This window comes from Salinispora vitiensis (assembly GCF_000378825.1).
In the GTDB taxonomy this organism is placed as follows: Bacteria; Actinomycetota; Actinomycetes; order Mycobacteriales; family Micromonosporaceae; genus Micromonospora; species Micromonospora vitiensis.
This window is the reverse complement of the sequence record NZ_KB900388.1, coordinates 3,507,768-3,737,184: the sequence shown is the minus strand read 5'-3', so window position 1 is coordinate 3,737,184 and position 229,417 is coordinate 3,507,768. Positions and strand designations below refer to the sequence as shown.

At 69.4% G+C, this 229,417-nt stretch carries 206 protein-coding genes, 4 tRNA genes, 3 rRNA genes and 3 pseudogenes (2 of these 216 only partly in view); 84 read left to right on the top strand and 132 right to left on the bottom strand.

What is annotated here, in order from left to right; genetic code table 11:
* Positions 1-791 carry the 3' end of a VanW family protein gene (locus tag SALPAC2_RS0117705; protein ID WP_026184845.1) on the top strand. It extends 1,066 nt beyond the left edge of the window, so the window shows 791 of its 1,857 coding nt (coding positions 1,067-1,857); its start codon lies off the left edge, out of view; its stop codon occupies positions 789-791.
* Between the two features lie 687 nt (positions 792-1,478).
* Here SALPAC2_RS0117705 and rrf read toward each other — a convergent pair.
* The 3 genes from rrf to SALPAC2_RS0117685 all read right to left on the bottom strand — a co-directional run bounded on the left by rrf (position 1,479) and on the right by SALPAC2_RS0117685 (position 6,717).
* Positions 1,479-1,595, bottom strand: a 5S ribosomal RNA gene (gene rrf / locus SALPAC2_RS0117700).
* Positions 1,596-1,679: 84 nt separating this feature from the next.
* Positions 1,680-4,786, bottom strand: a 23S ribosomal RNA gene (locus SALPAC2_RS0117695).
* 415 nt (positions 4,787-5,201) lie between these two features.
* Positions 5,202-6,717, bottom strand: a 16S ribosomal RNA gene (locus SALPAC2_RS0117685).
* The 16S, 23S and 5S rRNA genes sit together here, the layout of an rRNA operon.
* An 803-nt stretch (positions 6,718-7,520) precedes the next feature.
* On the opposite strand from SALPAC2_RS0117685, the gene SALPAC2_RS0117680 reads away from it, so the two are divergent.
* From SALPAC2_RS0117680 to SALPAC2_RS25005, 5 genes are read left to right on the top strand one after another with little or no spacing between them, the layout of a single operon-like run.
* Complete coding sequence (locus SALPAC2_RS0117680) at positions 7,521-8,000, top strand: (2Fe-2S)-binding protein (RefSeq protein ID WP_018217968.1); 480 nt, start codon at positions 7,521-7,523, stop codon at positions 7,998-8,000.
* The gene (locus SALPAC2_RS0117675) at positions 8,000-8,998 is read left to right on the top strand and encodes an FAD binding domain-containing protein (protein ID WP_018217967.1); all 999 of its coding nucleotides are present in this window, start codon (positions 8,000-8,002) and stop codon (positions 8,996-8,998) included. The genes SALPAC2_RS0117680 and SALPAC2_RS0117675 overlap by 1 nt, the downstream gene beginning before the upstream one ends.
* Positions 8,995-11,304, top strand: a complete 2,310-nt coding sequence (locus SALPAC2_RS0117670; protein ID WP_018217966.1) for a xanthine dehydrogenase family protein molybdopterin-binding subunit — start codon at positions 8,995-8,997, stop codon at positions 11,302-11,304. Before SALPAC2_RS0117675 ends, SALPAC2_RS0117670 begins: the two co-directional genes overlap by 4 nt.
* A gap of 60 nt (positions 11,305-11,364) precedes the next feature.
* Entirely contained in the window at positions 11,365-12,498 is a 1,134-nt protein-coding gene (locus tag SALPAC2_RS0117665) for an XdhC family protein (protein WP_026184844.1), read from the top strand.
* A gap of 2 nt (positions 12,499-12,500) precedes the next feature.
* Complete coding sequence (locus SALPAC2_RS25005) at positions 12,501-13,253, top strand: nucleotidyltransferase family protein (protein WP_026184843.1); 753 nt, start codon at positions 12,501-12,503, stop codon at positions 13,251-13,253.
* Positions 13,254-13,332: 79 nt separating this feature from the next.
* Here SALPAC2_RS25005 and SALPAC2_RS0117655 read toward each other — a convergent pair whose 3' ends face one another.
* Entirely contained in the window at positions 13,333-13,986 is a 654-nt protein-coding gene (locus SALPAC2_RS0117655) for a class I SAM-dependent methyltransferase (RefSeq protein WP_026184842.1), read from the bottom strand.
* A 141-nt stretch (positions 13,987-14,127) separates the two neighbouring features.
* Here SALPAC2_RS0117655 and SALPAC2_RS0117650 point away from each other — a divergent pair, with 141 nt between their 5' ends.
* On the top strand, positions 14,128-15,081 hold the full coding sequence (locus SALPAC2_RS0117650; protein WP_018217962.1) for an AraC family transcriptional regulator: 954 nt from the start codon (positions 14,128-14,130) through the stop codon (positions 15,079-15,081).
* Here the strand turns inward: SALPAC2_RS0117650 and SALPAC2_RS0117645 are convergent.
* The 5 genes from SALPAC2_RS0117645 to SALPAC2_RS0117625 form a co-directional block, all read right to left on the bottom strand.
* A complete protein-coding gene (locus SALPAC2_RS0117645) occupies positions 15,020-15,349 on the bottom strand; it encodes a carboxymuconolactone decarboxylase family protein (protein WP_018217961.1) in 330 nt (109 codons plus the stop codon). The genes SALPAC2_RS0117650 and SALPAC2_RS0117645 overlap by 62 nt on opposite strands.
* Positions 15,350-15,493: 144 nt before the next feature.
* Entirely contained in the window at positions 15,494-16,237 is a 744-nt protein-coding gene (gene narI / locus SALPAC2_RS0117640; protein WP_018217960.1) for a respiratory nitrate reductase subunit gamma, read from the bottom strand.
* Complete coding sequence (gene narJ, locus SALPAC2_RS0117635; RefSeq protein ID WP_018217959.1) at positions 16,234-16,905, bottom strand: nitrate reductase molybdenum cofactor assembly chaperone; 672 nt, start codon at positions 16,903-16,905, stop codon at positions 16,234-16,236. The genes narI and narJ overlap by 4 nt, the downstream gene beginning before the upstream one ends.
* Complete coding sequence (narH, locus tag SALPAC2_RS0117630; RefSeq protein WP_018217958.1) at positions 16,902-18,521, bottom strand: nitrate reductase subunit beta; 1,620 nt, start codon at positions 18,519-18,521, stop codon at positions 16,902-16,904. The genes narJ and narH overlap by 4 nt, the downstream gene beginning before the upstream one ends.
* Positions 18,521-22,219: a nitrate reductase subunit alpha gene (locus SALPAC2_RS0117625; RefSeq protein ID WP_033661840.1), complete on the bottom strand. Its 3,699-nt coding sequence runs from the start codon at positions 22,217-22,219 to the stop codon at positions 18,521-18,523. The genes narH and SALPAC2_RS0117625 overlap by 1 nt, the downstream gene beginning before the upstream one ends.
* Positions 22,220-22,525: 306 nt before the next feature.
* On the opposite strand from SALPAC2_RS0117625, the gene SALPAC2_RS0117620 reads away from it, so the two are divergent.
* The 3 genes from SALPAC2_RS0117620 to SALPAC2_RS28220 all read left to right on the top strand — a co-directional run bounded on the left by SALPAC2_RS0117620 (position 22,526) and on the right by SALPAC2_RS28220 (position 25,710).
* Positions 22,526-23,944 carry an MFS transporter gene (locus SALPAC2_RS0117620; protein WP_018217956.1) on the top strand — a complete coding sequence of 473 codons (1,419 nt, stop codon included), beginning with the start codon at positions 22,526-22,528 and terminating at the stop codon, positions 23,942-23,944.
* Positions 23,941-25,353, top strand: a complete 1,413-nt coding sequence (locus tag SALPAC2_RS0117615; protein WP_018217955.1) for an MFS transporter — start codon at positions 23,941-23,943, stop codon at positions 25,351-25,353. The genes SALPAC2_RS0117620 and SALPAC2_RS0117615 overlap by 4 nt, the downstream gene beginning before the upstream one ends.
* A gap of 222 nt (positions 25,354-25,575) precedes the next feature.
* A complete protein-coding gene (locus tag SALPAC2_RS28220; RefSeq protein ID WP_263404662.1) occupies positions 25,576-25,710 on the top strand; it encodes a hypothetical protein in 135 nt (44 codons plus the stop codon).
* A 60-nt stretch (positions 25,711-25,770) separates the two neighbouring features.
* On the opposite strand, the gene SALPAC2_RS0117605 is transcribed toward SALPAC2_RS28220, so the two are convergent.
* From SALPAC2_RS0117605 to SALPAC2_RS0117585, 4 genes are all read right to left on the bottom strand, one after another.
* Entirely contained in the window at positions 25,771-26,406 is a 636-nt protein-coding gene (locus tag SALPAC2_RS0117605; RefSeq protein ID WP_018217953.1) for a vitamin K epoxide reductase family protein, read from the bottom strand.
* Positions 26,403-27,062, bottom strand: a complete 660-nt coding sequence (locus tag SALPAC2_RS0117600) for a DsbA family protein (RefSeq protein ID WP_018217952.1) — start codon at positions 27,060-27,062, stop codon at positions 26,403-26,405. Before SALPAC2_RS0117600 ends, SALPAC2_RS0117605 begins: the two co-directional genes overlap by 4 nt.
* 198 nt (positions 27,063-27,260) lie before the next feature.
* The gene (locus SALPAC2_RS0117595) at positions 27,261-29,273 is read right to left on the bottom strand and encodes a cytochrome c oxidase assembly protein (RefSeq protein ID WP_018217951.1); all 2,013 of its coding nucleotides are present in this window, start codon (positions 29,271-29,273) and stop codon (positions 27,261-27,263) included.
* 180 nt (positions 29,274-29,453) lie between these two features.
* On the bottom strand, positions 29,454-30,377 hold the full coding sequence (locus tag SALPAC2_RS0117585; RefSeq protein WP_018217950.1) for a cation diffusion facilitator family transporter: 924 nt from the start codon (positions 30,375-30,377) through the stop codon (positions 29,454-29,456).
* Between the two features lie 408 nt (positions 30,378-30,785).
* On the opposite strand from SALPAC2_RS0117585, the gene SALPAC2_RS0117580 reads away from it, so the two are divergent.
* The gene (locus tag SALPAC2_RS0117580) at positions 30,786-31,634 is read left to right on the top strand and encodes a CPBP family intramembrane glutamic endopeptidase (protein ID WP_018217949.1); all 849 of its coding nucleotides are present in this window, start codon (positions 30,786-30,788) and stop codon (positions 31,632-31,634) included.
* A gap of 267 nt (positions 31,635-31,901) precedes the next feature.
* Here SALPAC2_RS0117580 and SALPAC2_RS0117575 read toward each other — a convergent pair whose 3' ends face one another.
* The 3 genes from SALPAC2_RS0117575 to SALPAC2_RS0117565 form a co-directional block, all read right to left on the bottom strand.
* Positions 31,902-32,750, bottom strand: a complete 849-nt coding sequence (locus SALPAC2_RS0117575) for a hypothetical protein (RefSeq protein WP_018217948.1) — start codon at positions 32,748-32,750, stop codon at positions 31,902-31,904.
* Positions 32,751-33,113: 363 nt separating this feature from the next.
* Entirely contained in the window at positions 33,114-34,409 is a 1,296-nt protein-coding gene (locus tag SALPAC2_RS0117570) for a glycosyltransferase (RefSeq protein WP_018217947.1), read from the bottom strand.
* 1 nt (position 34,410) lies between these two features.
* Positions 34,411-34,872: a GbsR/MarR family transcriptional regulator gene (locus SALPAC2_RS0117565; RefSeq protein ID WP_018217946.1), complete on the bottom strand. Its 462-nt coding sequence runs from the start codon at positions 34,870-34,872 to the stop codon at positions 34,411-34,413.
* Positions 34,873-35,102: 230 nt separating this feature from the next.
* On the opposite strand from SALPAC2_RS0117565, the gene SALPAC2_RS0117560 reads away from it, so the two are divergent.
* Together SALPAC2_RS0117560 and SALPAC2_RS0117555 are read left to right on the top strand one after the other, a co-directional pair.
* Positions 35,103-35,621 (top strand): SRPBCC family protein, encoded by a 519-nt coding sequence (locus SALPAC2_RS0117560; protein ID WP_018217945.1) that lies wholly within the window; start codon positions 35,103-35,105, stop codon positions 35,619-35,621.
* A gap of 143 nt (positions 35,622-35,764) precedes the next feature.
* Positions 35,765-37,099, top strand: coding sequence for an ABC transporter substrate-binding protein (locus SALPAC2_RS0117555; protein ID WP_018217944.1), 1,335 nt, complete (start codon positions 35,765-35,767; stop codon positions 37,097-37,099).
* 140 nt (positions 37,100-37,239) lie between these two features.
* Here the strand turns inward: SALPAC2_RS0117555 and SALPAC2_RS0117550 are convergent, their stop codons facing one another.
* The gene (locus tag SALPAC2_RS0117550; RefSeq protein ID WP_018217943.1) at positions 37,240-37,983 is read right to left on the bottom strand and encodes an enoyl-CoA hydratase/isomerase family protein; all 744 of its coding nucleotides are present in this window, start codon (positions 37,981-37,983) and stop codon (positions 37,240-37,242) included.
* A complete protein-coding gene (locus tag SALPAC2_RS0117545) occupies positions 37,980-38,837 on the bottom strand; it encodes a 3-hydroxyacyl-CoA dehydrogenase family protein (RefSeq protein ID WP_018217942.1) in 858 nt (285 codons plus the stop codon). The genes SALPAC2_RS0117550 and SALPAC2_RS0117545 overlap by 4 nt, the downstream gene beginning before the upstream one ends.
* Positions 38,838-39,127: 290 nt before the next feature.
* Here SALPAC2_RS0117545 and SALPAC2_RS0117540 point away from each other — a divergent pair, with 290 nt between their 5' ends.
* Positions 39,128-39,508, top strand: coding sequence for a PPOX class F420-dependent oxidoreductase (locus SALPAC2_RS0117540; protein WP_018217941.1), 381 nt, complete (start codon positions 39,128-39,130; stop codon positions 39,506-39,508).
* Positions 39,509-39,599: 91 nt separating this feature from the next.
* Here SALPAC2_RS0117540 and SALPAC2_RS0117535 read toward each other — a convergent pair whose 3' ends face one another.
* Positions 39,600-39,809 carry a BldC family transcriptional regulator gene (locus tag SALPAC2_RS0117535; RefSeq protein ID WP_007073996.1) on the bottom strand — a complete coding sequence of 70 codons (210 nt, stop codon included), beginning with the start codon at positions 39,807-39,809 and terminating at the stop codon, positions 39,600-39,602.
* A 252-nt stretch (positions 39,810-40,061) separates the two neighbouring features.
* Positions 40,062-40,901 (bottom strand): hypothetical protein, encoded by an 840-nt coding sequence (locus tag SALPAC2_RS0117530; protein ID WP_026184841.1) that lies wholly within the window; start codon positions 40,899-40,901, stop codon positions 40,062-40,064.
* 218 nt (positions 40,902-41,119) lie between these two features.
* Between SALPAC2_RS0117530 and SALPAC2_RS0117525 the strand changes: the two genes are divergently transcribed.
* Together SALPAC2_RS0117525 and SALPAC2_RS0117520 are read left to right on the top strand one after the other, a co-directional pair.
* Positions 41,120-42,202, top strand: a complete 1,083-nt coding sequence (locus SALPAC2_RS0117525; protein WP_018217939.1) for a Glu/Leu/Phe/Val dehydrogenase dimerization domain-containing protein — start codon at positions 41,120-41,122, stop codon at positions 42,200-42,202.
* A gap of 291 nt (positions 42,203-42,493) precedes the next feature.
* Positions 42,494-42,709, top strand: a complete 216-nt coding sequence (locus SALPAC2_RS0117520; protein ID WP_011904080.1) for a DUF3073 domain-containing protein — start codon at positions 42,494-42,496, stop codon at positions 42,707-42,709.
* A gap of 213 nt (positions 42,710-42,922) precedes the next feature.
* On the opposite strand, the gene amcA is transcribed toward SALPAC2_RS0117520, so the two are convergent.
* The 5 genes from amcA to SALPAC2_RS0117495 form a co-directional block, all read right to left on the bottom strand.
* Entirely contained in the window at positions 42,923-43,159 is a 237-nt protein-coding gene (gene amcA, locus SALPAC2_RS0117515; RefSeq protein WP_018217938.1) for a multiple cyclophane-containing RiPP AmcA, read from the bottom strand.
* On the bottom strand, positions 43,128-44,231 hold the full coding sequence (gene amcB / locus SALPAC2_RS0117510) for a cyclophane-forming radical SAM peptide maturase AmcB (RefSeq protein ID WP_018217937.1): 1,104 nt from the start codon (positions 44,229-44,231) through the stop codon (positions 43,128-43,130). The genes amcA and amcB overlap by 32 nt, the downstream gene beginning before the upstream one ends.
* Positions 44,232-44,464: 233 nt before the next feature.
* Positions 44,465-45,619 (bottom strand): phosphoribosylformylglycinamidine cyclo-ligase, encoded by a 1,155-nt coding sequence (gene purM, locus SALPAC2_RS0117505; RefSeq protein ID WP_018217936.1) that lies wholly within the window; start codon positions 45,617-45,619, stop codon positions 44,465-44,467.
* Positions 45,620-45,682: 63 nt separating this feature from the next.
* A complete protein-coding gene (gene purF / locus SALPAC2_RS0117500; RefSeq protein ID WP_026184839.1) occupies positions 45,683-47,263 on the bottom strand; it encodes an amidophosphoribosyltransferase in 1,581 nt (526 codons plus the stop codon).
* A gap of 154 nt (positions 47,264-47,417) precedes the next feature.
* A complete protein-coding gene (locus SALPAC2_RS0117495; RefSeq protein ID WP_026184838.1) occupies positions 47,418-47,771 on the bottom strand; it encodes a sterol carrier family protein in 354 nt (117 codons plus the stop codon).
* A 152-nt stretch (positions 47,772-47,923) separates the two neighbouring features.
* Between SALPAC2_RS0117495 and SALPAC2_RS0117490 the strand changes: the two genes are divergently transcribed.
* Complete coding sequence (locus tag SALPAC2_RS0117490) at positions 47,924-49,885, top strand: hypothetical protein (RefSeq protein ID WP_033661839.1); 1,962 nt, start codon at positions 47,924-47,926, stop codon at positions 49,883-49,885.
* 107 nt (positions 49,886-49,992) lie between these two features.
* On the opposite strand, the gene purL is transcribed toward SALPAC2_RS0117490, so the two are convergent.
* The 3 genes from purL to purS all read right to left on the bottom strand — a co-directional run bounded on the left by purL (position 49,993) and on the right by purS (position 53,460).
* Positions 49,993-52,452 carry a phosphoribosylformylglycinamidine synthase subunit PurL gene (gene purL / locus SALPAC2_RS0117485; protein ID WP_018217932.1) on the bottom strand — a complete coding sequence of 820 codons (2,460 nt, stop codon included), beginning with the start codon at positions 52,450-52,452 and terminating at the stop codon, positions 49,993-49,995.
* A 67-nt stretch (positions 52,453-52,519) separates the two neighbouring features.
* On the bottom strand, positions 52,520-53,200 hold the full coding sequence (gene purQ / locus SALPAC2_RS0117480) for a phosphoribosylformylglycinamidine synthase subunit PurQ (RefSeq protein WP_018217931.1): 681 nt from the start codon (positions 53,198-53,200) through the stop codon (positions 52,520-52,522).
* Complete coding sequence (purS, locus tag SALPAC2_RS0117475; RefSeq protein ID WP_018217930.1) at positions 53,197-53,460, bottom strand: phosphoribosylformylglycinamidine synthase subunit PurS; 264 nt, start codon at positions 53,458-53,460, stop codon at positions 53,197-53,199. Before purS ends, purQ begins: the two co-directional genes overlap by 4 nt.
* 402 nt (positions 53,461-53,862) lie before the next feature.
* On the opposite strand from purS, the gene SALPAC2_RS0117470 reads away from it, so the two are divergent.
* Entirely contained in the window at positions 53,863-54,429 is a 567-nt protein-coding gene (locus tag SALPAC2_RS0117470) for a YbjQ family protein (RefSeq protein WP_018217929.1), read from the top strand.
* Between the two features lie 65 nt (positions 54,430-54,494).
* On the opposite strand, the gene purB is transcribed toward SALPAC2_RS0117470, so the two are convergent.
* The 4 genes from purB to SALPAC2_RS0117450 form a co-directional block, all read right to left on the bottom strand.
* The gene (gene purB / locus SALPAC2_RS0117465) at positions 54,495-55,919 is read right to left on the bottom strand and encodes an adenylosuccinate lyase (RefSeq protein ID WP_018217928.1); all 1,425 of its coding nucleotides are present in this window, start codon (positions 55,917-55,919) and stop codon (positions 54,495-54,497) included.
* 25 nt (positions 55,920-55,944) lie between these two features.
* On the bottom strand, positions 55,945-57,663 hold the full coding sequence (gene argS / locus SALPAC2_RS0117460) for an arginine--tRNA ligase (RefSeq protein WP_018217927.1): 1,719 nt from the start codon (positions 57,661-57,663) through the stop codon (positions 55,945-55,947).
* A 198-nt stretch (positions 57,664-57,861) separates the two neighbouring features.
* Entirely contained in the window at positions 57,862-58,575 is a 714-nt protein-coding gene (locus SALPAC2_RS0117455) for a GntR family transcriptional regulator (protein WP_026184836.1), read from the bottom strand.
* An 18-nt stretch (positions 58,576-58,593) separates the two neighbouring features.
* Entirely contained in the window at positions 58,594-59,136 is a 543-nt protein-coding gene (locus SALPAC2_RS0117450) for a GntR family transcriptional regulator (protein WP_026184835.1), read from the bottom strand.
* Between the two features lie 559 nt (positions 59,137-59,695).
* Between SALPAC2_RS0117450 and SALPAC2_RS0117445 the strand changes: the two genes are divergently transcribed.
* Positions 59,696-60,148 (top strand): hypothetical protein, encoded by a 453-nt coding sequence (locus SALPAC2_RS0117445; RefSeq protein ID WP_018217924.1) that lies wholly within the window; start codon positions 59,696-59,698, stop codon positions 60,146-60,148.
* A gap of 31 nt (positions 60,149-60,179) precedes the next feature.
* Here SALPAC2_RS0117445 and SALPAC2_RS0117440 read toward each other — a convergent pair whose 3' ends face one another.
* Positions 60,180-61,472: an acetyl-CoA C-acetyltransferase gene (locus SALPAC2_RS0117440; protein ID WP_018217923.1), complete on the bottom strand. Its 1,293-nt coding sequence runs from the start codon at positions 61,470-61,472 to the stop codon at positions 60,180-60,182.
* Between the two features lie 55 nt (positions 61,473-61,527).
* On the opposite strand from SALPAC2_RS0117440, the gene SALPAC2_RS0117435 reads away from it, so the two are divergent.
* The 3 genes from SALPAC2_RS0117435 to SALPAC2_RS0117425 all read left to right on the top strand — a co-directional run bounded on the left by SALPAC2_RS0117435 (position 61,528) and on the right by SALPAC2_RS0117425 (position 64,463).
* Complete coding sequence (locus SALPAC2_RS0117435; RefSeq protein WP_018217922.1) at positions 61,528-62,883, top strand: 3-oxoacyl-ACP reductase; 1,356 nt, start codon at positions 61,528-61,530, stop codon at positions 62,881-62,883.
* Entirely contained in the window at positions 62,883-63,776 is an 894-nt protein-coding gene (locus tag SALPAC2_RS0117430) for a MaoC/PaaZ C-terminal domain-containing protein (protein WP_018217921.1), read from the top strand. The genes SALPAC2_RS0117435 and SALPAC2_RS0117430 overlap by 1 nt, the downstream gene beginning before the upstream one ends.
* A 69-nt stretch (positions 63,777-63,845) precedes the next feature.
* Positions 63,846-64,463 carry a DedA family protein gene (locus SALPAC2_RS0117425; protein WP_018217920.1) on the top strand — a complete coding sequence of 206 codons (618 nt, stop codon included), beginning with the start codon at positions 63,846-63,848 and terminating at the stop codon, positions 64,461-64,463.
* 113 nt (positions 64,464-64,576) lie between these two features.
* On the opposite strand, the gene SALPAC2_RS0117420 is transcribed toward SALPAC2_RS0117425, so the two are convergent.
* Positions 64,577-65,233 carry a TetR/AcrR family transcriptional regulator gene (locus SALPAC2_RS0117420; protein WP_188115881.1) on the bottom strand — a complete coding sequence of 219 codons (657 nt, stop codon included), beginning with the start codon at positions 65,231-65,233 and terminating at the stop codon, positions 64,577-64,579.
* Positions 65,234-65,300: 67 nt separating this feature from the next.
* Between SALPAC2_RS0117420 and SALPAC2_RS0117415 the strand changes: the two genes are divergently transcribed.
* From SALPAC2_RS0117415 to SALPAC2_RS0117405, 3 genes are all read left to right on the top strand, one after another.
* On the top strand, positions 65,301-65,753 hold the full coding sequence (locus tag SALPAC2_RS0117415; protein WP_018217918.1) for an SCP2 sterol-binding domain-containing protein: 453 nt from the start codon (positions 65,301-65,303) through the stop codon (positions 65,751-65,753).
* Between the two features lie 2 nt (positions 65,754-65,755).
* Positions 65,756-66,970: an acyl-CoA dehydrogenase family protein gene (locus tag SALPAC2_RS0117410; protein WP_018217917.1), complete on the top strand. Its 1,215-nt coding sequence runs from the start codon at positions 65,756-65,758 to the stop codon at positions 66,968-66,970.
* Positions 66,971-67,053: 83 nt separating this feature from the next.
* Positions 67,054-68,391 carry an MFS transporter gene (locus tag SALPAC2_RS0117405; protein WP_026184834.1) on the top strand — a complete coding sequence of 446 codons (1,338 nt, stop codon included), beginning with the start codon at positions 67,054-67,056 and terminating at the stop codon, positions 68,389-68,391.
* 34 nt (positions 68,392-68,425) lie between these two features.
* Here SALPAC2_RS0117405 and purD read toward each other — a convergent pair whose 3' ends face one another.
* A complete protein-coding gene (purD, locus tag SALPAC2_RS0117400; RefSeq protein ID WP_018217915.1) occupies positions 68,426-69,673 on the bottom strand; it encodes a phosphoribosylamine--glycine ligase in 1,248 nt (415 codons plus the stop codon).
* A 70-nt stretch (positions 69,674-69,743) separates the two neighbouring features.
* Positions 69,744-71,033 (bottom strand): adenylosuccinate synthase, encoded by a 1,290-nt coding sequence (locus tag SALPAC2_RS0117395; RefSeq protein ID WP_018217914.1) that lies wholly within the window; start codon positions 71,031-71,033, stop codon positions 69,744-69,746.
* A gap of 127 nt (positions 71,034-71,160) precedes the next feature.
* Between SALPAC2_RS0117395 and SALPAC2_RS0117390 the strand changes: the two genes are divergently transcribed.
* Positions 71,161-72,195, top strand: coding sequence for a hypothetical protein (locus tag SALPAC2_RS0117390; protein ID WP_018217913.1), 1,035 nt, complete (start codon positions 71,161-71,163; stop codon positions 72,193-72,195).
* 53 nt (positions 72,196-72,248) lie between these two features.
* Entirely contained in the window at positions 72,249-74,081 is a 1,833-nt protein-coding gene (locus SALPAC2_RS28370) for a chromosome partitioning protein (protein ID WP_026184833.1), read from the top strand.
* 59 nt (positions 74,082-74,140) lie between these two features.
* On the opposite strand, the gene SALPAC2_RS0117380 is transcribed toward SALPAC2_RS28370, so the two are convergent.
* Complete coding sequence (locus SALPAC2_RS0117380) at positions 74,141-74,569, bottom strand: DUF3151 domain-containing protein (protein ID WP_018217910.1); 429 nt, start codon at positions 74,567-74,569, stop codon at positions 74,141-74,143.
* Between the two features lie 212 nt (positions 74,570-74,781).
* Positions 74,782-75,804 carry a class II fructose-bisphosphate aldolase gene (gene fbaA / locus SALPAC2_RS0117375; protein WP_018217909.1) on the bottom strand — a complete coding sequence of 341 codons (1,023 nt, stop codon included), beginning with the start codon at positions 75,802-75,804 and terminating at the stop codon, positions 74,782-74,784.
* Between the two features lie 280 nt (positions 75,805-76,084).
* On the opposite strand from fbaA, the gene SALPAC2_RS0117365 reads away from it, so the two are divergent.
* From SALPAC2_RS0117365 to SALPAC2_RS0117350, 4 genes are all read left to right on the top strand, one after another.
* Positions 76,085-76,297: a hypothetical protein gene (locus tag SALPAC2_RS0117365; RefSeq protein WP_018217907.1), complete on the top strand. Its 213-nt coding sequence runs from the start codon at positions 76,085-76,087 to the stop codon at positions 76,295-76,297.
* A 207-nt stretch (positions 76,298-76,504) separates the two neighbouring features.
* On the top strand, positions 76,505-78,064 hold the full coding sequence (locus SALPAC2_RS0117360; RefSeq protein WP_018217906.1) for an LPXTG cell wall anchor domain-containing protein: 1,560 nt from the start codon (positions 76,505-76,507) through the stop codon (positions 78,062-78,064).
* Positions 78,065-78,256: 192 nt separating this feature from the next.
* Complete coding sequence (locus SALPAC2_RS0117355; RefSeq protein WP_018217905.1) at positions 78,257-79,819, top strand: LPXTG cell wall anchor domain-containing protein; 1,563 nt, start codon at positions 78,257-78,259, stop codon at positions 79,817-79,819.
* A 256-nt stretch (positions 79,820-80,075) separates the two neighbouring features.
* The gene (locus SALPAC2_RS0117350; protein WP_018217904.1) at positions 80,076-80,789 is read left to right on the top strand and encodes a DedA family protein; all 714 of its coding nucleotides are present in this window, start codon (positions 80,076-80,078) and stop codon (positions 80,787-80,789) included.
* 135 nt (positions 80,790-80,924) lie between these two features.
* On the opposite strand, the gene SALPAC2_RS0117345 is transcribed toward SALPAC2_RS0117350, so the two are convergent.
* The 12 genes from SALPAC2_RS0117345 to clpB all read right to left on the bottom strand — a co-directional run bounded on the left by SALPAC2_RS0117345 (position 80,925) and on the right by clpB (position 91,495).
* Entirely contained in the window at positions 80,925-81,302 is a 378-nt protein-coding gene (locus SALPAC2_RS0117345; RefSeq protein WP_018816275.1) for an ArsR/SmtB family transcription factor, read from the bottom strand.
* A gap of 57 nt (positions 81,303-81,359) precedes the next feature.
* A complete protein-coding gene (gene pyrE / locus SALPAC2_RS0117340; RefSeq protein ID WP_018217902.1) occupies positions 81,360-81,899 on the bottom strand; it encodes an orotate phosphoribosyltransferase in 540 nt (179 codons plus the stop codon).
* A gap of 145 nt (positions 81,900-82,044) precedes the next feature.
* Positions 82,045-82,854: an SDR family NAD(P)-dependent oxidoreductase gene (locus SALPAC2_RS0117335; RefSeq protein WP_018217901.1), complete on the bottom strand. Its 810-nt coding sequence runs from the start codon at positions 82,852-82,854 to the stop codon at positions 82,045-82,047.
* A gap of 7 nt (positions 82,855-82,861) precedes the next feature.
* Positions 82,862-83,467 (bottom strand): hypothetical protein, encoded by a 606-nt coding sequence (locus SALPAC2_RS0117330; RefSeq protein ID WP_018217900.1) that lies wholly within the window; start codon positions 83,465-83,467, stop codon positions 82,862-82,864.
* 99 nt (positions 83,468-83,566) lie between these two features.
* Entirely contained in the window at positions 83,567-84,316 is a 750-nt protein-coding gene (locus tag SALPAC2_RS0117325; protein ID WP_018217899.1) for a hypothetical protein, read from the bottom strand.
* Between the two features lie 133 nt (positions 84,317-84,449).
* Positions 84,450-86,009: a polyamine aminopropyltransferase gene (locus SALPAC2_RS0117320; RefSeq protein ID WP_188115883.1), complete on the bottom strand. Its 1,560-nt coding sequence runs from the start codon at positions 86,007-86,009 to the stop codon at positions 84,450-84,452.
* A 2-nt stretch (positions 86,010-86,011) separates the two neighbouring features.
* Positions 86,012-86,740, bottom strand: coding sequence for a hypothetical protein (locus tag SALPAC2_RS0117315; protein WP_018217897.1), 729 nt, complete (start codon positions 86,738-86,740; stop codon positions 86,012-86,014).
* A 47-nt stretch (positions 86,741-86,787) separates the two neighbouring features.
* Positions 86,788-87,210, bottom strand: a complete 423-nt coding sequence (locus SALPAC2_RS0117310; protein ID WP_080637010.1) for a DUF350 domain-containing protein — start codon at positions 87,208-87,210, stop codon at positions 86,788-86,790.
* Between the two features lie 39 nt (positions 87,211-87,249).
* The gene (locus SALPAC2_RS0117305) at positions 87,250-87,675 is read right to left on the bottom strand and encodes a DUF4247 domain-containing protein (RefSeq protein ID WP_018217895.1); all 426 of its coding nucleotides are present in this window, start codon (positions 87,673-87,675) and stop codon (positions 87,250-87,252) included.
* The gene (locus tag SALPAC2_RS0117300; RefSeq protein WP_018217894.1) at positions 87,672-88,178 is read right to left on the bottom strand and encodes a DUF2617 family protein; all 507 of its coding nucleotides are present in this window, start codon (positions 88,176-88,178) and stop codon (positions 87,672-87,674) included. The genes SALPAC2_RS0117305 and SALPAC2_RS0117300 overlap by 4 nt, the downstream gene beginning before the upstream one ends.
* Positions 88,179-88,808, bottom strand: a complete 630-nt coding sequence (locus tag SALPAC2_RS0117295; RefSeq protein ID WP_018217893.1) for a DUF4178 domain-containing protein — start codon at positions 88,806-88,808, stop codon at positions 88,179-88,181. It lies immediately after the preceding gene.
* A 95-nt stretch (positions 88,809-88,903) separates the two neighbouring features.
* The gene (gene clpB / locus SALPAC2_RS0117290; RefSeq protein WP_018217892.1) at positions 88,904-91,495 is read right to left on the bottom strand and encodes an ATP-dependent chaperone ClpB; all 2,592 of its coding nucleotides are present in this window, start codon (positions 91,493-91,495) and stop codon (positions 88,904-88,906) included.
* 169 nt (positions 91,496-91,664) lie between these two features.
* On the opposite strand from clpB, the gene SALPAC2_RS0117285 reads away from it, so the two are divergent.
* The 3 genes from SALPAC2_RS0117285 to SALPAC2_RS0117275 all read left to right on the top strand — a co-directional run bounded on the left by SALPAC2_RS0117285 (position 91,665) and on the right by SALPAC2_RS0117275 (position 94,023).
* Positions 91,665-92,165: a cation:proton antiporter regulatory subunit gene (locus SALPAC2_RS0117285; protein WP_026184830.1), complete on the top strand. Its 501-nt coding sequence runs from the start codon at positions 91,665-91,667 to the stop codon at positions 92,163-92,165.
* 5 nt (positions 92,166-92,170) lie between these two features.
* On the top strand, positions 92,171-93,376 hold the full coding sequence (locus SALPAC2_RS0117280; RefSeq protein ID WP_018217890.1) for a cation:proton antiporter: 1,206 nt from the start codon (positions 92,171-92,173) through the stop codon (positions 93,374-93,376).
* Positions 93,377-93,591: 215 nt separating this feature from the next.
* Positions 93,592-94,023: a hypothetical protein gene (locus SALPAC2_RS0117275; protein ID WP_018217889.1), complete on the top strand. Its 432-nt coding sequence runs from the start codon at positions 93,592-93,594 to the stop codon at positions 94,021-94,023.
* Between the two features lie 58 nt (positions 94,024-94,081).
* On the opposite strand, the gene SALPAC2_RS0117270 is transcribed toward SALPAC2_RS0117275, so the two are convergent.
* The 5 genes from SALPAC2_RS0117270 to dnaK form a co-directional block, all read right to left on the bottom strand.
* Positions 94,082-94,276, bottom strand: a complete 195-nt coding sequence (locus SALPAC2_RS0117270) for a hypothetical protein (RefSeq protein ID WP_018217888.1) — start codon at positions 94,274-94,276, stop codon at positions 94,082-94,084.
* A gap of 102 nt (positions 94,277-94,378) precedes the next feature.
* Positions 94,379-94,819, bottom strand: a complete 441-nt coding sequence (locus SALPAC2_RS0117265; RefSeq protein WP_018217887.1) for a heat shock protein transcriptional repressor HspR — start codon at positions 94,817-94,819, stop codon at positions 94,379-94,381.
* A 43-nt stretch (positions 94,820-94,862) separates the two neighbouring features.
* A complete protein-coding gene (gene dnaJ, locus SALPAC2_RS0117260) occupies positions 94,863-96,035 on the bottom strand; it encodes a molecular chaperone DnaJ (protein WP_018217886.1) in 1,173 nt (390 codons plus the stop codon).
* An 81-nt stretch (positions 96,036-96,116) separates the two neighbouring features.
* Positions 96,117-96,944 (bottom strand): nucleotide exchange factor GrpE, encoded by an 828-nt coding sequence (grpE, locus tag SALPAC2_RS0117255; protein WP_018217885.1) that lies wholly within the window; start codon positions 96,942-96,944, stop codon positions 96,117-96,119.
* Between the two features lie 44 nt (positions 96,945-96,988).
* A complete protein-coding gene (gene dnaK, locus SALPAC2_RS0117250; RefSeq protein WP_018217884.1) occupies positions 96,989-98,842 on the bottom strand; it encodes a molecular chaperone DnaK in 1,854 nt (617 codons plus the stop codon).
* 292 nt (positions 98,843-99,134) lie between these two features.
* On the opposite strand from dnaK, the gene SALPAC2_RS0117245 reads away from it, so the two are divergent.
* On the top strand, positions 99,135-100,358 hold the full coding sequence (locus SALPAC2_RS0117245) for a hypothetical protein (RefSeq protein ID WP_018217883.1): 1,224 nt from the start codon (positions 99,135-99,137) through the stop codon (positions 100,356-100,358).
* 146 nt (positions 100,359-100,504) lie between these two features.
* Here SALPAC2_RS0117245 and SALPAC2_RS0117240 read toward each other — a convergent pair whose 3' ends face one another.
* Positions 100,505-100,873, bottom strand: coding sequence for a DUF805 domain-containing protein (locus tag SALPAC2_RS0117240; protein ID WP_018217882.1), 369 nt, complete (start codon positions 100,871-100,873; stop codon positions 100,505-100,507).
* 250 nt (positions 100,874-101,123) lie between these two features.
* Entirely contained in the window at positions 101,124-101,528 is a 405-nt protein-coding gene (locus SALPAC2_RS27355) for a hypothetical protein (RefSeq protein WP_162561361.1), read from the bottom strand.
* Between the two features lie 504 nt (positions 101,529-102,032).
* Here SALPAC2_RS27355 and pdhA point away from each other — a divergent pair.
* The 5 genes from pdhA (at position 102,033) to SALPAC2_RS0117205 (ending at position 108,921) form a co-directional block, all read left to right on the top strand.
* Positions 102,033-103,208: a pyruvate dehydrogenase (acetyl-transferring) E1 component subunit alpha gene (pdhA, locus tag SALPAC2_RS0117225; protein ID WP_018217880.1), complete on the top strand. Its 1,176-nt coding sequence runs from the start codon at positions 102,033-102,035 to the stop codon at positions 103,206-103,208.
* Complete coding sequence (locus SALPAC2_RS0117220) at positions 103,208-104,197, top strand: alpha-ketoacid dehydrogenase subunit beta (protein ID WP_018217879.1); 990 nt, start codon at positions 103,208-103,210, stop codon at positions 104,195-104,197. The genes pdhA and SALPAC2_RS0117220 overlap by 1 nt, the downstream gene beginning before the upstream one ends.
* 5 nt (positions 104,198-104,202) lie before the next feature.
* Positions 104,203-105,711, top strand: a complete 1,509-nt coding sequence (locus SALPAC2_RS0117215; protein WP_018217878.1) for a dihydrolipoamide acetyltransferase family protein — start codon at positions 104,203-104,205, stop codon at positions 105,709-105,711.
* 229 nt (positions 105,712-105,940) lie between these two features.
* A complete protein-coding gene (locus tag SALPAC2_RS27565; RefSeq protein ID WP_018217877.1) occupies positions 105,941-106,078 on the top strand; it encodes a hypothetical protein in 138 nt (45 codons plus the stop codon).
* Between the two features lie 362 nt (positions 106,079-106,440).
* Complete coding sequence (locus SALPAC2_RS0117205; RefSeq protein ID WP_026184828.1) at positions 106,441-108,921, top strand: LppU/SCO3897 family protein; 2,481 nt, start codon at positions 106,441-106,443, stop codon at positions 108,919-108,921.
* A 132-nt stretch (positions 108,922-109,053) separates the two neighbouring features.
* On the opposite strand, the gene SALPAC2_RS28020 is transcribed toward SALPAC2_RS0117205, so the two are convergent.
* From SALPAC2_RS28020 to SALPAC2_RS0117180, 5 genes are all read right to left on the bottom strand, one after another.
* The gene (locus tag SALPAC2_RS28020) at positions 109,054-109,632 is read right to left on the bottom strand and encodes a hypothetical protein (protein WP_223874086.1); all 579 of its coding nucleotides are present in this window, start codon (positions 109,630-109,632) and stop codon (positions 109,054-109,056) included.
* On the bottom strand, positions 109,629-111,290 hold the full coding sequence (locus tag SALPAC2_RS0117195) for an alpha/beta hydrolase (protein ID WP_018217876.1): 1,662 nt from the start codon (positions 111,288-111,290) through the stop codon (positions 109,629-109,631). The genes SALPAC2_RS28020 and SALPAC2_RS0117195 overlap by 4 nt, the downstream gene beginning before the upstream one ends.
* A 7-nt stretch (positions 111,291-111,297) precedes the next feature.
* Positions 111,298-111,600: a WXG100 family type VII secretion target gene (locus tag SALPAC2_RS0117190; protein ID WP_026184827.1), complete on the bottom strand. Its 303-nt coding sequence runs from the start codon at positions 111,598-111,600 to the stop codon at positions 111,298-111,300.
* Between the two features lie 167 nt (positions 111,601-111,767).
* A complete protein-coding gene (locus SALPAC2_RS0117185; protein WP_018217874.1) occupies positions 111,768-111,959 on the bottom strand; it encodes a DUF397 domain-containing protein in 192 nt (63 codons plus the stop codon).
* A complete protein-coding gene (locus SALPAC2_RS0117180; RefSeq protein WP_018217873.1) occupies positions 111,950-112,717 on the bottom strand; it encodes a helix-turn-helix domain-containing protein in 768 nt (255 codons plus the stop codon). Before SALPAC2_RS0117180 ends, SALPAC2_RS0117185 begins: the two co-directional genes overlap by 10 nt.
* A 318-nt stretch (positions 112,718-113,035) precedes the next feature.
* On the opposite strand from SALPAC2_RS0117180, the gene SALPAC2_RS28015 reads away from it, so the two are divergent.
* From SALPAC2_RS28015 to SALPAC2_RS0117165, 3 genes are all read left to right on the top strand, one after another.
* Complete coding sequence (locus SALPAC2_RS28015) at positions 113,036-113,380, top strand: hypothetical protein (protein WP_026184826.1); 345 nt, start codon at positions 113,036-113,038, stop codon at positions 113,378-113,380.
* Complete coding sequence (locus SALPAC2_RS0117170; RefSeq protein WP_223874085.1) at positions 113,350-114,183, top strand: hypothetical protein; 834 nt, start codon at positions 113,350-113,352, stop codon at positions 114,181-114,183. Before SALPAC2_RS28015 ends, SALPAC2_RS0117170 begins: the two co-directional genes overlap by 31 nt.
* A gap of 79 nt (positions 114,184-114,262) precedes the next feature.
* Complete coding sequence (locus tag SALPAC2_RS0117165; protein ID WP_018217871.1) at positions 114,263-116,125, top strand: NHL domain-containing thioredoxin family protein; 1,863 nt, start codon at positions 114,263-114,265, stop codon at positions 116,123-116,125.
* A gap of 28 nt (positions 116,126-116,153) precedes the next feature.
* Here SALPAC2_RS0117165 and SALPAC2_RS0117160 read toward each other — a convergent pair whose 3' ends face one another.
* Genes SALPAC2_RS0117160 through SALPAC2_RS0117150 form a run of 3 tightly spaced genes read right to left on the bottom strand, consistent with a single transcriptional unit; the run spans position 116,154 to position 118,481 of the window.
* A complete protein-coding gene (locus SALPAC2_RS0117160) occupies positions 116,154-116,921 on the bottom strand; it encodes a LamB/YcsF family protein (RefSeq protein WP_018217870.1) in 768 nt (255 codons plus the stop codon).
* Positions 116,896-117,846, bottom strand: a complete 951-nt coding sequence (locus tag SALPAC2_RS0117155) for a 5-oxoprolinase subunit C family protein (protein WP_018217869.1) — start codon at positions 117,844-117,846, stop codon at positions 116,896-116,898. The genes SALPAC2_RS0117160 and SALPAC2_RS0117155 overlap by 26 nt, the downstream gene beginning before the upstream one ends.
* On the bottom strand, positions 117,843-118,481 hold the full coding sequence (locus SALPAC2_RS0117150; RefSeq protein WP_018217868.1) for a 5-oxoprolinase subunit B family protein: 639 nt from the start codon (positions 118,479-118,481) through the stop codon (positions 117,843-117,845). The genes SALPAC2_RS0117155 and SALPAC2_RS0117150 overlap by 4 nt, the downstream gene beginning before the upstream one ends.
* A gap of 200 nt (positions 118,482-118,681) precedes the next feature.
* On the opposite strand from SALPAC2_RS0117150, the gene trhA reads away from it, so the two are divergent.
* The gene (gene trhA / locus SALPAC2_RS0117145; RefSeq protein ID WP_018217867.1) at positions 118,682-119,359 is read left to right on the top strand and encodes a PAQR family membrane homeostasis protein TrhA; all 678 of its coding nucleotides are present in this window, start codon (positions 118,682-118,684) and stop codon (positions 119,357-119,359) included.
* Positions 119,360-119,400: 41 nt separating this feature from the next.
* Positions 119,401-119,937, top strand: a complete 537-nt coding sequence (locus tag SALPAC2_RS0117140; RefSeq protein WP_018217866.1) for a SixA phosphatase family protein — start codon at positions 119,401-119,403, stop codon at positions 119,935-119,937.
* Positions 119,938-119,992: 55 nt separating this feature from the next.
* On the opposite strand, the gene SALPAC2_RS0117135 is transcribed toward SALPAC2_RS0117140, so the two are convergent.
* The 4 genes from SALPAC2_RS0117135 to SALPAC2_RS0117120 form a co-directional block, all read right to left on the bottom strand.
* The gene (locus tag SALPAC2_RS0117135) at positions 119,993-120,262 is read right to left on the bottom strand and encodes a DUF6458 family protein (protein WP_018217865.1); all 270 of its coding nucleotides are present in this window, start codon (positions 120,260-120,262) and stop codon (positions 119,993-119,995) included.
* Positions 120,263-120,510: 248 nt separating this feature from the next.
* A complete protein-coding gene (locus tag SALPAC2_RS0117130; RefSeq protein WP_018217864.1) occupies positions 120,511-122,364 on the bottom strand; it encodes an acyl-CoA dehydrogenase in 1,854 nt (617 codons plus the stop codon).
* Between the two features lie 82 nt (positions 122,365-122,446).
* Positions 122,447-123,574, bottom strand: a complete 1,128-nt coding sequence (locus SALPAC2_RS0117125) for a PP2C family protein-serine/threonine phosphatase (protein WP_018217863.1) — start codon at positions 123,572-123,574, stop codon at positions 122,447-122,449.
* A gap of 148 nt (positions 123,575-123,722) precedes the next feature.
* The gene (locus SALPAC2_RS0117120) at positions 123,723-124,370 is read right to left on the bottom strand and encodes a septal ring lytic transglycosylase RlpA family protein (protein ID WP_026184825.1); all 648 of its coding nucleotides are present in this window, start codon (positions 124,368-124,370) and stop codon (positions 123,723-123,725) included.
* Positions 124,371-124,544: 174 nt separating this feature from the next.
* Here SALPAC2_RS0117120 and SALPAC2_RS0117115 point away from each other — a divergent pair, with 174 nt between their 5' ends.
* Complete coding sequence (locus SALPAC2_RS0117115; protein ID WP_026184824.1) at positions 124,545-125,096, top strand: phosphoribosyltransferase family protein; 552 nt, start codon at positions 124,545-124,547, stop codon at positions 125,094-125,096.
* 21 nt (positions 125,097-125,117) lie between these two features.
* On the opposite strand, the gene SALPAC2_RS0117110 is transcribed toward SALPAC2_RS0117115, so the two are convergent.
* A complete protein-coding gene (locus SALPAC2_RS0117110) occupies positions 125,118-126,008 on the bottom strand; it encodes an LLM class flavin-dependent oxidoreductase (RefSeq protein WP_018217859.1) in 891 nt (296 codons plus the stop codon).
* 111 nt (positions 126,009-126,119) lie between these two features.
* Complete coding sequence (locus SALPAC2_RS0117105; protein ID WP_018217858.1) at positions 126,120-126,599, bottom strand: GNAT family N-acetyltransferase; 480 nt, start codon at positions 126,597-126,599, stop codon at positions 126,120-126,122.
* A gap of 208 nt (positions 126,600-126,807) precedes the next feature.
* Here SALPAC2_RS0117105 and SALPAC2_RS0117095 point away from each other — a divergent pair, with 208 nt between their 5' ends.
* Entirely contained in the window at positions 126,808-127,764 is a 957-nt protein-coding gene (locus tag SALPAC2_RS0117095; protein ID WP_018217856.1) for a DUF4034 domain-containing protein, read from the top strand.
* Between the two features lie 265 nt (positions 127,765-128,029).
* Here SALPAC2_RS0117095 and SALPAC2_RS0117090 read toward each other — a convergent pair whose 3' ends face one another.
* Positions 128,030-128,437, bottom strand: coding sequence for a VOC family protein (locus SALPAC2_RS0117090; RefSeq protein WP_018217855.1), 408 nt, complete (start codon positions 128,435-128,437; stop codon positions 128,030-128,032).
* Between the two features lie 126 nt (positions 128,438-128,563).
* Positions 128,564-129,118 carry a hypothetical protein gene (locus SALPAC2_RS0117085; RefSeq protein WP_223874084.1) on the bottom strand — a complete coding sequence of 185 codons (555 nt, stop codon included), beginning with the start codon at positions 129,116-129,118 and terminating at the stop codon, positions 128,564-128,566.
* Positions 129,119-129,302: 184 nt separating this feature from the next.
* Between SALPAC2_RS0117085 and SALPAC2_RS0117080 the strand changes: the two genes are divergently transcribed.
* Both SALPAC2_RS0117080 and SALPAC2_RS0117070 read left to right on the top strand, forming a co-directional pair.
* Positions 129,303-130,166 carry an alpha/beta fold hydrolase gene (locus tag SALPAC2_RS0117080; protein ID WP_026184823.1) on the top strand — a complete coding sequence of 288 codons (864 nt, stop codon included), beginning with the start codon at positions 129,303-129,305 and terminating at the stop codon, positions 130,164-130,166.
* Positions 130,167-130,341: 175 nt separating this feature from the next.
* Positions 130,342-130,731, top strand: a complete 390-nt coding sequence (locus tag SALPAC2_RS0117070; RefSeq protein ID WP_018217851.1) for a hypothetical protein — start codon at positions 130,342-130,344, stop codon at positions 130,729-130,731.
* A 109-nt stretch (positions 130,732-130,840) separates the two neighbouring features.
* On the opposite strand, the gene SALPAC2_RS0117065 is transcribed toward SALPAC2_RS0117070, so the two are convergent.
* A complete protein-coding gene (locus SALPAC2_RS0117065; RefSeq protein ID WP_018217850.1) occupies positions 130,841-131,380 on the bottom strand; it encodes an alpha/beta hydrolase in 540 nt (179 codons plus the stop codon).
* A 178-nt stretch (positions 131,381-131,558) separates the two neighbouring features.
* Between SALPAC2_RS0117065 and SALPAC2_RS0117060 the strand changes: the two genes are divergently transcribed.
* Positions 131,559-131,882, top strand: coding sequence for a hypothetical protein (locus tag SALPAC2_RS0117060; protein ID WP_018217849.1), 324 nt, complete (start codon positions 131,559-131,561; stop codon positions 131,880-131,882).
* A 34-nt stretch (positions 131,883-131,916) separates the two neighbouring features.
* Here SALPAC2_RS0117060 and SALPAC2_RS28635 read toward each other — a convergent pair whose 3' ends face one another.
* Positions 131,917-132,522, bottom strand: a complete 606-nt coding sequence (locus SALPAC2_RS28635; RefSeq protein ID WP_263404661.1) for a hypothetical protein — start codon at positions 132,520-132,522, stop codon at positions 131,917-131,919.
* On the opposite strand from SALPAC2_RS28635, the pseudogene SALPAC2_RS28365 reads away from it, so the two are divergent.
* Positions 132,464-132,586, top strand: a pseudogene (locus tag SALPAC2_RS28365) (IS630 family transposase); the annotation flags it as partial. The gene SALPAC2_RS28635 and the pseudogene SALPAC2_RS28365 sit on opposite strands and share 59 nt — an antisense overlap.
* Before the next feature lie 425 nt (positions 132,587-133,011).
* Here the strand turns inward: SALPAC2_RS28365 and SALPAC2_RS0117045 are convergent.
* On the bottom strand, positions 133,012-134,154 hold the full coding sequence (locus tag SALPAC2_RS0117045) for an MrcB family domain-containing protein (RefSeq protein ID WP_080636942.1): 1,143 nt from the start codon (positions 134,152-134,154) through the stop codon (positions 133,012-133,014).
* 125 nt (positions 134,155-134,279) lie between these two features.
* Between SALPAC2_RS0117045 and SALPAC2_RS28630 the strand changes: the two are divergent.
* Positions 134,280-134,450: pseudogene (locus SALPAC2_RS28630) on the top strand (site-specific integrase); the annotation flags it as partial.
* Positions 134,451-134,529: 79 nt separating this feature from the next.
* Here SALPAC2_RS28630 and SALPAC2_RS0117040 read toward each other — a convergent pair.
* A tRNA-Gly gene (locus SALPAC2_RS0117040) sits at positions 134,530-134,603 on the bottom strand.
* 291 nt (positions 134,604-134,894) lie between these two features.
* Between SALPAC2_RS0117040 and SALPAC2_RS0117035 the strand changes: the two genes are divergently transcribed.
* On the top strand, positions 134,895-135,890 hold the full coding sequence (locus tag SALPAC2_RS0117035; RefSeq protein WP_018217845.1) for a zinc metalloprotease: 996 nt from the start codon (positions 134,895-134,897) through the stop codon (positions 135,888-135,890).
* Between the two features lie 111 nt (positions 135,891-136,001).
* On the opposite strand, the gene SALPAC2_RS0117030 is transcribed toward SALPAC2_RS0117035, so the two are convergent.
* Positions 136,002-136,538: a pyridoxamine 5'-phosphate oxidase family protein gene (locus tag SALPAC2_RS0117030; protein WP_018217844.1), complete on the bottom strand. Its 537-nt coding sequence runs from the start codon at positions 136,536-136,538 to the stop codon at positions 136,002-136,004.
* Positions 136,539-136,615: 77 nt separating this feature from the next.
* On the opposite strand from SALPAC2_RS0117030, the gene dcd reads away from it, so the two are divergent.
* A complete protein-coding gene (dcd, locus tag SALPAC2_RS0117025) occupies positions 136,616-137,194 on the top strand; it encodes a dCTP deaminase (RefSeq protein WP_018217843.1) in 579 nt (192 codons plus the stop codon).
* A 115-nt stretch (positions 137,195-137,309) separates the two neighbouring features.
* Here dcd and SALPAC2_RS0117020 read toward each other — a convergent pair whose 3' ends face one another.
* The 3 genes from SALPAC2_RS0117020 to SALPAC2_RS0117005 form a co-directional block, all read right to left on the bottom strand.
* Positions 137,310-138,326: a C40 family peptidase gene (locus SALPAC2_RS0117020; protein WP_188115880.1), complete on the bottom strand. Its 1,017-nt coding sequence runs from the start codon at positions 138,324-138,326 to the stop codon at positions 137,310-137,312.
* Positions 138,327-138,688: 362 nt separating this feature from the next.
* The gene (locus SALPAC2_RS0117015; protein WP_018217841.1) at positions 138,689-140,884 is read right to left on the bottom strand and encodes a (Fe-S)-binding protein; all 2,196 of its coding nucleotides are present in this window, start codon (positions 140,882-140,884) and stop codon (positions 138,689-138,691) included.
* Between the two features lie 311 nt (positions 140,885-141,195).
* Positions 141,196-141,459, bottom strand: a complete 264-nt coding sequence (locus SALPAC2_RS0117005) for a cell division protein CrgA (RefSeq protein WP_018217839.1) — start codon at positions 141,457-141,459, stop codon at positions 141,196-141,198.
* A gap of 187 nt (positions 141,460-141,646) precedes the next feature.
* On the opposite strand from SALPAC2_RS0117005, the gene SALPAC2_RS0117000 reads away from it, so the two are divergent.
* Genes SALPAC2_RS0117000 through SALPAC2_RS0116985 form a run of 4 tightly spaced genes read left to right on the top strand, consistent with a single transcriptional unit; the run spans position 141,647 to position 144,772 of the window.
* Positions 141,647-142,450: a DUF881 domain-containing protein gene (locus SALPAC2_RS0117000; RefSeq protein ID WP_026184820.1), complete on the top strand. Its 804-nt coding sequence runs from the start codon at positions 141,647-141,649 to the stop codon at positions 142,448-142,450.
* Positions 142,447-143,814, top strand: a complete 1,368-nt coding sequence (locus SALPAC2_RS0116995; RefSeq protein WP_018217837.1) for a class E sortase — start codon at positions 142,447-142,449, stop codon at positions 143,812-143,814. Before SALPAC2_RS0117000 ends, SALPAC2_RS0116995 begins: the two co-directional genes overlap by 4 nt.
* A gap of 4 nt (positions 143,815-143,818) precedes the next feature.
* Positions 143,819-144,118 (top strand): hypothetical protein, encoded by a 300-nt coding sequence (locus SALPAC2_RS0116990; RefSeq protein ID WP_018217836.1) that lies wholly within the window; start codon positions 143,819-143,821, stop codon positions 144,116-144,118.
* A 3-nt stretch (positions 144,119-144,121) separates the two neighbouring features.
* Positions 144,122-144,772: an aminodeoxychorismate/anthranilate synthase component II gene (locus SALPAC2_RS0116985; RefSeq protein WP_018217835.1), complete on the top strand. Its 651-nt coding sequence runs from the start codon at positions 144,122-144,124 to the stop codon at positions 144,770-144,772.
* A 23-nt stretch (positions 144,773-144,795) separates the two neighbouring features.
* Here SALPAC2_RS0116985 and pknB read toward each other — a convergent pair whose 3' ends face one another.
* The 7 genes from pknB to SALPAC2_RS0116950 are packed head-to-tail and all read right to left on the bottom strand — an operon-like array spanning position 144,796 to position 153,749.
* Entirely contained in the window at positions 144,796-146,562 is a 1,767-nt protein-coding gene (gene pknB / locus SALPAC2_RS0116980) for a Stk1 family PASTA domain-containing Ser/Thr kinase (protein WP_018217834.1), read from the bottom strand.
* Positions 146,559-147,992 carry a serine/threonine-protein kinase gene (locus SALPAC2_RS0116975; RefSeq protein WP_018217833.1) on the bottom strand — a complete coding sequence of 478 codons (1,434 nt, stop codon included), beginning with the start codon at positions 147,990-147,992 and terminating at the stop codon, positions 146,559-146,561. Before SALPAC2_RS0116975 ends, pknB begins: the two co-directional genes overlap by 4 nt.
* Position 147,993: 1 nt before the next feature.
* A complete protein-coding gene (locus SALPAC2_RS0116970) occupies positions 147,994-149,499 on the bottom strand; it encodes a peptidoglycan D,D-transpeptidase FtsI family protein (RefSeq protein ID WP_018217832.1) in 1,506 nt (501 codons plus the stop codon).
* Positions 149,496-150,986 carry an FtsW/RodA/SpoVE family cell cycle protein gene (locus SALPAC2_RS0116965; protein ID WP_018217831.1) on the bottom strand — a complete coding sequence of 497 codons (1,491 nt, stop codon included), beginning with the start codon at positions 150,984-150,986 and terminating at the stop codon, positions 149,496-149,498. The genes SALPAC2_RS0116970 and SALPAC2_RS0116965 overlap by 4 nt, the downstream gene beginning before the upstream one ends.
* A gap of 28 nt (positions 150,987-151,014) precedes the next feature.
* Positions 151,015-152,451 (bottom strand): PP2C family protein-serine/threonine phosphatase, encoded by a 1,437-nt coding sequence (locus SALPAC2_RS0116960; protein WP_018217830.1) that lies wholly within the window; start codon positions 152,449-152,451, stop codon positions 151,015-151,017.
* A complete protein-coding gene (locus tag SALPAC2_RS0116955) occupies positions 152,448-152,933 on the bottom strand; it encodes an FHA domain-containing protein FhaB/FipA (RefSeq protein WP_018217829.1) in 486 nt (161 codons plus the stop codon). The genes SALPAC2_RS0116960 and SALPAC2_RS0116955 overlap by 4 nt, the downstream gene beginning before the upstream one ends.
* 6 nt (positions 152,934-152,939) lie before the next feature.
* On the bottom strand, positions 152,940-153,749 hold the full coding sequence (locus tag SALPAC2_RS0116950) for an FhaA domain-containing protein (protein WP_018217828.1): 810 nt from the start codon (positions 153,747-153,749) through the stop codon (positions 152,940-152,942).
* Between the two features lie 224 nt (positions 153,750-153,973).
* On the opposite strand from SALPAC2_RS0116950, the gene SALPAC2_RS0116945 reads away from it, so the two are divergent.
* The 3 genes from SALPAC2_RS0116945 (at position 153,974) to SALPAC2_RS0116935 (ending at position 156,039) form a co-directional block, all read left to right on the top strand.
* A tRNA-Leu gene (locus SALPAC2_RS0116945) sits at positions 153,974-154,059 on the top strand.
* 103 nt (positions 154,060-154,162) lie between these two features.
* Positions 154,163-155,236: an NAD-dependent epimerase/dehydratase family protein gene (locus SALPAC2_RS0116940; protein ID WP_018217827.1), complete on the top strand. Its 1,074-nt coding sequence runs from the start codon at positions 154,163-154,165 to the stop codon at positions 155,234-155,236.
* Positions 155,218-156,039, top strand: a complete 822-nt coding sequence (locus SALPAC2_RS0116935; RefSeq protein WP_026184819.1) for a WecB/TagA/CpsF family glycosyltransferase — start codon at positions 155,218-155,220, stop codon at positions 156,037-156,039. Before SALPAC2_RS0116940 ends, SALPAC2_RS0116935 begins: the two co-directional genes overlap by 19 nt.
* Before the next feature lie 70 nt (positions 156,040-156,109).
* On the opposite strand, the gene SALPAC2_RS0116930 is transcribed toward SALPAC2_RS0116935, so the two are convergent.
* From SALPAC2_RS0116930 to SALPAC2_RS0116915, 4 genes are all read right to left on the bottom strand, one after another.
* Entirely contained in the window at positions 156,110-157,669 is a 1,560-nt protein-coding gene (locus SALPAC2_RS0116930) for a S8 family serine peptidase (protein ID WP_026184818.1), read from the bottom strand.
* A 299-nt stretch (positions 157,670-157,968) separates the two neighbouring features.
* Positions 157,969-158,373, bottom strand: a complete 405-nt coding sequence (locus tag SALPAC2_RS0116925) for a hypothetical protein (RefSeq protein ID WP_018217824.1) — start codon at positions 158,371-158,373, stop codon at positions 157,969-157,971.
* A 172-nt stretch (positions 158,374-158,545) separates the two neighbouring features.
* Positions 158,546-158,767: a DUF397 domain-containing protein gene (locus SALPAC2_RS0116920; protein ID WP_018221845.1), complete on the bottom strand. Its 222-nt coding sequence runs from the start codon at positions 158,765-158,767 to the stop codon at positions 158,546-158,548.
* Positions 158,737-159,618 (bottom strand): helix-turn-helix domain-containing protein, encoded by an 882-nt coding sequence (locus tag SALPAC2_RS0116915; RefSeq protein ID WP_018217822.1) that lies wholly within the window; start codon positions 159,616-159,618, stop codon positions 158,737-158,739. Before SALPAC2_RS0116915 ends, SALPAC2_RS0116920 begins: the two co-directional genes overlap by 31 nt.
* A 424-nt stretch (positions 159,619-160,042) precedes the next feature.
* Here SALPAC2_RS0116915 and SALPAC2_RS0116910 point away from each other — a divergent pair, with 424 nt between their 5' ends.
* Positions 160,043-160,330: a hypothetical protein gene (locus tag SALPAC2_RS0116910; RefSeq protein WP_018217821.1), complete on the top strand. Its 288-nt coding sequence runs from the start codon at positions 160,043-160,045 to the stop codon at positions 160,328-160,330.
* Positions 160,331-160,491: 161 nt separating this feature from the next.
* Here the strand turns inward: SALPAC2_RS0116910 and SALPAC2_RS0116905 are convergent, their stop codons facing one another.
* Entirely contained in the window at positions 160,492-161,199 is a 708-nt protein-coding gene (locus SALPAC2_RS0116905) for a PASTA domain-containing protein (RefSeq protein ID WP_018217820.1), read from the bottom strand.
* A 212-nt stretch (positions 161,200-161,411) separates the two neighbouring features.
* Between SALPAC2_RS0116905 and SALPAC2_RS0116900 the strand changes: the two genes are divergently transcribed.
* On the top strand, positions 161,412-162,746 hold the full coding sequence (locus tag SALPAC2_RS0116900; RefSeq protein WP_018217819.1) for a hypothetical protein: 1,335 nt from the start codon (positions 161,412-161,414) through the stop codon (positions 162,744-162,746).
* Between the two features lie 119 nt (positions 162,747-162,865).
* On the opposite strand, the gene SALPAC2_RS0116895 is transcribed toward SALPAC2_RS0116900, so the two are convergent.
* Positions 162,866-164,344 carry a glutamate--cysteine ligase family protein gene (locus SALPAC2_RS0116895; RefSeq protein WP_018217818.1) on the bottom strand — a complete coding sequence of 493 codons (1,479 nt, stop codon included), beginning with the start codon at positions 164,342-164,344 and terminating at the stop codon, positions 162,866-162,868.
* Positions 164,345-164,568: 224 nt separating this feature from the next.
* On the opposite strand from SALPAC2_RS0116895, the gene SALPAC2_RS0116890 reads away from it, so the two are divergent.
* Positions 164,569-165,066: a MarR family winged helix-turn-helix transcriptional regulator gene (locus tag SALPAC2_RS0116890; protein ID WP_026184817.1), complete on the top strand. Its 498-nt coding sequence runs from the start codon at positions 164,569-164,571 to the stop codon at positions 165,064-165,066.
* A 256-nt stretch (positions 165,067-165,322) separates the two neighbouring features.
* Here SALPAC2_RS0116890 and SALPAC2_RS0116885 read toward each other — a convergent pair whose 3' ends face one another.
* From SALPAC2_RS0116885 to SALPAC2_RS0116855, 7 genes are all read right to left on the bottom strand, one after another.
* Complete coding sequence (locus tag SALPAC2_RS0116885) at positions 165,323-167,890, bottom strand: ATP-binding protein (protein ID WP_018217816.1); 2,568 nt, start codon at positions 167,888-167,890, stop codon at positions 165,323-165,325.
* A 93-nt stretch (positions 167,891-167,983) separates the two neighbouring features.
* A complete protein-coding gene (locus tag SALPAC2_RS0116880; protein WP_018217815.1) occupies positions 167,984-169,138 on the bottom strand; it encodes an acyl-CoA dehydrogenase family protein in 1,155 nt (384 codons plus the stop codon).
* Between the two features lie 57 nt (positions 169,139-169,195).
* Positions 169,196-170,728 carry an acyl-CoA carboxylase subunit beta gene (locus tag SALPAC2_RS0116875; protein ID WP_018217814.1) on the bottom strand — a complete coding sequence of 511 codons (1,533 nt, stop codon included), beginning with the start codon at positions 170,726-170,728 and terminating at the stop codon, positions 169,196-169,198.
* 301 nt (positions 170,729-171,029) lie between these two features.
* Entirely contained in the window at positions 171,030-171,941 is a 912-nt protein-coding gene (locus SALPAC2_RS0116870) for a hydroxymethylglutaryl-CoA lyase (protein WP_018217813.1), read from the bottom strand.
* A gap of 239 nt (positions 171,942-172,180) precedes the next feature.
* Positions 172,181-173,518 (bottom strand): acetyl-CoA carboxylase biotin carboxylase subunit, encoded by a 1,338-nt coding sequence (locus SALPAC2_RS0116865; RefSeq protein ID WP_018217812.1) that lies wholly within the window; start codon positions 173,516-173,518, stop codon positions 172,181-172,183.
* Positions 173,519-173,642: 124 nt separating this feature from the next.
* Complete coding sequence (locus SALPAC2_RS0116860; protein ID WP_018217811.1) at positions 173,643-174,263, bottom strand: TetR/AcrR family transcriptional regulator; 621 nt, start codon at positions 174,261-174,263, stop codon at positions 173,643-173,645.
* Between the two features lie 119 nt (positions 174,264-174,382).
* The gene (locus SALPAC2_RS0116855; protein WP_018217810.1) at positions 174,383-175,150 is read right to left on the bottom strand and encodes an SGNH/GDSL hydrolase family protein; all 768 of its coding nucleotides are present in this window, start codon (positions 175,148-175,150) and stop codon (positions 174,383-174,385) included.
* A gap of 246 nt (positions 175,151-175,396) precedes the next feature.
* On the opposite strand from SALPAC2_RS0116855, the gene SALPAC2_RS0116850 reads away from it, so the two are divergent.
* Genes SALPAC2_RS0116850 through SALPAC2_RS0116840 form a run of 3 tightly spaced genes read left to right on the top strand, consistent with a single transcriptional unit; the run spans position 175,397 to position 176,962 of the window.
* A complete protein-coding gene (locus SALPAC2_RS0116850; RefSeq protein WP_018217809.1) occupies positions 175,397-175,822 on the top strand; it encodes a CBS domain-containing protein in 426 nt (141 codons plus the stop codon).
* 55 nt (positions 175,823-175,877) lie between these two features.
* Positions 175,878-176,306 carry a SufE family protein gene (locus tag SALPAC2_RS0116845; RefSeq protein WP_018217808.1) on the top strand — a complete coding sequence of 143 codons (429 nt, stop codon included), beginning with the start codon at positions 175,878-175,880 and terminating at the stop codon, positions 176,304-176,306.
* A 20-nt stretch (positions 176,307-176,326) separates the two neighbouring features.
* The gene (locus SALPAC2_RS0116840) at positions 176,327-176,962 is read left to right on the top strand and encodes a DsbA family oxidoreductase (protein ID WP_018217807.1); all 636 of its coding nucleotides are present in this window, start codon (positions 176,327-176,329) and stop codon (positions 176,960-176,962) included.
* A gap of 107 nt (positions 176,963-177,069) precedes the next feature.
* On the opposite strand, the gene SALPAC2_RS0116835 is transcribed toward SALPAC2_RS0116840, so the two are convergent.
* Both SALPAC2_RS0116835 and SALPAC2_RS0116830 read right to left on the bottom strand, forming a co-directional pair.
* Positions 177,070-177,264: a hypothetical protein gene (locus tag SALPAC2_RS0116835; RefSeq protein WP_018217806.1), complete on the bottom strand. Its 195-nt coding sequence runs from the start codon at positions 177,262-177,264 to the stop codon at positions 177,070-177,072.
* Positions 177,265-177,398: 134 nt separating this feature from the next.
* On the bottom strand, positions 177,399-177,758 hold the full coding sequence (locus tag SALPAC2_RS0116830) for a hypothetical protein (protein ID WP_026184816.1): 360 nt from the start codon (positions 177,756-177,758) through the stop codon (positions 177,399-177,401).
* Positions 177,759-177,875: 117 nt separating this feature from the next.
* On the opposite strand from SALPAC2_RS0116830, the gene SALPAC2_RS0116825 reads away from it, so the two are divergent.
* Complete coding sequence (locus tag SALPAC2_RS0116825) at positions 177,876-182,324, top strand: cation-translocating P-type ATPase (RefSeq protein WP_018217804.1); 4,449 nt, start codon at positions 177,876-177,878, stop codon at positions 182,322-182,324.
* A 31-nt stretch (positions 182,325-182,355) separates the two neighbouring features.
* Here the strand turns inward: SALPAC2_RS0116825 and SALPAC2_RS0116820 are convergent, their stop codons facing one another.
* Complete coding sequence (locus SALPAC2_RS0116820) at positions 182,356-183,309, bottom strand: L-threonylcarbamoyladenylate synthase (protein WP_026184815.1); 954 nt, start codon at positions 183,307-183,309, stop codon at positions 182,356-182,358.
* Between the two features lie 138 nt (positions 183,310-183,447).
* Here SALPAC2_RS0116820 and valS point away from each other — a divergent pair, with 138 nt between their 5' ends.
* The 3 genes from valS (at position 183,448) to SALPAC2_RS0116805 (ending at position 186,818) form a co-directional block, all read left to right on the top strand.
* A complete protein-coding gene (gene valS / locus SALPAC2_RS0116815; protein ID WP_026184814.1) occupies positions 183,448-186,030 on the top strand; it encodes a valine--tRNA ligase in 2,583 nt (860 codons plus the stop codon).
* Positions 186,031-186,147: 117 nt separating this feature from the next.
* The gene (locus SALPAC2_RS0116810; protein ID WP_018217801.1) at positions 186,148-186,393 is read left to right on the top strand and encodes a FitA-like ribbon-helix-helix domain-containing protein; all 246 of its coding nucleotides are present in this window, start codon (positions 186,148-186,150) and stop codon (positions 186,391-186,393) included.
* Entirely contained in the window at positions 186,390-186,818 is a 429-nt protein-coding gene (locus SALPAC2_RS0116805; RefSeq protein ID WP_109745395.1) for a type II toxin-antitoxin system VapC family toxin, read from the top strand. The genes SALPAC2_RS0116810 and SALPAC2_RS0116805 overlap by 4 nt, the downstream gene beginning before the upstream one ends.
* 17 nt (positions 186,819-186,835) lie before the next feature.
* On the opposite strand, the gene SALPAC2_RS0116800 is transcribed toward SALPAC2_RS0116805, so the two are convergent.
* The 12 genes from SALPAC2_RS0116800 to gyrB all read right to left on the bottom strand — a co-directional run bounded on the left by SALPAC2_RS0116800 (position 186,836) and on the right by gyrB (position 198,186).
* Entirely contained in the window at positions 186,836-187,702 is an 867-nt protein-coding gene (locus tag SALPAC2_RS0116800) for a PhzF family phenazine biosynthesis protein (protein ID WP_026184813.1), read from the bottom strand.
* A gap of 35 nt (positions 187,703-187,737) precedes the next feature.
* Positions 187,738-188,640, bottom strand: a complete 903-nt coding sequence (locus tag SALPAC2_RS0116795) for a YybH family protein (RefSeq protein ID WP_018217798.1) — start codon at positions 188,638-188,640, stop codon at positions 187,738-187,740.
* Between the two features lie 64 nt (positions 188,641-188,704).
* The gene (locus SALPAC2_RS0116790) at positions 188,705-189,691 is read right to left on the bottom strand and encodes a sigma-70 family RNA polymerase sigma factor (RefSeq protein ID WP_026184812.1); all 987 of its coding nucleotides are present in this window, start codon (positions 189,689-189,691) and stop codon (positions 188,705-188,707) included.
* Positions 189,692-189,811: 120 nt separating this feature from the next.
* A complete protein-coding gene (locus SALPAC2_RS24985) occupies positions 189,812-190,264 on the bottom strand; it encodes a hypothetical protein (RefSeq protein WP_018217796.1) in 453 nt (150 codons plus the stop codon).
* 59 nt (positions 190,265-190,323) lie between these two features.
* The gene (locus SALPAC2_RS0116780) at positions 190,324-190,851 is read right to left on the bottom strand and encodes a VOC family protein (protein ID WP_018217795.1); all 528 of its coding nucleotides are present in this window, start codon (positions 190,849-190,851) and stop codon (positions 190,324-190,326) included.
* Positions 190,852-190,938: 87 nt separating this feature from the next.
* On the bottom strand, positions 190,939-191,604 hold the full coding sequence (locus SALPAC2_RS0116775; RefSeq protein WP_026184811.1) for a helix-turn-helix domain-containing protein: 666 nt from the start codon (positions 191,602-191,604) through the stop codon (positions 190,939-190,941).
* A 172-nt stretch (positions 191,605-191,776) separates the two neighbouring features.
* A tRNA-Ala gene (locus SALPAC2_RS0116770) sits at positions 191,777-191,849 on the bottom strand.
* A gap of 43 nt (positions 191,850-191,892) precedes the next feature.
* The gene (locus tag SALPAC2_RS28005; RefSeq protein WP_018217793.1) at positions 191,893-192,021 is read right to left on the bottom strand and encodes a DLW-39 family protein; all 129 of its coding nucleotides are present in this window, start codon (positions 192,019-192,021) and stop codon (positions 191,893-191,895) included.
* A 426-nt stretch (positions 192,022-192,447) separates the two neighbouring features.
* A tRNA-Ile gene (locus SALPAC2_RS0116760) sits at positions 192,448-192,521 on the bottom strand.
* Positions 192,522-192,642: 121 nt separating this feature from the next.
* Entirely contained in the window at positions 192,643-193,584 is a 942-nt protein-coding gene (locus tag SALPAC2_RS0116755; protein WP_018217792.1) for a DUF3566 domain-containing protein, read from the bottom strand.
* A 4-nt stretch (positions 193,585-193,588) separates the two neighbouring features.
* Positions 193,589-196,108: a DNA gyrase subunit A gene (gene gyrA, locus SALPAC2_RS0116750; RefSeq protein ID WP_018217791.1), complete on the bottom strand. Its 2,520-nt coding sequence runs from the start codon at positions 196,106-196,108 to the stop codon at positions 193,589-193,591.
* 131 nt (positions 196,109-196,239) lie between these two features.
* Positions 196,240-198,186, bottom strand: a complete 1,947-nt coding sequence (gene gyrB, locus SALPAC2_RS0116745; RefSeq protein ID WP_026184810.1) for a DNA topoisomerase (ATP-hydrolyzing) subunit B — start codon at positions 198,184-198,186, stop codon at positions 196,240-196,242.
* Positions 198,187-198,678: 492 nt separating this feature from the next.
* Between gyrB and SALPAC2_RS0116735 the strand changes: the two genes are divergently transcribed.
* Complete coding sequence (locus tag SALPAC2_RS0116735; protein WP_018217789.1) at positions 198,679-199,260, top strand: hypothetical protein; 582 nt, start codon at positions 198,679-198,681, stop codon at positions 199,258-199,260.
* On the opposite strand, the gene SALPAC2_RS0116730 is transcribed toward SALPAC2_RS0116735, so the two are convergent.
* The 5 genes and pseudogenes from SALPAC2_RS0116730 to dnaA all read right to left on the bottom strand — a co-directional run bounded on the left by SALPAC2_RS0116730 (position 199,251) and on the right by dnaA (position 205,613).
* Positions 199,251-199,850: a DUF721 domain-containing protein gene (locus SALPAC2_RS0116730; protein WP_018217788.1), complete on the bottom strand. Its 600-nt coding sequence runs from the start codon at positions 199,848-199,850 to the stop codon at positions 199,251-199,253. The two genes, SALPAC2_RS0116735 and SALPAC2_RS0116730, sit on opposite strands and share 10 nt — an antisense overlap.
* Positions 199,840-200,973 carry a DNA replication/repair protein RecF gene (gene recF, locus SALPAC2_RS0116725; protein ID WP_018217787.1) on the bottom strand — a complete coding sequence of 378 codons (1,134 nt, stop codon included), beginning with the start codon at positions 200,971-200,973 and terminating at the stop codon, positions 199,840-199,842. The genes SALPAC2_RS0116730 and recF overlap by 11 nt, the downstream gene beginning before the upstream one ends.
* A 13-nt stretch (positions 200,974-200,986) precedes the next feature.
* Positions 200,987-201,877 (bottom strand): annotated as a pseudogene (gnd, locus tag SALPAC2_RS0116720) (phosphogluconate dehydrogenase (NAD(+)-dependent, decarboxylating)); the annotation flags it as partial.
* Positions 201,878-201,898: 21 nt separating this feature from the next.
* A complete protein-coding gene (dnaN, locus tag SALPAC2_RS0116715) occupies positions 201,899-203,032 on the bottom strand; it encodes a DNA polymerase III subunit beta (RefSeq protein ID WP_018217785.1) in 1,134 nt (377 codons plus the stop codon).
* Positions 203,033-203,843: 811 nt separating this feature from the next.
* Entirely contained in the window at positions 203,844-205,613 is a 1,770-nt protein-coding gene (gene dnaA, locus SALPAC2_RS0116710; RefSeq protein WP_018217784.1) for a chromosomal replication initiator protein DnaA, read from the bottom strand.
* Between the two features lie 690 nt (positions 205,614-206,303).
* Here dnaA and rpmH point away from each other — a divergent pair.
* The 9 genes from rpmH (at position 206,304) to SALPAC2_RS0116665 (ending at position 214,347) form a co-directional block, all read left to right on the top strand.
* A complete protein-coding gene (rpmH, locus tag SALPAC2_RS0116705) occupies positions 206,304-206,441 on the top strand; it encodes a 50S ribosomal protein L34 (protein WP_018217783.1) in 138 nt (45 codons plus the stop codon).
* Between the two features lie 35 nt (positions 206,442-206,476).
* Positions 206,477-206,887, top strand: a complete 411-nt coding sequence (gene rnpA, locus SALPAC2_RS0116700) for a ribonuclease P protein component (RefSeq protein ID WP_018217782.1) — start codon at positions 206,477-206,479, stop codon at positions 206,885-206,887.
* Between the two features lie 44 nt (positions 206,888-206,931).
* Entirely contained in the window at positions 206,932-207,171 is a 240-nt protein-coding gene (gene yidD / locus SALPAC2_RS26300; protein WP_223874089.1) for a membrane protein insertion efficiency factor YidD, read from the top strand.
* A gap of 3 nt (positions 207,172-207,174) precedes the next feature.
* Positions 207,175-208,335 carry a membrane protein insertase YidC gene (gene yidC / locus SALPAC2_RS0116690; protein WP_018217781.1) on the top strand — a complete coding sequence of 387 codons (1,161 nt, stop codon included), beginning with the start codon at positions 207,175-207,177 and terminating at the stop codon, positions 208,333-208,335.
* A 158-nt stretch (positions 208,336-208,493) separates the two neighbouring features.
* The gene (locus SALPAC2_RS0116685; RefSeq protein WP_018217780.1) at positions 208,494-209,096 is read left to right on the top strand and encodes a Jag family protein; all 603 of its coding nucleotides are present in this window, start codon (positions 208,494-208,496) and stop codon (positions 209,094-209,096) included.
* Between the two features lie 94 nt (positions 209,097-209,190).
* Positions 209,191-209,907 (top strand): 16S rRNA (guanine(527)-N(7))-methyltransferase RsmG, encoded by a 717-nt coding sequence (rsmG, locus tag SALPAC2_RS0116680; RefSeq protein ID WP_018217779.1) that lies wholly within the window; start codon positions 209,191-209,193, stop codon positions 209,905-209,907.
* A 360-nt stretch (positions 209,908-210,267) separates the two neighbouring features.
* Positions 210,268-211,569, top strand: a complete 1,302-nt coding sequence (locus tag SALPAC2_RS28360) for a ParA family protein (RefSeq protein WP_080636941.1) — start codon at positions 210,268-210,270, stop codon at positions 211,567-211,569.
* 27 nt (positions 211,570-211,596) lie between these two features.
* A complete protein-coding gene (locus tag SALPAC2_RS0116670; protein WP_018217777.1) occupies positions 211,597-212,589 on the top strand; it encodes a ParB/RepB/Spo0J family partition protein in 993 nt (330 codons plus the stop codon).
* Between the two features lie 810 nt (positions 212,590-213,399).
* Positions 213,400-214,347: a prolipoprotein diacylglyceryl transferase gene (locus tag SALPAC2_RS0116665; RefSeq protein WP_018217776.1), complete on the top strand. Its 948-nt coding sequence runs from the start codon at positions 213,400-213,402 to the stop codon at positions 214,345-214,347.
* Positions 214,348-214,382: 35 nt separating this feature from the next.
* On the opposite strand, the gene SALPAC2_RS0116660 is transcribed toward SALPAC2_RS0116665, so the two are convergent.
* Together SALPAC2_RS0116660 and SALPAC2_RS0116655 are read right to left on the bottom strand one after the other, a co-directional pair.
* Positions 214,383-215,363, bottom strand: a complete 981-nt coding sequence (locus SALPAC2_RS0116660) for a D-alanine--D-alanine ligase family protein (protein WP_018217775.1) — start codon at positions 215,361-215,363, stop codon at positions 214,383-214,385.
* 7 nt (positions 215,364-215,370) lie between these two features.
* A complete protein-coding gene (locus SALPAC2_RS0116655; RefSeq protein WP_018217774.1) occupies positions 215,371-216,684 on the bottom strand; it encodes an aminotransferase-like domain-containing protein in 1,314 nt (437 codons plus the stop codon).
* A 128-nt stretch (positions 216,685-216,812) separates the two neighbouring features.
* On the opposite strand from SALPAC2_RS0116655, the gene SALPAC2_RS0116650 reads away from it, so the two are divergent.
* A complete protein-coding gene (locus SALPAC2_RS0116650) occupies positions 216,813-217,478 on the top strand; it encodes an N-acetyltransferase GCN5 (RefSeq protein ID WP_018217773.1) in 666 nt (221 codons plus the stop codon).
* Between the two features lie 53 nt (positions 217,479-217,531).
* On the opposite strand, the gene SALPAC2_RS0116645 is transcribed toward SALPAC2_RS0116650, so the two are convergent.
* The 7 genes from SALPAC2_RS0116645 to murJ form a co-directional block, all read right to left on the bottom strand.
* Complete coding sequence (locus SALPAC2_RS0116645) at positions 217,532-218,710, bottom strand: N-acetylmuramoyl-L-alanine amidase (RefSeq protein WP_018217772.1); 1,179 nt, start codon at positions 218,708-218,710, stop codon at positions 217,532-217,534.
* A 211-nt stretch (positions 218,711-218,921) separates the two neighbouring features.
* Positions 218,922-219,245 carry a thioredoxin gene (gene trxA / locus SALPAC2_RS0116640; RefSeq protein WP_018217771.1) on the bottom strand — a complete coding sequence of 108 codons (324 nt, stop codon included), beginning with the start codon at positions 219,243-219,245 and terminating at the stop codon, positions 218,922-218,924.
* Positions 219,246-219,278: 33 nt separating this feature from the next.
* Positions 219,279-220,232, bottom strand: a complete 954-nt coding sequence (gene trxB / locus SALPAC2_RS0116635) for a thioredoxin-disulfide reductase (RefSeq protein WP_018217770.1) — start codon at positions 220,230-220,232, stop codon at positions 219,279-219,281.
* A gap of 189 nt (positions 220,233-220,421) precedes the next feature.
* Positions 220,422-221,387, bottom strand: coding sequence for a hypothetical protein (locus SALPAC2_RS0116630; protein ID WP_018217769.1), 966 nt, complete (start codon positions 221,385-221,387; stop codon positions 220,422-220,424).
* A complete protein-coding gene (sigM, locus tag SALPAC2_RS0116625) occupies positions 221,384-222,118 on the bottom strand; it encodes an RNA polymerase sigma factor SigM (protein WP_018217768.1) in 735 nt (244 codons plus the stop codon). The genes SALPAC2_RS0116630 and sigM overlap by 4 nt, the downstream gene beginning before the upstream one ends.
* 43 nt (positions 222,119-222,161) lie before the next feature.
* Complete coding sequence (locus SALPAC2_RS0116620; RefSeq protein WP_018217767.1) at positions 222,162-223,763, bottom strand: protein kinase family protein; 1,602 nt, start codon at positions 223,761-223,763, stop codon at positions 222,162-222,164.
* Positions 223,764-224,233: 470 nt separating this feature from the next.
* On the bottom strand, positions 224,234-225,976 hold the full coding sequence (murJ, locus tag SALPAC2_RS0116615; protein ID WP_026184805.1) for a murein biosynthesis integral membrane protein MurJ: 1,743 nt from the start codon (positions 225,974-225,976) through the stop codon (positions 224,234-224,236).
* Positions 225,977-226,120: 144 nt separating this feature from the next.
* Here murJ and SALPAC2_RS0116610 point away from each other — a divergent pair, with 144 nt between their 5' ends.
* Complete coding sequence (locus SALPAC2_RS0116610; RefSeq protein ID WP_018217765.1) at positions 226,121-227,578, top strand: CCA tRNA nucleotidyltransferase; 1,458 nt, start codon at positions 226,121-226,123, stop codon at positions 227,576-227,578.
* Between the two features lie 8 nt (positions 227,579-227,586).
* Here SALPAC2_RS0116610 and SALPAC2_RS0116605 read toward each other — a convergent pair whose 3' ends face one another.
* The gene (locus SALPAC2_RS0116605; RefSeq protein WP_018217764.1) at positions 227,587-228,744 is read right to left on the bottom strand and encodes a TolB-like translocation protein; all 1,158 of its coding nucleotides are present in this window, start codon (positions 228,742-228,744) and stop codon (positions 227,587-227,589) included.
* Positions 228,741-229,256 (bottom strand): SigE family RNA polymerase sigma factor, encoded by a 516-nt coding sequence (locus tag SALPAC2_RS0116600; RefSeq protein ID WP_018217763.1) that lies wholly within the window; start codon positions 229,254-229,256, stop codon positions 228,741-228,743. The genes SALPAC2_RS0116605 and SALPAC2_RS0116600 overlap by 4 nt, the downstream gene beginning before the upstream one ends.
* Before the next feature lie 120 nt (positions 229,257-229,376).
* Between SALPAC2_RS0116600 and SALPAC2_RS0116595 the strand changes: the two genes are divergently transcribed.
* A protein-coding gene (locus SALPAC2_RS0116595) for a hypothetical protein (RefSeq protein WP_018217762.1) crosses the window boundary here: on the top strand, positions 229,377-229,417 show its 5' end (the start). Its footprint extends 364 nt past the window's final position; 41 of the gene's 405 nt are visible here — the first part of the coding sequence; its start codon is at positions 229,377-229,379; its stop codon lies off the right edge, out of view.

The following is a 229,417-nucleotide window of genomic DNA, read 5'->3' as shown; positions in this document are numbered from 1 at the left end:
TCGGGGAGGCCCTGCTCGCGGTCCTACCGCAGTCGGGCGACCGCCGGGTGACCGGCACGCTCGAAACGAAGAAGCCGGAGCTCACCACGGAGAAGTTGGCCGGCCTGGGCATCAAGGAGAAGGTGTCGACCTTCACCACCCAGTTCCCCGGTGGGCTCTCCTCGCCCCGCAGCCAGAACATCATCACTGCCGCCAAGGACGTCGACAACACGCTGGTGCTGCCCGGCGAGACGTTCTCCTTGAACAAGCACACCGGCGAACGAAACTACGCAAAGGGCTACCAGGACGCTCCGGTCATTCTTAACGGCAAGCTCGTGCCGGGGGTCGGGGGCGGGGTCTCGCAGTTCACCACGACGCTCTTCAACGCCACCTACTACGCGGGGCTGGAGGATGTCGAACACAAGCCCCACTCGTACTATTTCAGCCGCTATCCGGCGGTCATTGAGTCCACGATCTTCTACCCAGATCTCGACTTCAAATTCCGCAACAACACCGAGTACGGACTCCTGATCGACACCTCCTACACGTCCAACAAGATCACCGTCTCGATCTGGAGCACAAAGATCTGGGACAACGTAAAGACGGAGTACGGCCCCCGCAGCAACATCACCAAGCCGAAGACTGTCTACCTGGAGCCCGGCCCGGACTGCATCGCCGCCAACGGCAGCGACGGGTTCAGCCAGAGTGCCTACCGAGTGTTCTACAAGGACGGCAAGGAGGCGAAGCGGGAGAAGTTCAGTTGGCGCTACTCCGCGGAGCCCCGCTTCATCTGCGGCCCGGAACCCTCCTGAGCCCCCGCACCCACCTGAACTGACCGGGCCCTGTCGGCATTGCGCCGCCAGGGCCCTCTCCTTGGGTCACCAAGGTTGGAGAGCAGGCCGGCCCCGTCATCGACAACGACCGCACAGGGCACCGAAACCACCCCGCAGGACACCGACGCACCGTGGCTGATGTCCTGGCCCGAGCCTGGCGGGCACCAGGAGGCGCGGCTGCTGTCGTCCCCGGCAGCCTGCAGTGCGTTTCGGCCCACCGACCGAAGACACGGCCCCGGCAACTGATCCGGCGGACCACGCCGGTGAGGCAGAGAACCGGGGGCGGTCGGGCCGACCACGCTCGACGAGCGGACGACCGGCACCCCAGCGAGGGTGAGCCCGCCCGCAGCTCAGATCAGCGCCGCCACGACCAACAACGCCACCCGCAGGCGCGCCACCCTCGAACGCCGAGACCGGTGGCTATCCGGCGGAGCCCGCATGGAACCAGGGAGGCGTCGGCGGACGGCCGCCAGGACGGTGTCGTCCCCATGGGAACGGGTCGGTTGGCACTGGCGGAGCCCGCAGGGTCGGCCCGCTGCCGGTGCCAGGCCGGTCGAAGCATTTCGGTGCTGTTGCCGGGTGCTGTGAACCCCGCGGGAAATGCGTTAAGGGCGGGAAATGCGTTAAGGGCCGACCCGGGTAGGGTCGGCCCTCAACTGAAGTTTTGCCCGGCGGTGTCCTACTCTCCCACACCCTCCCGAGTGCAGTACCATCGGCGCTGGAGGGCTTAGCTTCCGGGTTCGGAATGTAACCGGGCGTTTCCCCTCCGCCATGACCGCCGTAACACTTATCGACATATCAAACACACCCAACACCACAGGCAATGTTTGTTTGCCAAGAGTTACACAGTGGACGCGTAGCAACTTAGTAGTCAAGTCCTCGGCCTATTAGTACCGGTCAACTGAACCCGTTACCGAGCTTACATTTCCGGCCTATCAACCCAGTCGTCTAGCTGGGGGCCTTACCCCACCAAAGGTGGATGGGATACCTCATCTTGAAGCAGGCTTCCCGCTTAGATGCTTTCAGCGGTTATCCCTTCCGAACGTAGCTAACCAGCCGTGCCCCTGGCGGGACAACTGGCACACCAGAGGTTCGTCCGTCCCGGTCCTCTCGTACTAGGGACAGCCCTTCTCAAGTATCCTACGCGCACGGCGGATAGGGACCGAACTGTCTCACGACGTTCTAAACCCAGCTCGCGTACCGCTTTAATGGGCGAACAGCCCAACCCTTGGGACCTGCTACAGCCCCAGGATGCGACGAGCCGACATCGAGGTGCCAAACCATCCCGTCGATATGGACTCTTGGGGAAGATCAGCCTGTTATCCCCGGGGTACCTTTTATCCGTTGAGCGACACCGCTTCCATTCGCCAGTGCCGGATCACTAGTCCCGACTTTCGTCCCTGCTCGACCCGTCAGTCTCACAGTCAAGCTCCCTTGTGCACTTACACTCAACACCTGATTGCCAACCAGGCTGAGGGAACCTTTGGGCGCCTCCGTTACCCTTTAGGAGGCAACCGCCCCAGTTAAACTACCCACCAGACACTGTCCCTGAACCGGATAACGGTCCGAAGTTAGATACCCAAACCAACCAGAGTGGTATTTCAAGATTGCCTCCACATGCACTGGCGTGCACACTTCACCGGCTCCCACCTATCCTACACAAGCTAATTCGGATACCAATGTCAAGCTATAGTAAAGGTCCCGGGGTCTTTCCGTCCTGCCGCGCGTAACGAGCATCTTTACTCGTAATGCAATTTCGCCGGGCCTGTGGTTGAGACAGTGGGGAAGTCGTTACGCCATTCGTGCAGGTCGGAACTTACCCGACAAGGAATTTCGCTACCTTAGGATGGTTATAGTTACCACCGCCGTTTACTGGCGCTTAAGTTCTCCGCTTCGCCCCGAAAGACTAACAGGTCCCCTTAACGTTCCAGCACCGGGCAGGCGTCAGTCCATATACATCGAATTACTTCTTCGCATGGACCTGTGTTTTTAGTAAACAGTCGCTTCCCCCTGCTCTCTGCGGCCATACAACGCTCCAGCAGCACGTGCCTTCACGTCTCCGGCCCCCCTTCTCCCAAAGTTACGGGGGCAATTTGCCGAGTTCCTTAACCACAGTTCACCCGATCGCCTTGGTATTCTCTACCTGACCACCTGTGTCGGTTTAGGGTACGGGCCGCTCGGAACTCGCTAGAGGCTTTTCTCGACAGCATAGGATCACTGACTTCACCTGAATCGGCTCGGCATCACGTCTCAGCCACACGCGCCGCGGATTTACCTACGACACAGCCTACACGCTTACCCCGGCACAACCACCGGCCGGGCTCAGCTACCTTCCTGCGTCACCCCATCGCTTGACTACTACCCGCCAGGTTCCCACGCTCCCCCAGCACAGTCCGAAGACCACACCAAGCTCGGATGGTTAGCACAACGAGGTTCATCAGGGACGCTCCTTCGCGGGTACGGGAATATCAACCCGTTATCCATCGACTACGCCTCTCGGCCTCGCCTTAGGCCCCGACTCACCCAGGGCGGATTAACCTGGCCCTGGAACCCTTGGTCATCCGGCGGAAGGGTTTCTCACCCTTCATTCGCTACTCATGCCTGCATTCTCACTCGCACCGCGTCCACAACTCGATCACTCGGCTGCTTCACCCCCGGCACGACGCTCCCCTACCCATCCACACACCTACACACAACCCAAAGGCCATGCGAAGTACACGCGTGAATGCCACAGCTTCGGCGGTGTGCTTGAGCCCCGCTACATTGTCGGCGCGGAACCACTTGACCAGTGAGCTATTACGCACTCTTTCAAGGATGGCTGCTTCTAAGCCAACCTCCTGGTTGTCTATGCGACCCCACATCCTTTTCCACTTAGCACACGCTTAGGGGCCTTAGCTGGTGATCTGGGCTGTTTCCCTCTCGACTACGAAGCTTATCCCCCGCAGTCTCACTGCCGCGCTCTCACTTACCGGCATTCGGAGTTTGGCTGATTTCGGTAAGCTTGTAGGCCCCCTAGACCATCCAGTGCTCTACCTCCGGCAAGAAACACACGACGCTGCACCTAAATGCATTTCGGGGAGAACCAGCTATCACGGAGTTTGATTGGCCTTTCACCCCTAACCACAGGTCATCCCCCAACTTTTCAACGTTGGTGGGTTCGGCCCTCCACGCAGTCTTACCCACGCTTCAGCCTGCCCATGGCTAGATCACTCCGCTTCGGGTCTAGGACACGCGACTCTAACGCCCTATTCAGACTCGCTTTCGCTACGGCTCCCCCACCCGGGTTAACCTCGCCACATGCCACTAACTCGCAGGCTCATTCTTCAAAAGGCACGCCGTCACCCCTAAAGGCTCCGACGGATTGTAGGCGAACGGTTTCAGGTACTATTTCACTCCCCTCCCGGGGTACTTTTCACCATTCCCTCACGGTACTATCCGCTATCGGTCACCAGGAAGTATTTAGGCTTACCAGATGGTCCTGGCAGATTCACGGCAGATTACAGGAGTCCGCCGCTACTCGGGAACACCCACAGGAGACTGGCAGTTTTCACCTACCGGACTTTCACCGTCTACGGTCAGCCATTCCAGACTGTTCAACTAACCACCAGCTTTATAACTCCCCACACGAGTGTCAGCCCGTGCCGCAGGGTCCCACAACCCCAACCACGCAACCCCTGACAGGTATCACACGCAGCCGGTTTAGCCTCAATCCGCTTTCGCTCGCCACTACTCACGGAATCACAATTGTTTTCTCTTCCTACGGGTACTGAGATGTTTCACTTCCCCGCGTTCCCCCCATACACCCTATGAGTTCAGGTGCAGGTGACATCACATGACTGATGCCGGGTTTCCCCATTCGGACATCCTGGGATCACAGCTCGGTTGACAACTCCCCCAGGCCTATCGCGGCCTCCCACGTCCTTCATCGGCTCCTGGTGCCAAGGCATCCACCGTTCGCCCTTGACAACTTGACCACAAAGATGCTCGCGTCCACTGTGTAATTCTCAACAAACAACCAACCCGCAACCACCACCCCGCACCAGCAACACCAACCCCACCCCCAAAAGAGGCAAAACCAGCATCCGGTATACGAGACAAGCCACGCCAGGCAACACCGCCACCCCCGCAACACCACCAAACGGCAACATCACAGGAACAACGGCCCAAGAAACAACCACACGGTCATTCCTTCAGGACCCAACAGGGTGTCCAACGCCAACCCCAGCCGCATCATCAACCCCTTCCAACCACCCCCCGAAGAGAGCGTGTACAAGAGCATCAAACCGCTGCCAAAACTGACTAGCCAGTGTCTCCGACCAATGAGCACCCCATCACCCAACACAGGCAACCGAGGCTCCATACCGCCCTTCGACGGATGGCGCTCCTTAGAAAGGAGGTGATCCAGCCGCACCTTCCGGTACGGCTACCTTGTTACGACTTCGTCCCAATCGCCAGCCCCACCTTCGACGGCTCCCCCCACAAGGGTTAGGCCACCGGCTTCGGGTGTTGCCGACTTTCGTGACGTGACGGGCGGTGTGTACAAGGCCCGGGAACGTATTCACCGCAGCGTTGCTGATCTGCGATTACTAGCGACTCCGACTTCACGGGGTCGAGTTGCAGACCCCGATCCGAACTGAGACCGGCTTTTTGGGATTCGCTCCACCTCACGGTATCGCAGCCCATTGTACCGGCCATTGTAGCATGCGTGAAGCCCTGGACATAAGGGGCATGATGACTTGACGTCATCCCCACCTTCCTCCGAGTTGACCCCGGCAGTCTTCGATGAGTCCCCGCCATAACGCGCTGGCAACATCGAACAAGGGTTGCGCTCGTTGCGGGACTTAACCCAACATCTCACGACACGAGCTGACGACAGCCATGCACCACCTGTCACCGGCCCCGAAGGACCCCCCATCTCTGAAGGATTTCCGGCGATGTCAAACCCAGGTAAGGTTCTTCGCGTTGCATCGAATTAATCCGCATGCTCCGCCGCTTGTGCGGGCCCCCGTCAATTCCTTTGAGTTTTAGCCTTGCGGCCGTACTCCCCAGGCGGGGCGCTTAATGCGTTAGCTGCGGCACAGAGAACCGGAGAGGCCCCCCACACCTAGCGCCCAACGTTTACAGCGTGGACTACCAGGGTATCTAATCCTGTTCGCTCCCCACGCTTTCGCTCCTCAGCGTCAGTATCGGCCCAGAGACCCGCCTTCGCCACCGGTGTTCCTCCTGATATCTGCGCATTTCACCGCTACACCAGGAATTCCAGTCTCCCCTACCGAACTCTAGCCTGCCCGTATCGACTGCAAGCCCGCAGTTGAGCCACGGGTTTTCACAGTCGACGCGACAAGCCGCCTACGAGCTCTTTACGCCCAATAAATCCGGACAACGCTCGCGCCCTACGTCTTACCGCGGCTGCTGGCACGTAGTTGGCCGGCGCTTCTTCTGCAGGTACCGTCACAAACGCTTCGTCCCTGCTGAAAGAGGTTTACAACCCGAAGGCCGTCATCCCTCACGCGGCGTCGCTGCATCAGGCTTCCGCCCATTGTGCAAGATTCCCCACTGCTGCCTCCCGTAGGAGTCTGGGCCGTGTCTCAGTCCCAGTGTGGCCGGTCGCCCTCTCAGGCCGGCTACCCGTCGCCGCCTTGGTAGGCCATTACCCCACCAACAAGCTGATAGGCCGCGAGTCCATCCCAAGCCGAAAAATCTTTCCACCAACCACCATGCGGCAGCCAGTAATATCCGGTATTAGCCCCGGTTTCCCGGGGTTATCCCAAAGCCTGGGGCAGGTTACTCACGTGTTACTCACCCGTTCGCCGCTCGAGTACCCCGAAGGGCCTTTCCGCTCGACTTGCATGTGTTAAGCACGCCGCCAGCGTTCGTCCTGAGCCAGGATCAAACTCTCCAACAAAAACTTGAAGAAAATCCCAGCAACAAAAAACAATTTGCTGCCAAATTCAAGCCCAAGCCAACCCACCAAACAGCAGGCCAACCCAGACCAAAACGGCACTGGCTTTCCAAACACCCTGTTGAGTTCTCAAAGAACAACCACACACCATCAGAACCCCAAACCAGGGCCCCTCCGGAGGCAACCGCTCCAGCCTGCCACTCTCGCGTCAGGCACTTTTACTACTTTACCTCACCGTCTCCGCCGTGTCAAACCGCTTGTCCCGGTCTGTCGCGCTTCGCACGGTTCAGCATCCGCTGAGCACGCACGGGGTTACCCGTGTGTGTGATCCTCGGATTTGGCAGACCGGCCGCTCGCGGTTTCCCGTCGGCTCGCCCGGTTCCTGCCGGCTGTTACCTTACCCGGCCGGTTTCGCCGCACCAAATCGGCCTCTCGGCAGACTCGGCGGGCACCGCCCGCCCGGCGACTCGAAAGTGAAGCTTCTTGTCGCCGGTGCCGCTTGGAGTGGGCCTCAGGACTTTCGCCCTGTTTGCCCCGTTCCGCGCTGGCAGAGAGAAAGTTACGCGGATTCGGGTTCGCACGTCAAATCGAGCGGCTGCGGCCCCCGTCACACTCGCCTCCCGGGTGGGTGGACAGACCCGTGAGCCGGGGCGACCTGCCCTGCAGCCGTGAGCCTCGAGAGGCGCTAACTCCGGCGTGGTACGGGCATTTCGGCGCAAACAGTACTTATGGCTTGAAACGCTACTAACCTGTCTCTGGGTGACGACCTGAGGTGAATGCGAAAGACCAGGAGGGGGATGGGGTCCATGACGGTGCAGACCAGACTCACCGTGAACGGTCAGGACCGGGAGTGGACGCTCGATGCCCGAACGACGCTGCTGGACGCGCTGCGAGATCACCTTGGCCTCTACGGCACGAAGAAGGGGTGTGACCATGGGCAGTGCGGCGCCTGCACGGTCCATGTCGACGACCGGGCCGTGGTGGCCTGTCTGACCCTCGCCGCCCAGGTCGACGGTGGTGCGGTACGGACCGTCGAAGGGCTCACGGAGTCGCCGGGCGGGCTGCATCCGATGCAGCAGGCGTTCCTCGACTGCGACGCGCTGCAGTGTGGCTACTGCACACCGGGACAGCTGATGTCGGCGATTGCCTGTGTTGACGCGGGATGCGCCGGGTCCACCGACGAGATCCGCGAGTTCATGAGTGGGAATCTCTGCCGCTGCGGCGCCTACCAGGGCATCGTCCAAGCGGTCGCCAAGGTTCACGCCGCCGGTCACGGGCGGTCCTGATGCGAGCCTTCACCTACACCCGGGCGCGCTCCGCGGCGGAGGCGGTGTCGACGTTCGCCACCTCCCACCGCGACCAGCCCCACTACCTCAGTGGTGGCACGACCCTCGTGGACCTGATGAAGCTCGACGTCGAAGCCCCCGGTCTGCTCATCGACCTGACCGGCGTCCCGGACCTCGACTTTGTCCGTGAAGAGCAGGGTGAACTGGTCATCGGCGCGCTGACCCGGATGAACGACGCCGCCCACCACCCGCTGCTCGCTGCCAGCTGCCCGGTGCTCGCGGAGTCCCTCCTGGCCGCGGCCTCCCAACAGCTACGGAACATGGCAAGAATCGGCGGCAACCTGCTGCAACGCACCCGCTGCGGCTACTTCCGATCGGTCGAGTTCTCGTGCAACAAACGTCAGCCCGGGTCGGGGTGCTCCGCGATGGAGGGCGTCAACCGCAACCACGCCGTCCTCGGTACCAGCGACCACTGCATCGCCCTCTACCCCGGTGACCTGGCGGTGGCGCTGACCGCGTTCGACGCAAGCCTCTCCGTCCTCGGCCCCGACGGCACCCGCACCATGTCGATCCATGACCTGTTCGTGCCGCCGGGCGACACACCGAACCGGGAGACAACCCTCGAGCCCGGCGAGTTCATCACGGCCGTCCGGGTGCCGATGACACCGGCGGCGCAGTCATCCAGCTACCAGAAGGTGAGCGACCGAAGTTCGTACTCGTTCGCCCTCGCGTCGGCAGCCGTCGGGCTCCACCTCGACGCAGCGGGTACCACCAGCGAGATACGGATCGCGCTCGGCAGCCTGGGCACCGTGCCATGGCGGGCACGGGAGGCCGAACAGGCGCTGACCGGGACCCAGCTGGACGACGCGGCCATCCGTACGGCGCTCGAGCCGGAGTTCCGGTCGGCTCGCACCACACCGCAGAACCACTTCCGGGTACGGCTGGCTGTGGAAACCGTACTCGAGGCCGTCGCGGCGGCCCAGCAGAGGATGGGATGAACGCCATGGCCTGGATCGGCTCCGACCATGTCCGCCACGACGGCGCAGAGAAGGTCCGCGGCGAACCGATCTACGGCGCCGACCGCACGGCCGCGGCGATGGCGTACGCGGTCCCAGTCAGTGCGACCGTGGGGCGCGGTCGAATCACGACGCTCGACACCGCCAAGGCGGAACGGGTGCGGGGGGTGCTCGCGATACTCACGCACGAAAACCTGGATCGCCTGCACCCGTCCGACTTTTCCTTCGGGTTGGGGGGCGCGAGCGAAAGCTTCCAACCGATGCGGGACAACGTCGTGGCCTACCGCGGTCAGCCAATCGCGATCGTGGTGGCGGAGACCTTGGAGGCCGCAGCGGAAGCCGCGGCGTTGGTGACCGCCCGCTACGACGTCGAGCCGTTCGCCGTGGAGCTCGACGACCCGGGGGGCGAGCGGGTCGACCAGGCGGAGGCGGTGCCCACGTTTCCCGTGGTGGAGATCGGCGAGGGTGACCGGCTAATCGACCAGGCGCCAGTTGTCGTTGACGCCACCTACCACTCCCCCGCGCAGCACCACAACGGGCTGGAGCTGCTGTCCACCCTCGCCCAGTGGCATGAGGGGTCGCTCCTGATCCATGAGGGCACTCAGGCGGCGGGACGTGTCCGGCACGCGCTGGCGACGCAGATCGGACTCCCGATGGAGTTGGTCCAGGTCGTCTCGCCCTCCCTCGGTGGCGGCTTCGGCCAGCGCACCGGCCAGGCGTACAGCACCACCCTGGCCGCCCTGGCCGCCCGGCGGGTCGACCGGCCGGTGTTGCTGGTCACCCCGCGGTCCGCGGTCTTCCACAGCGTGCACTTTCGGGCCGCGACCCGGCACCGGATCCGGCTCGGTGCGCGGGACGACGGCACCATCACCTCCCTGGTGCACGAGGCGTTCGCGCAGACATCACGCCATGACCTGATGCCATTCTGGGGGCCGCAGGTTTCGGGAAGTATGTACGGAATCCCGAACTTCCGCGGCACCACCACCCTGGTGCGACTCGACACCCAGACGCCCGGCTACATGCGGGCGCCGATGGAGATGGCGACGATGTTCGCGCTGGAGAGCGCTCTGGACGAACTCGCCGAGCGGGTGGGCGTCGACCCGGTCGAGCTACGGCGGCGCCACGACACCGCCACCGATCCTGCGACCGGCAAACCGTTCTCCTCGCGGCGGCTCAAGCAGTGCCTCGATCGAGGCGCTGAACGGTTTGGCTGGTCGGAACGCGACCCGGCGATCGGGTCGATGCGCGCCGACGACGGCAGCCTCATCGGCTGGGGCGTGGCGACGGGTTGCTATCCCGGCCTCGCCTCCGCCGCCGGCGCGCACGTACGGCTGTGTGACGACGGCACGGCGGAGGTCACGATCAGTGGACACGAGATGGGCCAGGGCATCCGCACCGTGATCGCGCTGGCTGCGGCCGACTCCCTCGGCCTGCCGCCCGGCAGCATCCGGGTAACCGTTGGCGACACCCGGGTCGCTCCCCAGCCCGAGACCGGTGCCTCGTGGGGAACCGCCTCCGCCCTGCCGGCCATCCGGGAAGCTGCCATCGGGATCCGCGCCCAGCTGCATCAGATCGCCGCCACCCGTGGCGAGCCCGTCGCCAACGTCGACGTCAGCGAGTGCCGGCTGGCGGAGGGACGGCTGGTCGGCCCAGACAACACGGGGCCACTGATAACCGGGCTCCTCAGGGCCGCCGGCCTCCCCTCGGTCGTGGCCCCCGGGCAGTACTTCGCCCCAGGGCGAAGCCCGACCGAAGCACCCGACAGCGCCACGGCGCCGATGAGCGCGGTGATGGCGGACGTCGACAACGCCAGGGTGGGCCCGGTCTTTCCCGACTTCGTCACCTGCTCCTACGTCGCCCACTTCGTCGAGGTCCGCGTTGGTCCGCGGATCCGTCGACCGCGGGTCACCCGGATGCTGTCGGTCATCGACTGCGGGCGGGTGATCAGTCGGCGCACCGCCACCAGCCAGGCCCTGGGCGGCCTGGTGTGGGGCATCAGCACCGCGCTCCGCGAGGAGAGCACCGTGGACCCTCGCTTCGGCGGGTTCCTCAACACCAACCTGTGCGACTACCTGGTTCCGGTGAACGCCGATGTGCCCACACTCGACGTCGACTTCATTGACGAGCCGGACCCGTTGTTCAGCGCGTTCGGTCTCAAGAACCTGGGCGAGGTCGTCCATGTCGGTGCGGCAGCGGCGATCACCAACGCCATCCACCACGCGACCGGGGTTCGGGTCCGGAGTCTGCCCGTCCGCATCGAGGACCTCATGACGGAGCCTGCTCGGTAGCGGCCCGGGGCTTGTCCACACCGCGTTGGGCCGCTCGCCGCGGGCCCGGCAGGGAGTCTGATGACAGCGGGGATCAGGTACATCGCGCCGACCCTACGGCGGTGGTGTTCGGCCGACCTCTCCTTCGCGATGGCCGTTGTCGTCGGGGTGACGGGGAGCGCACCGTGCCCGGTTGGGACGGTGATGGCCAGCTGCGCCACCGGCGAGGTCGCCGGTGGCGTCGCCGGCGGGTGCATCGACGGCGCGGTCCTCACGGCGGCCCAGGACGCGATCCGCTCTGGTCGGGTACACCGGAACCGCTACACCCACCAGAGCGACGGCTCGCCGGTGCTCGGCCTCTCCTGTCGTAGTGAAATCGACGTGGTAGTGCTGCCCGCGGCGGTGGAGGTCATGGCACCGCTGCTCGATCGGTTGCTGGCGAACCGGACGGTCGGTTCCGCTCTGGTGCTACCCGCCGGCCCACGGGCGGCGCTGCTGGTGGCAGACCCGGACGGGTTGTGGGGCTCGTCGGGCGACCCGGGGTTGGATGAGCTCGTGGCACGCCGGCTCCGGGAGCGGGTATCCACCGGGACGGGGCCGGTCGAGCACATCGGGACGGGGCCGGTCGAGCGCATCGGGGACGGCGCCGGGCAGCCCGTCGACGTCCTGTTCGTCCGACACCAGCCGGCACCCCGCATGGTGCTCTACGGGATGAGCCCGGTCGCCCGGGCAATGAGCCAACTCGGGCGTTTCCTCGGCTTCGAGGTGACCGTGTGTGACCCTCGGCCGGTGTTCATGCGGGCCGAGCACTTCCCGGACGCCCACCAGGTGGTCTGCGACTGGCCGCACCGCCACCTGCGCAGCATCGAGGCTGACGCCCGGAGCGCCATCGTGGTGCTCAGCCACGATGATCGCCACGAGACCGAGCTGCTGTCGCTGGCCCTACGGGGGCGCGCCGGCTACGTCGGCGTGATCGGCAGCCGAGAAACGCACCGCGAGCGGCTGCTCCGACTCACCGCGGCCGGGTTGACCAAGGACGAACTCGGCCGGCTTCGGGCGCCCATCGGCCTCGACCTGGGCGCCCGAACTCCCCAGGAAACCGCCGTGTCCATCTGCGCCGAAGTGATCGCGGTCGCCGGCACCGGGGGCACCGGTCGGCCCCTGACCTACCTGGCCGGCCCCATCCACCGGCGTGCCGACGTCCCGGTCAGCTGAGCATGCGGAAACGACGGCATGGCCCGGCCTACTCACCGGCGGACGCAGGGCCGGTAGACGCGGGACCGGTAGGCGCGGGACCGGTAGGCGCGGGACCGGTAGGCGCGGGACCGGTAGGCGCGGGACCGGTGGAGACGGGGTGCACCGGCCGCGACGCGGGGTGCACCGGCCGGGTCGCGGGGTGCACCGGCCGGGTCGCGGGGCTGCTGCTCGCCGCGGGAGCGGGACGGCGGTACGGCGGGCCGAAGGCGCTCGTGGCTTTCCGGGGCCAGCCCCTGGTGCTGCGGAGCCGAGCCGTGCTGGTGGCCGCCGGCTGTGCTCCCGTACTGGTCGTGGTGGGGGCGCGGGCGGAGGCGGTGACCGAGTTGGTCCGCTCGGGCGTCGTCCGGAACCCGGCGTGGCCGACCGGAATGGGTTCATCGCTGCGGGCGGGGTTGGCCGCGCTGGAGGTAACCACCGCGTCGGCGGCGGTCGTGACCTTGGTTGACATGCCGGGGGTGGGAGTCGAGGCGGTACGCCGGGTGGCTGCCGCCGCCCGACCCGATGCTCTGGTGGTCGGGGGCTACCACGGCGACCGGTGGGGGCACCCGGTACTGCTCGGGCGCGCACACTGGGCCGGTGCCGCCGCGAGCGCCACCGGGGACCGGGGCGCCCGGGACTACCTAAGTCAGCATCGTGACATCGTCACGGTGGTTCCGTGCGGCGACGTGGCCGACGCCCAGGACCTCGACGTACCCCCGAAGATCCAGCGTTGATCCGCCGGCACCCGGCTTCGGCTGGGTCAGACCACCGTGTTTCACAGCCCACCGCCGGCCCGGACGCAGGCGCGCTCCCTCAACCGGCGTCGGCCCGGTAGAAGACGTACCGGCCCAGCCGGGCTCGGCCGTAGCCGTTCTCCCGGACGCCGGCCAGCCCGGCTTCGACCAACGCGGACAGGGCCCGATCGGGCAGGCTGTCCCCGGTCCGACCAGAGCGGTGGACATGACCGCCCTCGTGTCCGGGAAGACTGCCGTCGATGTCGGCTACGTGTAGCTCACCGCCGGGGCGCAGCACCCGCCGGACCTCACGCAGCACTCGTACCCAATCCGCTTCGTCGATGTGATGCAGCATGAACGAGGAGAGCACCCGATCGACGCTGTGGTCCGACAACGGCAGGTCATCGGCGAACGCGCGCTCGTACTGGATCTGCACCTTGCCCCGGGCCGCCTTGCGGCGGGCACGGCGCAGCGCGGCGGGGTCCGGATCGATGCCCAGCGCGTCCACCTCCGGGTGGCGGCGCTTGAGCGTCCGCAGCAGATCGCCGGTGCCGCAGCCGATCTCCAGGACTCGTTGTCCCGGCCGAAGATTCGCGCGCTCCAAAAGCTTCTCATGAACCCGGCCGATACCGATAAAGCGGGCGAACGGATCGTAGAGGGGCAGCAACCATTGCTTGCCCATGGCGGGCAAATAGGCCCGATTCTCAGAATGGGAGTTGTGCTGTCCGGTCATGGCACGCTCCGGTAATAGCGGAAACTCGGTCGTACTCTCAGCCTCATGGACAGCGATGCTGCGGACAATGGCGGAACTGTGGGCAGGATGCGACGGAACTTGGTTCCCCCGTCCCGTCAGGTCGGCGTCACCGGGCAGGGCGTGCCGGTCTTCGGCTTCGGCCACCTGCCCGGCATCGCCCCGGTCGCGGTAGCCCACCACCCCCACGGCGAGCCGTTCCTCGACCTCGCCACCGTCGGCACCCACACCCACGACTTCCTGGTGCTCTGCTACGCCCACGTGGCTCACGGGACGGTACGCATCGACGAGCGTACCTGGACAGTTGCCGACGGCGACCTCTTCGTCATCGCACCCGGGCAGGTAGTCACCTCCGGGGATCCGTTCGCGGAAGTCACCAGCGACGGCTGGACCGTCTGGTTCCCGGCCGACGTGATTCGGCCCGGAATGCCCGGCGCCTACTCATCCTGGCGGGCGCACCCGTTGCTCTTCCCGTTCGCGCAGGGCCGCAACCGGGCCCAGCGGCTACCGGTCCCACCGGTCGACCGGGCCGGCCTGATGGAGCGCTTCGCCGCACTCGACACCGAGCTCCGGGCCCGCCGCGACGGGCACCAGGCGGCCGCCCTCGCCCACCTGACCCTGCTGCTCGTGACCGTGGCCCGGTTGTCGACCGACCTCGCCGACCACCTACGCTGCGCCGACGAACCGCTGCTGGCGGCCGTCTTCGAGGCCATCGAGGCGCGCTACCACCAGCCCATCTCCCTCGCCGACATCGCGGCCGACCTCGCGCTGACTACCGGCTACCTCACCACCGCCGTGCGTCGCAAAACCGGCCGAACCGTTACCCAGTGGATTACCCAGCGCCGGATGCAGCAGGCACGCCTACTGCTCGCCGAGACCGACCTGGCCGTCAGCGCGATCAGCCGCCGGGTCGGATACCCCGACACCAGCTACTTCAGCAAACGCTTCCGCGCCCGCCACGGAGTCACCCCCACCCAATGGCGGGACGCCACACCGCACGCGGGTGGCGACGGCATCACTCGTCCGACGGCGCCAGGACGACCGAATCGATCCAACCCAGGGCCGCGATCGCGGTAGGAAACCCACAGGTGGTGATGGCCGCGAGCGCGACGGCTCGCACCTCGTCCACGGTCGCGCCGTGCTGGAGGGCCTTGCGGACGTTGGAACGCACCGCTCCCTCCGCCTCGGCCCCAACCGCCACCGCCAACTTGATCAACCGGTCGGTCCGGTCGTCGAACGAGTTGCGCTCCCGCACCGTCCGCGCCAGCGCGCCCTGCGCCTCCGCGACATCCGGAAAGCGTTCCAGGAACTTCACGTAGACATCCGGAAGATACTGCTGCTGCATATCACCCTCCGCTACCGCCCGATATTGACACATTAGCCCCGGCCCGTGGCCCACCGTGGTCCGAGGACGTATCCAGGCAGAACTCACGCCTCGACGGCCGCCGCGTCGGTAGCGCCTCCGACCGGGGCGCCACCACACGAGGGGTCAACGCCGAGCCGACGGCTCCCGGGCGGCGTCCCGTACCTGCTCCGGTGCGGCGGTCGCCGTCGGCGCCGGGCCGCGGCGCCCGCGGTAGACCACGTACGGACGCCACAGGTACGCCAGCGGCGCCGACCAGACGTGCACCAGTCGGGTGAACGGCCACAGCGCCAGGAAGAGGAAGCCACCGATCGCGTGCAGCTGGTAGACCAGGGGAGCCCCGCTCATCAGGGTGGGGTCCGGCTGGAACCAGAAGATCCCGCGGAACCAGACGGCGATCGTCTCCCGGTAGTCGTAACCCCCACCGATCAGGTTGACCCCGACCGTGGCGATCATGCCGAGCGCCACCATGGCGGCGAGCGCGGCGTAGAGCACCTTGTCCATCCGGCTGGTCACCCGGCGGACCCGACCGTTGATCATCCGCCGGATGATCAGCAGGACCAGGCCGGCCATCAGCATCAGGCCGGTCACCGTACCGCCCAGGACCGCGGTGAGGTGGTAGGCGTGCTCGCTGATCCCGATCTTCTCGGTCACCGACGCAGGCACCAGCAGGCCCATGACGTGCCCACCAGCAACCCCGAGAACGCCGAGGTGGAACAGGGGCGAGCCGAGCCGCAGCAGGCGATTCTCCAACACCTGGCTGGTGTGCGTGGTCCAGCCAAACTGGTCGTGGCGCCACCGCCAGAAGTGGCCAGCGACGAAGACCACAAGGCACAGGTACGGCAGGACGGTCCAGACGAGGTTGGTCATCGCGATGCCTCCGACGGGGAACAGGCGGGATAAGGGGCAAGCGCGGCAGCGTTCAGGTCCGGGCCGTCGCCGAGAGAATCCAGGCCGACCGTCTCCACTGGCGGTCCGTCAACGGCGAGCGCCGCGATGGCGGCCCGGTCGGCGTCGGTCAGCGCCGGCAACACGGCGCAGACAACGTCCAGCAACAAGCGGTAGGGGGTGCCGCAGTCGGCCAGGGCGGCGCGGAGCAGTTCAATGCCCTGCCGATGCTGACGCAAGGGCGCCTCCCCCTCGCCCGGGCCCACCGTGGCGGCGTACTCGAGCACCACCGGCAGCAGATCCGGCAGCTCCCCGTCCGCGAGTCGCAGCCCGTGCGCCCGATACCGCTGCTTGAGCACCAGCAGCGCCATGCCCCGCTTGCGGGTGTCCCCGTGCAGGTAGTAGGTGAGGTAGAGACCAGAGCGGCGGCGCAGGTCGAAGGTCTGCACGAAGTGCTGCTGTACGTCGATCGGGGTGTTCTCCAGCAGCCAGTCCAGGAACCCGTCGATCCGCTCCCGCGCCTGGGGCGCCTCGATCCGCGCGGCAGCGCCCCGAAGCTCGGCCCCGGCACCGAGCAGCTCGTCATCGGGGTAGGTGAGCAGCAGCGAGACCAGCTCGAAGATGCGGGCCCGGTCGGTCGCGGCGGTCATGCCCCGCCTCGCAACGGGTTTATCGTGAAGCCACGCCGGCCGTCGGAACGCCGGGAGACCAGCCCAGGCCCGCCGGGACGAACCTGCTCACCCTCGACCAGGTGGAAACTCTCCGCGGAGGCCTGCGTGGTCATTCCCGGGCCGCCCTCGCAGTCCAGCGCGCAGTCCTGGTTCGCGGTGGCCTGCGCTTCCAGCGCGGCGGCGTCCTTGCTGTACGCGGCCGGGATCACGTAGCGCTCGTCGTACTTGGCGATGGCCAGCAGCCGGTACATGGCCTCGACCTGGTCGGCGGTCATCCCGATCCCGTCGAGCAGCTCGTCGGCGACGGTACCGTCGAGGGTACGAGCGCGCATGTAGGAGCGCATGGCCGCCAGCTTCATCAGGACCCCGGCGGTCGCCTCCACGTCACCGGCGGTGAAGAGCTCGGCCAGGTACTCCACCGGAATCCGCAGCTCCCGGATGGTGTGGAAGATGTCGTCGGCGTCGGTGTCGTCCCGGCCGGCCTCCCCCACCGCGTCCAGCACCGGCGACAGCGGCGGGACGTACCAAACCATGGGCAGGGTCCGATACTCCGGGTGCAGCGGCAGCGCCACCTTGTACTCGCTGATCAGCCGCCACACCGGGGACCGTTCGGCGGCGTCCAGCCACTCCTGCGGCATGCCGGCGGCCCGGGCGGCCTCCCGTACGGCCGGGTCGCTCGGGTCGAGGAAGACCGCACGCTGCGCGTCGAGCAGGTCGTGCTCGTCGGTCACCGAAGCGGCGGCGAGCACCGCGTCCTCGTCGTAGAACACGATGCCCAGATAGCGCAGCCGACCCACGCAGGTCTCGGAGCAGACCGTGGGCTGCCCCGCCTCGATCCGCGGGAAGCACAGGGTGCACTTCTCCGCCTTGCCGGTGCTGTGGTTGACGTACACCTTCTTGTATGGGCAGGCGGAGACACACATCCGCCAGCCCCGGCAGCGGTCCTGGTCCACCAGGACGATGCCGTCCTCCTCCCGCTTGTACATCGCGCCGGAGGGGCAGGCCGACACACACGCCGGGTTGAGGCAGTGCTCGCAGATCCGCGGCAGGTGGAACAGGAAGGTCTTCTCGAACTCGAACTTCACCCGCGCCGCCGCCTCCGCCGACATCCGGGCGAGGTTCGGGTCACCGGTGCCGTGCTCATGGGTCCCGCCGAGGCTGTCCTCCCAGTTGGCCCCCCAGGTGACGGCCATCGGTTCGCCGGTCAGCGCGGAACGGGGCTGCTGCACCGGGGTGTCCTTGAGCCCGGCGGGGGCGTTGGCCAGGATGTCCTTGTCGAAGGTCGCCGGCTCGTAGTAGTCGTCGATCGAGGGCAGATCCGGGTTGACGAACAGCCGGCTGAGCCGCTTGACCCGGCCACCGGAGCGCAGCTTCAGCCGGCCCTTCTCGTCCAGCTGCCAGCCCCCGTGCCAGCGGTCCTGATCCTCGTAGTGCTTGGGGTAGCCGATGCCCGGCTTGGTCTCGACGTTGTTGAACCAGACGTACTCGGTGCCGTCCCGGTTGGTCCAGGTCTGCTTGCAGGTAACGGAGCAGGTGTGACACCCGATGCACTTGTCCAGGTTCATCACCATGGCGACCTGCGCTCGGATCCTCATCAGTACTCCACCTCCTGGTCGCGGCGGCGGATCACCGTGATCTCGTCGCGTTGGCTGCCGATCGGGCCGTAGTAGTTGAAGGCGTAGGTGAGTTGGGCGTGTCCGCCAGCCAGGTGGGTGGGCTTGACCAGCAGCCGGGTCAACGAGTTGTGGTAACCACCCCGACGACCGCTCTTCTCGGCCTTGGGCACGTTGATCGTCCGCTCCGGCGAGTGGTACTGGAACACCGTGCCCTCCGGCATCCGGTGACTGACCACCGCCCGGGCCACGATGACCCCGTTGCGGTTGTGCGCCTCGACCCAGTCGTTGTCCCGAACCCCGACCTTGGCGGCGTCCGGCACACTCATCCAGATCACCGGCCCACCCCGCGACAACGCCAACATCAATTCGTTGTCGTGGTACATCGAATGGACAGACCACTTCGCGTGCGGGGTCAGGAAGCGTACGGTGACGCCGCCGTCAACGAACTCACCCGGGGCACCGAAGTGCCGGGCCATGTTCAGTGGGGGCCGGAAGCCCGGCAACTGCTCGCCCAGCTCCGCCACCCAGTCGTGCTCCACGAAGAAGTGCTGCCGACCGGTGATGGTGTGCCACGGCTTGAGCCGCTCCACGTTGAGGGTGAAGGGCGAGTAGCGACGGCCGCCCTTCTCCGAGCCGGACCACTCCGGGCTGGTGAAGACCGACTGCGGCGCCCGCTGGGTGTCCGCGTACGTGATCTGGTCGGTCTCGTGCCCGGCGATCAGATCCGCGAACGGCTGCCCGGTCCGCTGCTCCAGGGCCGCGAAACCGGCCGCGGCGACCCGCCCGTTCGTGGTGCCCGACAGCGCCAGGATCGCCTCGCACATTTGGTCGGCGGTGGCCAGCGACGGCCGGCCGGCACACGGCCCGTCGGGGACGACCCCGTTTCGCTCCCGCAGGTACGCCACCTCCGCGGTCACGTCCACGGTGAGCGCCTTCGTGCTGGTGCCGAGCCGGTCCAGGAGCGGGCCGACAGCCCGCATCTTCGCGCCGATCTGGGCGTAGTCCCGCTCGATCTCGATGAGCTTCGGCATGGTGGAGCCGGGGACCGGCTCGCACTCGCCGGCCTTCCAGTCCCGCACCCGCCCGCTGGGCATGGCCAGCTCGTCCGGGGTGTCGTGCTGCAGCGGCGCGGCCAGCACGTCCCGCCGTACCCCCAGGTGGTCGACGGCCAGCTCACTGAACCGGTCGGCGAGCGCCAGGAAGGTGTCGTAGTCGGAGTGGGCGTCGGCGGGCGGCTCCACCGCCGGGCTGAACGCGTGCACGAACGGGTGCATGTCCGTGGTGGAGATGTCGTGCTTCTCGTACCAGGTTGCGGTCGGCAGCACCACGTCGGCGTGCAGGCCGGTGTTGGTCATCCGGAAGTCGATCGCCGTGAGCAGGTCGAGCTTCCCGGTCGGCGCCTCATCTCGCCACACCAGGTCCCGCGGTCGGTGCTCCGGTTCGCACTCCGAGGCGGTGGCGGTCGAGTCGATCCCCAGCAGGTGCCGCAGGAAGTACTCGTTGCCCTTGCCGGAGGAGCCGAGCAGGTTCGCCCGCCACAGGGTGAGGCAGCGCGGGAAGTTCGCCGGGTCGTCCGGGTCCTCCGCCACCGACCGGAGCCGACCGGCCTTCAGTTCGGCGACGATGTGCTCCTGCACCGTCACCCCGGCCACCGCCGCCTCGTCGGTGAGGTCGAGGGGGTTGCGGTTGAACGACGGGTGGCCGGGGCTCCAGCCCATCCGCTGCGCGGCGGCGACGGTGTCGGCGAAGGCCATCCCCGCGAACCGGCCGGTGCCCAACGGGGAGGAGAGCTCGTCGACCGGGACCCGCTCGTACCGCCACTGGTCGGTGTGCAGGTACCAGAACGGGGTGCTCGCCTGGTGCCGCATCGGCCGTTGCCAGTCGAGCCCGAAGGACATGTGCTGCTGGCCGGTGATCGGCCGGGCCTTCTCCTGCCCCACGTAGTGCGCCCAGCCACCGCCGTTGACGCCCTGGCAGCCGGTCAGGGTGACCAGGGAGATGAGCGCCCGGTAGGTCATGTCGGAGTGGAACCACTGGTTCGCGCCGGCGCCTAGGACGATCAGCGACCGCCCCTGGCTGCGCTCGGCGTTGCGGGCGAACTCCCGGCCGATCCGGGCCGCCACCGCGGCCGGCACCCCGGTGATCCGCTCCTGCCAGGCCGGGGTGTTCGGCGAGTCCGCGTCGTCATAGCCGGTCGGCCACTGCCCCGGCAGGTCACCGCGGCGCACCCCGTACTGCGCCAGCACCAAGTCGTAGACCGAGGTGACCAGCTGCTCGCCGACCCGCATGGCCGGTACGCCACGGCTGATGGTGGCCCCACCCTCGGTCTCCCCGACGTCGAAGCGGGGCAGGTCGACCTCGATCGCCTCGTCGCTCCGGTCGAGCAGCCCGAGCGCGGGCAGCACCTCGCCCAGGTCCAGGTTCCAGCGCCCCTCGCCGGCCTCGCCGTACCGGAAGCCCAGCGACCCGTTCGGCACGACCAACTCGCCGGTGCGCTCGTCGACCAGGACGGTCTTGTGCGCGCCGTCCTCCTGGCCCAGGTCCGCCGCGGTGAGGAAGCGGTCGGTGGTCCACCGGCCGTCCGCGGTGGGTCGCAGCGTGACCAGGAACGGCAGGTCGGTGTAGCGGCGAATGTAGTCGGCGAAGTAGTCGACCGTGCGGTCCCGGAAGAACTCGGTGAGTACGACGTGGCCCATCGCCATCGCCAGCGCGCCGTCGGTACCCGGGTGCGGGGCCAGCCAGTCGTCGGCGAACTTGACGTTGTCGGCGTAGTCCGGGCTGACCGCGACGACCTTCGTCCCCCGGTAGCGGGCCTCGGCCAGGAAGTGGGCGTCCGGCGTACGGGTGACCGGAATGTTCGAGCCCCACATCATCAGGTAGGTGGAGTTCCACCAGTCGCCGGCCTCGGGTACGTCGGTCTGGTCGCCCCAGATCTGCGGCGAGGCGATCGGCAGGTCGGCGTACCAGTCGTAGAAGCTCAGCAGGGTGCCGCCGAGCAGGGCGTGGTAGCGGGTGCCGGCGGCGAAGGAGGCCATCGACATCGCCGGGATCGGCGAGAAGCCCACCACCCGGTCCGGTCCGTACGTCTTCGTGGTGTAGACGTGCGCGGCGGCAACCATCGTGGTCACCTCGTCCCAGCTGGCGCGGACGAAGCCGCCACGTCCCCGCTGGGTCTTGTAGGCGCGCGCCTTGAGGGGGTTCTCCACGATCTCGGCCCAGGCGGACACCGGATCACCCAGGCGCGCGAGCCCGTCGCGGAACATCTCGGCCAGCACCCCGCGTACGTAGGGGTGGCGCACCCGGGAGGGCGAGTACTCGTACCAGGAGAAGGAGGCGCCGCGGGGGCAGCCGCGCGGCTCGTAGTCCGGCGAGTCCGGGCCGGTCGTCGGGTAGTCGGTGGCCTGGTGTTCCCAGGTGATCAGGCCGTCCTTGACGAAGACGTTCCACGAGCAAGAGCCGGTGCAGTTGACGCCGTGGGTGGAGCGCACCACCCGGTCGTAGCGCCACCGGTCGCGGTAGAACCGCTCCCAGTCGCCGTCGTCCACCTGGTGCAGCGTCCGGCCGTGGTCACCGACCGCCTCCCGGCGGAGGAAGCGCCGAGCAGCCAGCAACGGCGCCGCGCCGGGGACCTGGTCCGTCGCAGGATCATGAGCTTCTGGCGGGCGGTGCGCTGACACGTGGGCACTCCTCCGGCGGCGAGCGACAACGCGGGGGCTGTCGGCGGCACACGGGCAGTGCGCCACGTCTACCAGGGTTCGCGAAATCAACCGCCAGATCGGGAGGCCGCGGTCCCGACCTGTCGGGACCAAGGTCCCGGCCATTCCGCTATTCGACGGTGTGGGGTGCGACCGACGGGACCTGCTGCCAGCCAGACGGGGAAGAAGGTCCCTACCCGCTGCTGATAAACGACAGCAGCCTTGGGTACACAGTCGCGCCAGTGACGCTAGCGCCGACCTCCGTCTACCGCTGATAGAGGAATTGCCGTGTACGCGAAACCCGCTCCAGACGACCCGACACCGGAAACGGCGGTCGAGCAGAACAGCCGCAACGACGTTCGTGGGCGAAACCGGGTCCTGACCCTGTCCACCATCGGCTTCACCGTCATGTTCGCGGTGTGGCTCATGTTCGGCATCCTCGGCAAGCCGATCAGCGAAGAGTTCGGGCTCTCCGAGGTGCAGCTGTCCTGGATCATTGCCGCCGCCGTGCTCAACGGCTCGCTCTGGCGGCTCCCCGCCGGAATTGTGGCGGACCGGCTCGGCGGACGCCGGGTAATGACCGTCATGCTCCTCGTGACCGCGGTCGCCTCATTCCTGGTATCCCGCGCTGACTCGTACGCAATGCTGTTGGTGCTTGCGTTCCTGGTCGGTTTTGCTGGTAACTCCTTCACCACGGGTATCGCCTGGAACTCCGCCTGGCAGCCGCGGGAGAAGCAGGGGTTCGCGCTCGGCCTCTTCGGCGCGGGTAACGTCGGCGCCTCCGTCACCAAATTCATCGGCCCCCCGCTGATCGCCGGGACCGCCGGTGCCACCTACCTCGGCGTCGTCGAGGGCGGCTGGCGTCTCGTCCCCGTCGTCTACGCGGTGTTGCTGCTCATCCTCGCCGCGGCTACCTGGTTCCTCACGCCCCGCCGGGACCGGGTGCCGAGCCACGGCACCCCGCTCCGCACGCAGCTCGTGCCGCTCAAGCAGGTACGAGTGTGGCGATTCAGCCTGTACTACGTCGCGGTGTTCGGTGCCTACGTGGCGCTCGCCGCGTGGCTGCCGACGTACTACATGAACAACTACGACGTGTCCCTGCAGACCGCGGCCTACCTGACCGCCCTGTACATCTTCCCCGCCTCGCTGCTGCGACCGGTCGGCGGATCGCTCTCCGACCGCCTGGGTGCCCGCCGGGTGATGTACTGGACATTTGGCTTGATGCTGCTCAGCACGGGCATTCTGATGATGCCTTCGGGCCACATCGTCGTCAACCACCCCGACGGCGGCCAGACCACCCACCTCGCCTACCAGCTCGGCATCGTGCCCTTCACCCTGCTGGTCGTCCTGCTCGGCTGCGCCATGGGCGTCGGCAAGGCCGCGGTGTACAAGCACATCCCGGAGTACTTCCCCACCCAGGTAGGAGCCGTCGGCGGTCTGGTCGGCATGCTCGGCGGCCTCGGCGGATTCTTCCTGCCTCCGCTGTTCGCCTACACCAAGACCTGGACCGGCCTCCCGTCGAGCACCTTCCTGGTCCTGTTCATCCTCACCGTCATCTGCGCGGTCTGGATGCACCTCACCGTCGTGCGCATGCTGCACGGGGAATCACCCCAGCTCGCTGACCACTTCGAGAAGCCCGACTCCAAAAACCGACCGGCCGCTCCCGCTTCGGAAGCGCCCAGTGCGCCCAAGGAGGCCTACGAATGAATACCCCTAGTTCGACCGGGGACGGCCGAGCCGGCAGGCGCGAGTGGCTGGAGTCCTGGAACCCGGAAGACGCCGACTCCTGGGACAAGGGCTTGGCGTGGCGGACCCTCTGGATCAGCACCTTCACGCTGACCCTCTGCTTCACCTCGTGGTTCCTCGCCTCGGCGATCGCCCCGAAGCTGACGAACCTCGGCTTCGACCTCAGCACCGCCCAGCTCTACTGGCTCACTGCCATGCCCGGCCTGGCCGGCGGTCTCATGCGCCTGATCTGGATGGTGCTGCCGCCGATCATGGGCACCCGCAAGATGGTCACCCTGACCACCGTGCTGTTGCTCCTGCCTGTCCTGGGTTGGGGAATCTTCGTTCAGGACCCGAGCACTCCGTACTGGGTGCTGCTGTCGCTGTCGTTCCTCTCCGGTATCGGTGGCGGGGCGTTCTCGGGCTTCATGCCGAGTACCTCCTACTTCTTCCCCCGCCGACTCCAGGGCACCGCGCTGGGCGTCCAGGCCGGTATCGGCAACTTCGGCGTCTCGCTGGTGCAGCTGCTGACCCCGTGGGTCATCGGCTTCTCGCTGATCGGCTTCCTCGGCAGTTCCCGGCCGATGGCCACCTCGCCGGGGGAACCCGCTCGGGACGTTTGGTACCAGAACGCGGCGTACATCTACATCCCGTTCATCATCGTCGGTGCCGTGCTCGCCTGGACCATGCTGCGGTCGGTTCCGGTCAAGGCGAACATTCGGCAGCAGTTCGACATCTTCCGCAACGTTGACACGTGGTGGATGACGCTGCTCTACATCATGACCTTCGGTACCTTCGCCGGCCTGTCCGCCCAGTTCGGGCTGCTGATGAAGAACCTCTACGGTGCCGGCAACCCGGACATCGTGCAGGGCAGCGGGGCCGCGGCACAGCTACTCGTGGACGGCTACGCCGTACCCGACCCGGTCAAGTTCGTCTTCCTCGGCCCGCTGGTCGGTGCCGCGGCCCGCGTCGCGTTCTCACCGCTGACCGACAAGTTCGGCGGTGCCCGGTGGACCCTGATCTCCGGCATCGGACTCGTCATCTCCATCGCCTTCACCATCACCGCACTGCGACCCGACACGAGCTCGGCCGCGGCGCTGGATGCCGGCTTCGACCGGTTCCTCTGGGGAATGCTGGCGATCTTCCTGTTCAGCGGGATCGGTAACGCGTCCACCTTCAAACAGATGCCGATGATTTTCGAGCGCCGGCAGGCCGGTGGCGTCATCGGTTGGACCGCGGCGATCGCCGCGTTCGGCCCGTTCTTCTTCGGAATCGGCCTGACGCTCCTGTCCCCGACCGCGTTCTACCTCGTCGGGCTGGTGTTCGCTGCCCTCTGCGTCGTCATCACCTGGCAACGCTACGCCCGTCCGGGAGCGCCCAAGCCCAGCTGACCGCTCCCGTCCCGCTCCAACCGACTGCGGACCTGGGGCGCAATTACGACCGGGCTGACCTCGTTGAAACCGGCAACGAGGTCAGCCCGGTTTCTTTGTTCCCACCGGTTGGCGCCCGGTGGCCCCGTGCCGGTCGGCCGGCCCGTGCCGCACCCATTTCGATGTGACCGTCCGCCAAGCCGACGGCGGCGACCCGACCTGACCCCGGCGATCCGCACCTGGATGTCCGCCGCCGGGTTCACCGAGCAGGAGTTCACCGCGCCGGACGGAGAACTCTTCTCCGTCGGGGTTCACCGCCTTACCAGCACCCCGCAGCCACTGACCACCACCGGCAGGATCTTCCAGTTCCTCCCTTGAACAGCGGCAACGCCGGACGCTTCCGGGGCGCCCGGGCCTGGTTTGGGAGCCGCGACGACCTCAGATCAGGGTGATCCAGTAGTCCCAGAAGCGGTGCAGGATCGCGGCGACGATGAACGCGAACCAGATGACGAGGACCAGGCTGTGGTAAACGGCGACCTGTTCCGTTGCGCGCCGCAGTGCCCGCGGGAGGACGGTCGCGTTGTCGCGCAGGGTCTGCGACGTGGTGTAGAAGAAGATCGGAATGGTGACGGCCCAGACCACCATGCAGTACGGGCAGAGCGCGCCGATCACATAGAGGCTCTGATAGATGAGCCAGTGCACGAAGACGACACCGAGGGTGACGCCCCCCTGCAGGCCGAGCCACATCCACCGCGGGAGACCTCCGGTGGCGAGCAGGACGACGCCGAGCGTGGTGACCACGGCGAACCCCGCGATGCCGAGGAGCGGGTTGGGGAATCCGAACACCGCGGCCTGCGGAGTGCTCATCACCGAACCGCAGGACAGGACCGGGTTGATGCTGCAGGTGGGGAGGTACCCGGGGTCGGCCAGCAGGTTGATCTTCTCGATGGTGAGGGTGGCGGCGGCGAGGAGGCCGACACCACCGCCGACGGTGAGGACCCACGCGGTGACGACAGTCAGGAAGTGGCGCTCCGCGGAGGTGGTGACGGGTCGATCGGCGGTGGCGGTCGTCATCCGGCCAGGGCAGTGTCAATCATGGTGACCAGATCGTCCTTGTGCAGGTCGGAGAGGGGCTCCCCGTTGAGGAAGAAAGTGGGGGTGCCCTGCACACCGACGGCCTCACCGTCGGCGCGGTCCTTCGCCACCCGGGCGGCGGTGGCGGGGTCGTCTAGGTCGCGCTGGAAGCGGTCGATGTCCAGACCGAGGGTACGGGCGAAGTCGAGGAAGACCTCGGTCTGCGGCTCCTCCTGGCGATTCCAGTCGTCCTGGTTCTCGAAGAGCAGCTGGTACATCTCGGCGAAGCGGTCCTGGTTAGCCGCGGCCTCCGCGGTGCGGGCGGCGAGCTCGGCGTTGGGGTGGCTGGCGATGGGGAAGTACCGCACCACGAAGGTGATCTGCCCCTCGTAGTCGGCGACGATCTCCTTGACGTTCGGGTACACCAACTTGCATGCCCCGCACTCGAAGTCGAGGAACTCCACCAGGGTTACCTTGCCGTCGGGAGCGGAGGTCAGTCGGTGGCTGTCCTCGCGGACCAGCGCCGCTTGTTCGACCGTCGCGCCGGTCGTCTCCACGCTGGGAATCGCGTCCCGGCGGTTGAACGCCAGCACGCCGACCCCCACCAGAATCAACGCCACGACCGCGGCAAGGGTCAGCCGGATGTTCCTCGTCATATCTCCGTCTCCTGTCGGTCTGTCCGATCCCACAGCGGCCGCCCTGAGCAGGCGAGGCGCCGGACGCAAAGGTACCGGGCGCACCGCCACGGATCACTGTGATTCACCTGTTCGGCGCGGAACGGGCAGGGCCGCATCGAACGGCGGGACCGGCATCCGGCTCGCTGAGGCCCGCGGCGGGGTGACCCAACCACCTACTCACCGGCGGACCTGCCGATCGCGGTCGGCCAGATCCGCCAGCATCCGGTTGTACGCGGCCAGCTCGGCGTCCTCGCGCCCTTCGGCTTCGGCGCGGTCGGCGGCCCGGTCCCGGCGGCGGGCCTCCCGCTCGTCGGCCTTCATCCACTGGCGCATCAACGCGCCCAGCACGACGACGGTGGGCAACTCGCCGAAGGACCAGGCGATGCCGCCAGCGGTACGTTGGTCCTCCAGGGGGGTGGCGCCCCAGGGGCGGTCCAACGCGATCCACCAGTTCTCCGCGATCAGGGTGGTGGACTGCATGAGCGTGACGCCGAGGAAGGCGTGCAGCACCATGCTGATCAGGACCAGGATCAGCTTCAGCGGATGTGGGATGCGGCGCGGCGCGGGGTCAACACCGATGACAACCCAGAAGAACAGATAGCCGGCGCCGAGGAAGTGTCCGACCATGGCCAGGTGCGCGGCGTGGGAGCGCAGTGCCAGCTCGTACAGGCCGGTGAAGTACATCAGGTAGAGGCTGGCGACGTAGATCACCAACGCGACCACCGGGTTGGTGAGGAAGCGCGAGAGCCGTGAGTGCAGCACCACCTGCAGCCACTCGCGGGGGCCCGGCCAGCGGGGGTCGGTCGACGGGGCCAGGGCGCGCAGCGCCAGGGTGATGGGGCCGCCGAGCGCGAGCAGAATCGGGGCGATCATCATCAGCAGCAGGTGCTGAATCATGTGGATCGAGAACAGCAGCGGCCCGTAGCGGGCCAGACCGCTCGAGGTGGCCACGATGATCAGGGCACAGCCCACCAGCCACAAGGCGGTACGGGAGACGGGCCAGGCGTCGCCGCGGCGGCGGAGCCGCCACACCCCGGCCGTGTAGAACCCGGCGGCGGCCAGCACGGCCGCCGTGATCAGCGGCTCGGGCAGCCACGCGGTGGCGAGGTTGCCGATGGTCAACGGCGGCGGCATCGGGAAGCCGAGTAGCGCGGTGGCGAGGTCCTCCGTCTCCGTACCGATGGGTGCCGGGGTGCGGGACAGCGCGACCGAGGTACCGATCGCCGCGGCGAAGAGCAGCGTTTCGACGACCGCGACCCGCAGGAACGGCCCGCGCCGCCCTGCCGCCAGGGCCGGCAGGGCCCGGCGACGGTGGGCCAATCCCGCGGCGGCGATCGCGACGAGCGCAGCAGCCTTGACCAGAAGCACCTGCCCGTAGCGGGTGCCCACCAGGTCGGCGGCGCTCGGGAGCCGAACAGCGGCCGACAGCAGCCCGGACAGACCCACCGCGGTCAGGCAGCCAACGGCGAGCGGGGAAAACCTGCGTACGGCTCGCGCCAGGTCGGCGGTCGTGCCGCGACTGGTAACGGCCAGGGCGAGCAGGCCACCGGCCCAGAGGGTGACCGGCAGCACGTGCAGGAGCAGACCGGAGACCGCCAGCTGGTGGTCTCCGCTGCCGGCGGCGTGGCCGGTGAAGACCGGCGGCACCAGGGCGCCCAGCGCCAGCAGCAGGGCGGTCAGCGCGCCACCGGGTCGCAGGCTGGTAGCGGCGACCAGCGCCACGGTCAGGGCCAGGGCGCCACTGAGCGCCAGGGACTGCCCGAGCGGGACGGCGGTGGCGAAGTGGAGCACCCCCGACAGGGACAGCACCTCCGCGGCGGGGAGGCCGAACAGATCGACCATGGTGTAGCTGACCGCAACCGCGGACGCAGCGGCCCACACCGAGGCCGCGCCGGCGGCAGCGCGCATGCGGCGGTAGCCGATCGGGGACAACCGCCCACCCTCGTCCCGGGGCGAGAGCACCACCGCTGCCAGCAGTAGACCGACCGTGGCGACCGCGCTGACCTGCATGCCCAGCCGGGAGGCCGGCAGCAGCCAGGCCGTGGTTGGTCCTGGGTCCGGAAGCCCCGGCGGGGCCTCCGCGACGGCACCGCCACCCCACCACAGCAGCACCGCACCGACGGCGGCCGCCACCAGCACCGTCCCCGCCGACAGCAGAAACGGCCGACGCCCAACAGCGGCGAGCGCCATCACCGGGTCGCCAACCGACGCGGGTGGCGGGGAACCGGCCGGAGACCGGCGACTACCTGGCAGACGGCGGCCCGGCGGGTAGTCAGGCTGGATGGGCGGTTCACGAACAGCTCCCAGATAGATTGCGGTATATCAGGTAGTCGGCCGGTTGCGCCCGCTGGTTCCCAGGAGCGACGCAGATCACCACCCGCTCCCGTGGCAGACAGCGTCCGCGTCGGCCGGCTCCGCCGGTTCGGCCTGCAGGGTGGCGTGCTCGATCGCGAAATGATCCCGCAGCAGCCGCCGGGACCGGGCCAGCACTGCGGCGAGATCGGCATCACGCTCGAGAGCCAGGTGCGCCGAAGCAACGTCCATCCCCGAGGTTAGCGTCCATACGTGCAGGTCGTGCACGTCGGCCACCCCGTCCACGGCGAGTAGCGCCGCCCGCACGGCGGCGATGTCCAGATGTGCCGGCGCGGCCTGCACCAGCACCCGCAGCGCGGCGCGGCCCAACTGGTACGCGCGGGGCAGGATGAACAGCCCCACCGCCACCGCGATCAGTGGATCGGCGTACCACCAGTCGGTCACGGCGATCACGGCCGCGGCGACGATCACGCCGATGGAGGTGAACAAATCTCCCAGAACCTCCAGGTAGGCGCCCCGCACGTTCAGGCTCTCCCGCGAGCCCGCCCGCAGGAGGAAGAAGGCGACGACGTTGGCCGCCAGACCCGCCACCGCCACCGCCAGCATCGGCCCCGCCAGCACCTCCGACGGCTGACTGAACCGGCGCACCGCCTCGACCACCACGTAGCAGGCCACGGCGAACAGCAAGACGGCGTTGGCCAGCGCCGCCAGCACCTCCATCCGATACAGCCCGAACGTTCGCTGGCCAGACCGGGACGCCCTGCTGGCGGCGGTGATCGCGGCTAGGGCCATGCCGATACCGAGGACATCGGTGAACATGTGGCCGGCGTCGGAGAGCAGTGCCAAGGAGCCGGTCACCACCGCCGCGATCGCCTCCACGACCATGAAGGTGAGGAGCAGCCCGAAGGCCGCCCAGAGCCGACCCCGGTGTTTCGCACCGGCCCGCGCCGCTTGTTGACCGTGATCGTGCCCCGCGCCCATCCGCCTCTCCCTTCTCCCCTATCAGTGCCAGAGTGAACCTATGCTTACATCACTATGTATGCAAGTGTGGTGAGCATCACCAGCGAAAAGAGCGATATAGCCGCTGAAACGACCTACGGGGAGGGCGGCAGCGAACCCCGCCCGCGCCGCCGCGACCGGGCCATGCCGCGCGACGCCTGCGCGAGGAATCCCCGCCGCCCCTGACGCGAGGAATCCCCGCCCGGCCCTGGCGCGAGGAGGGACGCCCGGCCCTGGCGCGAGGAGGGCCGCCCGAGAGGTAAGGCGAGCCCCCAGCCAACAGGCAGGGACTCCCTACCCGAAGGTGGCGGGCCAGCCGCAATGACGAACGCCTTTCGCCAGCACCAGAATTAAGCCAAGGGGCAGCACATCTACGAGGAGCTGAGCGGCATGGGTGGTGGCACCACACAGAGTCGGCCGGGTCCGCCAACGCAGCGACCCAGCACTCCCGTACCAGCCTCGACCGACCTGCCGGCGCAGTACTCGCTGGCGAAAATCCTGGGAATCTGGGCGGCCGCCGCCCTACCCATGGGCCTGGGCTACTGGGTGATTACCCCCGCAGTCGCGAACGGCCCCTACGACACCGTGGTGCTGGCGACCGGTACCCTCGCGGCCGGCCTGGTCTGGCAATTCGTGCTAGCAATGTTGATACTCCGGCGGGAGGAAAAATCAGTAGGCCCCTCCGCCATGGCCCGCCGGCTATGGCTACAGATTCCCCGAGATCCGGTGAACGGTCGACCCCGCAAACGTCTCCTCTGGCTGCTGGCGCCACTGGGAATCGCGTTCGTACTCAATATGATGTACCTGGCGCCGGCGATTCAGAACCTGCAGCAGCACCTGCTACCCGGGCTGGCCCCATTACCCTTCCAGAACGCCGAAACGCTGTTCTCGCCCGAAGTCGCCCCGCGGATGGAAGGGGCCTGGTGGTTCCTCGCACTCTTCCTGACGCTCAGCATTTTCAACGTCTTCCTCGGTGAGGAGTTCATCTTCCGCGGAATACTCCTACCCAGAATGCAAGGCGTGTTCGGGTCAGCGGACTGGTTCGCCAACGGCGTCCTGTTCGGCCTGTACCACCTACATCAGCCCTGGACTGCTGGCGGCATCATGCTGACCAGCGGACTAATCATGTCACTACCAGTAAGGCGCTACCGGAGCATGTGGCTCTCGGTCATCCCGCACTCGATCCAAACGGTGATCGTGTTTGGGATGCTGCTCGGCCTCATGCGGGGCGCGGCATAACACCGCGTAGCGGGCGAACCTGGCGGTGGGCTTCCTCCACCGATTCAGCCGGGGCAACGACACCGCGGCCACCAACGCCTTTCTACCTGGGGAGGCTTGGGGACCGGCCCACGTCCCGGGGCAACAGTCCCCAAGCCTTGATCGCACGCGTGGCAGCCCTCCAGCCGACCAGCCGAAGTCACCGTAACCGTGATCCCGCAAGCCGGAGGGCGCTCGCGCCAGCTCCCCCGCGCCTACAGTGCAGTGTTGACGAGGGCGGGGACAGAGTCAGTTGGCGGGAATCGTCACCAGGTCGGCCAACGGCTTCTCTGTCGCATCTTCCCTCGGCCGGGAGAGGTAGAAGTCGGCATACAAATATCCCGCGCTCTCCATGTCGCCCGGATCGACGCCCCGCGCCGCCAACTCCGCCATCGCCCAATCCCGTTCGGTATCGTCGATAAACCGCCGCTGCCGAACAGCCTGGTCCGCTTTCTCGGTCACGAGCCCATACTGCGCGAGCACGTCCGAAATCGGCTCATAGTCGTACGTCCGAAGGCAGAACGCGGCGACCCAGGGCGGGGCCTCTGTGCAGGTGAGTAGCCGTTCGAACGTCCGCTCGGTGACATAGCCAATGCCACCCGTGGTCGTGATGAGGTCGACCTCCGACATTTTCTTGGCCAATTCTGACGAGGGCTTCGTCGCCTCCAGGTTCTCAACAAAGGCATCGTCGAGCGCACCGACCGCCACCCCGTGCCGAGTAGCATTCTCGGCGACGTCCAACCCGATGACGTGCGGGGCGTCTGGTCGGGCCCGCTGACCCAGAAATTCGTTTTCGGCGCGGCGCACCTGATCCACGGTACGCCCGTCGTCATTGGCACCCTGGTAGTACGTGTACACGTCGTCCAGCTCAAGATCGGTCTTGGTGAGCACCCCGACGATGCCATATGAGCAGCACACGTCGAGCACGGTGGGGCGATAGCCGTCACCCCACGGTTGAGCGTCGATCAACTGGTTGAATACGGTAGCCCCATGCTGTGGGATCTCGTATTTCAACCGGCGCAGGTTAGCGTAGTACGCGCTGGGCGTCTCCTGGTTGTAGATTCCGCTGAAGTTGGCCTTACCGGACTCGTCGGTCAACGCTTTGACTCCCTTTACTCCGGATGCAAACTCAGGGCTCAAACACAGCCTCCGACCTGCGGCGGCCGGAGGCAACGGGTGCTACACCGGTAGGATATGGTGAATTCGTAGATTAGCCAAGCCGGCAAATCAGACAACCTACTCCAGCCACGGGGTTACGTTGTGTAGTGATCCCCGTGATATCGCAGGTAGGAACGGGTATGGCGCACGAGTACGTCGCGCGGTGTCGCTGATTGTGATCGGGCAAAGTGACGCATCGCAGTGCTCTCCGGCGTCACTCTTCGGCGTCCTTTCCCCCGGACGAAGCCGCAGACGACTCCGGCCAGGGCGCCCCGGGCGCGACCACTCGACGCCGCTGGCGTCCTAACCCGTCGGGCCGAGGAGAGCGTCGATCCTGCCGACCGCGTTCGCCACGCCGTCCTCGGCCGCGAGGCTCCGCCCCAGCTTGACCGCGGCGGCCCGAATGTCGGCGTCAATCGTGACCGCACGGATGGCGGTAGCCAGGCGCTGCGAGGTGAGCTTCCGCTGCGGTATGGGCGCACTGCCGGCGCCGAGCGCGAACATCTGCCGACCCCAGACGAACTGGTCCAGGAGAAACGGGCAGATCACCGAGGGCTTGCCAGCGCGTAGCGCCGCCGCGGTGGTGCCGGCCCCGCCGTGGTGCACGACGGCGGACATCCGCGGGAAGAGCCAGTCGTGTGGGGCCTGGGCGAGGTGCCAGATGTCTGCCGACCCGGTGCCGGACCGCTCGGTCGCCGCCAGCCCACCCCAGCCGGTCGCCACGATGCCGCGGACGCCGGCCCGACGCAGTGCCTCGCCGACGAGGCGGGTGAGTCGGCGCGGGTCGCGCCCGGCCATACTGCCGAAGCCGACGTACACCGGCGGGTCGCCCGCTTCGATGAAGTCGACCAGGGCGGCCGGGGGCTGCCAGGGGGCGGCGTCGTCAAGGAACCAGTAGCCGGTGAGATGCGCGTGCCCGGGCCAGTCGGCAGGACGCGGCAGGACGTGCTCACTGATGCCGTGCAGCACCGGGATCGGCCGCCCGTCGGGGAGCCGGGTGGTCAGCGCGGCACCACGGGTCTTCGGGAGCCCGAGCGTTTCACGGCGAAAGGTGTTCACCATGCCGTCGTACATCCGGTATCCGGCACCGGCGAGGCGGTAGGTCAGTCGGTTGTACCACCGGCCGAGCGGCAGTTCGGGCAGCCCGACGAGGGGGAAGTCACCGGTCGGTACGGCGACCGGCACCGGCAGCGCCAGGACTGCCGGTACGCCGAGCTTCTCGGCGATGTGCGGACCGGCCAGCACCTTGGGGTGGTAGACGACCAGATCCGGCCTGGCCTGTCTGGCTGCTGTCCAGGAATCGGTCAACAACCTCCGGTTGATCGGGTTCGCCTGCCGGGCCAGCCGGATGTTGGCCTTGACCGCTCCGAGCACTCCGGTGGTGTCCTCCATCGCGGCCCGGCCCGCTGCCGAATCCAGCAGCTGCAAGATGTCGTCACTGAGCTCGCCGTACGCCAGACCCTGGTCGGTGACGAAGGACCGGAACCGGGCACAGGTGGCCAGGGTGACGTCATGGCGGGCCGACCGGAGACCTCTGCCGAGGGCCACGTACGGCTGGACATCCCCTCGCGACCCTACGGTGATCACCAGGATTCGCATCCTAACTGTCCTTTCGCGCTTGTCGACGGAACTCCTCCATCAGGGCGGGGGTGCGCTCGACCATGAAGGTGTAGAAGTCGCGGGTATGGCGTAACCGGCGGGCTTCGGGTGCCGCCGCGTCGCCAACCAGATCGATCCCCCGCTGCATCAGATCGATGAAAACCCGCATCTTGTCGGTCGGGTCGAGGGCACGGGCGAAGGCGTCCGGATGCATCTCGTACGCGTGCCCTCGGCCCGGGCTCGGCACCCGTCGGACCAGACCGGACTGTTCCAGCACCCGCATTCCGGTGGATACCGAGGCCTTGGAGAGCCCCATCGCCGCACCCAGCTGCGCGGTGGTCTGTTGCGGCGGTTCGCAGATGAGCAGCCAGCCCAGCAGCTTGCCGAAGGCGGGGGTGGTGCCCATCCGGGCCAGGACGACGCCGACCTCCTCGGCGTACCGGCGGCCCACCTCCGGATCCATCCGTTCTCCCTCCTGACACAAGCGTCTTGAATATTCAGAATTTTCTGAACCTAAATACTAAACGGCGTCCAGAAACCGGAGCCAGGGCGAAATACGAGAATTTCCACCAGGAACACATTCCCGAAGGGAGTGTTGACGACCAGCCCTACTACACGACTGCGGTTAACGGCCGAAAATCGAGCACTTCACCATGCTGCACCGGCACGCATCAGCCGGTATGGTCCGGGCTTATGGGACAGGAGATAATCGATCCCTTCGATGTCCAGCAGGATTTCGCACCGTTCTCGCTCCGCAGCTCGCTCCTCGTTTCCGCCTCGGCGCAGCAGGCGTTCGAGGTATTCACCGGCGCAATAACCGACTGGTGGGTCACGGAGTACACCTGGTCCGGCCCCGGTCTCCTGACCACCCTGGGGATGGAACCACGGGCCGGCGGGATGCTGTACGAAATCGGCCCGCACGGCTTCCGCAACGACTGGGGCCGCGTGCTGGCCTGGACCCCGCCCCGTCGACTCGTTTTCACCTGGCAGATCGGGGCAGACCGCGTCCCCGCACCCGATCCGGCCCGGGCCAGCGAGGTCGAGGCACTCTTCTGCCCCGACCGGTCGGGGCAGACCCGGGTGGAGGTGGAACACCGACACTTCGATCGGCACGGCCCGGCAGCGGAGGGCTACCGCCGGGCGCTGACCGCCGGCTGGTCCGAACTTCTCGCTCGCTATGCGAGCGTGGTCGCGAAGCGCACTCTCGGCTGATGCACTGGCCCGACCATTTCCACCAGCTTTCAACACTCTGCGTAATCAAAGGGCCGACCTGCAGGTAGGGATACCGGGGTCATGGGCGACTTGCGAGGGCGCGCTACGCTGCGCAGCGTAACTTCGCCCGAGGAAGGACTGCGATGCTGATCCCACGCGCCACGCGAGCTGCCACCCTTGCCGCATGCGCGACGCTCCTGCTCGCCAGCAGCGCCTGCGGGACCGATGAAACCGAGGAGGCCACCGCTACCTCGGTACGTCTCTACGGCACCGACAGCACGATGCTCAACTCGTTCCCCACCGAGTTGGGAGACCGGGCCAACCTGGTTAACGGGATGAAGGGGACCACACCTCTGACACCGCTGCCGGAGGCCTTCAAGGACCGGTTGCTGGCGATCGATCCCGGCCTGACCAGCTTCGTCTATGCGGCGGAGGCCTACGACGCGGTACTGATCAGTGCGCTCGCCGCGCAGCTCGCCGGCACCACCGATCCGGCGGTTTTCGCCGCACAGATCGTCGGAGTCACCAACGGCGGCCAGCGGTGTGAGACCGCCGTTGACTGCCTCGCGCTGGCCAAAAACGGGCAGGACATCGAGTACCGCGGCATCTCGGTCAACCGAGGTGGGTTCACGGCCGCTGGCGAGCCCTCCACCGCCAGCTACGCCACCCTGCACTTCGACGGGACAATGATCAACGACGCCAAGACGGAATTCGTCGGTGCGGGCTTCGAGTCCAGCGCGAGCAACACGCCGCCGCCGGAGACCGGGGCGGCCGACGAAGACGGGAAAGGCCCGCTGGTGCTAGGGGGCCTGCTACCGCAGACCGGCGCCCTCGTGCTGTCCCACCCACCCCTCGCCGCCGGCGCCGCCCTCGCGATCCAGGAAATCAACGCCGCCGGTGGCGTCCTTGGCTCCCCGGTCACCTGGATTGACGGCGATGACGGCACGGACCCGGCGGTGGCCAAGGCGACCGTGGCGAGTCATGCCGCAGCCGGCGTCCACGTCATCATCGGCGCCGGCGCCTCGGGCATCTCGCGGGCGGTGCTACCTGACGTGATGCAGGCCGGGATGGTGCTGTTCTCCCCGTCGAACACCGAAGCGAGCCTCACCGAGCTGGACGACCAGGAACGCTATTTCCGGACCGCTCCGTCCGACAGCCTGCAGGGCCGGGCGCTGGCTGACGTCATCCTGCGGGACGGCCCGCAGCAGGTCACCATCGTGGCCCGTCGGGATGCCTACGGCGAGGGACTCCAGGAGATCGTTCGGTCCGAGCTGGAACGGGCTGGCATCGACCCGGGTCGGCTCAAGCTGAACACCTATCAGCCACCGGAGGGCGCTGAGGCGGCAACGGTGGACTTCACGTCCGTGGTCAGCGAGATCAAGGAAACTGGTTCCGATGCTGTCGTGATCATTGGATTCAATGAGTCGGCCGGGCTGATCCGAGCCCTCGCCGACGCCGGGGTGCCGCTGCACAGCTGAGCCGCAGTCGGGCGCTGGGGTGGGGCCGCACCGTGTTTCGGTGCGGCCCCACCCCAGCCAGCTACGTGCCCCCGCCCAGCCGGCTACGCACCCCGCCCAGCCGCCTATGTGCCCCGCATCGCTGCCGACGTCACCTGGGGCTACGACCGGCGCCGACGCTCGAGGAAGTCGGTCATTCGGCGGTGCTTCTCCTCGTCCGCGAAGAGCACGGCCTGACTGACCAAATCCACGTGTGGGTGCGCGGCGGCCGGAGCGTCCACGGCCAGCTTGGTCAGCCGCAACGCGAGCGCGGAGCCCTTCGCCACCTCGTCGAGCAGGGTGTGCGCCGCCGGCAGCAACTCGGCCGGCTCGGCGACCACCTGGTTGACCAGACCGATCCGCAGGGCCTCCGCAGCATCCACCCGCCGGCCGGTGAAGAGCAACTCCTTCGCCCGCGCTTCGCCGACCAGCGCCGGCAACCGGTGCGTCGCCCCCGCCCCGGCCAGGATGCCGAGCCGCACCTCGGGCTGTCCGAAGACGGCCCGCGAGGTGCACACCCGCAGGTCACCGGCGTACGCCAGCTCGGCGCCGCCACCCAGGGCGGGCCCATCGACAGCTACCACGGTTGGCATCGGCAGCGCTCTGATCCGGGCGAAGACCGCCGAGTTGATCGCGGCGAGGGCATCCAGCCGGTCGCGCTCGCGGAGCTGTCCGATGTCGGCACCCCCGGCGAAGATGCCCTCGGCGCCCCCGGTGAGCAGCAGCAGCCGCGGCCGGGCCTCCAGTTCGGCGCAAAGTTCGTGGAGCGCGTTGACCAGGTCAACGTCGATGGCGTTGCGCTTCTCTGGGCGGTCCAGCACCGCCACCACCCGGTCGGCCTGTTCGTCGATCCGCAGGCCGCTCACGCCTTCACTCCGTTCTCCCACCGGTAGAAGCCCTGGCCGGACTTCTTGCCGAGGTGTCCGGCGGCAACCATCTCGACCAGCAGCGGCGGCGGCGCGAACCGCTCCCCGTACGCGGCCGCCAGGGTACGGGCGATGTCGAGCCGCACATCCAGCCCGACCAGGTCGGTGAGCTCCAGCGGCCCCACCGGATGCCGGTAACCGAGCACCATCGCCTTGTCGATGTCTGCTGGTTCCGCCACCTTGTCGGCGACCATTCGGATCGCCTCCAGACCGAGCGTCACCCCCAGCCGGGAGGTGGCGAAGCCGGGCAGGTCACGTACGACGACGGGATCCTTGCCCAGCCGAGCGGCGAGTGCGACCGCGGCGTCCGTGCTCTGCGGTGTGGTCCCCGGGCCGACCACGACCTCGAGCAGCGTCATCGCCCACACCGGGTTGAAGAAGTGCAGGCCGAGGAAGCGATCCGGGCGGGTGAGCCCCTCGGCCAGCTCGGCGATCGAGATGCTGGAGGTGTTGCTGGCCAACAGCGCAGGGCTCAGGTGCTCGGCGTCGCGCAGCACGGAGCGCTTCAGGTCGACCCGCTCCGGGACGGCCTCGACCACGACCTCCGGGCCGGCGCTGACCTCGGCGAGCGCTCCCCGAACAGTCACCCGGGACCGGTTGGCGTCGGCCTGGGCAGCCGTTAGCCGGCCGCGACCAACGGCCCGGTCCCACAGCTCGCCGAGGCGCGCGGCGGCGGCTTCACCCCGGGCCGGATCGACCTCGACCAGGTCCACGTCGTAGCCGGCACCAGCGGCCACGTACGCGATCCCGAGGCCCATCGTGCCGGCTCCGATCACGACCCAACGGTCGCCCATGGCGCCTCCTCCCTCCGGCGGTGACTCGGGGATCACCCGTGTTGTCCCGCCTACCCGTGTCGCTCGTCCCCGCGACCCTATTGGTTGGCAGGCGTCGCGCGGCAGCCCGGCATCCCGCGGCAGCCCGGCATCGCGCGGCAGCCCGGCATCGCGCGGCAGCCCGGCATCGCGCGGCAGGAGGCTCCCGGATGGACCGCGCCGCGCCAGCTCGATGACCAGCGCTGCGGTGCACGGCACGCCGGTCCGGCTCACTGCCCGGTCAACCGGTCGCGGAGCCGTATCCTGGCGGCGTGACCACGCTGGACCGACTCGCGACCGAGAAATACATATTGCTCACGACCTTCCGCAAGGATGGCCGTGCGGTGCCGACCCCGGTTTGGGCGGTCCGTGACGGCGATGCACTCGTAGTCTGGACCGTTGCCAGCTCCGGCAAGGTGAAGCGGATCCGGCGCAGCGGCGATGTGACTGTCGCCCCCTGCGATGTCCGAGGGCGTCCCCATGGTCCGACAGTGCCCGGTTACGCCGCGCTCGCCGACGCGGCGGGCACCCGGCGGGTCCGGGGCCTGATCAAAGAGAAGTACCGGGTGCTCGGCCGGCTCACTTTGCTAGGGAGCCGGCTACGCCGGGGTGAGGAGGGCACGATCGGGATCCGGGTCACGCTCAAGGACTGAGCCGCGTGCGCGTCCACCCCACCGGAATGCCGCAGGGCGGTGGACAGATCGTCCACCGCCCTACCCACATTGTCCGCTGGTTCTCACCAGGTCAGTCCCCCTGACGTTGCTGCGGGATTTGCCCCTGCAGCAGCGCTCTGACCTCCGACTCCCGGTATCTGCGGTGCCCGCCAAGAGTCCGGATCGCACTCAGCTTGCCGGCCTTGGCCCAACGGGTCACCGTTTTCGGGTCGACACGGAACATCGACGCCACCTCGGCCGGCGTGAGCAGCGGCTCCGGTTCGTGCGTTCGCGATGCCATGGGTCACTCCTCCACATGTATAGACATCGGCCGGGGTCCCGCCGGCCGACGCGTCTCCCATGGTCCGGCTAGTCCCCGATGTCCGACATGGGCCGAACGGCCGAACGTCCCTAGACGGACGGATGAACCATGCCCGATTTATTACCCTTTAATGCGACAGAAGGCACCTTATCTAGCTTCATGATCACGGTTCGTGGCGAATCAAACGCGAAAGGTTCCCGGGTTGATGAGATGGAATCAACCTATTTGGCGTCAGTTGCACCGCTCAAGCAACTGCACCGCGCGCCACCGTGCCACCAACTTGTCGTAGGCCGCTGATGCCTCCTCCGCCTCACCCCGAGACAGCCCGGCCAGGCCAGCGGCGACCAGCTCCGGCGAGTCGTCCGCCGCGAGGGTCTCGTCGGAGAGCAACGACACGAGCCCGCCGTAGTCCAGTTCCACCATCGACCGTGGATGGAACTCCTCCAGCCAGCGCGCGGCCTCCTCCACCGCCTCGGTGATCGGCGCGGCACCGACCGACTTCCGCAACACGGCAAGCGCCCGCGACGAGCGACGGCGGGCTTTGGAAATCTCCGTCCGGTACCGCAGTGCCCGCCGGCCGGGCTCGGTGACCTGATGCCGCTCCGCCGGCTCGAAGAGGACAAACCACCGCAGCGGCACGCCCCAGGTGGCGATCTGCTCATGCACCCGGGGAACGCCGTGCTCCAGTACGCGCGCCCCGCTACGCCAGTCGTCCACCACCGCCCGGGCCTTCCCGGCGAGCACCGGCGGCACAAAGGCGTCCGCCAACACCGGGGGTACGCCGTCGCGGGCGTTCAGTGCCGCCTCGGCCACCCGGATGCGCAGGTTCCACGGGCAGACGAGCAGGGTGTCGTCGGTCTCCAGGACGTACGCCTCGTCCGGCAGATTCGGCAGTCGGGTCCAACCCGCGCCGAGCGCCTCGATCACCGTGGTGAGCTGCCGGCCGGGCCCCTCCGCCGGGGCGACAGCCCGGCCCTGCTCGACGTAACGCCGCCAGTACGCCTGGCGGTCCCGGTCGAAGGCGGTCAACGGTTCGTACACGCGCAGGTATGCGGCGAAGAGCGAGGGCACGGCGCGATCCTCCCACGAGTCGGATGCGAATCCCTGGCGGCACAGTTCGCGTGCGCTCCAGAAGAGTCGCCGAGCGGCTGATCCCGCCGTACGAACACACACGCCGGTGACGACGGAGACGATGTCGGCCGATACTAGGCTCAGCGGCACCGGCAGCATCCCGCCGGCGTCCGCAGGTCCGCGGCCCACAAGGCCGCACACCACACCAGGAGTGAGTCATGGGCGTATTCGCCACCACCGACGACCCCGGGTCGGTCGGCCACGAGCAGGTTCTGTTCTGCCAGGACAAACAGTCCGGCCTTCGGGCGATAATCGGCATCTACTCCACGGCGTTGGGACCCGCGCTCGGCGGCACCCGGTTCTACCCCTACGCGAACGAGGAGGCGGCCCTCGCCGACGTGCTCGACCTCTCCCGCGGCATGGCGTACAAGAACGCCCTCGCCGGGCTGGACCTGGGCGGCGGCAAGGCCGTCATCTGGGGGGACCCCGAGCAGCTCAAGAGTGAGGCGCTGTTGCGCGCCTACGGCCGCTTCGTGGCCACCCTGGGTGGCCGCTACTACACCGCCTGCGACGTTGGCACCTACGTGGCCGACATGGACGTGGTCGCCCGGGAGACCCGGTTCGTGACCGGCCGAAGCCGGGAGCACGGGGGCGCTGGCGACTCCTCGATCCTGACCGCCTGGGGCGTATTCCAGGGTATGCGCGCCGCTGCCGAGCACACCTGGGGTACGCCGACGCTGCGCGGCCGACGGGTCGGCGTGGCCGGCCTGGGCAAAGTCGGCAAGTACCTGGTCGGCCACCTCCTAGACGATGGCGCCGAGGTCGTGGCGACCGACGTGAACCCACGGGCCCTGGCCTGGGCGCGGACGAACCACCCGCAGGTGACGCTGATGGACGACGCCACCGCGCTGGTCGCGTCCGACCTTGAGGTGTACGCCCCGTGCGCGCTTGGGGGCACGCTCAACGACGACACCGTCCCGGCGCTGCAGGCGAAGGTGGTCGCCGGGGCGGCGAACAACCAGCTCGCCCACCCGGGCATCGAAAAACTCCTCGCTGACCGGGGCATCCTGTACGCGCCCGACTACGTGGTCAACGCCGGCGGCGTGATCCAGGTTGCCGACGAGATCGAGGGCTTCAACTTTGAACGCGCGAAGCTGCGAGCGACCAAGATCTACGACACCACGCGGGAGATCCTGAGGCTCGCCGATACCGAGGGGGTGCCGCCGGCGGTGGCCGCGGACCGGCTGGCCGAGCGACGGATGGCTGAGGTGGGCCGGCTGCGGACAATTCTGCTGCCCTGATCACGTCCCGGGGGCGGGCCGGGCTGGTTCCGCCCCTGGGCTGCCCCAGCGACGCAACACGGTTAAGCTGGATTCACGGTGATTCGCCTGCTGTTAGGGGCGCTCTCCGGATTGGCCCTTACCGAGTACACTGGGTGACGACCGGCCCGCCGCGACGCGCGGAGCCGGGCGACGGCAACCCGAGGTGCCGAACGATGGCATCTCCATGTACCGTAAGAGCCACGAGAGATGCCTGACGTCATCGGGGCCCGCCTTCGGGCTGCCCCGCATTCTGTGCGAGGGGGTCGAGCCATGGGGCGCGGCCGAGCTAAGGCCAAGCAGACAAAGGTGGCCCGGGAGTTGAAGTACCACTCCCCGAACACCGACCTCGCCGCCTTGCAACGCGAACTCGGCGGCAGCCACAAGTCGGACCACGACTTCGACGACGACTACAAAGAGTATGTCGACGACGATGACGAGGACCACGTGGACGACGACCCGGACAACCGGGCTCGTCCCAACCGCTGACCCCTGGTCGCAACTGAGCACGCGGTCGATCCGCGTGCTCATGTCTGTGCCCATCGGGTCAGCGGACCCCGACGGAGGCGGGGCGTGTCTCGGAGTGCCGGCAGTGACTCCGAGACACGCCCTGTTCGGCAGGGTGGTGGAACACCGGCGGAGCGTAGCCGGCTAGGGGTCACCAACCAGCCGACTCCGCGTTACTCGGTGTAACTATTCGCCTCAGCGTGGACGGTTGTTCCAGTTGTAGAACGTCGGGATGTTCTCGAAGTGGTTCCAGGCGCAGACCGCGCTGGTGGAGCCATCCCCCGCCGCCTCCGCCCGTGACCGACGGGCCGCCTCGGCCTCGCGAAGCAACGTGGTGAGGCCGGTGCCGGCGGCGCGGACCCGATCGACCACATCCTCCGAGACCGTGCCCGCCGTGCGCTCAGGTTGCTGGGGACCGGTGTCCTCGGGCATGCTCCAACACTCCCTCCAGTAGCCGAATCTTGCTGTTTCGGCAATGCTCGGTCTCCGTACCGTCAAAACGACCCTGCTCGAAGTAGCGATTGGCCGCATGGCCACCGCCGCAGAAGCCGAAGTAGGAACACGATGCCCGGCAAGCCTCCACCCCGGCGAGGAACTCCCCGACCCAGGGCGTCTCCGCGGCCTCGGCCAGGATCTTCGCCAGCGGAGTGACCAGCACGTTGCCGCTGCTGAAGTCGCCGTACCGGGGGTTGGTGAAGCCCGCCAATTCGGGCGAGAGCACGGTCACCGAACCGTCCTGACCGACCGTGGGGATCGGATCCAGCCGGCGGGGCAGGACCTGCTCCTCGACGCCGTCCAACACCGCGGCGACGTACCGCAGGGACCACTCGACCTCACGCAGGTGGATGCGGGGATTCCGGCGCCAGGCCGTCACCAACTCGGACCAGAAGGCGGCCACCGCGGCCGCGTCGTGACGGTTGGCCCGCGTGTTGACCCCCTCCGTCTCCTCGATGTTCACGCCCAACACGTCCGGGCCGAGCTCAAGGAAGAAGTCGTACAGTTCCCGGGCGAGACCCGGGGCGGGGCGCCCCACCACGGCCAACGCCGAGAACGGCAGCTCATGCCGACGCAGTGCCTCGACCCCCCGCATGATCTGGGGGTACGCCGGACGCCCACCCCGGGTGACCCGATCAGTGCTGCGCTCCCGCGGCCCGTCCACGCTGATACTCACCCGGACCCGGTGCTCCGCGAAGAACCGACACCAGACATCGTCGATCAGCGTCGCGTTGGTCTGGACGTGGTGCTCGACCTCCGGCCCAAACGGTGCCATCAGCGCGGCGAGTAGCTCCGGCCCGGCGGCGAGTGGCTCGCCACCGTGCCACACCACGGAGAACCGCCCGGCTCGCGCCCACGGGTTGACTGATGCCGCCACCGCCTCCGCCACGCTGACCGGCATCCGCCGGTCAGCGTGGCGGAGCGGGAGATAGCAGTACACGCAGTCGAGATTGCAGAGCGTTGTGGGCTGCATAACCACATAGGCTGGGATGGCAGCCAAGCCGCGCATCCCACCTGTCGACTGCCCCCGTACCGCCATCGCCCTCCTCTGCCAGGCCTGGGCGCGCTACGGCACCCCGACATGCCCCGGCGACGTTGCGGGGGTGCTCCTCAGGCTAGGCGGCGTTGGCCACCCCGGTGAAGCCCTCGGCCCGCAGACCGTCAGGAACGGCGCGAAGCCCTGATCGGCACCGACACGGCCGTCCAGAGCCCCACAGCCGGTCCAACCCGGCACCGCGGCGGTCAACCACGGGTGTGCTGCCCGACCAGCTGGACATTGCCGGTGCCTTCGATGATCTCACCGGCCTGCCACGCATCCACGCCGCGGCCGGTGAGGGTGGCCAGCGCGCGGTCGGCATCCTCGGCGGAGACGATCGCGAACATACCGACGCCCATGTTGAACGTCGCTTCCATCTCCGGGGCCTCAATCCGCCCCTTGGACTGCACCAGGTCGAAGATCGGCTGCGGCTTCCAGGTAGCGCGATCGACCACCGCGTCCACGTGCTCCGGCAGGACCCGGACCAGGTTCCCCGGGATACCGCCCCCGGTCACGTGGGCGAATACCCGGACCTCCGTCTCAGCGATCAGCTTCAGGCAGTCCTGCGCATAGATCTTGGTCGGGGTCAGCAGCTCCTCACCGAGGGTGCGTTGCCGGCCAAAGTCCTCGATGACCACGTCCAGCCGCATCCGGCCGGCGCCGAGCAGCACGTGCCGGACCAGGGAAAAGCCGTTGGAGTGCAGGCCGGACGCGCGCATCGCGATCACGACGTCACCGACCTCCACCCGCTCGGAGCTGAGGATTTCGCTCTCCTCCACCACCCCCACGCCGGTGGCCGAGATGTCGTACTCATCCGGCCGGAGGACACCGGGGTGCTCGGCGGTCTCCCCACCCAGCAGGGCGCAACCGGCGTACCGGCAGCCATCGGCGATGCCGGCGCCGATCTCGGCCACCCGGTCCGGGACAACCTCACCGGTGGCGATGTAGTCGAGCAGGAACAGCGGCTCGGCACCGCACGCCACCAGGTCGTCCACGACCATGGCGACCAGGTCGATGCCGACCGTGTCGTGAATGTCGAGCTGCTGCGCGATCACCAGCTTCGTGCCGACCCCATCGGTGGAGGACGCCAGGATCGGGTTCTTGTACTTCTTCGTGTCCAGCCGGAACAGGCCGGCGAAGCCACCCAGGTCGCCCATCACCTCTGGTCGTCGGGTCTGCTTCACCTTCGACTTGAGCAGCTCGACCGCGCGGTCGCCCGCCTCGATCGAGACACCCGCATCCAGGTACGAGGCCGAACGTTTGCGCACCGGACGCCCGGTGGCGTTGGTCCAGGGCTGGCGGTCACCGCCGGCACCGGTCTGGCTGCTTCCTGCGCCACTGCGCTCGGACACGTGGGTCACGGTTTCTCCCCTTAGATGGTCCTGGTGCGAACCGGCGATAGCCGGGTTGCACCCCGGGTGGTGCTACCGGATGTGGGTGGTCGGCTCTTCCGGGTCGGGGCGCGGCACCCGCGCCGAGCTGAGGGCGTCGCGGCCACTGGGAGCGGCGACGAACGGGCTGACGTGCGGTTCGGAGGACTCGGCGGCGACGCGCCGGCCGACCCCCTCCAGCACATGCTTGCCGATCAAGCTGTCAGCGGGCAGCTCGATCGGATAGTCGCCGTCGAAACACGCACGGCAGAGCCGGCTCTTCGGTTGCTCGGTGGCCGCGATGAGACCGCTGAGCGACACGTAGCCGAGCGTGTCGGCACCGATCGACCGCCGGATGCCCTCATTGTCCAGGCCATTGGCGAGTAACTCGGCGCGGGTGGCGAAGTCGATGCCGTAGAAGCAAGGCCAGGAAACCGGCGGCGAGGAGATCCGAACATGCACCTCCAGCGCGCCGGCCTCGCGGAGCATTCGCACAATGGCCCGCTGGGTGTTGCCACGGACGATGGAGTCGTCCACGACGACCAGCCGCTTACCCCGAACGTTCTCGCGCAGCGGGTTGAGCTTGAGCCGAATACCGAGCTGACGCAGCGTCTGCGACGGCTGAATGAAGGTCCGCCCGACGTACGGATTCTTCATCAGACCGGCCCCGAAGGTAATACCGGACTCGGCCGCGTAGCCGGTCGCGGCCGGGGTGCCCGACTCGGGCACGGGGATCACCAGATCGGCCGGTACCGGGTGCTCCCGAGCGAGCTGACGACCGATCTGTACGCGAGCCGCGTGCACGTTCCGGCCGGCGATCGTGGCGTCCGGGCGGGCGATGTAGACGTATTCGAAGAGGCAGCCCTTCGGCTCCGGTGCGGCGAAGCGGGCAGAGCGCAGCCCGTCCTCGTCGATGGCGATCAGCTCACCCGGCTCGACCTCGCGGACCACACTGGCACCGACGATATCGAGCGCGGCCGTCTCACTGGCCACCACCCAGCCGCGCTCCAGCCGGCCCAACACCAGCGGGCGGACCCCGTGCTGATCCCGAGCCGCGTAGAGCGTCGACTCGTCCATGAAGACGAAACTGAACGCTCCCCGTAGCTGCGGCAGCACCTCCAGGGCGGCGGCCTCCACCGACAGATCGGGGCGGCTGGCCAGCAGCATGGTCACCAGCGAGGTGTCGTTGGTGGCCCCGTCGCCGGCCAACGCCTGTTCGCCGGCCTCCCGCTGCAGCTCGGCCGTGTTGACCAGGTTTCCGTTGTGGGCCAGGGCGATCGTCGTGCCGGAGGCGGTGGAGCGGATGGTTGGCTGGGCATTCTCCCAGGTGGAGGCGCCGGTGGTCGAGTAGCGGGTGTGCCCGATCGCCACATGCCCGCGCAGACTGGCCAGGGTCGGCTCGTCGAAGACCTGGGCTACCAGACCAAGGTCCTTGTAGACCACCACGCCCGTGCCGTCACTGACTGCGATGCCAGCCGCCTCCTGCCCCCGGTGCTGCAACGCGTACAGCCCGAAATAGGTCAGGTTGGCGACCTCCTCGCCGGGGGCCCAGACCCCGAAGACGCCACAGGCGTCCTGGGGGCCGGGACGCTGGGGGTCAAGGTCGTGGCTCAACCGGCCATCGCCTCGGGGCACCTGCCGCTCCCTCTTGCTGGACTGGCCAGGCGGATCACGGGATCCGCTCCCCGGCCGGGACCGCTTGTCGTCGCTGACAGTGTACGCGAACCCCTACCTACACAGAAAGTCACGAAATCACTGCATCCTGTAATTGCCGACCCGCTGTCACCCGCTAAAGCGGCAGGTACGCGGCCAGGTCCGCCCGGACCCCACTGACCCGTACATGACCCTCGGCGACCGCTTCTGCCCAGGAGACACGTCCCGTCGCGACCCGCAGCCAGGTCTCCGGGTCGGTCTCGACCACGTTCGCCGGGGTGCCCCGGGTGTGCCGGGGGCCCGGGACGCACTGCACTGCGCCATAGGGTGGGACCCGCACCTCCACCGATCGACCGGGTACCCGCTCCGCGAGCACGGTCAACAGGGCACGGACCGCCGCTCGGAGCACTGGACGATCGGGGGTACGCCCCTCGTCAAGCGCTGACAGCGCCGCCACGACGGCAGCGGTCCTAACGTACGAAGGGGTCACAGCGGGACGATACGGCGCACGCGGGGCGGCTCGCACACCGGCCCTGGGTCGCGCCGATCCGACTGGACAAGGCATAGTAGCCCACGGCGTATTCGTACCGTGATGATCCCCGGCCCGGCGACCGCCGGCCACGGGGAATCCAGTGGAAGGCGGTGGACGTGTCAACACACCGACGTGCCTGGAAGCAGCGGGCCGGTGTGGTCGCGGCGTTGCTGGTCGGCGCTCTGCTCACCGTCCCCGCTAGCCCGGCCTCCGCCGCCCCCGTGGTCAGCAAGGTCTCGGCCTCACCGAGCCGGGTCGAGGCGGGCGGAAGCACTACGATCAGCTACTCGATCGAGGCCTCGGCCGACGATCCCGCCAAGGTGAGGGTGACATCCAGCAACGGAAAGCTCACCTGCGCCACCGGCTGCGAGAGGGACGTCGATCAGAACGGGAACTTCCAGGCCACCTTCCGGCTGGCGGACGACGCGGCCGACGGCGAGTCCACGATCACCGTTACCGCCGAGGGCGACGACGGTGACGGTATCGACACCACCACCGTCACCCTGGTCGGCAAGCCGAAGCCACAGCCCAGCCCGACCCAGCCCCCCCAGCCGCAGACGGTGAAGTCGGTCTCCGGCGAGGTGGTCAACCAGAACACCGGCAGCGCGGTACCGGGAGCCCAGGTCGTCCTCCAGGACTCCGAGAACAACAGGTTCGACACCAGCACCGACAACGGGGGAAACTTCCGGTTCACTGGCAGCACCCAGAACCCGATCGCCCCCGGCCAACTCGTCATCGGCGCCAGCATCGACGACTTCACCGCCACCAAGACCCTGAATGCCTCCACCGGGCAGAGCGTCTCCGGCCAGCGGATCTCACTCAAGATCGAAGCGCCGACCCCGAGCCCCACCGCATCATCGAGTATCGAGCCGGCACCGACCGTGGGGGTGGAGGAACAGACCGACGAGCCGGTCGAAGCCGCCGTGGACACCCCCGTGGCGAACGCCGACAACGAGGAGTCCGGCGGCATCGGCTCGCTGCTGATCATCCTGCTCGGTGGCCTCCTCGTAGCAGCCGGCGTCGGCACCATGGTGCTGCTGTGGCTCCGCCGCAAGGAGACCGACGACGAGGACGAGGCGGACGCCACCCCCTCCGGCGCGGCCACGGGTGCCGTCCCGGTTGCCCGCGGTAGCTACGGCGGCACCGACGATCAGACGCGGATCGTGAATCCGACCGCGGCAGCGCCGACGATGGTCGGCGGCGGGGACCCGGCCCTCGCCGAAGCTCCCACGATGATGCACAGCCCGGTGATTGACGATGTCCCACCGGACCCCTACGGCGCTCCGCCGCAGCCCTACAACGCGTCCGTTGGCCAGTCCAGCTGGGCCGACAGCGGCTACGGCGCCACGTCCCCCGCGTCCGGCGGCGGCTACGGCGCCACGCCCCCCGCGTCCGGCGGCGGCTACGGCGCCACCGACTACGGCATGTCCTCGTCGGCCGGAACCGGCTACCCTGCCGCCTCCGGCGGATCCGCTGGCTACGACGATCGGTACGACGAAGCAACCGGCCGCTACCAGACGGCCGCCACGCAGTACCCGGCCCCGGCCGACCCGTACCCCACCGGGAGATACCAGCAGGACGCCGGCTACAGCCAGACCGAGCCCGCGTACGGACAGGGGGCCGAGCCGGCCAGCGGCTACGACCAGCGGGGGGGCTACGGCGGCTACGGCTACGACCAGCAGGGCGGCTACAACCAGGAACCACCCGCCCAGCACGGCGGGTACAACCAGGAAGCACCCGCCCAGCACGGCGGCTACGACGACCGCGGGTATGGCCAGGGCGGCTACAGCTACGACCAGCAGGGCAGCTACCACCAGGAACCACCCGCCCAATACGGCGGCTACAACCAGGAACCACCCGCCCAGCACGGCGGCTACAACCAGGAACCACCCGCCCAGCACGGCGGCTACGACGACCGCGGGTATGGCCAGGGCGGCTACGACGACCGTGGTGGGTATGGCCAGGGCGGCTACGGTGGTGGCTACGGGGACCCGACGCAGGCCGATCGGGCTCGGTCCGACGCTCCCCCGCCGGACCGGGGCGGTCGCCGGCTGGACTGGCTGGACGACTGACAAGCTGACTGGACAACTGACAACAGAATCCGGCCCGGCTGAGATCAGCCGGGCCGGATCGCTTTCTCAGATCGGGTGCCGGACCGGGCGGGGCCGGCACGGCAGGGTCACACCGGCTCGCTCGGTCCCCCCGGCTGCGGCTCGGAGGTGGCGGCCGGCGAGGTGGCGAGTTCCGCTCCGCCGAAGAGGCGGGGCAGGGTGGCGCTGTGCGCCGCACGCAGCTCCGCCAGGCTGAGCCCGAACTGCCCGTGCAACTCCAGCGTCCCACCCGCCGGATCGGTGACGCCGATCAGCTCGCACGGCACGCCATGCTCGGCGGCCAGCGCGGTGAACGCCTTCTCGTGCCCACGCGGCACCGAGACCAACACCCGGCCAGCAGACTCGCTGAACAGGAAGACGAACGGCATCGAGCCGCCAGTGAACTGCTCCGGCAGCGTGATCCGGGCGCCGACATCCCGGCGCAGGCAGGACTCGACCAGGCTCTGCGCGAGGCCACCATCGGAGAGGTCGTGTGCGGAGCTGAGGTGCCCACCCTGGGCCGCCACCGCCATCAGGTCGGCGATCGCCCGCTCGCGGTCGAGGTCCACCCGAGGCGGTACGCCGCCGAGGTGTTCGTGGGTGGTCCACGCCCACTCCGAGCCGGACAGCTCCACGTGCGTCTCGCCGAGCAGGTAGATCTGGTCCTGACCGTCGTCGCGCGGGACGAAGCCCATCGGGATGCGGTCGGCCACGTCGTCCAGCACGCCGAGGACGCCCACCACCGGGGTCGGGTGGATGGCTGCCGCACCGGTCTGGTTGTAGAAGCTGACGTTACCCCCGGTCACCGGGATGCCCAGCTCGCCGCAGCCGTCGGCGATGCCCCGGACGGCCTCGGCGAACTGCCACATCACGCCCGGGTCCTCCGGCGAGCCGAAGTTGAGGCAGTCAGTGACGGCGATGGGCTTCGCGCCGCTCACCGCCACGTTCCGGTACGCCTCGGCCAGCGCGAGCTTGGCGCCGTGGTACGGGTCGAGGCGTGCGTACCGGCCGTTGCCGTCGACGGAGAGCGCGATGCCGATGCCACTGCGCTCGTCAATCCGGATCACACCCGAGTCCTCGGGCTGGGCGAGCACGGTGTTGCCGAGCACGTACCGGTCGTACTGCTCGGTGACCCAGGTCTTGTCCGCGAGGTTCGGCGAGGCGATCATGCGCAGGACCGTCTCCCGCAGGGCCTCCGGGTCACTCGGCCGGGACAGGGTCTCCGCTCGGTCGGCCTGAACCAGAATCAGGTCGGCCGGCTCCCGCATCGGCCGGTTGTACACCGGGCCGTCGTCGGCCAGCGAACCCGGCGGGACGTCAACGACCAGATGGTCTCGCCAGGTGACGACCAGGCGGCCCGGCTCCCCGTCCGCCCCGCGCGGGGTGACCTCGCCGATCGCGGTGGCGAGCACGCCCCACTTCTCGGCGGTCTTGAGCACCGCCTCCAGCTTCTCCGGCTCGACCACCAGCAGCATCCGCTCCTGGGACTCGCTGGCGAGGATCTCGTGCGGCTCCATCGAGGCTTCCCGCAGCGGGACCCGCTCGAGCCAGACCCGCATGCCGGTGCCCGCGGCGGCGGCGGTCTCGGCGAGGGCACAGGTCAGCCCGGCGCCGCCGAGGTCCTGGATGCCGACGACGAGCTGCTCGTCGTAGAGCTCCAGGCAGGCCTCGATGAGCAGCTTCTCGATGAACGGGTCGCCCACCTGCACCGAGGGGCGGCGCTGCTCGCTGCGCTCGTCGAAGGTGGCGCTGGCCAGCACCGACACGCCGCCGATGCCGTCCCGGCCGGTCTTGGCGCCCATCAGCACCACGACGTTTCCGTCGCCGGCGGCGGCCTTGTTCTGGAGTCGGTCGATCGGCAGTACCCCGACGCAGAGGGCGTTGACCAGCGGGTTGCCCTGGTAGCAGGGGTCGAAGACGACCTCGCCGCCGACGTTCGGCAGGCCAAGGCGGTTGCCGTAGCCGCCGACCCCGGCGATCACGCCGGGTAGCACGCGAGCGGTGTCGGGGTGGTCGGCCGCGCCGAAGCGCAGCGGGTCCATCACCGCGACCGGGCGCGCACCCATGGCGAGGATGTCCCGGACGATGCCGCCGACGCCGGTCGCCGCACCCTGGTAGGGCTCGACGAAGCTCGGGTGGTTGTGCGACTCGACCTTGAAGGTCACCGCGAGCTCGTCGGAGACCCGGACCACGCCCGCGTTCTCCCCGATGCCGGCGAGTAGCCGGTCGCTGGACGGGGCCTTCTCCCCGAACTGGCGCAGGTGCACCTTGCTCGACTTGTAGGAGCAGTGCTCGCTCCACATGATCGAGTACATGGCCAGCTCGGCCTGGGTGGGCCGCCGGTCAAGCACCTGCCGGATCCGCTGGTACTCGTCGTCTCGCAGACCGAGGTCGGCGTAGGGCTGAAGCTCGTCCGGGCTGTCGCCGGCGTGGGGGACGGTGTCCACGCCGCCGGCCCAGCCGACGATGTCGGCGCCTCGGTCCGGCGCAGCCGTCGCTCCGGTTGCCGCGGCGTCTGAGGTGTCCCGGGCCGGGTCCTGGGTGGTCATGGCCTCTCCTTGTTACGCAGCGGGCCGCCCGTCGGGCGGGTGAGCCGACCGATGATGCCGCCTGCGGTCACGCCGCGGTCTCCACCAGGTGCTTGAGCGCCGAGGTGAAGAAGCCGAGGCCGTCCAGGGAGGGGCCGGTGAGCTCCTCCACCGCGTGCTCCGGGTGCGGCATGATGCCGACGACGTTTCCGGCGGAGTTGGTGATGGCGGCGATGTCCCGCTGGGACCCGTTCGGGTTGCCCACGTAACGGGCGACCACCCGGCCCTCGGCTTCGAGCTGGTCCAGCGTCGCGGCGTCCGCGACGTAGCAGCCCTCGCCGTTCTTGACCGGAATCAGCACCTCCTGGCCGGGCTGGAACGCGTTGGTCCAGGCGGTGCCGGCCGACTCGATGCGCAGGACTTGGTCCCGGTTGCGGAAGTGCAGGTGCTGGTTTCGGGTCAGCGCACCGGGCAGCAGGTGGGCCTCGCAGAGGATCTGGAAGCCGTTGCAGATGCCGAGCACCGGCAGACCCGCTCGGGCGGCGTCCACGATCGTCTCCATCACCGCGGCGAACCGGGCGATGGCGCCGCAGCGCAGATAGTCGCCGTACGAGAAGCCGCCGGGCAGGACGACGGCGTCCACCCCGTGCAGCTGCGGGTCGGCGTGCCAGAGACGGACCGGCTCGGCGCCGGCGAGCCGAACAGCCCGCGTGGCGTCCCCGTCGTCGAGCGAACCGGGGAACGTGACCACGCCCACTCGGGCGGTCACGGTTGGGCGTCCACGGTCTCGCCATCCTCGGCCAGCCGGATGGTGAAGTCCTCGATGACCGGGTTGGCGAGCAGCTTGTCGGCGATCTCCCGGGTCTGGTTCAGATCTGGCTCCCCGGTGAAATCAATCTCGATCCGCCGGCCGATCCGGACCGAGGCGACATCCTCGACGCCGAGCCGAGGCAGCGCGTTGGCGACGGCCTGTCCCTGCGGATCGAGAATCTCCGGTTTGAGCATGACGTCGACGACGACGCGAGGCACTGGGCACTCCTGACTGTGTACGCAGTTGGGTGCCGACCCACAAGGGGCGAGCGCAGCCAGCCTACCTGGCAGATACCGCGCCGCCCGCACCGGCCGCATGCGGATAGGGCAATCTCCGACGCGGTTAAGGCGGGCACAAAGTCCGATGCCTTTCCGTTGTGATCTCGATGCAATTTCGTTGCCACCGACCACTTCGTTGACGGGCCTACCAACGGAGCAATACCACCCCGGAGAATGCAAGGCCTTCAATTTCCATCCCCGCAACCACCGCCGGCTCAGACCCACCAGCAGATCGGTGCGACCAGCGGAATCAGCCTCCGGATGCGCGGGCGGTGTCGCATACAACCGCTCCTGGATCGCCCCGGTTTCCGGTGTCCGACGGTTAGCGCCACCACGACGCAGGTGGTCTACCAAGCGCCGACCGTCCGCGCCGCGCTGTTTTTCACCATCCGATCAGGTGAACAAGGCCCCCGTTCGACCCCAGCGCCGGCTGACAGCATCAGAACCGTGCTGGTCGTGACGACGGATCAACTACCCGGTTATGAGGTCCGCCAGATCCTCGGCGAGGTGGTCTCCTCGATGGCCAGGACCCGTAACCCGTACCGCGAGGGCGTGAAGAACCTCCGGGGCGGCGCGTACGACCCGATGGCGCCGGACAACCTCACCCGCTGGCGGGCCGACTCGGTGTCCCGCCTCGGCGAGGAGGCCCGCCGGCTCGGCGCGAACGCGGTGATCGGGATGCGGTTCGACAGCCGGGACTGCGGCGAGATGTGGATGGAGATCTGCGCCTACGGTACGGCGGTGATCGTGGTACCCAAGGTCGCCGACGTTATGCCCCCCGACCAGCCCCTGGTGGCGGCGGAGACCGCACACGAGCCGAAGATCACGCCGGAGCCCAGCGGCATCGGCGAGCCGGCCACCGCACCCGACCTGCGGAGCGCGGCCGAGACTCCCACCCCCGAGCCCTGACCCCGCCACGTCCCCACCCGCGAGGGCCGCCGACGGCCCAGGGCGCGGGGCGGGGACAGCGGCGATCAGAGGATCGGCGACGGGCTGTACGCGGCGGCACCGGGGTGGCGATCGAGAACCGCCGCGACTCGCTGCACCACCGCCTGGACCTGGGCGGGGGCGGCACCGACGAAGGCCGTACGGTCGGCCACCAGGTCGGCGATGTCGGCGCGGGTCAGGTTCAGCCGGTCGTCGGCGGCGAGCCGGTCGAAGAGGTCGTTCTCGGTGGCGCCCTTCTCCCGCATCGCCAGCGCGACCGCCACCGCGTGCTCCTTGATCACCTCGTGGGCGACCTCCCGGCCGACGCCCCGCCGTACCGCCGCGACCAAGATCTTGGTGGTGGCCAGGAACGGCAGGAAGCGCTCCAACTCCCGGTTGACCACGGCCGGGTACGCGCCGAACTCGTCCAGCACGGTGAGGAACGTCTGGAACAGCCCGTCAGCGGCGAAGAAGGCGTCCGGCAGCGCCACCCGGCGCACCACCGAGCAGGAGACATCCCCCTCGTTCCACTGGTCGCCGGCGAGCTCGCCGACCATCGACAGGTAGCCACGAATGATCACCGCGAAGCCGTTCACCCGCTCCGACGACCGGGTGTTCATCTTGTGCGGCATCGCGCTGGACCCGACCTGGCCCGGCTGGAAGCCCTCGGTCGCCAACTCCTGGCCGACCATCAACCTGATCGTGGTGGCCAACGCCGACGGCCCGGCCGCCACCTGGGCCAACGCCGAGAGCACGTCGAAGTCGAGCGAACGCGGGTAGACCTGCCCGACGCTGTCCAGCACCCGGCCAAACCCGAGGTGCTCCGCCACCCGACGCTCCAACTCGGCCACCTTGCCGGCGTCCCCGTCGAGCAGGTCGAGCTGGTCGGCGGCGGTGCCGACCGGGCCCTTGATCCCCCGCAGCGGGTACCGCCCGATCAGGTCATCCAGCCGCTCGTACGCGATCAACAGCTCCTCCGCCACCGAGGCGAACCGCTTGCCCAGCGTGGTGGCCTGCGCCGCCACGTTGTGCGAACGCCCCGCCAGCACCAGGTCGGAGTGCTCGACGGCGAGCCGGGACAACCGGGCCAGGGTGGCGACCACCCGGTCCCGGATCAGCTCCATGGAGGCCCGCACCTGAAGCTGCTCGACGTTCTCGGTCAGGTCCCGGGAGGTCATGCCCTTGTGCACGTGCTCGTGCCCGGCGAGCGCGCTGAACTCCTCGATCCGCGCCTTCACGTCGTGTCGGGTGACCCGCTCCCGCTGCGCGATCGAGGCCAGGTCGACCTGGTCGAGCACCCGCTGGTACGCCTCGACCACCCCGTCCGGCACGTCCACGCCGAGATCCCGCTGGGCGCTGAGCACCGCCAGCCAGAGCCGCCGCTCCATCCGGATCTTCTCCTCCGGGGACCAGAGGGTGACCAGCTCGGGGGAGGCGTACCGGTTGGCGAGCACGTTCGGGATCGTCGTCACGGCCCTATTCTCCGGTACCCGGGTGCTACATCCGGTCCGGGGTGGCGATGCCGAGTAGGTACAGGCCCTGCCGGAGGACCCGGGCGGTGAGGTCGCAGAGAGCCAGCCGGCTGTCGCGTACCGCGTCCTCGGCCCGCAGCACCGGGCAGGCTTCGTAGAAGCCGCTGAAGGTGGTGGCGAGGGTGTGCAGGTAGCCGGCGAGCCGGTGGAACTGCAGGGTCTGCTCGACGGCGGCCACCACGGCTCCGAAACCCGCCAGTTCGAGGGCGAGGGCGTGTTCGGCCGGGTGCCCGATCGTGATCGGGGCGGGGGTGAACCGCTCGATCCCGGCCCGACGGAAGATGGACCGGATCCGGGCATGGGCGTACTGCAGGTACGGGGCGGTGTTGCCGTCGAGGGAGAGCATCCGCTGCCAGTCGAAGACGTAGTCCCTGTTCCGGTCGGTGGACAGGTCGGCGTACTTGATGGCACCGATGCCGACCGCGCGGGCGACTTCAGCGACCTCCGTCGCGGAGAGGTCGGGGTTCTTCTGCCGGGCCAACTCGGCGGCCCGGGTCACGGCCTCCTCGAGCAGCCCGACAAGTTTGACCGAGTCACCGGTCCGGCTGCGCAGCATCCGGCCGTCCGAGCCGAGGATCGAGCCGAAGCCGAGATGCTCGGCCCGCGCCGGTGGGCTCAGCCAGCCGGCCTGCCGCGCGACCGCGTACACCAGCTCGAAGTGCTGACGCTGCGGCAGGCCGACGACGTAGAGCAACCGGGTCGCGCCGAGATCCTGGGTGCGGTGGCGGATCGCCGCCAAGTCGGTGGCGCCGTAGCCGTAGCCGCCGTCCCGCTTCCGCACAATGATCGGTAGCGGCTGCCCGTCGCGGCCGGTGAAGCCGGCCGGAAAGACGCAGGCGGCGTCGCCGCTCTCCTGCAGCAGGCCGAGCCGGTCCAGCTCGTCGGTCACCGGGGCGAGCCGGTCGTTGTAGTAGCTCTCCCCGCGGAAGTCCCGCTCGGTCAGGAGGACGCCGAGCTGGTCGTAGACGGTGAGGAAGTACTTCTCCGACTCGGCGACGAGCAGCCGCCACAGCCGCAGCGTCAGCTCGTCGCCCCGCTGCAGGGCGACCACCCGCCGCCGGGCCCGCTCCCGGAACGCGTCGTCGGCGTCGAACTTGGCCCGGGCCGCCTTGTAGAACGAGTCCAGGTCCCCGACGGACAACTCGTCGGCAGCCTCCGACTCACCCAGGTCGAGCAGGTGCTCGATGAGCATCCCGAAGGGGGTGCCCCAGTCACCCAGGTGGTTGGCCTTGATCACGTGGTGCCCGCGCCATTCGAGCAGCCGTACGGTGGCGTCACCGATCACGGTCCCCCGCAGGTGCCCGACGTGCATCTCCTTGGCCACGTTCGGCGACGAATAGTCGACCACCACCGTCTCCGTCGCGGCGCTGGGCGCAACCCCGAGCCGGGGGTCGACGGCCGCCGTCGACAGCAGCGTGCCGAGCGCCGGGTCGGCGACCGTCAGGTTGAGGAAACCGGGACCCGACACCGCCACCGCTGAGCAGAGGTCCGCCAACTCCACCCGGCCCAGCACCTCGGCCGCGATGTCCCGGGGCCGGCGACCAAGCCGACGCGCCAGGGAGAGGGCGGCGTCGCACTGGTAGTCGGCGTGCTGCGACCGCCGCAGAACCGGGTCAACCGGCGCCCCGGCCACCGCCGAGAACGCCGGTGCCAGCCGGTCCGCCAGCAACTTCTCAAGATTCATGAAAGGTACGCCAATCTCGGGGGAGCGGATCGACGACCAGGGTGTCCGGCGGATCGATCCGCCGGACACGAAGGGTCAACTCAGGCGGTCGAGGACGGGTCGCCGGAGTTCAATGCTGGACACGGGCCGAAACTACCGAAACTCGGGCGCACCGTCGACCGATTTCCGCCCGCGATGCGCCCAGAATCGGGCCCGGGACTACCCCCGCTGGTCGTAGTGCAGCTCGTGCCGGTGGCTGCCCTTGATGAGGATCGACACCTCGACCGGTCTGTCGTCACCCGATCGGATCACCCGTAGCTGGCGGAGCACCGGTACGTACGGCGGCAGGTCGAGCGTTTCGACCTCCTCCGTCGTGGGCATCCGCGCGGAGACCCGGTCCCGCGTCTGCCGCTGCGGGTACCCGAGATCCGCCAGCACCCGCGGAGCGCCACCCGGGATCTTGCGCCGCTCGGCGAGCTCCGTGCCGCTGGCGATGGCCGCCGGATAGTACGACCAGGACAGCTCGACCGGCTCGTCACCGCACACCAGCAGCCGATGCCGCAGGACCGCTCGTTCGCCCGCGCCGATCCCCAGTTCCCGCGCCACCTCGGCTGGCGGCACCACCTCTGCCACCGAGCGGAGCCGGTAGGCGTACCCGTCGGAGGTGGGAGCGAGGTAAGCCGACGCCGCCACCACCAGCGGTCGCCTCGGTCGAACGTAGACGCCCTTTCCCACCTCGCTGTAAACAGAGCCCTCCGCCTTCAGCGCACCGAGGGCACGCTGGACTGTCGCGGTGGCAGCGGAGTACTGCTGCACGAGCGTCGGGATCGACGGCAACGCTGACCCTGGCGGCAACTCGCCGGACATGATGCGGGATCGCAAGTCTGCCGCGACCTGCTCATGACGGGGACGGCTGTCGGATCCACTCGCCATGTCCGCTGCTCCGCTCCGTCAGTCGATCGTCAGCTCATACCGGAGGCGTCGCCCCCACGGCACCATCGTCATGACGCTGACCTCGACCGGAAAGTCGTCCTGCGTGCTCAACACCCGGGTGAGACCCAGCGCCCACTCATGCTCGGCCAGGCCAAGCAGGCGCCGTTCAGCTGGCTCCGGCAAGCGGGTGTAGACATCCTCTCGTACCCGTCTCGGACGATAGCCCACCTCGGCGAGGAGTCGGACGGCCCCACCGCGGATCTTCCGTTGTTCGGCGAGAGCGGTACCACGGGCGATGGAGACCGGATAGTACGAGTCCGTTAGTTCCACCGGCTCGTCATCCAGCAGCATCAACCGCCTTCGGACGGCCACCGGGTCGCCCGGTGCCACTCGTAACGCCGCAGTCACCTCAGCGATCGGAACCACCTCACCGACCGCGAGTATTCGCTGCGTCCCGCTTCGGCCCTGCCCCGCAGCGTCGGCGGCCCATACGTCTCCAGCACGAGTCACGTCCGGTTGGACATAGGGCATCGAGACACTCAGCCAGTCAGATCCGCCCATCGCTGCCTCCCGCGGTTCCTTGTCGCGTCAGCGTATCCGTCTATGCCTGCTCATACATCGCCACACCTTGCTGCTTTACTCGAACGGCAGTAAAGTTGCAGCGGTCGTCGCCCAATGGCGCACAACAGCCTTGGCGGGGTGGACGCAGCGGGCCAACAGCGCCTCCGGCCGCCGGCGTAGCCCCTCGGTTCACCGTGTGCGCCCACCCAAGCTGACAGGAGCGGAGCATGGGTATCTACCGATCAGCAACCAGTTGGACTCGTGAAGAGGCGGAGGCTGAGGCAGCGCACAAGATCCTGGCCAACCACGTGGCCGACCCGGAGAATGGTTGCTGCGGGATCTGCCTGGCGCCTGGTCCGTGCGGTCCCGCCAATACAGCGGCAAACCGCTTGGTCGACCTGGGGCGGCCGGTGTTGCGCGCCGAATCGAGACGCGAACGGCGGGCCGGGTGGCGGGGCTGGTTCGGCTCCACCGGGGCGGTTCCGGCGACGGGGTCAACGCGGTGGCGTCGGGCGCCGCTGCTCACTTTTGCCTGGCTCCTCCGGCTCGGGGTCATCTCGTGACCGCTGGCCTGCCCTTCGGCGTGGGTAGCGTGGTGCAACTTGCTGAACAGCACTACTGCTACGGCCTGGGCACCCTGACCCTGCGCATCGTCGAGGTGGGACGCCGGGTACGGCGCACGGACGGGCTCTGGATCCACGTGCGTGGCGTTCAACTTGGAGGCCCGCCACGCCAGCGACGGATCCTGGCCCGCCTGGACGCCATCCAGACACAGCCGGCACCCATCCCGATCACACACATACCGGTCCGACCGGGATGGGACTGCGCCGGCTGCGGGGCGGCGTGGCCCTGCCCGGAACGTCGGCGACGCCTACTCGACCGGTACGCGGGCAGCCCCGCAGCGCTCGGCATCTACCTGAGCACCCAGATGACGGCGGCGGTATCCGACCTGCGGCACATTCCTCCCGAGGAGTTGTACGAACGGTTCCTGGGCTGGCTGCGACTGACCTAACGCCGTGGGCCGCCCGTTTTGGCGGCGGGCGTCAGCGTTCCAGGATCGCTGTTACGCCCTGCCCGCCCGCGGCGCAGATCGAGATGAGCCCACGGCCGCCGCCGCGCTCGTCGAGCAGCTTGGCCAGGGTCGCCACGATCCGGCCGCCGGTCGCGGCGAACGGGTGCCCGGCGGCCAGCGACGACCCGTTGACGTTGATCCGCTCCGGGTTGATCGCTCCGAGTGGGGCGTCCAGGCCGAGCCGGTCCTTGCAGAACTCCGGCGACTCCCAGGCGGCCAGGGTGGCCAGCACCTGCGCGGCGAACGCCTCGTGGATCTCGTAAAAGTCGAAGTCCTGCAGGGTCAGCCCGGCGCGGGCCAGCAGCTGGGGCACCGCGTACGCGGGGGCCATCAGCAGCCCTTCCTCGCCGGGCACGAAGTCCACGGCGGCCGTCTGCGACCAGGTGAACCACGCCTGTACCGGCAGGCTGTGCGCCCGCGCCCACTCCTCACTGGCGAGCAGCACGGTCGACGCACCGTCGGTCAGCGGCGACGAGTTGCCGGCCGTCATGGTGGCCTGCTCGGCGTCCGGGCCCTTCGTGCCGAAGACCGGGCGGAGGCTACCGAGCTTGACCATGCTGGTGTCGGGACGCAGGTTCTGGTCCCGGGTCAGCCCCAGGTACGGCGTCATCAGGTCGTCGAAGAACCCCCGCTCGTACGCGGCGGCCAGCTGGTGGTGCGACCGCAACGCCAGTTCGTCCTGCGCCTGTCGGCCGATCTGCCAACGCCGGGCGGTACGGGCGGCGTGCTCGCCCATGGACAGGCCGGTGCGGGGCTCGGCGTTGCGGGGGAGCTCCGGCCGGAACGGTTGCGAGGGGCGCAGCCGGGTGGCGGTCCGCACCCGTTCCCCGAGGGTCCGGGCACTGTTCAGTTTGAGCAGCGTGCGCCGCATCTCCTCGTTCACAGCGAGCGGCGCGTCGGAGGTGGTGTCGACGCCACCGGCGATACCGACCTCGAGCTGCCCCAGCGCGATCTTGTTGGCGACCAGGATGGCGGCTTCCAGGCCGGTGCCGCAGGCCTGCTGGATGTCGTAGGCGGGGGTGTGTGGGTCGAGCTTCGAGCCGAGCACCACCTCGCGGGCCAGGTTGAAATCTCGGGAGTGTTTCAGCACGGCGCCCGCCACCAACTCGCCGACCCGCTGGCCGGCCAGGCCGTACCGGGCGATCAGCCCGTCGAGGGCCGCGCCGAGCAGGTCCGCGTTGGACGCCTCGGCGTACCGCGAGTTGGAGCGGGCGAAGGGGATGCGGTTGCCGCCGATGACCGCGACCCGCCGGATGTTCTGCACGTTTCCCGCCTCCTTTGGGGGTTGCTCTCAACCTACTCGCCAGTAGGCTACGCCTATGACCGACAGGTACGCGAGCTTCGTCCAATCAGGGGTCGGCCGGGGGCTGGTCAAGCGCCTCGGGCTGCCCGACCCGCCCCAACTCCGCCGGTACCGGAGCGGTGCCCCCCTCATCCCCGGACCCGTCCTGTTCGACGCCGCCGCCGGTGGCCGGCTCACCGGCAGCGTCGGCAAACTCCTGACCGCCGCCGGAGTCGAACTCCGCGACCCGGCCGATGTCACTCCCGGTGCCCGGCTCGGCGCCCTCGTCTACGACGCCACCGGCATCACCGACTCCACCGCGCTGCGCCAGCTCTACGACTGCCTCCACCCGCACGCCCGCTCGGTGCTGCCCAGCGGCCGGGTGGTCGTACTCGGCACCCCGCCGGCCGAGTGCGCCACGCCTCGGGAGGCCACCGCGCAGCGGGCGCTCGAAGGGTTGACCCGCAGCATCGGCAAGGAGTTCGGCCGGGGGGTCACCGCCCAGCTGGTCTATGTCACCGACGCCGACGACGCGGGCACCGCGACCAGCCTCGAGGCCACGCTCCGCTTCCTGCTCTCCGGGCGCTCCGCGTACGTCTCCGGTCAGGTGATCCGGGTCGGCGCCGGGCAGGCCGCGCTCCCGGCGGACTGGGACCGCCCGCTGGACGGCCAGGTCGTGCTGGTCACCGGTGCGGCGCGGGGAATCGGCGCGGCGCTGGCCCGGGTCCTGGCCCGAGACGGTGCCGAGGTGGTCGCCCTGGACATCCCGGCCGCCGGTGAGGAGCTGGCCACAGTGGCCAACGACATCGGTGCCACCGCCGTGCAGCTCGATCTCACCTCCCCGGACGCCCCGGCCCGGTTGGCCGATCACCTCTCCGCCCGCCACGGCCGGGTTGACGTGGTGGTACACAACGCGGGCATCACCCGGGACCGAACCCTCGGTCGGATGGATGTCGACCGGTGGGACCAGGTGATCGATGTCAACCTCTCCAGTCAGGAGCGGATCAACGACCTCCTGTTGGAACGGGAGTTGATCCCGGCCGGGGGCCGGATCGTCTCGGTCTCCTCGATCGCCGGGATCGCCGGTAACCGGGGGCAGACCAACTACGCCACCAGCAAGGCCGGCGTGATCGGTCTGGTCGAGTCGCTCGCCCCGGTGCTGGCCGAACGCGGCATCAGCGTCAACGCGGTCGCCCCGGGGTTCATCGAGACCCGGCTGACCGCCCAGATCCCACTGATGCTGCGCCAGGCCGGTCGGCGGATGAACAGCCTCGCCCAGGGTGGGCTGCCGGTGGATGTCGCCGAGACGATCAGCTGGCTGGCCTGGCCGGCCACCGGCGCGGTCAGCGGCAACGTGGTCCGGGTCTGCGGCCAGAGCCTGCTGGGGGCGTGATGGCAGGCCCGCAGGATCCGTCCGACATCGCCCCGGCCACCCGGTCCCGGGTCCAGCTGACGGCACTGCCGAAGATTGGTGCGCTCTACCGCCGGGCGCTGCTCGGGGCGCTGCCCGGGACCGGGTCGCGGCGGGCCGAGCAGCCCCCGGCAGTCGAGTTGGGGGTGGCCGGCATCGCCGTCGACCGCGGGCACCTCGCCGACTACGACCGGGTCTGCGGGTTCCGGCTCACCGACCGGCTGTCGGCGACGTTCCCACACGTCCTGGGCTTCCCGCTGTCGCTGGGCCTGATGACCGCGCCGGACTTCCCGATCCCGCTCTCCGGTGTGGTCCACATCGGCAACCGGATCACTGTCCACCGCCCGATCGACGCCGCCGAGACGCTCGACTTCGTCACGTACGCGACGAACCTGCGCCCGCACGACCGGGGCCGGCTGATCGACGTGGTGTTGGTGGGCACCGTCGGCGGCGAGGAGGTGTGGCGGGGCGTCTCCACCTATCTGGGCCGGGAGCAGACGTCCGGCGGTGGCGAACGAGCCAGCCGGGGTGACCAGCCCCCAGCGCCGCGCGCCTGGGCGCACTGGCGCATCGGGCGCCAGCTCGGACGCGCGTACGCCCGGGTTTCCGGCGATCACAACCCGATCCACACCTCCCGGCTCGGTGCGCGGCTCTTCGGCTTCCGGGGCCCGATCGCGCACGGCATGTGGAGCAAGGCCCGCTGCCTGGCCGCGCTGGAGCCACGGCTGCCGGACGCGTACACCGTTGACGTGGCGTTCAAGCTGCCGGTGCCGTTGCCCACCACTGTCGCCTTCGACAGCACCTCGACGGGCGACTTCGCGCTGCGTGACCTGCGGGACCGCCCTCACCTCCTCGGCACGCTCCGGGAGCGGTGAGGGCAGCTTCATCCTTCCTTTTGTTACGGAAGGGCCTCCTTTTCATACCGGCGGCCCGAGCATGAGGAGATGGAGTCCGCGCTCGACCTGCTGCGGCAGCTGATCACCTCGCCCGTGGTGTATCTGCTGCTGTTCGCGCTCACCGCGGTCGACGCGATCGTCCCGATGGTGCCGGCCGAGACGGCGGTGATCACCGCGGCGGTGCTGGTTAACGGCAACCCGCCGGAGTTGGCGGCGATCTGGGCCGCCGCCACCCTCGGCGCGCTGGCCGGCGACCACGCCTCGTACGTGATCGGACGGGGCGGCGGCGCCCGGCGGCTCGCCAGGTTCCCGGCGGAGAGCCGGCGGAGAGCCAGTTCGGAGTGGGCCCGGCGGGCGTTGCACCGGCGGGGTGGGCTGGTCCTCACCACCGCCCGCTACGTACCCGGCGGGCGCACGGCGGTGACCCTCACGATGGGCGCGGTGCGCTATCCACCCCGGTCGTTTCTGCTCTTCGACGCAATCGGCGCGGCGAGCTGGGCGTTGTACAGCGTGCTGTTGGGCTACTTCGGCGGGCTGGCGTTCCAGCAGGAGCCGCTGCTTGGCGTACTCGCCGGCCTGACCTTGTCGGTAGCGGTGACCGGCCTGCTGGAGTTGACCCGGCGGCTACGCCGGCGCTCGCGTCGCCGCAAGGCCGCCCACCGGTAACCGGGGACGCCGCCCCGTGCGGACCGGGGACGCCGCCCACCGCAGAGCGAGGGTCCCGCCCACCGCAGAGCGAGGGTCCCGTCCACCGGCGCGTGGGCGATCCGGAGGGCGGGTCAGGAGGGGGCTTCGCCCCGTTTGTTGGGCGGGCGCCAAAGGGTCCCGGCGAGCAGTTGGGCGGCGCCCATCCAGGCGACGTTCATCATCCGGGTGGCGGTCTGCTCCGGGTCCGCCTCCGGGTGGTCGACCAGCCAGTCGGCGACTGACTCGGTCGCTCCGACCAGGGCGTACGCGACGACCTCCAGCTCGGTCTCGGTCACCTCGCGCCCCTCGCCGCGCAGGGTGTGTTCGAGCATCCCGACGACGACCTCGACGATCCGCCGCCGCAGGGCGGTGAGCTCCCCGGCGAAGGGCTGCTCGCCCCGGGCCTGCCGGTAGAGCACCGCCCAGCCGTCGCGGTGCGCGCCGACGAAGCCGAGGAAGGCTTGCAGGCTCCGCCAGAGCCGCTCGTCGGCCGACAGGTCGAGCGCGACGACATCGGCGATGGCCTGCATCATCCGAGCACCCTCGCGGTGCAGGCAGGCGACGAAGAGCTCCTCCTTGGTGCCCAGGTACGCGTAGACCATTGGCTTGGAGATGCCGGCGTCGTCGGCGATCTCATCCATGCTGGCCCCGTGGTAGCCCCGCCGGGAGAAGACCCTGACTGCGGCATCGAGCATCTGTTGCTCACGGACGGCTCGGGGCAGACGGCGAAAGGTGGGGGTACTGGACACTCTTGCGAGCATACCTACTCGTGCGTAGGGTTACGCGCGAGTAGTCAAATTTCGGAAGGTGCGCCCCATGACTGACTTCGACCCGGCCAAGTTCGCGAACGTCGGACCCAAAGAGTTTGCCCAGCTGGTCAAGTCCACTCCCGACGACAAGATCACCGAGATGATGTCGGGTGACCTCCGCGGCAAGGTCCTCAACGAGGTCTTCGGCCGGATGCCGCAGCTGTTCCGCGCCGACCGGGCGGGCTCGACCAACACGGTCATCCACTGGAACATCACCGGCGGCCCCGACGGCGGCACCGACACCTACGAGGTGGTCATCGCCGACGGTGCCTGCACCGTCAACCAGACCTCCCAGCACGACCCGAAGCTGAGCCTCACCCTGGGCCCGGTGGAGTTCCTCAAGACCGTCTCCGGCAGCGCCAACCCGGTCATGATGTTCATGAGCGGCAAGCTGAAGGCCAAGGGCGATCTGGGACTGGCCGCCAACATCGCGAACCTCTTCGATATTCCCAAGAGCTGACAGTGGCCGAGTTCTCGCTCGATCTGACCGAAGAGCAGCGGGATCTTCGTGACTGGGTGCACGGCTTCGCCAGCGAGGTCGTCCGCCCAGCCGCGGCCGAGTGGGACGCGCGGGAGGAGACCCCGTGGCCGATCATCCAGGAAGCGGCCAAGGTCGGCCTCTACGACTTCGAGTTCCTCGCAACCTGCTGGGCCGACCCCAGCGGCCTCTCCCTACCGATCGCCTGTGAGGAACTCTTCTGGGGCGACTCCGGCATCGGCCTGAGCATCTTCGGCACCGGCCTCGCCGTGGCCGCCATCTACGGCACCGGCACACCGGAGCAGCTGGTGGAGTGGGTGCCGCAGTGCTTCGGCGACCGCGAATCCCCCGCCGTGGCAGCGTTTTGCACCAGCGAACCCGAGGCGGGATCCGACGTCGGCGCGATGCGCACCCGCGCGGTCTACGACGAGGCCGCCGACGAGTGGATACTCAGCGGCCAGAAGTCGTACGCGACCAACGGCGGAATCGCCGGCGTGCACGTGGTCACCGCCTCGGTCGACCCGGAACTCGGCTCCCGCGGGCAGGCGGCGTTCGTCGTACCGCCGGGCACCCCCGGGCTCGCCGCGACCCGTAAGCTCCGCAAGCTGGGCCTACGCGCGTCGCACACCGCCGACGTCTTCCTCGACGATGTCCGCGTACCCGGCCGCTGCCTGCTCGGCGGCAAGGACGCGCTGGACGAACGGCTCGCCCGGGCCCGCTCCGGCCGGCGGGCCGCCTCCCAGGCGGCGATGCGTACGTTCGAGCTCTCCCGGCCGACCGTCGGCGCGCAGGCGATCGGGGTGGCCCGCGCCGCCTACGAGTACGCGCTGGACTACGCGAAGGAACGGGTCCAGTTCGGCCGACCGATCATCGAGAACCAGGCGGTGGCGTTCGCGCTGGCCGACATGAAGACGGAGATCGACGCCGCCCGGCTGCTGGTCTGGCGCGCCTCCTGGATGGGGCGCAACAACCGGGTCTTCACCGCCGGCGAGGGCTCGATGTCCAAGCTGAAGGCCAGTGAGGTCGCGGTCAGCGCGACCGAGAAGGCGGTGCAGCTGCTCGGCGGCGCCGGCTTCCTCCGCGACCACCCGGTCGAGCGGTGGTATCGAGACGCCAAGATCTACACCATCTTCGAAGGCACCTCCGAGATCCAGCGGCTCGTCGTCGCCCGCGCCATCTCCGGCGTTCAGATCCGCTGACCCGCGTCCGGGCCCCCCGCCCCCCGGGGCCCGGACGCTCAGCGCTGCGATACGCCGCTGCCAGTCCCGACCGACTGGCTATGATGATCTTCGGGATGACTCGGACCGAACACCGCCGCCGGACACCGTTGCTGCTGGTCGAGGCGGCGACGCTGCTCTCCGCCACCGGCAACGGGGTGGCCATCGTGGCGCTACCCTGGCTGGTTCTGGAACGCACCGGCAGCGCCACCGCGGCCGGTGTGGTGGCCGCCGCCAGCGGACTACCACTCCTGCTCTCCAGCCTCTTCTCCGGCACGGTCGTTGACCTGCTCGGGCGGCGCCGGACCGCGCTGGTCTCCGACGCCCTCTCCGCCGTCTCGGTCGCCGCCATCCCCCTCGTCGACACCCTGGTCGGGCTGAACCTCGGCTGGATCGTCGCGCTGGCCGTCCTCGGCGCGGTCTTCGACCCGGCCGGAATGACAGCCCGCGAGACGCTGCTGCCCGCCGCCGCGCAGGCCGCCGGCTGGCGGATCGAACGGGCGAACGGCGTACACGAAGCGATCTTCGGGCTGGCCTTCCTGATCGGCCCCGGAGTCGGCGGCCTACTCATCGCCACGGTCGGCCCGGAGGCGACGTTCTGGGTCACCGCCGTCGGCTTCGCGCTGTCGGTTCTCCTGATCGCGGCCGTCCGGCTGCCCGGCGCCGGCCGCCCCGAACGTCCACCCAGCGGCCTGTGGCGGGGCACGCTGGAAGGGCTGGGCTTCGTCTGGCGGGACCCACTGCTGCGCACCCTCTCCCTGATCACGATGGTGCTGGTCGCGCTCTACCTGCCGGTCGAGGGGGTGCTGCTGCCCGCCTGGTTCGTCGCCGAGGGCGAACCCGCCCGGCTCGGTACCGTCCTGATGGCGATGAGCGCCGGAGCCGTCGCAGGTGCGCTGGGCTCGTCGGCCGCCGGTCGGTTCATCCGCCGCCGCTCCCTGATGGCCGCCGCCCTCGTGATCACCGGCCTGGCCCTGCTCGGGCTCGCGTTCCTGCCGCCGTACCCGGGGATGCTCGCCTTCGCCGTACTGGTCGGGCTCGCCTATGGGCCGGTCAACCCGCTGGCCAACTACGCCATGCAGACCCGTACCCCGGAGCGGCTCCGCGGCCGGGTGGTCGGGGTAATGACCTCGTTCGCGTACGCCGCCGGGCCCGCCGGCTATCTGCTGGCCGGCCCGCTGGTGGAGTGGCTAGGCCTGGCCACCGCCTTCCTGGTGCTCGCCGGTGCGCTCCTGGTAGCCGTGCTGGTCGCCGCGCCGCTGCCGGTGTTGGCGGCGCTGGACGACCCGCCCCGGTATCCGCCCGCCCCGCCCGGTGGGACGACGGGGCGGAGCGAGGGGCCGGTGCCCCTCGGCGAGCAGTGGCTGCCCGCCGCGCACCGCGACCCGCCAGCTTCCCGATGAGTCGGCGCCCCCGCTGGCGGGCGCCGGCGGACGGTCAGCCGGGAAGGGTGATCCGGCCGTCCACCGCCGCGGCGGCGATGTCGGTGCGGTGGTGCGAGCCGGCCAGTTCGACGCCCCGGACCAACTCGTAGGCGGCGTCGCGCGCAGCGGCCAGGTCGGAACCAATGGCCGTGCCGCAGAGGACCCGGCCACCCGCGGAGAGCAGCGCGCCGTCGGCGGCCCGGCGGGTGCCGGCGTGGATGACGCCCGAGACCTCCGCCCCAAGAATCACGTCGCCGGTGCGTGGCTTCGCCGGGTACCCCTCGGCGGCCACCACGACGGTCACCGCCGCGCCCTCGCGCCACCGCAGCGGTGGGTGCGCGGCCAGCTCACCGGTGGCGGCGGCGTGCAGCAGCCCGGCGAGCGGCGTCTCCAACAACGCCAGGACGACCTGCGTCTCCGGGTCGCCGAAACGGGCGTTGAACTCGATCACCCGAGGGCCGGCGGCGGTGATCGCCAGGCCGACGTAGAGCAGCCCGGCGAACGGCGTGCCGCGCCGACGCAGCTCGGCCAGGGTCGGGTGGACGATGTCGCGCATCACCTCGTCCACCAGCCCGGGCGGCGCCCACGGCAACGGCGCGTACGCCCCCATGCCGCCGGTGTTCGGACCGGTGTCGTCGTCCCCGACCCGCTTGAAATCCTGCGCCGGCAGCAGGGGAACGGCCGTCTCGCCGTCGGTGACGACGAAGAGGGAGACCTCGGGCCCGGCGAGATACTCCTCGATCACCACCTGGCCGCACGCCCGCGCGTGCTCCTCGGCCACCCGGCGGTCCTCGGTGACCACGACTCCCTTACCGGCGGCGAGGCAGTCGTTCTTGACCACGTACGGCGCACCGAAGTCGTCCAGTGCCCGACCGACGCTCTCGGCGTCGGCGCAGCTGTACGCGCGGGCGGTCGGCACGCCGGCGGCGGTCATCACGTCCTTGGCGAACGCCTTCGACCCCTCCAGTCGCGCGGCCGCCGCGGACGGCCCGAAGGCGGGGATGCCCTTGGCCCGCACGGCGTCGGCGACCCCGGCGACCAGCGGCGCCTCCGGCCCCACCACCACCAGGTCCGCGCCGCACTCGACGGCGAGCGCCGCCACCGCGGCCGGATCGGTGGGGACCACGTCCCGCAGCACCGCGACCTCGCCGACCCCCGGATTCCCCGGCACGGCGAAAAGCGCCTCGACCGAGGGATCAGCCACCAACCCGAGCGCGAGGGCGTGTTCCCGCCCGCCACCACCAATCAGAAGTACCCGCACGGGGGCGATCCTACGGCCCGGCCCGTACCCGTACCCCGGTCGGTCCCGGGGTACGGGTGGGGCGGAAAGCTCAGGGCAGCAGCGGGTGGTAGACGACGTTCTCCTCCCGGCCGGGCCCGACGCCGACCACGCTGACCCGGGTGCGGCAGAGCTCCTCGATCCGGGCGATGTAGCGGCGGGCGGCGGCGGGCAGCTCCGCCTCGGTCCGCGCCGTGGTGATCTCCTCCCACCAGCCGTCGAGCTCCTCGTAGATCGGAGTCGCGTGGTGGAAGTCCGTCTGCGTCATCGGCATCTCGTCGACACGCTTGCCATTGATTTCGTACCCGACGCAGATCGGCACCTTCGGCAGGCCGGTCAGCACGTCGAGCTTCGTGACGACCAGGTCGGTGACCCCGTTGAGTCGGCACGCGTACCGGGCGACGACCGCGTCGAACCAGCCGCACCGGCGTTCCCGACCGGTGGTGGTGCCGTACTCGTGGCCGACCTTGCGCAGGTGCTGGCCGTTGTCGTCGTGCAGCTCCGTCGGGAACGGTCCGGCGCCGACCCGGGTGGCGTACGCCTTGCTGACCGCGATCACCTTGGTGATGGCGGTCGGCGGAACTCCCGCTCCGACGCAGGCCCCACCGGCTGTCGGGTTCGAGGAGGTCACGAAGGGGTAGGTGCCGTGGTCCATGTCGAGCATGGTCGCCTGGGCGCCTTCCAGCAGCACGGTCTCGCCGCGGTCCAGCGCCTCCCAGAGCATCGCCCGGGTCTCGGCGATGTACGGCCGGAGCCGCTCGGCGTAGCCCAGGTACTCCTCGACGGTCGCCTCGACGTCGATCGCCTTGCGGTTGTACACCTTGAACAGCATCTGGTTCTTCTCGCGCAGGGCGAGTTCCAGCTTCTTGCGGAGGATCCCCGGGTCGAGCAGGTCCTGCACCCGGATCCCCATCCGAGCGACCTTGTCCCCGTACGCCGGGCCGATGCCCCGGCCGGTGGTGCCGATCCGGGACGACCCCAGGTACCGCTCGACCACCCGGTCCAACGCCCGGTGATGCGGCATGATCAGATGCGCGTCGCCGGAGATTCGCAGCCGGGAGACGTCCACACCGCGCTCGGCGAGCCCGTCGATCTCGTCCAGCAGCACCTTCGGGTCGACCACCACGCCGTTCCCGATGACTATCTTCGCGTTGGGCGAGAGCGCACCCGAGGGCATCAGGTGCAGCGCGTACTTCTGCCCATCCGGGGTGATGACCGTGTGGCCGGCGTTGTTGCCGCCGGAGTAGCGCACCACGTGGTCAACCCGCTCCCCCAGCAGGTCGGTAACCTTGCCTTTGCCCTCGTCGCCCCACTGGGCCCCAAGAAGCACGATCGCTGGCATCTTCTTCAGCCTCCAGAAGGCTCGGGTGCCAGGCGGCGACCGGTCGGCGAGCCCGGGGTGTCAGGCTAACAAGAAGTGACGGCGCGGCCGGCAGGGGTTCGCGCGTAGAGGCAGGAGGCTGCGACCCGTGTACGACGTGGTGCTGCTCACGCTCGGCTCGGAACGGGACGCGCCGGGCGCCTGCGGCAGCGACGGTGCCTGCTGCGGCGACACCGACAAGGCCAACAGCGACACCGACAAGGCCAACGGCGAGCCCTCGACCGACCGCTGCGAGACTCCCCGCGTACCGGTGCTGGCCTGCGCGGACGCGCTCACCGCCCGGGGTGCGCGGGTCGACCTGGTGACCGCTAGGTCCGAGCGGGAGATCGACGAGGTGCTGAACCGCCTCGATGGCCCGCCTCGACCGGACGGCCTCGACTGGCCCGACCCTGGTTCCCGCACCCGACTGATTGTCGGCACCGCCAGTGACGCACAGCTACGCACCGTCCTACGTCGCCTCGTCCGGCGGTACGCCCCGCCGCCGAGCCGCCGTCCGGCGGATCTGCCGGCCAACCGGACGGTGCCGGACCTACCACCGGTCGGCGTGCTGCCGCTCGACCCGACCCGTGGCAGCGGCCAACCTCAAGATCTGGCAGCGCAGCTCGGGCTGCCCCGCGACCCGGTGGCGGTGGCGGCGGCGGTGTTGGCGGGCGCACCCCGCCGGCTCGACCTGCTGCGCAACGACGCCGGATCGGTCACGCTGGACGGCGCGCTGCTCGGCGCGGCCGACGAGGGGGGCCAGCCGCTGCACTGGCGAGGCCGGGTCGAGGTCGACGACACGCTCCTCTCCGCCGGCGACGACCCGCTGCTGGCCTGCGCCATCGGCAACGCCGGTGGGTACGCCCGGCTGGCCGACGTGACCCTGCTCGCCGCCCCCGACCCGGGCGACGGTCTGGTCGAGGTCGCGGTGGCGGTCCCGGTCCTGACCTCGTCCCGGTGGGGCCGCCGCCGGGTCCGCCTAGAGGTTCGCCGCGCCCGCGGTCGGGCGGTGGCCGTGGTGCCCCGGGAGGGGGCGATCCCGTTCCTCGACGACGGTGCCGAGGGCGAGCTCAAGCGAAAGCGGTCCTGGTGGACCGAGCCGGGTGCGTGGGCGGTCTGGTCTCCCCCGACCGCCCACACGTAGCAACTCAGATCACTTACGAGGCATATCCTCAGCAGGAGGCAGGGGGAGGAACCATGGTGGACGAAAACGTCGACCGGTCGTACACGTCCGGCCAGCAGCCGGCGCCGGAGCGGGACATCGAACCCTGGTGGCCAGCGGCCGAAGCCGAACCGGCGTCCTGGTCGCCGACGACGGCACCTGATCATCAGAACCAGCCGCCTCCGCCGCCGCCCGACGAGACGCAGGTCCCCGTCGACTGGGCGAGCGCGCCTTCCGATGCGGCGCGCGCCTGGGCGCCGGGCCCGGAGAGCGGTCCGCACAGCGCGGTGGCCGATGCCCCGGCACCCCACGTCCCCAACGTGGCGCCGGCTCCCGGCGTAAATCTCCACCAACCGTTCAGCCTCGACCCGACCGATCCGGCACCTGGCACATCGACCAGTAGGCCGCCCGCCGAGGCATCGGCCGAGAGCTGGCCCGCCGTCAACCGGGTCGCCTGGGATGACCCCGGCACCTCAACCGAGTGGCCGCGGGTCGTGCCAAGGCAACGTCCCGCATCGCAGGAAGCCGCCGACGATGCCCATCACGGCATCAGCGATCCCCACCCCGGCTTCGACCAACCGCACCACGCCATCCACGAACCCCACCAGGCCGTCAACGAACCTCGACACGGCATCGACCAACCGCACCACGCCATCGACGACCCGGGCGGGGGCCACCACGACCCGGACCCGGGTGCACTGCCAGCCGAGCCCCACGCACCGACCGCGGGTAGGGCAACCGTCCCGGTGTCTTACCCAACCGTCGACCAACCACCGCCGCCAACCTCGGGACCACCAACCGCAGGGCTGCCAACCATAGGGCCGCCCACCCCGGGGCCACTAACCCCAGGACCACCAACCCCAGGACCGCCTCCGGCTCCCTATCCGGCACCAATGCACGGCAACCCCGTACCTCCGCAAACCGGGTGGACGTCACCGGGGCAAGCGCCACCAACCGCCGAGGACTTTGCCCGGCGCCGGCAGCTGCGCCCGGCGGACCCGATGGCCACCATGGGCGTTCGGGCAATGGCCAACAGGATGGGGCTCCGCCTCCCGCCTGGCCGCCAGGAACAGGAACTGCGCCGAGACATTGAGATGATCCGTCGCAACTTCGGCGGGCTGCGGCAGGTCACCGTGGTCAACCCGAAAGGCGGCGCCGGCAAGACGGTGGCGATCCTGCTGCTTGCCATGACCTTCGGTCAGAAACGCGGCGGCTACGTCCTGGCCTGGGACAACAACGAGACGCAGGGCACCCTGGGCATGCGCGCCCAGCAGGACTTCCACGCCCGTACGGTGCGAGACCTGCTGCGCGACCTGAATCAGTTCCACAGCTCCCACGGCCGGGTCGGGGACCTGTCGCAGTACGTCCGGGCTCAGGGCGAGGGAATGTTCGACGTCCTCGCGTCGGACGAGTCAGCCACCGGCGGGGGGATGCTGACCGCTACGGCATTCGCGGAAATCCGCGAGGTCGTCAGCCGCTTCTACAAGCTGATCTTCGTGGATACCGGCAACAACGTGCGGGCGCAGAACTGGCAGGCCGCGATCGACGCCACCGATCAGCTGCTGGTGACCATGTCGGCCCGCAACGACTCGGCGGAGACAGCCGCCCGGATGCTCGACCACCTGGAGCAGAGTGGCCGGCAGCGACTGGTGCGGCAGGCGGTGACCGTCGTATCGATGCCGCCGTCCCGGAAAGAGATCGACCTGCCGGCGATCCAGGCACACTTCGCAGCGCGGACCCGGGCAGTGCTCCTGGCCCCGTACGAGCAGCTCATCGACTCCGGCGAGCCGCTCCGGTACGCGGGGCTCTCGTCGGCCGCCCGGGACGCCTGGCTCAAGATCGCAGCTGCGGTGGCCGAGGGGCTCTGATCCACCGCGGCGCGCCGGGCTGGCAGCAGCCAGCCCGGCGTCGGTCTTCCGCGGGCAGCTCAGTCGCTCGCCAGCGCGTCCGCCGCGGCCGGATCGCAGTCGCGGAGGAACTGGGCGCAGCGGGCCGCCTCGTCGGCCTCACCGATGGCGTCAGCCGCCCGGGAGAGCACCCAGAGGCACCGCAGGAAGCCCTGGTTCGGCTCATGCGACCACGGCACCGGGCCGTGTCCCTTCCAACCGCTTCGGCGTAGCTGATCCAGGCCCCGGTGGTAACCGGTGCGGGCGTACGCGTACGCCTGGACCACCTGGTCCGCCGCGAACGCACGGACCGCGAGCGCGGCCCAGGCCGCACTGAACGTGGGGAAACGTGCCGCCACCGCGGCGAAGTCCTCGTCCGCGCCGCTCTCCGCAGCGGCGGCGATGGCGCTGTCGGCCTCATCGTGCGCGGGCAGGAGGGTGGCCGGTGGCTCCGGCAACAGGTTCTGCATCGCCCTATTCAACCCGCTTCCCTCGACGGCCCGCGAGCGGGTCGACTGACCCACTCGCAGTACCCGCACGCGAGCGACCCCACCGCCGTCCGTGGGTCGCGCTGCTGGTCACCGGCTCCGGGTCCGATGCTGCGGGGCAGCCGTCCGGGGGCACCAAGCGCGACGGCCGGCTCCCCGGGGTGGGGAGCCGGCCGTCAACCACGGCGATCAGATCACTTCATCCGGGTACCGGTGGACCGGAGGTCCTCGCAGGCCTCGACGATGCGAGCGGCCATCCCGGCCTCGGCGGCCTTGCCCCAGACCCGCGGGTCGTACTTCTTCTTGTTGCCGACCTCACCGTCGACCTTCAGCACCCCGTCGTAGTTGCTGAACATGTGGTCCGCGACGGGACGGGTGAAGCAGTACTGGGTGTCGGTGTCGATGTTCATCTTCACCACCCCGTAGTCCAGCGACTCACGGATCTCCGACAGCAGCGAACCGGAGCCGCCGTGGAAGACCAGGCTCAGCGGCTTGTCCTTGCCGTACTTGGCACCAACCGCCGCCTGAATCTGGTTGAGCACCTCGGGACGAAGCTTGACGTTGCCCGGCTTGTAGACGCCGTGCACGTTGCCGAAGGTCAGCGCCGCCATGTAGCGGCCCTTCTCCCCCAGGCCGAGCGCCTCAACCATGGCTAGGCCGTCGTCCACGGTGGTGTAGAGCTTCTCGTTGATGGCGTTCTCTACGCCGTCCTCCTCGCCGCCGACCACGCCGACCTCGATCTCGAGGACGATCTTGGCCTTGGCGGCCTCACCGAGGAGTTCCTCGGCGATCGTGAGGTTCTCCGCTACCGGCACCGCCGAGCCGTCCCACATGTGCGACTGGAACAGCGGCTCCTGACCGGCCCGCACCCGCTCCTGCGAGATACCCAGCAACGGCCGGACGAACTTGTCCAGCTTGTCCTTCGGGCAGTGGTCGGTGTGCAGGGCGATGTTGACTGAGTACTTCTTGGCGACCTCGTGCGCGTACGCGGCGAACGCCGCCGCGCCGGTGACCATGTCCTTCACCGAGGGGCCGGAGAGGTACTCGGCACCACCGGTGGAGACCTGGATGATGCCGTCACTCTCCGCGTCGGCGAAGCCCTTCAGCGCCGCGTTGAGGGTCTGCGAGGAGGTCACGTTGATCGCGGGGTAGGCGAACCGGCCTTCCTTGGCACGGTCCAGCATCTCCGCGTAGGCCTCGGGGGAAGCGATTGGCATGTCGAACGCTCCTTACTTAACGCTCTCGGCCGTCGCCGGCCGCTGTTGTCCCTGGGTGCGCCGGACCGCGCTGTCCACCGCCGGCAGTATCCCGCAGTTGATTACGGTCGGCACCACCGGCCCGGCGGAGGCCATGCCCCCATCGTGGCACCGGGGCGCCACGATGGGGAGGCATTCCCGTTTCCGGGCGGATCGGCACGGTCCACGCCACCCCCGAACGCGGAGCGTGACCAGCCCGTACGGTGTGGGTAGCTGTCCGTACGAGATCCAGGGAGGGACCATGGGCCTACCCGACGAGGACTTCGCCCCGGGCGAGCACCTCACGCCGGACGAGCGGGACCTGGAGGCCGAGCCGGCGGACGCGGTCGAGCAGGCCACGGTGGTGCTCCCGGATGAGGTGGAGGTCGAGCCGCACCGTGGCATGGAGATCAACGGCTGGGATGCGACGGAGCAGGCCCGCGTCGTCGGGGGCGACGAGGACGACTACCGCTGAGCGGGCGACCGACCGGCCGGGACGATGGGGCTGGGGCTGGGACGGCGAGGCAGTAGCCGCGCCTCAACTGGCCGAAGCGGTGAAGTTGGTTCGGATGTTCGGCTGACATCGACGGGCTACCCCCACTTTGGGAAAGCCAGACTCCGAGAAGCCGAATATGATCCACAAACTGACTTTGGGTGCGACCCCCCCAGCCGAAGGAATTCCATGCGCAAACACCCCGCCCGGCGCTGGCTCGCCGGGATCGGCCTCGCTGGCGCGCTCGTCGCCACCGCCACTCCCGCCTCGGCAACCGAGACCGACATCACGCTCGACGTCTACTTCGACAACATCACCCTCGCCACCGGCTCCGCCGGCAAGGCCGAGGGACCGATCATCCACGCCTCAGCGCCGGTCACCCTGCACGACCTGACCATCCAGTACGACGTCAGCGGCCTCTCCGGCAAGGTCGATGTCGCCATGGAGAACAGTTTCGGCGAGTGCACCACGCCGGAACCAGATAAGATCAACTGCGTAGAACCATTCCCCAGGGACCTCCAGGAGGGGCTGGCTGGGCTGTATCCGCTGACCCTCGTGCCCACTGACACCGCCGCGACCGGCGACGAGGGCGTGCTGAAGGTCAGCTTCAGCGCCCAGGGCTTCTCCGCCGTCACCCACGAGGCAACGGTACGCATCGGCACCGGAGTCGATTTGGTCGCTGGGGAAGACCTCGAGCTCTCCGCCGCACCCGGCGAGACCTTCACGGCACCCCTGACGGTCACCAACATGGGCGAGGACACCGCCGACGGCACGGTGGTGTCCTTCTACAACGACTACGCGGTCCGGGCCGACAAGCGCTACAGCAACTGCAACTACGACGGCGACGACCTGCTCTTCTGCCGCTTCGACGAGGCGCTGACGCCGGGGGCCACCTACAGCACCGCCCTGACGCACGTGCTCCGGGCGGACACCTTCGCGCCCACCCTGGTGGCGACCGGGTTCCACTGGCGTACGCCGGCCGAGTTCGAGGACCACGAGGCGTACCTCAAGGACCTGGGCGTCTCCCTGGGAGAGCCCGGCTCCGGCGAGAAGCTCACGCTGACCGAGCAGAGCCGCACGCAGTCGGCGCGCGAGCCGCAGGCCGACACCGACCCGTTTAACAACGGGTCCAACGTTTTCATCTCCACCACCGGAAGCAACAGCACCGACCTGGAGGCGATCGGCACCGAACTCTCGGGGGAGAAGGACGCCGAGATCCAGGCGACCTTCGGCTTCCGCAACAACGGTCCGGCCGCCCTTGACTATGGTCGGGTCGGCGCGCCCGCGACCTACCTCAACGTCGACATCCCGCAGGGCACCACGGCGGTCGAGGTTCCCGACACCTGCGCGCCGTTGGACGGCGACCAGGTGGGCGACTGGGGTAAGCCGGGGGCAGCGAAATACCGCTGCAACACCTCCTACCTCAGCAAGGTCGGCGAGGAGCAGACGTTCGAACTGACCCTCCGGATCGACGAGGTCATCGCGGACGCTGCCGGCGCGGTGCAGGTCAACGCGCCCTGCGAGTGCGACGGCGGCTTCGACGATGATCTCAAGCCGGCCAACGACGAGGCCGCGATCCTGATCAACGCGACCGGCGACACCGGAGGCGGAGGCGGCGGCGCCGACCCGAGCCTGCCGATCACCGGTGACTCCACCCTACGGGTGGCCGGCCTCGGCGGCCTGCTGCTCGCCATCGGCGCAGCCGGCTTCCTGATCGCCCGCCGTCGCCGGAACAGCTTCGTCGCCTAATCCGGCCCAGCGGCACCACGCTGCCCCGTCAACCCACCGGTTGACGGGGCAGCGTACGAACGTCCACCGCCCGGCAGCTGTTCGGCTGGCATCGGCGGGCTACCCCCACTTTGGGAAAGCCAGACTCCGAGAAGCCGAATATGATCCACAAACCGACTTCGGTGCAACCCCCCCCCCGGCTGAAGGAATCCCATGCTCAAACACCCCACCCGGCGCTGGCTCGCCGCGATCGGCCTCGCTGGCGCGCTCGTCGCCACCGCCACTCCCGCCTCGGCAACCGAGACGGAGGTCACGCTCGACGTCTACTTCGACAACATCACCCTCGCCGCCGGCTCCGCCGGCAAGGCCGACTCACCGTACCTATACAGCTCGGAACCAGTCACCCTGCACGACCTGACCGTTCAATACGACATCAGCGACCTCGCTGGCAAGGTCGAAATCTCCTCGGAACAATGGCCCGACCAGTGCACCACGCCGAAGCCAGACGTGGTGAACTGTGTCCGGCCGCTTCCCACAGGTACCGACCCGGATGGGCAAACTGGGCTGTACAAGCTGACCCTCGCCCCCACCGACGCCGCAACAAACGGCGACGAGGGGGTGCTGAAGGTGAGCTTCAGCGCCCAGGGCTTCTCACCTGTTACCCACGAGGCGACAGTACGCATCGGTACCGGAGTCGATCTCGTCGCCGGGGCAGAGCACGAGTTCTCCGCCGCACCCGGCGAGACCTTCACGGCACCCCTGACGGTCACCAACATGGGCGAGGACACCGCCGACGGCGCGGTCGCGTCCTTTGACCACGACTACGGGATCCGGGCCGACCAGCACTACAGCAACTGTAACTACGACGGCGACCAGATGCTCTTCTGTCGATTCGATGAGCAGCTGGCACCCGGGGCCACCTATGGCAATACCCTGACCTACCAGCTCGGGGCGGACACCTACGCGCCCAGCACGGAAGCGGGCGGCGTTCACTGGAAAACGACGGCCGAATTCGAGGACTACGAGGCGTACCTGAGCGACCGGGGCATCACCTTGGGAGAGCCCGGCACCGGTGGGAAGCTCACGCTGACCGAGCAGAACCGCATCCAGTCGGCTCGCGGGGCGCAGGCTGATACCGATCCGTCGAACAACTGGTCCTATATGTTGATCTCGGTCACCGGCGAAAACAGCACCGACCTGGAGGCGATCGGCGCCGAACTCTCGGGGGAGAAGGACGCCGAGATCCTGGCAAGTATCGGCTTCCGCAACAACGGCCCGGCCACCCTTGACTACAGTCGGCTCGGCTCGTCCGTGACCTACCTCAACGTCGATGTCCCGCAGGGCACCACGGCGGTCGAGGTTCCCGACACCTGCTCGCCCTTGCTCGGTGACGATTTTGGCGACCGGGGTGAACCGGGGGCAGCGAAATACCGCTGCAATCCCTCCCCCTTCAGCAAGGTCGGCGAGGAGCAGACGTTCGACTTCACGCTCCGGATCGACGAGGTAATCGCGGACGCTGCCGGCGCGGTGCAGGTCAACGCGCCCTGCCAGTGCGACGGCGGCTTCTACGACGACATCAAGCCGGCCAACGACGAGGCCGCGATCCTGATCAACGCGACCGGCGACACCGGAGGCGGAGGCGGCGGCGCCGACCCGAGCCTGCCGATCACCGGTGACTCCACCCTACGGGTGGCCGGCCTCGGCGGCCTGCTGCTCGCCATCGGCGCAGCCGGCTTCCTGATCGCCCGCCGTCGCCGGAACAGCTTCGTCGCCTGATCCAGGCGAGCGGCACCACGCTGCCCCGTCAACCCGCCCGGTTGACGGGGCAGCGTGCATGGGAGCGCGGTTCTGGTCGGCTGAGTCCACGCCGGTGGCCCTCGTCGGGTGCTTCACCTGCCCAGGTAGCCCCGACCAGCGGTGTGGGTACAGCTATGACGTCAGGCACCGGACGGACCGGGCTGCCACCTAGACTACGGACATTCCCGTCGCCGCTGGCGACGTCCACCGCCCGGCAGCCCACGGAGGTCACCGCGTGCCGACGCCCACCACTACCCTGGCTCTCGGGCCGGACTGGCTCGATCCCGAGGTGCTGATCTCGGCCTTCGGCCTGCTCGGCATCCTGGTGATCGTCTTTGCCGAGTCGGGGCTGCTGATCGGCTTCTTCCTGCCTGGTGACTCGCTGCTCTTCACCGCCGGCCTGCTCACCGCCGACGGGAAGTACATCACCTGGCCGCTCTGGCTAGTCTGCCTGCTCATCACGCTGTCGGCCATCGCCGGTGACCAGGTGGGGTACGCCTTCGGACGCAAAGTCGGGCCGGCGCTGTTCCGGCGGCCCAACTCGAAGCTGTTCAAGCAGGAAAACCTGCTGAAGTCGCACGAGTTCTTCGAGAAGTACGGGGCCCGCTCGGTGGTACTGGCCCGCTTCGTACCGATCGTCCGGACGTTCACCCCGATCGTGGCCGGGGTCAGCCGGATGAACTACCGCACGTTTGTCATCTACAACGTGATCGGCGCGATCCTCTGGGGCACCGGCGTTACGGTGCTCGGCTACTTCCTCGGCCAGATCCCGTTCGTGAAGGCGAACATCGAGCTGATCCTGATCGCGATCGTGGTGCTCTCGGTGGTCCCGATCGTGGTCGAGTTGCTGCGCGCCCGCATGGCGGCGAGGCGCGGCACCACCGCGGCGGAGCGGGCCGCGGCCGAGGAGGCGATCCAGGAAACCCGGGAGCACTACGGCAAGCACTGACCTGGGGCAAGCACTGATCTCGCCGGGGCACGGCACGGCACCGAGTGGCCGCGCCCCGGGACCCCGATGGTGCCCACGCCCAAAGCCGGCCGTCCGACGCCACCCCGTTCGGAGGGCGTCGGACGAGCGGTACGGTCAGCGCGCCTTCTTGCCGGCACGCTTACGCGGCGGCGTCAAAAGGTCGGCGATCGTCGCGATCGCGGTCGGCACCAGCCGGTAGTACGCCCAGACGCCGCGCTTCTCCCGCTCCAGCAGGCCAGCCTCGGTGAGGATGCGCAAGTGATGGCTGACCGTCGGCTGGGAGAGGCCAAGGGGCGCGGTGAGGTCACACACGCACGCTTCGCCCTCCGGAGCCGACTGGATCAGGCTCAGCAGCCGCAGTCGAGCGGGGTCGGCAAGGGCCTTGAGGACCCCGGCCAGCCGCTCCGCGTCTGCTCGTTCGATCGGCTCGCCGCCAAGCGGCGAGATCTGAGGCATTGTCATTTCCGCCAACGCAGTTCCCACGTATTCCATCCTTCCACCAGCAGCATTGACTCGCCTGCATATCGGCGAATCCAAATCGGCAGACTTTTACGCCACAAGGCCGAGGTCAGCCAACGTATAGGCCGCCCGGTACGGCAGTCCGGCGGCTCGCACCGCGGCGCCGGCACCTCGATCAACAATAACCGCTACCCCCACCACCTCGGCCCCGGCCTCACGGAGAGCCTCCACAGCAGTCAACACGCTCTGGCCCGTGGTGGAGGTGTCTTCCACCGCGAGCACTCGGCGCCCCGCCACGTCAGGCCCCTCGATCCGGCGTTGCAGCCCGTGCGCTTTGCCCGCCTTCCGGACGACGAAGGCATCCAGCGGGCGGTCAGTACCAGCGGTGGCGTGCAGCATCGACAGCGCGATCGGGTCGGCGCCGAGGGTGAGCCCACCCACCGCGTCGTACGCCCAGTCGGCAGTCAGCTCCCGCAGCACCCGACCCACCAAGGGTGCGGCCTCGTGATGCAGCGTTACGCGCCGCAGGTCCACATACCAGTCCGCCGCACGTCCCGAGGAGAGCACCACTCGACCATGGACCACTGCCAGGTCGGTGATGAATTTACGCAGGTCGTCGTGGTCCCCCATGGCGAAGAGGGTACTGCTCGATGCTGGGAGTCATGTGTCGGGGCGGCCTGGGTCAGCCCTGCGGGCGATGCGACAGCGAGCGATGAACCAACACGCTCCGCAACCGGAAGAGTCGTCGGCGCCGCCGATGACTCTTCCCGGGCAATCACTGTTCCGCGCGGCTAACCTGCCCCCGGGTGTCCCGCGAGAAGGCTTCCACCAGCCGCCGCGGGGCGTGCCGCATCGCCGCCACGAGCAGCTTGTACTTCCACACCGGAACGCTGATCAACTTACCTTTTCGCAGGTCACGTAGGGATTCAGCGACGACATCCTCCGCCCGCAGCCACATCCACGCCGGCGTCTTGGACCGGTCGATGCCGGCCCGGTCGTGGAACTCGGTAAGGGTGTAACCCGGGCAGAGGGCCATCACCTGGACACCGAACGCCCGCACCGACAGACCGACCGATTCGCTGAAGCTGGTCACCCACGCTTTGCTCGCCGGGTAGGTCGAACCGGGCATGACCGGCCCGAACCCAGAGACGGAAGAGACATTTATCACTGCCCCACTCCGCCGCTCGGCCATCGACTGGACGGCGGCGAGGGTGAGTCGCATCACCGCGTGCACGTTGAGCCGGAGCAGACGCGCCTCGTCTTCCGGCGAGGACCGCAGGAACGGCATGTTGAGGCTGATCCCCGCATTGTTCACCAGCAACTCGACCGGCGAACCCGTGGTGAGTCGGCGCTCCACCGCCGCGCATCCGTCGTCGGTGGACAGATCGGCGGAGATCGTCTCTACCTCTCGGCCGTGCTGGGAGGTCAGCTCGGTGGCGGCCTCCCCCAGCCGGGCCGCGTCCCGGGCGACCAGCACCAGATGCCAGCCCTCCGCGGCCAGCTGGCGCGCGAACTCCGCGCCGATGCCAGCCGTCGCACCGGTGATCAAGGCACGCCGCTCGGCGGTCGACTGGTCACTCGGCACGGGCGTCTCACCTCGGGGGCTGCGGGGGCGGGTACGGCACGTGCAGGCCGGGCACGGGCCGACGGAACCAGCTGGCTGCCGGCGGCAAGGCCAGCAATATCGCAACCACAAGGTAGCCGAGCACCTGCCCGACCGAAAGACCTGCGCCAAGCGGAATCCACCAGTCCGGGTACGCCTCAGACAGCTGGCCAAACAGCTCAACGGTGGCGCGATCCTCCTCGCCCGGCTGCATGGGGACGGCCCGCATCCCGCCCAGACCGGCGCACCCGCAGCAGCCGGCGACGACCCCCAGACCGGCGACCACCCAGGTCGCTACCCGCGCGCCGGGACGGCCAACGCGCACCAGCCCAGCGAGCGCGGCCAGAAGCACCCCGGCGAGCAGGCTGACCACCGCACCCGCCACTGTCCAGGCACTGACCAACACGGCCACGCCATCGATCTCGTCCGACGAGGCCGCGCTTCCCGCCGCCGCCAGCCGGAAGGCGTCAACCGTACTGACCAGGACGAACAGGCCGGCAACGGCGTACGCGACGGCGACCGCCGCCATCAGCGCCAGCAGCACGACGGCCGCGGTCACCGCAGCGGGGCGGCGGGCCGGCTCGGGGTACGACACAACTGGTCCCTCCGGTAGGCGTCGGGTTGCACGTTAGCCGGAGGGACCAGTTGTGTCGCGTGCTCCGGCGGGGAGGCCGCCGGCGGCTAGCGGCTGGCCCTACCCGCCGGAATTGCCCCCGCCACCTGAGTCGGACGAACCCGAGTTCCCCGAGGAGCCCGAACTCCAGTCCCCACCCGCGGAGCCAGACTGGCCCGGGCCACCCGAACTCGGATCGGCCTGCGGATAGCCCGGCTGGCCCGGGGTCGTGGGGTAGGAGGCGCCCGGGGGCGGGGGATACGCCGGGTCGCCCGGGGGCGGGGGCGGATACGCCGGGCCGCCCGGAGCCATGGGATAGGCGGCGCCGGGTACCGGGGGCTCCCACTGCTGCTGCGGCTTGCGGAAGAACTCGTTCGACTTCGGCAGTGCAAGCAGGATCAGGGCCACCAACAGGGCAATGGCACCGAGGGCACCGGTCAGCACCGGCTCGTACCAGGACGGCAGGACTTCCTCCAGCCGACGGTTGAGCTCCTCCGGGCTGACAACGTCGCCGGAGGCGTCAATCTCCAGCATGTTACCCACCGCGAAGGAGGCCATGCCGACGCCGACGCAGCAGAGCGTGATGCCACCGACGACCCAGGTGATGATCCGGGCCGGGTTCATCCCCCGGTTGTTGAGCAGGGCGAGAACAACAATTCCCACCGCGAACAGCAGTTCGACCACGCCCATCGCGGCGGTCATGAACACCGTGGCGCCCTCGGTGCCCTCTTGTGCGGTGCCCGCATAGGCCTCCTCTAAGACCTCCCGGGTCGCGTCCAGGTTGGTGAGAGCGACCACCATATCGAGCAAGGCCAGGGCGGCGTAGAACATAAGTAGGTAGCTGGAAATAGTGACGATGCCCGGACGTACCCGAACGGGCTGGTGCGGATTTACCACGAGTCTCCTTCCCTCATTCGCGCCCACACCGTACGACCTCGGTCCAACAAACTCGACAACACGAGCCTCAGTACCCGCGCCACTCGGCACGCGCGTACTCGAGCACTCGGGGATGCAACAGCGTGGAGGCCGGCACGTTGACCCGACGCCGGTCCGGCGGGAAGACCTCGGCGGCGGCCAACGTGAACGCGTCCAGAAAACGCAGGGCCGGCGCGCCGCTCGGCAGGGTCAGCAGGGGCGGGGTCTCATCGGGCGCGGCGAGCAGAAAGCCCCAGTCCCCGAAGGAGGGGATATCCACGTGGTACGGCGTGGTGGCGAATCCGGCCTCCCGCAGCGACGCCTCGATGGACCAGTACGACCGGGGCGCGAAGTACGGGGAACCGGCCTGCACCACCAGCCGGCCCTCGGCGGCCAGCGCGTTGCGGACCAACGTGTAGAACTCCACGGAGTAGAGCTTCGCGGTGGCCGTCTCGTCCGGGTCGGGCAGATCGGCGATCACCACGTCAAACTGCTCGGTGGTGGACCGCAGCCACCCGAACGCGTCGGCGTGCAGCACCCGCACCCGGGGGTCGTCGAGCGAGGCGTCGTTGAGCTGCCGCAGTCGCGGCTCGGTGCGGGCCAACGCCACCACCGCCGAATCCAGGTCGACCACGGTGATCCGACGGATGTCCGGGTAGCGCAGCAGTTCCCGAACCGCCAGCCCGTCCCCGGCGCCGAGCACGAGCACCTCGCCGCGCGGACCAGCGAGCGCCGGATGCACCAGCGCCTCGTGGTATCGGTATTCGTCGACCGAGCTGAACTGGAGATCCCCGTTGAGGAAGAGGCGCAGGTCGGTCTCGCCGCCGGGCTCGGCAACCGACCGGGTGAGGACGATCTCCTGGTAGCGGCTGCGCTCCGCGTGCACCACCGGATCGCGGTAGAGCTGCTGCCGGGCGGTCACCTCGAAGTCGTGGGCGGTCAGCCACGCGTACCCGAGGCAGACAGCGACCAACACGGAACCGGCGGTCAACGCTGTGCGCGCCCGACCGCTGAGTTCCCGCCGGAAGACGGTGAAGACCAACGCCAGGCCGGCGACGGCGTTCACCGCGCCGACCACCAACGCGCCCTTGAGCTGACCGAAGAGTGGCAGCAGCAGGAACGGGAAGGCCAGGCCACCGAGGAGGGCGCCGACGTAGTCGGCGGCGAACAGGTCGGCGACCGCACTGCCGGCCGCCTGTCGGCGGATCCGTTGCAGCAGCACCATCAGCAGCGGGATCTCCGCGCCGATCAACAGTCCGAGCACGAAGGCGGTGCCGATCAGGGCCGGCAGATACAGGTTCAGCCAGGCGAACGCCGCGTAGAGGCCGAGTACCGACAGCCCGCCGAGCAGTGCCAGGGCCAGCTCGATCGCGGCGAACACGGCGGCGGCCCGCGACTGCAGCGGCTTCGCGGCGAGGGCGCCCACCCCCATCGCGAAGACCATGACCCCGAGCACGATCGACGCCTGCCCGACCGTGTCACCGATCAGGTAGCTGCCGAGCGCGACCAGGGCCAGCTCGTAGACCAGGCCGCAGGCCGCGCAGACGAACACCGCGGCCAGCACGGCGGCGCGGGCCGGCCGCCAGCGGACCGGCGCGTCCACGTCCACCGTCACGCCCGCTTCACCGGCCGGGCCGAGGCGCTGCCCTTGCCACGCCGGGCCGTGACCGCCGCCTCGCCGCGCTGCCGGCGCCGCTGAATCAGACCGACCACCACCAGCAGCACGGCGATCAGCACCATCCCGGTGGCCCCGATCAGCCAGCCGGAACGCTCCCGCCACAGGTCGCTGCTGGCTGCCGGCAGCGGGCTCGGCGCCGCGACGGGAGCGCTGGTGACCACCGGCTCCGGACTGACCGCACCCCGTTCGACGACCAATAGTGGAAGACTCACCGCGGCCCGCGTCACCGCCCAGCCGGGCTCCGCGAGGAAGGCCGCTCCATCAAGGCCGAACCGGGACAAGCTGGTCTCCAGCGCGAAGAGGTCATTGACGAAGTCGGGCGACCCGTCAACCACCACCCGGGCGGAGTCCTCGGCCTCGCTGCTCTCCGGGGTGTAGGCGACGGTCGCGGCGACCCGCAGCCAGCGGGGACACTGCGGATGGTCAACCACCGAGATGTCGACACCGAGGTTCGATCCGGAGCTGACCACGTCCCCGTCTCCCTGCCTGAGCTCCCAGCCGTAGCAGATGTCCTGCTGCTCGGCGGCGTCGCGCAGCAGGGCCACCGTGTCGTTCTGTTCGGTGGTGGTGGGCGGCGGTACGACCAAGCTGCTGTCCCCGGTCAGGACGCCCGCGGCGACCACAGCGCCGAGGACGGCCACCACGGCGATGCCACCCCACACCCACCCGCTCTGCCCGGCGGATGCTCGCGGCGCTGTGCCCCGGGCCATCAGCTGATCGCGGCGGCGATGATCGCGCCGGCAGCGAGGTGAATGGCGGCGGTCACCCACACCGCGGGGTGCGGCTCCGGGTCGACGAGGATCTCGCCCAGCCGCCCGGGGGTGGCGAGATCCAGCAACAGGAACGCGGCTGCCATGATGACCAGGCCCAGGAACCCGTAGGACGCCGCCCCGACCAGGCCGACGACGAAGTCGTCCTCGCTGGCGACGATCGCGGCAACCACGATGATGCCGACGCTGAGCAGGTTCGAGGCGAGCAGGAGCGCGGCGTTGCGGTTGCGTTCGTTCCAGATCAGCTGATGGAGCCGGCCCGGGGTGGCCAGGTCAACCAGACCGTAGCCGAGGCCCATGAGAGCGATCCCAACCACTCCATAGGCGAGGGTGAGCAGCAGGTCAAGGACGAGGGTCTGCAACACAGGGGCGCTCCCGGGTTCGTTCGGTCGGTAGAGGTGCTATTTGCCACTGCCCGGGCCACCACCCCGGACGGTGTTGCCCCGACCCCAGCCCCAGTGACCTCCGACCACGGAGTGGTAGCGGGGGTACGCGGTGGTCAGCCGTTCCAGGAGGATCAGTGAGCCCGCGGCGACCGGCATGATCACCACTGAGTCATCGTCGTAGCGCAGGTAGACGCCGGTGCCGTCGACGTACTGGTCCGCCGGCTGCCAGGCGTCGGTGAGCTCCTGGGCCACCTGGCTCGGCTGCTTCGCCGAGCTGTAGGCCAACGCCGCGCCGTCGAGGTCGTGTGCGGCGGCCCGCTGGTAGTGGTCCTCGACGAAGCCGCGCGGGGAGAAACTGCCGGAGCTGACGGCGATGGTCACGACCAACACGCCGAGGAGGGCGAACGCCGTCCCCACCACAAACCAGCGCCGGTACGTCATCGGGGAGTCACCACCGTTTCGGTCAGGACCAGCTCCCTGGTCTGCGGGTACGCGTGCCAGGTGCGCCAGCCGAGGGCGCCGCCCGGCCCGGCCGGACGCACCGCCAACGCGGTCACCGCGTCAACGTCGCCGGGGAAGACACCGACCAGGGCGTACGGGTCATCCGCCAGGTCGGCGCGCAGCGCCGCCACCCGTTCCCGCAGGCCCTCGTCGCCGGGGCGCAGCACGGTGGCGGTGAACCGGTAGCCGGTGGACTCGTCGTGGACCCGCTCGGGCAGGTCGGGGCGGCGACCGGGCAGGCACGCCACCGTCTCGGTCAGCGCGGTACCCGGGGCGCGCAGCACCACCTGGTGCGAGGCGCCGAGCAGGCGCAGCCCCACCTGGACCGCGCCGGGCAGGTCGACCTGGAGTACGTGCAGCGCGGGTCGCGGTGCGTCGTCAAGCGCCAGGCTGAGGTCGGTGGCGCAGGTGTCGACGTAGGGGGCGAGCAGGGTGACGAGCACTCAGGCCACCCCGTCCCGCGGATAGATCATCACCTCGGAGCGGTGCAGCCGCTCGCCCCGGGCCACCTCCCAGCCCGCCTCGCCGTACGCCTCGAACGACAGCCGCTCCCCGCCGGAGGTCTGGTAGTCGTGGTAGCGCAACGTGCCGCTCGGGTCGAGCGCGGTGGTGCCGACCGCGGTGTAGCGGGCCTGGCCGGACTCGTTCCAGCGGTAGCGGCGGCCGGCGAAGTCGATAGTCGGTGCCCCGGGGGTGATCGTCGTACCGGGTTCGGCCGCCCAGAGCACCAGTTCCAGCTCCGGATCCTCCTCCACGGAGAGCCAGCGCCGGACGCCGTCCGCGTCGTCGAGCAGGTGTTCCGTCCAGCTCCACGCGCCTTCCACCAGGCGGACGGAGCCGCGCACCGCGTACGTGACGCCGCCGGAGACCTCGACGAGGTCCCCGGGCTTGAGCCGCCGCGGGTCACCCCGAAGGGCGTCCGCGTCGCGATCGCGCAGCGGGTCTTTCGGGGCGGCCCGGGTACCGGGGGGACGGCGGCTGGTCCGGCGCTGGGCCCACGCGGCGATCACCACCCCGGCCACCACCGCCAGGCATCCCACCGTCGTCAGCAGATACGCCACCGGCCCGTTCACCGACCACCTCCCCAGGCATGTCGATCGGAGACGATAACAACCTGGCGCACCTCGGCGGAGCGGGTGAGCGCCCGGACCCGGGCGACGAAGGGGGCCTAGGCGGCGGTCACGGTGAGGGCGTCCCCGCCGTCCGCCAGGCCCACCCGGACGGTGTCACCGTCGCGGATCCGACCGGCCAGCAGCGCCTTCGCCAGCTGGTCGCCGATCGCGGTCTGCACCAGGCGGCGCAGCGGGCGGGCGCCGTAAACCGGGTCGTAGCCGTGCTCGGCGAGCCACTCCCCAGCCGGGTCGGTGATCTCCAGGCCCAACCGACGGTCGGCGAGCCGGCGGCGCATCCGGTCGAGCTGGATATCCACGATGGCCCGCAGCTGCTCGCCCTGGAGGGCGGCGAAGACCACGGTGTCGTCGAGGCGGTTGAGGAACTCCGGCTTGAAGTGCGACCGGACCACCGCCAGAACGCCCTCGCGGCGCTGCTCCTCCGCCACGGTGAGGTCACCCACCACCGAGGAGCCGAGGTTGGAGGTGAGGATCAGGATGGCGTTGCGGAAGTCCACCGTGCGGCCCTGGCCGTCGGTGAGCCGGCCGTCGTCGAGCACCTGCAGGAGGAGATCGAAGACGTCCGGGTGGGCCTTCTCCACCTCGTCGAGCAGGATCACCGAGTACGGCCGGCGACGTACCGCCTCGGTGAGCTGGCCGCCCTCCTCGTACCCGACGTAGCCGGGTGGGGCGCCGACCAGGCGGGCGACGGAGTGCTTCTCGCCGTACTCGCTCATGTCGATTCGGACCATCGCCCGCTCGTCGTCGAAGAGGAACCCCGCGAGCGCCTTGGCCAACTCGGTCTTGCCGACCCCGGTCGGGCCGAGGAAGAGGAAGCTGCCGGTCGGACGGTCCGGGTCCGCGATGCCGGCGCGAGCCCGCCGGACCGCGTCGGCGACCGCACCCACCGCGCGGTCCTGGCCGACCACCTGCTCGCCCAGCGACTCCTCCATCCGCAGCAGCTTCGCCGTCTCGCCCTCCAGGAGTCGGCCGGCGGGAATGCCGGTCCAGGAGGCGACCACGGCGGCGACGTCATCCGCACCGACCTCCTCCTTGAGCATCGCACCGTCCGCCTGGAGCCGAGCCAGCTCCTCCGCCGCCTCGGTCAGGTCGGCCTCGAGCGCCGGGATCCGCCCGTACCGCAGCTCGGCGGCGCGCTCCAGCTCGCCGTCGCGCTCGGCCCGCTCGGCCTCCCCGCTGAGCCGCTCCAGGTCCTCCTTGGCGGCGGAGAGGCGGGTGATGTGCCGCTTCTCGGTCTGCCAGCGTCCAGAGAGGGCTGTGAGCTGCTCACGCTTGTCGGCCAGTTCCTTGCGCAGCCGCTCCAGCCGTTCGACGGAGGCGGCGTCGGCCTCCTTCGCCAGCGCCATTTCCTCGATCTCGAGGCGACGTACCGCCCGCTCGATCTCGTCCACCTCGACCGGCCGGGAGTCGATCTCCATCCGGAGCCGGGACGCGGACTCGTCGACCAGGTCGATGGCCTTGTCCGGCAGGAACCGGTCGGTGATGTAACGGTCGGAGAGGGTGACGGCGGCGACCAGCGCACCGTCGGTGATCCGCACGCCGTGGTGCACCTCGTACCGCTCCTTGAGGCCCCGCAGGATTCCGACGGTGTCCTCGATGGTGGGCTCGCCGACCAGCACCGGCTGGAAGCGACGTTCCAGGGCTGGATCGGATTCGATGTGCTGGCGGTATTCGTCCAGGGTGGTAGCACCCACCATCCGCAGCTCGCCCCGGGCCAGCATGGGCTTGAGCATGTTGCCGGCGTCCATCGCGCCCTCGCCCTTACCGGCGCCGACGACGGTGTGCAGTTCGTCCAGGAAGGTGATGACCTGCCCATCCGAATCCTTGATCTCGGAAAGGACGGACTTCAGCCGTTCCTCGAACTGGCCCCGGTACGACGCGCCGGCCACCATCGCGCCGAGGTCCAGGGAAACCAGCTTCTTGTCCCGTAGCGACTCGGGGACGTCACCGGCGACGATCCGCTGGGCCAGGCCCTCGACGATCGCGGTCTTGCCGACGCCCGGCTCGCCGATCAGGACCGGGTTGTTCTTCGTCCGCCGGGACAGCACCTGGATCACCCGGCGAATCTCGGTGTCCCGGCCGATCACCGGGTCGATCCGGCCGTCTCGGGCGCTGGCGGTGAGGTCAACGCCGTACTTCGCGAGGGCCTGGTAGGTCTGCTCCGGGTCGGCACTGGTGACCCGACGGTCCCCGCCCCGTACGGTCGGGAACGAGGCCACCAGGGCCTCCTCGGTGGCCCCGGCGCTCCGGAGCGCCGCCGACACCGCGCCGCCGACCCGGGCCAGGCCGGCGAGCAGATGCTCCGTCGAGGTGTACTCGTCGCCGAGCGGTCGGGCGATCTGCTCGGCGGCGCCGATGGCGTTGACGAACTCCCGGGCCAGGGTCGGCTCGGCGACGCTGGACCCCCGGGCGACGGGCAGCGCAGCTACCGCATGCTGGGCGGCCCGGCGCAACTCGTCCGGGTCGGCTCCGGTGGCACGCAGCAGGCCGACCGCGGTCGATCCCGTGGTGTCCAGCAGGGACAGCAGCAGGTGCCAGGGCTCCACGGTGGCGTGTCCACGCTGGCCAGCGAGGGTGACGGCGCCGGTGATGGTCTCGCGGCTCTTCGTGGTGAGGCGTTCGGTGTTCATGGGCTCCCCCGGGTCGGCGTGTCCACTGGTACGGACACTGCCAAAGTTGAGCCTATTCCGCTCAACTTTGCCGGTGTGAGGTGAGTCACCTAGTCGGATGTCCCGCTGACACCGGCCCCGCGATCCTGCTCGATCATCTCGACCCGCCGCGCACGGTAGCCTTGCCCACGTGCGAGTACGTGTCGAACAGACTGCTCTTCCGGGGATCGGTGTCCGCCACGATCTGATGACGGAGTCCGGACGGCGGCTCGGCGTGGTTTCCCACCGCAACGGCCGGCGAGATCTCGTTCTCTACGACCCGGATGATCCCGACGCCTGCCAGGCCGACATCCCGCTGACCGACGACGAGGCCGAGGCGCTCGCCGACATCCTCGGCGCGTCGCTGCTCCTCGGCCAGCTCTCCGGGCTGCGGGAGCAGGCCGCCGGGCTGCTGACCGAACAGGTCGCCATCCCCGCGGCCTCGTCGTACGTGGGCCGCAAGCTCGGCGACACGAAGGCACGTACCCGCACCGGCGCCTCGATCGTGGCGGTGCTCCGCCACGGCGAGGTGATCGTCTCCCCCGAGCCCGCATTCCGCTTCGCGGCCGGTGACGTTGTCGTTGTGGTCGGGACCCGACATGGTCTCGACGGGGTGACTGCCATCCTCGCCGACGGCGACCCGGACGGCTGAGGCGGATGCACGACACCACCACACTGCTCATCGAAGTCGGCGCACTGCTGTTCCTGCTCGGGCTCCTCGGCCGACTCAGCCGCCGAATCGGGCTCTCCCCCATCCCCCTCTACCTGCTCGCCGGGCTCCTCTTCGGGCACGGCGGAGTCTTTGGATTCAAGGCCAGCGAGGAGTTCTTCGCGATCGGCGCCGAGATCGGCGTGATCCTCCTGCTGGTCATGCTCGGCCTGGAATACTCCGCCAGCGAGCTGGTCGGCAACCTCCGCGCCGCCGCGCCGGCCGGTCTGATCGACGGGCTGCTCAACGCGTTGCCCGGCGCCGCCTTCGCCCTGCTGCTCGGCTGGGACTGGGTGGCGGCGATCGTACTCGCCGGAATCACCTGGATCTCCTCCTCCGGTGTGGTCGCGAAGGTCCTCAGCGACCTGGGCCGGCTCGGCAACCGGGAAACCCCGGTGGTGTTGTCGGTGCTGGTCATCGAAGACCTGGCGATGGCCTTCTACCTGCCGCTGCTCACCGCCGTCCTGGCCGGAGCCGGGCTGGTCGCCGGCGGCGCCGCGCTCGCCGTCGCGGTCGCCACGGTGCTGGTCGTGCTGGTGGTCGCGATCCGGTACGGCCGGACCATCTCGAACGTAATGTCGGCCCGCGATCCGGAGGCGCTGCTCCTGGGCGTACTGGGCCTGACCCTGCTGGTCGCCGGGGTCGCCGCGAAGCTCCAGGTCTCGGCCGCCGTCGGCGCGTTCCTGGTCGGCATCGCGATCTCCGGACCGGTCGCACACCACGCCACCCAGCTCCTGACGCCGCTGCGGGACCTTTTCGCCGCGGTGTTCTTCCTCTTCTTCGGGCTGGTCACCGACCCACGCGACATCCCGCCGGTGCTACTGCCGGCGCTCGCGCTGGCGGTGGTGACGATGGGCACGAAGACGCTCACCGGGTACCTCGCCGCCCGCCGGGCCGGCATCGCCGAGCCCGGTCGCTGGCGCACCGGGCTCACCCTGGTACCGCGCGGAGAGTTCTCCATCGTCATCGCCGGGCTGGCGGTGGCGGCCGGAAGTGTCGATCCGCAGCTGGCCGCGCTCGCCACGGCGTACGTGTTGATCACCGTGGTGGTCGGGCCGACGCTCGCCCGGGTCCCCGACCTCGACTGGTTCAAGCGCTGGCTGCGGCAACGCGCCGCCCGGCAGCAGGCCCAACCGGCGCCCGTCGGGGACTGATCCGCCCCGCCTCGGTGGCCGGCGTCGGCGACCTCGTCCGGCACCGGCAGCCTGCCCCGCGCCGGCCACCGGCGGCCCGACCCGGGCCGTCGGCCAACGACTCCACCCCCCGCGCGGGGGCTACCGCCGCTTGCATGCTCGCGTTACCGTTGCCGGCCAACAGGGGAGAGGGGTACCCGGGGCTGTCGCCCAGGTAGAGAGCGGAGGGTTGGCCGGTGAGTGCACAGGATTCGACCTTCCGTGGCTTCGCGAACCCGGTCGACCCGTCGCCGGCGGAGCTACGGGCCTGGGCCTACCATCCCGACTCGGTGCCGTTGGCCGCCATGCCGCAGGACTGGGACCTCCTGGTCGCCGGCAACCCACTGGTAGCCACCCTCTTCGACCTGGCGATGGATCCGGCCTGTCCGGCCCGCCGCTTCGCGCTGCACTGCCTCTACATCTACGCCGCCGACGGGATCCGGTCGGGGTTTCGGGCCCATCCGAAGCGGCGGTTCTGGAAGCTGGTGGAGCGGGCCGAGCGGGAGGGGGACGAGCCGATGCGGACGTGGGCGCAGAACAGCCGGATCCTGCTGGCCCAACCGGACGTCTTCGTCTACCGCGACTGGTGCGAAGGGGGACTGGTCCGGGAGAACCGCCGCCTGCCCTGACCGGGATGGGCCGGGACCCCCCGTGGGTCCCGGCCCGCCCATCGTCCGACCGGCTCGGTCAGCGACGCTGATGCTGGCCCGCGGGGTGCCCTTGGTCGGTGCCAAAGTCACCCGGATCCGCGAACCGTCCTTCCCTGATCAGGTCGCTGAACCTTCCCTCAATGAGCTCGTCGAACCGCTTTCGGACCGCCTCGGCCACCTGCTCGAGGCTCTCCTCCGCCTGTTGGCCGAGACTCTTGGCTGAATCCGCCATGACCCCCCACCAGCGACGTCCGATTTGGGTAGATTTGGAGCTAATCCCGAGATTAGCCGACCCGGACGCCACCCGGGGCCGAACCCCGAATCCGGCGCGAACTCACCGCTCCGGGTTCCGGCGGGGGCGCCAGACCACCAGCGCGGTGGAGGTGCGGCGGGCGGGCACCAAGTCGCTGCCGGGGAAGCGGGCCACCGCCTCCAACTCGGCGATCCGGCGGTACGCGGCCTCCAGCTCCACCTCCAGCCGGGCCACCCGCTGCTGCGCCTGCTCCAGCAGCCCCTCCAACCCGATGATTCGCTTCACCCCGGCCAGGTTGATGCCTTCGTCCTGGCTGAGCCGCTGCACCTCACGGAGCAGCACCACATCCCGGACGCTGTAGCGACGACCGCCGCCGGCGGCACGGCCGGGCTGCACCAGACCGAGCCGGTCGTACTGGCGCAGCGTCTGTGGGTGCATGCCCGCCATTCGGGCAGCCACCGAGATCATCAGTACCTTGGCCTCGTAGGCAGGGTCATCCGCACCGACGAAGTTGTCCGCCATCCCCGCTCACCTCCGCGTGCACTCCACCGAGCCCGCCGCCCGGTCAGCTCCCCCGACGCACCCGGGCGTCGAGATGTTCCCGAGCAGCCGGCGGGGTCTGGGCAACGAACGTCTCCAACGCCGCCCGGGCCTCCTCCGACAGCTTCGCGGGTACCGCCACCTCAAGGGTGACCAACAGGTCGCCGGCCCGTCCATCGGTACGGACCACCCCCTTGCCCCGGGCCCGAAGGACGCGTCCGCTCGGCGTACCCGGAGGCACCCGAAGAGTTACCGCGCCATCGAAGGTGGGTACCCGCAGATCGGTGCCGAGTACCGCCTCCGCGAAGGTGATCGGCACCGTCAGCGTCAGGTCCTCGCCGGCCCGCCCGAACAGGTCGTCCGGACTGACCCGGACCTGAATGAACAGGTCACCGGCGGGCCCGCCCCGGGCCCCGGGCTCCCCCCGCCCCGCCAGCCGGATCCGCTGACCGTCGGACACCCCGGCCGGGAACCGGACGTTCAACGTCCGGTTCTTGGTGACGCCACCGCTGCCCTGGCACTCCGGGCACTGCTCGTCCACCACCGTGCCGACGCCCTGGCAGTCGGAGCAGGGCTCGGAGAAGCTGAACGACCCCTGATTACGCGTGGTCACCCCGGCACCGCGACAGGTCGGGCAGGCCCGCGGCTGCGTGCCCGGCTTCGCCCCGTCGCCACGACAGGTGTCACACACCCCCGGCGTCCGCAACGTCAGCGGCAGGGTCACCCCGCGAATCGCGTCGTCGAAGTCGAGCGCGACCTCGGTCTCCACGTCCCGGCCCCGAGCCGGGCCCCGCGACGTGGCCCCACCCCCACCCGGAAAGATCGAACCGAACAGGTTCTGAAACCCGGCCCCGCTGAACCGCCGGTCACCACCGGCCGCGCCACCGAACAGGTCGCCGACATCGAACGGCACCCCGCCCGGCTGGCCCGCTCCGCGGGCGTTACGCCGGAACGCGCCCGAACCGAACAACGACCGCATCTCGTCGTACTCCTGGCGCTTCGCGTCATCGCCAAGCACCGTGTACGCCTCGGAGGCCGCCTTGAACCGCTCCTCGGCTGACGTGTCGCCCGGATTGCGGTCGGGGTGCGACTCGCGCGCCAGCTTCCGATACGCCTTCTTGATCTCATCAGCGGAGGCGGCCTTGCCCACTCCAAGGGCGGCGTAGTAGTCCTTCTCGATCCAGTCCTTGGAACTCACCGGTCCGCCCCCTTCCGTCGAGTGATCGTCCCGCCCGCCCCGGTCGGGCGGGCGGGACGATCATGCCGTCGTGTCACCCGTTCACTCCGGGTCGGCGACTCCGACCAACGCTGGCCGCAGCAGCCGCTCCCCCACCAGGTAGCCCCGCCGCATGACCTGTACGCAGGTCGGCTCGGTGACCTCGGCGGAGGTCTGATGCGTCACCGCCTCGTGCTGGGTCGGGTCGAACGGGTCGCCCTCGGCACCGAACGGGGTCAGCCCGAACTTGCCGAGCGCGGTGGTGAGCTGCTCCGCCACCGACCCGAACGGTCCCACCAGGTCGCCGTGCTCACGAGCCCGGTCCAGGTCGTCGAGGATCGGCAGCAGCGCGGCGAGCACCGAGCCGGTGGCCTGCTCGGTGACGAGCGCCCGGTCTCGGTCAACCCGCTTGCGGTAGTTGGCGTACTCCGCGGTCACCCGCTGCAGGTCCCGGGTCCGCTCATCCAGATCGACCCGCAACGCCTCCAGCTCCGCACCGAGCGAGGTCGCCGTGGCGGCGTCAACCGGCTCGGCCGGCGCGTCCACCACCGGTGTGCCGGCGGCCGCCCCCTCGGTGGTCTCGGCCTGGATCTCGTCGACCACGACATCCGCCTCCTCGACCAGCCCGGCGGCCGGGACGTCGGACCCGGCGTCGGCGGCGGCAGTGTCCGCCGCGTCCGAGGCGGTGCTGGCCGCGTCCGAGCCGGTACTCGTCGCGTCCGAGGCGGATTCCGCGTCGGCGGTATCCGAGCCGGACCCCGTGACATCGCTGACCTTGCGGTTGTCACGGATCACGACCCGCGGCTCCGCACCGGCCTCGCCGGCGGAGGCGGAGCCACCCGGCACCGACCCGGCAGCGTCCGGGTCGGTGGCTCGTGGCTTGTCCGTCATTCGGCTACCTCATCCCTGTACGTGGAGTCCGGGTTCGAGAACGGTCACTTCTTGTCCTTGTCCTCGTCCACGATCTCCGCGTCGACCACGTCGTCCGGGCCACCGGCCTGAGGACCCGCCTGAGCACCCGCCTGGTCGCCGGCCGCACCGGCCTGCTCACCCTGCTGCTGGGTGTAGAGCTGGGAGCCGGCCTGCTGGGAGACCTGGGCCAGCTGCGCGTGCGCAGACTTGATCTTCTCGATGTCCTGACCGCCGAGGGCGCTGCGCAGCTCGCCGAGCGCCTCGTTGATCTGGTCCCGGGACTCGGTGGGCAGCTTGTCGCCGCTCTCGGCGAGGAACTTCTCGGTCTGCCACTGCAGCGCCTCGGCCACGTTGCGGGTCTCCGCCTCCTCCCGCCGCTGCTTGTCCTCCTCGGCGTGCTCCTCGGCGTCCCGGCGCATCCGCTCGATGTCCTCCTTCGGCAGCGAGGAGCCAGCGGTCACCGTCATCTTCTGTTCCTTGCCGGTGCCGGTGTCCTTCGCGTGGACGTTCACGATGCCGTTGGCGTCGATGTCGAAGGTGACCTCGATCTGCGGCATGCCACGCGGCGCCGGCGGCAGGCCGGTCAGCTCGAAGGTGCCGAGCTTCTTGTTGTAGGCGGCGATCTCCCGCTCACCCTGGAAGACCTGGATCAGCACGGACGGCTGGTTGTCGTCGGCCGTGGTGAAGACCTCGGAGCGCTTGGTCGGGATGGTGGTGTTGCGCTCGATCAGCTTGGTGAAGATGCCCCCCTTGGTCTCGATGCCGAGACTCAGCGGGGTCACGTCGAGCAGCAGGACATCCTTGACCTCGCCCTTGAGCACACCGGCCTGCAGGGCGGCACCGACGGCGACGACCTCGTCCGGGTTCACGCCCTTGTTCGGGTCCCGGCCGGTGAGCTGCTTGACCAGCTCGGTCACGGCCGGCATCCGGGTCGAGCCGCCGACCAGGATGACGTGTTCCACGTCGGCCACCTTGATCCCGGCGTCCTTGACGGCCTGCTCGAACGGGACCTTGCAGCGGTCCAGCAGGTCCTGCGTCATCCGCTGGAACTCGGCGCGGGTGATCGTCACGTCGAGGTGCAGCGGGCCGGCGGCACCAGCGGTGATGTAGGGCAGGTTGACGTTGCTGGTGGCGGCGGCGGACAGCTCGATCTTGGCCTTCTCCGCCGCCTCCTTGAGGCGCTGCATCGCCATCTTGTCCTGGGCCAGGTCGATGCCGTGCTCACCGTTGAAGGTCTTGACCAGGTGGTCGATGATCCGCTGGTCCCAGTCGTCGCCGCCGAGGAGGTTGTCGCCGCTGGTCGACTTGACCTCGATGACGCCCTCGGCCAGCTCCAGCAGCGACACGTCGAAGGTGCCGCCGCCGAGGTCGAAGACCAGAACGGTCTGCTCCTTGGAGCCCTTGTCCAGCCCGTAGGCCAGGGCGGCCGCGGTCGGCTCGTTGACGATCCGCAGCACGTTGAAGCCGGCGATCTCACCGGCCTCCTTGGTGGCCTGCCGCTGGCCGTCGTTGAAGTACGCCGGAACGGTGATCACGGCGTCGGTGATCTGCTCGCCCAGGTACGCCTCGGCGTCCCGCTTGAGCTTCATCAGCGTACGAGCCGAGATCTCCTGCGGCGTGTACTTCTTGTCGTCGATGTCGACGAACCAGTCGGTGCCGATCTCCCGCTTGACGGACCGGATCGTCCGGTCCGGGTTGGTCACCGCCTGCCGCTTGGCGACCTCACCGACGAGCACCTCGCCGTTTCGGGCGAAGGCGACGATCGACGGGGTCGTCCGCGAGCCCTCGGCGTTGGCGATTACGGTGGGCTCACCGCCCTCCAGGACGCTGACGCAGGAGTTCGTCGTGCCGAGGTCGATGCCGACCGCACGTGCCATCTTCGCTTCCTCGCTTCGTTCGATTGAACCGTTGCCGGGCGCCGCCGTAGCGCACCCCGCACAAGTTGAGTGGACCGGGCTCAATACTGCCACGCCGTCCGCGATCGTCAAGTCGGGGTTGAGCGTACCCGGCGCAAGTCACTCTTCGTCGCCGCATGGCCCCCCGCCCGGTCACCCCGGCTCCAGCTCCCAACCGGCCGCGACCTGGGGGTCGCAGGACCCATCGGGGGTGGCGGGATGTCCGGCCCCTTTCCGGTGCCACCGTGGGCGGACAGCAGCGTAGGGTCGGTGGATGGGAACTGCGCAGACCCCCTACGACGCGGTGCTACACGCGGCCCGGGATGTGGCCGAGCTCGACAACGCCCTGGACGCCGAGCGGCTCGGCGCGGCGCTGCTGGGCAGCGTCTACGCGGTCGCCGAGGCCCGCCGGGACGACGCCGTCCGCGCTTTCGTCAGCGACTTCCTCGCCGCCACCTCCCGCCGCCGGGCGGCGGCGGCCACCACCATCCGCTCGGTCTTCGCCGCGTTGGTGCCGGACGCGCCCGGTGCGGACCGGGTCCGGCCGGGAGCCGCCGCACCCGCCTGGTCGGGGCAGCTCGGCCGGGTCCACCTCACCGGCTGCTGGGCGTACGGGGACGTCTTCGGCGACCAGACCTCCTACCTGGCGACCTTCGCCTACGACGATCCGACGGGCGGACCGGAACACGCCCTGGTCGCACTCGTGGATCACAACATCGGCATCACCAAGGACATCTTCGTCGGCGGTCCGCCGGCCCGGGTCCTCGACCAGATCCGCCAGATGTGCGCCGAAGACGAGCTGACCTGGTTCCGGGACGAGACTCCAGCCGCCATGCACACCGAGGTGAGCCGGCACCTGGCCGTCACCGACGAGCTCAGCGAACTGCCCGGAGAAGGGTCCCTCGCCACCGACCGCGCCTTGGTCGGGGCCCGGCTCGCATTACTGCCGGCCAGCCGGGCGGCAGCAACGCGGCAGCGGGCGGAGCCGCTCACCGCGACGGAGCGGACAGACCTGATCCGGCGGTTCCTCGCCGCACCGGAGGCCACCCAGGTCGGGCTGGATACCCTCGACGACGATCAGCTGGCCTCCCTGCACTTCTGCCTCGGGCTGCTGCTGGATCACACCGCCACCTTCACCGACCCCGACCCGCTGCGGTGGAGCCCGACGGTCGCCGGGCTGTTCCTGCTGGACTGGGTGCACCGGCGGGCCGTCCTGGACATGGACGACGCGGCGCTGCTGCCCCGGGTACTGCGGGGTTGGGCGGCGTACGCGGGCCGCAAGCGAGGGCTGTCAGCATCGGCGACGGCCCGCACCAACACCGCCATTGACGAGATGGTGCCGGAATTTGCCCGCCTCTACACCACCGGCGAGCGACGCAGCCCGGCGACCGCGGCGGTCGCCCAGTTACTCGCGGACGGCGTCGACCCGGACGACCCGGCCGCACTCGATGCGTGGATCGAGGCGAACCGACACCATCTCACCGACGAGGGGTCCTGAACGCACGACCCTTCGCGCTGTCCAAAATACTGTCGCCGAAGGCTTTGATCTGAGCCAAAGCCTTCGGCGACAGTGGGGCTGGCCGATTAGCTCGACCTGCGGTCAGCTGACCCTGGGCACGGGTCATCCGCGACCTTGCCGTATCCCTATGAGCGGGAAGCGGCGGGGTCCTTCGGGTCGGGGCCGAAGCGGTTCGGGCCGGACGTGCCGGACTTCAGGAGGAAGACCAGCAGGAGGATCGTGCCAACCAGCGGGATCAGAGCGAGCAGAACCATCCAGCCGGAACGGTCGGTGTCGTGCAGACGTCGCACGGCGACCGCGAGTGACGGCAGCGCAAGCGCGAGGTTCACGACCACGACGACGGCAATCGTGTCCAGCGCTCCATTGAGGAGCGCAGCCGCCACGCCGATTACGATCAGGAAGAGGGTGAACCACCAGTATTCAGCGCGGCGAGCCCGCCCACTGAACCCGACATATTTAGTAAGTGCCGAACGAACGGCATCGACAAACGACATAGCAACTCCAAATTCCACAGTGCTGAGCACAACTGGCCGGCTGATCCTGCCACAGCCATCGCGGCTACGCATAACCGGAATGCCAACAACCCGGCCCATTGTCCACAATGTCCGTACCTGGTCAGGCGGACGCCCACCCACTATGGACGACGCCGTCAAATGCAGGATTGTAAATATCGATAGACTTAGCTAAAGGCAGTCGCTTGACCGTACGCGCTGCTCAAGGATCGAATTCCGGATCGGCAGAGCTTCAGGCCGAGGCGCGATTCGACCACGCCGAAGGCGACGACGCCGGCGACGGCGACGGCCGCGTGGACCTCAGCGGGCACAACGCCAGCGACTCCCGGTCGGCCAGCGGGAGCGGTGCGGGAGTTGGTGGCGGCGGGACAACCGCCGGCTCCATCGACGGAGTCGGGAGCACGAGGGCACCACTGCCAGGCGGGGGGGTGGTGGCGCTGGTGGACGAGCCGGCACCGGCCACGGCGAACAGCGGCATGGCAACCGTACCGGCGAGTAACGCCACCGTCAACAGGTAACCACGGGAGGGAGCAGCGCCCCCGGGGGCACGGTGCGCGCCGACGACCCGTCGGTAGCCGCCGCCCGAGCGGTGCCGGCCGACGAGGGGAGGGCCCGCCGCGTCACCCGACTCGGACACGTCACCCTCCTCGTCGTGGTCTCCGCCGACGAGAGTGACTCAACCGGGCGGCTACGGTGCTGGCAGTACCCTCACCCTGACTCAGTCACACTGGGTAGGCCAACCAGAACAGCGTGTCGACACGCCAGATACGCCCAAAGTAACCCCAACAGCCCGGTATTCGGTGTTGCGCCGCCGCCGGAGGCACTCTGGTATTCGGCCCCGGAAGCGGGCGCCCGGCAGGACGCGGACGGGCCGGACTGTGGGCGTGCTCACGTGTGATGCGAGTATGGACCACGACGGCAACGCAGCCGGAACCTCCGCGCACCCCGCAGGCGGTACGGCTGGACGCCGGCGCTCCCGAACCGGATCCACTCCCCTGGATCCGGCTCACGCCGCGCGGCAACCCCCACCGGGGCTAGGCGTGGCCGCCAGGATCTTGTCCGGCAGCAGTCGGGCAGGCGCACGAGTTGCGCGTCGTCGGGTTACCCCCGACGTCGACGCAGACACGACAGGGAGAGACGGATGGCAAAAGGCGACCCCGGGGTCAGCACCCGCGGCCGGCGGGCCGTACCCCGATCCAGGAAGGGCGCGACCGGCGACCCCGAGCTGGTGCAGCTACTCACCCCCGAAGGTGAGCGCATCGAGAGTGTGACCGGGCCGGACGGCACCGAGTACCGGGTCGACTTCACCGACGAGGAGTACCGCAGCTTCTATCGGGACCTGGTGCTGGTGCGGAAGCTGGACGCCGAGGCGACCGCCCTGCAGCGGCAGGGCGAGCTGGGCCTCTGGGCGAGCCTGCTCGGCCAGGAGGCGGCCCAGGTCGGTTCCGGCCGGGCGCTACGTACGCAGGACATGGCCTTCCCGACCTACCGGGAACATGGCGTCCTCTACTGCCGGGGCATCGACCCGATCATGCCGCTGGGCCTGTTCCGCGGAGTCGACCAGGGCGGCTGGGACCCGAACGAGTTCAAGTTCAACATGTACACGATCGTGATCGGGGCGCAGACCCTGCACGCGACCGGATACGCCATGGGCATCACCATGGACGGCAAGACCGGCACCGACGAGGGCGAGGCGGTGATCGCCTACTTCGGTGACGGCGCCACCAGCCAGGGCGACGTCAACGAGGCGTTCGTCTGGGCCAGCGTCTTCAACGCGCCGATGGTCTTCTTCTGCCAGAACAACCAGTACGCCATCTCGGAGCCGCTGGAGCGCCAGACGCGCATCCCGCTCTACCGGCGGGCCGCCGGCTTCGGCTTCCCCGGCATCCGGGTGGACGGCAACGACGTACTGGCCAGCTACGCGGTGACCCGGCACGCGCTGGACAACGCGCGGCACGGGCAGGGGCCGAGCCTGATCGAGGCGTACACCTATCGGATGGGGGCGCACACCACCTCCGACGACCCCACCCGGTACCGGATCGCCAGCGAGGTCGAGGCCTGGCAGGCGAAGGATCCGATCGCCCGGATGAAGACCTTCCTGATAAAGCAGAAGATCGCCGGCGACGACTTCTTCGCCGAGGTGGACGAGCAGGCCAAGCGCGAGTCGGTGCACCTGCGCGAGCGGGTGCTGGAGATGCCGAACCCGGAGCCGAACAGCATGTTCGACCACGTCTACCCCAACGGATCGCCCCTGGTTGACCAGCAGCGGGCGCAGTTCACGCAGTACCTGGAGTCGTTCGAGGGGAGCGCGCACTGATGGCTACGGAGACCCTCACCCTCGGCAAGGCCCTCAACGCCGGCATGCGCAAGGCCCTGGAGAACGACCCGAAGGTCGTGATCATGGGCGAGGACGTCGGCAAGCTCGGCGGCGTGTTCCGGATCACCGACGGGCTGCAGAAGGACTTCGGTGACCAGCGGGTGATCGACACCCCGCTCGCCGAGTCGGGCATCATCGGCACCGCGGTCGGCCTGGCCATCCGCGGCTACCGGCCGGTCTGCGAGATCCAGTTCGACGGTTTCGTCTACCCGGCGTACGACCAGATCGTGTCGCAGGTGGCGAAGATGCACTACCGCTCCCGCGGCAAGCTGAAGATCCCGATGGTGATCCGCATTCCGTTCGGGGGCGGCATCGGGGCGGTGGAGCACCACTCCGAGTCGCCGGAGGCGTACTTCTCCCACACCCCCGGGCTCAAGGTCGCCACCTGCGCCAACCCGCAGGACGCGTACGTGATGATCCAGCAGGCCATCGCGTCGGACGACCCGATCGTCTTCCTGGAGCCCAAGCGCCGCTACTGGGAGAAGGGCCCGGTCGAGGTCGACCAGCCGCTGCCGGAGGCCTACCCGCTGCAGGCCGCCCGGGTCGCGCGGCCGGGCACCGACGCGACCCTGATCGCGTACGGGCCGATGGTGCGCACCTGCCTGGACGCGGCGACCGCCGCCGCCGAGGACGGCCGTGAGCTGGAGGTCATCGACCTGCGCACGCTCGCCCCGCTGGACCTGGGCCAGGTGTACGAGTCGGTGCGCCGCACCGGTCGGGCCATCGTGGTGCACGAGGCGCCGTCGAACATCGGCCTCGGAGCCGAGGTCGCGGCCCGGATCACCGAGGAGTGCTTCTACTCCCTGGAGTCGCCGGTGCTGCGGGTGACCGGCTACGACATCCCCTACCCGGCTTCCCGGGTGGAGGAGGAGTACCTGCCCGACCTCGACCGGGTGCTCGACGCCGTCGACCGCACCTTCGGCTGGTGAGTGAGATGTCACGAGTCAAGGAATTCAACCTGCCCGACCTGGGCGAGGGCCTGACCGAGGGAGAGATCCTCAGCTGGCTGGTCAAGGTCGGCGACACGATCGAGCTGAACCAGCCCATCGTCGAGGTGGAGACCGCCAAGGCGGCGGTCGAGATCCCGGCGAAGTGGGCCGGCCGGGTGCAGTCGATCTTCCACGCGGAGGGCGCGACCGTCGAGGTCGGAACGCCGATCATCGCGATCGACACCGACCCGACCGCCGGCCCGCTGGAGACGCCGGAGCCGACCGGCGGTGCCGCGAAGGGCTCGTCGGCGGCGGGGGAGGTTGCCAAGGGCGCGGCTGAGTCCGGCCAGAACGACGACGCCGAGTCCGGTAAGCGCACTCCCGTGCTGGTGGGCTACGGCCCGCGTACCACCGCCGCGAAGCGCCGCCCCCGCAAGGGTGTCGCTCCAGCCGCGCCAGCCCAGGCGGCTCCCGTACCGGCCCAGGCGGCTCCCGTACCGGTTCAGGCGGCTCCCGTACCGGTTCAGGCGGCTCCCGTACCGGTTCAGGCGGCTCCCGCGCCGGTTGCCAGCGGGCCGAGTACCGCCGGCAACGGGCACAGCGGTCCGGCCGGTGGCGCTCGGGTGCTGGCCAAGCCCCCGGTACGCAAGCTCGCGAAGGATCTCGGGGTCGACCTGTCCACCCTGACCGGGTCGGGTCCGCTCGGCTCGATCAGCCGGGAGGACGTACGGCAGGCGGCGAGCGGCACTCCGGCGGCGGCGGAACCGCTGGCGGCCGTCGCGGCGGTCGGTGGCCCGGCGGCGAACGTCGGGGTGCACCGCGAGCAGCGGATCCCGGTCAAGGGGGTCCGGAAGCTGACCGCGGAGAACATGTCCCGCTCGGCGTTCACCGCGCCGCACGTGACGGAGTTCCTGACCGTCGACATGACCCGGGCGATGAAGGCCCTGGACCGGCTCCGCCAGCGGCGGGAGTGGCGGGATGTCCGGGTCTCCCCGCTGCTGCTGGTCGCCAAGGCCGTGCTGTTGGCCGTCCGGCGGCACCCGATGGTGAACTCGGCCTGGGCGGGCGAGGAGATCGTCGTCAAGGACTACGTCAACCTCGGCATCGCGGCGGCGACCGAGCGGGGCCTGATCGTGCCGAACGTGAAGGACGCGGGGCGGCTCACCCTGCGGGAGTTGGCGGACTCGCTGACCGATCTCGTTCAGACCGCCAAGGCCGGAAAGACCTCACCGGCGGACATGTCCGGCGGCACGTTGACCATCACCAACGTGGGGGTCTTCGGCGTGGACACCGGTACCCCGATTCTGCCCCCGGGCGAGTCGGCGATCCTGGCCTTCGGCGCGGTCCGCAAGATGCCGTGGGTACACAAGGGCAAGGTCCGGCCCCGCCAGGTCACCACGCTGGGGCTCTCGTTCGACCACCGGATCATCGACGGGGAGCTCGGGTCACGCTTCCTGCGGGACATCGGCGATTTCCTGGCCGATCCGGAGGCGGCGCTGCTCGCCTGGACCTGACCGGTAGCGATCGGCTGATCCACTGACGGCCGGTGTGCCCGGGGTTGACGCCCCGGCACACCGGCCGTCGCCTTTGGCGAGACACCCTTCGGCCAAACGGCCTACTTTCCTTAGATCTTTCGGCTCGTGTCCCAGCTCACCTAAGAATCGTTGGCGATCTCGGGCCCGGTTGCGCTTCAATTGGTGTCAGCAGGGGCTACCGACAACCGAATAGCCAGGAGTGAGACCCATGAGCATGATCGATCGTTTCCGCAGCCGTCGCGACGCCAGCCGCCGCGCCCGTGCCATCGAGCGCGCGGTGCGTTCCGCCAATTCGCCGGCGGTCCGCGACGAGATCCTCACCATCGCGCAGCGTCAGATGTACTGACCCGCCCAAGACTTTTCTCGCCTCCTCACAGAAGGCCCGTCCGGCTCCGCCGGACGGGCCTTCGGCGTTCCCCGGTGCGCACCGTCGACCGGGTCCTGTAGCGGTTGACACCGGGATTTCGCCGTCACCCGTCGCCCGGTACGGTGGTGTCCGGTCGTCGCCCCGATGCGGCAGGGCGGTTCCGGGATCGAAGCCAATCGGGACCGCCCGGCAACGCGGAGTAGCGGTCCGACGCTCCCGAAACCTCCCTTCAGGAGGACCGGATACGGTGCGGAGGGCGGCCGGGGCGCACGGTCCGGCGATGCCGGTTTCCGTGCCGCGCATCGGCATCCGCGGCCGAAGCTGATGGAGGAGGCGCACGCATGACGTCCGAAGGCACGCACCACCCCGGCCAGCAGCCGGAAGAGGCGTCGCCGGGCGCTGGCGGACCGACGCCATACGGCGACCGGCCGGCGCAGCAGGACAACGGGTACGCCGCGGGGCAGCCGGATCTGGGCTGGGCGCCTCCGCCCCCCGCCCACCCAAGCCCGCCCGGGCCCGCCTGGGCAACCGAGGCACCGCCGGCCCCCGCGTGGGGCACCGCTGCGCCGCCGGAACCAAACGTGGCACCCGCTTCTGCGGGTTGGGCACCGGCCACGGAGGCGCCGCAGCCGGAGCCGGGACGCAGCGGCCCACCCGAGGCGACCTGGGCTCCGCCCCCGGCCGCCGAACCGACCTGGACGCAGCAGCCGCCCCCGGTCGTCCGGGCCACGGCGCAGGTGCCCCAGCCAGCGCCCAGCCAGCCCATGCCGGATGCACCCCCGGCGAGCGGCCGAGCGACACCGACTCCCGAATGGAACGTCGGAGCCGGCCAACCAGACCCGGCACCGTCGGGCGGCTGGGCACCCGAGGCAGCCGCTTGGGCCCCTGGGAGCCCCGCCGTCGCCACCAGCAACGAGGGCGGCTGGCAGCCCGGGGAGCCGCCGTCGAGTTTCACCGGCACGGCTACGCCCGGCGAGCGTCCCGCACAGCCCTGGGTACCCGCACCACGCAGCGCGGCCGACGGGTTGAACATGCCCGGCATCGAACCGTGGGCGCCGGAGGAGGCCTGGGGTAACGCCGAACGTTCGGCGGCTGCCGGGCAGGAGCCGGCCGGCCCCGAGGAGCCTGCGGTCTACCAGCCAGCGCCGGGCCCCGGCATCTCCCCCGCCAATGCGGTCCCGCTCCCGCCGCAGGAACAGCGGATACCCGGCGCCAGCCTGGCGGCCAGCCCACCGGCCGACTTCGCCGCCCCACCACCACCGGCCGACTTCGCGGCACCACCACCGGCTGACTTCGCCGCGCCACCACCACCGGCCGACTTCGCCGCCCCACCACCACCGGCCGACTTCGCCGCCCCACCACCACCGGCCGACTTCGCGGCACCACCACCGGCTGACTTCGCCGCGCCACCACCACCGGCTGACTTCGCCGCNCCACCACCACCNGCTGACTTCGCCGCCCCACCACCACCAGCTGACTTCGCCGCGCCGCCGGGCGCCCCGGAGCCTGTTCGCCCCGACCCTGGATTCGAGGCAGGCCAGCACGGCTGGCCCCCGCCGGCCGGGCCGGGCGAGCCCTCCGCGCCCCCGGCGGTGCCCGCGCCGCGCACGTCCCCGGAGGCCGCCGAACAACCCGCTTCCCCGGCAGCCTCCGGCGGCGTTTCAGCCAGCGCCGCTGTGCCGATGGGCAGCCGGGTGACGCCCCCGGACGACCCGGCCCAGGTAACCCCCATGCCAGCGCCACAGCCACGCGTGTACGGCCGGCCCGCGCCGCCGGAGCCAGCCGAGCCCGAGGGCTACCAGGCCGACCCGCAACGATTCGCTCCGGCGGGTCTGCCGGAGGACGGCCAGGACACCGGGCTCGACGCCAACCGTGGCTTCGGCCCAACCAACGGACCAAGCCCGGACGGCGGCTTCGGTCCGGACGGCGGCTTCGGTCCGGACGGCGGCTTCGGTCCGGACGGCGGCTTCGGTCCGGACGGCGGCTTCGGTCGCGGCGGCGAGGATCGCCCCGCCGATCCCGCCGGCTACGCGCCCGTCGTGCCAGCTCCCGCGGCGCCCTTCCCGCCGAGCATCCCCACCTTCAGCGACGCCCCGGCCAGCGACCGACCGGTCAATGGCACCCGGCCACACCCGGGCGAGGAACGCCCCGCCGACCGGTTCGGCGAGCCGGTGACGGGGACCGCCAACGTCAACAGCACCACCGCCTTCCCCCCGCAGCCCGAGTCGGCGTTCCCACCACCGGCACAGTCCCCAACCCCAGCCTGGGACCAGGCCCAACCCCCAACCTCAGCCTGGGACCAGGCCCAACCGACAGCGCAGCCCTCAACCCCACCCTGGGACCAGGCCCAACCGACAGCGCAGCCCTCAACCCCACCCTGGGACCAGGCCCAACCGACGGGGCAGCCCTCAACCCCACCTTGGGACCAGAACGGCTCGGCCAGTTCGGACGCGGACCAAAGCCGCTTCGACGCGTTCCAGCCGATCGCCGAACCGGCCGCCGACGCGCCTGTCCCGAAGATCCGTAACGGCCGGGTGCTGGCCGGGGTGATTGTCGCCGCGGTGCTGATCCTGGCCATACCGCTGGGGCTGCTCATGCTGCTCGGCCTAATCGGCGGGGACGATTCGGCAGAGAGCTTCAACCCAGCGGTCGGAAGCTGCGTCAAGCAGTCGGGGGAAACGGCGGAGGAGGTGGACTGCGGTGACGCGGAGGCACACACAGTGGTGTCGAAAGTGAACTCCGAAGAAGAGTGCCCAGGGTCGAGACTGATACTTTCGGGCTCCGGTAGCGACCGCGTGCTCTGCCTCGAAAAGACCAACTGAACAGCCCGACGTGATGGTGGGGCCACAGTCGACCTGTGGCCCCACCATCGGTCGTTTCGGCAGGAAAACAGGAATCAGCTACAACGCCAGCCAGCGGTACTGCCGCGCCTTTACTTATCGGAACCGCAGACGCTATACGGTGCTGCCGGCGGTTGGGGTAGGAACCCAACTTGTATCGTTGTTGGCCGGATCTTCCCCCTCCACCGGTAGATAGCAGGCGCTGGCCAGAATCAGAGCAAGGCCATCCCTACTTTTGTTTGTGCTGATACTCATCGTGATGTCCGTTTCCGAGTCACGCATCGAGACACTACCTCCAGTGTCGTCATCGAAGACGTGATCCTCGGTAATCTCGTAGCCCTGCTGCTGCCACATATCGCGGATCCGACCCAAGGTACTGATCTGCTCTTCTGGATCGATCCACATTCTGGCGAAGCCGGCCAGATCCCAACTGCCATTATCGGCAATTTCCCCAAATCGACCCATGCAGGGAGCGGTATTGACGCGCCAGTTCTCCAACGAGGCCCCCGCAGCGGCAGCAGCGGCCTGAACACGATCGTCAGCTTGAGCGGCCACCTCGGCTACAGGCTTGGTCTGCAACGGTTCGTCCTTTCCTAGCGGGGAGCCTGCGCCGTCGGCACAGGAAGCGGCCAGAATCAGCACGACGGAAAATGCAGCAGTACGCCGCCACACTTTCTGCCGAAGGAAGGTCATGGCGCACTCCCACTCTCGAGAACGGCTGCCTGGTAGTGGCCCAGAATAACTGCCGCCTGGGACCTCAGGCTCTGGCTGCCGTTCTCCCAATATCCGCTGTGGCCGGGTGTGTCGATTTGCAAAACGTTGCCACCAAAGTCCGCGTTGTGGGGTGCGGGTCCATGGATTCCGTCGATATCATCGGCCACCCAATCCCCAATTAACGGCGCCTTCCGAATGTGATCGGTGTACGTCTCTGGCCGAGCGACGAAGGTGTCATCGGCTGCGGCACCTGCCCACACGTGTTGAGCGTCTACGTTGAACTCGCTGGCGCTGTCGACCCGCATACCGGGGCTGCCAACCGCGATCAGGTCGTCTGCGGCGAGACCGTCACCGGTGCTGGCCGCCTCTCCCAGGACGGTCGAGCCATAGCTGTGCCCGACGACGGTGACATGGGAGGCGGTCCCATCATGGGAGGCACGCAGCCCGTTGACGAAGCCGTCGAGCGCCTCAGCGCCAGCTTCCGACTTGCCCCCAAAAACCGCAGAAGGTATGTCGGTATCGAGCGACGGAGTGTCGTAGCCGAGCCATGCGACAACGGCGACATCTGACTTGGCGGGTTCGAGTTCAAACGCGGCGTCCTGCAGGCGGTCGGCCCGGCGGATCAGTCCACTGATGTCGTCGAGCTCGGTGCCGACGCCGGGGACGAGGACGGCGGTGTGGGCAGCCGCGTCCGGGTTACCAATGGAGACGGCCGCCTTCCCATCGCCGCCCGGGTCAACCGAGAGCAGGTACAGGCGCTTGTGCTGCGGGTTACTCTCCGCACCCTCGAGCTTGTTCAGCAGCATCAGTGCGGTCGCGTGCTGCGGGCTGTCCTGGTTGCGGTCGTTGACGTTGTCGCCGATGAAGTTACGCAACACCAGCTGGTTGGCCCTATCCCGGTCAGCGGCGGGCAATCCGTCGAGAGCGCCGATCCGTCCCGGGTAGCCGGTCAGATAGATGTGCCGATCATCGTCGGGCAGCTCGCCCCACCACGCCCGCACGTCTGCCGGGTCGCTGTCCGGGGCCGGGATACCGCTCGCGGAGAGCCCAAGGGCTGCCGCGGCGGCCAGGGCGCCGTCACTGGTCTTGTTGTATTCCCAGGCGTGCTGCCCCGGCAGGTCGCTTGGAAGCCGGGCCAACGCCCGGGCGATGCGAGCATCGGCCTCGGTGGCCTCCGCGACGAGCTTCGCGATCAGGTCACCGTATATCGACGCGTTTTGCACATCTCGCCGGTAGATGGGCTCCGCGTCCGGGTCATTCCTGCCCGCCGCCGGTATGGGTGGTGCGGATACCCGGCCGGTGTCGCTCACGACGAGGCCCAGGAAGCGGGCTGCCTCGACGGCCGACAGCAGTCTCCGCTGTAAGTCCTCGAACTCCTCGGCTGCTTGCCGCAGCACACTGGCGGCCGTCCGGATGCGCAAGCTCGCGACCTCGAACTCGTCGTCGAGCTGGTCACACCGGTAGAACGCCGCGTGGGCAGCCGGCCCCTCCCAGCCCGACGAGCGGAGCGGACCGGTCAGGTCAGCACCGCACCGCTGCTCCAGCTTCGCGCAGGCCAGGGAGAGTTCCGTCCAGGCGTGCGCGGCGTAGCGAAGCGGGGTGAGGCGGGCCTGGCGCAAATCGGCGTAGGTGACCATCGAGCGCTCACCTCCCGCGGATGTCGAAGTGAGCGGCGTTGGCCTCGTCGCTGTAGCGATAGTCCCGCGCGCAGTCGCCAAAGGCGTCTCCGAGCTGGTCGAGGTAGCCGGTCAGCCTGGTGAGGTCGGCCAGCCAGGACTCGTGAAGCTGCTCCAGTGCGGCTCGGGTCTGCCAGCCCGGCAAAGCGGAGACAGCCATCCCCGTCTCGTCCCCGATGTCGGCCGCTTCGCGCCGCAGATCCTCGCGGAGGTCCACGCAGACGCGAGCCGCCCTCTCCAACAAGTCCGGTGTCACCCGAAGCTCCGTCACCAGCGCTCCCCCAAGCTTGACGTGGAGCTCATGGTAGTGGCGCTGTCGCGGTTCGGAGATCCCGCGGCCATCGCCAGGGAGGCTTCGCTACCAGAGACGACTCGAAGCTCGACCGCAACGACGAACGCGCCCGCCCCAGGTCGGGACGGGCGCGTTCGGAGGATAGGTCAGTCGCGTCCTGGGAGCTGGGCGACGAACGCCCGCCACGACGCCGGCCCGAAGACCAGCGCCGGGCCGGTCGGGTCCTTGGAATCCCGAACCCCCACCACACCGGGCAGATTGCCGGCAACCTCAACGCAGTCGCCGCCGTTACCGCTGCTGCGGCTGCTCTTGCGCCAACGCGCCCCGGTCAAGTCCATGATTCAGCCACTTCCCTCAGAAGATCAACTGACTGCCAGTGGGACAACGCCTCACCGCGCACGTTCTCCCACACCTCCAGTATCGCCGCTACGTCGTTCGGGGTGCTAACCATCTCCCCCTCCAGCTGGCTGTCCAGGTAGACCGCCATCCGATGGTCCGCACCGGTGCCGATGACGAACGGCCCGTTGAGGCCCGCGTAGGCGCCGACGGTCAACGGCACCACGTGCAACCGGATGTGTGGGGCCGCGCACGCTGCCAGCAGCGCCGACACCTGCTCGCGCATCGTCTCCCGGCCGCCGACCGGGCGCCGGAGGGCGACCTCGTCGACCACGGCCGCGAACTGCGGCGGGTCCTCCCTGGTGAGGATGGCCTGCCGCGAGAGCCGGGTGGCGACGAGCCGGTCGACCGCCGTGCGCCCCCGCAAACCCCCACTGGACAGCACCGCGCGTGCGTAGGCCTCGGTTTGCAGTAAGCCGGGAACAACCAGCGGCTGATATGACCGCAGCGACGTCGCCTCGCGCTCGAATTCCTGCCACGGGCGGAACCAGACCGGATTGCGACGTCTCGAAGTGTCCGGCCATATGTCCTCCTTGTCCACACCGAGCGCATCCGCCGCCGCCGTACGGTGCGCCGGGTGCGGAACATGATCCTTTACGAGCCACCGCGTCGTCGTTTTCCGATCAACCCCGACCCGTTCGGCGAGCGATTGAGCGGTGTGGCCAGCCTCGTTCATGGCCAGCCGAAGTGCCTCGTTCATGGGCCCCTCCGGAAGGCATTTCGGATGTCTTCGGACCATACGTGGATGGGGTTTTACTGTCCACTACTGATAACCAGACTGATCCGCGAAACGGCGCAAGCCGGTGGAGGTCCTATCCCGCCGGAGGCGCTGTCGGACCGCCCCCACCCGAGGGGGCGGTCCTCCAATACCAAGGAGATCCAAATGCGAATCCGCTGGTTCAGTCGGCGCCGGAAAAACGCCGCACCGCCCCGCCCGCATGGCACGAACGCGCCGTACCGCGCCCCAGCCCCGAGCCCGAACCGCCCCACGAACCTGCCGGTCAACCTGCCGGCGTGGATGACCCAACCCACCCTCGCCGAACCCCAACCCGGACGCGTCGGCCGACTCGGCCCCCACCCCCAACACCCACGCCACCGCACCAGAAACCAACCACCCCACACACCCCTACGACCCACCTGGACCTGCCGCGCCTGCGGCCACCCCTGGCCCTGCGCCGAAGCCCGCCTCCTCCTCAAAGCCCAATACGAAACCCAACAACCAAGCCTCACCATCTACCTCGCCGGACTCTGCTACGAAGCCATGCACGACCTCTACCACCTCAACCCCCACGACGGACCAAACCCCCGCGAACTATTCGATCGTTTTGTTTCATGGGGGCCGTTCCGTCGCTCGGGCTGCTGAGCACCGCGATTCGGCTTTCACAACCGGTGATTAAAGGTTTCCAGCCAAGGAGCGCAATGCGGATCGTAAAGACTCTGCCGCCCCAACGGGCCGCACTCGCCGCGGCACTCGCCGTCCTGCTGCTCGCCGCAGCCCCCGCGACCCCAGCCCTGACGGCGGCAGCACCATCCGAACCCACGGCCGCCCGTTCCCAAGCCCCTCAGTCCAGCGATGACATCGATCCCGTCATACGCGAGGAAATGCTTCGGCAAAGCGCTACCGGGCCTGCCCAACGCGTCATCATGGCGGAGCAGCTGACCACCCCGCAGTCCGGCTTCGCCAGCCTCGCCTACAGCGACGGTGGCCTCATCCTCTACTGGAAGGGTGAACTCACTTCCGGGATGCGCGCAGCGCTGACCCAGGCCCGTCGCTGGTGCAGCGTAGCCGTCAAGCCGGCGGCTCACTCCGACGCCGAGCTAAAAGCCGCTGGGCGCAAAATCTGGAACGCCACGCGTGATCGGCGCACCGGCATCCATTCGATCGGCTATATGGCCGATGGCAGTGGGCTGGAGGTGGCGCGCATCCCTCCGGACGAGTCGGCGCGATCGGCGGGAGACAGCCGCGCCACCGAGCCGATCACGCCCCTCGCCCGGCTGGTCCAGGAAGCGGGGGTGACGGTGCCGGTCACCATCGTCGACATCACCGAACCCATCGGGCTGCTGGCCTACACCCAGGAAGCCACGCTGACCGACAGCCCGGAAGCCACCTCGACCGACAGCACGGAAGCCACCTCGACCGACGCCGCCGACCAACACAACCCGTAGCAAGCGCCCGCGTCGTTTTCCGCATCACGTTCGCTCATCCACGGGGGCACCTGCATCGTTGCCGTGGGAGGGTTGCCCCATGGCAACCGCGCCTCGCGTCCGAGCACCCGAGCTGAAGGGCCGTCGCTGGCTGAACACCGGCGGACGAGACCTGACCCTGGCCGACCTTCGAGGCCGGATAACCGTCCTCGACTTCTGGACCTTCTGCTGCATCAACTGCCTACACGTACTCGACGAGCTACGGCCAATCGAGCAGAAGTACGCCGACGTACTCGTGGTCATCGGCGTCCACTCGCCCAAGTTCGAACACGAGAAGGACCCGGACGCCCTGGCCGACGCCGTCGAACGGTACGGCGTGCACCACGCGGTGCTCGACGACCCCGAACTGAACATGTGGCAGCAGTACGCTGCCCGGGCCTGGCCGACCCTCGCCGTGATCGACCCCGAGGGGTACGTGGTGGCCACGATGGCCGGTGAGGGACACGCCGAGGGCCTGGTCCGGCTCGTGGACGACCTGATCGCCACCCACGAAGCCAAGGGCACCCTGCACCGGGGCGACGGCCCGTACGTGCCCCCCGCCGAGCCGGAGACGACGCTGCGCTTCCCCGGCAAAGGCGTCGTACTCGACAACGGGAACCTGCTGGTGTCGGACTCGGCCCGGCACTCCCTCGCGGAGCTGGCCCCCGACGGCGAGACGCTGCTGCGCCGGATCGGCACCGGCGCGCGCGGTCGGGCCGACGGGCCGGCCACGGCGGCCACCTTCGCCGAGCCGCAGGGGCTCTGCCTCCTCCCGGCTAACGTCACCCGGCTGGTCGGCTACGACCTGGTCGTCGCGGACACCGTCAACCACCTGCTGCGCGGCGTACGCCTCGACACCGGCGAGGTGGTCACCGTCGCCGGCACCGGCCGGCAGTGGCGTTCCACCGTGGATGACCACGCCCACGACGCCCGCTCGGTCGACCTCTCCTCCCCCTGGGACCTGGCCTGGTACGACGGCCGCCTGGTCATCGCCATGGCCGGCATCCACCAGCTCTGGTGGTTCGACCCGGTGAAACGCACCGCCGGCATGTACGCGGGCAGCACCGTCGAGGCCCGCAAGGACGGCCCGCTGGCCGAGGCGTGGCTGGCCCAGCCCTCCGGCCTGTCGGTCTCCGCCGACGGCAGCCGGCTCTGGGTGGCCGACAGCGAGACCAGCGCGGTCCGCTACGTCGAGAACGGCGCCCTGCACACCGCGGTCGGGCAGGGGCTCTTCGAGTTCGGGCACGTTGACGGGCCGGCCGCGCAGGCGCTGCTCCAGCATCCGCTGGGGGTCTGCGCGCTGCCCGACGGGTCGGTGCTGATCGCCGACACGTACAACGGGGCGGTCCGTCGCTACGACCCGGAGACAGACGCGGTCGGCACGGTCGCCGACGGGCTCGCCGAGCCGAGCGACCTGCTGCTCACCCCGGACGGCGAGGTACTGGTCGTGGAGTCCGCCGCCCACCGACTGACCCGACTCGCGCCGGGCGCGCTCACCGCCGCCGGGGCCAGCACGGTCGACGGCCCACGGCACCGCGCCGAACGGAGACCGACCGAGCTACGCGCCGGCGAGGTGACCCTGGAGGTCATCTTCACCCCGGCGCCCGGCCAGAAGCTCGACGACAGCTACGGACCGTCCACCCGGCTGGTGGTCACGGCGTCCCCGCCGGAGCTGCTGCTGACCGGCGCGGGCACCGGCACCGAGCTGACCCGCCAGCTGGTGCTCAACGACTCGGTACCCGAGGGGGTGCTCCAGGTGACCGCCCAGGCGGCGACCTGCGACGCCGACGTGGCGCACGCCGCGTGCCACCTGACCCGGCAGGACTGGGGCGTACCGATCTGGGTGGTCGACGACGCCGCCGACCGCCTCCCGCTGGTGCTGCGCGGCATGGACACCGGAGCCGGCGCGGAACCCGGCACCTGAACCGGGGCGCGGGGGTCCCGCGACGCTACTACGCCCGCCCCGCACCTCCCGTGAACGGGGCGAGCGGGACCCCCGCGTCCACCAACACGGCGCGAATCAGCTCGGCGCAGCGCACCGCGCCGGGGGTGTCGCCGTGCAGGCAGATCGACTGGACCGGGCAGGGAATCACGGTGCCGTCGACCGCCACCACCGCCTGCTCGGTCGCCATCCGGAGCGCCTGCTGGGCCATCTGCTCCGCGTCGGTGACTAGCGCGTCCGGGGCGCCCCGAGGCACCAGCCGGCCGTTGGGCTGGTAGCCCCGGTCGGCGAAGCCCTCGCTGACCGCCCGCAGCCCGGCCCCGTTCGCGAGCTGGGCGAGCACCGAGCCGGACGGGCAGAGCAGGGAAAGTTGGGCGTCGTACTCGGCGACCGCGGCGACCACCGCCGCCGCCTGCGACTCGTCGTGGGTGACGGCGTGGTAGAGCGCGCCGTGCGGCTTGAGGTAGCGGACCCGCGTCCCGGCGACCCGGCAGAAGCCGTCGAGCGCACCGAGCTGGTAGATGACCTCGTCGCGCAGCTCGGCGAACTCGTACGCGATGTGCCGGCGGCCGAAGCCCACCAAGTCCCGGTAGCTGACCTGGGCGCCCACCATGACTCCCCGCTCGGCGGCCCCGGCGCAGACCCGGCGCATGGTGACGGCGTCGCCCGCGTGGAAGCCGCAGGCGACGTTGGCGGAGGTGACCAGGTCCAGCAGCGCGGCATCGTCGCCGAGCCGCCAGACGCCGAGGCCCTCACCGAGATCCGCGTTGAGGTCCATAGAACCTCACCGTAGTCCCTGGCCGGGCCTGCGCGAGCGGGGTCACGTCAACCACCACCCCGACAACCGGGTACCCCCCGGTGGTCGGATGGTCGGCGAGGAAGACCAGGGGTTGGCCGTCCGCCGGCACCTGCACCGCCCCGAGTACCAGACCCTCGCTGGGCAGTTCCCCCGACACCGCGCGGGGCAGCGGCGCCCCGGACAGGCGGGCGCCGACGCGGTTGCTGACCGGGGTCAGGGTGTACGCCGTACCGAACAACCGGTCGAGTGCGGGTGCGGTGAACCAGTCGACGCGTGGACCGAGGCGCAGCTCCAGCCGTACCTGCTCCGGTGCCGGCACGGTCGGGGTGACATCCACCGGGGCGGGCGGCCCGGCCGGCGCGCCCACGGGGAGCCGACCGCCGTCGTGCAGCGGGGGCGGGCCGAGCCCGGAGAGGGTGTCGGTGGCCCGGCTGCCGAGCACCGGTTCGACGGCGATCCCGCCGGCGACGGCGAGCCAGGACCGCAGCCCGGTGCGGGGCGGACCGACCCGCACCGGCGTACCCGCCGGGACCGCGAGCGGCCGCCCCACGTCGCCGGGACGCTCACCGACGTGGACGGAAGCGTCCGCCCCGGTCACCGCTACCGTGGTCGCGCGACGAAACCGCAGCTCACACCCGGTCAGGGTGATCTCCAGACCGGCGGCGCCCTCCGGGTTGCCGACCAGCCGGTTGGCCAGCCGGAGCGCGCCCGGGTCGAGGGCGCCGGAGCGCGGTACGCCGAGGTGCGCCCAGCCGGGCCGGCCGAGATCCTGCACGGTGGTGAGCATGCCGGCCCGCCGCACCTCGACCACGCCGCCGCTGCCGGCCACGGCGCTGCCGGCCACGGCGCTGCCGGCTGCGGGCGCGTTGGGTGGCTGCGGCCCGGCGGGCCGGGTGCCGGTCATGCCGGTACCAGCCGCACCCGGGTGCCGGGCGTGAGCCGGGCCGGTGGGTCGGCGTGCACGTCGAACAGGGGCAGGTCGGTGTGGCCGACGAGCAGCCAGCCGCCCGGCGAGGCGGTCGGATAGATCCCGGCGTACGGACCGGCCAGCGCGACGGAGCCGGCCGGGACCCGGGGGCGGGGGGTCGGCAGCCGGGGCACGGCCAACCCGACCGGCAACCCGGTCAGGTACGCGAAGCCGGGCGCGAAACCGCAGAAGGCCACCCGGAACTCGGTGTCGATGAGCCGGCGTACGACGGTCGGCACGGCGACGTCCCAGTGGCCGGCGACGGTCGGCAGGTCCGCCCCGTCGTAACGCACCGGAACCTCGACAACGTCGGTGCCGATATCCGTGCCGCCGGTGCCGGGGGACGGGCCGGCGGTGCCGGGGGACGGGTCCCAGGTGCCGAGGAGGGCGGCGGTGTGGGCCGGGTCGGTGAGGCCGTCGAGCAGCACGGTGCGGGCCGCCGGGATGATCTCGACCACGTCCAGGTCGCCCCGTTCCCGGCGGCGCCACAGCTCGGCTCGCCACGCCTCCACCTGGTTGGCGTCGGAACAGTCGAGCAGCAGGGCGTGCGCCCCGACCGGCCGGATCCGCATCCCGCTATCTTTCCGGACCGCGCCGGGTTCCGGAACGAGCCGGTGCCGGGCGGCCCGTTGGCGCAGCCGACCCGGGCGGCCCGCTGGCGCAGCCGATCCGGGCGGCCCGCTGGCGCAGCTGAACGCCCACCCGCTCGGCCACCGGTTACGTGACCATCGGCACTACCACCAGGTAACCTACGGCGTCGTAACCTGTTGGCGTGACCTCCTCCGCACCAACCCGCCTCAAGCCGACCGACCTCGGCAAGCCTCGGATGCGCGGCTGGCTGCACGCGTACGCGTTCTTCGTCGCCATCGTCTGCGGGATCGTCCTCTGCTCCATCGCCGCCGCCCGATCCGGCTGGTCGCCGCTGATCAGCACCCTGATCTACAGCCTGACCGTCTGCGGGCTCTTCGGCACCAGCGGGCTCTACCACCGGCGGGTGTGGTCCGAGCGCGGCTTCCAGGTCATGCGGCGGATGGACCACTCGATGATCTTTATCTTCATCGCTGGTACGTACACGCCGCTCTGCGTCCTGCTGCTGGAGCCCCGACCGGCGACGATCATGCTCGCGCTGGTGTGGGGTGGCGCACTCGGGGGCGTGGCCCTCAAGCTCATGTGGCCGCACGCCCCACGCTGGGTCTCCGCGCCGCTCTACCTGGCGCTCGGCTGGGTCGCGGTGGCGATGCTGCCGGACATCCTCCACGCGGGCGGGGTGTCCGCCCTGGTCCTGCTGATCGTTGGCGGTGCGATCTACAGCATCGGCGCGGTGAGCTACGCCCTGCGCCGGCCCAACCCGTGGCCCACGGTCTTCGGCCACCACGAGTTCTTCCACGCCTGCACCCTGGTCGCCGCGACCTGTCACCACATCGCGATCTACTTCGCCCTCTTCGCCTAGCCCTCCGGTCGGTTGGAACTCCAATCGGGCAAGCTGGAGGCATGACGGACACGCAGGCCCAGAACCGCACGCTGGTGTTGCTTCGGCACGCGAAGGCGGAGGCCCCTGGCGACCAGCCGGACGTGGACCGGCCGCTGACGGCGCGGGGGCGAGCGGACGCGGCGGCGGCCGGCGCGTGGCTGGCCCACCACGGGCTCCTCCCGGACGTGGTGATCTGCTCCTCGGCCCGCCGTACCCGGGAAACCTGGCACGGCGTGGCGATGGGGATGACCGGGGCGCCACCGGAGGACGGCTCCGCCGGCCCGGCTCCCGACGTGCACTACGCCGACGACGCGTACGAGGCGCATCCGGCGGATCTGCTGGCCCTGGTGCGGCGGGTCGAACCGACCGCCCGGACGGTGTTACTGATCGCCCACAACCCCGGCGTGTCGCAGCTGTCGATTCTGCTCGACTCCGAGCAGGCGGACCGGGACCCGCAACGGACCAGCCAGGCCGTGGTGCACCGCACCACGGCGGAGTGGGCCGGCCTCGGCCGCCGGGACACCGTCATCACCGCCGAGCACACCGCCCGCGGCTGAGCCGCTCAGCCGGGCGGGGCCGCACACCAAAGTCGCGGCGGCCCACCTGAGCCGCTCAGGACGGCGGCGCTGTCGGCGGCGGCGGGTCCGGCGGCGGCGGCATCATCGCGGTCGGATGCGACAGCCGGTTCTCCTCCACGATCAGCGTCCGGGCCCGCTTGCGCCGGTCCTGCCAGAACCACACCGTGGTGAGGAGGACGGCCAGCCCGGCCAGGATGAAGACCCAGCCGACCGCGCGCAGGTCAACCCACCAGACGTTGGCCCGGACCGCGAAGGTGAGGATCGCCCCGAGGGCGATCAGGAAAATACCGCTACCAATGCCCATGTGCGCTGCACTCCCCCGTGCGATGGCTCTGGGCGTTCTCTGCCTGACCTGATGCCGGTTACCCGCCGCCGCCGCACCGCAACCCCGTCCGGGCCGGCAACCCCGCCCCCCGGGCCCGTAAACCCCATCCCGGGCGGGGTTGCGGTGCGGCGCGAGCGTCGGAGCCAACGCGACGGCCGGCGGGTCACCCCGCCGGCCGTCGCTGCTGCCGGGTCTGCCCCGGATCAGGCCCTACCCGTCGAAACGGATCAGAACGCCTCCTCCGGGAGGTCCATGACGCTCAGGTCAACGTTCTCGATGATGCGCCGATCGGCACCGATGCGCGGTAGCACCTCACGGGCGAAGAACCGGGCGGCGGCCACCTTGCCGGTGTAGAAATCCCGGTCGGTGCCGGGGTCACCGGCGAGCGCCGTCAGCGCCACGTCGGCCTGCCGCTGGAGCAACCAGCCCACCACCACGTCACCGATGGCGAGCAGGAACCGGCGGCTGCCCAGGCCGACCTTGTAGAGCGCCCGGGTCTCGCCGCCTTGCGCCTCACCCAGCCAGCCGGTCAGCGTGCCGAGGATGCTCTGGATCTCACCGAGGGCGCGGCCGAGCGCCTGCCGCTCCTCCTTGAGCTGCCCGTTGCCGCCTTCGGCGGCGATGAACTCCTGGATCTCGCCGGCGACCGCCATCAGGGCCTTGCCGTTGTCCCGGACGACCTTGCGGAAGATCAGGTCGAGGCTCTGGATCGCCGTGGTGCCCTCGTACAGAGTGTCGATCTTGGCGTCCCGGACGTACTGCTCCAGCGGGTAGTCCTGGAGGAAGCCGGAGCCACCGAAGGTCTGGAGGGACTCGTGGCCGAGCAACTCGTACGCCCGCTCCGAGCCGACCCCCTTGACCAGCGGCAGCAGCAGGTCGTTGACCCGCTTGGCGAGCTTGACGGTCTTCTCGTCGCCGGCCGCCTCGGCGATGGCGACCTTGTCCTGCCAGCCGGCCGTGTAGCAGACCAGGGCCCGCAGCCCCTCGGCGTACGACTTCTGGAGCAGCAGCGAACGGCGTACGTCCGGGTGGTTTGTGATCGTGACCCGGGGGGCGCTCTTGTCGGTCATCTGGGTCAGATCGGCGCCCTGCACCCGGTTTTTGGCGTACTCGAGTGCGTTCAGGTAGCCGGTGGAGAGGGTGGCGATCGCCTTCGTACCGACCATCATCCGGGCGTACTCGATGATCATGAACATCTGCCGGATACCGTCGTGCTTCTCACCCAGCAGCCAGCCCTGGGCCGGCACGCCGTGCTCGCCGAAGGTCAGCTCGCAGGTGTTCGAGACCTTCAGACCCATCTTGTGCTCGACGTTGGTGGCGAAGACGCCGTTGCGCTCGCCCAGCTCGCCGGTCTCCTCGTTGAAGTGGTACTTCGGCACCACGAAGAGGGAGAGGCCCTTGGTGCCCGGGCCACCCACGCCCTCGACCCCGACCGGCCGGGCCAGCACATAGTGGACGATGTTGTCGCTGAGGTCGTGCTCGCCGGAGGTGATGAAGCGCTTGACGCCCTCGATGTGCCACGAGCCGTCCGGCTGCGGGATGGCCCGGGCGCGGCCGGCGCCGACATCCGAGCCGGCGTCCGCCTCGGTCAACACCATCGTGGAGCCCCAGCCCTGGTCGATGAAGAGCTTGGACCACTTCCGCTGCTGCTCGGTGCCCTCAACGTGCAGGACGTGCGCGAACGAGGGGCCGGAGGCGTACATCCAGACCGCGGCGTTGGAGCCCAGTACCAGCTCGGCCAGCGACCACCAGAGGGCGCGGGGTGCGTTGCTACCGCCGAGCTCCTCGGGCAGGTCCAGCCGCCAGAACTCGGCGTCGATGAACCGGCGGTACGACTTCTTGAACGACTCCGACAGCGGCGCGGTGTGCGTCGCCGGATCGAAGACCGGCGGGTTGCGGTCGCTGTCCGTGTAGCTGGCTGCCAGGTCTTCCCGGGCTAGCCGGTCGACCTCGACGAGGAAGCTCCGGGCGGTGTCGACATCCAGCTCCGTGTAGGGAGCCTGGCTGAACGCCCGGTCTGCCCCGAAAACCTCGAACAGGTTGAACTCAAGGTCCCGAAGGTTGCTCTTGTAGTGGGTCATGATTGCTGGCCCCGCTTCCGGACGCGTGTTACCGATCAGTAACCCTGACTGTATTACTCGCGGGTAGGCAACGACAAGCCCCTCACCCCTCCGCCGCGCCAACCTCCCAACTCGGCACGGCGGCCGAACCCCCGGGCCGGGTACCGGTGTACTCCATCAGGACCAGCGCGATGTCGTCGTCGAGCCGGTCATACACCCACTCGACCAGCGCTGCCTCCAGAGAGGCCAACCCGTCGGCCACAGTGCCATGCCCAAGCAACCGCCAGGCCCGATCGGCGGTCGGAAAGAACTCACCGTCCCGCCGGGCCTCGCCGAGCCCGTCGGTGAACAACAGCAGCCGGTCGCCCGGCTCCAACCGCTCCACCCGGGCCCGCACCGCCGGCATGAACCCCAACGGCGGCGCCGGCGCCGGCGGCTCCAACGTAATCACCGCCCCCCGACGCAACAACAACGGCGCCGGATGTCCGCAGTTCACAATGGTCAGGGTGCCACCCCGCTCCTCGACCAGAGCCGCGGTCACGAAGTCCTCGTCCCCCCCGCTGCGGGCCACCGCCCGGTCCAGGTCCGCCACGACCGCCCGCAAATCCGCCCGCTCGTACGCCACATGCCGGTAGGAGCCCAGCACGATGCTGGCCAACCGGACCGCGTCCAGGCCCTTACCCCGAACATCCCCAATGATCATGCGTACGCCGTACGGCGTGTCCAGGGCCTCGTACAGGTCGCCGCCGATCTCCGCGGTGGCCGTGGAGGAGATGTACCGGGCGGCGACGGCCAAGGGGCCCACCTGTGGACCGAGCGGACGGAGCACCGCCTGCTGGGCAACCGTGGCGAGCCTCGACAACTCCTCGATCCGCTCGGTCTGCCGCTGCCGGACCGACGCCATGGTGGCCGCCAACGCGGTGCCCAGGGCGATGCCAGCCACCGCGACCGCAGCCGGCAGGGACCGGACCCCCTCGGCCAACGCGAAGCCAACGCCGAGGAAGACGGCCACGACCCCCACCCCCAGTACCACCTGCCAGGAGGCCAGGACGGCGGCCAGGAACGGGGCAGCGGCCAACAGGGCGATGTAGTTGGCCCCGCTGCCGTCGGTGCTCTCCAGCGCCGAGACGACTACGAGCAGGGCAAGGGCCGCGCCGAGGCCGGCGCGGGATCCGGGGCCCAGGGGGCCGCGGCCCAGCTGGGAAAGCTGTGTACGTACGAGGGACAGCATGCCTGATGGAGCGCGACCGTTGAATGAACCTGACCTGACATCCGAGGCGGTTCTGACTGGCCGGGTCACCCCGGGAAGCCGTTCGCGGTCGGCGGCGGGAAACCGTTCGCGGTCGGCGGCGGGAAGCCGTTCGCGGTCGACGGCGGGCTCAGCCCAACACCTCGTACCGGACCTCGACGTGCCCGGCGTCCAGTGGGGCGATCACCGCGAAGGCCGCCTGGGACAGGTCGATGCAGCGCCCCGTGACGAACGGGCCCCGGTCATTGATCCGCACGGTCACCGACGTACTGGTAACCGGGTTGGTGACCCGCACCATCGTGTCGAACGGCAGGGTCTTGTGGGCGGCGGTCATCGCCGAGGGGTCAAAGACTTCCCCGCTCGCCGTCAGCTGCCCCTCGGAGTAGTAGGAGGCGCCGCAGGACCCGCTCTCCACCACGGTCGGGTCGGTGCTGGTTGACGTGGTCGCCGTCGGCTGCGGCGGGCTGGATCTCGCCTTGCTCCGGGACGGCGCCTCGCTCTTCCGGGCGGGCGTGGGGCTCGCGGCTGGAGTAGCCGGGGCGCTGGCGCTCGGCGGAACACTCGCCGAGGCGCTCGGTGAAGCGGAGAGCGGGGCGGGTGTGGCGGACGGAGAGTCAATCGTGGTCGGCGCGACCGCGACGGACCGGTCGGACTCGTCGGCAGAGGTCAGCCGGACGGTACCCACGGTCCCACCGATCGCGAGCACGACACCGACCGCCGCGGTTGCCGCGACGCCGGTCGGGGAGACCCTTCGGGTACGCGCATGCCTGCCGGCCACCAGCCCGATCCTTTCGCCAACTGAAGAAAACGGGTCGGACCGTAACGAGCGAAGCACATCCGAAGTCAACGTGATCATGGAGGTATTGCCTGATTTATGGCGAAACGAATAGCCGATCATCCGATCGGCGGTGGTCCGCCCAGCCGATCGCCGGCGGTGGACCAGAATGGCGGCATGCGCCCCGAGCTGAGTGGACGTCTCGCCGAGCTGATCCGTTGGATCGACCCGGGACCGGGTGCCACCCATCTGGTCAGTGACATCTCCGGCTGGTGGCGGGACCCGATGGTGCTGGCCCGCCTCGGCCCCGCCCTGGTCAAACCCTTCCAGCAGTCCCAACCGACGGTAGTGATCTCCCCGGCGGTCACTGGCTACCTACTCGGACCACTCGCCGCGACGGCGCTCGGCATTGGCTTCGTCGCAGCCCACAAGCCCGGTGATGGTCGCCTCCCCCCGGGCACGCTCACCTGGGCACAGGGGCCGCCGGACTATCGCGGGCGGCGACTCGACCTCGCCGTACGAGACCAGAACCTCGACGCCGGGGACCGGGTGCTGGTGGTGGACGACTGGGTCTCCACCGGAGCCCAGGTGCGCGCCCTCTACGACATCTGCGCGGCCCGGGGCGCCACCCCGATCGGCACCGCCACGGTGGTGGCCGACTGTTCCCCGGAGGTCGCTGCGGAGCTCCGGATCCAGAGCCTGCTCACCGGCGCCGACCTCACCCCCTGAGCCGCAGTCGAGGCAGCTCGGTCAGCCGGTCAGCCGGCGCAGCTCCGGCAGCTGGGAGGCGACCTCCTCCAGGACCGCCTCCTCCCCCGCGTACCAGCTACTGGACCGGGGCCAGTGGGTGATCACATCCGTGAAACCGAGTGCCGCGGCCCGCTCCACCTGCTCGGCGAAGAATTCCGCGCTACGGAGCGAGAAGACCGGCGCGGAATCCACCAACAGGTGCCGGTCGAGGGAACCTGGCTCGCGGCCGACCGAGGCCAGCGACTTGTCCAGCCGAGCGGCCAACTCCGCCACCCCGTCCCACCACGCCTCCAGGTCGTCGGTGGTGGGCCCGGTGGTGACCCAGCCTTGGCCGTACCGGACCGCGAGCCGCATCGAACGAGGTCCGTTGGCGGCGACAACGAACGGCACCCGGGGCGTCTGGACGCAGCCCGGGTTGTTCCGCGCGTCCACCGCGGTGAACCAGTCACCCCGCCACGTCGTCCCATCCTCGCGCAACACCAGGTCGAGCAGCTCGACGAACTCGCTGAACCGGTCCACCCGCTGCCGCGGCGGAAGGGTCTCGCCGCCGAACACCGCGGCGTCGAACCCGATGCCGCCCGCGCCCAGACCGAGCAGGGCCCGACCGCCGGACACATCGTCGAGGGCGGTGACCTGGCGAGCGAAGGCGGCCGGGTGCCGGAAGTTCGGCGACGCGACCAGGGTGCCCAGCCGGATCTGCCGGGTCGTGGCCGCGGCGGCGGTCAGGGTGGTCATCGAGTCGAACCAGGGCCCGTCCACCAGATCCCGCCAGCCCAGGTGGTCATAGGTCCAGGCGTGGTCGAAGCCCCACTCGTCCGCCTGCCGCCAACGCCGCTCCGACTCCGCCCAGCGCTGGTCTGGAAGGATCACAATGCCGATCCGCATGATCACCAGCCTATCCCCTTCCCCTGACAGCACCCCGGTGGCCAGGGAGAAGGCTCGGCTGGTACGCGAGCGGACTCACCCAACTGCTGATCCCCGTACGCAGCGAGGCGCCGCCCGTCAGCGCAGCGGCTTCGCCATCTGCTGAGTGGTCATCTCGTACCCGCTCTGCTCGTACAGGGCGATCGCCGGCTTGTTGTGACCGAAGACGTTGAGCCCCAGGCGCAGCGCCCCCGCCTCCCGGGCCAGCTCCTCGGCCGCCGACAGGATGGCAGCGCCGTAGCCCAGCCGTCGGTGGGCGGGATCAACCCTGATGTCGAAGATCCAGGCCATCTCCGCCGACTTGCTGCGCGGGTCGTCCAAGCCGAGCCAGAGGACTCCGACCGCCTCCCCGCTGCTGTTCTCCGCCACCAACAGCCGGTGGCGCTCGGTGGCCAGCCCGTGGGGCAGGAACTGCTCCCGATCCCGAGCTGCCTTCCGCCGGGCGGCTTCGGTCGAGACCAACCCGGTCTGAGACTCCACATATTCCCGGAGCTGCTGATCCGAGTAGACGTCGTACTCGTCCTGGCGCATGTCCCGCAGTTTCACGACCTGACCCATGGTCGAAGGCTACTCGGGGCACAACCCGGGCCAGCCACAACAGTCCGCTTGGGACGCCCCGCCCACTAGACGGCCCAGGTAAAGGCCGAACATCACCGCCGAGGTGGCCCTGCCATCGGCGGTGGCCCCCCCGGTGCCGCTGTCGTACCAGAAGTCGATCATCTAGGATTCGGCGGCCAGTACGGCGTACCGGGTGGGGGTTGGTGGCATGTGGCCGTTCAGGAAACGACTGAAGACACCGAGTCTGGACCCGACCTACGGCGACCCGCACCGGAAAGCCCTAATCCGGGCGCTACAGCGGCGCAAGTGGAAGTTCGCCCGGGAGCTGTTCAACATGGCGGCCGACCCGGATGAAATGGCCTTCCTGATGGAGGCAGTCGCAGACGTCGACGGGATCCAGGGCTCGATCGGCGAATGGGTCGACGCCGAGCCCGAGTCGCCTTTGCCCGTCTTGGTCGCGGGCTGCCACGCGGTGTACTGGGCGTGGGAGGCGCGGGGTGATAAGCGAGCGAAATACACCGCCGCTGCCCAGTTCCGGGAGTTCCACAAGCGGCTACACTACGCCGAGGAGTTACTACGGAGAGTGCTCACTCTCGACCCGGACAATGTAACCGCATGGACCTGGCTGGTTACCAGTTCCCGAGGGCTGGAGCTGGAGCCGGGGGAAGCCCAGCAACGCTTCGAGGCGGTGACTCGCCTACACCCGGGCCATTTGGTCGCGCACGAACAGCGGTTGCAGTACCTGTGCGCCAAATGGGCTGGTAGCGACGAGGAGATGTTCGACTTCGCCCGCGGCGCCGCAGCAAACGCCGGGCCGAACAGCCTCCTGCATGAACTGGTGGCCGTCGCCCACATTGAGAAGTGGGGCAACTCGGACCGGGAAGCGGGCAACGAGCACATCAGGTCGGAGGAGGTCTGCGCCGAACTCCTCACCGCGGCGGAAAACTCAATCTTCCATCCGGATTACATCCCGGCTGGCCCCGGCTGGGCACCTCGGGTAGCCGTGTTCGCGTTGGCCTTCGAACTGGCCGACGAGTTCGACGCGGCTGCGCACGCGTTCGCCCTGTTGGAGAATGTGGTCACCCCCTGGCCGTGGGGCATTGCCGGCGACCCGGTCGAGATCTTCACCAACTCCCTCGAGTATGTCACCGCGAACCGGAGCTAACAGCCGGGGCAGTCGGGGCCAGTCTGCGGATTGATTTGAGGGCGGCTGGGGGTGGCTCGCGGGGTTCCATCCGGTTCCGACCTGTGGGCGGATCACCAGGGGCCCAAACACGTCGAAGGCGAACACCCGGCTGCAGCCGTTCGCGCCCCATCCGGACCCGGCATGCTCAGTGAACACGCGGGTGGTCGGCGAGCTTGCGGACGCTCCACCGGGGAAACGGTCGCCCCAGTTCCTCAGGGCGGGTGTAGGCGGTGAACGTTCATAGTCACCCCAGGTAAAGGCAGAAGGGGTGCCCAGCAGGGTCGAACAGCACCCGTACCCGCTGCTGTGGTTGGTGGTCGGCGACCGTCGCACCCAGCTCCACCGCGTGTGCCACCGCCGCGCCCAGATCTGACACCTCAAAGTCCAGGTGCATCATCATCTGCGGAGCACCCGAGGTGGTCGGCCAGGTGGGGCGCTGGTAGCCAGCTGCGGTCTGCACCGCCAGATAGGCCACACCATCCGGCGCAGCGATGCTGACGAAATTCGGCTCCTCCTGGTAGACCTGCCAACCAAGCAGCTCGGTGTAGAACCGGGCGAGTATCGCCGCGTCCGGTGCGTCCAGCACCACGCCCCAGTAGTCCCGCCGCTCTGCTCTCGGGGTGTCACTGTCGTCGATGATCCGCCCACGCATGGATCCATGCTGACTCGCTGGTATGACAGTAACGGCGGGATCAGTTTCTCGGCCGCGTCGGACCGGTGCCGAATGCCGACCCATTACCCTCCGAAGCCAACTTGAGCTGAGCCCGCAAATCGCGGGTCAACTACTGATCGCATCCTCATCGGATCGGAGATGCCGTGCTTGATAGCTGTGCCTCCGTCGCCACCACCACCTCAGCAGCCAGGAAATTCCCTTTCCGATTGCCGACAGCAGGAGCGGTCCCGCAGCGGTCACGACCACAAGCTGCCAAACCCACGCATCGCCCGGATCGGCCACGTGGCCGAAGACGATCAGCGCGGCCAGCACAAACCCCATGGCGCTTACCCCCGAGTCGCGCACGATGACTAGGCCACGGCGCCACCCCTTCCGTGCCGGATGATCGAGAATCTCCCCCTTGGTCACCAAAAGCACCCAAGAGCGCCACGAAACAGCCAGCATGTGGGCAAGGGTCATCGGGACCTTCACCAGCGCGACCCAGGCAGCGAACCGCGCAGGGCTGGCAGCCACCTCACCCAGCATGCTCGGAGCGATCGGGGCCAGCACCAGATACGTAAGAAACAGGAGGACGAACTCGACGACAAAGGCGAACCACGGGAAGCCCAGCAGAAGCAACCGACCCCACCATCTGAGCTCACGCGGGTCCATCTCCGCCATGCCGCTCATTGTCCAACCAAGTAGCAAGAAGCTGCTGGCTCAGCCGTACTCCAGCGCAGCCCTTGATCGGATGCCCCACCCACGGCACAGTGTTCATCACCCTCAGACCGACATCCAAACCAAGCGGGATGCCTGGGGGCGGGCCGTCGGCAAGACGGCCGATCCCACTTGATTTGATTACCCCATGTACGTCACGGCTCCTGACCGCGTTGGTGAAGTCCAGCTCGCTGATGAACGGCTGCTGGGTTGGGCAGAGTGGGGACCGCCGGACGGGACACCCGTGCTGTTCTCTCCTGGTGCCGCCACCAGCCGTTGGCTCGGGTTCGGCGCCGAAGTCATCGACCGGCTCGGCGTACGGCTCGTTTCGGTGGATCGTCCGGGGCTCGGCGCCTCGACGCCGCTGCCCGGTCGAACGTTCGCCGACTTCGTCGCCGACCTCCGACAGCTCACCGCCATGCGTGGATTGGGTCGACCGGCGATGGTCGGCAACTCGCAGGGAGCGCCGTTCGCGCTGGCCTGCGCGGCGGGTGGTGTCACCGCTGCCCTCACCATCGTCTCCGGCGCAGACGAGGTGGCCGCCCCGGAGTTCGCCTCCGCACTGCCGGCCGAGCTACGCAAGCTCGTCGACTGGACGGTACGGGACCCAGCTGAAGCAGAGCGCTTCTTCGCCGGATACAGCGCCGACTCGCTGCTTGACTTCGTACTGAGCGGCAGCCCGGAGTGTGACCTCGCGGTGTACCGCGAGCCCGGGTTCGCGGCCGCCTATCGTCGCGCCCTGAACGAGGCGTTCGCGCAGGGGGCAGCTGGGTACGCGCGGGACACGGTGCTGGCAATGAGCCCCTGGCCCATCGACCTCGGCAAAATCTCCGTGCCGGTCGACGTCTGGTACGGCGAACTGGACCAGAGCCACTCGCCAGACAACGGATCACTGCTCGCCACCCGGATACCCGGCGCACAGCATCACCTCGTACCGGCGATCGGCGGAGCGGTGCTGTGGACCCATGCCGAGCCGATCCTCAGCACCCTGTTGACCAGGGCCGGCGCCTAGTCGTCGCCGACCACCGGTCGGGCGGGACAGTCCGTCAGGTTGAGGCTGTTCATGCACCACTGTCGACCGGAGGGTAACCGCTGGAACAGGCGCGGATCGGGCACGCCGCCGACTTGCGCCATGACCACCGCGACCAGGAGACTCGCTCCGCAGCAAGCAAACGTGAGGAACGCACATGGGCGAGGACAATGCCGTACCGAGGGATGTCGCCGAGCGTCTGACGACCAGGCGGCAAGGGTTGTTCCGGAAGGTGACAACCGGCGACACCGTGGGCCTCGATGACCGGGATACGGTCGTACGGTGGCTGCGCGAACTCCATCAGGAGCGTGACCAAACGGTGATTATCCATCGATCCTGGGGGTCGGTTTGCGTGGTCGGCGAAGGACGGGCCCCGACCGACATCATGCTGACCGAAGAGGACGGCCGGATGTGGTACGCAGCCCGCGCGGGAAGCAAGATTCCGCAGAAGCGTCCCCAGCTAACCCCAGCCGAGGTAGAGCACGTCATGCTCGAGGCGCTGACCTCAGCTAACCGGCCTCAGTGGCCGGAGTGGCGGGAATTCTGACAGCCCACGCCACCGGAGCGTGACCAGCGCATCTCCGACGGGCTCAGCCTGCACCACCGGTTGTGAGCCGCCCTGGTAGCGAGTGCGCCGGATCGTCGGCCTGGTGCGGTCAGACCAATTGCGACAAGAACTTTTCCATTTCCATGCCAACAGTGGCCAGTGCATCGGTGTAGGCACTCAGTGGTCCATGCGGCCGCAGGGCATGGTTGGCGCCTTCGATGGTCAGGACCTTCTTGCCTGTCCGTCCTGCAGCGTCAGGAACCCAGGTTCGATCGTGTGTCCCCCCGACGAGCAGGGCCGGCGCTGGGTTAAGGGTGATCGCCTCGGCCACTGCGTTGTCGTTCAGGAGCGGCGTCAGCCAGATAGCCGGTAGTTGCCGCTCCGCCGCCAGCCCGGCGGCGTACGTCCCGAGCGACTTGGCGATGATCACGGGCTGCACGTCTGGTGCCGCATTGGTGAGCCGGTGCAGTGCCGCAGCGACGTGTGCCCTGACGAAAGGCTCGGGGCCGATGTCCAGCAGTCCCTTTGGCACTGTCCACGTGATGGTCTCTTTTGCGGCCTCGAGGTCGGCGAGCGCTTCGCCGGCGAGGTGGAGCAACGGGGCTTGGGGGCCGTAACCGCTCCCCGGGACGATGACTCCAGCGATCATTCGGATGACTGTACGGCTTGATCCGCCATCAGGCATACCGCATCGTCGCGTCGTGAACCGGGTGGGGTTCACCACGCTGGATCGAGATCGGAAAGTATATCTTTAACCTGGGAGTCGATGTGGATCGATTCCGGCTGATCATGACCGTGGCCCTTGGTTGATCCTTTTCTGGTCACGGATGATGATCAGGACGAGCGAGCGGCGGGATGATCAGTTTCATGATGACGGGTCAAGCGGGCTACCGCGTACGGAGGTTCCCCTGGCCGAGCTCTGGGCGACCGCCTGGGCGCTCGGCCGGGTGGCCGAGCCGGTGGGATACGCGGGTGGCGGACTCCTGCTGACCTCGCCGGTCGCCCGGGCCGCGCTCGCCACGATGCCGGCCGGCGCCCTGCGCCGTGTCGTGCCCGAGCACCGGCTCGCCGAGGTGGCGGCGGCACTCGAACCGCTGATCCATGCCGGCATCAGAGCTGGTGCACTGAGGCGCGCGAAGGTCCGCGCCTGATGGGCGTTGTGTCACAATCCGGCCCTGTGACAGATTAACCCATCAGCGCCGGCACGCTTGCGGCCATTGCGGAACGACACGGCGTCACGCTCGCCCGGGTGCTTCCGATGTCGTCCGGCGTCGCCAACCACGCGTACTCGCTCGGTGACGACCTCGTGCTGCGCATCCCGCGGACGGCGGCCTTCGGCGCGGACCTGCGCAAAGAAGCCGCAGTCATCCCCGCTGCCCGGAACCGCGGCGTACGGACACCGGAACTGGTCACGTACGACGACAGCGGTCGCTCGTCGACGTGCCGTACATGGTGCTCCGCCGGGCCCCGGGGGTGGACCTGGAACAGCTCGCGCTCGCCCCGGCCCGAGTGGCGGACATCTACCGTGCGGTCGGCCGCGACCTGGCACGGCTGCACACGATGCGCCGGGAGGAGACGCCCGAGTTGGCCGGCGTACCGGTCGACGAAGACAACCTCGAGCCGGACGCCCTGATCGCCCGGATGAGGATCAGCGGACACCTCGATCCGCAGGCCGCTGCATGGCTCTCCGGATGGTTCGGCCGGCTGGCCGCCCGCCTGCCCGGCGACGTGCACCGTGCACGGCGCGGTCAACCTGCTCAACGGCGCCACGCACGACCACGTCAGCGTCAAGAACGTCTCCGCGGTGTTCAGCTACTTCCTGCAGCAACTGCTCGACGCCTACCCCAACGCCTCGGTTCCCCAGCAAACGAGGCCAATATATCGATAGGAACCGATCGACGAAGACGCCAAAGCATGCCCTGAAATGCGAAACCCTTAGAGCGGGTGACGGGAATCGAACCCGCACTGTCAGCTTGGGAACCGTACAAGGGCCGCTGGCGATCAGCCTGCCCGGCAGCTCGGCGAGCGATCGAGTGGCCTGGAGTGACCTCGGGTAGCCCGCCGTAATGGCCCGCTAATGGCCCGGATCTTGGGTGAGCCCGCTTGATCACTGCTGGGCCGTGGGGGACACTTGCTACTGTACTGCCCCCGCCGTTTTCGCAGCTTAATCCCGCTTGGGGACAGCGGGGACACCGGAGACAAAGCCCGACCTTCCGCGGGCTGTTGGCGTAGCCGATCGCGGCGACCCCGGCCTTACGCCGAGGGCACACAACGTTCCGCTCATACGCTGGAAGCCGCGGGCGTGACAGCGGCAAGAAGGCTGGGGACGCCCGTCGGTGCACGACCACACCAATCGCCGCCTGCCCGCCAGATGGTCTCGATACCGAGTGAGACGAGAAGGTCCACGAAGGCGTCACCGATCGGACCAGAGAACAGCGCCACCAAGTTCGGGTCAGGCCGCTCAATATCTCGGTAACAAAAGTGCCGATAGGAAAAGAGTTGTCCGATGGCCTCCCGTACCACCGTCTCCGCGTTCGGGCCAACCACCTTGACCTCAACGAGCCAGTGCAGAACCTTCCCGTCAACGGTGAGGTCACACGGGTGGGTGTTGTTGGCTACCGTCATGCCGGCGCCTTTGGCTTGTGCTGCGAAGGCGTTCACTAAGGCTTCGTGCCGCGGCTTACGGTCTTGAAAGTGCTTCTTGACGTGCGCCCGGTAATCGCTTGGATTCTTTGGCCGGAACGCCGGCGGCCTTGGGCGGAACTTTCGCTTAGTCTTCTCAGAATTCGGGGTTGTGTTGATAACGCCGGGTTCGGTGGCAAGAATCTCACGCTTGATGTCAACACACATTGCATACAGTGCATAGAAACGATCTAGATCGGCTCGAAGCATCTCTTCGTTCGGCAGCTGCGCCGGATCGTAAGTCAGTGCAGCGATGTTGCCTTCTTCGTACCCACGAGGTAGGAAGTGCTTGGGCGCGTCCAGGTCAATTTCATCGATGAGGCCCGCCATGGTCTCCTCGCCGAGGTGCTTACGCAGCAATTTACTCTCGGCGTCGAGTTCTGCAAGGGCCGCCTTCTCCGCAGCAGTGCCCTTGAGCCCTGCTTCGACCGCGTTTCGTTTGTGTTGCGTGGCGCCCTGATTCATGCTCAGGTACACGCAGGAGAGGTCTCGCCGGTAGAGGTAGACGACGTAGAGCCCTTCCTGCGCCGTCGTGGTCACGTCCTTGTCCAGCACCGCAATCCATGGGACCAGGGGTAAGCTTTGACCCGAACCACTCACGCGGACTGACATGCCCAGTGGCACAAGCTTCGACAACTCGCCCCGGACAGCTTCCAGGTGTTGCTGCGCAGGCTGCTCCCTGCCGTTCGTATGGGCGTAGGCCTTCAGGCGCACCCCGGCTAGCGCTTCCCCCAGATCCATAGAGGCGGATTCTAGATAGGGGCTACGACAGCGCCGCCCGCCGCAGCCTGTCCCCGTTCGGCGCGGGCTGGGGCGGGCTCGCTGACCGATGCGGCGTCGGTCGCGGTCTCGGTTAGGGTGCGGATGGGCACGACAGCCCGCGTGCCGCGCTGATCTACCAGCACGCCAACCGGGAGGCCGACCAGGGCATCGCCGACGCGATCGACCAGGCCGTCAAGGCAGCCCGGCGCAAGCCGAGCAAGCGCCGGGTCAATCGGGCTACTGAGGGCGGCGGACCGGCCACCGAGGCACGCTAATGGCACGAGCGCCTGTTTCAGCCACCTAGAACGACGGAAGCCCTGGCGGGACGTCTGTCCTGACCAGGGCTTCCGTGCGTGGAGCGGGTGACGGGAATCGAACCCGCACTGTCAGCTTGGGAAGCTGATGTTCTGCCATTGAACTACACCCGCGGGCGGGAACACTCTACCTCAAGCAGCACGCGGCGCACATCCCGGCACCCGCCGACCCGAGCAGCCGGCGAGCGACAGTACCGGAGCGGGCTGAACCCACAGCCGCGAACGTCGACGCCAGCACAGCGGCCATCCGGACGAGTCCGGCCCGGGGAGGGAGCAAACCGCCGGTCAGGCCCTTCGGAGCCGGTGCAGCATTTTCAAACTCATCAATGTCTTGTAAGGTCTGCCCCACGTTTCCTGCCATGGCACGCACACTCCCCCCGCTGTGCTGCCAGAAGGAGGTGGCCCATGGGCCTCCGTCCCAACCTACTGTCCCGTCGAAGCGCCGGCATCGCGTCAACGTCGCTCGCGCTGCTCCTCGGCGCCGTCACGGCCGGGTACGTCCCGGCGCACGCGGCGCCGCTCGCGAACCACGCCGCGGAACACGCCGCGAGCGAGGAGTGCGAGCCGGTCCACGCCAACGCCAAGGCCCGGCCGGGCAGCATCACCGATCACGACCCGAACCACCTGACCGAAGCCGAGGTGGCAGCGCGGGAGAGCGAGCTCGCCGAACTGATGGAGATGCAGGTACGGCGCGAGGGCGCCGCCGCGTTCGCACCCGTGGCTCCCGCGTCGATCGCCATCCCGGTGGTGGTGCACGTCATCCAGGAGAACAGCACCCGGGCCGGCGGCAACATCCCCGACTCCATGATCCATTCCCAGATCGACGTGCTGAACGAGTCGTTCGCCGGAGCGACCGGTGGCGCACCGACAGCCTTCGGCTTCACGCTCCAGTCGATCAACCGGGTCACGAACCCGAGCTGGTACCCGATCAACTACGGCTCATCGTCGGAACGGTCGATGAAGAGGTCGCTGCGCACCGGTGGCCCGGAAACCCTCAACCTCTACCTCGGTGATCTTTCGAGCGGCCTGCTCGGCTGGGCGACCTTTCCGAAGCGGTCGATAAACAAGATGGACGGCGTCGTCGTGCTGAACGAGTCGCTGCCGGGTGGCACCGCCACCAACTACAACCTCGGCGACACCGGCACCCACGAGGTTGGCCACTGGCTGAACCTCTACCACACCTTCCAAGGTGGCTGTAGTGGCTCCGGGGACGGGGTCAGCGACACCCCGGCCGAGGCCTCCCCGGCCTACCAGTGCCCCACCGGACGGGACACCTGTTCCTCGGCGGGCGTGGACCCGATCCACAACTTCATGGACTACACGTACGACTCCTGCATGTACGAGTTCACTCCGGGCCAGGCCAGCCGCATGCTGACCGCCTGGAATGCGTATCGGGCATAGCCCCTCGACCGGTACGGCCCGCTGCCGGCTCCCAAAGGTTTGGAGCCGGCAGCGGCGCCTGCCCGGCAGCGGCACTTGCCGGGCCGGGGCTCAGGCTCGCAAGGCCGGGGCTCAGGCCGCCGCGCTGCCCTGATCGACGGTGGGGGCCGGCGAGCCGGCGCGCCGAGGCTGGCCGGGGTGAACCGACGCGGCCTGACCAGCCGGCTCCAGCCACAGCTGAACCGCCGGTCTCGCCACACCGGCGATGTCGTGCTGGGCGATCATCGCCACATCAATGCTGAACTCGAAGAGCCGCCAGTCGATGTCGTAGATCGCGCAGTGCCGGCGGGCCAAGCGGGTCACCCGGGCCGGATCCGTCACCAGCTGAGCCCGACCCGCGAGGTAGGCCTCGTCGTCGCTCTCCTCTGCGGGGAAAGAGTGCAGCGCGTAACGCCCGTCGCGCTCCAGGTCACGCCGCTTGGGCGAGTCGATCACGAAACAGAAGAGGCCCTCTTCGGCGAGCACCGGGGAGACCGGATGCACGCGAGGACCGCCATCGGCGCGGACCGTGGCCAGGTAGCCCAGGCCCGGCCCGTACTGCTGGAGAAGCCGGCGGACCCCGTCGGCGAGGCGGGGTACGTCGGCGGCGAACTCGGACCAGGAAGCCATACCCGCACTCTATCGAACGTGCGTTCGAATGCCCAGGCGAAATGGGCGCGTGTCGTCCCACTCGCTATGGTGGTCCGATGCTTCTCTCCGATCGTGACCTGGCCGCCGAGATCAAGGCCGGCACGCTGGCGCTGGAGCCGTTCGATCCCGCGCTGGTCCAGCCATCCAGCATCGACGTACGGCTGGACAAGCTCTTCCGGGTGTTCAACAACCACCTGTACACGCACATCGACCCGTCCCAGCAGCAGGACGACCTGACCTCACCCGTCGAGGTGCCCGACGGCGAGCCGTTCGTGCTGCACCCCGGCGAGTTCGTGCTCGCCTCCACCCTCGAGGTCATCTCGCTCGGGGACCAGCTCGCCGGCCGGCTGGAGGGCAAGAGCTCGCTCGGCCGGCTCGGGCTGCTCACCCACTCGACCGCCGGCTTCATCGACCCGGGCTTCTCCGGCCACGTGACGCTGGAACTCTCCAACGTGGCGAACCTGCCGATCATGCTCTGGCCCGGCATGAAGATCGGTCAGCTCTGCATCTTCCGCCTCTGCTCACCGGCCGAGCACCCGTACGGATCGGCCGTCTACGGTTCCCGTTACCAGGGGCAGCGGGGCCCGACGCCCAGCCGTTCCTGGCAGAGTTGGCGTACCTGGCCGACGCGCTGACGCCGGGCGACCCAGCGGTTGGCCACGGGGCGGGCTCAGCCGCCGGGACCGACAGCCGCACACGACGAGGCCCCGTACGAGACAGCTCGTCCGGGGCCTCGGTCCAGTCGTCGGCTTAGCCCGGTCGGCGGAAACCGGCGATCGACGGCATGTCGTAGATGCTGGCGACCATGACCGGCTTGCCGGCCCGGGGCGCGTGCACCATCTGGCCGTTGCCCAGATACAGGCCGACATGGTGCAGGTTGCTGGGGCTGGAGAAGAAGACAAGGTCACCGGGGCGCGCCTCGGATTGCGAGATCGCCTGGCCCTCGTTCCACTGGGCACCGGTGTAGTGCGTCAGGTAGACACCGGCCGCCTTGTACGCGTACTGCGTCAGCCCGGAGCAGTCGAACGAGTCGGGACCGTTGGCACCCCAGACGTACGGGTCACCCACCTGAGCGCAGGCGGTCCGGATGGCCGTCCGGGCAGCTTCGCTGACCACACCGTTGATGGTGGGGCATTGCGGGGTCGACACCGTGGTCACTGGGAGTGAGTCCTTGAGTCGCGTGATCTCGGCGTCGATCTGCTTCTTTCTCGCCGCCAGCTCGCTCTCCTGCTGATCCTGCTTCGCAATCAGTTCATCGAGCGAGCTCTTCTGACCCTCGTACTCTTTGCGGATTGTCAGCACTTCCTCGAGCTGCCGGTTCTCCATAAGGGCAACCCGATTCAGTAAGGCCAACTCTTCGCTGACCTCATTCGGGTCATCGCTCACCAGTAGCGCGCCGAGTTCCCGCGACGGCCCACTGATGTAGTACTGCGAGGCCAGCCCGCCGATCCGCTTCATCGCGGCCTCGCTCTGCCGCTGGAGCGGAGCGAGCTTCTCCGCGAGCTCCGCCGACTTCTCGCGGTTGACCTTCAGCTCCGCCCGAACCTTGTTGTACTGCGCGATCGTGGGCTCCATCTCGCGCCACTGCTCGTCAATCGCGGCCTCGATCTCCTCCACGGACGGCTCGGCGTACGCGGGGACCGCCAGCACACCGAGACTAACCGCGACCGCGGCGACCGCGGCGAGAAGACCGTGAACGGCCCGACGCAATCCTCCCGAACGGCGTGGCCGTGCCCAGTCCTGGCGATGAGGGGGCGTGGTTGCCACCAGCACCGACTCCTTTTGCAACCCAGACCACGGGGCGCCTCGGGACAAGGGGGGGGTACGAGGCAGACGATCCACCGCAGCGCACGCACAACAATAGGTAGGGCCTGGCACGGAATCAAGGCAAGCCAACGGTTTTACTTCTGCGTAGTCACTCGCCCACAAATAGTGCTGACCCGACTCCAAATGACGCGCACCGCCAATATATTTATATCCAATACAATTACTGTGAGTAGTATCGATCTAGCCAGGCTGACACGAAGCGACCGACGGCGGCACCCCGATTGGGTGCCGCCGTCGTCCCGGTCCGGAAAGGGCTCTACCAGGTGCCGGGCCGGCACCTGGTAGAGCCCGTAATGGCTAGATCAGCCCGCGACCTGTGCACTCTTCTGGTCAACCGGCGGCTGCTCCGGGCGCACCGACCGGAGCAGAACGCTCGCCACGTCCACCACCTCGACCTGCTCGCCAGCGCCCTTGCCGTTCACGCCGTCGTTGAGCATCGTCGAGCAGAACGGGCAGCCGACCGCAACCGTCGCTGCGCCGGTCGACATGGCCTCCTCGACCCGATCCACGTTGATCCGCTTACCGATCTTCTCCTCCATCCACATGCGGGCGCCGCCGGCACCGCAGCAGAAGGAGCGCTCACTGTTCCGCGGCATCTCGGTGAGCTCGCCCTGGACCGCCGTTCCGAGCACCGCACGCGGCGGAGCGAAGACCCGATTGTGCCGGCCCAGGTAGCAGGGGTCGTGGTAGGTGACGCCGCCATCGATCGGCTGCACCGGAGTCAGCGCGCCGGTTGCCACCAGGTGGGCCAGCAGCTGGGTGTGGTGCACCACCTCGAACTCACCACCGAGCTGTCCGTACTCGTTGCCCAGGGTGTTGAAGCAGTGCGGACAGGTAGCGACGATCTTGCGCCGGCTCTGCTCCCGGCCGTCGAATGCCTCGTTCAGAGTCTCGACGTTCTGCTGGGCCAGCATCTGGAAGACGAACTCGTTACCGATCCGGCGGGCCGGGTCGCCGGAACAGGTCTCCCCCTCGCCCAGGATGGCGAAGGAGACGCCGGCCTCGTGCAGCAGCGTGGCGACCGCCCGGGTGGTCTTCTTGGCCCGGTCCTCGAAGGCGCCGGCGCAGCCAACCCAGAACAGGTACTCGAAGTCCTCAACCTCGCCGACCCGGGGTACCTCGAAGTCGAGACCCTTGGTCCAGTCCTCCCGGGTGTTCTGCGGGGCGCCCCACGGGTTGCCCTTGTTCTCCAGGTTGCGCAACATCACCCCGGCCTCCGAGGGGAAGCTGGACTCGATGAGCATCTGGTAGCGGCGCATGTCGACGATGTGGTCGACATGCTCGATGTCGACCGGGCACTGCTCGACGCAGGCCCCGCAGGTGGTGCAGGACCAGAGCACGTCCGGATCTATGACACCGGACTCCTCGGCCCCGCCGATCAGCGGCTTCTCCGCCTCGGCGAGCGCCAGCGCGTCAACGTGGGCGAGCTGCCCGTCGGTGGCCTTCTCCGCACCGGTCAGATCCTTGCCGCCGCCGGCCAGCAGGTACGGGGCCTTCGCGTAGGCGTGATCGCGGAGGCTGAGCACCAACAGCTTCGGCGACAGCGGCTTACCGGTGTTCCACGCCGGGCACTGGGACTGGCAGCGGCCGCACTCGGTGCAGGTACTGAAGTCCAGCAGCCCCTTCCAGGTGAACTGCTCGACCTGGGCGACCCCGAACTGGTCCTTCTCCGGGTCCGCCTCCTCGAAGTCGAGGAGCTCGCCGTTGCTGGTCATCGGCCGCAGCGCACCGAGCCCGGACCCCGGCCGACCTGGGTTGCGCTTGAAGAAGATGTTGGGGAAGGCCAGGAAGCGGTGCCAGGCGACCCCCATGGTCACGTTCAGCGAAATCACGATCAGCCAGGTCATCGAGATCGCGATCTTGATGACGGCGGCGACGCTGACCCCGGCCTCCCAGTTCGGTAGCAGGCCGCCGACCGCATGGCTGAGCGGCGCCGCCCAGACCGGGTACTCGAAGTGATCAGTAGCGACCTTGAAGCCCCGGATGAGGAAACCCATCACCAGGACGCCGAGGATGACGGCCTCGACGAAGTAGCCCTGCCACATGGTTGAGCCCGTGAACCGGGACTTTCCACCAGGCCGGGTCGGCCGGTTGCGCAGTCGGATCGCGATCAACACCAGGATGCTGGCGATCCCGAAGATACCCAGCCATTCCGTGACGAGACCGTAGACCGCCCAGTTTCCGACCAGTGGGAGGCCGCCGGTGGGGGAGACGACCTCGAAGTACGCCTCCAGCACCAGCAGCGACAGCACGATGAACCCGACCATCACGAACCAGTGCGCGGCTCCCACCAGGCTCCAGCGAAGCATCCGGGTGTGCCCCGCGGTCTCCGCCAGCATTGTCCGCGTCCGCGTGGCCCAGTCGGTGAAGCGGACCGGATCCGGCTGGCCCAGCCGGATCACCGCAACCATCTTCCTGACTGCCCGTACGGCGAGCCACACCGCCACCGCGGTGATGGCGACCGCGACGATCGTGGTGGCGATCTGGACGCTGCCCATCGAGTCGGCCCTCCCGGTCTACTACTGCCTCGAGCGGCTCGGCGATCGGTACCCGGCCAGGACGCCGTCGGCGAAACTCCTGCCGCGCACTCGGCCCCGGACCGATCGTTGACCTTGCCTCACCCGGTCGTGCAGTGCAGCCTACGCGCAGGTTACCCATCGGTAACGTGATGCATATCGCATTCCGAACGATGTGGTCCCTGCGCCACACCCTAGGGTGCCGCGTCCGGCAGCGCCGGTTGGGGCCGAGCCGACCGAGCGGGCCAGGCGCGGGCGCGCCGGCTCCGGCCGGCGCGCGGGTCAACGCGTGGTCAACGCCAGCGCGAGAGCAGGATCAGGGAGCCGACCATTGCGCCGAAGCCCACCGCGAGGTTCCAGTAACCCCACGACATGACCGGGTACGCCTGCTCGGAAAGGTAGTAGACCACCAGCCAGCCGATGCCGGCGACGATGAGCGCGACCGCCGTGACCGGCAACCAGACCGGGCTAGGCTTACGCGTCGCCGCCGTCGCCGTCGGACGCACATCCGTCGGCGGGGTGTACACCTTCTTCTTACGGACCTGAGACTTGGGCACGACGCTCTCCAGAGGGGGTGACGACCTCGTCCGGCCTGACAACCGGGCGCGAGGGCGACGGTCCATGGCCAATAATGTTCGACAGCTAGCGTAGTCCGGAAGACCCGTTCAGGCCACGAAAGGGTCTTCTCCAACACCCCCGAGGGGTTGTTGGAGCGGGCTGGCAGGCGACAAGGGGAGGGAACCCGTGGAATACACATCCGGCGCGGCCTCTTGGCGGAAGGTGCTCCGGCGGGTCGTCGTCGCCCTCCTCCGGCGCCCCCGGCAGCGCCGGCTCGGCTGGCCGGTCGGCGTACCGTTGATCGCCGCTGCGGCCGGGCTGCTCTTCACCACCACCGCTACCACCGCCGGGGGCACCACCCTGCGCGAGGACCGGCGCCCCCAGCTCAACCAGCTCATCCAGGACCGCCGCGCGGAGGTGGCGGCCAGCGAGCAGCGGGCGGCGGAGCTGCGCGCGAAGGTCGAGGACCGCACCAACGCACTCGCCGGTTCCGACAGGACGATCCAGCAGCAGCTGGAGCGGGCGGCGGCCAGCCAAGAGCCGGCCGGCTTCACCGCCCTCACCGGCCTCGGGGTGACCGTAGAGCTCGACGACGCGCCACGCCGCAGCGACGGCAGCCTGCCCACGGGCGTCACCAACGACGACCTCGTGGTGCACCAGGGTGACGTGCAGGCCGTGGTGAACGCCCTCTGGGCCGGCGGCGCGGAGGCGATGTCAATCATGGATGTCCGCGTACTCGCCACCAGCGCGGTACTCTGCGTCGGTAACACCCTGCGACTCCATCGCCGGTCGTACTCCCCTCCATTCAAGATCGTAGCGATCGGTGACCCCGCTGCTCTCCAGCAGGCCCTCTCCGAATCCGAGGGAGTCCGGTTGTTCAGAGACCTGGCGAATACCTACAAGCTCGGCTATAAGGAGACTGACTCCACCGTGAAGGTGCCGGCGTTTGCTGACTCAGCCGCCCTCCATTGGGCGACGGTGCCCGAATGACCAGGGAACCGGAGAGCTGGCAACCCGATCGGGACAACGATGAGACGGCGTTCCTGCCGCGGCTGGAGCGTCCCTGGCAGCAGCCCCGGCACGATGCGGAGCAGCCGTTACCCCCGCCGGCAGCACCGCCGCCGACGGCCCGAGCGGCCGAGCGGCCGATCGACCAGCCGACCGCAGCCCACCGGGAACTTCGGCCCGAACCCCTACCCCACTCGTCGGGGCCACCCACCCCATCCCCAGCACCGAGCCCGGTCCAGCCGCGCCGATCAGCGTGGGAGCGCACCCCATCGACGGCTGACGCCCCCACCGCCTTCATCCCCACCACACCGCCGCGGACCGCGACCCCGAACGCCGACACCACCCCGAAGGCCGATACCGGCCTGAACGCGGGCACCGCCCCGAAGGCAGGCCCGACCCCTGATGCCCCCAGCGGCACTGGCTCCGCCGCCGATCCGGCGGCCACCGCACTCATCCCGCGAGTAGCCAGCCCCACCCCTCCGCCGCTCGACTCCACCGCCCTGATGGGCGCCGTGCCCCAGCCCCCCCGCGACGCGGACGCCACCACCGAACCCGCCGGTGGGGAGCCGGCCCAGCCACGCCGGGGCGAGCGGGTGGTCAAGCTACGCCCAGAGCAGTCCGGCGACGGTTACAAGAGCGTCTACTCGGAACTGACCCGGCCGACGTTGCGGTCCCGCTTCCGCATCGGCGTCCGCGCCGCCGGAGAGGTACTCATCACCTTCGGCATCGTGGTGCTCCTCTTCGCCGGGTACGAGATCTGGGGGAAGTCGGTGATCGTCAACGCCCACCAGAACGACCTCAGCCAGCAGCTCGCCGAGGCGTGGGGGCCAACCGGTGACCCAACTGTGACGCCCTCCGCCGCTCCCTCGTCCGCCCCCGCCTCGCCGGCAGTGCAGGGCACACCGATCGCCGGCCTGTACATTCCACAGCTCGACAAGAACTGGATCGTCGTCGAGGGGGTGACCCAGAAGGACCTCCGGTACGCCCCGGGCCACTATCCGACGAGTGCCCTCCCCGGCCAGCTCGGCAACTTCTCCATCGCCGGGCACCGGAACCGGGCCACCTTCTGGCGACTTGACGAGCTGAACGACGGCGATGTGATCGTTGCCGAGGATCGGGACAACTGGCACATCTACCGCGTCACTCGCAACCACATCGTCAAACCGAACGAGGTGTCCGTGGTGGCGCCGGTTCCTGGCAACTCGGGCGCCGAGCCGACCGACGCGATGCTCACCCTGACCACCTGTCACCCGAAGTTCGACAACTACGAACGCCTGATCATCCACGCGAAGCTGGACCGGACCCAGGCCAAGTCGGCGGGTCGTCCGGCGGAACTGGGGGGCTGAGGAGATGTACGCCTGGATCTGGCGGAAGTTGCCGTTCGGGCTTCCCGGCAAGCTGGCCGGCAGCGTCCTGTTGACGACGGCCGCGGTCGCTTTGCTCTGGTACGTGGTCTTCCCCTGGGCTGAGCCGCTGCTCCCCTTCGACGATGTGCAGGTCGGTCAGGATACGGGGGATCCCGGTGCTCCCGGGGACCCCGGTGCTCCCGGCTACCCGCCGCCCGGAGACGGGCCGGCACCGACCGAGGACGGGCACGACCTGCCGTACGACACGGACGAGAACAACCCACACCCCTCCCCGGAAGAGTGACCCGTGCGCATCCTGGTCATCGACAACTACGACTCGTTCGTCTTCAACCTGGTGCAGTACCTGGGTCAGCTCGGCGCCGACTGCGAGGTGCGCCGCAACGACGAGATCAGCGTCGCGGAGGTCGGGCAGGCGAACGCGGATGGCGTCCTGCTCTCCCCCGGCCCGGGTAGCCCGGATCGCGCCGGCATCTGCCTGGATGTCATCCGGGAGTACGCCGGGGTGCTCCCCCTCTTCGGTGTCTGCCTCGGCCACCAGGCGATCGGGGAGGCGTTCGGCGCCACCGTCGCCCAGGCCCCAGAGCTGCTGCACGGCAAGACATCCGAGGTCCGACACCAGGGCGTGGGGGTACTGGCCGGCCTACCGGAGGTATTCACCGCGACCCGCTACCACTCGCTCACTCTCGTGCCAGGGACGTTGCCGGCCGAGCTGGAGGTCACCGGTTGGACCAGCTCCGGTGTGGTGATGGCGATGCGCCACCGGACGTTGCCGATCGAGGGGGTGCAGTTTCACCCCGAGTCGGTCCTGACCGAAGGCGGGCACCTGATGCTGGCGAACTGGTTGGCCTCCTGCGGCTTTCCGGAGGCGCTGGAGCGTGCCCCCGCGTTGGCGGCCGAGGTCGACGCACGTCGACGTACCGCCTTCAGCACCACCTAACCGTCGATCAACGGCGCCGCACCTCAATCACCGTCGCCCGGCGTCTCGGTCGGCTCCGGCGTCGGCGTCGGCGTCTCGGTCGGCTCCGGCGTCGGGGGCTCGGTCGGCTCCTCCAGCACCGTCACCGTGATGGTCACCGTCTTGCCCATCTGGAGCTTGGTGTTCGGACCGGGGTTCTGGTTCGTCACCCGGCCTTCCTCACCCGGCGGCACCGGCTGACCCTCCCTGACCTCAACGTTGTAGCCGGCGTCCTCGAGCTCCCGCACGGCATCCTCAACATAGGACTGCACCACGTTCGGTACGGTGCCGATGTTGCCCTTGGAGACGGTCAGGGTGACCTCCTCACCCTCCGCCGCCTGGCTGCCCTCATCCGGCGACACCCGCAGGACGGTGCCCTCCGACGCCGCGTCGTCGACCTCCTCCCGCGCGACCTCGAAGCCGGCGTTCTCCAGCTGCCGCTTCGCGTTGTCGTAGGTGGAGCCGACCAGGGTGTCCGGAATCGTCACCGTCGCCGGCCCAGCGCAGATGAAGACCGTGACAACGTCGTCCGGGGCCAGCCGCTCACCCTGGGCGGGATCCTGGTTGGCCACCTCCCCCTTGGTGCAGTCGTTGTCGCGGACCTCCTGGCCGGTGTTCGGCACCAGGTTGGCCTTCTCGATCGCCGCGAACGCCTGCTCCTGGGTCAGCCCGGTTACCGGCGGGACCGTGGCCCGCTCGGGTTCGGTGGGCCAGAAGGCGTACACACCCAGCGCGGCCACCGCGAGTACGCCGAGCGCGGCGAAGGTGGCGATCAGCCACGTTGACGTCCGGCGCCGACGTGGGTCGCCGACCCGGGCCGGAATCTGTTGGGTACGCGGACCGGGCGCGGCGGCCGGGTATCCGGCGCCGGCCGGGGCGATCTGGGTGGCCTCCTCCTCCCGCAGTACCGGGGTCGCCATGACCGGCCGGCCGGCGGCGGCACGCAGCAGGTCCGCCCGCATCTCGCCGGCGCTCTGGTAGCGGTTGAGGGGGTTCTTCGACAACGCCTTGAGGATGATCGCGTCGACGGCCGGGGGGACCTCCGGGTTGAGGTCGCTGGGCGTCGGCGGCGTCTCCCGGACATGCTGGTACGCGACGCTGACCGGGCTGTCCCCGACGAACGGCGGGTGCCCGCAGAGCAACTCGAAGAGCACACAGCCGGCGGCGTAGACATCCGAACGGGCGTCCACCGACTCGCCGCGGGCCTGCTCGGGTGAGAGGTACTGGGCGGTGCCGATCACGGCGCTGGTCTGCGTCATCGTGGTCGCACCGCTGGCCAACGCCCGGGCGATCCCGAAGTCCATCACCTTGACCTGGCCGGTCTGGGTGAGCATGACGTTGCCGGGCTTGATGTCCCGGTGGATGATGCTGTGCCGGTGGCTGAACTCCAGCGCCGCGCACATGTCGGCGCAGATCTCCAGCGCCCGGCGCGGCTGGAGCCGCCCCTCGGCGCCCAGCACCTCCTTCAGGGTCCGCCCGCCGACGAACTCCATGACGATGAACGGCAGGGTCTCGCCGGTTGGCGCCTGCTCCTCGCCGGTGTCGTAGACGGCGACGATGGCCGGGTGGTTGAGGGAGGCCGCGTTCTGCGCCTCCCGTCGGAACCGCATCTGGAAGGTGGCATCGCGGGCCAGATCGGCCCGGAGCATCTTGATCGCAACATCCCGACCCAGTCGCAGGTCACGACCGCGATGCACCTCGGCCATACCGCCGTAGCCGATAAGCTCGCCGACCTGGTAACGGCCACCGAGCAGGCGGGCCTGCGCTGTCATCGCGTCTGTCGTCCTTCGCTCGTCGTCGTCTCGTCGCCGCCCGTCGCGGGCAGTTGCAGTTGACGGTACGACGTTCGGTCTGAATCGTCGCGTCCGTCGAGCCGGAGTTCGCCGGACGTTCCCGTCGACTGCCCCGGCCGGCCGGTGGGCCCGGCATACACCTCGCCCCGAACGTAGGAAACCATGCCAAAGCAGGTCAGGACCAGAGCGGCCAGGAGGAGGAAAAGGAGCACCCTCCTAAACCGGGGCCGGCGCGACCGCCGGGCCGGTTTCGGGGAGTGCCTGAGTCGCCCTGAGGCCAGCGGCACGGCGGCAACCGGGTACCACTCCGCCTGCGGTCGCGGGGCCAGCGGCGGGGAAGGCTGCGGCGCCACCGGCGAGCCGGAAACCAGCGGTGTACGGGCAACGACCGGCGGCGGCACACTGGCCCGACCCGGCATCGGCGCGGCAGATACCGGCGAAACCACGCTGGCCCGACCCGGCGCCGCCGAAACCGGCGAAACCACGCTGGCCCGACCCGGCGGTGCAGGTGCAGGCGCAGGCGCAGGCGCGCTGGCCCGACCCGGCACCGCCGAAACCGGACTGGCCTGGCCCGCCGCCCGGGCGGCCTGGGAGAGCTGGGCCTTCAGTTTTCGAGCCACTCCGGCCAATGCCGCCGCGCTCGGCCAGCGGTCCGCCGGGTCCTTCGCCATGGCCCGCTCGACCACCGCCCGCACCTGCGGCGGAATGTCCGCAGGCAGCTCCCGAGGGGTGTCCCGGACGTGCTGCAGGGCGATCTCGAGTGGGTTGTCGCCCGCAAACGGCCGCCGGCCGGAGAGACACTGGTAGGCGACCACACCGAGGGCGTACACATCCGAGGCTGGGGTGGCGACCGCTCCGGTGGCCTGCTCCGGTGAGATGTACGAGGCGGTACCGAGCACCGAGCCGGCGGCGGTGAGCTGGGCCACCAAGTCGGATCGGGCGATACCGAAGTCGGTGAGAACCAGGGTGCCGTTCGGCCGGACCAGGAGGTTGCCGGGCTTCACGTCCCGGTGCACGATGCCCTCCAGGTGGGCGGCGTGCAACGCGTCGGCGGCCTGGGCTACCAGGGCCATCGTCCGGGCGGAGGTGAGCCGACCGACCCGGTTCAGGGTGGCCAGGAGCGCCTCGCCCTCCACGTGCTCCATCACCAGGAAAGCGATCTGCTGGTCGTTGCCGAAGTCGTAGATGTCAACGACACCGGGGTGGTTGATGGTCGCCATCGTGCGCGCCTCGCCCCGGAACCGCTCGGCGAAGTCAGGATCGTCCAGCAGGGCCGGCAGGAGACTTTTCACGGCGACTGTCCGGCCGAGCACCTCGTCGGTGCCGCGCCAGACGTCGCCCATGCCGCCGCTGGCGATCCGCTCGTCGAGACGGTAGCGGTTGCCGAGCTTCACCCCGGTACTGAGCACGTCAGCGGCTCCCCGGCGAGGCGATCGCCGCCCGCATGATCTGCCCGGCGATCCGGGCGGCCTCGGCGCTGCCGCCGTCGCCGGTCTCCTCCAGCAGGACACAGACCGCGGAGACCGGGTTGCCGTCCTCGTCGAGCGCGAAGCCGATGAACCAAGCGTGTTCGGGAGTGTCCGGACCAGACTCTGCCGTGCCGGTCTTGCCGCCGACGGTGTAGCCACTGATCCGGGCGTTGCGGCCGGTGCCGTTCTGGACGACACTCTCCATCATCTCCCGCAGTTCGGCGGCGACCTGGTCACTGACCGGCTGGCGCAACTCGTCGGGCTCGGCGGTGTAGTAGTTGGTGGTGCGATCAGCACCGAGAATCTGACTGACCAGGTACGGCCGCATCTGGTTGCCGTCGTTGGCGACCGTGGCGGCGATCAGGGCGCCCTGGAGCGGGGTCATCCGGACATCCCGCTGGCCGATGGAGGACTGGGCGAGGGCAGCCTGGTCAACGCTGCCGTCGGGGTTCTCCATGCTGCCGGTCCGACTGGCGGCGACCGGTTCGCCATCCTCACCGAGCCGGCCGACGGTCAGGTCGTCCTGCTCGAAGCCGAACTGCCGGGCCTTCTCCTTGAGGGTGTCCGCGCCGAGGCGTACGCCGAGCTGGGCGAAGCCGGTGTTGCACGACTCGGTCACCGCGTTCATCAGGGTGACCTCCGCCTCCGGGCAGATGGAGGCGGCCGCGTTTTCGATCGGCTCGCCCGAGGTCGGCGGCGTCCAGCTGGGCCCGGCGGGAATCTTCGTGTCCGGGGTGACACCGTTCTCAAGCGCGGCGGCGGCCGTCACGATCTTGAAGGTGGAGCCCGGCGGGAGCACCTCGCCGAGCGCCCGGTTCTTCAGCGGACCGTCCGGGTTCTGCTGCAGCTCGTTGTAGGCCGTCGTGGCCTCGTCCGAGTCGTGGCTGGCCAGTGGGTTCGGGTCGAAGCTCGGCATCGAGACCAGCGCCTGCACCGCCCCGGTACGCGGGTCGAGCGCGATGGCCGCACCCTTGCTGACCCCCGCACGGTTGTCCCGCAGCTGCTCGTACGCGACGTCCTGCGCCTGCTTGGAGATGGTGAGCAGGACGTTCGCGCCAGCGGTCTCGTCGCCGGTGACTAGGTCCCGCAGCCGGTCGCCGATCAGCTGGTCGCTGGTGCCGGCCAGGAACGCGTTCTCCGCCTCCTCGATGCCGGTGTCGGCCAGGTTAACCGGCTTGTAGCCGATCGCGTGGGCGTACTTCGCCCCGCCGGGATAGGTGCGCAGGTACTCCAGCTCCCCGTCGGTCTGCTTACTCACCGCGAACGCCGTACCGCCGGCCTCGATGTTGCCGCGCTTGCGCTCGTATTCGGCGACCTGGACCCGGCCGTTGTAGTCGCTGTTGCGGTAGTCGTCGGCCTTGTAGGCCTGAATCCGGTTCAGGTTCGCGAAGAGCAGCCCGAACAGGACCATCACGACGACACCCACCCGGCGCAGTGGTGCGTTCACGGTCTGATCACCTCCGTGGGGGCACCGTGTAGCTGCTCTGGTGGGCCACCCGGCGGTCGGGTCGATGAAGCGCCTCCGCCGGCCACCGGCCGACGGGCGGCATCCGAGACCCGGAGCAGGATCGCGATGAGCAACCAGTTCGCCATCAGTGACGAACCGCCGGCGGAGAGGAACGGCGTGGTCTGGCCGGTGAGCGGAATCAGCCCGCTGATCCCGCCCACGATCACGAAGACCTGGAGCCCGAGGGTGAACGCCAGACCACCGGCGAGCAGCTTGCCGAAGGAGTCGTGGACCGCCAGCGCGGCGCGCAGCCCCCGCTCGACGATGAGCAGGTAGACCACCAGCAGGGCGGAGAGACCGAAGAGACCGATCTCCTCACCGAGGCCGGCGAAGATGAAGTCGTTCTGCACCTCGGGCAGCTTGAGCGGCTGGCCGGCGCCCGGCCCGGCGCCGAACATGCCTCCGCTACCAAGGGCGAGCAGCCCCTGCACCAGCTGGTAGCCGTCGTTGTACGGGTCAGCGAACGGGTCCAGCCAGATGTTTGCCCGCAGGTAGAAGTTGGCGAACGGGCCACCGATCAGCTCGCCCAACACGTACGCCAGGTAGGCGCCGCCGAAGAAGAGCACCAAACCGATGAGAAGCCAGCTCACCCGTTCGGTGGCGATGTAGAGCGTCGCCACGAACATGCCGAAGTAGAGCAGGGACGTACCCAGGTCCTTCTCGAAGACCAGGACCAGGAGGCTGATCAGCCAGACCACCACGACCGGCCCGAGGTCCCGGCCCCGGGGGAAGTCGACACCGAGGAACCGGCGACTGGCCAGGGAGAGGACCTCCCGCTTGCGGACCAGGTAGTACGCGAAGAAGGCCAGCAGCGCGAGCTTGGCGAACTCACCGGGCTGGATGGAGAGACCGCCGACCCGGATCCAGAGCTTCGCGCCGTTGATCTCGGAAATGCTCGGCGGTAGCACCGCCGGGATCATCACCAGCACGATGCCGGCGAGACCCAGGGTGTACGCGTACCGGGAGATCGAGCGGTGGTCGCGGACCACCGCGAGCAACCCGGCGGCGAGGGCGACCGAGATCAGTGTCCAGGCGAGTTGACGCCCGCCGATGCCGGCGAAGGTCGCCAGTTCGGCCCGCTCGGCCGGGGTGGCGCGGGCCAGGTCTAGCCGGTGCAGGAAGCCGACACCGAGGCCGTTGAGGAGGGCGACGGACGGCAACAGGGCCGGGTCGGCGAAGGGTGCCAGGAACCGGATCGCCACGTGTAGGCCGAGGAAGACCGCGCTGAGCGCGGCGGCCGGCACCCAGAAGCTCGGCGTGACCGTGTCGAGCACGCTGGCTTCGACCATCGCCCCGTACGCGGCCACCAGCACCATGGCGAGCAACAGCAGCGACAGCTCGGCGTTACGCCGGGACCGGGCCAGCCGCACGCCGCCCTGCCCGCCCGGGGTCGTGGGCGGGGAGTTCGACGTGGCCGCTACGGTCACTGCACGTCCTGACAGATCAAGCCGGCGCTCACTCGGGCGACCGGCAGGCGGCCGGATCAACAGCCGGCGGCGGGATGGCGGGCAAGGCGTCGGGGGAGGGGGTCGGTTCGGTCGGCTCGCCGGTTGCCGACGCGCTCGGGGTGGCGGAGGCCGCCGACGGTGTACTCGAAGCGGTGGCCGGCGTGGACGCATCGAGCTCCGCGGTCGGGCTCGGCACCGCTGGCGGGCTCGGACTCGGGGGACAGGTCGGCTTCAGGTTGGGGTTGGTCGGAGTATCAGCGGTCAACTCGGCGAGCCGACGCTCCGCATCTGCTTCACTCTTGGCCGGGATGCCCTGTTTGACCTGTTCCTGCGCGGCGAGCGTGAGGTCGTCCAGCTCGGCGGAGCTGGTCGAATGCACGGCGGAGAGGTCGATGCCGGCGATCTGGCCTTCGACGCCACGGAACACCGCGACCTGGCCGCTCTCCGTGGCTCCGACGTAGTACTGCCGCTGCGTGTAGCTCCACCAACCGTAGAGTGTTCCGCCCAGCAGGAGGAGCAGGGCGAGACTCACCGCCGCGAGCCGGATCGGCCGGCGACGCCGGCGCTCCGGCTCGTCGTCCCCGGCATTCGACTCGTCGGGCGGCTCCGGTGGCGCCCCGGAGAGCGCCGAGGCGCGGGCCGCGGGGGTGGAGTCATCGGCGGAGGTCGCCATGCCCCGGTCCCGGGAGGCGGCGCCACCGACGATCGGGCTCGCCTCGACGATGTCCTGGTCCGTCGCGTCGGCGACGATCACGGTGATGTTGTCCGGCCCGCCACCGCGCAGCGCGAGCTGGACCAACCGCTCCACGCACTGCTGCGGGTCGGCGTACTCCCGCATCGTCTCCACGATCGTCTCTGCGCTCACCACGCCCGAGAGACCGTCGCTACAGATCAGGTACCGGTCGCCGGCGAGGACCTGGCGGACCGAGTACTCCGCGTCGATGTCCCGGCCGTCAAGGGCCCGGGTCAGCAGCGACCGCTGGGGGTGGCTACTCGCCTCCTCGGCGCTGATCCGGCCCTCGTCCACAAGCATCTGGACGTACGTGTCGTCCTTGGTTATCTGGGCGAACTCGCCGGCACGCAGCAGGTAGGCACGCGAGTCGCCGATGTGCACCATGCCCAGCTTGCTGCCGGAGAAGAGGATCGCGGTGAGTGTCGTCCCCATCCCCTCCAGCTGAGGGTTGGCGTCAACCGTCTCGCGTAGCTGTTGGGTGGCGTTGGTGACAGCCGAACGAAGCGCATCCACGAGGGCATCGCCCGGGACGTCCTCGTCCAGTGGCGCCATGGCGCCGATGACGATATTGCTGGCGACGTCACCGGCGGCCATACCGCCCATGCCGTCGGCGACGGCGAGCAGCCGTGGCCCGGCATAGACGGAGTCCTGGTTGCCGTCTCGGATCAGCCCGCGGTCGCTGTGGGCCGCATAGCGGAGGGTCAGAGTCATGGCCGTAATTCGAGTGAGGTGCGCCCGATGCGGATCGGCACGCCGAGGGGGACGGGGGTAGGTCCGGTGACCTTAGCGCGATCCAGGTACGTGCCGTTAGTCGAACCCAGGTCCTCAACGAACCACTGCCCGTCGCGGGGCACGAGCCGGGCATGTCGCGCGGAGGCGTAGTCGTCGGTAATCACGAGGGTGGAATCCTCAGCCCGACCAATTGTGATCTGCGCTTCACCGAGGGTGATGCGGGTGCCGGCCAGCTGGCCGGCGGTCACCACCAGCTGGCGGGCCGCCTTTCCCCGCTTCACCCGGGCCGGCTTACCGCCCTGACCAAGGACGGCTCCGACCCCCCGAGGGGCCGCAACCAGCCGGCCAGAGCGGGCGCCTGCGAAGAGATCCCGGCGAATCACCCCGACCACCGTGAAGACGAAAATCCACAGCAGGATCAGGAACCCGAACCGGGCAACGGTGACAACGAGTTCCGGCAAGGCGGATCAACCATCCACGCGGAAAGTCAGGGTGGTGGTGCCGAGCTGGACCATGTCGCCAGGGTTCAGGGCAACGGCGGAGACCCGCTGACCGTTGACCATCGTGCCATTGGTTGACCCGAGGTCGGTCAGCACGACCTGCCCACCGTCGAAATCCAGCCGGGCGTGTCGCCGTGAGATACCGACATCGGGTAGGCGCAGGGTGGCCTGGTCGCCGCGGCCGATCACGGTTGTGCCCAGCTGGAGCGGGTAGGTCCGCCCGTCGCCGGAGATCAGCCGCACATTGGGGGCGCCACCCTGACCGGGCGGCGGGCCGTAGCCACCCCCCTGGTCGTAGGCGGGGTAGGCCGGCGGGCCGGCGTCGTAACCCGGCGGGCCGGCGTCGTAACCCGACCCCGACACCGGGGCAACCTCACCGCCGGTGTAGACCTCGGCGGTGACCCGGAACATACCGGTGTCGAGCCCCTCCCCTCGTTCGACCTCGACGATCACGTCGCCGTAGACCGTCCACGCCTGCTCGCCGATGAACTCCGCCTGCGACTGGGCCAGCTCCTGGGCCAGCGCGGCAGCGTACGGCGCCAGACGACTGTGGTCGTACGGCGAGAGATCGATCACGTAGCGGTTGGGCACCAACGTGCGCCCACCGGCCAAAATCGCCTTGTGCGCCTCAGCCTCCCGCTGCATGGCATTAAGGATCTCCACGGGGTGGACCACCCCTTTGAAGACCTTGGCGAAAGCCCCTTCGACCAGGCCTTCCAGACGCTTCTCGAAGCGTTGCAGCACGCTCACCGGCTCCTCCTCGGGTCCCGAGGACATGATGGTATCCGGCCGAGGAGCGTGCAGCTCACACGCCGCTCGGCCGCGCTTGTCCCGGCCCGTTCGGCGGGCCGGTTCCGTCGTGCTAGTCTTTCGTCCGCCACAAACGGTGGCCGTCCTACGAGGGTAACCGTTGGTGGCAAGCGCGAGGAGCCACGTAGAATGTCCCGAGCCCGGCGGCGCAGCCGGAGGGCCGGGCACCAGGTGTCTCCGGTTGAAGCCACGGGGAAGTGGCGGAATGGCAGACGCGCACGGTTCAGGTCCGTGTGCCCGAAAGGGCGTGGGGGTTCAACTCCCCCCTTCCCCACCAGTCGAGGGCTCCGCAGCAGCGGGGCCCTCGCGCCGTCTCGGGGCACGTCGTACGTCACGCTATGCTCCGATCGTTCTTGACTCCGACGGACCAGGAGTGACGTGTGAGTGTCGCATTCGTGACCGGATCGGGCGGTCTCATTGGTTCCGAAGCGGTCCGGCATTTTGCCGGCCTCGGTCTCGATGTCATCGGCATTGACAACGACATGCGGCAGGAGTTCTTCGGCGCGGAGGCCTCGACCGCATGGAACGTCCGACGCCTCACCGAGGAGCTGGGCGCCGCCTACACGCACCAAAACATCGACATCCGCGACCGGGACGCGCTCGCGAAGCTCTTCCGCCGGTACGGCCGCGACACCGCCGTGGTGATCCACACCGCCGCACAGCCGTCGCACGACTGGGCCGTCCGCGACCCGTTCACCGACTTCGACGTCAACGCCGCCGGCACCCTCAATGTGCTGCAGAACGTCCGCGAGCACTGCATCGAGGCGCCGGTCATCCACTGCTCCACCAACAAGGTCTACGGGGACCGGCCGAACAGCCTGCCGCTGGTCGAGTTGGCGACCCGGTGGGAGATCGAGCCCGGGCACCCGTACGAGCAGGGCATCCGGGAGGACATGTCGATCGATGCCTGCCTGCACTCGATCTTCGGCGCCTCCAAGGTGGCGGCGGACGTGATGGTGCAGGAGTACGGCCGTTACTTCGACATGCGGACGGCCTGCTTCCGCGGTGGCACCCTGACCGGGCCCGCGCACGCCGCCACCGAGCTGCACGGTTTCCTCGGGTACGTGATGCGGGCCAACATGGAACGCCGGAAGTACAAGATCTTCGGATACCAGGGCAAGCAGGTCCGGGACGCGATCCACAGCTCGGACGTGGTCTCGGCGTTCGAGTCCTTCTTCCGTAACCCGCGCTCCGCCGCCGTCTACAACCTGGGCGGCGGCCGGCACTCCAACACCTCGATGCGCGAGGCCTTCACCCTGGCCCAGCAGATCACCGGGCAGGAGATGGACTCCGAGTACGTCGAGGCGAACCGAATCGGCGACCACAAGTGGTGGATCGGCTCGAACGAAGCCTTCCACGCCGACTACCCGGACTGGAAGCAGGTCTACGACGTGCCCATGATCATGCGGGAGATCTACGAGGCCAACGTTGAAAAATGGGTTCCGCAGTCATGACCCCCCGGGGCAAGCGGAACGTGCTCGGCGTCCTCGTTGATGTCACCGACTACGCCACCGCCACCGAGACGGTCGTGACCGCGGCGCACGAGCGGCAGCCGCTGGCGCTGACCGCCCTGGCCGTACACGGCGTGATGACCGGTGTGCTCGACCCCGCACACAATGCCCGGTTGAACTCGTTCGACGTGGTCACTCCGGATGGGCAGCCGGTGCGCTGGGCGCTCAACGTGCTGCACCGGGCCGGGCTGACCGACCGGGTCTACGGCCCGACGCTCACCCTGCATGTGTTGTCCCGCTTCGCCGACGAGGGCCTTCCGGTCTATCTCTACGGCTCCACCGAGGAGACGCTCGCAACGCTGGTGCCGGCGCTGGAACGGATGTTTCCCGCGCTGAAGCTCGCCGGGGTGGAGCCGTCCAAGTTCCGACCGGTGCAACCCGGCGAGGAGGTCGAGATCGCCGATCGGATCCGGGACAGCGGGGCCCGACTCGTCCTGGTCGGGCTGGGCTGCCCGCGGCAGGAGATTTTCGCGTACGCCATGCGACCGCTGCTGGACATGCCGCTGATGGCGGTCGGCGCGGCCTTCGACTACCACGCGGGTCTGCTGCGGCAGCCGCCACCGTGGATGCAGCGGGCCGGCCTGGAGTGGCTCTGGCGACTCGGGCTGGAACCAAAGCGGCTCTGGCGCCGTTACCTGGTCCTCAATCCGGCCTACCTGGCCCGGCTCGCCGCACAGAAGACCGGCCTGTGGAAGGCGGAGCCGCCGGATCCCGCCACCGACCAGCCCACCAGCTTCGCGGTCTGAGGAAGAGTCCGGGCACGGCACGGGGCCCCTCCCGGAGACTCCGGAAAGGGCCCCGCCTGGCGAAACTAGATCAGACCGTCAGGGTCCAGGTGTTGATGTAGCCGGTGTCCCGGCGGTAGACGTCGCGGACCTGAAGCTGCCAGGTCCCCTCGGCCACCTCGCTGGAGAGGTTCACCGTGTAGGTCTCGTTGACGTTGTCGGCGGAGTCGGACAGGTCGTTGGTCTTCAGCCGGTAGGACGAGCCGTCCGGCGCGATCAGGTCGATGACGAGGTCACCCCGCCAGGTGTGGGGGATGTCCACCGCCACGGTCGAGGAGGAGGAGGCGTCCCGGTCGCAGTCGGCGATGGTGATCGAGCTGGCAATCGCGGAACCGGCGTCCGGGATCGACACGTCGGTGTTGTTGGTGCCGGAGCAGCCGCTCGGCGGCGGAGGCGGCGGCGTGCTGCCACCGTCACCGACGTAGAGGAGCTTGTTCGGGGAACCGCTGCCCGGGGAGCCGATCGCGCCGTCGGTGGCGCTGTCAACCAGCGCGTCCCGAATCTGCTGCGGGCTGTACGACGGGTTGGCCGACAGGACCAGCGCCGCGGCACCCGCGACGTGCGGCGATGCCATCGACGTGCCGCTGATCGTGTTCGTGCTGGTGTCACTGTCGATCCACGGCGCGGTGATCGACGAGCCCGGCGCGAAGATGTCCAGGCAGCTTCCGATGTTGGAGAACCAGGACAGTCCGTCACTGCTGGTCGTGGAGCCGACAGTGATCGCATCCGGGGTACGGGCCGGTGAGTAGTTACAGGCGTTGGCGCTGCTGTTCCCCGCCGCCAGCGCGTAGGTGACACCGGAGTCGATCGAGTTGGTCACCGCGTCGTCCAGCGCACTGTTCGCACCGCCGCCGAGGCTCATGTTCGCCACCGCCGGCTGGACCGCGTTCGCGGTCACCCAGTCGACGCCGCCGATCACCCCGGCCCAGCTGCCGGTGCCCGCGCAGTTCAGCACCTTCACCGCTACCAGGCTGGTCTCCTTGGCGACGCCGTACGCCGTGCCACCGACGGTGCCGGCGACGTGCGTGCCGTGCCCGTTACAGTCGGTGTCGTTGTTGTCGGCGGTGTTGGTGCCCCAGGTGGCCCTGCCCCCGAAGTCCTGGTGGGTGGTACGGATGCCGGTGTCGAGGATGTAGACAGTCACGTCACTGGCGGTGTTCGGATAGGTGTAGGCGTTGTCCAGCGGCAGGTCGCGCTGGTCAACCCGGTCCAGGCCCCAGGACGGGGGGTTGTTCTGGGTGTCAGTGATCGACACCTGGTGGTTCTGCTCGACGTAGGCCACCGCTGGGTCGGCCGCGATTCGAGCGGCGGCACCGGCGTCCACCCGCAGCTCGGCTCCGCGGAGGGCTGCGGTGTACGTCCGGGCTACCTGGCCACCGTGCCGGTCCACCAGTCGATCGGCTGACCGCTCGACCGCACCGCGGCCTACCGCGCTGTCCTTGAAGACCACGATGTAGCTGTCGGCTACGGCCGTAGCACCCCCCGCACTACGGATCTCACCAACTGGTTCAGCGGCCATAGCGGGGGCTGCGGACGCCATCATGGCCATCGTGGCTAGTCCGACGAACATGGACCTTCGGGATAGACCCATCTCCTCTGTCTCCCTCCGGCTGACATCGAGGCGACCAACTCCCGGCGAGTCGATCGATAGATGCCAATCCATCGATGAGAATAATCGGCGGGGAGACGAGAAATCAACACATCGATTCACCGACTCACGGGCGGGCTACCCGCGGGAGATCACCGGTACGGCCACGGTGATACCGGCTACCGGAGAACGATGACACCGGGGAGACGGGGGTGCGCTGCCGCGCGGGTGTCCCCGACCGGCACCAGTGATCAGCACCGCCGACTGGCGGCCCGAGCAGCGTCCCGGCGCAAAAAAAACCGTCAGCGGGGCCGCCCCGGGCCCTGCACGTAGAGAAGTTCGAGAATGGCCCGGGTCGCCTCAAACCAGCGATCCAGCCAACCCGGCGGCGGCACACTGCCCTTCGGTGGCAGTTCCATCAGAAGACCGCGCAGCAACGGGTGATCGACCAGGGATTCAACCGGACCAGTCGACCAGCGCTCGGCCGGAAAGCCCGGCGGAGTCGACGATTCCGGGTCGATCGAGGTCAGGGGCTGGGGTGGAGCAGGTCGCTGGGGTGGGGACCCGTCCTGCCGCTCGCCGGCTTCACCGTCCGGCGACACCACCTCAGTGAGCACCGTGTCCCGGCGTGTCCCGCGGTACTTGCCACCGAACCGCTCCGGCTTGCCCGGACCGTTGGTGAGGTTCTCTGACCCGATCGTCGTCATCCGTCTCGCCTACTTCGTTCGGTTGCCGATCGGTGCGGCTGGGCACTGGCCCCATGGCGCACCGACGGGTTCAACGAGACGGAGCCGTTGTGGCGACGGGGCATCGGCAAGCCGGGTCATAACCGGGCCGGTGCCCCCACCCGAACGGGCCGGACGGGGGCACCGGTACTGGTCAGCGCGGGTCGAAGGCACCGCCCCGCGCATTGCTGACGAAGGAACGCCAGTCACCCCGGCTGAAGACCAGGGCCGGGCCCGACCGGTCCTTCGAGTCCCGCACGCCGACCGCCCCCGGCACGTACGCCACCTCAACGCAGTTGTCGCAGTTCGGCCCGCTCTTCGAGCTCTTGAACCAGGTGCCCTGCGTCAGGTCCACGGGGAACTCCTTGGTCGCCATTTCCACAACGGCTCCTCTGCCAATTTCGCGATGTGTGCCATGGACTCCTCAGGACTGATGGCAGCCGCACGGATGTGATCAAAGATGAAGCTGTACTTCTGCAGTTCGTCGCTCTTCTCCAGGAAGAGCCCACCCGTGGCGTTCTCCGCGTACACAACATCCGGATCACTGGGTTCGGGGAAGCTCAGGATGCTGAAGGTCCCGTCCATGCCCGCATGCGCACCCACCTCGAACGGCAGGATCTGCAACGTCACGTTCGGTAGTTCGGTTACTTCCAACAGCCGCTTGAGCTGACCACGCATCACCGTGTCCCCACCCACCGGTCGGCTCACCACTGCCTCATCGAGCACCACCCACACATCGACTGAATCTTCCTGAGTCAGCAACGACTGACGACCCAATCGGACACGGACACGTTGTGCGACCTGCTCTGTGGTGAAGTCCGGTCGCGCCGCACGGATCATGGCGCTCGCGTACTCTTCGGTCTCCAGTAGACCCGGCACGACCTGCTGCTCGTAGGCACGGATGGAGCTGGCCGCCGCTTCCAGACCGACGTATGCCCCGACCAGAACCGTGCTGTACGGGTGCCACCAACCCTTCTGTCGGGCCTCGCGGGCGATCTGCACCAGCTCGTCGCTCTCCGCGCCCACCACGCCGTAGATCCGGAGCATGTCCCGGACATCGCGGGGCGTCGCCGTGGTGTGGCCGGTCTCGATCCGGGAGACCTTCGAGGCCGAGCACTCGAGCTGCTCGGCGACCGATTCGATGGTGATCCCCGCGGCCTCACGCTGCCGACGGAGTTCCGCGCCCAACCGCCGGCGGCGAATCGTCGGGCTTCGCCGCTCAGCCACGGCGCCACCCCGGACTCAATCTCGCGGTCATTGCCACCCGTCCCCCTCCACCTTGACAACTTCCCGGCTCGGCCGTCGTGCCGGGGAGGGCACGACGGTGGACGGGTTCGCGGCGGCGGATGGCGGCGGGGCGAACCCGGCCCTCAGTGTGCCGCCCGAATACGAACAGCTCAAGCATTGCATCGCTCTGGACCAACAACCCATCGGCAACAACCGACATGCAACTTGCATGTCGCACGTCACTGATGCACTCTATTCCCTATGGCGGATCACGCAGAGTCCTACTCCGCTCTCACACCGTGGTGACCCCGCGGTCAAGCACCAACAACGCCAGCCGGCGGGGCACCACCCCGAGGCCGACAACACATGTCCCCCCGACAACTCCCGCCGGCACCTCCGCCGGCCCTCTTTCCCAGGAGCCCATGTGCTTCCCCGCACCGGTGACGTACTGCACGTGACTCGCGCGGCGAGTGTCCAGTTCCTCCGACCCATCGCCTTCCGGGTGATCCGGGTCCTCGACTGGCCGACCTACGACGGTTGGCTCTGGCTCGACGGCTACGAGTTGAACGCTTCGGGGGACGCGGTCAGCCGGCGGTCGATCTTCGTACAGCAGGAGGGACTGGACCAGATCCAGCCCGCGCCGCAACGCCACCCAGCCACCGTAGGGACACCGCGCCGAGCGCTGGCGCGGACCCCGGTCCGCGTGGGCTGACCTGCTGCGATCCCTAGCCCTGGGGGCGTACCTACGAAAAGCACGCGGTACGCCCCGCCCGGGCAGCTCCACTCGTACCGCCAGGATCCCGAACCTGGGAACCGCCAGCTCAGCCGGCAGCGGTACCTCCGGCCAGCCGGTGGGGTGGCGGGAACGTTCGGTCAGCCGGTGGGGGTGGGTTCGGAGGTCGGAGTGGGCGTCGGCCGCTCTGACGGTCCGGGCCTCGACACCACCAGTACAACCGCTGTCCCCTCCGGCACCAGCACACCTGCTCGCGGTTCCGTCCCGATCACGATTCCGGGCGGCTGATCCGAGGTCCGATACTGAACCCGGTACGCCAGTCCGATCTGGTCCAGGAGCGCCTGGGCCGTGGCCAGTGGCAGGTCGACCACCGGGGGCATCGGGACCTCAGCCGGCTCCGCCGTCGGCGACGGAGGGGTCGGTGCGACCGAGGTCGGCGTGGTCGTGGTCGGCGCGGCGGATGTTGGCATGGGGGACGTTGGCGTCGGCGATGCCGGTGGCGTGGTGGCCGACGGCGAGGAGCCGGGGTTGACCTGCTCGTCGTCGCCGGTGCCGAGGGTGAGCCACAGACCGACGCCGAAGACGGCGAGCAGAAGGAGAATCACTCCCCAGAGAATCGGTGACCACCACCGTCGCCCGTTCGGCTCCGCGTACCACCCGGTCTCCTCCTGGTACTCCGGCGGACGCGGCGGCGGTACGCCCGCCCGCCCGGACCATGCCGCCGGCCCGCCGGCGGGAGGCAGGGGCGCGGTCTGGTCAGCAGGCGGCAGTGGCTCGGTCTGATCCGCCGGCAGCGGGCGGGTTTCGTCGTCCGACCCGTCAGCGCCGGGCTTTCGGTCGTCGCTCATCCCACTCCCCCTCGCTGCCTGACGACAACCTAGCTGGAGAGCAGGGGGGCCGGCGGGAATCAGCTCACCGCAGCCCGATCCGTGTCAACCCCCGCAACCAAACCACCCCGCTGTATTTACTCTGCGTAAGAATTTGGGCTCGGTACTCCCCGCCCCGACCACAGGACGTTACGCTCGCCGGCATGGCGAGACGCGGCTGGGCAATATCGATCATGACCGCGCTTGGTACCGCCGCCGGGGCCGGCGCCGCCGCGCTGGGCTTCGGCTACGGCCTGGGCATCATCAACTGGGCCCCACCGCCCGATCAGGGGGAAGCAGTCACCGCCTGGACGGCCAGCCTGATCTGGGCCACCTGGATCGCCGCCAGCTCTACTGTGGCCGGTGCGGTCTGCGCACAACACCTCCGCCGTCGTGGCCCGGTGGAACGCCCATCGAACAGCAGCAGCGAGCCCTCCGGAGCGGACTCGACGGAGAGCACCACCGCGCCATCCATTTTGCACAGCTCGGCCGACAGCCCGGGCGGCCCCGAGACCGCCGCACCGACCACCCGGGAGACGGCGAAGTTGAGCCAGGCCAACCCGAGTGAATCCGACGGGGTGTTCGGCAGGCTGGCGCTCGCCGGAGCCGCCGGGATCGGTGCCCTGATCACGGTCCTGTTGACCGCCGTACCGGCCCGGGTGGCCGTGGTACCCGGCGTCGCCGCACCCCGGGATGTCGCCGCTGGCTACGCCGCCCTGGGCGTCCTGGTCGGCGTGGCCATCGCCGGATGGGCGTTACACTCCCGCGCCGCCGCCACCAACGTGATCGCCACCGTCGGCTGGCTGTGGCTGCTCGCGGTGGTGGCCGTTGTGGACGGCGTCATCGCGGGACGGGGACTGAATGCCGCCCAGCTCGGCATCTGGCAACTCAGTGTCGGCGGAAGCGAGCTGTGGCTCCGCGACTGGTTCTACTGGCCGGGTGCGCTGCTGTCCCTCGGCTCTGCCCTCCTCATCGGCGTACTGGTCGCCCGCGGCACGGCCCGGAACCCCGACCAGCGAATTGGCACCACCGCCTCCGGCGCAGCCGGCCCGCTCCTCGTCGCCGTCGTCTACCTGCTCGCCGTACCGGGGCTGGCGGACCTCGCTCCCGGCCAGGCGTCGGCACACCTCATCGCCCCGTACGCGGTCATCATCGGCTTTGGGGGCTCGGCGCTGGTCGCCGCGCTCGGCCAACGGGCCGACCGCCGACGGCGGGCAGTTTCGCCCCAGCCGGCGGAGACTCCGGCCGATTCACCCCAGCCAGCCGAGACTCCGGCCGATTCGCCCCAGCCGGCCGAGCCCCCGGCCGCCCCACCGCCGGACGGTTCGGTCGGCGCGACGGCTACCCCTCGCCGCCGGACGCGCGGATCAGGCAGCCGACGTCCCCGCACTGTGCCGACGGATACCACGGCCGGGGTGCCGGTTCAGCGCAGCGTGGACGATGCACCGGCAGCGGACGCCGCCCCCGCCGCGCAGGAGCCGACGGAGAGCGGCCCGGCCCGGCCCCGGTCGCCCCGCCGCACCAGCTAACCGGGGTGCCGGGCACCGCCCCGACCGGGTTCTGCCCCAAGCCTTCGGTCGCCATCGCTCGGACGCCTTCGGTCGCCATCGCCCCGACGCGCCGAGTAAGGGCGAAACCCGCCGGCCGCCTAGTCGACCGGCCAGGTGTGCACCGGCTCGTTGCTGCGCTGGAGTTCGGCGTACCGCTGGACCATGTGGTGCAGGGCCGCCGGGCGGTCGAGTTTCCGGTGCCGCTCGGCCGCCCACACCGTTTCCGCCTGCCACACCGCGCCGTTACGTCGGGTCCGACAACGCTGCTCGATGATGCCGAGCAGCCGGTCTCGCTCACCGGGAGCCACGCCGAACCGGTCGAGGCCGGTCGCCGCCTGCGGCAGCAGCACGTCGAGGACCAGCTCGGTGACCGGTACCTCACCGAGCTGAGGCCAGTGCACCACGGCGTCCATGCCACGTCGGGCGGCGGCGTGGAAGTTCTCCTCCGCCGAGCTGAACGGCAGCTGACTCCACGCCGGATGGTCCGCCTCGGCCAGCCCTCGTGCCGATCCGAAGTAGAAGGCGGCGTTGGCCAGCATGTCGATCACGGTCGGACCGGCCGGCAGGACCCGATTTTCCACCCGTAGGTGCGGACGCCCCTCGGTGATGTCGTAGACCGGCCGGTTCCAGCGGTAGACCGTCCCGTTGTGCAGGCGTAGTTCGCCGAGTTTCGGCACACCCCCGGCGTGCAGCACCTCCACCGGGTCCTCTTCCTCGCAGATCGGCAACAGTGGCGGAAAATAACGGACGTTCTCCTCGAAGAGGTCGAAAATCGAGGTGATCCAACGCTCGCCGAACCAGACCCGAGGACGGACCCCCTGCGCCTTCAACTCGTCTGGCCGGGTGTCGGTCGCTTGTTGGAACAGCGCGATCCGGGTCTCCGCCCAGAGTTGTCGGCCGTACAGATAGGGAGAGTTGGCTCCGGTCGCCACCTGGGCGGCGGCGATCGCCTGTGAGGCGTTCCAGTAGTCGGCGAAGCTGTCCGGCGCCACCTGGAGGTGGAACTGCAGACTGGTGCAGGCCGACTCAGGAGCGATCGAGTCGGTGTGGGTCTGTAACCGCTCGACTCCGCGGATGTCGAGCTCGATGTCTTCACCACGCGCTCCGACGATCTGGTCGTTGAGCACCCGGTAGCGCTCGTTGGTGGAGAGGTTGTCGACGACCAGGTGCCCCTCGGTCAGGGTGGGCAGGATTCCCACCAGGAGGATCTTTGCGTCAGACTTGGCCGCCCACTCATCGGCACGGGCCAGACTGCCACGAAGGTCCTGTTCGTAGCCGGTGAAGCCGGTGCCCTCGATCAGCCGGGGCGCGGCGTTCAGCTCGAGATTGAACTGCCCCAGTTCGGTCTGGAAGAGCGGGTCGGCGATGTCGGCGAGAATCTCCTCGTTCCGCATCGCCGGTTCGGCGGCGGAGTCGACCAGGTTCAGCTCGATTTCCAAGCCGGTCATTGGCCGATCGGCAGCAAACCCGAAGTCGTCCAACATCAAGGCGAAGACGTCCAGGCAGCGACGTACCTTGCGCCGGTAGCGGAGCCGATCCTCCCGGGAGAAGGCGCCTAGCGTGACATCCCTGCCCATGTATCCTCCCGGCGCCCGAGGTGACGGAGCGATGCCGCTCCGCAGCGCATTGTGAACCCTCCACGGTAGGAGTGGCCAAGGCGGCGGGCCAGAGCTGGGCGCTTATCAGCCCACCAGCCTGGTCTCGTGCACCATCCACAGAGATGCTTGTCTTGTAAGTAACGTGCTCAACAGATATTGCCTGCGGCAATATTTCGTTGATCAACTACTGGTAGCATCGGGCGGTGGACCCGAATGTGTTCGACGACCCCCGGATCACCGCCGTCGGTCTACTTGTCGAGGCGCACGCCGGGCTGTTGGCCCGGTTCGCCGCCCAATTCGAGGAGCACGGACTCTCCCCGGTGGAATTCGAGGTACTCACCCGGCTCGCCCGCTCACCTGGCAATCAGCTCCGGATGACCGATCTCGCCGCACAGACTTCCCTCTCCACCAGCGGGACGACCCGCGTGGTGGACCGGATGGAACGCGATGGGCTCCTCGCCCGGCGTGCCTGCCCCGCCGACCGACGAAGCTACTTCGCGGTGGCCACCGAATCCGGCCGGGAGCGGCTCCAGGCCGCACTCCCGGATCACCTACGCATCATCGAGGAGTGGTTCACCGGGCAGCTCGACCGGGAGTCACTGACCCAACTCCTCGATGGGCTACGTCGGGTGCGCGATGCGGTCCACCCCGGCGCCACCGCCGGCGCCACCGACCCGGAGCCGGACCGCAACCGCCACTGACGCCACCGGTGGATGGCGCTGGCTTGGCCAGGACACCACCGGCAGCGAATACCACCGGCAGAAAGAGCGGCAGAACTGCCCGAGAAACGGTTGATTGTTGGGCAATTCGGGCAGGTGAGAGTTCCCCGCCAACTAAGCTCCACATCAACGGGGGATGCACCCGGGGGAGGGCGCGGGCGACGAGCGAGGGGTAACAGAGGGGGCTCTCGCTCGCGCCGCTCCCGGGACCTGTTCAGCCGGCCACGCCGACAACGGCTCACGGCCGACGGGTAGCCGCAGCCAAAGCCTCCACCTCCGGTGGCAGCAGACAGATCCCACTGACCCGACAGACCGCATCCAGCCGATCCAGCACGGCCGGCTCCGCCGTGCTGGCGGCCAGCCCCACCAACGCCTCCACCAGGTCACGGCGATCCTGACTGTTGGCTCCCGCCTCGGCAGCGACGGCGAACCACTCGGCCGCCACCTCCCGATCACCCCGGCGCAACGCCAGCGTTCCTTCGATCAACCCACAGATCCCGTCCGCTGGAATCCAACTCAGACCCGCCGCCGGTCCCCCGGGCCGCAGCTCGGCCAGCACCTCGGTCGCCTCCGCCACGCGATCGTCCTGTGCCAGCGCCAGCCCAACCGTGCCCAGCACCCGCCGGTGGTGCCCCGGGTCACCCAGCGCCGTCAACGCCGCCAACGTCCTCCGTCCCTGGTCGACGGCGATGTCGTACCGGCCCTCAAGACGCGTGACCTCCGCCAGGTTGGCCATCGCGAGTACTCGTAGCCGCCGCTCCCCGCACTGGGCCGCGAGGCGATCGGCGGCAGCCAACCGGCGCCGAGCAGTGGCAAGGTCACCGACCCGGATCCCGTGCCAGGCCAGGTTGTTCTGCGCCACCGTCATGTCCCGGATCCGCCCGTGCCGGGTGGCCAGCGCCAATACCGCCTCGGCCTGCCCCCGTGCCTCATCGTGGTCGCCGGTGCCGGTGAACAACCTGCCCAAAACGGTACGGGCCTCCAGCTCACCGGCGACCTCGCCGGCCGACTCGAAGGCGGCGAGTGCCGCACGGGCAGCCGGCAGCTCCTCCGCCCCGGCGCCGTGCTCCGCGGCCAACCGGGCCACGCCCAGCAACGCCCACGCCCGCAGGACCGGGGAAGCGTCAGCGGTACGCGGATCCGCCAGCAACCGGCGCAGCCACTGCCGGCCGGCGACATCGCGCCCGCGAAAGCGCCACCACCGGACGAGTCCGGCCGCCAGGCCCAGCGCGGTCACCGGATCGTCGACAGCGGCATGCCCGAGTGCGGAGCTGATGTCCCCACCCACGTCGTCCAGTCGGTGCACCGCCGCGGTCAGGTCCGCGCCAACCAGGTACGGGGCCGTCTCGGCGACCAGTCCGGCCATGACCCGCGCATGTTGACGCCGGGCCGGGGTGAGTTCGCCCGCGCCGGCAGCCTGCTCGACGGCGAACTCCCGAACAGCGTCGAGCAGCCGGAATCGGAACGGCCCCGCCCCCAGGATGCTGAGTAGACCCAGCTCCCGGAGCCGATCCAGGAGCACAACCGGGTCAACGACCAGCGCCGTGCCCCCCGGTTCCGCGCCAATTCCGAGCATCTCCTCGGCCAACCTGATCGACCAGCGGTTACCGAAGATGGCGAGCCGCCGCAGGGCAGCCCGCTCCTCGGGGGTGAGCAGGAGATAGCTGGTAGCAACGGCGTCCCGCAGCGTCTCGACGACCGCAGCGGGCGTCCGCTGCGGCCGGCCCGGATCAGCAGCGTTCCAGCCCGGCCGCTCGGCGGCACCGGAAGCAGTTGCCAGATCAAGAACCCGATCGCCATACCGGTCGAGCAACTCGTTGAGGTCGAGGAGGTGCCCCCGCGCCGCCATCAGCTCGATCGCCAACGGAAGTCCACCGAGGCGGCGGACCAGCCGGGCCAGCGCCGGTAGTTCCGCCGCCGTCGGCGGATTCGGTCGGACCAGCTCGAGCCGGGCGGTGAACAGCGCCACCGCCGGATACTGGGCGAGGGCCTCCGGGCCAGCCTCGTCGCGGTCCGGCGGTGGCGTATCGAGCGGGGCCACCGGCCGGACCCGCTCACCGCGCAGCCCGACCGGGTGCCGACCGGTGACCAGCACCCACAGGGACGGCACCGCGGTCGCGAGTTGGTGCAGGGCTTCGGCGACCGGGCCGGGAGCCCGCTCCACGGCGTCCACAAGTAGCAGTGCCGGCTGGCCGGCGAGCCGGGTGGCCAGCTCGGGGAGGCGAGCTACTCCGAAGGCCGCCGCTGAGGCGGCAAGCAGCTCCGCGACATCCGTTCCCTCCCCGGTGAGGACCCCGGCTACCCCACCCGGGAGGTGCCCGGTGGCCGCTTGGGCCACCGACAGCGCCAGCGCCGTCTTGCCGACTCCAGCCAATCCGACCAGGCTGACCAGCCGGGCTGTCGGCTCGCCGCTGAGCATCCCGACCAGCTCGGCCACGTCACGCTCCCGGCCGATCAGCTCGGGGGCCGGGGGCAGCGCGGTCGGCCGTACCATGCCGTCCGGGCCGACGTGGAACACCGACTCGGGCTCCGGGTACCGGGGCGTCGGCAGCTGTCGGGCGGCGGCGACAAAGGTGGACCGCGCTGCCCCGGCCAACCCAAGGGCGGTCGCGAGCAGTTCGACGGTGGTCCGCTGGGGCCGCGACGAACGGCCCCGCTCCACGTCCCGCACAGTCCGGACCCCGACTCCGGCCCGGCCCGCCAGTTCGGCCTGGGTCAGGCCGGCGGCCAGCCGGTGTCCGCGGAGTAGGTCGGGCAGCCCCGCCGGGCCGCCGGACCACCGCGAATAGTCATCCTCCGGGCTCATGGCCAGGAAGGGTACGGATCAACGACGATCGCCAAAAGACCCTCGTCGCCCTAATGACCGGCTCCTGGATCCCGGATCCCGGCCAAGCTTCCGCTACAGCCCCAGCTCCCGTGCAATGATCATGCGCTGCACCTCGGAGGTACCCTCACCGATCTCCAGGATCTTGGCGTCCCGCCAGAATCGGGCCACCGGAAACTCGTTCATGAAGCCGTACCCGCCGTGGATCTGGGTGGCGTCCCGAGCGTTGTCCACCGCGATGGTGCTGGCGTGCAGCTTGGCGATGGCCGCCTGGCGCTTGAACGGTTCTCCGGCGAGCATCCGCGCCGCCGCGTCGTAATATGCCAGCCGGGCGGTGTGCACCCGCAGCTCCATGTCCGCAATCTTGAATTGAATCGCCTGGTTGGCCCCGATCGGACGGCCGAAGGCGTGCCGTTCCTTGGCATACCGGACCGACTCGTCCACACAGCCCTGGGCCAAGCCGACGGCGAGGGCGGCGATCGCGATCCGCCCCTCGTCGAGAATCCGCAGGAACTGCGCGAAGCCCCGGCCCCGCTCGCCAAGCAAGTTTCCCGCCGGCACCCGACAGTCGTCGAAGGTCAGCTCGTGCGTGTCGGAGGCCGTCCAGCCCACCTTGGAGTATCCCGGCGCCACGGTGAAGCCCGGGGTTCCGGTCGGCACGATGATCGTGGACAGCTCCTTTGAACCATCCGGCCTGGTACCGGTGACCGCCGCGACCGTGACCAGCTCGGTGATGTCGGTCCCGGAGTTGGTGATGAACGCCTTCGACCCGTTGATCACCCACTCGTCCGTCGACTCGTCGAGTACGGCCCGGGTCTGGGTTCCCCCGGCATCCGAGCCGAATCCCGGCTCAGTCAACCCGAACGCGGCCAGCGCCGTGCCGTTGAGTAGCCGCGGCAGCCACTGTGCCCGCTGCTCGTCCGTACCGAACCGGTAGATGGGCATCGCACCGAGCGAGACCGCCGCCTCGAGCGTGATCGCCACGCTGGAGTCGATCCGGGCAAGCTCCTCCAGTACCAAGCAGAGCGCGAAGTAGTCACCCCCCATGCCGCCGTGCTCCTCCGGAAAGGGGAGACCGAACAGACCCATCTTTCCCATCTGGCGAATAGCGTCGTACGGGAAGGTGTGCTGCTCGTAGTGGTCGGCGATGACTGGAGCGACCACCTCGCGGGCGAAGTCGCGGACGCTCGCCCGCAGCGCCTCGTGCTCCTCGGTGAGTCGAAAGTCCATGGATTCCTCCTGGTGGGGGTTGGGCCACCCGACGCTCGTGACGCCGGGGCGGCCGGGTCAGACGGGGGTGACGCCGTGCCGGCGGGTGGCGAAGTGGCGATCCTTGCCGCGGGCGGCGGCGAACCGGCGAATCAGCTCGCCTCGCAGTTCGGGTGGTTCCACGATCGCGTCGACCACCAGTTCGCTGGCGAGCCGGACGATGTCGATGTCCTGCTCGTACTCCTCGCGCCGGGCGGCGACGAAGGCCGCCCGTTCGCCCTCGTCCCCGATGGCCCCGATCTTGTTGGCGTAGACCGCGTTCACCGCCGCCTCCGCCCCCATCACGGCGATCTTCGCGGTCGGCAGGGCGATCGTGGCGTCCGGCTCGAACCCGGGGCCGGCCATCGCGTAGAGGCCAGCGCCGTAGGCCTTGCGCACCACCACACAGATCTTGGGTACGGTCGCCTCGGAGATCGCAGTGATCATTTTTGCGCCGTGCCGAATGATGCCCTGCTTCTCCACCGCGCTGCCGACCATGAACCCGGGCACGTCGGAGAGGAACAGCAGCGGTACGTTGAACGCGTCACAGAGCTGCACGAACCGGGTCGCCTTGTCGGCCGAGTCAACGAAGAGCACGCCCCCCTTGAACATCGAGTTGTTGCCGACCACGCCAACGACCTCGCCGTTGAGCCGACCAAAGCCGATGGTCAACTCCTTGGCCCACAGCGCCTGGATCTCGAAGAAGCTCCCCTGATCGAGCAGCCCCTTCGCGTACCGGCGCATGTCGAACGCCTGCCGCTCACTGGCCGGCACCAGCGCCGCCAGATCGGCCTTCGCCGGCGCATCGACGGCGGGCGCCGGCGGCGGCGCCTGCGTCCAGTTTGTCGGCAGGTACGACAGGTAGCGCCGCACGACGTCAAGCGCGTCGGCCTCACTCCGGCAGAGGAAGTGCCCGACGCCGGATTCGGCGCAGTGCACCCGGGCCCCGCCCATCGCCTCCAGCGTGGTCTGCTCTCCGGTGACCATCTCGACCATGCGGTCCGAGCCCAGGTACATGCTGGCATTTCCCTCGACCATGGCGACCACGTCGCAGAAGGCCGGGATGTACGCCCCACCGGCCGCGCTCGGTCCGAAGAGCGCGCAGACCTGGGGGATCGAGCCGGACGCGCGGACCTGGTTCCAGAAGATCTTTCCGGCGCCACGCCGGCCGGGGAACAGATCCACCTGATCGGTGATCCGGGCACCGGCCGAGTCGACCAGGTAGACCATCGGAACCTTGGTCGCGTAGGCCCGCTCGATGATCCGGATGATCTTTTCGACGGTCCGGGCTCCCCAGCTGCCCGCCTTGACCGTGGAGTCGTTGGCCATCACACAGACGGGGCGGCCGTCGATGGTGGCGGTTCCGGTGATCACGCCGTCGGCGGGCAGCGCTTCGGCCTGCGCATTGGCATAGAGCCCGTCCTCGACCAACGACCCCTCGTCAACCAGGAACGCGACCCGTTCCCGGGCGAAGAGCTTGCCCTTCGCGGCATTCGCCGCATGGTACTTGTCCGCGCCCCCGGCCCGGGCCCGCTTCCGTAGCTGTTCCAGCGCCTCACGATCGAGCGTCACGCCGACTCCTCCTGTGCCGCCGCTCCCGGTCCGGCGCGCGTTCGCGCGCACCACCGAGCCTACCTGAACGATCGTTAGGGTAACGCACCACGCCCACGATTTGCCTGCCCGCTCCGAGCGGATTCGGGACACCAACGCCCGGCTCCACGCCAACGCCCGGCCCCACGACAACGACCACCGTGCGGCCGAGACCGACCGCACGGTGGTGAGAGCCAGCCCGGCGCGGGGGGCCAGCCAGGCCCGGGGGGCCAGCCAGGCCCGGGGGGCCAGCCCGGCGCAGGGGCTTATTCAGGTGGGGGCGTCAGGCAGGCGAGGCAGCCAGCCGGGTCCGCGGGCCGGCGCGGAGCACACCGCTGGGCAGGCTTCGGCCGACCAACTCCTCGGCCAGTTCGGCGACCTCGATCAGGGCGGCCAGGTCGATGCCGGTGTCGATACCCATGTCGTGCAGCAGATGCACGGCCTCCTCGGTGGCCAGGTTGCCGCTGGCCCCGGGCGCGTACGGACAGCCACCCAGCCCCCCGACGCTGGCGTCGAACTCGGTCACCCCCAGCTCGACAGCGGTCAGCAGGTTCGCCAGGGCAGTGCCGCGGGTGTTGTGGAAGTGCAGCAGCACCGGTACGTGTGCGTCACGATCTCGTACGGCCGTCACCAACTCACGGACCCGGCGGGGCGTCGCCATGCCGGTGGTGTCGCCGAACGCCACCCGATCGGCGCCGTCGCGCACCACCCGGTCCACGATCCCGGCCACTCGAACGGGGTCAATGTCCCCCTCGTACGGGCAGCCGAAGCTGGTCGCGACGATAACCTCCGCCCGAGCACCGGCGTTGTGGAGCAGCTCGACCAACTCGGCGATGTCGTCCAGCGACTCGTCGGTGGAGCGGTTGACGTTGCGCCGGTTGTGGGTGTCGCTGGCGGAGACCACCACCTCGATCTCGGTGAACCCGGCGGCCAACGCGCGCTGGGCACCGCGGGTGTTCGGCACCAGCGCCGAGTAGCGCACCCCTTCGGTCTGCTCCGCCCGCCGCCACACCTCGTCGGCGTCGGCCATCTGCGGGATCGCCTTCGGATGCACAAAGGACACCGCTTCGATCCGCCCAACCCCGGTTCGGGAGAGCGCATCGAGCAGTCGTACCTTCGCCTCGGTCGGAATCGGCTCCTCGTTCTGGAGACCGTCGCGCGGCCCAACCTCCCGAATAGCCACGAATCCCGGCATATTACCCATGGGCCACCTCACTGTGACGCGCTCTGGTCCGACTCCCCCAGCATGTCACCCGCGGCCTCAGCCGAGTCGATCGCGTAATCACGGGAGTCGACGCAGTGCGGCGACCAGCCAGCCCGATCGGGGATCAGCTCTCCCCGACCCCGGGGTCACTACCCGGACCCCGGGGTCACTACCTCGACCCCGGGGTCAACATCAAGACGGGTACGGTCCACGCATCCGAGCAGCCGCCGTCAGCGCATGCGGGAGACGATGCCGGTGTCGTAGTCGCCGGAGAGGAACTCCGGGTTGTCCAACAGTTCGGCGAAGAAGGGCAGGTTGTTCTTCGGCCCAGCGAGCTGGAACTGCGCCACCGCGGCCCGCGCCCGACTGATCGCTTCGGCACGGTCCGCGCCACTGACGATCAGCTTGGCCATCAGGCTGTCGTAGAACGGGGTCACCGTGTTGCCGGCGCCATAACCCGAATCGACGCGGACGCCCTCGCCGGTCGGTTCGGTCCAGGTGGTGATCGCCCCCGGCCCGGGCAGGAAACGCTTCGGGTCCTCGGCGTTGACCCGCAGCTCAATCGCGTGCCCGCGCGGCGTCAAGGCATCCGGGTCGAACGTCGGCGGCAGCCCGGCGGCCACCCGCAGCTGCTCCTCGACCAGGTCAACCCCGTAGACCAGCTCGGTGACCGGATGCTCGACCTGCAGTCGCGTGTTCATCTCCAGGAAGAAGAACTCGCCGGTGCTGGGGTCGAGCAGGCATTCGACCGTGCCGGCGTTGCGGTAGCCGACCGCCTCGCCCGCCCGCACCGCCGCGGCCAGCAACCGGGACCGAAGCTCCGGGGTGACCGCCGGGGAGGGGGACTCCTCGACCAACTTCTGGTTCCGTCGCTGCACCGAGCACTCGCGCTCGCCGAGCGCCACCACCCGGCCGTCGGCCAAGCCGAGAATCTGCACCTCGACGTGGCGCACCCGGGGGAAATACCGTTCGAGCAGGACGGACCCGTCCCCGAACATCCGCTCGGCGAACGCGCGCACCTTGTCGTACTCGGTGCGGAGCGCGGTCTCGTCGTTCGCGATTCCCATGCCCATGCCGCCCCCGCCAGCGGCGGCCTTGACCATCACCGGGTAGCCGATCTCTGCCGCCGCGTTGACCGCCGCGGCAAGGTCCACCGCCGGTTCCGTGGTGCCCGGCGCGACCGGCACCCCGGCCGCCGCCATCAGATTCCGGGCGTTGATCTTGTCACCCATCGCGGTGATCGCGTCCGAACCCGGCCCGACCCAGAGCAGACCACTCGCCGCGACGGCCTGGGCGAAGTCGGCGTTCTCCGACAGGAAGCCGTAGCCGGGGTGGATCGCCTGCACGCCGGTCGACTTCGCGGCGGCGAGGACAGCCTCGACATTCCGGTAACTCTGCGCCGGATTCGCCGGACCGACGCAGACCGCCTGGTCGGCCTCGGTCACAAACGGCAGGCTGGCGTCCGCCTCCGAGTGCACCGCCACCGCCCGGACACCGAGCCGCTTCGCGGTCCGGATGATCCGGCGGGCGATCTCGCCCCGATTGGCGACCAGCAATGACTCGATCATGTTTCCTCCAGCGTCCGGGGGTCGAACGGAAGCTAGGGAACCATGCCGCCCCGGTTACTGACGAGTCAGTGTGCGGCACAGCCACTCGATCCAGCCTGGGACAGGCTCGGCCTGAGGCCAGTACTCAACGTGCTGTCGGCGCCAACAGCGCAGCCAGTGTCGCGCTCCGGAGCAGCTCGGCTCGGCGCTGCCGGTCCACCACGCCACCGAGGAACGGGGTCGAGTTCATCAGGCCAAAGGCGGCGTGGGCCAGCACCCGCGCCTCGTTGTCGGGCAGGCCCGGGTGCGACGCGGTCAGCACGCTGACCCACTCCTCGACGTACAGCCGCTGGAGCCGGCGGATGCGGCGACGCGGTTGGTCAGGTAGTCGGTCCAGCTCGTGCAGGTGCAGGGCGATCACCGCCGGTTGGGCCAACGCGAAGTCGACATGGAAGTCGATCAGCGACTCCAACGCGGCGCGAGGGTCGTCGGGATGGGCCGACGCCCGCTCCCGGCCGCCGGTGAGCAGCCCTTCGCTGACCGGGATCAACGCGGCGACCAGCATCGCCTCCTTGCCGGCGAAGTGGTGGTAGAGCGCCGGACCGGTGACCCCGGCGGCAGCGCCGATGTCATCCATCGACACACCGTGGTAGCCCCGGGCGGCGAACAACCCGACCGCGATCTCCAGGATCTCGTCCTTACGGGACCGACGCCGGCCACTGCCCGTATCGCCGTTCGCCGCTCTGGGCGACTGCTGCACCGTCACGGGGAAAGCGTAGTCCGCAGGCTCCACCGCGTGCAGCGGTCCCGGCCGTGCCCCGGATTCCCGAAGCGCGGCCGGGACAGGACCCAGGCGCGGTGGACGCTTGGGCAGAGCGGAGCCGGTCAGCCCTGCAACGGGGTCAGGTCGGGGCGCTTAGCGGTGACCGTGTCGCCGGAGCTGCGACCGGTGAGGCGACGCGTCAGCCAAGGTGCCAGGTGCTGGGTGGCCCAACGGAGGTCGTCGGTACGGGCCGTCAGCCACGGCCGGGGCAGCGGACGCTCGGGGGCCAGCAACCACTCCTCGGCACAGCTGACCCCCAGCGCGGACAGCACCTGGGCGGCCACCCGCCGGTGCCCGGCCGAGGAGAGATGTAACCGATCGGTGCTCCACAACATCGGATTCAGGTACGTGTCGTCGGCGTACAGGTCGACCAGGATCGCGCCGTGCCGTTCCGCCGTGTCACCAACCGCCTGGTTGAGCAGCTGCACTCGAGGGGCGACCAGCCGCTGCCCGGGCAGGCGGGCCAGGACGTCGGCGAAGCGGAACAGGACCACGTCAGCCCCGCCCGCGCGTAGCCGCCCCACCACGTCGTTGAACCGCGCGATCAGGTCCTCCGGGTCGAAACTTCGCCGCAGCACGTCGTTTCCACCCGCCGCGAAACTGATCAGATCCGGCTGCATCGCCAACGCGGCGGGAACCTGCTCATCCACCACCCGAGGAAAAAGCCGACCGCGAACAGCGAGGTTCGCGTACCGGAACTCAGACCCGGCTTCCGCGGCGAGCCGGGTGGCCACCAGGTCGGCCCAGCCCCGAAAGGCGCCATCCGGGTACGTGTCGTTCAGGCCCTCGGTGAAGCTGTCCCCGACCGCCACAAAACTGCGCCAGCCCACTACACCCTCCAGGGTAGGGAAGGACCCGTGTCTCCGCCTCCGGTAGCGGCAAGCCCTGCCTGAGAAGCGATAGTTTCTCAGCAATGGTGCTTCTCTGGGTGCCCCCGGGGTCGGAGCCGGGTGACATCGAGGCGGTATGGGAGTCCGAAAGCCTCTGGCCGAAGGGATGACCGCAGCGGTAGGTGTAGTAAGGGAGAAACGGGGAACCGCGTCCCGATCGGGCTGGATCGCTACCAAAGGAGTCCCATGACCAGTTTCCGGGTCAGTGACGTGATGACGAAGCAGGTCATCTACCTGCCATTGGAGACCACCCTGGACGAAGCTGCCCGGGTGATGAAAGAGGCCGACATCGGGGACGTGGTCGCGACCGACGGCGCCACGCTCGCCGGGGTACTCACCGACCGGGACATCGTGGTTCGGGCCGTCGCCCAGCGGAGGGACCCAGCCCGGACCACCATTGGCTCCATCGTCACCCGTGAGGTCGTGATGATCGAACAAACCTGCACCGCGGGCGAGGCGGCGGCCCTCATGCGGGAACGGGGCGTACGGCGAGTACTGGTCTGCGACAACGCGCGAAAACTGGTCGGAATCGTCTCCCTCGGTGACCTCGCCCTGCGGCTCGACCCCCAGTCGACGCTCGGCCAGCTCACCGAACAAGCCCCGATGCCATGAGGTGGACGTGCCCCGCTGCCGTGAGGTCGAGGCGACCCGCCGGTAGCCTGGCGGGATGCCCGAGATGCCTCCCCGGCTGGTCGAGATCGTGGACGAGTTCGCCACGGCACCCCGTGACATCGTGCTGGAACTGCTGCTGGAGTACGCCGACGCCATCGGGCCGTTGCCGTCCGGGCACCCCGGCCGCGCGGAGCTGGAGCCGGTCCCGGAGTGCCAGACGGCACTCTTCCTGCGCGCCCGCGTGACTCCGGAGGGCAGCGTCGAGACCATCTTCGACTGCCCACCCGAGGCCGCCACCACCCGCGCCTTCGCGGGGATCCTCGCCGAAGGGCTCGCCGGCGCTCGGCCGGCGCAGGTGCTGGCCGTCCCCGACGACCTGTACCAGCGGATGGGGCTGGCCCAGGCGGTAAGCCCGCTGCGGATCCGGGGCGGTACCGCGGTGCTGGCCCGACTCAAACGCCAGGTCCGGGAACAGACGAGCTGACCCCCGGGTTGCCTTCGGTTATGGAGATCGAAATCTACAGCGACCTGGTCTGCCCCTGGTGCTACCTGGGCAAGCGCCGACTGGAGCGGGCACTCGCGTCCTACGACCGCCCCGTGACCGTCAGCTACCGACCGTTCCAGCTCGACCCGGCGCCGGTACCCGAGCCGCTGCCGCTGCTGGACGCGCTGGGCGCGAAGTTCGGCGGCCGGGAGCGCGCGCGGCAGATGGCGGACCAAGTCACGCGGGCCGCCGCCGGAGACGGCATCGAGTTCGACTTCGACCGTGCGCTCGCCGCGAACACCTTCGACGCGCATCGGCTGGTCGCCTGGGCGGCGGAGCGGGACCGGGCCGCCGAGACGGTCGAGGCGCTACACCGGGCCCACTTCCGCGACGGCATCGACATCGGCTCCCGGCCGGCGCTGGCCACGATCGCGGGTGCGGTCGGCCTGGACGCCGCGGCAGCCCACACCTTCCTCGATTCCGACGGGCAGGTAGCCGAGGTCCGTGCCCGGCTGGCCACCGCGCGGGAGCTCGGCATCACGAGCGTGCCGACCTTCGTCCTCGCCGGCCGGTACGCGGTGAGCGGCGCGCAGGATTCGTCAGCCCTGCTCGCCGCCCTGACCGAGGCCCAGCGGCACCTGACGACCGGGGCCTGATGGCGCACCCCCGGCGGCAGCCCCGGACATCGACCACGCTGATGTTTCACGTGCAACAACATTGACAAACCCCGCTACCCGGTGGCGCGGGTGCCGCTACCACCAGGTCAGCTCTCGGCGACGTAGCCCTTCCGCTCCAACAGGGCCCGATCCCGGTGGGCAGCCAACTCCTCGGCCCGTTGGGCCTCGATCCGACGTACCTCCACCTCCTCCAGGGAGTGCCGGATCGCGAGGCGGATCACTCCGTACAGGACGATGAACCCTCCGACGTACAGAATCACGGTGGTGACCACGGCGAACATGAAGCCACCGTAGGTCGGTCCGAACCGGGTGCGGCGCTGGCCGCAGAGGGGTTCCCCCGTACGTGTCCAGCGCCCACCCACCCGACCCGACCCGGGAACACCCGAGCGGCGCCGGGTACAGCTCGGCGAGGTGGTCAGGCGGTCTCCATCGCCTCCCCAAGCCCCTTGGCCAGCCCGGACAGATGCTGGTCGGCGAGCACGTGACCAGCGGTGACCACCAACGCCACCGGCCACTCGATGACCTGCAACAGAGTGAGCAGACCCACGCCCGCGTAGTACGCCAGCTTGTCCGGCGGCGGGATCGCCACCTCCCCCAGTACCGGCACGTCCACTCGACGGGTGAACGTCCGGACCATGTCCCGACTCCCACTGAGATCCCGCGTCAACATACTCATCTCGACCTCCCCGAAAAGGCGGTGACCGCCGTGGTGTTCCACCGTCGCCGCCCGCCATGCCGGCCTGGCCGGTAGAACTTCGCCGCTGGTCAGGGGCATAACGGACGGCCGGGCGGGAAGCCAGACCGCCGGGACACACGGCGTGGGAGGCGGGATGGCGTACGGGAAGAACGACACCGGGGATTCGCGCCGATACGAGTACCGCCGTACGCCTCGATGATCCCGCTCGGCCGCGTGCACGTACCGGCCGTACCGGAGCTGATGGGGCTAACGGCCCGCGGCCTCGGATCGGCCGCTGCCCGGGCCGCGCGGCTCACCGGGCTGACCCGCCGCCGGGTCTGGTCCCGCTACGGCCGACACCACATCGAGGTACACGGTGTCTGCCAGGACGGCGGGGAGCAGCTCGCCCGGCAGGTCGAAGCGGCGCTGGAACGCGTACCCGGGGTGAGCTGGGCCCGGGTGAACGCCCCCTCGGGACGGGTGGTGGTCGCCGTTGGTTCCCCCGAGCCCAGGCTGCGCGACCTGATCGCCACCGTGGCCCGCGCCGAACGCGTCAGCCCGCACGAACCGGACCCGGAGATCCCACCGCCGCACCCGCCGGAGGAGGGCCCCCGCACCCCCCGTACGCTCGGCGCCCTCGCCTCCGACGCGCTCGGTCTGACGCTCTCCGCCGCCACCCGGATCCTGCCCTTCACCCCGGTGCCGGGTGAGGTCGCCGGTCTCCTCAACGCGATTGACCTACACCCGCGGCTGCACGCCCTCGCCGACCGGGGAGTGCGCGCCGACCCGCGCGCCGACCTCCTCTTCCCGCTGGCCGAGGCGGTGGCGCAGGGCCTCGCGGGCGGCTGGACCGGCATCGTCCTGGACAGCCTCCAGCGGGTGGTGCAGTGGGGCGAGGCACGGGCCCAACTCGCCGCGTGGACAGCAGCCGAACCCCGCCTCACCGGCGCCCCGGGCCGGGCCGCCGCCCCCGTCCTGCCCGCCGAACGACCCTGCCCGAAGCCGGATGGACCGGCCGAGACGTACGTACTCCGGATGCTCCACGCGGGCGCGGCAGCCGCCGCCGCAGCAGCCCCGGTGGCCGGTCCGAAACGCGCCGCCGCACTCGGCATCGCCACCCTGCCGAAGGCCAGCGGCGCCGGCCGGGAGGGGTACGCCGCCCAGCTCGGTAGCCTGCTCGCGCGGCGCGGCGTCATCGCCATGGACCGCCGCGCGCTCCGCGAACTCGACCGGATCGACACGCTGGTGCTGGACGCCACGATCCTCGGCTCCGACCGCGGCCTCCTCAGCGACCTGGCGCCACTGGGCGACGCGGAGTTGGGCGAGGTGGGTGCTCGAGCGTTCGCCCTCTTCGACCCGGATCAGCCGGCGGCGGTCCAGCACGGCGACGGCTGGGCTCTCGGCCCGCTGGACCGGCTGGACGCGGCGGACCCGGGCGACACCGTGCACAGCGACCGGCTTCGCGCCTCCGGCAGCCGGCTCCTCGGCCTGGCACACGGCGGTCGGCTCGTCGCGCTGCTGCGGGTCGAGGCCGAGCCGGCCCCGGGCGTGGACCTCCTGCCGGCCGCCGCTCGACGCGCGGGGCTGCGACTGGCGGTAGCGGGCGACGACCCGGGCCGGTACGACTTCGCCGACGTCGTCCTCGCCGGCGGTGCCCAGCTCACCGACACCGTACGCCAGCTGCAACGCGACGGCGCGGTCGTGATGCTGCTCTCCGGTGACCGGGGGGCGCTCGCGGCAGCCGACTGCGGCCTCGGCCTGACCATCGACGAGGAGCTGCCACCCTGGGGTGCGCACCTGCTGGTCGGAACGGACCTCGGGGTCGCCGCGCTGGTGGTCGAGGCAGCTGGGGTGGCCCGCCGGATGACGCGGCAGAACATCCGGCTGGGGCTCGGGGGCGCCGGTCTCGGTACGCTGTCCGCGCTCACCGCCGCCCGGGAACAGCTCCCGGACCGGACCCAGGCCGCGGTCAACGGTACGGCGGCGCTGGCGTTCGCCCACGGCGTGTGGCGGGCCCACCACCTACCCAAACCGACCGAGGCCCCGGCCGGGCGGACGGCGGTTCCGTGGCACCTGATGCCGGTGGGAACCGTCCTCGACGAGTTGGGCAGCAGCCTCGACGGGTTGGATCCGACGGAGGCCGGCCACCGACACTCCAACCAGGTCGCCGACGGCGGGCCGACGCCGACCCTGCTCCGCGCCTTCCTGGACGAGCTGGCCAACCCGTTGACCCCGGTCCTCGCCGCCGGGGCGGTGCTCTCCGCGTCGTTCGGCTCCCTGGTCGACGCCGCCCTGGTCAGCGGGGTGGTCGGCGGCTCCGCCCTGGTTGGGGCGGTACATCAGCGCAACACCGAACGGTCGCTGGCCGAGCTACTGTCCCGTACCGCGATCACCGCCCGGGTCCGGCGGAGCGGCGCCGAACAGCAGCTACCCGCCGACAACCTGGTACCCGGCGACGTGATCATGCTGGAACCCGGTGACGCCGTACCGGCCGACTGCCGAATCCTCGAGGCCACCGGGCTGGAGGCGGACGAGTCCTCGCTCACCGGCGAGTCGTTGCCGGTTGGCAAGACCGACCGACCGGTGGCCGCGTCCGACATCGCCGACCGCCAATCGATGCTGTACGAAGGCACCACCGTCGCCGCCGGTCACGGGTTGGCCGTGGTCGTCGCCACCGGTACCGACACGGAGGCCGGCCGCAGCCTCAGCCTCGCCCGGCAGGCCCGACCCAGCGGCGGCGTCGAAGCGCGACTCGGCGGGCTCACCGGCTCGGCGATACCGCTCGCGCTCGGATCCGCCGTCGCGGTCGCCGGTGCCGGCGTCGCGCGCGGCGTACCGCTGGCGGAGACCGCCTCAACGGCCGCGAACCTGGCCGTCGCGTCGGTGCCCGAGGGGTTGCCGTTCCTGGTCAGCGCCGCGCAGCTGGCGGCGGCCCGGCGGCTGGCCGAACGCGGTGCCCTGGTGCGTAACCCCCGCACGATCGAGGCGTTGGGGCGCGTTGACGTGCTCTGCTTCGACAAGACCGGCACCCTGACCGAGGGACGGCTGGTGCTCTCCGGAGTTGGCGACGGTACTCGGTTCGCCACCGTTGACCGGCTCGACGACCACCTCCGCATGATCCTCGCGGTCGCGCTGCGCGCCACCCCGGACGCCGAGGACCCGGAACAGCTTCCCGAGCAGGCCGACCGGGCGATCCGCCGGGCGGCCCAGGAGACCAACACGGTGGAGCAGACCGGTGCCGAGGACTGGTGTCCCGCCGGCGGGCTTCCCTTCGAACCGTCCCGTGGCTACCACGCCACCGTCGGCACCTGCGATGCCGGCCTGGTCCTCAGCGTCAAGGGTGCCCCGGAGACCGTCCTGCCTCGCTGCCAGAGTCGGCGGACCGAGGCCGGGGTGGTGCCGCTGGACGACGCGACCCGAGCGGCGGTCCAGCAGGAGCTGCTCCGGCATGCCGGGGCCGGCCAGCGGGTGCTGGCCCTCGCCGAACGGATCATGTCCGATGAGTCCATCACCGACGGCGATGTCCAGGGCCTGACGTTCGTCGGCATCCTCGCGCTGGCCGACGGGATCCGGGCTAGCGCCGCGCCGGCGGTGGAGAGCATCCGCAAGGCGGGGGTGCACACAATCATGATCACCGGTGACCACCCGGCCACCGCCGAGGCGATCGCCTCGGTGATCAGCCCCGGTGATGGGCAGCGGGTGGCGACCGCCAACGACCTCGTGGACCTCGACGACGAGGCGCTGGCGGCCCGCCTGGTCACCACCGACGTCGTGGCGCGGTGCACCCCGGCCCACAAGGTACGGATGATCCAGGTGCTCCGGACCTGCGGTCGCACCGTGGCGATGACCGGCGACGGCGCCAACGACGCACCCGCGATCCGCCTCGCCGACGTCGGCATCGCCCTCGGACAGCGCGGCACCCCCGCGGCTCGCGCGGCGGCCGACCTGGTGGTCCTGGACGACCGGCTGGAGACCATCATCGCCACCCTCGCCGAAGGGCGGGCCATGTGGTCGTCGGTCCGGCACGCACTGAGCATCCTGTTCGGCGGCAACCTCGGCGAGATCGCGTTCAGCATCGTCACCGCCGCCGCTGACGGCCGATCCGCGCTCAACGGCCGGCAACTGCTGCTCGTCAACCTGCTCACCGACCTGGCCCCCGCCCTGGCCGTGGCGGTCCGGCCACCCCCGCCGGAGCAGAGCGAGAACCTGCTCCGGGAAGGGCCCGACACCTCCCTCGGTGCCACCCTCAACCGGGAACTCGGCGTCCGCGCCACCTCCACCGCGCTCGGCGCCACCGCCGGCTGGATGCTGTCCCGGTGGGCGGCGGCGTCACCCCGTCGGGCCGGCACGGTAGCCCTGGTGTCGCTGATCGGCACCCAGCTCGGCCAGACCCTGCTGGCCGGCGGCACCACCCGCGGCGTCCTGCTCACCACCGCCGGCTCGGTGGGGGTACTCGTACTGGTCGTACAGACCCCCGGCCTCAGCCACTTCTTCGGCTGCACCCCGCTCGGCCCGATCAGCTGGACCATCGCCACCGGCTCCGCGGCCGGCGCCGCCCTCGCCAACGGCACGGTCGCCCGCCTGGTGGAGCAGCTACCGGCCCCGCCCCGCCCCGGAGTGGACCTGCCCGACCTGCTCGCCCGCCTCCGTGGGCACGGCAGCTAGCGCCGGGACGAAGGTCGTCTCCGCACGTCGGCTACGTCCAGGTAGCGGCGGCACGGCGCAACCGGTCGTTGATGGCCCGGCCCACCCCCACCTCGGGCACCGGTTCCACCAGGATCTCGTCCACGCCGGCAGCATCCAGTCGATGTAGCGCGTCGAACAACCGGGCCGCCGCCTCGGTCAGGTCGCCCCTGCTGGACAGCACCTCCACCGCCGCCCAGTCCCCCACCGGAGCACCGCGGAAGCCCAGGAAACCCCGTCGGGCGACGCCGCCGTCCGCCGGCTCGGCATCGGTGACCAACCGCAGCCGCGTACGCGGGGCGTAGTGCGCCGCCAGCGTCCCCGGTGCCACCGGTTGCCCCGAACTGCCCGGCCGGACCAGCACCGGACCGACCGCCTCCTGCAGCGACTCCACCGGCAGCGCGCCCAACCGCAGCACCACCGGGCGGTCGCCCCGCGCGTCCACGATCGTCGACTCGATCCCACACCGGGTCGGCCCACCGTCGAGCACCACGTCAACGGCCGCCCCTAACCCCGCCACCACGTGCTCGGCCCGGGTCGGGCTGAGCTGACCGAACCGGTTCGCGCTCGGTGCCGCCACCGGCACCCCGGCCGCCGCGATCAACTCGCGCGTCGCCGCGTGGTCCGGCACCCGCACCGCCATCGTCTCCAGCCCGGAGGTGACGATCGGCGGGATCACCGCCGGCCGGTCCACGATCAGCGTCAACGGCCCGGGCCAGAACCGCTCGGCCAGCACCGCCACCGCCGCCGGCACCGTACCCACCAGCTTCTCCAGCTCCGCCGCCTCAGCCAGGTGACTGATCAGCGGGTCGAAGCTCGGTCGCGCCTTGGCCGCGAAGATCCGAGCCACCGCCGGGGCGTCCAGCGCGTTCGCGCCCAAGCCGTACACCGTCTCGGTGGGCAGGGCCACCAGACCACCGGCCCGTAGGACGGCAGCGGCCTCGGCGACACCGCTGTCAGCGGGCAGTACTCGCGGCGTGCTCACGCCTCGACGCTAACCTGCCGGGCCCGCTCCCCCGCCGCCGACCCGATCAGCGGGCGGAAAACCATTGGACCAACGGCATATAGTCCGACCGTGACCGAGAACACCACGAAGCGTTTAGCCGTGCCGGCCAAGGCGTCCCTTGAGGGCATCGAGAAGGCCTGGTCGCGGGTATGGGAGCAGAACGGCACCTATCGCTTCGACCGCTCGGTAACCCGGGACGAGGTCTACTCGATCGACACCCCGCCACCGACGGTCAGCGGGGCGCTGCACGTCGGTCACGTCTTCTCCTACACCCACGCCGACGCCATCGCGAGGTTCCAGCGAATGCGGGGCCGGACGGTCTTCTACCCGATGGGGTGGGACGACAACGGTCTGCCCACCGAGCGGCGGGTGCAGAACTACTACGGGGTGCGGTGCGACCCCTCCCTGCCGTACGACCCGGGCTACACGCCACCGGCCGAGCCCCCGAGCCGGCCGCAACCGATCTCCCGGCGTAACTTCGTCGAGCTGTGCCGGAACCTCACCGAGCTTGACGAGCAGGCGTTCGAGGCCCTCTGGCGGCACCTGGGCCTCTCCGTCGACTGGTCCCTGACGTACGCGACGATCGATGACCGGAGTCGGGCGATCTCCCAGCGGGCCTTCCTCCGTAACCTGGGCCGGGGTGAGGCGTACCTGGCGGACGCCCCGACCCTCTGGGACGTCACCTTCCGCACGGCCGTCGCGCAGGCCGAGTTGGAGGATCGCGAGCGCCAGGGAAACTACTACCGGCTCGCCTTCCACTCGGCGACCGGAGACAAGATCTACGTCGAGACCACTCGGCCCGAGCTGCTGCCGGCCTGCGTCGCGCTCGTCGCCCACCCGGATGACGAGCGGTACCAGCATCTCTTCGGCAGCACCGCCGTCACGCCGCTCTTCGGTGTCCCGGTGCCGATCAAGGCGCACCCGCTGGCTCAGCCGGACAAGGGCTCCGGAATCGCGATGATCTGCACCTTCGGCGACCTGACGGACGTGCTGTGGTGGCGGGAGTTGGACCTACCGACCCGGCCGGTGATGGGCCGCGACGGCCGCCTGCTCCCCGAGCCACCACCCGGGGTCGTCAACGCCGAGGCGGTGGCGGCGTACCGGATGCTCGCCGGCCTGACATCGTTCTCCGCTAAGGCGAAGATCGTGGAGCTGCTGCGCGCCGCCGGGAATCTCGAGACCGAGCCCCGCCCCACCACCCAGGCGGTCAAGTTCTACGAGAAGGGCGACAAGCCACTCGAGATCGTCACCACCCGACAGTGGTACGTCCGCAACGGTGGTCGGGACACCGAACTGCGGGGCGCGCTGGTCCGCCGGGGGCGCGAGCTGACCTGGTCCCCCGAGTTCATGCGCAGCCGGTACGAGAACTGGGTCGAGGGTCTCTCCGGGGACTGGATCATCAGTCGACAGCGCTTCTTCGGGGTGCCCATCCCGGTCTGGTACCCGCTCGACGACTCGGGCGAGCCCGACTACGAGCACCCCATCCTGCCGGACGACACGGCGCTACCCGTTGACCCCAGCAGCGACGCCCCGACCGGCTACCAGGAGAGCCAGCGCAACCAACCGGGCGGCTTCATGGCGGACCCGGATGTGATGGACACCTGGGCCACCTCCTCGCTCACCCCCGAGATCGCCGGCGGGTGGACGGTGGACGACGACCTCTTCGCCCGGGTCTTCCCGATGGATCTCCGTCCGCAGGCACACGAAATCATCCGGACCTGGTTGTTCGCCACCGTGCTCCGGTCGCATCAGGAGTTCAATCGCCTGCCCTGGAAGACCGCGCTGCTGTCGGGCTGGATCCTGGACCCGGACCGCAAAAAGATGTCGAAGTCCAAGGGAAACACGGTCACGCCGATGGCGCTCCTGGAGGAGTACGGCTCCGACGCCGTCCGGTACTGGGCGGTCAGCGGCCGTCCGGGCACCGACACGGCCTTCGACACCGGCCAGATGAAGATCGGCCGCCGACTCGCCATCAAGATCCTTAATGCCACCAAGTTCGTGCTGCGGTTCGACTCCCCGACGCTGTTGGCACCCCACCTGGCGCAGGTGACCGAACCGCTCGACCGTTCGATGCTGGCCCGCCTGGCCACCGTCGTTGACTCCGCCACCGCCGGGTTCACCCAGTACGACTACACCCGGTCGCTCGAGTGCACGGAGCAGTTCTTCTGGTCGTTCTGCGACGACTACCTGGAGCTGGTCAAGGAGCGCGCGTACGGGGAACCGGACGATCCCGCCGTCCGTTCGGCCCACGCCGCGCTCGCACTGGCGCTGCACACGCTGCTGCGACTCTTCGCGCCGATGCTGCCGTTCGTCACCGAGGAAGCCTGGTCGTGGTGGCAGGAGGGTTCGGTGCACCGGGCGGCGTGGCCGACCCGGCAGGAGCTCGTCGGCCCCGACGACTCCACCGACGCCCGTGGGGCGGCGGAATCTCATGACTCCATCGGAGCCGGAACGGAGTTGCTCGGGCTCGCCGCCGATGTGCTCGCCGCCATCCGCCGGGCGAAGTCCGAGGCGAAGCAGTCGATGCGGGTGCCGGTAGCCCAGCTCACTCTCCGCGGGCGCGCAACCGACCTCGCCGCCTTCGCTCTGGTCAGCCGGGATGTCCGGGCAGCGGGGGTGGTACGGGCGGTCGACACCGCCGAGGCGGACACGCCGTTGACGCCGGAGATCACACTCGGCTGACGGGGCCCGGGCTGCCCCGGCCCTCCGCCTCCTACCGGATCGCGGTAGGAGGCGGAGGGCCAGTCCAACCCCACCACCGGTGCTAGCATTGCTCTCATTCCTCGGTGAGGAGAAGCGATGGCAGCCCTCAGCATCAGAGATCTCGACGACGCGGTCCGGGACAAGTTACGCCGCCGCGCCGCACGGCACGGTCGATCCATGGAAGCCGAGATCCGCGACATCCTCACCGCCGCCGTCGCCGAGGACGCTCCGGCAACCGACCTGTTCAGCGCACTCACCGATCGATTCACCAGACTTGGCGGCGTCGAACTGGATCTGCCGGACCGTGCCACGCCACCCCGCGCGGCGCGGCTGCCCGAATGATGATCGTTCTCGACACCAACGTCGTCTCCGAGCTCATGCGGGCGCGGCCCGCCCCAGCGGTGCTCGCGTGGCTCCAGCAGAGTTCGAGCGCCGGCTTGTACACCACTGCCGTCACCGTCGCCGAAATCCGCTACGGCATCGCGCAGCTGCCGGAGGGTCAGCGCCGGGAATCACTGCACCAGGCGGCCAATGAGATCTTCGCCGCCTTCCCCCGCCAAGTGCTGCCCTTCGACCTCGCCGCCGCCGGCGCCTACGCCGACGTAGTCGCTGGCCGGGAGCGTCTCGGCCAACCGATCGACGGTTTCAACGCCCAGATCGCCGCCATCTGCCGCGCCCAAGCAGCCACCCTCGCCACCCGGAACACCAAGGACTTCGCGGACACCGGAATCGACGTCCTTGATCCCTGGCAAACCACGGTTAGCTGAATCGTGCGCCCGGCTGCCTACCGGGTCAAGGTAGGCAGCCGGGCGTCCAGTCGCCCTGTCGACACCGAGATCACCCGGCCCCCGACGGCGACCTGCGCACCGCCGAGCGGACGCACGTGCAGCTCGCCCCGGGTCAGTGCGGTGCCGTATCCCTGCCGGACCAGCACCGACTGGGAATGGCCGCCGCCAGTAGCGGCGAGAAATGCCGGCAGACCACCGGCAGCACCTCCGGTGGCCACATCCTCCGCGCCGGCGAGGGAGGTGGTGAACACGCGCAGCCGGACCGCGTTGTCGGAGCGGGCTACCAGGCAAATCCCACGGACGCCCTCCGCAGCGCAGTAGCTCAGCACGGCGGCTGGGTCCAACCGAACCGCCTCCAACGTGTCTGGCGGGAGGCGGACGTAGCTGCGGGCGCGGCCGGTGTCCACGACGAACGCTTCGCCGTGGACGACGCCGTCGAGCGGTAGCCGGGCACGGGCCGCTCGGACAGGGGTACGTTTGCCGGTGAGGACGACGTAGGCCATGTCCTCGTACCGGCGCACCGGCACCTCACCCACGTCGGTGCCGGCCAGCAGGTCCGTGCCGAGGGACAGTTCCCGGCAGGACCGCAGCACATGTTCGGTGGCGAGCAGCGTCTGGGTGCACACCCGCAGCCGCTCGTAGGGCGAGTAGCTGGTGACGTCCACAGTGTCAGCGTCCTGGCGTACGAACGCCGTCTCGGGGTAGCCGAGCAGGCGCGCACCGGCGGCCAGGTCTTCGGGCCGCGTATCCGGGCCCACCGTCACCACGCCGGTGACGTTTCCCATGGCGTCGGGCCCCACGAAGACCCGTACCTGCCGAAATTCGTTTCCCGCAAGACCGGGGGTGGCGCTTGGGTACCTCATGCACCGCCACGCTAGCTGCTGGTCGGCTGTTCCCGTTACGGGCGTAGGTCGGTCTTGGCCTCGCCCGTGGCTGGGTCGAAGGGGTAGGAGAGGTGCTGGTGGGTCATCAACCAGGCGCCGTCCCGGCGTTGGAAGATGCGGGTCCCGCGGGACCAGGTGTCCACTGACTGGCTGCCGGCGGACACCTCGACGTGGTTGAGCCCCCAGGCGACGGCGAGATCACCGTTGACCAGGATTTTCAGGTCGGGAACGTGCCAGGTGACGCTGCTGTCGCCGGCCGCGTCGAGCCCGGCCTTGCAGACCTCGCGGACAGCCTCGACCCCGATGCACTGCAGCGCCTGGTCATGCTCGTAGGAGACGACGTCGTCGGCGATGGGCGCCATCAGGCCGTCGAGGTCTTTGGCCGTTGTGCTGGCGAACCAGCGTTGGTGCAGCCGGCGCAGCTCCTGCTCGGCCTCAGCATGCTCCTGCTCGACGGCAGCGTGGTCCTGCTCAGTGGCGGCGTGGTCCTGGTCCGGAGCGGGGTCGGCCGCGGTGGACCCGTCGGTGAGCGGAAACGAGTGATGCTCGTGAACGATGACCCACCGGCCGGCCTGCTTGCGCAGACCGAACGTCAGCCGCAGCCGGTTTTCGGGATTGTCGGCGAAGTCACGCTCGGTGCCGCAACGCAGCAGGGCGTACGCGAAGGCGACGTCCTCGCCCGCGGTGACCTCCAGCGACTCGATGTCGAACGAGGCCCCCTGGGCCTGCCACCGGAAGAACGGTGGCCAGGTCTCGCGGTAGGCGTCGAGACCCCGCACCCCCTGCTGCGGCGGCGGCACGTCGAACATCACGATGTCCTGCGTGTGGTCGGCAAGGACCCCGGTGAGATCGCCGTGGTGGACCGCTTCGGCCCAGCGCTCGATCAGGGTACGGATCTGCTCCTCGTTGCTAGCCATGGTCGGCTCGGTCCTTCCGGGTTGATGGGTCCGTCAGGACTACAACCCGGGCCAGTCCGCAAAATCATCGCCCGCCGAGAAAATTCTCTTCCCACAGCTGGGCCGGCAGGCCGAAGGTCGGGAAGTCGGCGTCCAGGAACGAAACCACCTCGGCCACCTGCCGCCCGCGCAGCGTCAGCACATCCAGACCCGCCGGGACGTACGCGCCCCGCTCCTCGCTCCACAGGTAGGTGCCGAACGCGAGCTGCCCGTTCGCCCACGTCGGCACGAACCGCCAGCGATGCCGCCGCACCGCCTCGACCAGGAACCCGCGGACGTCTGCCCGGCCGGCGTACCACCTCGTCAGCGGCGGCATCGAGTACCGGGCGTCCTCGGTCAGCATCGCCACGATGGCGTCAACGTCACCCGCCTCCCAGGCGGTCACGTACCGCCGGGCCACCTTTCGTTGTTCCGCGTCACCGAGCGTCCGCAGGGTTTGCTGTTGGCTGCGCTCGGGGCACAGCTTCCCGACGACCTTGCGGGCCCGCTGCAGAGCGCTGTTGACCGCGGCCACCGTGGTGTCCAACACCTCAGCGACCTCACCGGCGGTGTAGCCGAGCACGTCGCGCAGCAACAGCACCGCTCGCTGTGACGCCGACAGATGCTGCAGGGCGGCGACGAACGCCAACTCCACGCTCTCCCGCGCCACGATGCGCGCTTCGGGACTCAGCCGCGCCGTCGGATCCATAAGCCGATCGGGGTACGGCTCTAGCCACGCCACCTCGGTCAGCGGCACACCCCCCGGACTCAGATCCGTGGGCAACTCGCGCCGACCCCGACGCTCAATAATCGTCAGCGCCCGGTTCGTCGCAATCTTGTACAGCCACGGCCGAATCGATCCGTGATCGTCGAAGCGACCCAGGCTGCGCCACGCCCGATCCAGGGTCTCCTGGACCGCATCCTCCGCGTCATGGACGGACCCCAGCATCCGGTAGCAGTGGACGCGGAGCTCAGCCCGCAACGGCCCCACCACCTGGCCGAAGGCATCGCCGTCACCGGCCCGCGCCGCCACCAACTGCGTCGCAGTAGCCTCGCCGGCCCGACTCGAACTGCTCTCGCGATCTTCGGCACCACTCACCAGCGCCAGGCTACATCGACAGCAGAAGATCCTGCGTCATCCCTACACCGAGCGCTACCTCCGGTTAAGGTTGTCGATGACCGCGACCTGATCCGTACCGCTGGCGCAGGTCTCGGGGATGCTGGGCATGTCGTCACCGAGCGGTGGGGTGACGTAACCGCCACCTGCAGTGAAAGTGGAACCGACCTGGACAGTGCCAGCGCCGGGCACCTCGACCCCGGTGGTGCCGCCGCCGGTCTTCAGTTCGCTTCCAGCCGGCCAGACGACGACCAGTGTCTGATTCTCCGCGGTCCGCACGGCCAGGCACTGGCCCTTGCCCACCACCAGTTCACCGTCGATTAGGGCGTCTCGGACTCCATCGGCCTTCGGTGCCACGAACGTGATGACGCCGTTCCCCTTCACGGTCCGCCCGGGGGCATCCTCCCCGCACCCGGACAGGAAGGCCATCAGCAGGACGAGCCCGACGAGCGCGTAGGCCGAGATTCGGGGGTGGAGGTAGCTCAGCACGGCGCGCCCTCCCGGTCCGCGATCACCTCAGTACCGTCATTGTCGGCCCGCTATATGAATTAACGCTCGCCGCTAGGCTCGGTGTCCAGCCGCGGCATCGCCTCCACGAGGGTTCGGTGGATGTAGGCGAGGTCGGGGTCGGACCATTCGGTGGCGCCCGCGTCGCTGCCCCCGCCGCCGTCCCAGTCCAGCTCCGGGGCCTCGGCGTGCTGGTACACCCACCACATGTTGCCCCACGGGTCACGCATTCGAGAAAAGACCGTGCCGAAAAAGTCGGTCGGCCGAGTGACGATCCGCGCGCCACACTGCACGGCCCGTGCGAGCACGCTGTCCACGCTATCGACGTAGATCTGAGTCAGTTGCGGCAGGAACGGCCAACCCGGCTTTCGCTCGCAGAACATCAAGGTCGTACCGTCGATCTCGAGCTCGGCATGCAACAGCAGACCGTCGATGTCTACAGTACGTGCCTCGAGGTGCTCTGCGCCCCCGAACACCTCCCGCAGGAAGGTCATCAGCCCGTCAGCATCGTGGACGACAAAGAACGGATTCAGTGTGGAGAACCCGGGCGGGGTGGCGATGGAATTCATGTGTCGTCCTCCTGCGCAGGGTCGGCTGATCAGTGTCCCCACCCTCGCTGGCCGACCGTCCGGAGGTCTTGAACAAAAACGCCAACGTCAGGCGGTCGCCGCCGCGCGGATGCGAGCCGGCGTCTCACCCCGGATGCGCCTCAGCTCTCGGGTTAGATGCGCCTGATCGGCATACTCCAGGGCGAGAGCGACCTCGGACGGCGGCACTCCCGCGCTGAGCAGCTGGTAGGCACGACGCGCACGGTCGAGCCGCTCGATTTCCTTGCGACGCAGGCCGGTGATCGACCGGAACCGCCGCTGCCAGCTCCGCCGCGACAGCCCACGGTCGTCGCCGTTGAGCGCCCGCCGGATGTCGGCATCCGCCACCAACACCCCGTCGGCCACAAGCCGCGCGACGAAGGACTCGAGTTCCTCCCACCTAGGAACGCGACAGCGGCGGCCCCCGAGCGCTACCTGCCCGTCGGCAACCGGCAGCTCAGCAATCGCACCGCGCAGCACCGCCTTGTCCACGCCTGGGATCACCACGTCAGCGGCGAGCTCGACGCCCCAGTAGGACTCCCCGACATGTGCGCAAATCGGCAAACCCGTGATCCGCGGACCCGCCAGCTCAGCCGCCAGCGATCCATCGGAGCGACGGATGAACGACAGGCCCCAGTGCTCGCTGGCCTCGTCGATGTAATCGGCGGCTTCCTCGACGTAGGCACGCCAGACTGTCCGGATCTCGGGAATGGGCGAAGCCCGCTGTTCCCACACGCACCGATGGTAGTCGATCACGTTGGGGACTACGTGCGCTTCTGCCCACGCTACGAGCGCCGCCGTGCAGCGGTCAGCAAGACCAAAATCGGCCGTCGGACTAGGTGGGGTGTCCCGGACGAGTCCCCGACGATCTGGAAACGAGATCACGCCTGGTCACAGGCTTGGAAAGTGGAGCCCAGGGGACTTGAACCCCTAACCCCTGCCTTGCAAAGGCAGTGCTCTGCCAGTTGAGCTAGGGCCCCGGAGGCGGTCCGGTCCGTGTCGCCGAACGCGGGCCAGTACGAGTCAGCGCAGGTCGGGCGCGTTGGTGGCCTCGTGCCAGAGGGCACGCTCGTCGTTGGTTTCCTTGACTCGCTTGACCACGACTGCCGCCACACCGACAATGCCGACGAGGATCAGCAGCTTCTTGAACATTAGGGCAACCCCTCACGCTCGACAGTGCGGTCGGACCTACCCGAGGACCGTATCAGCCGGAAGCAAGGGCGCGGTAAACGGGCCCACCGATGCAGCGCCCCCTGGACGACTCAGCACCGTCTCCTGCCCCCAGCCGACGCCGCGGGACCGATCACCCCGGCCGGTGGCAGACCGCCTCGACGTTGTTGCCATCCGGATCACGGACCTGAATGCCGAGGTGGTTGAGCACCGGTCCCCATCGAAGACGAATCGGCCCGGGTTCCCCGGGCCAGACGAAGCATCGAACGGCACCAGACTAGAAGTGGGGTACGACACTCCCGCCAGGCGTGCTGCGGTGCCGGCGTCTCGCTGCCGGTGCGGTGGGGGAAACCTGTAACCGGCGCACGAAAAACGCTCGGCCCCCAGAATGTGAGGACCGAGCGGAGGTGGGGCTAGCTGGAATCGAACCAGCGACCTCAGAGTTATCAGCTCTGCGCTCTAACCGACTGAGCTATAGCCCCGTGTTGCGACGAGCAAGGTTAACCCACCGGGCCGACCGCCCCAAAATCGGGGTGGCTTCGGGCGCGGTCCCGGGCCGACGGTTCGGGACCCGGGCCGTCGGCCCGGGTCCCGCTGACGTACTCAGTCGCGCTCGGCGAGCGTCAGCTCGACCCCGCCCACCAGGTCGGCGCAGACGTTGTAGACGAACGCACCCAGCGTTGCCAGCGCCGTGAACAGCACGACGTTGACCAAGCCGATCAACGCTGAACTCAGAATCACGCCACTGGCGGTGATCTGGAAGCCATTGGCGCTCTGCCCGCCGCCCGCGTTGACCAGATCACTCAGGCTGTCGTTGACGCTGGCGAACACGCCCATCGCGTCCAGCGCCAGATACAGCACCGAGGTCGCGACCACGACGACGATGAAGAGCACCACCGAAACGGCGAAGGCGAACTTCATCACCGACCACGGGTCGATCCGCCGCAGGTTCAGCCGGGCCCGGCGCGGGCCGCGAGACGCGGCTGAGCTGACCGCGGTACGCGCGGCGCGTACCGCCTCGCCGACACGCGCCGCGCCGACGGCCGCCGCCCCGCCGATTCCCGGCGGGAGGCCGCCGCCCTGGGGCCGGCCAGCGGAGTTCGGCTGTGGTCCGGCGGCCCCGGTGACCCGCGGCTGACTTCCGGTGTCACCAGGTCGGGGGACGCTGTTCACGCCGCCTAGGGCGGCCAGATTCCCGACGGCCGCACTCCCGGCCGCCGCGCTGGTCTTCCCAGCGCCGCCGGAGGTCGGTACCTGGGCTGTTCCGGCCGTCTTCTTCTCAGCGGCGGCACCATCGGTACGCGGCGTCTCAGCCTTCGTGGCCGTAACCGGTTCCTCGGGGGATTCCGGCTCCTCGGCCGGCTTGTCCGGCGGCGGGGCCATCCCCGGAGCTCTGGTGAACTTGGGGGCCGGCACGTCGGCGGGGACGGTGGCCCGGCCCACTGCCGCGCGGCTGGCGGCTGAGGCACCGTTCGTGGCGCCGTCCTCGTCGACCGGGTCAGCCGAGTTCCCCGCGTTCCCCGACTTCGCCTGTGTCTCCGTCATGCAACTAGTCCTGTTCGTCAGGCTCGTCGGCATTGCGAGCAATCGCCACGATGGTTACGCCATCCGGAAGGTCCATCAGCTTGACCCCCATTGTGTTCCGGTCGCGCGTACGGCGTACAGGCTTCACCGGAGTCCGAATGACACCACCGTTACTGGTGATAGCGAAGAGCTCGTCGTCCGGGTCGATCACCACAGCACCGACCAGACCACCGCGCCGTTCGGTGATCTTCGCAGTCAGCACGCCCTTACCTCCCCGGCCCTGGACCGGGTATTCCTCGATCGGAGTACGTTTCGCGTAACCACCGTTGGTGGCCACCAGGACGTCCAAGCCGTGCCGGACGACCTCCATCGCGAGCAACTCGTCGTCCTCGCTGAACCGCATCCCGATCACGCCCGAGGTAGCTCGCCCCATCGGCCGCAGCGCCTCATCGGAGGCGTTGAACCGGATCGCCAGGGCGTTCTTCGACACCAGCAGGAGATCCTGCTCCGGCGCCACCAGGGCGGCGCCGACCAGTTCGTCGTCCTCGCGCAGGTTGATCGCGATGATGCCGCCGGACCGGTTGGAGTCGAACTCCTCGAGTCTCGTCTTCTTTACCACTCCGTTCTTCGTGGCCAACACCAGGTAGGGGGCCACCTGGTAGTCGGAAATCTCGATGATCTGTGCGATCTGCTCGTCTGGCTGGAAGGCGAGCAGATTGGCCACGTGCTGGCCCTTGGCCACCCTACTGGCTTCCGGGAGCTCGTACGCCTTGGCCCGGTACACCCGGCCCTTGTTGGTGAAGAACAGAATCCAGTCGTGCGTCGAGCACACGAAGAAGTGGCTGACGATGTCGTCCTGCCGCAGGGAGGCGCCGCTGACCCCCTTGCCGCCCCGCCGCTGCGAGCGGTACGCGTCCACCTTGGTGCGCTTCGCGTACCCGGTTCGGGTGATGGTGACCACGACGTCCTCGCGGGCGATCAGGTCCTCCATCGAGACCTCGCCGTCGAACGGAATGATCTGGGTACGCCGGTCGTCGCCCCACTTCGCGACGATCTCGCCCAGCTCCTCCGAGACGATCCGCCGCTGCCGCTCGGGCTTCGCCAGGATGTCCTTGTAGTCGGCGATCTCCAGCTCCAGCTTCGCCAGGTCGTCGAGGATTCGCTGCCGCTCCAGCGCGGCCAGCCGGCGCAGCTGCATGTCCAGGATCGCGGTCGCCTGGATCTCGTCGATCTCCAGCAACCGGATCAGGCCCTGCCGCGCGTCGTCCACCGTCGGCGAGCGCCGGATCAGCGCGATCACCTCGTCGAGGGCGTCCAGCGCCTTGGCCAGACCCCGCAGGATGTGCGCCCGCTCCTCGGCCTTACGCAGCCGGTACGCCGTCCGCCGACGGATCACCTCGATCTGGTGATCGACGTAGTAGCGGATGAACTGGGCCAGGTTCAGCGTGCGCGGCACACCGTCCACCAGCGCCAGCATGTTCGCGCCGAAGGTCTCCTGGAGCTGGGTGTGCTTGTAGAGGTTGTTCAGCACCACCTTGGCGACCGCGTCACGCTTGAGTACCAGCACCAGGCGCAGGCCGGTGCGGCCGGAGGACTCGTCCCGGATGTCGGCGATTCCGCCGAGCTTCCCCTCCTTGATCAGCTCGGCGATCCGCTCGGCCAGGTTGTCCGGGTTCACCTGGTACGGCAGCTCGCTGACCACCAGTGCCGGGCGACCCCGCTTGTCCTCCTCGACCTCGACCACGGCCCGCATCCGGATCGAACCGCGACCGGTGCGGTACGCGTCCTGGATCCCCGCCTGGCCGACGATCAGGCCGTGGGTCGGGAAGTCCGGCCCCTTGACGATCCCCAGGAGCGCCTCCAGGGTGCTCGCCTCGTCGGCCTCCGGGTGCTCCAGGCACCACTGCACCGCCGCACCGATCTCCCGCAGGTTGTGCGGTGGGATCTTGGTGGCCATCCCGACCGCGATGCCTTCGGAGCCGTTGACCAGCAGGTTGGGGATCCGGGACGGCAGGATCGTGGGCTCCTTGGCCCGGCCGTCGTAGTTGTCCTGCAGGTCGACGGTGTCCTCGTCGATGTCCCGCAGCATCTCCATCGCCAGCGGTTGGAGCTTGCACTCGGTGTACCGCATCGCCGCCGCCGGATCGTTACCCGGGGAGCCGAAGTTGCCGTTGCCGTCTACCAGCGGGTAGCGCAGCGCCCAGGGCTGGGCCATCCGGACCAGCGCGTCGTAGATCGCCGAGTCACCGTGCGGGTGGAACTGGCCCATCACGTCGCCGACCACCCGGGAGCACTTCACGTACCCCCGGTCGGGCCGGTACCCCGAGTCGAACATCGCGTAGAGGATCTTGCGGTGGACCGGCTTCAGCCCGTCCCGGACGTCCGGCAGCGCCCGCCCGACGATCACGCTCATGGCGTAGTCGAGGTAGGAGCGCTGCATCTCCACCTCGAGCCCGACCGGCTCGATCCGGTCGTGCGCCACGACGGCGCCGGCGGTCTCAGGGACGTCGGGCTCGTTCGGTGTGGACTCGGGGGTATCGGTCACTTCTTAACCCTTATCAGACTCAGAGTCGCTTTTGTGCTGTGGATAACCGCTGTGGAAACTGGCCTGGCTGTGGATAACTCTGTGGATTCACCGAGTCGCGCCGCGGGCGCCGGACCAGACCCGAGCGGGCCTCAGATGTCCAGGAACCGTACGTCCTTGGCGTTACGCTGGATAAACGAGCGACGAGCCTCGACATCCTCCCCCATCAGCACACTGAACAGTTCGTCCGCGGTCGCCGCGTCATCGAGGGTCACCTGCCGCAGGGTGCGGGTGGCCGGGTTCATCGTGGTCTCCCACAGCTCGGGATAGTTCATCTCGCCGAGCCCCTTGAACCGCTGGATGTCGTCCGGCTTGGCGTTGGGCTTCTTCTGCTGCCGCAGGGTGATCAGACCGTCCCGCTCCCGGTCCGAGTACGCGTACTGCGCATCGTCGCCCTTTCGATTCCACTTGATCTTGTAAAGCGGCGGGGCGGCCAGGTAGACGTGCCCCAGCTCGACCAGCGGCCGCATGAAGCGGAAGAGCAGCGTCAGCAGCAGCGTCTGGATGTGCTGACCATCGACGTCCGCGTCGGCCATCAACACGATCTTGTGGTACCGCAGCTTCTCGATGTCGAAGTCGTCGTGGATACCCGTGCCGAGCGCGGTGATCAGCGCCTGGACCTCGTTGTTCTTCAGGACCCGGTCGATCCGCGCCTTCTCCACATTGAGGATCTTGCCCCGGATCGGCAGGATCGCCTGCGTCCGCGGGTCGCGCCCCTGCTTCGCGGAGCCGCCGGCCGAGTCGCCCTCAACGATGAAGACCTCGCACTCGCGAGGATCGGTTGACTGGCAGTCGGCCAGCTTGCCCGGCATCGAGCCGGACTCCAGCAGCGACTTGCGGCGGGCCAACTTGCGGGCCTGCTGAGCGGCGACCCGGGCACGCGCGGCCTGGGAGGCCTTGGTGATGATGACCTTCGCCTCGGCCGGGTTCCGGTCCAGCCAGTCCACCAACCACTCGTTGCAGACCCGCTGCACGAAACTCTTGACCGGGGTGTTGCCCAGCTTGGTCTTGGTCTGCCCCTCGAACTGCGGGTTGGTCAGCTTCACCGAGATGATCGCCGCCAGCCCCTCCCGGATGTCCTCCCCGGAGAGCTTCTCGTCACTCTTGAGGAGCCGCTTCTCCGCACCGTACCGGTTGATGACGCTGGTCAGCGCCGACCGGAAGCCTTCCTCGTGGGTGCCGCCCTCATGCGTGTTGATGTTGTTGGCGAAGGTGTAGACCGACTCGCCGTACGACTCGTTCCACTGCATGGCGATCTCGACCGACATGCCGTCTTCGTCGGTGCCGAACTCCACCACCGACTTGTGGATCGAGGTCTTCGAGGCGTTCAGGTGCCGGACGAAGTCGGCGATGCCACCCTGGTAGCAGAAGGTGACCTCGCGCGTCTTGCTGTCATCGCCCTCGTCGACCCGTTCGTCGAGGAAGTGGATGGTCAGCCCCCGGCTGAGGAAGGCCATCTCCTGGAGCCGACGGTAGATGGTCTGGAAGTCGAAACTAACGGTATCGAAGACCGTCGGGTCAGGCCAGAAGGAGACCGCCGAGCCGGTGGCGTCGGTCGGCTCCCCCTTCTCCAGCGGCGTCGGCTTCGAATCCGTGTACGACTGCCGCCAGAAGTAGCCGTCCTTCTGGATCTCGACCGCCATCCGGGTGGAGAGGGCGTTCACGACCGACACACCGACGCCGTGCAAGCCACCGGAGACGGCGTACGCCTTGCCGTCAAACTTGCCGCCAGCGTGCAGCACCGTCAGCGCCACCTCCACACCCGGCTTCTTGAGCTTCGGATGCGGGTCGACCGGGAAACCACGGCCGTTGTCGGTGACCCGAACCCCGCCGTCGGCGAGCAGCACCACGTCGATGGTGTCGCAGTGCCCGGCCAGCGCCTCGTCCACCGCGTTGTCCACGACCTCCCACACCAGGTGGTGCAGGCCGCGTTCGCCGGTGGACCCGATGTACATACCGGGGCGCTTACGGACCGCCTCCAGCCCTTCGAGGACGGTGATCGACTCTGCGCCGTACTCCTGCTTGTCCTGCGCTGCCACCCTCGGCCACTTTCTCGCGTCGGCCACACCACTGGCGCGACCGGTCACGGGGTTCGGCGGACAGAACGCGACGTCGGGCGCGCGGACCGGCACCGGAAAGTAGTCCGGGCCGGGGTCGAACGCGCCGGCCGCCGCGGGTGCCCGCGGATCGCGATCGGCTCGACCTGATGTGGAACGATGACCTCGGGCCCATGCTGGCCCCGGGTTTCATCGCTCCGCACCGGGTCTTCGTCTCAGGCCCAATCCTACTGTGCGTCGGCGACAGATCCACCACTCGGCACCCCTTGCGCGGTAGCTGAGACCTTCATAGCCGGCCGACTGCTCACTCCACGACTCCCCCTACGTACACCGAGCCGGCCATAGGCTCGCACCGGCCGGCGACGCCGCGCCCAATGTGTGTCCATCTCGCGATCAACTCCAGCTTGATCTTTGCCGGCTGGAACCGGACGATCGACGCGTTCTTCCGGAGATGGGCTTGAGAGGTGACACCAGATGGGGCTGGACAACGTCGTGGTGAACTGGCCGCGGACCGGCCGCTTCTACGAACCGGTCGCGCCGGCGGAGTTCGTGGACTTCGGCGAGATCGTCGACATGCCGCGGATCTCCGCACCGACCGCCGCGCTCGCCGAGCTGATCGCCAAGACCGGCACAGTCCGGGCAACCGCGTACACCGAGCTGGTCGATCTGATCCTCGGCTTGGAGAATGTGCTGTACGCCACAGAGAACTCGGAGGAGGACGAGGACCCGGTGATCGACCCGGACGGCTGCGGGTGGATCGCCGACGGAGTCGAACGGTTCGTGGCGCGGCACCGCGTAGTCGACGAGGCAGTCACCTTCGAGACCGTCAGCGCGGTGCTCCGCGCGCTACTCGGCGACGGACGCCTGGCCGAGCAGCAGCTGCGTTGGCTGGACAGCCGGCTGGACCGGCTCCGCGACGACAACGGAGCTCCGCCGCAGTGGACCTTCACCTGCGCGGAACTGAGCGTCCTGGCCGCCTTCTACCGCCGCTGCGCCGAGCGGGGCTTCGCGGTCTACGCCGAGTCGGCGGCACCCCGACGGTCCGTTCAGCCGTAGGTGTCCCGGGGGCCGCGACCCCGCACCCGACGAGGGCCACGCGACCAGGACGGCGCGGCCGGACCGTGGATGTTCAGCCGGCGTACGACGTTGTGGCCCACCTCGCTGGCGATCTGCTGCAGCAGCGAGCCGGCGAGCAGCCGGAGCTGGGTGGCCCAGGCGGTCGAGCGTGCCTCCACGGTCAGCTCACCCCCTTCCAGCTTCACCGGGCGGCTGTGCTGGGCCACGTCCGGGCCGACCACCCGTTCCCAGGCGCCGAAGACCGTGGCCTCGGCCGCCGGTTGCTGCCAGCCCCGGGCCTTCACCAGCCGGTCCAGCACCGCCCCGAGCGGCTGCGGGTCACGCGGGTCCGGCCCCGGGCCGGAGTAGCCCCGCGGCCGTCGCCCCCCACCGCTCGCCCCGCCGTTGCGACTACGCCGTTGCGGCTGCGCCGCCTGACGCCGCGCCTTCGCCGCATCCAGCACGGCCCGCGCGAGCTGCGGCCCGGCCGGTGCCTCCGCCCCGGCGTCCGCTGGCGGGGCGGAGGCACCGGCCGCTCCGGTATCCCCCGCCGCACGGGGTCCGGCGGTGGGTTTCGCCTCATCCGACACGCTGCACCTCCCCCTCGCGGACAACGAACCGCGCGCCATGCAGACGCGCGGGGAGATCTTCTGCCACCGCACAGGTCACCAGGAGTTGGCTCGCCGCACCGACCAGCTCGGCGAGGCGGTCCCGCCGGCCGGTGTCCAGCTCGGCGAAGACGTCGTCCAGCACCAGGACCGGCTCGATCCCGTCAGCGCGCAGTAGTTCGTACCCGGCCAGCCGAAGCGCCAACGCCAACGACCAGGACTCACCGTGGCTGGCGTACCCCTTCGCGGGCAATGGGCCGAGCGTGAGGGTCAGGTCGTCCCGGTGCGGGCCGACCAGGGTGGTCCCCCGCTCGATCTCGGCCGCCCGGCCGGCGACGAGCGCATCGTTCAGCACCGCGGTCAGCTCCGCCCGGTCAGCGGTTGGGCCGGCCGGTTCGACCGACGACCGGTACGCGATGCCGGCCGCGCCCCCACCGGCGGCCACCGCGTCGTACGCCCGGGTGACGTGGGGGGTGAGTGCGGCGACGAGGTCGAGCCGACCGGCGAGCAGCTCGGCACCGTGCCGCGCGAGGTGGTCGTCCCAGACCGCGAGCGTGGAGAGGTCGCCGCCGCGGGTACCGCCGGTCTTACGGGCCAAGTACGCGGTACGCAGCAGCGCGTTCCGCTGCCGGAGCACCCGTTCGTAGTCGGCCCGCACCCCGGCGAACCGGGGCTGCCGGAGCACCAGCAGATCATCGAGGTAGCGGCGCCGCTGCGCCGGGTCGCCCCGGACCAACTCCAGGTCCTCCGGGGCGAAGAGCACCAGCCGCAGGGCACCGAGCACGTCCCGGGCCCGCCGGGCCGGGGACCGGCCGAGCCGGGCCCGGTTGGCCCGCCCCGGAACGATCTCCAGCTCGACCAGCAGCTCCCGCCCCTCGTGCACCACGGTGCAGCGGATGATCCCCGCGGCGGCACCCATCCGCACCAGCGGGGCGTCCGTGGCGACCCGGTGGGAGTCCAGGGTCGCCACGTAGCCGAGCGCCTCGATCAGGTTGGTCTTGCCGACCCCGTTCGAACCGACCAGGACGTTCGCCCCCGGTTCAAAATCCACTCCGACCCGCTCGTACGAGCGGAAGTCGACGAGTTCCAGCCGGCGGACGTACACGGGTGGTGGGCCGTCAGCGCTTACGAACGGCGTGCCCGCCGAACTGCTGGCGCAGCGCGGCGACGGCCTTCATCGCGGGCGAGTCATCCTCCCGGGAGGTGAAGCGGGCGAAGAGCGCGGCGGCGATGACGTTCATCGGAACGGCGAGCCGGACCGCCTCGTCCACGGTCCAGCGCCCCTCGCCGGTGTCCTCGGTGTAGGGACTCAACTCGGCCAACTCCGGGTCCTCATCGAGTGCCCGGTCGAGGAGGTCGAGCAGCCAGGAGCGGACGACCGTGCCCTCCCGCCAGGACTTGAAGACACCCGGGACATCGGTGACCAGCTCGGACTTGGCCAGCAATTCGTAGCCCTCGGCGTAGGCGTGCATGAGACCGTACTCGACGCCGTTGTGCACCATCTTGGCGTAGTGCCCGGCACCGACCGGACCAGCGTGCACGAAGCCGAAGTCTCCGGCCGGCTTCAACGCCTCGAAGATCGGCATCAGCCGGTCAACGTGTTCCTGGGCGCCGCCGACCATGAGGGCGTACCCGTTCTGCCGGCCCCAGACGCCACCGGAAACCCCGGCGTCGACGTACCCGATGCCCTGTTTGTTCAGCCGCTCGGCGCGCGGGGCATCGTCGCTGAACCGTGAGTTGCCACCGTCAACGATGATGTCGCCGGCGTCGAGCACCTCCGCCACCTTGTTGATGGTCTCGTCGGTGACGGCGGCAGGGACCATCACCCAGACCGCGCGGGGCGCGTCCAGCTTCTGCGCCATCTCCGCCAGGCTCGCGACGTCGCTCAGCTCGGCCTGGTTGTCGTAGCCGACCACCTCATGCCCGGCGGCCCGAAGCCGCTCCCGCATGTTGCCGCCCATCCGGCCGAGCCCTACCAGGCCGAGCTGCATTGTCCGTACCTCCGTGCGTTGTGGTCGTCTCCGGTGCGATCAGCGGGAGACGCGGATCGGCATGATGAGGTAGCGGTACCCGGGAACGATCTCACCATCCTCGCCGACGGGAGAAATCACCGCCGGCTTGAAGGCGTCAACGAACGACAGAACGGCAAACTGGGTCCCCATGTTCGAGAGACCGTCGATCAGATATTGGGGGTTGAAGCCGACCGTCAGCGGATCACCGTTGAAGGTGGCCTCCATCGCCTCGCTGGCGCGGGCCTCTTCGGTACCACCGGCCTCGACCACCAGTCCGTCACCGCTCAGGCTCAGCAGCACCGGAGTGGTGCGTTCGGCGACGAGCGCGACCCGCTTGACGACCTCGATAAGCGCGCTGACCGGCACCTGGGCCTGCGCGTTGTGGGTGGCCGGGAAGAGGGAGCGGACCGGCGGGTAGTTGGCGCCGTCGAGGAGCCGGCTGGTGGTGCGCCGGGGGCCGCCAACGAAACCGATCATGCCCTCGCCCGCCGCCCCCTGGGAGAGCGCCATGGTTACCTGGCCGCCGAGCGGCCCCAGGGCCTTGGCGGTGTCGTGCAGAGTGCGGGCCGGCACCAGCGCGTTGAGGCTGATCTCCGGGTCTTCCGGGTGCCACTCGATCTCGCGCAGGGCGAGGCGGTAGCGGTCGGTGGCGAGCATGGCCAATGTGCCCCCGGAGAGCTCCAGCCGCACGCCGGTCATCATCGGCAGGGTCTCGTCCCGGCCGGCCGCCACGGCTACCTGGGCGACGGCGGCGGCGAACGCGGCGGCGTCGATGGTGCCAGCGCTGACCGGCATCTCCGGGAGTGTCGGATAGTCCTCAACCGGCATGGTGGGCAGGGTGAACCGGGCGCTGCCGCAGACGAGCTCGAGGTGGGCACCGACTGCCGCGATGTCGACCGGCTTCGCCGGCAGTGCCTTGGTGATCTCAGCGAGGAGCCGGCCGGAGACCAGGGCGGCGCCGTCGGCGTCCCCCTGCACCTCGACGGTCACCTGGCTGGAGACCTCGTAGTCGAAGCCAGAGACCTGCAGGTTGCCGTCGGTGACCCGGAGCAGCACTCCGGCGAGCACCGGTACCGAAGGACGGTTCGGCAGGCTCTTTGCGGTCCAGGCCACGGCCTCGGCGAGCGCGTCGCGCTCTACTCGGAACTTCATCAATGCCTCCGCGTCAACGTCAGCGCCAACTCTCTCATGCCGACCGCTGCCTGCCGACCCGCCGGGGCGTGCCGGTTCTCCTGGCACCTTAGGGCGCGGGGGCAATGGCGGTACGCCCGGCCCCATGCGTCTCCAGGTGCCGCTGACCGGCAGCGGGGGTCTGCGGCCCGATCCACAGGAAGTCCAACGGTGATGATTGGTTTTTGTTGTCTTTAGAGATCTAACTCATCGTCTTCGTCGCACCTGTGCAAACTGTGGAGAACCTGTGTTGACCCAGGTCAGCCCGGGTATCCACCGGTGGGTTTCCTGTGGAGAACCCGGGGGAAAACCCGGGCTGTCATCCACAGGCCAGAGTTACCCCCAGCCCGTCCACCGTTGTCCACGGGTTATCCACCGGTTATCCACCGACTTCTTCCCCAGACCTGTGGATCGTCGTTCGTAGCTCGACCCGAGTTATCCCCAGAACCTTCAACAGCCCGTCCACACCCGGCCCGCCCCCGGTGGACAACGACCCTGTTATCCCCAAGCATCCACAGCACTACCCCCAGGGTTTTCCACAACCTGTGGATAACGAGAGGGCGATGGCCGCACGTTCTCCACCGACGGAAGCGAAGGCTGTGGACAACGAGCGGGACTTCTCGGCCCCGAACCGGGGCCCGGATCCGCTCCACCACCCGGATCCGGACCCCGTCGTCCGGTCAGGTGGGGGTGGTGGAGCGCCGAAGGAGCGCCGCTGTGGTGCCGGATTCGGTGGCTCAGCGGGTGGTTCGACGGTTTGGGGCAGCCCGCCGACAGCTGGGGCGGCGGGGCCTCAGCTGTTCTGCTTGATCCGGTTAGTCAGCTCGGCGATCTGGTTGTAGAGCGAACGCCGTTCGGCCATCTGCTGACGAATCTTGCGGTCGGCGTGCATCACCGTGGTGTGGTCGCGCCCGCCAAACGCCTGTCCGATTCGGGGCAGCGACAGGTCGGTCAGCTCCCGGCACAGGTACATGGCGACCTGACGGGCGTTGACGAGCACCCGCGAGCGGGAGTGCCCACGCAGGTCCTCCAGACTCACCCCGAAGTAGTCGGCGGTCGCCACCATGATCTGGTCGGCGGTGATCTCCGGTCCGGTGCCATCCGGGATGAAGTCCCGCAGCACCTCCTCGGCCAGCGACAGCTCCACCGACGACCGGGTGAGGCTGGCGAACGCGGTGACCCGGATCAGCGCGCCTTCAAGTTCCCGGATCGAGCTCGACACCCGGGACGCGATGAACTCGAGTACGTCCGGCGGGGCGAACAGCCGCTCCTGGGCGGCCTTCTTCTGCAGGATCGCGATCCGGGTCTCCAGGTCTGGCGGCTGGATGTCGGCGAGCAGACCCCACTCGAACCGGGTCCGCAACCGGTCCTCCAGGGTCGCCAGCTGCTTCGGCGACCGGTCGGAGGTGATCACGATCTGCTTGTTGGCGTTGTGCAGCGTGTTGAAGGTGTGGAAGAACTCCTCCTGCGTCCGCTCCCGGTTCTCCAGGAACTGGATGTCGTCGATCAGGAGGATGTCGACATCCCGGTACCGGCGCTGGAAGGCGCTGGTCTTGTCGTCGCGCAGCGAGTTGATGAAGTCGTTGGTGAACTCCTCGGTCGAGACGTACCGGACCGAGTTGGCGTTGCCGAGCGTGGTGGCGTAGTGGCCGATCGCGTGCAGCAGGTGCGTCTTGCCCAGCCCGGAGCTGCCGTAGATGAACAGCGGGTTGTACGCCTTCGCCGGCGACTCGGCGACCGCCACCGAAGCCGCGTGGGCAAACCGGTTGGACGAGCCGATGACGAACGTTTCGAACATGTACTTCGGGTTGAGCCGGTTGCCGCCGCCATCAGCCGGCGTTGGCAACCGGCGGTCCTCGCGACCACCGGGTCGGGGCAGGTGGTCCACCCGCCCCGGCCCGTTGTCGGTACCGAGTTCCCGGGGCAGTGCCGGCCCTCCGCGCTGGTCCGCCACCTCTGCGCGGTAGCGGACGTCGAAGGGGCGTTCGGACACCGGTGGGCCCAGTCGGGCCTGCTCGTCAACATCGCGTCGCTCGCCTCGGGGCGGCCCGCCGAAAGCGGAGCCGAACAACGACTCCTGGCCGTCCTGGGAGACCGACGTCGGCTGCTCGCCGTACGGACCGGCGGGCACCGCGGCGCGGCGTTCCGGTTGGGCCTGCCCGGGAATCAGCGGGAACTGTTGGTCCACGCCGTGGTCCGGGATCCCACCCGCGGCATCGCCGATGGCGCCGCCGGGCGGCGTGTTGACCTCTGGGCTGGGGGCGCTGTGGTAGATGGTGCCGGCCGGGCGGCCGGAGCCGTCTTCCGGCGCTCGCACTGTGACAGCCACCTGGATGGGCCGCCCCAGCCGGCGGGTGAGCGCCTCGGTGATCGCCGGGCGGAGCCGGGACTCGATGACATCTCGGGTGAAGGCGTCCGGCACGGAGACGAGCGCGGTGTCCTCGACGATGGCGCGGAGCCGGGTCAGCCGTAGGTAGGCCCGCTGCTGCGCGGAGACGATCTCGTCGGCCAACTCGTCGGTCGTCGCCGTCCACACCGCGGCAAGGTCGGTCGTGTCCGTCACCGTCGTGCCACCCCCTCGCCTCTGTTCCCGGACGCCGCCGTCCTCCCCGTCGGCCGTCCCGGGCCCGCCGGGTTCACGCGGTGCTTCCCCCACCCCGGCTGGCCGAACGACCCTTGTCCACAAGTTATCCACAGCCTGTGTGCGTACCGATTGTGCCGCCCACCGAATGTGGGTCAGACCTCCCCCGGTACGAGCGGGCACTGAAGCGGGTCATCTTGCCGAACGATCCACCGCCCGATTCGGTCTTGCCTGGCGGCGCCAACCACGGCCGGACGGCCCCGAGCTTCCGACAGCCACTCGCGACTTGGGCCGACAGCCCTGCACCGCAATCGGGCACGGTAACAGCGATGTCCGGACGCCATCAACAGCGGACGTACGCCGACCCTCGGCGGCAGCAGCGGAAACGTCGGAACGACCGGTGTCGGGCCAGTCGGTGGGAGCGTTGACGCTCGTGGTGGCCCTGCGTACGCTGGAGCGGCTGCTCTCTCACCCTCTGCTAGGGTGATGGATGCTTGCTGTCCGCAGCGTCGGGCAGCGTTGATCGGGGGCGCCGCGAAGGTGTTCCGGATCATGACCTGGTTCGGATCATGCCACGACCCGGATCGTGACACGACCTGAAACTGGGACGACCTCGGACCAGACGCGACCCCGGCGATCCTCGCCTAGGGGTAGGACAACGGAGAGCCTGACGTGAGCAAGCGCACCTTCCAGCCGAACAACCGCCGGCGCGCGAAGACCCACGGCTTCCGGCTGCGCATGCGCACCCGTGCCGGCCGCGCCATCATCTCGACCCGTCGCAACAAGGGCCGCGCTCGCCTGGCGGCCTGAGGCCGCCAGGTCCGATCGGCAGGGCGTGGAGAGTCGTGCTGACCGCCGCGCAGCGTCTGCGGCGCAGCACTGACTTCGCCGCGGCGGTCCGTGGTGGCCGACGCGTCGGGCGCGGCGTGGTCGTCGTCCATCTGACCTCGCCCGGCACCCCACCGGAGATCTCTTCGACGAAGCCGGCGCGGGACACTGGTGCGGAGCAAACAGCCGCACCGGCCCGCGCCGGCTTCGTCGTCTCCAAGGCGGTTGGCAACGCCGTCGTCCGGAACACCGTCCGCCGTCGGCTGCGGCACCTGGTCCGGGAACGCCTCCCCGGGCTGCCGGCTGGGAGCACCCTCATCGTCCGTGCCCTGCCCGCCGCGGCGCACCGGTCGTACCAACGACTTGGTGTTGATCTCGACGCCGCGATCGCGGCCGCACGCGCCCCCCGCGGGCGGCGGTCCCGGTGAGTTCGACACCCGATCCGGCACCGCCGAGCTCACTCGGTGCCCGGGTGCTGGCCGGGCCCATCATCGCGTACCGTCGGTGGATAAGTCCGGCGTTGCCGGCCCGCTGTCGGTTCTACCCGTCGTGCAGCGCGTATGCCCTGGAGGCGGTGACCCGCCATGGCCCGGTTCGGGGAGCCGGCCTGACGGCCCGGCGGCTGGCGCGCTGCCACCCCTTCCATCCGGGTGGATTCGATCCGGTGCCGGCTCCGGATGGTCGCCGCCGCGCCGATGTGACTGGAGTCTGAGAATTGCTCGACTTTATCTATATTCCGATCTCGTGGATCCTGCTGCGCTGGCACCAGCTCTGGGACCTCATCGGGGTGCCGGAAGGCGTGGTACTCGGCACCAACTGGTCCTGGATCCTGGCGATCATCTTCCTGGTGGTCACCGTCCGGGTGATCCTCTTCCCGGTCTTCGTCAAGCAGATCAAGTCACAGCGGGCGATGCAGGCGCTGCAACCGCAGGTCAAGGCGCTGCAGCAGAAGCACAAGGGTGACCGGGAGACGCTCCAGAAAGAGATGATGGAGCTCTATCGGACGGAAAAGGCCAACCCGCTCATGGGCTGCCTTCCGATGTTCCTCCAGATTCCGGTCTTCCTCGGCCTGTTCCACGTGCTCCGGCGGCTCAACCCGGACAAGCCACTGGACAAGAAGACGCTCTACGGCTGGACGGTCGACCAGTTCGACAGCGCGTCAGTCGCGAAGCTCTTCACCGCGCCGATCGCCGGCAAGTTCGGCTCCACTTCCGAGGAACTGGCCGCGCTGGGCGCCGACGGCACCACCGTCAAGATCATTGCCGGCATTCTGGTGCTGGTGATGATGGGCACCACCTACCTGACCAGCCGCCAGATGATTCTCAAGACCGGCTGGCACGAGGACCCGCAGCAGCGGATGATCCAGCGGTTGATGCTCTACGGCATCCCGGCGTCGCTGCTCATCTCCGGCGCGATCTTCCCGATCGGTGTGATCATCTACTGGGTCACCAACAACATGTTCACGCTGGCCCAGCAGCAGTGGGTGTTGCGCAAGTTCCCGCCGCCGCCGAGTGCGAAGTCCAGCACCACTGGTACGCGTGGTCCGGTGCAGCCGGCGAAGAGCGGTGGCCTTTTCGGTCGCGGCAAGTCCGCCCCTTCGGCCGCCACCCAGCCGGCCGCGACCAAGGTCGCCGCCCCGAAGCCGGGTGCCAAGCCCACCAGCCAGAAGAAGGCCCAGCCCGCGAACCAGAAGGCCCAGTCCGCCGGTCAGAAGGCCCAGCCCGCGAACCAGAAGGCCCAGTCCGCTGGTCAGAAGAAGGCCCAGCCCGCCGGCCAGAAGAAGAGCCAGCCGGCCAATCAGAAGGGCCAGCCCGCTGGCCAGAAGAAGGGCCAGGCTGCGAACCAGAAGGGCCGCCCCGCCAAACGGCAGGGCTGATCCGACCGGCGCACGGCGGTATCTACCTTGATACCGCCGCCGGTGGGTAAACGCCGCCGCGTCCTGCGGCCACGGGCGAGACTGCCCCGATAAGACCTACCGTGGTACCGGCGTTCCCGCCGGCCCCGGGAGACCAGCGGACCCGACGGTCCGGCCGAGTGAGTACGGAGGAGACCGTGACCGAGACCAGCACGCCCCGCGCTGACGAGTCCCAGGACGCCGAGGGGACGGAGACAACGGCGAAGGGCCAGACCGAGGCGGCCGAGGCCGACCGCGGCACGGAGCAGCGGTCCACCGGGGAGAGCGATCTGTTCCGGCAGAGTGAGATCGCCGCCGACTACGTGGAGGGCCTACTCGACATCCTCGACTACGACGGGGACATCGACGAGCTGGTCTCCGGTGGGCGTCCGGTCGTGGAGGTGGTTGGCGGCCGACTCCAGAGCCTGGTGGGTCAGCGCGGTGCCACGCTGGAGGCGCTTCAGGAACTCACCCGGCTCGCGGTGTTCCGGCAGACCGGCACCCCCAGCCGACTGCTGCTCGACGTGGGCGGCTACCGGGCGGGCCGCCGCAAGGAGCTCGCCGCGGTGGCGAAGAACGCCGTCGAGAAGGTCAAGGAGCACGGCGAGTTGGTGCGGCTGGAGCCGATGTCCGCCTTCGAACGTAAGTGTGTGCACGACGTGGTGAACGCCATCGACGGCGTGGCGAGCGAGTCCGAGGGCGTCGAGCCGAGTCGGCGCATCATTGTTCGGCCGGCGGACTGAGCGGGTGACTCACGACGCGGCGCGCTTCGCGTCCGGCCCGGGTGGTACGCCGCCCGGGCCGTTGCCTGTCGGCGATCGCCCCGCTCCGGCTGCGATGGATACCGCCCCACCCCCGGAACTGGCCACTGCGGCCCGGGCGCTCTTCGGTGACCGGCTGGGCCTGGCCGTTGCGTACGCGGGCCTGTTGGTGACCGACGGGGTGGTCCGGGGCCTCATCGGCCCGCGGGAGGCACCGCGGATCTGGGATCGGCATCTGCTCAACTGCGCCGCGGTGACGGAGCGGATTCCGTCCGGCGCGACGGTGCTTGACGTGGGTAGCGGTGCCGGGCTGCCGGGCCTCGTGCTCGCCATCGCTCGGCCGGATCTCTCGGTCACCTTGGTCGAGCCGCTGGCCCGTCGCACCGCCTTCCTCGTCGAGGCGGTGGCGCAGCTCGACCTGGCGGCCTCGGTCCGGGTTGTCCGGGGTCGGGCCGAGGAGATCGCCTCCGGTGGTGGTGAAGTCGAGCCGCTCACCGGTGATGTGGTGACCGCTCGGGCGGTGGCCCCGCTGGATCGGCTCGCCCGGTGGTGCCTTCCGCTGGCCGTGCCGGGCGGACGGCTGGTCGCCCTCAAGGGTGCCTCGGCTGCGGAGGAGGCCGTCGAGCATGCCGCCGTAGTGGATCGGCTTGGCGGCGGCGCGCCGGAGGTGCACCACTGCGGTGCGGGCGTTGTTGAGCCGCCGACGACGGTGATCGAGATCGTTCGGGAGCGGGTGGTGACACCGTCGCGACCCAAGCCCGCGAAACGTTCCCGTGGTGGTCGGCGGCGCTGAGTCGTCGCTGGCACATCGCATCGCCGGCCTTTCGACAAGGCCGGGTCGGGGCGCGTTGGAATCGGAGCCAAGGAGTCGACACCGACCTTGGTGGACCGCTCAACGGTCTGCCGGAGTTTGGCGGATCCGGCTCGCAGCTGCGTCGTTGAACAGGTACGGGTGGCAGGCGAGCTGTGCAGCCCGACGTGGACCGACCACGCCCAATCCCCGTAGGCTGGCCGCGCGTCGATAATGTGGAGCGGGGGTGCCGGGCACTCGCCGGATTCCGACCGCTTCCAACGGGTCGCTCAGGGTGTGACCACCCGAGCGAGCCGTTGACAGGATGCGGACCGACCATCCGAAGCCGGGCAGGGATGACAGGTGCATGACGACGGCAGGTACGACGATCCGCGCGCGACCGGGTCCACGGGCGATCTGGTTTCACGTGAAACCGACGATCCCGGTTGGGTCACCCCCAGCCCTCCCGTCAGCCCGCCTGCCCGAGCGTCGCAGGACGATACCTTCCGGCGAGCGGCGCCAACTCCGGGACATTCCCGCCCCTCGTCGCCGGAAGTATCGTTGAGCCGCAGTACCGGGGACAGTTCCCGGGTCGGCGATCCGCCGGTGGCCGAGCAGGCCGCGTCGGTACGGGGGAAGACAGCCGCGTCGACACGCGTCGAGGTGGCTGTGCCGCAGCAGGCAACGCCGGGGCGGCCGGCCGAACCGACCAAGGCTCCGAACCTGCCCTCTGGGCAGGACGGGGTTGATGACACGTACGTTTCACGTGAAACACCGACGCGCGAAGAGGATGACCCACCGTTGGCGATGGAAGCTATGCGCGCCGTGCAGATCCTGAACCCGAGCGGCGAGGTGACGATGCCTCGCCCAGACCGGACCCGGGTCATGTGCGTCGCGAACCAGAAGGGCGGCGTTGGAAAAACCACCACGACGGTGAACCTTGCAGTGGCGCTAGCGCTGCACGGGAACCGGGTGCTGGTGGTTGACCTCGATCCGCAGGGCAACGCGTCTACTGGACTCAACGTCCCGCACCACACCGGGGTGCCAGACGTGTACGACTGCCTGATCAACGGCCTGCCCTTGGCGGATGTCGCCCAGGCGGTCGAGGGAATCCCCGATCTGTGGTGTGTTCCCGCCACGATCGACCTGGCCGGAGCCGAGATCGAACTGGTCTCTGTGGTTGCCCGGGAGTCGCGGCTGGCCCGCGCCATCACCGGCTACCCGGGCCACTTCGACTACGTCCTCATTGACTGCCCGCCGTCGCTTGGTCTGCTCACGGTGAACGCGTTGGTTGCCGCGGAGGAGGTACTCATCCCGATCCAGTGTGAGTACTACGCGCTGGAGGGGTTGAACCAACTCATCAACAACATCAACCTCGTCCGGCAGCATCTAAACCCCCGGCTGGACGTCTCCACCATCCTGCTCACGATGTACGACCGGCGTACGCGGCTGGCGGACGCCGTGGAGCAGGATGTCCGCAACCACTTCGGGAACAAGGTGCTCCAGGCGGTCATCCCGCGTAACGTCCGGGTATCCGAGGCACCCAGCTACGGCCAGTCCGTGATGACCTACGATCCCGGGTCACGGGGGGCGACGAGCTACTTCGAGGCCGCCCAGGAGATCGCCGAGCGGGGCATCAAGGCCGAGGTGAGCCGCAATGCGTAGCGCGGACAGGCCACGGGGAGGCCAGGCATGAAGAACCGTCCCAAGGGTGGGCTCGGTCGGGGGCTGGGCGCCCTCATTCCGACGGAGGCGGCGGCACCCGGCGCGCCCACCCCAGTAGTCAGTAACCCAGCGGTGACACCGACCGCCGGCCTAGCGGCGGTGAGTACGCCGCCACCGGCGTCCGACTCACTCAGCCCGGTCCCGGGTGCTCGTTTCGCCGAAATACCGGTCGACGCGATTGTTCCCAACCCCAAGCAGCCGCGGCAGGTCTTCGACGAGGACGCCCTGGAGGAGCTGAAGTTCTCCATCCAGGAAGTCGGCTTCCTCCAGCCGATCGTCGTCCGCCAGCTCGACGACGAGAAGTTCGAACTCGTCATGGGTGAGCGCCGCTGGCGGGCCGCGCAGGCGGTTGGTCGGAGCGCCATCCCGGCGATCGTCCGGGACACCCGGGACGATTCGATGCTCCGGGACGCGTTGCTGGAGAACATCCACCGTGCCAACCTGAACCCGCTGGAAGAGGCGGCGGCGTACCAGCAGCTGTTGGATGAGTTCGGCGCCACGCACGAGGAGCTGGCCCGGCGGATCGGCCGGAGCCGGCCGCAGATCTCCAACACGATTCGGCTACTCAACCTCCCGGCCCAGGTGCAGCGCCGGGTCGCCGCCGGAGTGCTCTCCGCCGGCCACGCCCGAGCGCTGTTGAGCCTGGACAATCCGGAGGCGCAGGAGCGGCTCGCCCAGCGCATCGTCGCTGAGGGACTCTCGGTACGGGCAACCGAGGAGGTGGTGGCGCTCTCGCTCAGCGACGACACCAGCGAGAAGGAAGCGCCGAAGCGTCGGCCGAAGCCGCGTGCACCAGCACTGACCGATCTCGCCGATCGGCTCTCCGACCGTTTCGACACCAGAGTCAAGGTCGACATCGGCCGGAGTAAGGGAAAGATCACGATCGAGTTCGGCAGTGTGGATGATCTGGAGCGGATCGTCGACATCATTGGGGTCGACCGGGAACAGCCCGAGGACTGACCGAAGGCCCGACTCGCGGCCGTTGAGCATCGCCCCCGTTTCACGTGAAACGGGGGCGGTTGTTGTTCTGCCTGGGAGTGATTCGACCTGGGGATCAGTGGGGACCGTCTCAGGTCGGCGCTGCGCCTGATCCGTTGCCTCGGCCACTCCCCTCTGCCCGCGTCCGCTTGTCCGCTGTCCGTCTGCTCGCGCTTGCGCTTTCGCTCGCTTGGCCACTCGAACCGATCCGCTCACGCGGATCTCCCGGCTCGGAAGTGCCGGTCGGGCGACAACTCCCGTGCCTAATGTCGGTCCGTGACCGAGCGCGCCTACCCACTGGCCCCGCGACTCTGACGGCCGATGTCAGCGCCGGGTGTAGTAGAAGTCTCGTCCCCAACGTTATCCACAGCAGTTGTCCACAGGTTGCGCTGTTTCACGTGAAACAGCGCCTCAGCGGCGGTGTTGACCTGTGGAAGATGGCTGTGGATAACCTCCGACCTCCTGTGGATAACTTTGGAGGGGGGTGGGTGGCGGTGAGCCGATCAGAGGGATCGACGGTCGAAGGAGGTGGGGACAGCGGTCCCGGAAACAGTTAGGGTCACCCTCGTGCCCGACACCCCTCCCTCAGTGCCGAACTTCACCCAATGGCCCTCCTTCCCCTTCGAGGGCGATCTCCGCGTCAAGCAACTCGATGATCCGGTCGCGGCCGAACCGCCCCGTCGCGGCGAAGGCGAGCGGGAATGTACCGCTTGTGGCGCCCCCGATGAGGCGTACATCTGGGTTGGCGAGCGGTGGCGGGTCCGTGCGATGGATAGACCTACCGGGCTTCCGATGGTCTTGATTCTTGAATCCCGCTCACACCTGGATCTAGGTGACCTACCGAATCTGCTTGCGGCCGAACTCGGCGTGCTGACGGTCCGGCTGGAGCGCGCTATCCGCTCCCTCGACGGCGTGTCCCGGGTGCATGTGAACCGCTGGGGTGACGGATCCGCGCACCTGCACCTCTGGTTTCTCGCCCGGCCGTACGGTCAACTCCAGCTCCGGGGGACCTTCCTGCCCCTGTGGGATTCGATACTGCCGCCGATCCCCGAGTCGACCTGGCGGGAAAATCTCGCCCTCGTCGCCGCCTGGTTGGCGGATTTCGGTGGACGACAACTGGCCGAACCACCTCGAATCCAGTGGCAGGCACCGGCCAGTTTCGGGGCGGTAGAGGCTGCGGAGGCTGCGGAGGCGATAGCGGGCGCGGATACCGCGGAAGCCGTCGAGACCGCGGAAGCCGTCGAGACCGCGGAGACCGCTTTGGACGCAGAAAGCTCGGCGCCCGCGACCAGACAGCAGAATCCGACAAATAGCGGCCCTATGGCGGGCAGCGGCGGCTCGGCAGAGAGTGCCGGTGCGGTTGGGGCGGACGCGGCGCCGGGCGGGGAGACCGACGGAGAGAACGACCGGGAGGCCGGCGGGGAGACCGGCGGGGAGACCGACCGGGAGAGCGACGGAGAGAGCGAACGGGAGGACGGGAGTGTGGCGGCTAGTGCCGGTGCTGACGTTCCGGCGGGCGGTGCGGACGCTGGTGCTGGCGCTCCGGAGAGTGAACCTTCCTCGTCCCCGCTCGCTGCGGATCCGGGACCTTCGGTGAAGGGTGCGGCAGCCCCGGACCACACCGAAAGTGAGGCCGGCGCAGCGGTTGAGGACGCTGCGGGCCGTACTGACTCCGGTGCACCGGAGAAGGCCGATGATGCTCCGCCACTGCCATCAGCAACGAACGCGGTCCCGTCCTGACGCGGGCCCGCCAACGACGACCGCGCTTCGCCGGCTCAGGCTGCCCGGGCGGCGGCCTGGGAAACCAGGGTCCCGATCATCCGACCGAAGTCGAGACCGGCGGCCTGGGCCGCGAGCGGTAGCAGCGAGGTCTCCGTCATGCCGGGCGCGACGTTCACCCCGAGTACGTGTGGCTGACCGTCGGCATCAATGATCAGGTCGACCCGGCTGAGATCGCGCAACCCGAGCGCGGTGTGGGCGGCGACGGCGAGCTCGGCGACCGCCTCGGCCACCTCGGTGGCCATTCGGGCGGGGGTGTGCCACGTGGTACGGCCGGCCGTGTACCGGGCGGCGTAGTCGTAGACGCCGTTCCGGGGCACGATCTCCACCGCCGGCAGGGCCTGCGGTCCCGCACCGAGGTCGACCACGGAAACTGCCACGTCCGTCCCGGGTAGGTAGCGTTCGACGAGGGCGGTGGAGTCGTACGCGAAACAGCCGACCATCGCGGCGGGGAGGGCGGCGCTGTCCCGAACCACGGCGGCACCCAGACCCGAGCCGCCCTGTGCGGGCTTCACCATCAGCGGGAGGCTCAGCCGATCCACGATGCGATCCAGCACCGCCACCGCACCAAGTTCGGAGAAGCGGTCATGGGGTAGGGCTACCCAGTCCGGGGTGGGGATGTGCGCCTCGCGAAGCACGGTCTTGGCCGAGGGCTTGTCCCAGGCGCGGCGGGACGCGCGGGCGTCGCAACCGACGTACGGGACGTCGCAGAGGTCCAGCACGCCGCGGAGGGAACCGTCCTCGCCGGTGGCACCGTGCAGCGCGATGACCACCGCGTCCGGCGGGTCAGCGACGAGCGCCGGCAGCAGGGTGACGTCCGCGTCGCGCAGCTCCGCCTCCACGCCCACCGCGCGTAGCGCGTCGAGGACCCGGCGGCCGGATCGCAGCGAGACGTCCCGTTCATAGGAGAGCCCGCCAGCGAGTACCAGCACGCGCAGGTCGGTCAGGACAGCGGGATCGGCAGCGGTCTTACCCATGCCCGAATCATGCCAAGTGGGGTCCGGGGGTGTCGGAACCGGCCCGCCCTCGACGAGAGCCGGGCGGGCCGACGGTGCCGAAGACCCGGCGCATGGCGATGTCCTGCTCCATCACCCCGGAGAGTCGCCGTACGCCCTCCCGGATCCGCTCGGGCGGCGGGAAGGAGAAGTTGAGGCGCATCGCGTCGTTGCCGGTGCCGTCGGCGTAGAAGCCGGTGCCGGGCACGTACGCCACCCGGGCGGCGATGGCCCGGGGCATCATCGCCTTCGAGTCCAGCCCTTCCGGCAGGGTGGCCCAGACGAAGAGGCCGCCTCCCGGCCGGGTCCACGCCGTGCCGGCCGGCATCAGGTCCGCCATGGCGGCGAGGAGCGTGTCCCGCCGTTCCCGGTAGACCTCCCGGTAGACCTTGAGCTGCTCCCGCCACGGCATCGTGCCGAGGTAGGTGGCCACGGCCGCCTGAGCGAAGCCGCTGGGGCAGAGGATCTGTGCCTCACTGGCGATGACGAGCTTGTCCCGCACCGCGTGCGGGGCGAGGATCCAGCCGACCCGCAGCCCCGGCGCGAAGGTCTTCGAGAACGTGCTGAGGTAGAAGACGCCCTCGCGGCGGCGGGCGCGCAGTGGGGCCGGCGCGTCGCCCTCGAAGCCAAGCTGCCCGTACGGGTCGTCCTCGATCACCAGCAGGCCGGCGCGCTCGCAGATGTCGAGGATCCGTTCCCGCCGCTGCTCGGTCAGCGTCACGCCGGTCGGATTCTGGTACGTGGGGATGGTGTAGAGGAATTTGATCCGGCGCCCGGCGCGTGCCTGATCGGCGATGGCCGTCTCCAGCGCCTCCGGGATCAGCCCGTCATTGTCCATCGGTACGTGCACGACCTGTGCCTGGGCGGCCTGGAAGACCCCGAGCGCCCCGACGTAGGTCGGGCCTTCGGCGAGTACGACATCGCCGGGGTCGAGGAAGAGGCGGGCGACCAGGTCTAGTGCCTGCTGGCCACCGACGGTGACGACGACGTCGTCGGGGGAGGCGCCGCAGGCGGCGTCGATGCCGGAGAGCGACATCACCTCGCAGATTCGCTCCCGTAGCTCTGGGGTGCCCTGGCCGATGCCGTACTGGAGGGTGGTGGTGCCGTGGTCAGCACCGAGCCGGCCTAGCATCTCGCCGACCGCGTCCAGGGGGAGAGCAGCGATGTACGGCGCACCTCCGGCGAGCGAGACCACCTCCGGCCGGTTGGCCACCGCGAAGAGCGCCCTGATCTCCGAGGCGGTCATGCCTCGGACTCGTCGGGCGTAGCGGTCGGTGTAGTCGTCTAGCGTCGTGCCGGTCATGTTCCGCTGTCACCTGCCCGGTGGTCGTTTCGCGTAACCCTTACCGTGGTGTCCGGATCCGGCGTACGATCGGTGGTCGGGGACACCGAAGGGCGGTCTACCTCCGAGCCTACTGTGGGGATGCGCCAATGTCGCGACGTCTGGTCAGTCTGACCTTGGACACCCTGGAGGATCTGCCCCGTTCGTGCCGGCAGTGTGTCTACTGGGAGCTGGATCCGGTCTCCGCCGACCGAGCCCGTGAAGCTGGAGATCCCGGTCTGGAGAAGGAAGCCTGGGTCTCGCAGACCCTGCTGGAGTGGGGCGCCTGCGGCAAGCTGATCTACGTGGACGACATGCCCGCCGGGTTCGTGCTTTATGCCCCGTCGGCGTACGTGCCGCGATCAATGGCCTTTCCGACCGCGCCGGTCTCCCCCGACGCGGCGCTGTTGATGACGGCGAAGGTGGTGCCGGCCTTCGCCGGTGGCGGGCTGGGCCGGATGCTCGTGCAGGGGGTCGCCCGGGACCTGACGAAGCGCGGAATCAAGGCGATCGAGGCGTTCGGTGACGCGAAGTTCGGCGACGCCGACGACGCGGCGCGGGCCTGTGTGGCCCCGGCCGAGTACTTCCTTTCCGTGGGTTTCAAGACGGTCCGTCCGCATCCGCGTTTCCCCCGCCTGCGCCTGGAGTTGCGCACGACACTGAGCTGGAAGTCCGACGTCGAGTACGCGTTGGAGAAGCTGCTCGGCTCGATGAACCCCGAGAGCCTGCTCCGGCCGGTCCGGCCCACTCCGGCGACCCGTTCCAGCGCCGGCTGACTCCGCGACCTGGTCGGTCCAGTGCCGGCTGACCGGTGCGGGTACTGCTTCGGTCAGTCGACAACTGTCCCGGCGGCCACGCTCTCCGCTGCCACCATCGCCCGCAGCTTGCTCACGTCGATCGACCCCGTGGGTACATCTTGTTCGATGGGGTAGTACATCCGCTGGATGGCGGCGACGATCGCCTCCACCACGCGGTCCCGGAACCGCGGGTCGACCAGCCGGGACCGGTCCGTCGGCGAAGTCAGGTATCCCACCTCGACCCGGACGGCCGGCATTCGGGTCAGCCGTAGCAGGTCCCATGCCTTGGCGTGGGTCCGACAGTCGCGCAGCCCGGTTCGCGCCACGATCTCCCGCTGTACGAGGCCGGCGAGGCGCTCGCCGGTGGTGGAGGTGACACCGTTGTCAGTGCCGTAGTGGTAGGTGGCCACGCCGTCGGCGGCCGGATTGACGTGCCCGTCGAGGTGCAGGGAGATGAACACGTCCGCGCTGAGCGAGTTGGCCAGGGCGGCCCGGTCAGCGTCGGGAAGATGGTCCTGCAGTGCCGGACCGCGGGTCAGCTGCACTCGTACCCCGGCCGCGGCGAGCCGCCCCTCGAGGCGACTGGCGAGGTCGTGCACCAGGTCGGCCTCGGTCCAGGGCTGCTGCCCCTCGGGCACGGTCAAGCCCGGATCGCTGCCGCCGTGCCCTGGGTCGATGACCACCATCCGCCCGACCAGGGTCGGCCCGGACTGTCGAATGGCGTCAGATTCACGGAGCCACTGTGGGCGCCCGCCGACCACCTTACGGCCGAGGCGTCGCAGCGAGTTCACGGTGTGGGGGCCGCAGGTGCCGTCCGGTACCAGCCCCACCTCGCGTTGGAACTGGGCGAGTGCCCGGGCTGTCCGGACCCCGTAGATGGCATCCGCCCGGCCGACGTCGTAGCCCATCTCGAGGAGCCGTTCCTGCAGCGACCGGATGTCCTCACCGATGAGGGGCTCCGGTACGGAGTGGTAGAGGCTACGGGCACCCAGCCGCCAGCGGGCTGCGTCCAGGGCCTGCCACGTCTCGGTGCCGACCCGGCCGTCCACGCTCAGCCCACGGGACTGTTGGAAGGCGCGGACCGCGCGTTCGGTGCGCACGTCGAACTCGTCGCTGTCTGGTGCTGCCGGGACGAGCAGGTCGAGGTTGGCCAGCACCTTACGGATCTCGGTGACCGCCGGTCCACGGTCGCCGGGTCGGATCGGACGCACGCTCGACCCCCTTTTGCACGGACGCTGTGCCGGCCGGATGGCCCGGCGAGGCCGCCGATGGCCCTGTTCCGGTGGCCCCGCAGCCGACCTGCGGTGTTGTCTCTGAGATTGAGGTTAGGCGCTCGCCGGGCCTGAGGTGTGGCGGCCGGAAAAAGACCTGCCCCCGCACCCGGTGGAGCGGATGCGGGGGCAGGTCTGCGTCTGGTGTTGGTCAGAGCGCGGACTGGATGAGCTTGACCAGCTCCCCCTTGGGCTTGGCGCCGGCGATCGACTGCACCGGCTTGCCGTCTTTGAACACGGTGAGCGTCGGCACCGACATGACCCGGTAGTTACGGGCGGTCTCCGGGTTGTCGTCGATGTTGAGCTTGACGATGCTGACCTGATCGCCCATCTCACCGGCGATCTCTTCGAGCAGTGGCGACACCTTCCGGCACGGCCCGCACCACTCCGCCCAGAAGTCCACCAGAACCGGCTTGTCGGACTGCAGCACCTCGCTGGTGAAGCTGGCGTCGGTGACCGACTTGGTTGCTCCCACTACGTTCCCTCCTCGGGGGTGTGTTTCGGAATTTCAGCCCTGGATCGTGGCGATGAAGCGCTCGGCGTCCAGGGCGGCGGCGCAGCCCGTACCGGCGGCGGTGATGGCCTGCCGGTAGGTGTGGTCCACCAGGTCACCGGCGGCGAACACCCCCGGGATGCTGGTCTTGGTGCTGGGCGCGTCCACCTTCACATACCCCTCGTCGTCCAGGTCCACCTGGCCGCGGAAGAGCTCGCTGCGGGGGTCGTGGCCGATCGCCACGAACACGCCGGTCACGTCAAGCACCCGGGAATCACCGGTGTGCACGTTGCGGAGTCGGACGCCGGAAACCTTGCCGTCGGCGCCGAGGATCTCCTCCACCACGGCGTTCCACTCGACCTTGATCTTGTCGTTGCTCAGTGCGCGGTCGGCCATGATCTTGCTGGCCCGGAACGTGTCCCGGCGGTGGACGATCGTGACCGACTCGGCGAAGCGGGTCAGGAAGTTGGCCTCCTCCATCGCCGAGTCACCACCGCCCACCACGATGATGTGCTGGTTCCGGAAGAAGAAGCCGTCGCAGGTGGCGCAGGACGACACGCCGTGGCCGAGGTACTCCTGCTCACCCGGCACACCCAGCGGGCGCCAGGCGGAGCCGGTGGCGAGGATGACAGCCTTCGCCCGATAGCTGGTCTCCCCCACCCAGACGGTGCTGACCGCGTCTGAGCCGACCTCGCCGGTGTTGTTGAGCTCAACCCGGGTGACATCGTCGGTCAGGAACTCGGCACCGAAGCGCTCGGCCTGCTTGCGCATGCTGTCCATCAGCTCGGGACCGAGAATGCCGTCGGCGAACCCCGGGAAGTTCTCTACCTCGGTCGTCGTCATCAACGCGCCGCCGGACTGCGCCCCCTCGATGACCAGCGGCGCGAGGTTCGCGCGCGCGGCGTAGACCGCCGCCGTGTATCCGGCTGGCCCGGAGCCAATGATGATCAGGTTGCGGACGTCGTCCACTGCCGTCTCCCGATTCGTCTGTGTGTTCGCCGACGGCCGCACCGACGGCGAGTCGGTGCCGACACCCCAGAATCAGGCGTCGGCAACTGATGTAGAGAACGCCATCGTACGAACCGGGAATTCCCGAGCCGGTCATCCGGTGGGTCAGCTCACGTCACGGCAGCACACCCCCGCGACGGCCGTGAAGTTCTACCCTACCCGCGTACGGTACCGGGTGTCCGCGCCCGATCCGGGCACACCGCACTCGGGCCCGCTGACCCAGGCCCAGCGGGCACCAGTCGCATCGGCGAACCGGACGACCAACGCCGGTCGGCCCTCGAAGCGGGCATAGTCCACCACCTCGACCGCCAACTGGCCAGCGTCGTGCTCGACGCCGATCTCGGCCAGACAGGTTTCGAGCGCGTCCGGATCCGTCAGCCGATCGAGCCCGATCAACCCCGCCGTCCGGTCGCCCTGGATCCCGACGCCGGACGGCGCCGATTCGATGGTGCCCTCGCCGGACGGCGCCGACTCGGTGGTGCCCTCGCCGGAGTACTGCTGCGGCGGCGAGACCGGAGCGGCCAAGTCCTCCCGCCGGTAGTCCGTACCGGTCCGCATCGGCGGCGCGGTGGTGCGCACCGTCCCGGCGACGGCCTGCTCGGGAGTGCCGGTGCTCGGCTCCGGACCGTCCGTCCCCCAGCCGAGTTGGTCCAGGCCGAGCAGCCCGACAGCGGCCACCGCTACCGCGGCGAGCGCGACGGGAGCACCGACTCGCTGCCATCGTCGGCGCCGTCGGCCCGGGCCGGTCCCGGCCGGTTGCGGAACGCCGCCGGGGCGCCGTGACCCGGCGTGCGGCTGGGCCGGCACTACCGAAGGGCGCGCCGGCACGCTCTCGGCCGGCGTGCCCTCGGTCGGCGGGGCAGCGTCGGTCGCCGCCAGCGCGACGCGAATCTGATCCGCCACGGTTGCGGGCATCTCCTCCGCCGTCCCGTAGGCGAGCAGAGCGGCGTGGACCTCCGCGACCGCCGGCACGAGCCGGTCGTAGGCGTCCGCCCAAGCCTCGTCTCGCTCGACCAGGCGGGCGACGGTCATCTCGTCGGGAGTGCCCGCGAGCGCCCCACCGACGTAGTCGGCGAGTAACTCGTGGTCGACCTCCCGGAACCCCCCGGTCGTCACAGCTCCTCCTGGTTGGCTTCGCGCCGGGGTCGCCCCGACACCGATCGGACGCCACCGCGCGGCTGCTGGTTCCGTCCCGTGACGGCTGGCATGCCTCCCTCCAGGAGCGGTTGCTCCGGTGCCGCCCGGAGATAGCCGAGCGCCGCTGCCAGCCGGGCCCGGCCCCGGGCACACCGGCTCTTCACCGTCCCCTCAGCTACCTCAAGGATGCGGGCAACCTCGGCTACCGGGTAGCCCTGCACATCAACCAGGATCAGCGCGGCACGCTGCTCGACCGGTAGCGCGGCCAGCGCCTCCCGGACCACCAGAGCAGTGTCGTGGTCGGGCACGGGAGCGGCCGGCTCCGTGCCACCGGTGGCGCCGGCCACGTCGCGTACGCCGTCGGGCAGCGGCACCGTCGGATGCGCCTGGCGGCGTCGGATCCGGTCTAGGCAGGCGTTGACCACGATCCGGTGCAGCCAGGTGGTCACCGCCGAATCACCCCGGAACCGTCCGGCGGCCCGATGGGCGGAGAGCAGCGCGTCCTGCAGCGCGTCGGCCGCCTCCTCCCGGTCGCCGAGGGTGCGCAGCGCCACCGCCCAGAGCCGGTCCCGGTGCCGGCGCAGCAGCTCGGCGAAGGCGTCCCGATCGCCAGCGACATGCGCGCGCAGCAGCTCGAGATCGGTGGCGGGAGCGGTTGCCGGCGGGCTGTCGTCTCCCACCGATCGCTCGGTTGACCCGTTCGGCGCCATCACCGCGTCCGGCGGAGAGGATGCCGGGGACGCGGTGAACGGCTCACGAGACCTTGATCTCCTGAATGCCGACCTTGTAGCCGCCGTCACTCGGCGGCAGCTCGGTCAGCCAGACGAGAAGGTACCGGTATTCGGTGTCCGCGTCGAACGCGTCGAAGGTCATCGTGGTGCCGGCGTCTTCCTTAGCCGGCCCGATCGGGTTCTGCTCGTACTCCTCGAAGAGCGCGTTGTCGCCCGCGCTTGAGGAGGGGTGCTCGTTAGTGCCCGTGTACAACCGGGCCGACGCACCCCGGGCCGAGAGTTGGACCTGCAGGGACTTGACGTTGCGGGGTTCACCGAGGTCGAGCCAGATGCCCATGCCGCGCTTGATCTTGCCGAAATTCGGGTGCCCCCGGTAGGTCTGGGTCTCCCAGCCCTCATCCAGGCTGCCGTCGAACACCTTCTCGGCGTCGCGGACCTCGGCGCGGTCCCCACTGTCTGGGTCAATGACCTTCGCAACGCTGATTTTCGGCGGATCGGTCGCCACGGCGTCGGGTGGATCCTCACCCGTCGTCGTGATGGGAGAAGGGTTGGCAGCTGTCGTCGGGTTCCGGTCGTCGTCCCCGCCCCGACTGAGCACGACGATGCCGATCAGGAGGCCGACGAGCGCGACGGCGAGGAGGCTGGCGATCCCGACGGCGAACTTGCGCCCGCCCGCCGCGGCCAGCGGTGACGGCTCGTCCCCGGTCTCGGCGGTGAACCGCAGTGGGCCGTTGTTTTCCAGCAGGTGCTCATCGACCGGGACGTCCAGTCGGGCCAACTCCGCGGCGAGGACATCCGACGGTGGGGGCGGGAGCGAGCCGTCCAGCAGATCCATGGTGAGGTCGTCCAGGTATGCCGGAACCCCGGCCCGGACCTGGCGCGGTGCGGTGAGCGCACCCCCCGGACCCCGGAGCGCGTCCGGGGTCGCCGCCCGTCCATGTCCGGCGGTGGCGCCGTGTAGCGGGACCTCGGCGTGGGGCCAGTGGCCGGTCAGTGCGAAGTAGAGGACGCCACCGACCGCCCGAAGGTCGCTGGCCTGGCTGTCGGCCCCGTCGGTGCGCGCGTCCGCCAACACCACCCGACCGTCATCGCTGATCATGATCGTGCCGGGGTGGACGTTGCCGTGCACCATTCCGGTGGCGTGCACGGCGGCCAGGGCGCTCGCGACGGCGTTGCCGACGGCGGTCGCCCGAGCTGGGTCCAGCGCCCCCGCGGCCACGAGTTCCCGCAGCGACTGTCCGTCGACCCACTCGCGGACCACGTATGCCCGCTCGCCCTCGTCGATCGCGTCGTAGACACCGACCAGGTTGGGGTGGATCACCCGGCTGGCGGCGACGGCGGCCTGGAGCATCTCGGTGGCGGAGTCGCCGCCCGGGTAGCGCAGCACCACCGCGACGGGACGGCGCAACACGACATCGACCCCACGCCAGAGCAGCCGGCCAGCGCTGTCGTTGTTGATGTGCTCGACGAGCTCGTACCGCTCGGCGAGCACGTCACCGGCGATCGGAGCACCGAAGGTCATGACCGGCGGAGCGTTCTCGTCCGCATCCTGACCCCCGCCGACCTGGGTCACCCGTCCTCCCTCGGTGATCGTGTCGATCGATGGACCCGTGTTGCTGGGCATTGTGGCTTCCGCTCTGCCTTCCACGAACCGGCCGGCTGTTGTCGGCGCCTGCGCCGGCAACAGCCGCACCCGTCGAGAGCGACCTTACCTGGGATCCCCGCCTTCCCCCGCATGTCATCTTCCCGCCGCACCGCCGGCGGCTGCTGGGCTCGGGTGGCTTGTCCGGTTTTGGTCGTTGTTGGCGGTGTTGCTGGCGCATGTACTAGCCAATCTAGAGGTTGACCGCTAGTAGTTGCCGCAGGGGCCGGGGTCAGGTGGCGAGGCACCCGGGCCAGATTCCCGGGCCAGCACCGGACATGCCTCCCCGCCCGGCCGGTTATCCACAGGATGACGCGGCAATGGCGCGGCAGAGCGGAAGTTATCCACAGCCGTATCCCCAGATTGGTGATCCTCGTTCACGCAGAGTGCACTCCCGCCGGACGGGCAGATCCGGTCGTCCACGCCCCCGATAAACGGTCAGAACGGGACGCTCAGTGACCGAGCCGGCGGCGGACCATGGTGACCACCTCGGTGACCTCCCTGATCCGGAGCAGCATCGCGAGGCCGAGGTAGCTGAGACCGATCGCCGCCCCACCGATCAGCAGCTGGACCGCCGCCATGAACCACCCGAGCTCCTCCGGTCGGCCCGGCAGCAGGCGGACCACCAGCAGACCGACCAGCGCGGCTCCGAGCGCGGCGGCCAGCACCTTGCCCACCGTACGCATGATCCCGCCCAGCCCGATCCGGCCGACCCGGGGCCGCAGCAGCAGCGCGGACAGCACCACCGCCGCCAGGTACGAGATCGCGTTGCCGAGCATCATGCCGGCCGCCGCGAAGGTGGCGGGAAGGACGACGTAGAGCCCGACCTGGAGCAGCACCCGCAGCGCCACCACCGGGATGTTGGCCAGCGCGGGCGTACGGGTGTCCGGCAGCGCGTAGAACGCGAACGTGAGGAGCTGGCTGACCGCGAAGGGCACCAGGCCGATCGCGGCGACCAGCAGCACGGTGGCGGTGGCGGTGGCGTTCTCCCCGGTGAACGCGCCGTACCGGAACACCACCACGGAGATCGGCGCGGCCAGCACGGCGTAGCAGACCGCCACCGGGGCGAGTACGGCCGTGACCATCCGGGTGCCCCGGGACAGGTCGGCCGTGAGGTCGGTGAATCGGCCGTCCGCCGCGGCGGCGCTCATCCGGGGCATCAGCGCCGTGATGATCGAGACCGCGATGACGCCGTGCGCCATCATCAGCAGCAGGAAGACGTTGTTGTAGATCAGCAGACCGGCGTCGTCCTCGCCGGCGACCCGGGTGAGCAGGTTGACCACCACGAAGAGCCCGAGCTGGTTCACCGCGACGTAGCAGAACATCCAGGCGCCGAGCCGGGCCAACTCCCGCAGCCCCAACGCGCGGAAGTCGAAACGCAGCTTCCACCGGAAGCCGACCTTGCGCAGGGCGGGCAGCAGCCCCGCGGCCTGCACCGCCACCCCGAGCAGGGTGCCGCCGCCGACCAACAGGATCCGGTCCGCCCCGACCTGGCCCGGCTGGAGGGCCTGCGCGCCGTAGACCCAGATGTACAGGCCGAAGGTGCCGATGGCCACCAGGTTGTTCAGGATCGGCGCCCACATCGGAGCGGCGAAGTGCCCGCGCGTGTTCAGCACGGCGGCGATCAGCGCGCTGATGCCGGTGAAGAACAACATCGGCAGCATCAGGTACGACAGGTTGGTGACCAGGCCCCGGTAGTCCTCGTCCTTGCCACCGGCGTAGATGCCGGTCAGCACCGGAGCCGCGACCACCGCGATCAGGGCGGCGGCGGCGAGCGCCACCACCGCCAGGGTCAGCAGCCGCTGGGCGTACGCCTCGCCCCGGTCCGGGTCGGCCTTGCGTCGCCGGACCAGCACCGGCACCAGTACGCTGGTGAGCACTCCGCCGAGCAGGAACTCGTACACCTGGTTCGGGAGGAAGATCGCCGTGGTGTACGCGTTACCGACCAGGTTGCCCAGGGCCGCGCCGATCATCAGGTTCCGGATGAAACCCGTGCCCCGACTGACCAGGCTGCCCGCGGCCATCACCAGGCTGTTCGCCGCGGCGCTCCCCTCGGCCACCGCCTCATCCGGGGGCGCGACCGCCTCGGCGGCCGGCTGGTTCAGCGGCTCGGCCGAGATGAAGATCGCGTCGTCACCCGTCGGTCGGCCACCGTCGCCCAGCGCGTTCGCGCTGCGGTAGAGCCGGCCGCTCATCGTTGTCGCCTCCAGGATCTGGTCGGTGCCCGGCACCGACCATGGGTCCGCGGGCGAGGGCCTCGACACAGACTAGTCGTCGGCCCGGCGTCATCCGCGCCCGGCGGATGTCAGGCCCGGTCGGACCGATAGGCTGGCCCTCCCATGTCCGATTCCGCACCGCACGCCGCCGACCGCCGCGAACTCACCGCCGCGCAGCGCACCGCCGTAGCCGAACTGCTCCGGGTCTCCCCGGTCGCCGACGAGTTGGGCCGCCGCTTCGCGAGCGCCGGTCACGAACTGCACCTGGTCGGCGGATCGGTCCGCGACGCACTGCTCGGCCGCCTCGGCGACGACTTGGACTTCTGCACCGACGCGCAGCCGGACGAGACGCTACGGATCGTGCGTGGTTGGGCCGAGGCGATCTGGGAGACCGGGCGGGAGTTCGGCACGATCGGGGTGCAGCGCGATGGCCTGCGGCTGGAGATCACGACCTTCCGCGCGGAGGTGTACGACCAGGTCAGCCGCAACCCGGTGGTGCAGTACGGCACGAGCCTCGCCGAGGACCTGAAGCGGCGGGACTTCACCGTCAACGCGATGGCGGTCAGCCTGCCCGAGCATCGCTTCACCGACCCGCACGGCGGGTTAGCGGATCTGGCGGCCAAGGTGGTCCGTACCCCGGCGGCGCCGGAGGAGTCGTTCCGCGACGACCCGCTGCGGATGCTGCGGGCGGCCCGGTTCGCCGCGCAGCTGCGGTTCGCCGTACACCCGGACGTGCGGGCGGCGATGGTACGGATGGCCGCCGATCTGGATCGGATCACCGCCGAGCGGATCCGGGACGAGTTCACCAAGCTGCTCTGCGGCGCCGACCCGGTCGCCGGCCTGCGGCTGCTGGTCGACACCGGGCTGGCCGAGCGGTTCCTGCCCGAGCTGACCGGGCTGAAGCTGGAGATCGACGAGCACGCCCAGCACAAGGACGTGTACGACCACACGCTGACCGTGGTGCGCAACGCCGTCTCGTACGAGGAGGACGGCTGCGACTTCATCCTCCGGATGGCCGCGCTCATGCACGACGTCGGCAAGCCGGCGACGAAGGCGGTCGGGTCGGACGGTCGGGTCAGCTTCCACCACCACGAGGTGGTCGGCGCCCGGATGACCAAGGCACGGATGAAGGCGCTGCGCTTCCCCCGGGAGACCACCACGAAGGTCACCGCACTGGTCGCGCTGCACCTGCGGTTCTACGGGTACGGCCGGGGCGAGTGGACCGACTCGGCGGTGCGCCGGTACGTCACCGACGCCGGTGACCTGCTGGCGCGGCTACACAAGCTGACCCGCTCCGACTGCACCACCCGCAACCGGCGCAAGGCCGCCGGGCTCGCCGCCGACTACGACGCGCTGGAGGAGCGGATCGCCCGGCTCGCGGCCGAGGAGGACCTGGCCCGGGTCCGCCCCGACCTGGACGGCAACGCGATCATGGAGCTGCTCGGCGTACCGCCGGGTCCGGTCGTCGGGCAGGCCTGGAAACACCTCAAGGAGGTACGGCTGGAGCGGGGCCCGCTGGGGCGGGACGAGGCCGAGGCCGAGCTGCTGCGCTGGTCCCGCGAGCAGGGAATCGTCGAGTAGCCCGCTGGTCAACGGGGCGCCACCAGAACGATCAGGCCCTGCCCGACCTCGCCCGGAAGGGTCTGCCGGACGAGGTCCCGACCGTCCAGGTCGGTCAGCACCATCTCCCCGGTACCCCAGTCCTGGTACAGCAACTGGTTGTCGGGGCCCCACGCCGCCTCCGCGCTCGCCGTCGGCCCGAGCACGCGTCCGGTGGCCACTTCGACGATCTCCGGCCCCTGCGGGCCCTTGACCACCACCCGCTCGCCGTCCGGCGACCAGGACCACGGTCCGGTGGGGTCCCCCTTGATCGGGAGGAACCGGGTCGGCCGGCCGTCGTCGGGGGAGAAGAGCTGCACCCCCCGCCGGATGTGCGGCGCCGCCTCGGAGTTAGGTGCGGTGGGGTCGGTCTGTTGCCACACCACCTCCCGGCCGTCCCGGGTCCAGGTGAAGTAGCAGTAGTCGGTGCAGAGGTACCTCTCGGTGTCCACCGGGAACAGCTGCCATTCGCCGGTGGCACTCAGCACGCCGAGGGCACTGTCTCCGCTCGCCTTGTCAAAGATGGTCAGGGCGATTCGGCTGCCGTCAGGTGACCACTGTGGCGTCATGGTGTGCTGACCGGTACGCACCCAGTTGACCGCGCCGCTGCCCAGGTCGAGCAGCCCGAACTCGCCCCGCCGGTCGTAGTCCACCACCCCGGCGACCGTACCGCTGGGCGAGGCCCAGATCTCGTCGTACTGGTCGGTGCTGAGGTACTGGTCCTGGGTGCGGTCCAACGCGTACCCCTGCTGGATGATGCGCTCGCCGTCCGGCGTGTAGGACATACCGGTTGGCGTGGCACCGACCAGCAGCCATCCGCCGGGCAGCGGCAGGGGCTGCTGGGTCCAGTCTCCGGTGGTTGCCGGTATCCGGGATGGGTTCGGAGCCGCTGAGCTCGACGGCGTTGAGCTTGACGGCGGAACCCAGGCGGCCGGGCCGGGCCCGGGGGCGGTTGGCCGGAGCCAGACGAAGGGTGCGGCCAGGGCGACCAACGCCGCCAGCGCGCCACCGGTCACCGCCAGTCGCCGTCGGTGCCGCAGCCGTCGGCCTCGGCTTCGCGCGGCGTTGGCGAGGCTGGTGGTCGGGCGGGCCTCGTCGGCCAGCTCCCGCAGGGCGGTCCGTAGGTTCTGTTCGGTTGGTCCGTTCATCTCCGCTCCTCGGTGCGGTGTCCGTCGAGTGCGGGAACCAGTTGCCGCAGCCGGGCCAGCGCCCGGGAGGTCTGACTGGCGACCGTGCCGGCCCGGCAGCCGAGCAGCTCGGCGGTCTGCTCGACACTCAGGTCTTCCAGGTAGCGCAGGGTCAGTACCGCGCGTTGCCGTGGTGGCAGCGCCAGCAGCGCCTCGCGCAGCAGCAGCCGCAGGTCAACCTCGTGCCCGCGGTCGGGTCCGCCGACCCGGTCGGGCGGCACGGCGACCGGGAACTCCGGCCGGCGGGAACGGCGGCGCCAGCCGGACACCTGGTCCCGGTAGAGGATCTGGCGTACGTACGGCTCGGGCTCCCCCCGGATCCGGGGCCAGCGGGCGTACGCCTTGGCCAGCGCGGTCTGGAGCAGGTCTTCGGCGCCGTGCTGACTGCCGGCCAGGGCGTAGGCGGCCCGCAGTAGAACACCACCGCGTTCGTTGACGAACGCGGTTAACTCCCCGTCGATGCGTTCGGACACCGGTCACCTCCCAAATCTCTGACGCCGGCGACCGTTGAGAGCTTGCCTGTCGGGCGAATCTAGATGTTGACAAGATTGGGGCGGAGGCGCATCTTTGCAGTGACTAATTGGAGGTGCCCGATGTCCCCGTCAACCCTGAACACCGCCGGAATCCTGCTGAT

Bases quoted from the DNA above. Each gene is read 5' to 3' on its own strand.
- SALPAC2_RS0117680 (WP_018217968.1), top strand. From the start codon at position 7,521: ATGACGGTGCAGACCAGACTCACCGTGAACGGTCAGGACCGGGAGTGG.
- SALPAC2_RS0117675 (WP_018217967.1), top strand. From the start codon at position 8,000: ATGCGAGCCTTCACCTACACCCGGGCGCGCTCCGCGGCGGAGGCGGTG.
- SALPAC2_RS0117670 (WP_018217966.1), top strand. From the start codon at position 8,995: ATGAACGCCATGGCCTGGATCGGCTCCGACCATGTCCGCCACGACGGC.
- SALPAC2_RS0117665 (WP_026184844.1), top strand. From the start codon at position 11,365: ATGACAGCGGGGATCAGGTACATCGCGCCGACCCTACGGCGGTGGTGT.
- SALPAC2_RS25005 (WP_026184843.1), top strand. From the start codon at position 12,501: ATGCGGAAACGACGGCATGGCCCGGCCTACTCACCGGCGGACGCAGGG.
- SALPAC2_RS0117655 (WP_026184842.1), bottom strand. From the start codon at position 13,986: ATGACCGGACAGCACAACTCCCATTCTGAGAATCGGGCCTATTTGCCC.
- SALPAC2_RS0117645 (WP_018217961.1), bottom strand. From the start codon at position 15,349: ATGCAGCAGCAGTATCTTCCGGATGTCTACGTGAAGTTCCTGGAACGC.
- narI (WP_018217960.1), bottom strand. From the start codon at position 16,237: ATGACCAACCTCGTCTGGACCGTCCTGCCGTACCTGTGCCTTGTGGTC.
- narJ (WP_018217959.1), bottom strand. From the start codon at position 16,905: ATGACCGCCGCGACCGACCGGGCCCGCATCTTCGAGCTGGTCTCGCTG.
- narH (WP_018217958.1), bottom strand. From the start codon at position 18,521: ATGAGGATCCGAGCGCAGGTCGCCATGGTGATGAACCTGGACAAGTGC.
- SALPAC2_RS0117615 (WP_018217955.1), top strand. From the start codon at position 23,941: ATGAATACCCCTAGTTCGACCGGGGACGGCCGAGCCGGCAGGCGCGAG.
- SALPAC2_RS28220 (WP_263404662.1), top strand. From the start codon at position 25,576: ATGTCCGCCGCCGGGTTCACCGAGCAGGAGTTCACCGCGCCGGACGGA.
- SALPAC2_RS0117605 (WP_018217953.1), bottom strand. From the start codon at position 26,406: ATGACGACCGCCACCGCCGATCGACCCGTCACCACCTCCGCGGAGCGC.
- SALPAC2_RS0117600 (WP_018217952.1), bottom strand. From the start codon at position 27,062: ATGACGAGGAACATCCGGCTGACCCTTGCCGCGGTCGTGGCGTTGATT.
- SALPAC2_RS0117595 (WP_018217951.1), bottom strand. From the start codon at position 29,273: ATGGCGCTCGCCGCTGTTGGGCGTCGGCCGTTTCTGCTGTCGGCGGGG.
- SALPAC2_RS0117585 (WP_018217950.1), bottom strand. From the start codon at position 30,377: ATGGGCGCGGGGCACGATCACGGTCAACAAGCGGCGCGGGCCGGTGCG.
- SALPAC2_RS0117580 (WP_018217949.1), top strand. From the start codon at position 30,786: ATGGGTGGTGGCACCACACAGAGTCGGCCGGGTCCGCCAACGCAGCGA.
- SALPAC2_RS0117570 (WP_018217947.1), bottom strand. From the start codon at position 34,409: ATGCGAATCCTGGTGATCACCGTAGGGTCGCGAGGGGATGTCCAGCCG.
- SALPAC2_RS0117565 (WP_018217946.1), bottom strand. From the start codon at position 34,872: ATGGATCCGGAGGTGGGCCGCCGGTACGCCGAGGAGGTCGGCGTCGTC.
- SALPAC2_RS0117560 (WP_018217945.1), top strand. From the start codon at position 35,103: ATGGGACAGGAGATAATCGATCCCTTCGATGTCCAGCAGGATTTCGCA.
- SALPAC2_RS0117555 (WP_018217944.1), top strand. From the start codon at position 35,765: ATGCTGATCCCACGCGCCACGCGAGCTGCCACCCTTGCCGCATGCGCG.
- SALPAC2_RS0117545 (WP_018217942.1), bottom strand. From the start codon at position 38,837: ATGGGCGACCGTTGGGTCGTGATCGGAGCCGGCACGATGGGCCTCGGG.
- SALPAC2_RS0117535 (WP_007073996.1), bottom strand. From the start codon at position 39,809: ATGGCATCGCGAACGCACGAACCGGAGCCGCTGCTCACGCCGGCCGAG.
- SALPAC2_RS0117525 (WP_018217939.1), top strand. From the start codon at position 41,120: ATGGGCGTATTCGCCACCACCGACGACCCCGGGTCGGTCGGCCACGAG.
- SALPAC2_RS0117520 (WP_011904080.1), top strand. From the start codon at position 42,494: ATGGGGCGCGGCCGAGCTAAGGCCAAGCAGACAAAGGTGGCCCGGGAG.
- amcA (WP_018217938.1), bottom strand. From the start codon at position 43,159: ATGCCCGAGGACACCGGTCCCCAGCAACCTGAGCGCACGGCGGGCACG.
- amcB (WP_018217937.1), bottom strand. From the start codon at position 44,231: ATGCGCGGCTTGGCTGCCATCCCAGCCTATGTGGTTATGCAGCCCACA.
- purL (WP_018217932.1), bottom strand. From the start codon at position 52,452: ATGACCACCCAGGACCCGGCCCGGGACACCTCAGACGCCGCGGCAACC.
- argS (WP_018217927.1), bottom strand. From the start codon at position 57,663: ATGAATCTTGAGAAGTTGCTGGCGGACCGGCTGGCACCGGCGTTCTCG.
- SALPAC2_RS0117455 (WP_026184836.1), bottom strand. From the start codon at position 58,575: ATGGCGAGTGGATCCGACAGCCGTCCCCGTCATGAGCAGGTCGCGGCA.
- SALPAC2_RS0117450 (WP_026184835.1), bottom strand. From the start codon at position 59,136: ATGGGCGGATCTGACTGGCTGAGTGTCTCGATGCCCTATGTCCAACCG.
- SALPAC2_RS0117435 (WP_018217922.1), top strand. From the start codon at position 61,528: ATGACCGACAGGTACGCGAGCTTCGTCCAATCAGGGGTCGGCCGGGGG.
- SALPAC2_RS0117430 (WP_018217921.1), top strand. From the start codon at position 62,883: ATGGCAGGCCCGCAGGATCCGTCCGACATCGCCCCGGCCACCCGGTCC.
- SALPAC2_RS0117425 (WP_018217920.1), top strand. From the start codon at position 63,846: ATGGAGTCCGCGCTCGACCTGCTGCGGCAGCTGATCACCTCGCCCGTG.
- SALPAC2_RS0117415 (WP_018217918.1), top strand. From the start codon at position 65,301: ATGACTGACTTCGACCCGGCCAAGTTCGCGAACGTCGGACCCAAAGAG.
- SALPAC2_RS0117405 (WP_026184834.1), top strand. From the start codon at position 67,054: ATGATCTTCGGGATGACTCGGACCGAACACCGCCGCCGGACACCGTTG.
- SALPAC2_RS0117395 (WP_018217914.1), bottom strand. From the start codon at position 71,033: ATGCCAGCGATCGTGCTTCTTGGGGCCCAGTGGGGCGACGAGGGCAAA.
- SALPAC2_RS28370 (WP_026184833.1), top strand. From the start codon at position 72,249: ATGGTGGACGAAAACGTCGACCGGTCGTACACGTCCGGCCAGCAGCCG.
- SALPAC2_RS0117380 (WP_018217910.1), bottom strand. From the start codon at position 74,569: ATGCAGAACCTGTTGCCGGAGCCACCGGCCACCCTCCTGCCCGCGCAC.
- fbaA (WP_018217909.1), bottom strand. From the start codon at position 75,804: ATGCCAATCGCTTCCCCCGAGGCCTACGCGGAGATGCTGGACCGTGCC.
- SALPAC2_RS0117365 (WP_018217907.1), top strand. From the start codon at position 76,085: ATGGGCCTACCCGACGAGGACTTCGCCCCGGGCGAGCACCTCACGCCG.
- SALPAC2_RS0117360 (WP_018217906.1), top strand. From the start codon at position 76,505: ATGCGCAAACACCCCGCCCGGCGCTGGCTCGCCGGGATCGGCCTCGCT.
- SALPAC2_RS0117355 (WP_018217905.1), top strand. From the start codon at position 78,257: ATGCTCAAACACCCCACCCGGCGCTGGCTCGCCGCGATCGGCCTCGCT.
- SALPAC2_RS0117345 (WP_018816275.1), bottom strand. From the start codon at position 81,302: ATGGAATACGTGGGAACTGCGTTGGCGGAAATGACAATGCCTCAGATC.
- pyrE (WP_018217902.1), bottom strand. From the start codon at position 81,899: ATGGGGGACCACGACGACCTGCGTAAATTCATCACCGACCTGGCAGTG.
- SALPAC2_RS0117325 (WP_018217899.1), bottom strand. From the start codon at position 84,316: ATGTTCTACGCCGCCCTGGCCTTGCTCGATATGGTGGTCGCTCTCACC.
- SALPAC2_RS0117305 (WP_018217895.1), bottom strand. From the start codon at position 87,675: ATGACGTACCGGCGCTGGTTTGTGGTGGGGACGGCGTTCGCCCTCCTC.
- clpB (WP_018217892.1), bottom strand. From the start codon at position 91,495: ATGAACACCGAACGCCTCACCACGAAGAGCCGCGAGACCATCACCGGC.
- SALPAC2_RS0117280 (WP_018217890.1), top strand. From the start codon at position 92,171: ATGCACGACACCACCACACTGCTCATCGAAGTCGGCGCACTGCTGTTC.
- SALPAC2_RS0117270 (WP_018217888.1), bottom strand. From the start codon at position 94,276: ATGGCGGATTCAGCCAAGAGTCTCGGCCAACAGGCGGAGGAGAGCCTC.
- SALPAC2_RS0117265 (WP_018217887.1), bottom strand. From the start codon at position 94,819: ATGGCGGACAACTTCGTCGGTGCGGATGACCCTGCCTACGAGGCCAAG.
- grpE (WP_018217885.1), bottom strand. From the start codon at position 96,944: ATGACGGACAAGCCACGAGCCACCGACCCGGACGCTGCCGGGTCGGTG.
- dnaK (WP_018217884.1), bottom strand. From the start codon at position 98,842: ATGGCACGTGCGGTCGGCATCGACCTCGGCACGACGAACTCCTGCGTC.
- SALPAC2_RS0117245 (WP_018217883.1), top strand. From the start codon at position 99,135: ATGGGAACTGCGCAGACCCCCTACGACGCGGTGCTACACGCGGCCCGG.
- SALPAC2_RS0117240 (WP_018217882.1), bottom strand. From the start codon at position 100,873: ATGTCGTTTGTCGATGCCGTTCGTTCGGCACTTACTAAATATGTCGGG.
- pdhA (WP_018217880.1), top strand. From the start codon at position 102,033: ATGGCAAAAGGCGACCCCGGGGTCAGCACCCGCGGCCGGCGGGCCGTA.
- SALPAC2_RS0117220 (WP_018217879.1), top strand. From the start codon at position 103,208: ATGGCTACGGAGACCCTCACCCTCGGCAAGGCCCTCAACGCCGGCATG.
- SALPAC2_RS0117215 (WP_018217878.1), top strand. From the start codon at position 104,203: ATGTCACGAGTCAAGGAATTCAACCTGCCCGACCTGGGCGAGGGCCTG.
- SALPAC2_RS27565 (WP_018217877.1), top strand. From the start codon at position 105,941: ATGAGCATGATCGATCGTTTCCGCAGCCGTCGCGACGCCAGCCGCCGC.
- SALPAC2_RS28020 (WP_223874086.1), bottom strand. From the start codon at position 109,632: ATGACCTTCCTTCGGCAGAAAGTGTGGCGGCGTACTGCTGCATTTTCC.
- SALPAC2_RS0117195 (WP_018217876.1), bottom strand. From the start codon at position 111,290: ATGGTCACCTACGCCGATTTGCGCCAGGCCCGCCTCACCCCGCTTCGC.
- SALPAC2_RS0117185 (WP_018217874.1), bottom strand. From the start codon at position 111,959: ATGGACTTGACCGGGGCGCGTTGGCGCAAGAGCAGCCGCAGCAGCGGT.
- SALPAC2_RS0117180 (WP_018217873.1), bottom strand. From the start codon at position 112,717: ATGAACGAGGCACTTCGGCTGGCCATGAACGAGGCTGGCCACACCGCT.
- SALPAC2_RS28015 (WP_026184826.1), top strand. From the start codon at position 113,036: ATGACCCAACCCACCCTCGCCGAACCCCAACCCGGACGCGTCGGCCGA.
- SALPAC2_RS0117170 (WP_223874085.1), top strand. From the start codon at position 113,350: ATGGGGGCCGTTCCGTCGCTCGGGCTGCTGAGCACCGCGATTCGGCTT.
- SALPAC2_RS0117165 (WP_018217871.1), top strand. From the start codon at position 114,263: ATGGCAACCGCGCCTCGCGTCCGAGCACCCGAGCTGAAGGGCCGTCGC.
- SALPAC2_RS0117160 (WP_018217870.1), bottom strand. From the start codon at position 116,921: ATGGACCTCAACGCGGATCTCGGTGAGGGCCTCGGCGTCTGGCGGCTC.
- SALPAC2_RS0117155 (WP_018217869.1), bottom strand. From the start codon at position 117,846: ATGACCGGCACCCGGCCCGCCGGGCCGCAGCCACCCAACGCGCCCGCA.
- SALPAC2_RS0117150 (WP_018217868.1), bottom strand. From the start codon at position 118,481: ATGCGGATCCGGCCGGTCGGGGCGCACGCCCTGCTGCTCGACTGTTCC.
- SALPAC2_RS0117140 (WP_018217866.1), top strand. From the start codon at position 119,401: ATGACGGACACGCAGGCCCAGAACCGCACGCTGGTGTTGCTTCGGCAC.
- SALPAC2_RS0117135 (WP_018217865.1), bottom strand. From the start codon at position 120,262: ATGGGCATTGGTAGCGGTATTTTCCTGATCGCCCTCGGGGCGATCCTC.
- SALPAC2_RS0117130 (WP_018217864.1), bottom strand. From the start codon at position 122,364: ATGACCCACTACAAGAGCAACCTTCGGGACCTTGAGTTCAACCTGTTC.
- SALPAC2_RS0117125 (WP_018217863.1), bottom strand. From the start codon at position 123,574: ATGCTGTCCCTCGTACGTACACAGCTTTCCCAGCTGGGCCGCGGCCCC.
- SALPAC2_RS0117115 (WP_026184824.1), top strand. From the start codon at position 124,545: ATGCGCCCCGAGCTGAGTGGACGTCTCGCCGAGCTGATCCGTTGGATC.
- SALPAC2_RS0117105 (WP_018217858.1), bottom strand. From the start codon at position 126,599: ATGGGTCAGGTCGTGAAACTGCGGGACATGCGCCAGGACGAGTACGAC.
- SALPAC2_RS0117095 (WP_018217856.1), top strand. From the start codon at position 126,808: ATGTGGCCGTTCAGGAAACGACTGAAGACACCGAGTCTGGACCCGACC.
- SALPAC2_RS0117090 (WP_018217855.1), bottom strand. From the start codon at position 128,437: ATGCGTGGGCGGATCATCGACGACAGTGACACCCCGAGAGCAGAGCGG.
- SALPAC2_RS0117085 (WP_223874084.1), bottom strand. From the start codon at position 129,118: ATGGCGGAGATGGACCCGCGTGAGCTCAGATGGTGGGGTCGGTTGCTT.
- SALPAC2_RS0117080 (WP_026184823.1), top strand. From the start codon at position 129,303: ATGTACGTCACGGCTCCTGACCGCGTTGGTGAAGTCCAGCTCGCTGAT.
- SALPAC2_RS0117070 (WP_018217851.1), top strand. From the start codon at position 130,342: ATGGGCGAGGACAATGCCGTACCGAGGGATGTCGCCGAGCGTCTGACG.
- SALPAC2_RS0117065 (WP_018217850.1), bottom strand. From the start codon at position 131,380: ATGATCGCTGGAGTCATCGTCCCGGGGAGCGGTTACGGCCCCCAAGCC.
- SALPAC2_RS0117060 (WP_018217849.1), top strand. From the start codon at position 131,559: ATGATGATCAGGACGAGCGAGCGGCGGGATGATCAGTTTCATGATGAC.
- SALPAC2_RS0117045 (WP_080636942.1), bottom strand. From the start codon at position 134,154: ATGGATCTGGGGGAAGCGCTAGCCGGGGTGCGCCTGAAGGCCTACGCC.
- SALPAC2_RS0117035 (WP_018217845.1), top strand. From the start codon at position 134,895: ATGGGCCTCCGTCCCAACCTACTGTCCCGTCGAAGCGCCGGCATCGCG.
- SALPAC2_RS0117030 (WP_018217844.1), bottom strand. From the start codon at position 136,538: ATGGCTTCCTGGTCCGAGTTCGCCGCCGACGTACCCCGCCTCGCCGAC.
- dcd (WP_018217843.1), top strand. From the start codon at position 136,616: ATGCTTCTCTCCGATCGTGACCTGGCCGCCGAGATCAAGGCCGGCACG.
- SALPAC2_RS0117015 (WP_018217841.1), bottom strand. From the start codon at position 140,884: ATGGGCAGCGTCCAGATCGCCACCACGATCGTCGCGGTCGCCATCACC.
- SALPAC2_RS0116995 (WP_018217837.1), top strand. From the start codon at position 142,447: ATGACCAGGGAACCGGAGAGCTGGCAACCCGATCGGGACAACGATGAG.
- SALPAC2_RS0116990 (WP_018217836.1), top strand. From the start codon at position 143,819: ATGTACGCCTGGATCTGGCGGAAGTTGCCGTTCGGGCTTCCCGGCAAG.
- pknB (WP_018217834.1), bottom strand. From the start codon at position 146,562: ATGACAGCGCAGGCCCGCCTGCTCGGTGGCCGTTACCAGGTCGGCGAG.
- SALPAC2_RS0116960 (WP_018217830.1), bottom strand. From the start codon at position 152,451: ATGACTCTGACCCTCCGCTATGCGGCCCACAGCGACCGCGGGCTGATC.
- SALPAC2_RS0116950 (WP_018217828.1), bottom strand. From the start codon at position 153,749: ATGTCCTCGGGACCCGAGGAGGAGCCGGTGAGCGTGCTGCAACGCTTC.
- SALPAC2_RS0116935 (WP_026184819.1), top strand. From the start codon at position 155,218: ATGGGTTCCGCAGTCATGACCCCCCGGGGCAAGCGGAACGTGCTCGGC.
- SALPAC2_RS0116930 (WP_026184818.1), bottom strand. From the start codon at position 157,669: ATGGGTCTATCCCGAAGGTCCATGTTCGTCGGACTAGCCACGATGGCC.
- SALPAC2_RS0116925 (WP_018217824.1), bottom strand. From the start codon at position 158,373: ATGACGACGATCGGGTCAGAGAACCTCACCAACGGTCCGGGCAAGCCG.
- SALPAC2_RS0116920 (WP_018221845.1), bottom strand. From the start codon at position 158,767: ATGGCGACCAAGGAGTTCCCCGTGGACCTGACGCAGGGCACCTGGTTC.
- SALPAC2_RS0116905 (WP_018217820.1), bottom strand. From the start codon at position 161,199: ATGAGCGACGACCGAAAGCCCGGCGCTGACGGGTCGGACGACGAAACC.
- SALPAC2_RS0116900 (WP_018217819.1), top strand. From the start codon at position 161,412: ATGACCGCGCTTGGTACCGCCGCCGGGGCCGGCGCCGCCGCGCTGGGC.
- SALPAC2_RS0116895 (WP_018217818.1), bottom strand. From the start codon at position 164,344: ATGGGCAGGGATGTCACGCTAGGCGCCTTCTCCCGGGAGGATCGGCTC.
- SALPAC2_RS0116885 (WP_018217816.1), bottom strand. From the start codon at position 167,890: ATGAGCCCGGAGGATGACTATTCGCGGTGGTCCGGCGGCCCGGCGGGG.
- SALPAC2_RS0116880 (WP_018217815.1), bottom strand. From the start codon at position 169,138: ATGGACTTTCGACTCACCGAGGAGCACGAGGCGCTGCGGGCGAGCGTC.
- SALPAC2_RS0116870 (WP_018217813.1), bottom strand. From the start codon at position 171,941: ATGCCGGGATTCGTGGCTATTCGGGAGGTTGGGCCGCGCGACGGTCTC.
- SALPAC2_RS0116865 (WP_018217812.1), bottom strand. From the start codon at position 173,518: ATGATCGAGTCATTGCTGGTCGCCAATCGGGGCGAGATCGCCCGCCGG.
- SALPAC2_RS0116850 (WP_018217809.1), top strand. From the start codon at position 175,397: ATGACCAGTTTCCGGGTCAGTGACGTGATGACGAAGCAGGTCATCTAC.
- SALPAC2_RS0116845 (WP_018217808.1), top strand. From the start codon at position 175,878: ATGCCCGAGATGCCTCCCCGGCTGGTCGAGATCGTGGACGAGTTCGCC.
- SALPAC2_RS0116840 (WP_018217807.1), top strand. From the start codon at position 176,327: ATGGAGATCGAAATCTACAGCGACCTGGTCTGCCCCTGGTGCTACCTG.
- SALPAC2_RS0116835 (WP_018217806.1), bottom strand. From the start codon at position 177,264: ATGTTCGCCGTGGTCACCACCGTGATTCTGTACGTCGGAGGGTTCATC.
- SALPAC2_RS0116830 (WP_026184816.1), bottom strand. From the start codon at position 177,758: ATGCCCCTGACCAGCGGCGAAGTTCTACCGGCCAGGCCGGCATGGCGG.
- SALPAC2_RS0116825 (WP_018217804.1), top strand. From the start codon at position 177,876: ATGATCCCGCTCGGCCGCGTGCACGTACCGGCCGTACCGGAGCTGATG.
- SALPAC2_RS0116810 (WP_018217801.1), top strand. From the start codon at position 186,148: ATGGCAGCCCTCAGCATCAGAGATCTCGACGACGCGGTCCGGGACAAG.
- SALPAC2_RS0116805 (WP_109745395.1), top strand. From the start codon at position 186,390: ATGATGATCGTTCTCGACACCAACGTCGTCTCCGAGCTCATGCGGGCG.
- SALPAC2_RS0116800 (WP_026184813.1), bottom strand. From the start codon at position 187,702: ATGAGGTACCCAAGCGCCACCCCCGGTCTTGCGGGAAACGAATTTCGG.
- SALPAC2_RS0116795 (WP_018217798.1), bottom strand. From the start codon at position 188,640: ATGGCTAGCAACGAGGAGCAGATCCGTACCCTGATCGAGCGCTGGGCC.
- SALPAC2_RS0116780 (WP_018217795.1), bottom strand. From the start codon at position 190,851: ATGAATTCCATCGCCACCCCGCCCGGGTTCTCCACACTGAATCCGTTC.
- SALPAC2_RS28005 (WP_018217793.1), bottom strand. From the start codon at position 192,021: ATGTTCAAGAAGCTGCTGATCCTCGTCGGCATTGTCGGTGTGGCGGCA.
- SALPAC2_RS0116755 (WP_018217792.1), bottom strand. From the start codon at position 193,584: ATGACGGAGACACAGGCGAAGTCGGGGAACGCGGGGAACTCGGCTGAC.
- SALPAC2_RS0116735 (WP_018217789.1), top strand. From the start codon at position 198,679: ATGGGGCTGGACAACGTCGTGGTGAACTGGCCGCGGACCGGCCGCTTC.
- dnaN (WP_018217785.1), bottom strand. From the start codon at position 203,032: ATGAAGTTCCGAGTAGAGCGCGACGCGCTCGCCGAGGCCGTGGCCTGG.
- rsmG (WP_018217779.1), top strand. From the start codon at position 209,191: ATGGATACCGCCCCACCCCCGGAACTGGCCACTGCGGCCCGGGCGCTC.
- SALPAC2_RS0116670 (WP_018217777.1), top strand. From the start codon at position 211,597: ATGAAGAACCGTCCCAAGGGTGGGCTCGGTCGGGGGCTGGGCGCCCTC.
- SALPAC2_RS0116665 (WP_018217776.1), top strand. From the start codon at position 213,400: ATGGTCTTGATTCTTGAATCCCGCTCACACCTGGATCTAGGTGACCTA.
- SALPAC2_RS0116660 (WP_018217775.1), bottom strand. From the start codon at position 215,363: ATGGGTAAGACCGCTGCCGATCCCGCTGTCCTGACCGACCTGCGCGTG.
- SALPAC2_RS0116655 (WP_018217774.1), bottom strand. From the start codon at position 216,684: ATGACCGGCACGACGCTAGACGACTACACCGACCGCTACGCCCGACGA.
- SALPAC2_RS0116650 (WP_018217773.1), top strand. From the start codon at position 216,813: ATGTCGCGACGTCTGGTCAGTCTGACCTTGGACACCCTGGAGGATCTG.
- sigM (WP_018217768.1), bottom strand. From the start codon at position 222,118: ATGGCGCCGAACGGGTCAACCGAGCGATCGGTGGGAGACGACAGCCCG.
- SALPAC2_RS0116620 (WP_018217767.1), bottom strand. From the start codon at position 223,763: ATGCCCAGCAACACGGGTCCATCGATCGACACGATCACCGAGGGAGGA.
- murJ (WP_026184805.1), bottom strand. From the start codon at position 225,976: ATGAGCGGCCGGCTCTACCGCAGCGCGAACGCGCTGGGCGACGGTGGC.
- SALPAC2_RS0116610 (WP_018217765.1), top strand. From the start codon at position 226,121: ATGTCCGATTCCGCACCGCACGCCGCCGACCGCCGCGAACTCACCGCC.
- SALPAC2_RS0116605 (WP_018217764.1), bottom strand. From the start codon at position 228,744: ATGAACGGACCAACCGAACAGAACCTACGGACCGCCCTGCGGGAGCTG.